The sequence below is a fragment of the Lutibacter oceani genome (assembly GCF_003384935.1).
In the GTDB taxonomy this organism is placed as follows: Bacteria; Bacteroidota; Bacteroidia; order Flavobacteriales; family Flavobacteriaceae; genus Lutibacter; species Lutibacter oceani.
Map to the genome: position 1 here is coordinate 922,744 of NZ_QTTQ01000009.1, position 230,686 is coordinate 1,153,429.

198 protein-coding genes, 1 tRNA gene and 2 pseudogenes (2 of these 201 running past the window's edge) are annotated in these 230,686 nt (G+C 29.2%); 82 read left to right on the top strand and 119 right to left on the bottom strand.

The features are described 5' to 3' along the window. The 14 genes from BX611_RS04095 to BX611_RS04160 form a co-directional block, all read right to left on the bottom strand. Positions 1–136, bottom strand: the start of a protein-coding gene (locus tag BX611_RS04095; RefSeq protein ID WP_115878327.1) for a 6-pyruvoyl trahydropterin synthase family protein. 317 nt of this gene lie to the left of the window's left edge; the window shows 136 of its 453 coding nt (coding positions 1–136); the start codon lies at positions 134–136; its stop codon lies off the left edge, out of view. A 26-nt stretch (positions 137–162) separates the two neighbouring features. After that, positions 163–345: a hypothetical protein gene (locus BX611_RS04100; protein WP_115878329.1), complete on the bottom strand. Its 183-nt coding sequence runs from the start codon at positions 343–345 to the stop codon at positions 163–165. Positions 346–348: 3 nt separating this feature from the next. Beyond that, complete coding sequence (locus BX611_RS04105; RefSeq protein ID WP_115878331.1) at positions 349–1,104, bottom strand: enoyl-CoA hydratase/isomerase family protein; 756 nt, start codon at positions 1,102–1,104, stop codon at positions 349–351. Positions 1,105–1,114: 10 nt separating this feature from the next. Next, positions 1,115–2,449: an MATE family efflux transporter gene (locus tag BX611_RS04110; RefSeq protein ID WP_115878333.1), complete on the bottom strand. Its 1,335-nt coding sequence runs from the start codon at positions 2,447–2,449 to the stop codon at positions 1,115–1,117. Next, a complete protein-coding gene (locus BX611_RS04115) occupies positions 2,442–2,951 on the bottom strand; it encodes a GNAT family N-acetyltransferase (protein ID WP_115878335.1) in 510 nt (169 codons plus the stop codon). Before BX611_RS04115 ends, BX611_RS04110 begins: the two co-directional genes overlap by 8 nt. Then, entirely contained in the window at positions 2,948–3,799 is an 852-nt protein-coding gene (locus BX611_RS04120) for an alpha/beta hydrolase family protein (protein ID WP_181897228.1), read from the bottom strand. The genes BX611_RS04115 and BX611_RS04120 overlap by 4 nt, the downstream gene beginning before the upstream one ends. A gap of 9 nt (positions 3,800–3,808) precedes the next feature. Beyond that, positions 3,809–6,550, bottom strand: coding sequence for a PD-(D/E)XK nuclease family protein (locus BX611_RS04125; RefSeq protein ID WP_115878339.1), 2,742 nt, complete (start codon positions 6,548–6,550; stop codon positions 3,809–3,811). Between the two features lie 134 nt (positions 6,551–6,684). Further along, positions 6,685–8,049 carry an OmpA family protein gene (locus BX611_RS04130; protein ID WP_115878341.1) on the bottom strand — a complete coding sequence of 455 codons (1,365 nt, stop codon included), beginning with the start codon at positions 8,047–8,049 and terminating at the stop codon, positions 6,685–6,687. 127 nt (positions 8,050–8,176) lie between these two features. Beyond that, positions 8,177–9,538 (bottom strand): OmpA family protein, encoded by a 1,362-nt coding sequence (locus BX611_RS04135; protein WP_115878343.1) that lies wholly within the window; start codon positions 9,536–9,538, stop codon positions 8,177–8,179. A gap of 118 nt (positions 9,539–9,656) precedes the next feature. Then, the gene (kbl, locus tag BX611_RS04140) at positions 9,657–10,850 is read right to left on the bottom strand and encodes a glycine C-acetyltransferase (protein ID WP_115878345.1); all 1,194 of its coding nucleotides are present in this window, start codon (positions 10,848–10,850) and stop codon (positions 9,657–9,659) included. A 32-nt stretch (positions 10,851–10,882) separates the two neighbouring features. Next, positions 10,883–14,050: a UvrD-helicase domain-containing protein gene (locus BX611_RS04145; RefSeq protein ID WP_115878347.1), complete on the bottom strand. Its 3,168-nt coding sequence runs from the start codon at positions 14,048–14,050 to the stop codon at positions 10,883–10,885. A gap of 54 nt (positions 14,051–14,104) precedes the next feature. Next, the gene (locus BX611_RS04150) at positions 14,105–14,710 is read right to left on the bottom strand and encodes a hypothetical protein (protein ID WP_147296396.1); all 606 of its coding nucleotides are present in this window, start codon (positions 14,708–14,710) and stop codon (positions 14,105–14,107) included. Between the two features lie 159 nt (positions 14,711–14,869). Then, on the bottom strand, positions 14,870–15,304 hold the full coding sequence (locus BX611_RS04155; protein ID WP_115878351.1) for a tellurite resistance TerB family protein: 435 nt from the start codon (positions 15,302–15,304) through the stop codon (positions 14,870–14,872). Positions 15,305–15,370: 66 nt separating this feature from the next. Beyond that, the gene (locus tag BX611_RS04160; protein WP_147296397.1) at positions 15,371–15,814 is read right to left on the bottom strand and encodes a TerB family tellurite resistance protein; all 444 of its coding nucleotides are present in this window, start codon (positions 15,812–15,814) and stop codon (positions 15,371–15,373) included. 163 nt (positions 15,815–15,977) lie between these two features. Here BX611_RS04160 and mfd point away from each other — a divergent pair, with 163 nt between their 5' ends. The 3 genes from mfd to BX611_RS04175 are packed head-to-tail and all read left to right on the top strand — an operon-like array spanning position 15,978 to position 20,518. After that, entirely contained in the window at positions 15,978–19,286 is a 3,309-nt protein-coding gene (gene mfd, locus BX611_RS04165) for a transcription-repair coupling factor (protein ID WP_394340454.1), read from the top strand. Further along, complete coding sequence (locus tag BX611_RS04170) at positions 19,287–20,144, top strand: DMT family transporter (RefSeq protein ID WP_115878357.1); 858 nt, start codon at positions 19,287–19,289, stop codon at positions 20,142–20,144. It abuts the gene before it with no gap. A 5-nt stretch (positions 20,145–20,149) separates the two neighbouring features. Beyond that, on the top strand, positions 20,150–20,518 hold the full coding sequence (locus tag BX611_RS04175; protein WP_115878359.1) for a hypothetical protein: 369 nt from the start codon (positions 20,150–20,152) through the stop codon (positions 20,516–20,518). Here the strand turns inward: BX611_RS04175 and BX611_RS04180 are convergent. After that, positions 20,515–21,111: an HAD family hydrolase gene (locus BX611_RS04180; protein ID WP_115878361.1), complete on the bottom strand. Its 597-nt coding sequence runs from the start codon at positions 21,109–21,111 to the stop codon at positions 20,515–20,517. The two genes, BX611_RS04175 and BX611_RS04180, sit on opposite strands and share 4 nt — an antisense overlap. Before the next feature lie 58 nt (positions 21,112–21,169). Further along, entirely contained in the window at positions 21,170–22,273 is a 1,104-nt protein-coding gene (dprA, locus tag BX611_RS04185) for a DNA-processing protein DprA (RefSeq protein ID WP_115878363.1), read from the bottom strand. Between the two features lie 96 nt (positions 22,274–22,369). On the opposite strand from dprA, the gene BX611_RS04190 reads away from it, so the two are divergent. Both BX611_RS04190 and BX611_RS04195 read left to right on the top strand, forming a co-directional pair. Further along, a complete protein-coding gene (locus BX611_RS04190; protein WP_115878365.1) occupies positions 22,370–23,302 on the top strand; it encodes an HU domain-containing protein in 933 nt (310 codons plus the stop codon). A gap of 68 nt (positions 23,303–23,370) precedes the next feature. Beyond that, the gene (locus BX611_RS04195) at positions 23,371–23,880 is read left to right on the top strand and encodes an acyl-CoA thioesterase (RefSeq protein WP_115878367.1); all 510 of its coding nucleotides are present in this window, start codon (positions 23,371–23,373) and stop codon (positions 23,878–23,880) included. 2 nt (positions 23,881–23,882) lie between these two features. Here BX611_RS04195 and BX611_RS04200 read toward each other — a convergent pair whose 3' ends face one another. The 4 genes from BX611_RS04200 to BX611_RS15280 form a co-directional block, all read right to left on the bottom strand. After that, the gene (locus tag BX611_RS04200; RefSeq protein WP_115878369.1) at positions 23,883–25,109 is read right to left on the bottom strand and encodes a murein hydrolase activator EnvC family protein; all 1,227 of its coding nucleotides are present in this window, start codon (positions 25,107–25,109) and stop codon (positions 23,883–23,885) included. Beyond that, positions 25,109–25,885, bottom strand: coding sequence for a DUF4292 domain-containing protein (locus tag BX611_RS04205; RefSeq protein ID WP_115878371.1), 777 nt, complete (start codon positions 25,883–25,885; stop codon positions 25,109–25,111). Before BX611_RS04205 ends, BX611_RS04200 begins: the two co-directional genes overlap by 1 nt. Next, complete coding sequence (locus tag BX611_RS04210; RefSeq protein WP_115878373.1) at positions 25,886–26,851, bottom strand: tetratricopeptide repeat protein; 966 nt, start codon at positions 26,849–26,851, stop codon at positions 25,886–25,888. It lies immediately after the preceding gene. 97 nt (positions 26,852–26,948) lie between these two features. Beyond that, on the bottom strand, positions 26,949–28,628 hold the full coding sequence (locus tag BX611_RS15280) for an ABC transporter ATP-binding protein (RefSeq protein ID WP_115878375.1): 1,680 nt from the start codon (positions 28,626–28,628) through the stop codon (positions 26,949–26,951). Between the two features lie 354 nt (positions 28,629–28,982). Here BX611_RS15280 and BX611_RS15310 point away from each other — a divergent pair. The 3 genes and pseudogenes from BX611_RS15310 to BX611_RS15320 all read left to right on the top strand — a co-directional run. Further along, positions 28,983–29,813, top strand: a pseudogene (locus BX611_RS15310) (ABC-F family ATP-binding cassette domain-containing protein); the annotation flags it as partial. A 183-nt stretch (positions 29,814–29,996) separates the two neighbouring features. Further along, positions 29,997–30,311 (top strand): annotated as a pseudogene (locus BX611_RS15315) (ATP-binding cassette domain-containing protein); the annotation flags it as partial. Positions 30,312–30,461: 150 nt separating this feature from the next. Beyond that, complete coding sequence (locus BX611_RS15320; RefSeq protein WP_449405342.1) at positions 30,462–30,845, top strand: hypothetical protein; 384 nt, start codon at positions 30,462–30,464, stop codon at positions 30,843–30,845. Between the two features lie 82 nt (positions 30,846–30,927). Here BX611_RS15320 and BX611_RS04225 read toward each other — a convergent pair whose 3' ends face one another. The 4 genes from BX611_RS04225 to BX611_RS04240 form a co-directional block, all read right to left on the bottom strand. Beyond that, a complete protein-coding gene (locus BX611_RS04225; RefSeq protein WP_115878379.1) occupies positions 30,928–31,644 on the bottom strand; it encodes a 3'-5' exonuclease in 717 nt (238 codons plus the stop codon). Positions 31,645–31,721: 77 nt separating this feature from the next. After that, a complete protein-coding gene (locus tag BX611_RS04230; RefSeq protein WP_115878381.1) occupies positions 31,722–32,483 on the bottom strand; it encodes a T9SS type A sorting domain-containing protein in 762 nt (253 codons plus the stop codon). Between the two features lie 172 nt (positions 32,484–32,655). Then, positions 32,656–33,417, bottom strand: coding sequence for a T9SS type A sorting domain-containing protein (locus tag BX611_RS04235; RefSeq protein ID WP_147296398.1), 762 nt, complete (start codon positions 33,415–33,417; stop codon positions 32,656–32,658). Positions 33,418–33,706: 289 nt separating this feature from the next. Further along, entirely contained in the window at positions 33,707–35,338 is a 1,632-nt protein-coding gene (locus BX611_RS04240; protein ID WP_115878386.1) for a lamin tail domain-containing protein, read from the bottom strand. Positions 35,339–35,559: 221 nt separating this feature from the next. On the opposite strand from BX611_RS04240, the gene BX611_RS04245 reads away from it, so the two are divergent. Next, on the top strand, positions 35,560–36,258 hold the full coding sequence (locus BX611_RS04245) for a response regulator transcription factor (protein WP_115878388.1): 699 nt from the start codon (positions 35,560–35,562) through the stop codon (positions 36,256–36,258). Beyond that, on the top strand, positions 36,248–37,294 hold the full coding sequence (locus BX611_RS04250) for a sensor histidine kinase (RefSeq protein ID WP_115878390.1): 1,047 nt from the start codon (positions 36,248–36,250) through the stop codon (positions 37,292–37,294). The genes BX611_RS04245 and BX611_RS04250 overlap by 11 nt, the downstream gene beginning before the upstream one ends. Here BX611_RS04250 and BX611_RS04255 read toward each other — a convergent pair. The 5 genes from BX611_RS04255 to rnpA form a co-directional block, all read right to left on the bottom strand. Continuing rightward, positions 37,262–38,182, bottom strand: coding sequence for a glycosyltransferase (locus BX611_RS04255; protein WP_317047873.1), 921 nt, complete (start codon positions 38,180–38,182; stop codon positions 37,262–37,264). The two genes, BX611_RS04250 and BX611_RS04255, sit on opposite strands and share 33 nt — an antisense overlap. Positions 38,183–38,308: 126 nt before the next feature. Continuing rightward, a complete protein-coding gene (purD, locus tag BX611_RS04260; RefSeq protein WP_115878394.1) occupies positions 38,309–39,580 on the bottom strand; it encodes a phosphoribosylamine--glycine ligase in 1,272 nt (423 codons plus the stop codon). Between the two features lie 36 nt (positions 39,581–39,616). Beyond that, positions 39,617–41,305, bottom strand: coding sequence for a DUF6909 family protein (locus tag BX611_RS04265; RefSeq protein ID WP_115878396.1), 1,689 nt, complete (start codon positions 41,303–41,305; stop codon positions 39,617–39,619). A 69-nt stretch (positions 41,306–41,374) separates the two neighbouring features. Beyond that, positions 41,375–43,009: a S41 family peptidase gene (locus BX611_RS04270; protein WP_115878398.1), complete on the bottom strand. Its 1,635-nt coding sequence runs from the start codon at positions 43,007–43,009 to the stop codon at positions 41,375–41,377. Further along, on the bottom strand, positions 42,999–43,382 hold the full coding sequence (gene rnpA, locus BX611_RS04275) for a ribonuclease P protein component (protein WP_115878400.1): 384 nt from the start codon (positions 43,380–43,382) through the stop codon (positions 42,999–43,001). Before rnpA ends, BX611_RS04270 begins: the two co-directional genes overlap by 11 nt. A gap of 69 nt (positions 43,383–43,451) precedes the next feature. Between rnpA and BX611_RS04280 the strand changes: the two genes are divergently transcribed. Further along, a complete protein-coding gene (locus BX611_RS04280; RefSeq protein ID WP_115878402.1) occupies positions 43,452–44,630 on the top strand; it encodes an acyl-CoA dehydrogenase family protein in 1,179 nt (392 codons plus the stop codon). A 69-nt stretch (positions 44,631–44,699) separates the two neighbouring features. Here the strand turns inward: BX611_RS04280 and BX611_RS04285 are convergent, their stop codons facing one another. From BX611_RS04285 to BX611_RS04340, 12 genes are all read right to left on the bottom strand, one after another. Next, a complete protein-coding gene (locus BX611_RS04285; protein WP_115878404.1) occupies positions 44,700–45,314 on the bottom strand; it encodes a hypothetical protein in 615 nt (204 codons plus the stop codon). A 152-nt stretch (positions 45,315–45,466) separates the two neighbouring features. Continuing rightward, positions 45,467–48,079, bottom strand: a complete 2,613-nt coding sequence (locus BX611_RS04290) for a M14 family zinc carboxypeptidase (RefSeq protein WP_162880032.1) — start codon at positions 48,077–48,079, stop codon at positions 45,467–45,469. Between the two features lie 26 nt (positions 48,080–48,105). After that, on the bottom strand, positions 48,106–53,085 hold the full coding sequence (locus BX611_RS04295) for a LamG-like jellyroll fold domain-containing protein (protein ID WP_115878408.1): 4,980 nt from the start codon (positions 53,083–53,085) through the stop codon (positions 48,106–48,108). A gap of 100 nt (positions 53,086–53,185) precedes the next feature. Beyond that, positions 53,186–55,642: a TonB-dependent receptor plug domain-containing protein gene (locus BX611_RS04300; protein WP_115878410.1), complete on the bottom strand. Its 2,457-nt coding sequence runs from the start codon at positions 55,640–55,642 to the stop codon at positions 53,186–53,188. Between the two features lie 2 nt (positions 55,643–55,644). Then, complete coding sequence (gene recO / locus BX611_RS04305; RefSeq protein WP_181897230.1) at positions 55,645–56,361, bottom strand: DNA repair protein RecO; 717 nt, start codon at positions 56,359–56,361, stop codon at positions 55,645–55,647. A 2-nt stretch (positions 56,362–56,363) separates the two neighbouring features. After that, positions 56,364–58,640, bottom strand: coding sequence for a type IX secretion system anionic LPS delivery protein PorZ (gene porZ / locus BX611_RS04310; protein ID WP_115878414.1), 2,277 nt, complete (start codon positions 58,638–58,640; stop codon positions 56,364–56,366). Between the two features lie 410 nt (positions 58,641–59,050). After that, the gene (locus BX611_RS04315; protein ID WP_115878416.1) at positions 59,051–60,376 is read right to left on the bottom strand and encodes a sensor histidine kinase; all 1,326 of its coding nucleotides are present in this window, start codon (positions 60,374–60,376) and stop codon (positions 59,051–59,053) included. A gap of 3 nt (positions 60,377–60,379) precedes the next feature. Continuing rightward, positions 60,380–61,117 carry a LytR/AlgR family response regulator transcription factor gene (locus tag BX611_RS04320; protein WP_115878418.1) on the bottom strand — a complete coding sequence of 246 codons (738 nt, stop codon included), beginning with the start codon at positions 61,115–61,117 and terminating at the stop codon, positions 60,380–60,382. Positions 61,118–61,182: 65 nt separating this feature from the next. Beyond that, entirely contained in the window at positions 61,183–63,537 is a 2,355-nt protein-coding gene (pbpC, locus tag BX611_RS04325) for a penicillin-binding protein 1C (protein ID WP_115878420.1), read from the bottom strand. A 91-nt stretch (positions 63,538–63,628) separates the two neighbouring features. Beyond that, the gene (locus tag BX611_RS04330) at positions 63,629–69,199 is read right to left on the bottom strand and encodes an alpha-2-macroglobulin family protein (protein WP_115878422.1); all 5,571 of its coding nucleotides are present in this window, start codon (positions 69,197–69,199) and stop codon (positions 63,629–63,631) included. An 89-nt stretch (positions 69,200–69,288) separates the two neighbouring features. Next, a complete protein-coding gene (trhA, locus tag BX611_RS04335) occupies positions 69,289–69,945 on the bottom strand; it encodes a PAQR family membrane homeostasis protein TrhA (protein WP_115878424.1) in 657 nt (218 codons plus the stop codon). A 40-nt stretch (positions 69,946–69,985) separates the two neighbouring features. Next, a complete protein-coding gene (locus BX611_RS04340) occupies positions 69,986–70,729 on the bottom strand; it encodes a lysophospholipid acyltransferase family protein (RefSeq protein WP_115878426.1) in 744 nt (247 codons plus the stop codon). A 113-nt stretch (positions 70,730–70,842) separates the two neighbouring features. On the opposite strand from BX611_RS04340, the gene BX611_RS04345 reads away from it, so the two are divergent. From BX611_RS04345 to trpS, 3 genes are all read left to right on the top strand, one after another. Further along, entirely contained in the window at positions 70,843–71,085 is a 243-nt protein-coding gene (locus tag BX611_RS04345) for a GlsB/YeaQ/YmgE family stress response membrane protein (RefSeq protein ID WP_317047874.1), read from the top strand. A gap of 78 nt (positions 71,086–71,163) precedes the next feature. Beyond that, a complete protein-coding gene (locus tag BX611_RS04350) occupies positions 71,164–72,852 on the top strand; it encodes an LIC_10190 family membrane protein (RefSeq protein ID WP_115878430.1) in 1,689 nt (562 codons plus the stop codon). Positions 72,853–72,927: 75 nt separating this feature from the next. Beyond that, positions 72,928–73,896, top strand: coding sequence for a tryptophan--tRNA ligase (gene trpS, locus BX611_RS04355; RefSeq protein ID WP_115878432.1), 969 nt, complete (start codon positions 72,928–72,930; stop codon positions 73,894–73,896). A gap of 140 nt (positions 73,897–74,036) precedes the next feature. Here the strand turns inward: trpS and BX611_RS04360 are convergent, their stop codons facing one another. Next, positions 74,037–74,345: a winged helix-turn-helix transcriptional regulator gene (locus BX611_RS04360; RefSeq protein ID WP_115878434.1), complete on the bottom strand. Its 309-nt coding sequence runs from the start codon at positions 74,343–74,345 to the stop codon at positions 74,037–74,039. A 126-nt stretch (positions 74,346–74,471) separates the two neighbouring features. On the opposite strand from BX611_RS04360, the gene BX611_RS04365 reads away from it, so the two are divergent. Further along, positions 74,472–74,984 carry a lactoylglutathione lyase family protein gene (locus tag BX611_RS04365; protein WP_115878436.1) on the top strand — a complete coding sequence of 171 codons (513 nt, stop codon included), beginning with the start codon at positions 74,472–74,474 and terminating at the stop codon, positions 74,982–74,984. A 233-nt stretch (positions 74,985–75,217) separates the two neighbouring features. On the opposite strand, the gene ccsA is transcribed toward BX611_RS04365, so the two are convergent. The 8 genes from ccsA to BX611_RS04405 form a co-directional block, all read right to left on the bottom strand. Beyond that, positions 75,218–76,021: a cytochrome c biogenesis protein CcsA gene (gene ccsA, locus BX611_RS04370; protein WP_115878438.1), complete on the bottom strand. Its 804-nt coding sequence runs from the start codon at positions 76,019–76,021 to the stop codon at positions 75,218–75,220. Between the two features lie 3 nt (positions 76,022–76,024). Continuing rightward, positions 76,025–77,272: a cytochrome c biogenesis protein ResB gene (locus BX611_RS04375; RefSeq protein ID WP_115878440.1), complete on the bottom strand. Its 1,248-nt coding sequence runs from the start codon at positions 77,270–77,272 to the stop codon at positions 76,025–76,027. A gap of 104 nt (positions 77,273–77,376) precedes the next feature. Continuing rightward, the gene (gene nrfA, locus BX611_RS04380) at positions 77,377–78,867 is read right to left on the bottom strand and encodes an ammonia-forming cytochrome c nitrite reductase (RefSeq protein WP_115878442.1); all 1,491 of its coding nucleotides are present in this window, start codon (positions 78,865–78,867) and stop codon (positions 77,377–77,379) included. Next, positions 78,860–79,474, bottom strand: a complete 615-nt coding sequence (gene nrfH, locus BX611_RS04385; protein ID WP_115878445.1) for a cytochrome c nitrite reductase small subunit — start codon at positions 79,472–79,474, stop codon at positions 78,860–78,862. The genes nrfA and nrfH overlap by 8 nt, the downstream gene beginning before the upstream one ends. A 19-nt stretch (positions 79,475–79,493) precedes the next feature. Further along, positions 79,494–80,732: an alginate export family protein gene (locus BX611_RS04390; RefSeq protein WP_115878447.1), complete on the bottom strand. Its 1,239-nt coding sequence runs from the start codon at positions 80,730–80,732 to the stop codon at positions 79,494–79,496. Positions 80,733–80,875: 143 nt separating this feature from the next. Then, positions 80,876–81,913 carry an NADP(H)-dependent aldo-keto reductase gene (locus tag BX611_RS04395; protein ID WP_115878450.1) on the bottom strand — a complete coding sequence of 346 codons (1,038 nt, stop codon included), beginning with the start codon at positions 81,911–81,913 and terminating at the stop codon, positions 80,876–80,878. A 61-nt stretch (positions 81,914–81,974) separates the two neighbouring features. Next, positions 81,975–83,291, bottom strand: a complete 1,317-nt coding sequence (locus BX611_RS04400) for a gluconate:H+ symporter (protein WP_115878452.1) — start codon at positions 83,289–83,291, stop codon at positions 81,975–81,977. A 166-nt stretch (positions 83,292–83,457) separates the two neighbouring features. After that, positions 83,458–84,645: a phosphoglycerate kinase gene (locus tag BX611_RS04405; RefSeq protein WP_115878455.1), complete on the bottom strand. Its 1,188-nt coding sequence runs from the start codon at positions 84,643–84,645 to the stop codon at positions 83,458–83,460. Positions 84,646–84,790: 145 nt separating this feature from the next. Here BX611_RS04405 and BX611_RS04410 point away from each other — a divergent pair, with 145 nt between their 5' ends. From BX611_RS04410 to BX611_RS04420, 3 genes are read left to right on the top strand one after another with little or no spacing between them, the layout of a single operon-like run. Beyond that, on the top strand, positions 84,791–85,933 hold the full coding sequence (locus BX611_RS04410) for a DNA polymerase III subunit (RefSeq protein ID WP_115878457.1): 1,143 nt from the start codon (positions 84,791–84,793) through the stop codon (positions 85,931–85,933). 1 nt (position 85,934) lies between these two features. Further along, positions 85,935–86,330, top strand: coding sequence for a DoxX family protein (locus BX611_RS04415; RefSeq protein WP_115878459.1), 396 nt, complete (start codon positions 85,935–85,937; stop codon positions 86,328–86,330). 25 nt (positions 86,331–86,355) lie between these two features. Next, positions 86,356–86,865 carry a hypothetical protein gene (locus tag BX611_RS04420; protein ID WP_115878461.1) on the top strand — a complete coding sequence of 170 codons (510 nt, stop codon included), beginning with the start codon at positions 86,356–86,358 and terminating at the stop codon, positions 86,863–86,865. A gap of 75 nt (positions 86,866–86,940) precedes the next feature. Here BX611_RS04420 and BX611_RS04425 read toward each other — a convergent pair whose 3' ends face one another. From BX611_RS04425 to BX611_RS04470, 10 genes are all read right to left on the bottom strand, one after another. Then, positions 86,941–87,450: an OmpH family outer membrane protein gene (locus tag BX611_RS04425; protein ID WP_115878464.1), complete on the bottom strand. Its 510-nt coding sequence runs from the start codon at positions 87,448–87,450 to the stop codon at positions 86,941–86,943. Between the two features lie 230 nt (positions 87,451–87,680). Continuing rightward, a complete protein-coding gene (locus tag BX611_RS04430; protein ID WP_115878467.1) occupies positions 87,681–88,541 on the bottom strand; it encodes a class I SAM-dependent methyltransferase in 861 nt (286 codons plus the stop codon). A 64-nt stretch (positions 88,542–88,605) separates the two neighbouring features. Next, positions 88,606–90,477, bottom strand: a complete 1,872-nt coding sequence (mnmG, locus tag BX611_RS04435) for a tRNA uridine-5-carboxymethylaminomethyl(34) synthesis enzyme MnmG (RefSeq protein ID WP_115878469.1) — start codon at positions 90,475–90,477, stop codon at positions 88,606–88,608. A 28-nt stretch (positions 90,478–90,505) separates the two neighbouring features. After that, positions 90,506–90,922, bottom strand: coding sequence for an rRNA maturation RNase YbeY (gene ybeY, locus BX611_RS04440; RefSeq protein WP_115878472.1), 417 nt, complete (start codon positions 90,920–90,922; stop codon positions 90,506–90,508). Then, a complete protein-coding gene (locus BX611_RS04445) occupies positions 90,909–94,244 on the bottom strand; it encodes a DUF4175 family protein (RefSeq protein WP_115878474.1) in 3,336 nt (1,111 codons plus the stop codon). The genes ybeY and BX611_RS04445 overlap by 14 nt, the downstream gene beginning before the upstream one ends. A gap of 48 nt (positions 94,245–94,292) precedes the next feature. Then, positions 94,293–94,934 carry a response regulator transcription factor gene (locus BX611_RS04450; protein ID WP_115878477.1) on the bottom strand — a complete coding sequence of 214 codons (642 nt, stop codon included), beginning with the start codon at positions 94,932–94,934 and terminating at the stop codon, positions 94,293–94,295. A 9-nt stretch (positions 94,935–94,943) separates the two neighbouring features. Further along, positions 94,944–95,720 carry a sensor histidine kinase gene (locus BX611_RS04455; RefSeq protein ID WP_115878479.1) on the bottom strand — a complete coding sequence of 259 codons (777 nt, stop codon included), beginning with the start codon at positions 95,718–95,720 and terminating at the stop codon, positions 94,944–94,946. A 3-nt stretch (positions 95,721–95,723) separates the two neighbouring features. Then, complete coding sequence (locus BX611_RS14960) at positions 95,724–95,918, bottom strand: hypothetical protein (protein ID WP_147296399.1); 195 nt, start codon at positions 95,916–95,918, stop codon at positions 95,724–95,726. Between the two features lie 467 nt (positions 95,919–96,385). Further along, positions 96,386–96,883 (bottom strand): hypothetical protein, encoded by a 498-nt coding sequence (locus tag BX611_RS04465; RefSeq protein WP_147296400.1) that lies wholly within the window; start codon positions 96,881–96,883, stop codon positions 96,386–96,388. 137 nt (positions 96,884–97,020) lie between these two features. Then, entirely contained in the window at positions 97,021–97,452 is a 432-nt protein-coding gene (locus BX611_RS04470; protein WP_115878485.1) for a hypothetical protein, read from the bottom strand. 449 nt (positions 97,453–97,901) lie between these two features. Here BX611_RS04470 and gltX point away from each other — a divergent pair, with 449 nt between their 5' ends. Next, entirely contained in the window at positions 97,902–99,428 is a 1,527-nt protein-coding gene (gene gltX / locus BX611_RS04475) for a glutamate--tRNA ligase (RefSeq protein WP_115878487.1), read from the top strand. A 161-nt stretch (positions 99,429–99,589) separates the two neighbouring features. On the opposite strand, the gene BX611_RS04480 is transcribed toward gltX, so the two are convergent. The 4 genes from BX611_RS04480 to BX611_RS04495 are packed head-to-tail and all read right to left on the bottom strand — an operon-like array spanning position 99,590 to position 103,202. Further along, on the bottom strand, positions 99,590–100,135 hold the full coding sequence (locus BX611_RS04480) for an acyl-CoA thioesterase (protein WP_115878489.1): 546 nt from the start codon (positions 100,133–100,135) through the stop codon (positions 99,590–99,592). A 5-nt stretch (positions 100,136–100,140) separates the two neighbouring features. Then, on the bottom strand, positions 100,141–100,488 hold the full coding sequence (locus BX611_RS04485; RefSeq protein ID WP_115878492.1) for a 6-phosphogluconate dehydrogenase: 348 nt from the start codon (positions 100,486–100,488) through the stop codon (positions 100,141–100,143). A gap of 57 nt (positions 100,489–100,545) precedes the next feature. Beyond that, a complete protein-coding gene (locus BX611_RS04490; RefSeq protein ID WP_115878494.1) occupies positions 100,546–102,723 on the bottom strand; it encodes a xanthine dehydrogenase family protein molybdopterin-binding subunit in 2,178 nt (725 codons plus the stop codon). Then, a complete protein-coding gene (locus BX611_RS04495) occupies positions 102,720–103,202 on the bottom strand; it encodes a (2Fe-2S)-binding protein (protein WP_115878496.1) in 483 nt (160 codons plus the stop codon). Before BX611_RS04495 ends, BX611_RS04490 begins: the two co-directional genes overlap by 4 nt. Before the next feature lie 213 nt (positions 103,203–103,415). Here BX611_RS04495 and BX611_RS04500 point away from each other — a divergent pair, with 213 nt between their 5' ends. After that, on the top strand, positions 103,416–104,330 hold the full coding sequence (locus BX611_RS04500; protein WP_181897231.1) for an SPFH domain-containing protein: 915 nt from the start codon (positions 103,416–103,418) through the stop codon (positions 104,328–104,330). Between the two features lie 77 nt (positions 104,331–104,407). Here BX611_RS04500 and tatA read toward each other — a convergent pair whose 3' ends face one another. The 4 genes from tatA to rnr all read right to left on the bottom strand — a co-directional run bounded on the left by tatA (position 104,408) and on the right by rnr (position 108,050). Beyond that, positions 104,408–104,602, bottom strand: a complete 195-nt coding sequence (gene tatA / locus BX611_RS04505; RefSeq protein WP_115878498.1) for a twin-arginine translocase TatA/TatE family subunit — start codon at positions 104,600–104,602, stop codon at positions 104,408–104,410. Positions 104,603–104,668: 66 nt separating this feature from the next. Beyond that, positions 104,669–105,343 (bottom strand): head GIN domain-containing protein, encoded by a 675-nt coding sequence (locus BX611_RS04510; protein ID WP_115878501.1) that lies wholly within the window; start codon positions 105,341–105,343, stop codon positions 104,669–104,671. 34 nt (positions 105,344–105,377) lie between these two features. Further along, a complete protein-coding gene (locus BX611_RS04515; RefSeq protein WP_115878503.1) occupies positions 105,378–105,770 on the bottom strand; it encodes a DUF302 domain-containing protein in 393 nt (130 codons plus the stop codon). Positions 105,771–105,830: 60 nt separating this feature from the next. After that, positions 105,831–108,050, bottom strand: a complete 2,220-nt coding sequence (gene rnr, locus BX611_RS04520) for a ribonuclease R (RefSeq protein ID WP_115878506.1) — start codon at positions 108,048–108,050, stop codon at positions 105,831–105,833. Positions 108,051–108,159: 109 nt separating this feature from the next. On the opposite strand from rnr, the gene BX611_RS04525 reads away from it, so the two are divergent. From BX611_RS04525 to BX611_RS04550, 6 genes are all read left to right on the top strand, one after another. Next, positions 108,160–109,083, top strand: coding sequence for a diacylglycerol/lipid kinase family protein (locus BX611_RS04525; protein ID WP_115878509.1), 924 nt, complete (start codon positions 108,160–108,162; stop codon positions 109,081–109,083). An 856-nt stretch (positions 109,084–109,939) separates the two neighbouring features. After that, the gene (locus BX611_RS04530; protein ID WP_115878512.1) at positions 109,940–110,377 is read left to right on the top strand and encodes an RpiB/LacA/LacB family sugar-phosphate isomerase; all 438 of its coding nucleotides are present in this window, start codon (positions 109,940–109,942) and stop codon (positions 110,375–110,377) included. Positions 110,378–110,405: 28 nt separating this feature from the next. Then, on the top strand, positions 110,406–111,314 hold the full coding sequence (locus tag BX611_RS04535) for a cation diffusion facilitator family transporter (protein ID WP_115878514.1): 909 nt from the start codon (positions 110,406–110,408) through the stop codon (positions 111,312–111,314). A 2-nt stretch (positions 111,315–111,316) separates the two neighbouring features. Then, positions 111,317–111,760 (top strand): GNAT family N-acetyltransferase, encoded by a 444-nt coding sequence (locus BX611_RS04540; protein ID WP_115878516.1) that lies wholly within the window; start codon positions 111,317–111,319, stop codon positions 111,758–111,760. A 3-nt stretch (positions 111,761–111,763) separates the two neighbouring features. Next, complete coding sequence (locus BX611_RS04545; RefSeq protein ID WP_115878519.1) at positions 111,764–112,288, top strand: hypothetical protein; 525 nt, start codon at positions 111,764–111,766, stop codon at positions 112,286–112,288. A gap of 14 nt (positions 112,289–112,302) precedes the next feature. Further along, a complete protein-coding gene (locus BX611_RS04550) occupies positions 112,303–112,881 on the top strand; it encodes an NUDIX domain-containing protein (RefSeq protein WP_115878522.1) in 579 nt (192 codons plus the stop codon). 10 nt (positions 112,882–112,891) lie between these two features. Here BX611_RS04550 and BX611_RS04555 read toward each other — a convergent pair whose 3' ends face one another. Together BX611_RS04555 and BX611_RS04560 are read right to left on the bottom strand one after the other, a co-directional pair. Then, entirely contained in the window at positions 112,892–113,131 is a 240-nt protein-coding gene (locus tag BX611_RS04555; protein WP_115878524.1) for a CBU_0592 family membrane protein, read from the bottom strand. A gap of 53 nt (positions 113,132–113,184) precedes the next feature. Continuing rightward, positions 113,185–113,526 carry a cupin domain-containing protein gene (locus BX611_RS04560; protein ID WP_115878526.1) on the bottom strand — a complete coding sequence of 114 codons (342 nt, stop codon included), beginning with the start codon at positions 113,524–113,526 and terminating at the stop codon, positions 113,185–113,187. Between the two features lie 96 nt (positions 113,527–113,622). On the opposite strand from BX611_RS04560, the gene recA reads away from it, so the two are divergent. The 5 genes from recA (at position 113,623) to BX611_RS04585 (ending at position 118,195) form a co-directional block, all read left to right on the top strand. Beyond that, entirely contained in the window at positions 113,623–114,636 is a 1,014-nt protein-coding gene (gene recA, locus BX611_RS04565; RefSeq protein ID WP_115878528.1) for a recombinase RecA, read from the top strand. 315 nt (positions 114,637–114,951) lie between these two features. Then, a complete protein-coding gene (locus BX611_RS04570) occupies positions 114,952–115,398 on the top strand; it encodes an ATP-dependent zinc protease family protein (protein WP_205417120.1) in 447 nt (148 codons plus the stop codon). A 1-nt stretch (position 115,399) separates the two neighbouring features. Then, positions 115,400–116,275 carry a 30S ribosomal protein S6--L-glutamate ligase gene (rimK, locus tag BX611_RS04575; protein ID WP_115878530.1) on the top strand — a complete coding sequence of 292 codons (876 nt, stop codon included), beginning with the start codon at positions 115,400–115,402 and terminating at the stop codon, positions 116,273–116,275. After that, entirely contained in the window at positions 116,265–117,224 is a 960-nt protein-coding gene (locus BX611_RS04580; RefSeq protein WP_115878532.1) for a succinylglutamate desuccinylase/aspartoacylase family protein, read from the top strand. Before rimK ends, BX611_RS04580 begins: the two co-directional genes overlap by 11 nt. A 5-nt stretch (positions 117,225–117,229) precedes the next feature. Further along, on the top strand, positions 117,230–118,195 hold the full coding sequence (locus BX611_RS04585) for an ABC transporter ATP-binding protein (RefSeq protein WP_115878534.1): 966 nt from the start codon (positions 117,230–117,232) through the stop codon (positions 118,193–118,195). Between the two features lie 58 nt (positions 118,196–118,253). On the opposite strand, the gene dut is transcribed toward BX611_RS04585, so the two are convergent. Genes dut through BX611_RS04605 form a run of 4 tightly spaced genes read right to left on the bottom strand, consistent with a single transcriptional unit; the run spans position 118,254 to position 121,382 of the window. Then, complete coding sequence (gene dut / locus BX611_RS04590; protein ID WP_115878536.1) at positions 118,254–118,685, bottom strand: dUTP diphosphatase; 432 nt, start codon at positions 118,683–118,685, stop codon at positions 118,254–118,256. 1 nt (position 118,686) lies between these two features. Then, the gene (locus tag BX611_RS04595) at positions 118,687–119,526 is read right to left on the bottom strand and encodes an alpha/beta hydrolase (protein ID WP_115878978.1); all 840 of its coding nucleotides are present in this window, start codon (positions 119,524–119,526) and stop codon (positions 118,687–118,689) included. Positions 119,527–119,534: 8 nt separating this feature from the next. Beyond that, positions 119,535–119,906, bottom strand: coding sequence for a hypothetical protein (locus BX611_RS04600; protein WP_115878538.1), 372 nt, complete (start codon positions 119,904–119,906; stop codon positions 119,535–119,537). A gap of 18 nt (positions 119,907–119,924) precedes the next feature. After that, positions 119,925–121,382 carry an oligosaccharide flippase family protein gene (locus BX611_RS04605; protein ID WP_115878540.1) on the bottom strand — a complete coding sequence of 486 codons (1,458 nt, stop codon included), beginning with the start codon at positions 121,380–121,382 and terminating at the stop codon, positions 119,925–119,927. Positions 121,383–121,468: 86 nt separating this feature from the next. Between BX611_RS04605 and BX611_RS04610 the strand changes: the two genes are divergently transcribed. The 5 genes from BX611_RS04610 to BX611_RS04630 all read left to right on the top strand — a co-directional run bounded on the left by BX611_RS04610 (position 121,469) and on the right by BX611_RS04630 (position 125,254). Beyond that, complete coding sequence (locus BX611_RS04610) at positions 121,469–122,338, top strand: fructosamine kinase family protein (RefSeq protein WP_115878542.1); 870 nt, start codon at positions 121,469–121,471, stop codon at positions 122,336–122,338. A gap of 51 nt (positions 122,339–122,389) precedes the next feature. Beyond that, positions 122,390–123,385, top strand: coding sequence for an NAD(P)H-dependent glycerol-3-phosphate dehydrogenase (locus BX611_RS04615; RefSeq protein ID WP_115878544.1), 996 nt, complete (start codon positions 122,390–122,392; stop codon positions 123,383–123,385). A 96-nt stretch (positions 123,386–123,481) separates the two neighbouring features. After that, positions 123,482–123,673 carry a cold-shock protein gene (locus BX611_RS04620; RefSeq protein ID WP_115878546.1) on the top strand — a complete coding sequence of 64 codons (192 nt, stop codon included), beginning with the start codon at positions 123,482–123,484 and terminating at the stop codon, positions 123,671–123,673. A gap of 125 nt (positions 123,674–123,798) precedes the next feature. After that, a complete protein-coding gene (gene hemG, locus BX611_RS04625; protein WP_115878548.1) occupies positions 123,799–124,326 on the top strand; it encodes a menaquinone-dependent protoporphyrinogen IX dehydrogenase in 528 nt (175 codons plus the stop codon). 37 nt (positions 124,327–124,363) lie between these two features. Beyond that, complete coding sequence (locus BX611_RS04630; protein WP_115878550.1) at positions 124,364–125,254, top strand: hypothetical protein; 891 nt, start codon at positions 124,364–124,366, stop codon at positions 125,252–125,254. Here BX611_RS04630 and BX611_RS04635 read toward each other — a convergent pair. From BX611_RS04635 to BX611_RS04655, 5 genes are all read right to left on the bottom strand, one after another. Then, positions 125,243–126,298, bottom strand: coding sequence for a lactonase family protein (locus BX611_RS04635; RefSeq protein WP_115878552.1), 1,056 nt, complete (start codon positions 126,296–126,298; stop codon positions 125,243–125,245). The genes BX611_RS04630 and BX611_RS04635 overlap by 12 nt on opposite strands. 21 nt (positions 126,299–126,319) lie before the next feature. Then, positions 126,320–126,721, bottom strand: coding sequence for a hypothetical protein (locus BX611_RS04640; protein WP_115878554.1), 402 nt, complete (start codon positions 126,719–126,721; stop codon positions 126,320–126,322). A gap of 34 nt (positions 126,722–126,755) precedes the next feature. Next, on the bottom strand, positions 126,756–128,000 hold the full coding sequence (locus BX611_RS04645) for a peptidase U32 family protein (protein WP_115878556.1): 1,245 nt from the start codon (positions 127,998–128,000) through the stop codon (positions 126,756–126,758). A 2-nt stretch (positions 128,001–128,002) separates the two neighbouring features. Beyond that, the gene (trhO, locus tag BX611_RS04650) at positions 128,003–129,034 is read right to left on the bottom strand and encodes an oxygen-dependent tRNA uridine(34) hydroxylase TrhO (protein ID WP_115878558.1); all 1,032 of its coding nucleotides are present in this window, start codon (positions 129,032–129,034) and stop codon (positions 128,003–128,005) included. A 151-nt stretch (positions 129,035–129,185) separates the two neighbouring features. After that, positions 129,186–130,541 carry a Kelch repeat-containing protein gene (locus tag BX611_RS04655; protein WP_115878560.1) on the bottom strand — a complete coding sequence of 452 codons (1,356 nt, stop codon included), beginning with the start codon at positions 130,539–130,541 and terminating at the stop codon, positions 129,186–129,188. A 181-nt stretch (positions 130,542–130,722) separates the two neighbouring features. Between BX611_RS04655 and BX611_RS04660 the strand changes: the two genes are divergently transcribed. Then, entirely contained in the window at positions 130,723–131,712 is a 990-nt protein-coding gene (locus tag BX611_RS04660; protein WP_115878562.1) for an aspartate-semialdehyde dehydrogenase, read from the top strand. A gap of 67 nt (positions 131,713–131,779) precedes the next feature. On the opposite strand, the gene trxA is transcribed toward BX611_RS04660, so the two are convergent. From trxA to pheS, 11 genes are all read right to left on the bottom strand, one after another. Continuing rightward, positions 131,780–132,133 (bottom strand): thioredoxin, encoded by a 354-nt coding sequence (gene trxA, locus BX611_RS04665; RefSeq protein ID WP_115878564.1) that lies wholly within the window; start codon positions 132,131–132,133, stop codon positions 131,780–131,782. A gap of 122 nt (positions 132,134–132,255) precedes the next feature. Then, positions 132,256–133,230, bottom strand: a complete 975-nt coding sequence (locus BX611_RS04670; protein WP_115878566.1) for a DUF4837 family protein — start codon at positions 133,228–133,230, stop codon at positions 132,256–132,258. Between the two features lie 93 nt (positions 133,231–133,323). Further along, positions 133,324–134,865 carry a lytic transglycosylase domain-containing protein gene (locus BX611_RS04675; RefSeq protein WP_115878568.1) on the bottom strand — a complete coding sequence of 514 codons (1,542 nt, stop codon included), beginning with the start codon at positions 134,863–134,865 and terminating at the stop codon, positions 133,324–133,326. A 6-nt stretch (positions 134,866–134,871) separates the two neighbouring features. Beyond that, complete coding sequence (locus BX611_RS04680; RefSeq protein WP_115878570.1) at positions 134,872–135,822, bottom strand: OmpA family protein; 951 nt, start codon at positions 135,820–135,822, stop codon at positions 134,872–134,874. Between the two features lie 21 nt (positions 135,823–135,843). Then, positions 135,844–136,602 carry an exodeoxyribonuclease III gene (locus BX611_RS04685; protein WP_115878572.1) on the bottom strand — a complete coding sequence of 253 codons (759 nt, stop codon included), beginning with the start codon at positions 136,600–136,602 and terminating at the stop codon, positions 135,844–135,846. A 7-nt stretch (positions 136,603–136,609) separates the two neighbouring features. After that, positions 136,610–138,430: an AMP-binding protein gene (locus tag BX611_RS04690; protein ID WP_115878574.1), complete on the bottom strand. Its 1,821-nt coding sequence runs from the start codon at positions 138,428–138,430 to the stop codon at positions 136,610–136,612. An 8-nt stretch (positions 138,431–138,438) separates the two neighbouring features. After that, positions 138,439–140,727: a penicillin-binding protein 1A gene (locus tag BX611_RS04695; protein WP_115878576.1), complete on the bottom strand. Its 2,289-nt coding sequence runs from the start codon at positions 140,725–140,727 to the stop codon at positions 138,439–138,441. After that, entirely contained in the window at positions 140,727–141,167 is a 441-nt protein-coding gene (locus tag BX611_RS04700; RefSeq protein WP_240324978.1) for a gliding motility lipoprotein GldH, read from the bottom strand. Before BX611_RS04700 ends, BX611_RS04695 begins: the two co-directional genes overlap by 1 nt. Positions 141,168–141,201: 34 nt before the next feature. Continuing rightward, on the bottom strand, positions 141,202–142,545 hold the full coding sequence (locus tag BX611_RS04705; RefSeq protein ID WP_115878580.1) for a PSP1 domain-containing protein: 1,344 nt from the start codon (positions 142,543–142,545) through the stop codon (positions 141,202–141,204). A 111-nt stretch (positions 142,546–142,656) separates the two neighbouring features. Further along, on the bottom strand, positions 142,657–142,887 hold the full coding sequence (locus tag BX611_RS04710; protein WP_115878582.1) for a ferredoxin: 231 nt from the start codon (positions 142,885–142,887) through the stop codon (positions 142,657–142,659). A 97-nt stretch (positions 142,888–142,984) separates the two neighbouring features. Beyond that, positions 142,985–144,004: a phenylalanine--tRNA ligase subunit alpha gene (gene pheS / locus BX611_RS04715; protein WP_115878584.1), complete on the bottom strand. Its 1,020-nt coding sequence runs from the start codon at positions 144,002–144,004 to the stop codon at positions 142,985–142,987. A gap of 263 nt (positions 144,005–144,267) precedes the next feature. Here pheS and gdhA (BX611_RS04720) point away from each other — a divergent pair, with 263 nt between their 5' ends. The 4 genes from gdhA (BX611_RS04720) (at position 144,268) to dinB (ending at position 151,457) form a co-directional block, all read left to right on the top strand. Further along, the gene (gene gdhA, locus BX611_RS04720) at positions 144,268–145,611 is read left to right on the top strand and encodes an NADP-specific glutamate dehydrogenase (protein WP_115878586.1); all 1,344 of its coding nucleotides are present in this window, start codon (positions 144,268–144,270) and stop codon (positions 145,609–145,611) included. Positions 145,612–145,734: 123 nt separating this feature from the next. Next, positions 145,735–148,764: a PEP/pyruvate-binding domain-containing protein gene (locus BX611_RS04725; RefSeq protein ID WP_115878588.1), complete on the top strand. Its 3,030-nt coding sequence runs from the start codon at positions 145,735–145,737 to the stop codon at positions 148,762–148,764. 188 nt (positions 148,765–148,952) lie between these two features. Then, a complete protein-coding gene (gene gdhA, locus BX611_RS04730) occupies positions 148,953–150,290 on the top strand; it encodes an NADP-specific glutamate dehydrogenase (RefSeq protein WP_115878590.1) in 1,338 nt (445 codons plus the stop codon). A gap of 75 nt (positions 150,291–150,365) precedes the next feature. Further along, positions 150,366–151,457, top strand: a complete 1,092-nt coding sequence (dinB, locus tag BX611_RS04735; RefSeq protein WP_115878980.1) for a DNA polymerase IV — start codon at positions 150,366–150,368, stop codon at positions 151,455–151,457. Positions 151,458–151,539: 82 nt separating this feature from the next. Here dinB and BX611_RS04740 read toward each other — a convergent pair whose 3' ends face one another. The 4 genes from BX611_RS04740 to BX611_RS04755 form a co-directional block, all read right to left on the bottom strand. Further along, a complete protein-coding gene (locus tag BX611_RS04740; protein ID WP_115878592.1) occupies positions 151,540–151,746 on the bottom strand; it encodes a hypothetical protein in 207 nt (68 codons plus the stop codon). An 11-nt stretch (positions 151,747–151,757) separates the two neighbouring features. Continuing rightward, positions 151,758–152,891 (bottom strand): MBL fold metallo-hydrolase, encoded by a 1,134-nt coding sequence (locus tag BX611_RS04745; RefSeq protein ID WP_240324977.1) that lies wholly within the window; start codon positions 152,889–152,891, stop codon positions 151,758–151,760. A gap of 46 nt (positions 152,892–152,937) precedes the next feature. After that, complete coding sequence (locus BX611_RS04750) at positions 152,938–153,501, bottom strand: TetR/AcrR family transcriptional regulator (protein ID WP_115878596.1); 564 nt, start codon at positions 153,499–153,501, stop codon at positions 152,938–152,940. Positions 153,502–153,588: 87 nt separating this feature from the next. After that, on the bottom strand, positions 153,589–154,722 hold the full coding sequence (locus BX611_RS04755) for a saccharopine dehydrogenase family protein (protein ID WP_115878598.1): 1,134 nt from the start codon (positions 154,720–154,722) through the stop codon (positions 153,589–153,591). Positions 154,723–155,036: 314 nt separating this feature from the next. Between BX611_RS04755 and BX611_RS04760 the strand changes: the two genes are divergently transcribed. After that, positions 155,037–155,792 (top strand): membrane metalloprotease, encoded by a 756-nt coding sequence (locus BX611_RS04760; protein ID WP_115878600.1) that lies wholly within the window; start codon positions 155,037–155,039, stop codon positions 155,790–155,792. Between the two features lie 9 nt (positions 155,793–155,801). Here BX611_RS04760 and BX611_RS04765 read toward each other — a convergent pair whose 3' ends face one another. After that, positions 155,802–156,737 carry a TIGR01212 family radical SAM protein gene (locus BX611_RS04765; protein ID WP_205417119.1) on the bottom strand — a complete coding sequence of 312 codons (936 nt, stop codon included), beginning with the start codon at positions 156,735–156,737 and terminating at the stop codon, positions 155,802–155,804. 105 nt (positions 156,738–156,842) lie between these two features. Here BX611_RS04765 and BX611_RS04770 point away from each other — a divergent pair, with 105 nt between their 5' ends. From BX611_RS04770 to BX611_RS04780, 3 genes are all read left to right on the top strand, one after another. After that, on the top strand, positions 156,843–158,177 hold the full coding sequence (locus BX611_RS04770; protein WP_115878602.1) for a YfcC family protein: 1,335 nt from the start codon (positions 156,843–156,845) through the stop codon (positions 158,175–158,177). 40 nt (positions 158,178–158,217) lie between these two features. Beyond that, complete coding sequence (locus BX611_RS04775) at positions 158,218–158,676, top strand: GreA/GreB family elongation factor (protein ID WP_115878604.1); 459 nt, start codon at positions 158,218–158,220, stop codon at positions 158,674–158,676. A gap of 74 nt (positions 158,677–158,750) precedes the next feature. Then, positions 158,751–160,205 carry an ATP-binding protein gene (locus BX611_RS04780; RefSeq protein ID WP_115878606.1) on the top strand — a complete coding sequence of 485 codons (1,455 nt, stop codon included), beginning with the start codon at positions 158,751–158,753 and terminating at the stop codon, positions 160,203–160,205. Between the two features lie 96 nt (positions 160,206–160,301). On the opposite strand, the gene BX611_RS04785 is transcribed toward BX611_RS04780, so the two are convergent. Further along, complete coding sequence (locus tag BX611_RS04785) at positions 160,302–162,443, bottom strand: prolyl oligopeptidase family serine peptidase (protein WP_115878608.1); 2,142 nt, start codon at positions 162,441–162,443, stop codon at positions 160,302–160,304. A gap of 85 nt (positions 162,444–162,528) precedes the next feature. Continuing rightward, positions 162,529–164,214, bottom strand: a complete 1,686-nt coding sequence (locus BX611_RS04790) for a glutamine--tRNA ligase/YqeY domain fusion protein (RefSeq protein ID WP_115878610.1) — start codon at positions 164,212–164,214, stop codon at positions 162,529–162,531. 99 nt (positions 164,215–164,313) lie between these two features. Between BX611_RS04790 and BX611_RS04795 the strand changes: the two genes are divergently transcribed. The 6 genes from BX611_RS04795 to BX611_RS04820 all read left to right on the top strand — a co-directional run bounded on the left by BX611_RS04795 (position 164,314) and on the right by BX611_RS04820 (position 169,729). Beyond that, positions 164,314–164,529 (top strand): zinc ribbon domain-containing protein, encoded by a 216-nt coding sequence (locus tag BX611_RS04795; protein ID WP_115878612.1) that lies wholly within the window; start codon positions 164,314–164,316, stop codon positions 164,527–164,529. Between the two features lies 1 nt (position 164,530). Continuing rightward, positions 164,531–164,893, top strand: coding sequence for a dihydroneopterin aldolase (gene folB, locus BX611_RS04800; RefSeq protein WP_115878614.1), 363 nt, complete (start codon positions 164,531–164,533; stop codon positions 164,891–164,893). Positions 164,894–165,048: 155 nt separating this feature from the next. Beyond that, positions 165,049–165,119, top strand: a tRNA-Cys gene (locus BX611_RS04805). Between the two features lie 159 nt (positions 165,120–165,278). Next, positions 165,279–166,139 carry an MBL fold metallo-hydrolase gene (locus tag BX611_RS04810; RefSeq protein WP_115878616.1) on the top strand — a complete coding sequence of 287 codons (861 nt, stop codon included), beginning with the start codon at positions 165,279–165,281 and terminating at the stop codon, positions 166,137–166,139. 14 nt (positions 166,140–166,153) lie between these two features. Beyond that, entirely contained in the window at positions 166,154–167,794 is a 1,641-nt protein-coding gene (locus BX611_RS04815) for a S8 family peptidase (RefSeq protein ID WP_115878618.1), read from the top strand. 99 nt (positions 167,795–167,893) lie between these two features. Continuing rightward, positions 167,894–169,729 (top strand): M1 family metallopeptidase, encoded by a 1,836-nt coding sequence (locus tag BX611_RS04820; protein ID WP_115878620.1) that lies wholly within the window; start codon positions 167,894–167,896, stop codon positions 169,727–169,729. A gap of 153 nt (positions 169,730–169,882) precedes the next feature. Here the strand turns inward: BX611_RS04820 and BX611_RS04825 are convergent, their stop codons facing one another. From BX611_RS04825 to BX611_RS04840, 4 genes are read right to left on the bottom strand one after another with little or no spacing between them, the layout of a single operon-like run. Next, a complete protein-coding gene (locus tag BX611_RS04825) occupies positions 169,883–170,089 on the bottom strand; it encodes a YwbE family protein (protein WP_115878622.1) in 207 nt (68 codons plus the stop codon). Positions 170,090–170,136: 47 nt separating this feature from the next. Further along, positions 170,137–170,709: a PepSY-associated TM helix domain-containing protein gene (locus BX611_RS04830; RefSeq protein WP_240324976.1), complete on the bottom strand. Its 573-nt coding sequence runs from the start codon at positions 170,707–170,709 to the stop codon at positions 170,137–170,139. 26 nt (positions 170,710–170,735) lie between these two features. After that, complete coding sequence (locus BX611_RS04835) at positions 170,736–171,419, bottom strand: LysE family translocator (protein WP_115878624.1); 684 nt, start codon at positions 171,417–171,419, stop codon at positions 170,736–170,738. A gap of 38 nt (positions 171,420–171,457) precedes the next feature. Continuing rightward, positions 171,458–172,513, bottom strand: a complete 1,056-nt coding sequence (locus tag BX611_RS04840) for a 2Fe-2S iron-sulfur cluster-binding protein (RefSeq protein WP_115878626.1) — start codon at positions 172,511–172,513, stop codon at positions 171,458–171,460. Positions 172,514–172,642: 129 nt separating this feature from the next. Here BX611_RS04840 and BX611_RS04845 point away from each other — a divergent pair, with 129 nt between their 5' ends. From BX611_RS04845 to BX611_RS04920, 16 genes are all read left to right on the top strand, one after another. Beyond that, positions 172,643–174,121, top strand: a complete 1,479-nt coding sequence (locus BX611_RS04845; protein ID WP_115878628.1) for a DUF5687 family protein — start codon at positions 172,643–172,645, stop codon at positions 174,119–174,121. Positions 174,122–174,157: 36 nt separating this feature from the next. Continuing rightward, on the top strand, positions 174,158–174,853 hold the full coding sequence (locus BX611_RS04850; RefSeq protein WP_115878630.1) for an ABC transporter ATP-binding protein: 696 nt from the start codon (positions 174,158–174,160) through the stop codon (positions 174,851–174,853). Positions 174,854–174,945: 92 nt separating this feature from the next. Beyond that, positions 174,946–177,201 (top strand): type IX secretion system periplasmic lipoprotein PorW/SprE, encoded by a 2,256-nt coding sequence (gene porW / locus BX611_RS04855; protein WP_115878632.1) that lies wholly within the window; start codon positions 174,946–174,948, stop codon positions 177,199–177,201. Positions 177,202–177,225: 24 nt separating this feature from the next. After that, positions 177,226–177,627, top strand: coding sequence for a bactofilin family protein (locus tag BX611_RS04860; RefSeq protein WP_115878634.1), 402 nt, complete (start codon positions 177,226–177,228; stop codon positions 177,625–177,627). Further along, positions 177,596–177,817, top strand: coding sequence for an AtpZ/AtpI family protein (locus BX611_RS04865; protein ID WP_115878644.1), 222 nt, complete (start codon positions 177,596–177,598; stop codon positions 177,815–177,817). Before BX611_RS04860 ends, BX611_RS04865 begins: the two co-directional genes overlap by 32 nt. An 8-nt stretch (positions 177,818–177,825) precedes the next feature. Beyond that, entirely contained in the window at positions 177,826–178,206 is a 381-nt protein-coding gene (locus BX611_RS04870) for a hypothetical protein (RefSeq protein ID WP_115878646.1), read from the top strand. 111 nt (positions 178,207–178,317) lie between these two features. After that, a complete protein-coding gene (gene atpB, locus BX611_RS04875; protein ID WP_115878648.1) occupies positions 178,318–179,451 on the top strand; it encodes a F0F1 ATP synthase subunit A in 1,134 nt (377 codons plus the stop codon). A gap of 38 nt (positions 179,452–179,489) precedes the next feature. After that, the gene (gene atpE / locus BX611_RS04880; RefSeq protein WP_091865249.1) at positions 179,490–179,681 is read left to right on the top strand and encodes an ATP synthase F0 subunit C; all 192 of its coding nucleotides are present in this window, start codon (positions 179,490–179,492) and stop codon (positions 179,679–179,681) included. Positions 179,682–179,765: 84 nt separating this feature from the next. Then, positions 179,766–180,266, top strand: a complete 501-nt coding sequence (locus BX611_RS04885) for a F0F1 ATP synthase subunit B (RefSeq protein WP_115878650.1) — start codon at positions 179,766–179,768, stop codon at positions 180,264–180,266. Positions 180,267–180,273: 7 nt separating this feature from the next. Further along, positions 180,274–180,816, top strand: coding sequence for an ATP synthase F1 subunit delta (gene atpH, locus BX611_RS04890; RefSeq protein ID WP_115878652.1), 543 nt, complete (start codon positions 180,274–180,276; stop codon positions 180,814–180,816). A gap of 47 nt (positions 180,817–180,863) precedes the next feature. Then, entirely contained in the window at positions 180,864–182,441 is a 1,578-nt protein-coding gene (gene atpA, locus BX611_RS04895; protein ID WP_115878654.1) for a F0F1 ATP synthase subunit alpha, read from the top strand. A 65-nt stretch (positions 182,442–182,506) separates the two neighbouring features. Beyond that, positions 182,507–183,367: an ATP synthase F1 subunit gamma gene (gene atpG, locus BX611_RS04900; RefSeq protein ID WP_115878656.1), complete on the top strand. Its 861-nt coding sequence runs from the start codon at positions 182,507–182,509 to the stop codon at positions 183,365–183,367. A gap of 161 nt (positions 183,368–183,528) precedes the next feature. Next, the gene (locus tag BX611_RS04905) at positions 183,529–184,020 is read left to right on the top strand and encodes a hypothetical protein (RefSeq protein WP_115878658.1); all 492 of its coding nucleotides are present in this window, start codon (positions 183,529–183,531) and stop codon (positions 184,018–184,020) included. Between the two features lie 116 nt (positions 184,021–184,136). Continuing rightward, positions 184,137–185,069: a hypothetical protein gene (locus BX611_RS04910; protein WP_115878986.1), complete on the top strand. Its 933-nt coding sequence runs from the start codon at positions 184,137–184,139 to the stop codon at positions 185,067–185,069. Between the two features lie 111 nt (positions 185,070–185,180). Beyond that, positions 185,181–185,936 carry an SDR family NAD(P)-dependent oxidoreductase gene (locus tag BX611_RS04915; protein WP_115878660.1) on the top strand — a complete coding sequence of 252 codons (756 nt, stop codon included), beginning with the start codon at positions 185,181–185,183 and terminating at the stop codon, positions 185,934–185,936. Positions 185,937–185,945: 9 nt separating this feature from the next. After that, positions 185,946–187,091 (top strand): ATP-binding protein, encoded by a 1,146-nt coding sequence (locus BX611_RS04920; RefSeq protein WP_115878662.1) that lies wholly within the window; start codon positions 185,946–185,948, stop codon positions 187,089–187,091. A gap of 1 nt (position 187,092) precedes the next feature. Here the strand turns inward: BX611_RS04920 and BX611_RS04925 are convergent, their stop codons facing one another. Together BX611_RS04925 and BX611_RS04930 are read right to left on the bottom strand one after the other, a co-directional pair. Further along, positions 187,093–191,325 carry a proprotein convertase P-domain-containing protein gene (locus tag BX611_RS04925; protein WP_115878664.1) on the bottom strand — a complete coding sequence of 1,411 codons (4,233 nt, stop codon included), beginning with the start codon at positions 191,323–191,325 and terminating at the stop codon, positions 187,093–187,095. Positions 191,326–191,373: 48 nt separating this feature from the next. Beyond that, on the bottom strand, positions 191,374–192,705 hold the full coding sequence (locus BX611_RS04930; protein ID WP_115878988.1) for a deoxyguanosinetriphosphate triphosphohydrolase: 1,332 nt from the start codon (positions 192,703–192,705) through the stop codon (positions 191,374–191,376). A 160-nt stretch (positions 192,706–192,865) separates the two neighbouring features. On the opposite strand from BX611_RS04930, the gene BX611_RS04935 reads away from it, so the two are divergent. The 3 genes from BX611_RS04935 (at position 192,866) to BX611_RS04945 (ending at position 198,260) form a co-directional block, all read left to right on the top strand. Continuing rightward, complete coding sequence (locus BX611_RS04935) at positions 192,866–193,261, top strand: carboxypeptidase-like regulatory domain-containing protein (protein ID WP_162880030.1); 396 nt, start codon at positions 192,866–192,868, stop codon at positions 193,259–193,261. Positions 193,262–193,361: 100 nt separating this feature from the next. Then, the gene (locus BX611_RS04940; protein WP_115878668.1) at positions 193,362–196,097 is read left to right on the top strand and encodes an outer membrane beta-barrel protein; all 2,736 of its coding nucleotides are present in this window, start codon (positions 193,362–193,364) and stop codon (positions 196,095–196,097) included. A gap of 207 nt (positions 196,098–196,304) precedes the next feature. Beyond that, the gene (locus tag BX611_RS04945; protein WP_115878990.1) at positions 196,305–198,260 is read left to right on the top strand and encodes a hypothetical protein; all 1,956 of its coding nucleotides are present in this window, start codon (positions 196,305–196,307) and stop codon (positions 198,258–198,260) included. Between the two features lie 75 nt (positions 198,261–198,335). Here BX611_RS04945 and BX611_RS04950 read toward each other — a convergent pair whose 3' ends face one another. From BX611_RS04950 to BX611_RS04965, 4 genes are all read right to left on the bottom strand, one after another. After that, on the bottom strand, positions 198,336–198,683 hold the full coding sequence (locus tag BX611_RS04950) for a toxin-antitoxin system YwqK family antitoxin (RefSeq protein ID WP_115878670.1): 348 nt from the start codon (positions 198,681–198,683) through the stop codon (positions 198,336–198,338). 438 nt (positions 198,684–199,121) lie between these two features. Beyond that, the gene (locus BX611_RS04955; RefSeq protein ID WP_181897232.1) at positions 199,122–200,984 is read right to left on the bottom strand and encodes a SulP family inorganic anion transporter; all 1,863 of its coding nucleotides are present in this window, start codon (positions 200,982–200,984) and stop codon (positions 199,122–199,124) included. Positions 200,985–201,035: 51 nt separating this feature from the next. Beyond that, a complete protein-coding gene (locus tag BX611_RS04960; RefSeq protein ID WP_115878674.1) occupies positions 201,036–201,665 on the bottom strand; it encodes a carbonic anhydrase family protein in 630 nt (209 codons plus the stop codon). Between the two features lie 225 nt (positions 201,666–201,890). Next, entirely contained in the window at positions 201,891–202,202 is a 312-nt protein-coding gene (locus tag BX611_RS04965) for a hypothetical protein (RefSeq protein WP_240324975.1), read from the bottom strand. Between the two features lie 242 nt (positions 202,203–202,444). On the opposite strand from BX611_RS04965, the gene BX611_RS04970 reads away from it, so the two are divergent. The 6 genes from BX611_RS04970 (at position 202,445) to phoU (ending at position 208,055) form a co-directional block, all read left to right on the top strand. After that, positions 202,445–203,635, top strand: coding sequence for a porin (locus BX611_RS04970; RefSeq protein WP_115878678.1), 1,191 nt, complete (start codon positions 202,445–202,447; stop codon positions 203,633–203,635). A 172-nt stretch (positions 203,636–203,807) separates the two neighbouring features. Next, on the top strand, positions 203,808–204,758 hold the full coding sequence (locus tag BX611_RS04975; RefSeq protein ID WP_115878680.1) for a PstS family phosphate ABC transporter substrate-binding protein: 951 nt from the start codon (positions 203,808–203,810) through the stop codon (positions 204,756–204,758). Positions 204,759–204,831: 73 nt separating this feature from the next. Continuing rightward, the gene (pstC, locus tag BX611_RS04980) at positions 204,832–205,710 is read left to right on the top strand and encodes a phosphate ABC transporter permease subunit PstC (protein WP_115878683.1); all 879 of its coding nucleotides are present in this window, start codon (positions 204,832–204,834) and stop codon (positions 205,708–205,710) included. Then, on the top strand, positions 205,703–206,557 hold the full coding sequence (gene pstA / locus BX611_RS04985; protein WP_115878685.1) for a phosphate ABC transporter permease PstA: 855 nt from the start codon (positions 205,703–205,705) through the stop codon (positions 206,555–206,557). Before pstC ends, pstA begins: the two co-directional genes overlap by 8 nt. Next, positions 206,536–207,378: a phosphate ABC transporter ATP-binding protein PstB gene (pstB, locus tag BX611_RS04990; RefSeq protein ID WP_262510532.1), complete on the top strand. Its 843-nt coding sequence runs from the start codon at positions 206,536–206,538 to the stop codon at positions 207,376–207,378. The genes pstA and pstB overlap by 22 nt, the downstream gene beginning before the upstream one ends. An 11-nt stretch (positions 207,379–207,389) precedes the next feature. Beyond that, positions 207,390–208,055, top strand: a complete 666-nt coding sequence (phoU, locus tag BX611_RS04995; protein WP_115878687.1) for a phosphate signaling complex protein PhoU — start codon at positions 207,390–207,392, stop codon at positions 208,053–208,055. 20 nt (positions 208,056–208,075) lie between these two features. On the opposite strand, the gene BX611_RS05000 is transcribed toward phoU, so the two are convergent. The 9 genes from BX611_RS05000 to BX611_RS05040 all read right to left on the bottom strand — a co-directional run bounded on the left by BX611_RS05000 (position 208,076) and on the right by BX611_RS05040 (position 222,573). Then, complete coding sequence (locus BX611_RS05000; RefSeq protein WP_115878689.1) at positions 208,076–209,860, bottom strand: Na/Pi cotransporter family protein; 1,785 nt, start codon at positions 209,858–209,860, stop codon at positions 208,076–208,078. Between the two features lie 127 nt (positions 209,861–209,987). Beyond that, complete coding sequence (locus tag BX611_RS05005; protein ID WP_115878691.1) at positions 209,988–212,243, bottom strand: inorganic phosphate transporter; 2,256 nt, start codon at positions 212,241–212,243, stop codon at positions 209,988–209,990. A 293-nt stretch (positions 212,244–212,536) separates the two neighbouring features. Beyond that, positions 212,537–214,918 carry a ribonucleoside-diphosphate reductase subunit alpha gene (locus BX611_RS05010; RefSeq protein WP_115878693.1) on the bottom strand — a complete coding sequence of 794 codons (2,382 nt, stop codon included), beginning with the start codon at positions 214,916–214,918 and terminating at the stop codon, positions 212,537–212,539. A 121-nt stretch (positions 214,919–215,039) separates the two neighbouring features. Next, positions 215,040–216,011, bottom strand: coding sequence for a ribonucleotide-diphosphate reductase subunit beta (locus tag BX611_RS05015; RefSeq protein ID WP_115878695.1), 972 nt, complete (start codon positions 216,009–216,011; stop codon positions 215,040–215,042). A 315-nt stretch (positions 216,012–216,326) separates the two neighbouring features. Beyond that, on the bottom strand, positions 216,327–217,229 hold the full coding sequence (locus tag BX611_RS05020) for a hypothetical protein (RefSeq protein ID WP_115878697.1): 903 nt from the start codon (positions 217,227–217,229) through the stop codon (positions 216,327–216,329). A gap of 11 nt (positions 217,230–217,240) precedes the next feature. Next, positions 217,241–218,443 (bottom strand): hypothetical protein, encoded by a 1,203-nt coding sequence (locus BX611_RS05025; protein ID WP_115878699.1) that lies wholly within the window; start codon positions 218,441–218,443, stop codon positions 217,241–217,243. An 8-nt stretch (positions 218,444–218,451) separates the two neighbouring features. Then, complete coding sequence (locus tag BX611_RS05030; RefSeq protein ID WP_115878701.1) at positions 218,452–220,188, bottom strand: OmpA family protein; 1,737 nt, start codon at positions 220,186–220,188, stop codon at positions 218,452–218,454. 129 nt (positions 220,189–220,317) lie between these two features. After that, positions 220,318–221,922 (bottom strand): LuxR C-terminal-related transcriptional regulator, encoded by a 1,605-nt coding sequence (locus BX611_RS15185; RefSeq protein ID WP_115878703.1) that lies wholly within the window; start codon positions 221,920–221,922, stop codon positions 220,318–220,320. 84 nt (positions 221,923–222,006) lie between these two features. Continuing rightward, positions 222,007–222,573: a DUF3109 family protein gene (locus tag BX611_RS05040; protein ID WP_115878705.1), complete on the bottom strand. Its 567-nt coding sequence runs from the start codon at positions 222,571–222,573 to the stop codon at positions 222,007–222,009. Between the two features lie 88 nt (positions 222,574–222,661). Between BX611_RS05040 and BX611_RS05045 the strand changes: the two genes are divergently transcribed. After that, complete coding sequence (locus BX611_RS05045; protein WP_115878707.1) at positions 222,662–223,243, top strand: MarC family protein; 582 nt, start codon at positions 222,662–222,664, stop codon at positions 223,241–223,243. Positions 223,244–223,254: 11 nt separating this feature from the next. Beyond that, the gene (locus BX611_RS05050; protein ID WP_115878709.1) at positions 223,255–223,866 is read left to right on the top strand and encodes an FAD-dependent oxidoreductase; all 612 of its coding nucleotides are present in this window, start codon (positions 223,255–223,257) and stop codon (positions 223,864–223,866) included. Between the two features lie 38 nt (positions 223,867–223,904). Here BX611_RS05050 and glmS read toward each other — a convergent pair whose 3' ends face one another. From glmS to BX611_RS05065, 3 genes are read right to left on the bottom strand one after another with little or no spacing between them, the layout of a single operon-like run. Next, on the bottom strand, positions 223,905–225,758 hold the full coding sequence (gene glmS / locus BX611_RS05055; protein ID WP_115878711.1) for a glutamine--fructose-6-phosphate transaminase (isomerizing): 1,854 nt from the start codon (positions 225,756–225,758) through the stop codon (positions 223,905–223,907). Between the two features lie 13 nt (positions 225,759–225,771). Further along, positions 225,772–227,307, bottom strand: a complete 1,536-nt coding sequence (locus BX611_RS05060) for a DUF4270 domain-containing protein (protein ID WP_115878713.1) — start codon at positions 227,305–227,307, stop codon at positions 225,772–225,774. A gap of 29 nt (positions 227,308–227,336) precedes the next feature. After that, entirely contained in the window at positions 227,337–228,143 is an 807-nt protein-coding gene (locus BX611_RS05065) for a glycogen/starch synthase (protein WP_115878715.1), read from the bottom strand. A gap of 107 nt (positions 228,144–228,250) precedes the next feature. Between BX611_RS05065 and panC the strand changes: the two genes are divergently transcribed. The 4 genes in view from panC to radA are tightly spaced (at most 39 nt apart) and all read left to right on the top strand, a layout consistent with a single transcriptional unit that may run on beyond the window. Next, entirely contained in the window at positions 228,251–229,090 is an 840-nt protein-coding gene (panC, locus tag BX611_RS05070) for a pantoate--beta-alanine ligase (RefSeq protein WP_115878717.1), read from the top strand. Between the two features lie 38 nt (positions 229,091–229,128). Further along, positions 229,129–229,479, top strand: a complete 351-nt coding sequence (panD, locus tag BX611_RS05075; protein WP_115878719.1) for an aspartate 1-decarboxylase — start codon at positions 229,129–229,131, stop codon at positions 229,477–229,479. A gap of 2 nt (positions 229,480–229,481) precedes the next feature. After that, positions 229,482–230,459: a lysylphosphatidylglycerol synthase transmembrane domain-containing protein gene (locus tag BX611_RS05080; protein ID WP_115878721.1), complete on the top strand. Its 978-nt coding sequence runs from the start codon at positions 229,482–229,484 to the stop codon at positions 230,457–230,459. A gap of 39 nt (positions 230,460–230,498) precedes the next feature. Continuing rightward, positions 230,499–230,686 carry the beginning of a DNA repair protein RadA gene (radA, locus tag BX611_RS05085; RefSeq protein WP_115878723.1) on the top strand. The gene runs 1,171 nt beyond the window's last position, so only the first 188 of its 1,359 coding nucleotides appear in the window; its start codon is at positions 230,499–230,501; its stop codon lies off the right edge, out of view.

Consider the following 230,686-nt stretch of genomic DNA (forward strand, 5'->3'; position numbering starts at 1 on the left):
CATTAATTGGAGTTCCAATAACCGTAACTGAAAGTTTGTAACTATGCCCATGAACATTTTTACATTTTCCATCGTAGCCATATAATGCATGACCTGTTTCAAAATCGAATTGTTTGGTAATTCTAATATTACTCATTCTTCATTTAGCTTTAAAATTCATAATTAATCATCTAAATCCTTTCTGTTTTTGGCTTTATAGTATACAAAATATGCCAATAAAACCAATACAACAAAAGGCAAATAAGTACCAATAACAACCCCTATTTCGTACCCTTTATCAGGAGCATTTTTTATTTTTTCTTGCACATCAACTTGTTGCAATAACATTATGAAATTTGCTAACATATACTACTTTTTAAATTTTTGAAGCGCATTTTTAGTGAAATCTGACAAAACTAATTTACCGCTAATTTCAGCTCTTTTTTCTAATAATTCATCCCAGTTTTCAGTTCCTTCCCAAAACACTTTTTTTAGTTCTTTTAATGCTGCCAAATTGTACTTTGAAAGTTTATCCGCAAAAATATCCACTTCAAAATCCAGTTCTTTTATTGTTTCAAAAACCTTAGCATATAAGCCTTTTTCTTTTGCCCAATAAGCATTTTGCCAACTAGTTGCATCAAGTGCTAATTCACTAAATGCTGCCAAACCCATTTTACGAGTAACTACTGGAGCAATTACAAACGGGCCAATACCAATTGAAAGTTCAGATAATTTAATAGCAGCCTGAACAGTTGCAAAACAATAATCGCAAGCCGCAGCCAAACCAACACCTCCACCTACTGCCTTTCCTTGAATACGCCCAATTATTATTTTTGAACAGTTACGCATTGCATTTATAACATTTGCAAAGCCCAAAAAGAATTGTTTGCCTTCTTCTAAATTATCAATTTTAATTAGTTCATTAAATGAAGCTCCAGCACAAAAAACGCCTTCTTTTTCACTTTTTAAAACTATGACGTGTACTTCTTTATTGGTACTTAACTCGTTAAAAGTAGTTGCCAATCTTTCCAATAATTCAGATGGAAAAGAATTACTAGCCTGATGATAAAATTCAACAGTAGCGATATTATTTTGAATATGTGTGTATAAACTTCCGTTACTCATAATGCCAAAGTTACGTGTTTTTATGTAAATAGTTATTTCTAAATTTAACTACCAAAATACCTGATCTTAATAACATCCAAACTGTAAAAGCTATCCAAATTGCATACAGTTTTAAATTAAAATAATCTCCAATTAACAATGTTGGGATAAACCCAAAAAAAGTGGCGATTAACAATAGGTTTCTTAAAGTAACAGCTTCCGCCAAACCTTTAAAAATACCATCAAATACAAAAGCTACAGCATTAATTGGCTGCATTAAAAGCACTATCCAAAAAATACTGTAAAACGTTTGTAATACGTTTTTATCTTGTGAAAAAAGCTTCCCTATTTCAACATAAAATACACCACAAATTATTGCTAATAATATGGCTATTATTATAGAGTATCTACTTAATTTTATACTTAATTTCCATAATTTCTGATAATTTTTTTCTCCTAACAGTTTTCCAGAAACAATATTCCCAACACTAGAATAACCATCAATAAAAAAGGCAAAAAATAACCAAATTTGAAACGCTATAGTTTGTGCTGCAATGTAGTTATCTCCATATTTTGTAGCATAAGAATTTGCCAAATACAATGCTACATTTAAAGCAATAGCTCTTATAATTAAATTAAAACTTATTGAAAGTAAATTCTTAATTTCTTTATTAAATGGAAATTTTAATTGATAACTAAAAGGTGTTTTTTTCAACAATAAAATTAATGCTAAAATTGCCATAACAGCCTGTGCAATTACACTTGCCCAAGCAGCACCTTTTACATGCATTGGCGTAATTAACCCTTCAATTCCATATACTAAAATAAAATCTAATCCAACATTTAAAATAGCCCCAACAATACTTATAACCATTGGCCAATAGGTATTTTGCAAACCTCTAAAAACTCCAAAAGCAGAGAATACAAAAAGTGTTAACGGAAATCCAATAGCACGTATTTTATAATAATCTACAGCGTAATTTAAAATTAACCCATCGGCATTGTATAATTGAAAAATCTCATTCACAAAAAATAATGTTACTAAATAAATAACAATACTTAATGCTAAATTTATTGCAATAATTTGTGCTGGTAATGTACCAATTTCCTCTAGCTTTTTTGCTCCCAAATACTTGCCTACTGTAGCTGAAATTGCGGAACGTGTTTGTGCCAAAATCCAAACCAATGCTGAAATAAACGAACCTGCAATACCCACAGCTGCTAATGCCTCGGTTGGGTTTATTTGAATATTACCAACAATTGCAGTATCTGTTATTGATAATAAAGGCTCGGCTATTCCAGAAATTATTGCAGGAATGGCGAGTTTATTAATACCTTTAAAAGTAATATTGGATTCTTTATACATGTAACACTTTTTCGTAACAATAAAATGGGTGTTCACTTTGTTTTGGAAAATAAATGGACTCCAGTTTTATATAATTCCGTTTTTCATAAAATTGCTGATTGCGTATATTTTTACTAAAAGTATCTAACCTAATTGAATCATAATTATGTTCTTTCGCATAGTTTTCAGCAAAATTCATTAATTGCTGCGCATATCCTTTACCTTGATAGTCTGGATGAACAGCCAATCTATGAATATATAAATTAGTGTCATTTTCTGTCAACCATTTTACAGATTTATATTCAACATCTTCAATTTCTGTAAGTGCAATTATGCCAATTATTAGGTTGTTTTCAACTAATTTCCAAAGCTGATTTAATTCAATGTCATTTTTTAAAACTTCTTTTGAAGGATAGTACTCATTCCATTGAAATATTTCATTTTCAATTAAATGTTTTGCACAACTTTTTGTAAGCGAAAAAATAGCATCTAAATTTGATATGTGTACTTTTTCAATTTTCATGTATGCCTTAAAACAAATGCAACACTTAAATTTACAACTTCCTCTAAGTGAATTGGCATTTTATCACTTTCCCAAGGTTGTGTACACCCTAACGGATGGTTCATTTCAGGTATTATAATAAGTTCACTTTTTGGATTCCAAGCATGTAAATTTTTTGCTTCATCAGGTAAAACTACTGCATCATCTTCTCCCTGAATAATTAAATGTGGAATTTTTATTGTTGAAGCAGCTCTTTTAATTGTCAAGCGTTCTATATGCTCTTTAAAACTTTTATAAAACTGAAAATAATGAGGCATTTTTTGTTTTGTTCTTGTATTTTCTATAAAGGAAACACCAGCTTTTTCCCAAAATTCCAATACTTCTCCTTTAGGAAAACGAGCTTCAAAATCAGAAACTCCAGACCAGGAAATAACTTTAGAAATATGCTTGTTTTCTGAAGCTTTTAAAGTTACAATTCCTCCTCCACGAGAATGTCCAATTAAGGTAATATTATTTATGTCAATTTCATTTTTATAATCGGCATTGGTAATTAACCATTCAATTATATTTTCTAAATCATTTAATTCTATAATAAAATTATTTTGCCCAAAAGCTTCTAAATCGGGAAAATCGATAGGGTTTTCAACGGTTCCTCCGTTGTGTGAAAAATTGAATTTCACAAAAAACAAGTTGTTCTTCACAAATTCATTGGCGGCTAAATTCCAAGCGCCCCAATCTTTATAGCCTTTATAGCCGTGACAAAAAATTACAACTGGTTTTTTAATATTGTTTTTAGTGTAAAAAACATCTGTTAAAATTGGCTTATTATGATAGCTACTTTTTACAATTATATTAGGTGTTTTAATCATTCTTATTTTTTAAAATGGTAAATTTTCGTTTTGAATAAATGGAATTTTAGGATTTAAAATTTCTTGAATTAAACTTTTAATTTCATGCATAAAATTGTCAATTCTTTCTTCAGAAACCTGACTGTCCATTCCTCTAAATTTTTCGGAAAAATTCATTTTTAAAAACCCTGCGTTTAAGTTTTTAAATGAAATAATACCGCTCTCTAGTTGGCTTAAATTAATAGTTGAACTTGAGGCGTACATATAAGAATACAACATAACTTGCATTGCTTTTGTGTACTTATAATCTTCTTTAATAACACTAAAATCATTCATTTTTAACTGATTAGCATCTACTTTTCCTGTTTTATAATCAATAATTCTGGTAACACCATCCAATTCATCAATTCGATCAACTATTCCTCTTAAATTTATAGGAAAATCAATTTCTTCAACAATAATTTCTGTATTTAGTTTTGCCTCTAATGCAATAATTTTTAAGGTTTTATTTTGCTTTAACAATTTTAATTCTTGCTTTAAAAAGCGATTAATATGATTTTTACAAACTTCAAAAATTAATTTATTTTTCCCTATTTCTATATTTCCTTTTAAGTAATGTTTTTCAAAATACTTAACAAGTAATTTTTCAGTGTTTTTCTGCATTTCATCAATATTTTCTACTGATAAAAACTTATTGATAAAAGGTTTATACAAATGCTCTAACACATCGTGTATAACTGAACCCATTGTATTGGCTGCAATGGTTTCTTCAACTTCATCATCATCTCTAATTTTCAATATTTTTTGTTCATAAAAACTAACTGGATTATAAATATAGGTTGCTAATGCTGAAGGTGAAATTCCTTGGGTAAAAACTTCTTTTAAACTTTTAATAATGTCTGAATTTTTTTCAATTTCGATTAAAACATCTTCTTCAAGTTGTACTTTAGGACTTATAATTGTTTTTTTAATTGTTGGATTTTTAATTTCAAGTTGAGTTAAAAATCGACTTTTTTCTCCAGCGCCATAACCATCTGTTTCTGTATTATATATTAAATACACCTTTCTTGCTCGTTGTAATAATCGCTGAAAATGATAGGAAAAAATAGCATCTTTTTCTTTGTAAGTTGGCAATCCAAAGTGTTTTTTTACATCAAAAGGTATAAAGGAATTTTCATTTTTATTTCCTGGTAAAACTCCTTCATTAACTGAAGTAATTATAACCGTTTCAAAATCTAACACTCTGGTTTCCAGCATTCCCATTAACTGTAAACCTTGCAGTGGCTCTCCTTGAAAAGATAATTTTTCACTTTTTAATAATGAATTATAAAAAATAGTAAGTGTTTTTAAATCGGAAATATGATTGTATTGGCTGTTTAAGGTTTCTAACTGTTGAAACAACATATAAAAACGATATAAATATTCCTTATCAACACCATCAACTAAATTCTTTAATTCATTAATTAAACTGCTACATTGTTTTATTACATCGTTAACATTATCTGAAAATTTAAACAATGAAAAAATAATAGACAATTGTTCTAAGTCAACATCATCAATATAATTTTTTAATGTTTTTAGTGATAAAAATATATTATTTTCAGTTTTTACTTTTGAAATTATTTTTTGAAGCAATTCACCTTCCAACTTATTTAAAAAAGGGTCATTTAAAAGGTTTAGAATGTCTTTATAGTAAAATTGCTCCTGACTTACCTTATTAAATTTTTGTTGATTTAAATGGAGTTTAAAAAGCTTGTCGAACAAATTTGAAACAGGAATATCTTTTAAAGGATACCCCATTGTAATATTTATATTTTTAACAGTATTTGGGAGTGAATTAAGGGTTAATGATAATAAATTTTCGTCAGCCAAAACCAAGGCTGTTTTATTAAAATTATCAAATTTTGACATTAATTCTCCAACAAATTTTATTTGAGTTATATTTTTTGGAGCTCCAATAAACTCTATATTTTTATCTATTAATTCACTATCATCAATCCATAAAAAGGGATGATTTTTGTAATACGTCCAATTTCTTTTATACTTTCTTAAAAATACACCAGCCTCATTATCCTTATTTAAAAAAGCCTCACTTGTATCCCAATATACGGTAGCTATATTATTATTTAATAACTCCTGAAATATAGTTTCTTCTGCCTTATTTAAAGCATTAAAACCAACAAAAACAACTTGTTTATCAGGATCATTATTTATATAATATTCTAAATTTTCAGTAGCCTCTCTATAAATTAATCCTTGATATCCGAATTTATTGACTTTAAGTGTTTCATACAATGCATTATATAATAGGTTTAAATACTCAAAAAATTGCAGGTAGTTTAAAGCAAGTTTACTAGGGGTTTTATCTTGAAACCAATGATCTAATTTTTTTAAGTCTCTTAAATTTGCAAAGAAATCTTCAGAATTTACTAAATAACTATCAATTTCGTTAAAATCATGTAGTGCTATTGTGGCCCATTGGGAAAATGTTTCAAAAGGTTCTACTATATCTTGCGATAATTCTTTTTTATAAATGCTATAAAACTCGAAAAGCAATTGAGTATTATCTATTAAATTAATGTCAGCCAATTCCTGAATATAATTTTCTATGCTTACTATTTTAGGAAGAAATAAACTTGAAGATGCTCTATTTATAATTTCTTTTTTTAAAAACAAACAAGCACGCTGGCTTGGCAGAACAAAAACTAATTTATTTAAATTGCTGTTTTTAGAAGAAATATCCTCTACAACTTTTGAGATGAATGATTTCATATTTTATATAAAGTATAAAAATATAAAACCCATTTTAATTGAAATAGCTTAAATAGGTATTTATTAAATATATTTTGAGAAAATAAAAAAGCCATTCTAATAGAATGGCTTTTTTAAACTTATAAGTTATGTAATTAATTTACTAATTTAACTTCAACTCTTCTGTTTTCGGCTCTACCAGCTCTTGTATTATTACTTGCAACCGGCATATCTTCTCCATAACCTTTTGCTGTTAAATTATTTGAAGAAACTCCCTTAGTCACTAAATAATTTTTTACAGCATTCGCTCTTTCTTCAGACAATTTCATATTGCTTTTACTATTCCCAACACTATCTGTATGTCCAGATATTGCAAATTTAGCAGTTGGATATTTTTTCATAATTGAAGCAGCTTCATCTAATTTAGAGATAGTTTCAGGTTTAAAAGTATTTTTAGCCGTATCAAAATATACAGTTTTAAATAAATCTTCTAATTTTGCAACTACATCTGCAGTAATCTCTGGGCAACCTTTATTTGCGGCTGTACCAGCAACATTTACACAATTATCATCTTTATCAAAAACGCCATCACCGTCAGTATCAGGCCAAGGACAACCTTTATTTGCTTCAGGACCCGCTACTGCTGGACAAACATCATCTTTATCTACAACACCATCACCATCTGTATCAGGACAACCTTTGTTTACTTTAGTACCTTTATCATTTGGACAAGCATCATCTTTGTCTGTAATTCCATCACCATCTGTATCAGGACAACCATTTAAAGATGCTAAGCCTGCAACATTAGGGCAATCATCTTTTGAATCTATAACTCCATCATTATCACTGTCTGGGCAACCATTATATTCAACTAAACCATAAACTTCAGGACAAGCATCCTCATTATCATATACTCCATCTTTGTCTGTGTCGATTCCTCCAAATTTAATAATTAAACCTGCTGAATGTTGAAAATGTTGTACTATATTGCTTTCAAAAGCATGTTTATATTTAGATTCTAAGTTGAATCCTACATTGTCATTAAACCAAAAGTTTATACCTAAACCTCCGTTAAATGTTCCTGTTCCAAAATTACCCATCCAAACATACCCACCACCAACTGATGCATAAGGATCAAACCATGAGGTTTCTCCAATCATATTGTTTAAATCATATTTTACAGCTCCATCTAATGAAAAATAAGAATCATTACTTACACTGTTATCTCCAATATTTGAAATTGTATTAATCGATCCTGCTGCTTCAATACTAAAACCATCTGCAATATACTTACCTACAGTAACTCTTGAAATAGCTGGAACAATATTATAATGATCCCCTACATTTACAAACTCGTTAAACCAAGACCCATGCCCCATTAACCCAGGATTTGTTGGGTAAAAATCGACTGCATTTAATCCAAACCCAACAGCCCAAGGATTATTATTGTCTTGTGCTTTTAATGAACTAAATCCAATAATTAACACTAAGGTAAATAATGTTACTTTTAAATTTTTCATAATTATATTCTTTTATTAATATTCATTTTATAATTGTAAAGTTAATTTATTTTTTACTAAAAAATAAATTAACACTAAAAAAGCCACTTTTTTAAAAGTGGCTTTTTTAATATTTATTTAAATGAAACTATTTTACTTCATTTATTTCTACCCTTCTGTTGTTAAATCTACCTTCCTTAGTTGCATTAGAATCTATAGGCGATGTTTGACCAAAGCCTTTAGTTGTTAATCTATTTGCACTAACTCCTTTATTAACTAAATAAGTTTTTACTGCATTAGCTCTAGCATTAGATAAATCCATATTTCTAGCAGCAGAACCTGTACTATCTGTATGACCCTCTATTGAGAATCTAAATTGTAAATTTTGATTTTGTTTTAAAATGTCTGCAACATTATCTAAAATAGTTGCAACTTCTGGTCTAATTGCAGATTTACCTGTATCAAAATTAATCCCTTTTGCTGCTTCATTTACAGTTTCTTGATCTACAAATATTTCTGGGCATCCTTCATTAGAAGCAGGACCAGGAACTTCAACACATCTATCAATTATATCAATAACTCCATCTTCATCAGTATCTTTATAAGGACATCCTGAATTTCCTTTTGGACCAGGAACGTCAATACAAGCGTCATCTCCATCAGCAACACCATCTCCGTCTGTATCAGGACAACCGTGTAAAGTTTTTAAACCTGCAACTTCTGGACATTTATCTTTAGAATCTTGAACACCATCTCCATCTGTATCAGGACAACCTTTAAATTCAGCTAAACCTGCAACTTCTGGACATTTATCACAACAATCCATAACACCATCGTTATCGATATCTGTATCAGGACAACCCCCAAATTCAGCTAAACCAGCAACTTCTGGACATTTATCATCTTTATTGTTTACACCATCACCATCATTATCCTTGTTTCCAAATTTCCAAGTTAAACCTAAAGAGTGTTGAAACATTTTAAAGTCTACTGGAGTATTTACTTTTTTGTAACCTGATGTAAAGTTAATCCCTACATTATCACTAATCCAAGCATTAAAACCAGCTCCAAGATTTAAGCCTAAACCATTTTCAGCACCAACCCAGTTTTCACCAAGACCAGCATAAAGAAATGGATCAAACCAACCTGTTTGTCCAAATGCATTATTTAAATCATATTTAACATTTAAATCTAAACCAAAAAATGTTACATCTGATCCAGCTCCCCAAGGCCTATCAACTTTATTCATAGCTCCGGCTAATTCTAAACCAAAACCTTTTCCTATATATCTTGCTACAGACACTCTACTCAACCAAGGAATAACGTTCACGTTATTTCCATCAAATTTGTACGATCCAAAATATCCGGAAGTTGCATCAGAAGCAGTACTAATATCAATAGCATTGGTTCCAAAAGTTAACATCCATGGGTTTTCTTTGTCCTGAGCATTAGCGTTGCTATAGGATGCAATTAATAACAAAGCCAAAACGGCAATTTTTAAATGTTTCATTTTCAATAAATTAAATTAAATGTTCTTTTTATTTTTAAAGTAAAATAAGCTACCTTTACATAACTAATGTAGCAAATTTACAAAATATTCTTAAATAGAGGACAATATTATAATAAATCTAAATAATTTTCAACTTTTCACCAACATTTATGAAGGCTGATAAGGCTTTATCTAAGTGTTTTTTGTTATGTGCAGCTGATAATTGAACTCTTATTCTTGCTTTTCCTTTTGGCACAACAGGGAAAAAGAACCCTATTACATAAATTCCTTCTTCTAAAAGCATATTAGCCATTTCTTGTGAAAGTTTAGCATCGTATAACATAACTGGTACAATTGCTGAATCTCCATTTACAATATCAAACCCTGCTTTTAGCATTCCTTTTTTAAAGTAATTAGTATTCCATTCTAACTTATCTCTTAATGAAGTATCTTCAGCTATCAGTTCAAACACTTTTAAGGAAGCACCTACAATTGCGGGAGCCAAAGAATTAGAAAACAAATAAGGTCTAGAACGCTGGCGCAGCAATGCTATTATTTCTTTTTTACCCGTGGTGTAACCTCCCATTGCACCTCCTAAAGCTTTTCCCAAAGTTCCAGTAACAATATCAACTCTTCCCATTACATTTTTTAATTCGAGAGTTCCTCTACCAGTTTTTCCAATAAAACCAGCAGCATGACATTCATCAACCATTACCATTGCATTGTATTTATCTGCCAAATCACAAATTTTATCTAAACTTGCAACAATTCCATCCATTGAAAAAACACCATCGGTAACAATAATTTTAAAACGGTGTTCTTGTTTATTTGCTTCAATTAATTGAGCTTCCAAGGAAGTCATATCATTATTTTCATATCTGTAACGAGCTGCCTTACATAAACGAACGCCGTCAATAATTGAAGCATGATTTAATGAATCTGAAATTATTGCATCCTCTTGTGAAAATAATGGTTCGAAAACACCTCCGTTAGCATCAAAAGCTGCAGCATATAAAATAGTATCTTCAGTTTGATAAAATTCAGCAATTTTTTGTTCCAACCTTTTGTGTATGTCTTGGGTTCCACAAATAAATCGTACTGATGACATTCCAAATCCATGAGTATCCATGGTGTCTTTTGCTGCCTGGATAACTTCTGGATTATTAGATAATCCTAAATAGTTATTTGCGCAAAAATTAATTACCTCTTCACCTGTATTAATTTTTATAACAGCATCTTGTGATGAAGTTATAATTCGTTCAGATTTATACAAGCCTGCATTTTTTATTTCTTGCAGTTCTTTTTGTAAATATTGCTTTATATTTCCGTACATAATTAGTTAATTTTTAACAAAGTTAGAGTAAATTAAACTTCTTGTAAAGTAATTTCCTCATTAATATAAACTAACATCTTTTTTTCAACCTTATAGTTCAATTCTTCTAAAACACTTGCGTAATTATTAAGCTGATGATGATGTTCTTTATTTGGATTTCCTGTTTTGTAATCAATTATTGAAACACTATTTTCTCTAAAAACAAGCCTGTCTGGAATTATAATTCTTTTATCCATTGTTATAATTTCTTGTTCAGTATAAATTATATTATTTTGATTAAAATACTCAGCTAATGAAGGGTGATTAACTATTTTATTAAGCACTAAAATCAGGGCTGTTTCTTCTTTTTTAGTAATTACGCCTTTATATAAATATTCATTTACAATTGGTTTAATATCGCTATTAGTTTTTATAAAAGATAGTATTTCATGAATTAAATTTCCATAACCAATTGCTTTTCCTTGTTCAGTTCCCCAAAGCAATGATGAATTTATAACAATGGAAATATTATGGTTTTTCCAAGAGTTTGAAATAAAACTTTTTTGAATTTTAGTAATGCTTTTTTCTTTAGTGGTTTTATTTATACGTTTAGGGTTTCCAAAATAATAATCTTGTTTTTCTGAATTCCAGAAACCTTTTTCTTTTAAAAAATTGATAAATAACTCTGAAACAAATTTTACATCTCCTTCATTTTTACCTGAAACTTTCTTTTCTGAAACTATGTATAATTGCTCTACAGCTCTTGTTAAAGCAACATATAAAATATTAAAATTATCTAATTCTAACTCCTCTCTTCGCTCATTAAATAACCGAACTCCTTCATTCCCAACATAATTTAATTTATTACTATAGTTAACTAAAAATGAGTTTATTATGTTTTTTTCATTTTGATTAAACCATACTTTTGGCTTAATCTGATTGTAAATATCAATATCGTAAGGGAAAATAACTACTGGGAATTCCAATCCTTTTGCTTTATGAATTGTCATTATTCTTACGGCATTTTCAGCTTCTGGAGCAACAATACTTAATTTGTCTTTTTTTAGCTCCCAAATTTCTAAAAAATCAGTTATGGAATGCTGTCTTTTTTGCTGACATTCAAAGGCAAAATCTAAAAAGAATTGAATATCTGAATCAGATTCTAGAGCTAAATTAAAACAACGAATACTATATTCTAAACTTTCATAAAATGGACTTTGAATAAATTCATCTAAATTAAAATGAATGTTGTAATGTTTAAGTTCAGTAAAAAAAGTACTGTTTGCTAAGTGAATAAATCTATTTAAAAATTGATGTTTTCCTTCATTTAAACTTAAATGTTCATATAAAAAATACAATAGTTTAATTTTGAATTCCTTATTTAATGGATTATTTATAACATTTAGCAGATTAATTATAAAGTTTACTTTTTTATTATTTTTTAATAGTAATGTTTCAGAAGAAATAATTTCAATTTCATTTTTCGACAAGTAACTTGCAACTTCAATACCTTGCTTTTTTGTTCTCACCAATACACAGATTTCATTTTTTTGAAAAGAAGTATCTAAATTTTGAATAATGTGAAGTGTTTTTTTTGCATAAACTAAATCTTTTTCTTCATCATCTTTATTTTTTTCAATAAATGACAACTGAACAAAACCACCAATATTTTCATTTAATTTTTGTGAATTCCCTTCAGTATATAAATTACTATAATTTTTGTTTGATAAAAATTTTGAAATATGATTAAAAAACCCATTATTAAACTCAATAATTTCAGAGTAACTTCTATAATTTGTTGCTAAATTGGCAGCTTCTTTAGGCACATAAAACGGATTACTTTTTTTAGTTTCTTCATTTGAAGAAAGTGCAATAAATTGTTCTGGGTTTCCTCCGCGCCACCTATAAATTGATTGTTTTGCATCACCAACTAAAAGTAATTGCCCTTTTTCTCCTAATTCATTTTCTGAAGTAATTGCATTTTCAATTAAAGGAATTAAGTTTTTCCATTGTAATTGTGAAGTATCCTGCATTTCATCAAGAAAATAATAACGGAATTTCTCACCTAATCTTTCATAAATAAAAGGAGCTGGTTCGTCTTTAATTGTTTCGCTTATAAGTTGATTAAATTCAGCATTTAACAAAATGTTATTTTCGCTTTTTATTTCCTGAAGTGCTGTATTAATGTAATTTAAAACTGCTAACGGTATAATACTTTCTACAATAATTGTGTTTAAAATGTACTTTCCGTAAGTTTCTTCAAATAGTTTTTTTGAGCTGTAATAAAGTGCTGTTAATTGATCCGTTATAGTTTCTATAATTTGTTTAGTATTACTATTACATTTTGCAGTATATAAATTTTTTTTTGCTTCAATTGAAGTGTTTAGCCTTCCTTCAAATTTTAATTCGTGAGGTTTTAGTTTTTTTAAATTGGTTAATTTTATAAAATGATTTGGTAAATCAGCATATGAGAATTCGTTGTTTTCTAATCCATTTTCCTTAATAATTTTTAATCCCTCTTCACCTAAATTTTTAAATGCTTCTAAAAATTGCACATTTTCATTTAACAATCTTTTTTTCAATGATTTAAATTCATTAATAGAAACTGCACTTAAAGATTTTAAATGCGATACGTGATTTTCATTTAATATTATTTTTGAAAACTCTTTTAATTCATTAGAAATATCCCAGGATTTATCGTCATCTAATTTTTGAATAGCGTAATTGATTAATAAATTAGTAAGTTGCTTATCCTCTCCTATTTTTGAAATTACAATATCAACAGCCTCATTTAATAAACTTTCAGCATCCATTTCAACTTCAAAATTCATTGGAAGTTTTAAATCGTACGCAAAAGTTCTTATAATTTTGTGAGTAAAACTATCTATGGTGGTTATATTAAATGCGGAATAGTTTTGTAAAATCGCATTTAAAATAGTTTTTGAATTTTTAAATATTTCTTCTTTTGTTAGTCTTGTTTCTTCACAAATAATTGAGAGCATGTTATTTTCTCTAAATTCTGAAAATGTTTTCAAATTCTCAATTACACGTTCCTTCATTTCACCAGCGGCTTTGTTGGTAAAAGTTACTGCTAAAATTTCTTGAAATTTAAAAGGATATAAGTTTGTTAAAAGAATTTTTAAATATTCTTTTACCAGTGTAAAAGTTTTACCACTCCCGGCAGAAGCGCTATATATTTGAAAAGTTTTAGGATGTTGCATTTATCACAATTATAAATGCAAGTTAACAATAATTAAGAAGGCTAGAAAGTAAAACTATCTTCCATTTCTCCAATTAAATCTTTTTCTACTATTCCACATAAATCTTCTTTGAGCATTTAATTTCATAATTACACTAAATGAATAAAACATGTGGGGATATAATTGAAAATCTGGGGAATTATATTTGTATCCACCTTGTGCGCTTATCCCAAAAGATTCATTAAACCAAAAATTTACTCCTATACCTGCATTTACAGTTCCTCCACTCCTTTCGGCAAACGTATAACCACCACCCGCATAGATAAAAGGTGCAAAATAATTTTCAGGTTTAACAAGACAATATTGTATATTACCATCTAAAGCAAAATAAGATATTGGATCAATTTCAATATCACCATACTTAGTTATTTTATTTACAGAAAGAGAAACATCTAACGAAATACGATTTTTCCAATATCGAGTAACATTAACTCTTGGCGCATAAACATTCCAGTGATCTTGAGCATTTGTAATTTCATTAAAAAACCCATCTTGATTTCCTGTTGAAGGATCCAAACCTGGAAAATGTGTAGGGTTTAGTATTGGAAAGTAATCAACAGCATTTATCCCAATACCAACTACCCATTTATTAAATTCGTCTTGAGCATGTATTTTGTTCAAAAACAAAGTACAAATAAATAAAAGTAGAAATGTTTTTTTAAACAATTCAAATTTCATAGTCAAATGGGGTTTGTTAATTACTAATTATTTATAACGCAAAAAATATTAATAAATTATATTTATTTTGGGGTAATTTAATACGTTATTTAAAATTAGGGTTTAAAATTTATTAACTTGTTTAATTGCTTTGGTAAAATCTTCCAAATCGTTATCATTTAATATTAAATGAATCGCTTCATCAGCAACTTTCTCAACATTATCTATTGGAAATCCCAAACCTACACAAATTCTTCTTAAAATACCTACTTCTTTAACAGAAACCTCATCATCGGCATAAATCATCTTAGATAAATCAAATAAATGTGCTATTCTTTCATCATATTCATGCAATCCTGTAATTGGATAATTATTTTGATTTTCTAAAACTTCCTTATATTTCTCATCTAAAATGTGAAATCTATTTGCAACTCTTTTTAATAGTTTTTCTTCACCCTCACTTAACACATCATCTGCTAAAGCCAATTTTACAATACTTGCAAATAGTGCAATATTCTTTTTATGTTCACCTTTTAAATTAAAATCAGATACTCCCATATTTTATTTTTATAAACGCAAATATAATTAAACCCTTAAAACATTTACAATTAATAAAAAATAAAATTAATGTTTAATTGGGTTTACCTTTTTTATTGCCTCTTTAAAATCTTCAATATCAGGCTCTTTAAGGAAAAACTTAATAGCTTCTTTAACAACAAATCTAACATTTTCAATTGGAAAACCAAGTCCAACAGCAATTCTATCCATCATTGATGTTTTATCAATAGTAGGATTTTTATCTAAAAAAAGCATTTTTGTTAAATCATATAAATGTTCTAAGCGCTCATTATAACTAACAGGAGTTTCAATTGGGTAACTTTCTGGTTTTTTTAAAATTTCTTCAAACTCACTTTTAGTTATATCTAATCTACTTGCTAATCTTTTTAATAATATATGTTCATCTGTATCAATTTTATTATCAAGTAAAGCAAGTCTAACAATTGAAGCAAAGTGTTTTATGTTTTGCTCGTGTAATCCAGTTGGATATAAATCGGAAATAGACATCATAACTTGTATTTTTATTCATTCTTATAAATTTAAGGATTTATTACTTAATTTTTTCGTTTTTTTTATAAAATGCTACCTTTGGCAAAATTTGCAACAATTGAGTAAGCAAACTATTATAAAAAAATACGAACAAGTTGTAGAAAATAAACAATTAGTTCAACATATTCTTAAGGAAAAACAACAGATTCAAATCTCGAATTTGGTTGGATCTTCATTGTCTTTTGTTATTTCTGAAAGCTTTAAAAAAGCCGATAAACAGTTTTTATTAATTTTTAATGATAAGGAAGAAGCCGCTTATTATTTAAACGATTTAGAACAATTGTTAAATGATAAAGATGTGCTTTTTTATCCGGGTTCTTACCGAAGACCTTATCAGATTGAAGAAGTTGACAATGCCAATGTTTTATTAAGATCGGAGGTTTTAAATAGATTAAATTCTCGAAAAAAACCGGCTTTAATTGTTACATATCCGGATGCGTTGTTTGAACAAGTTGTTACCAAAGCTGAATTAAACAGGAACACGCTTAAGATTGGTGTAAATGATAATTTAAGCTTAGATTTTATTAACGAAGTTTTGTTTGAATACCATTTTAACCGCGTTGATTTTGTAACTGAACCTGGAGAATTTTCAGTACGTGGTGGTATTATTGATGTATTTTCGTTTTCAAATGATGAGCCTTATAGAATTGAATTTTTTGGTGATGAAGTAGATAGCATTAGAACTTTTGATGTTGAAACACAACTTTCAACCGAAAAGCTAACAAAAGTTAGCATAATGCCCAATATTGAAAACAAAACCTTGGATGAAAAACGCGAGAGTTTTTTAAAATATATTTCATCAAAAACAGTTGTGTTTACAAAAAATCTAGATCTTTTTTCAAATAGATTAGATAAGCTTTTTATTAAAGCTGAGGATGAATTTAAAAAATTATCAACCGCAATAAATCACGCCGAACCAAAAGAATTATTTTGTGACAGTAAACTAATTAAAAAACAATTACAAGATTTTACAACTGTTGAAATTGTAAATGTGCAGCATTCTAAACTTGATTCTGAAACTCACAAAAAAATTCTAAAACAGTCAGAAAAACAATTAATCACCTTCAATACAAAACCTCAGCCTGCATTTAACAAACAATTTGATTTGTTAATTGAAAATTTTCATCAAAATTCAGAAAAAGGCTATACCAATTATTTGTTTTGTGATTCTCAAAAACAAGCAGATCGTTTTCACGATATTTTTAATGATGTAGACAAAGAAATTGAATACAAAACCATCGTTTTTCCATTATACCAAGGTTTTATTGATGTTGATAATAGATTAGTTTGCTATACCGATCATCAGATTTTTGAACGTTATCATAAATTCCGTTTAAAAAATGGCTACGCTAAAAAACAATCTATTAGCCTAAAAGAATTAACCAACCTTGAAATTGGAGATTTTGTTACGCATATTGATCACGGAATTGGAAAGTTTGGCGGATTACAGAAAATAGATGTTGAAGGTAAAAAACAAGAAGCTATTAAACTAATTTATGGAGAACGTGATATTTTATACATCAGTATTCACTCACTTCATAAAATTTCAAAATACAATGGTAAAGATGGCAAAGCGCCAAAATTACATAAATTAGGATCTAAAGCTTGGAAAACCCTTAAACAAAAAACCAAATCTCGTATTCGTCATATTGCGTATAATTTAATTGAATTGTATGCAAAACGAAAATTTCAAAAAGGTTTTCAATACCATCCTGATAGTTATTTACAACACGAGCTTGAGGCAAGTTTTTTATACGAAGATACACCAGATCAATCTTCTGCAACACAAGATGTAAAAACTGATATGGAAAGTGAACAACCAATGGACCGATTGGTTTGTGGTGATGTTGGTTTTGGTAAAACCGAAGTTGCGGTAAGGGCTGCTTTTAAAGCTGTTGACAACGGCAAACAAGTAGCTATATTAGTACCCACTACCATTTTAGCTTTTCAACATTTTAAAACGTTTAGTGAACGTTTAAAAGATTTTCCAGTTACCGTTGATTATTTAAACCGTTTTAGATCTGCAAAACAACGCAAAGGTGTGTTAGAAGGTTTGGAAAATGGCACTATTGATATTGTTATTGGCACGCATCAATTAACCAATGCAAACATAAAATACAAAAATTTAGGCTTGTTAATTGTTGATGAAGAACAAAAATTTGGTGTTGCTGTAAAAGATAAATTAAAAACCATTAAAGAAAATATTGATACCTTAACACTTACCGCAACTCCAATTCCAAGAACATTGCAGTTTAGTTTAATGGCAGCGCGAGATTTATCGGTAATAAGCACACCACCACCAAACCGGGTTCCTATTGAAAGTAATGTTATTCGTTTTAATGAAGAAATTATTCGTGATGCTATTCGGTATGAAATTCAACGAGGTGGACAAGTATTTTTTATTCATAACAGAATTGAAAACATTAAAGAAGTTGCTGGTTTGTTACAACGCTTGGTACCTGATGCTAAAATTGGTATTGGTCACGGACAAATGGATGGTAAAAAATTAGAAACTTTAATGCTTTCTTTTATTAATAATGAATTTGATGTATTGGTTTCAACAACTATTATTGAAAGTGGTTTAGATGTACCCAATGCCAATACCATTTTTATAAACAATGCCAATAATTTTGGATTATCAGATTTACACCAAATGCGAGGTAGAGTTGGCCGTTCAAACAAAAAAGCATTTTGTTATTTTATTACGCCACCCTATCATATGATGACCGATGATGCACGAAAAAGAATTGAAGCCATTTCGCTATTTACCGATTTAGGCAGTGGAATTAATATTGCCATGAAAGATTTGGAAATACGTGGCGCCGGAGATTTATTAGGTGGTGAGCAAAGTGGTTTTATTAATGATATAGGTTTTGATACCTATCAGAAAATATTGACTGAAACTATTGAAGAATTAAAAGAAAACGAGTTTAAAGATTTATATAAAGATAGTTCTGATAAGCCAAAAGAATATGTAAAAGAAATTCAAATTGACACTGATTTTGAAATATTATTTCCTGATGATTATATAAATGTAATTTCAGAACGATTGAGTTTATACAATCAGCTAGGTGAACTAAAAACTGAAGAAGAACTACAAAATTTTGAAGTTCAATTAATTGATAGGTTTGGAGAATTGCCAACTCAGGTAGTTGATTTGTTAAATAGCGTACGCATAAAATGGATTGCAAAAAAATTAGGAATAGAACGCTTAATTTTAAAGAAAAACAGAATGCTTTGTTATTTTGTTTCAGATCAGCAAAGTTCTTATTACCAAACACCCATTTTTACTAAAGTACTGCAGTTTGTACAAAATAATCCTACAACCTGCGTTATGAAAGAAAAAGAGACTAAAAGTGGTTTGCGATTATTATTAACATTTATTCATATAACATCCGTTGAAAAGGCGTTATTTGAGCTTCAAAAAATATAAGTGAAAAATCAACATTTAAAAAATATACTTGAACTAAATATTGCAATAGTTTTTATAAGTACATCTGGTGTTTTAGGAAGATCTATTTTATTTCCTCCAGAAATAACTATTTGGTGGCGATGTGTTTTTGCAGCCTTTTTTATTGGATTATTTTGCTGGTATAAAAAATACGATTTAAAAATAAAAAGCAAAAAAGATGCTTTTTCATTACTGCTAAGCGGTTTTTTATTAGGTGCACACTGGGTTACCTATTTTTACGCTTTGCATTTATCAAGTGTTGCCATTGGAATGCTATCTTTATTTACTTACCCAGTAATTACAGCACTTTTGGAACCTCTTTTTTTCAAAATAAAACTGAGTAAAAATCAATTGATTTTAAGTGGAATGGTAGTAGTTGGAATTTATTTTTTAACTCCTGAAATGAATTTTGAAAATAGCGACACTAAAGGGGTTTTAATGGGAATTATTTCGGCGCTGTTTTATGCTTTAAGAAATATACTTACCAAGCGAAATGTTTCGCATTACAATGCTTCAAAAGTTATGTTTTACCAATTAATTGTTGTTATTTTACTTTTATGGCCTGTAACTATTAACTACGAATATAATGATGCTACTAACTGGGTTAAAATTGTTTCATTAGCTTTACTTACAACAACAATTGGACATACACTTTTTGTTAATAGTTTTAAAAATTTTAATATAAGCGCAGTAAGCATAATGAGTAGTATGAGCCCTATTTATGGAATTATTTTTGGTATGTTATTTTTAAATGAAATACCTTCAACAAGTACATTTTTTGGAGGCGCACTTATTTTAACTACGGTTATTATTGAAAGTTTTCAATCACACAAAAAATAATTAATATGGAGTTTTTTAGAATAATAGATAAAAAAGTGTCTGAAGAAATTATTCAAGATAAAATTACACCTTCTACATTAGAGAACTTTACCGAAAGTATGTTTTATATAAATAACAATGGAGCTAATTTTTATGGCGCAACACTTTGGGGGGAATTTACAATTAGTTACGATAAAATTAATGGCGGAGTTCGATTTACCTTATTAGATTGTCCAAATGCGTTATCTTGGACAATAACCACAGGTTTTCCTCCTGAAAGAGAAAAAATAGTTGTGCATTGTACCATAAACAGAACACAAAAACAATTTGAATTTATTGAAGAAATTGAAGTTTTTTTAGATGAATGGGAAACTGGATTAATTGAAAATTACTAAACCGTAAATTCCATTTTAAAATAATCGTTTACATCAACAACTAACATACCTGCTTCTTTTGCCGCTTGCATACCTAAAATACCATCTTCAAAAACAATACATTCTTTAGGGTTAATACCCATTAAATCTGCACATTTTAAAAAAGTTTCTGGATGTGGTTTTGGGTTTTGAATATCATTTGCAGTAATTACAATATCAAAAAAGTGATTCATTCCTATAACTTCCAAAGTTGTTTTTGCACCATTTTTAGTACTTCCGGTTCCAATAGACATTGGTAAAACAGTATGGTATTTACGTACAACATCCGCTACAACAGAAATTTCTTTTGTTTGGTTTACCATTTTTTTAAAAGTTTCCCCTTTTACTTTACCTACAGCAATTGGATCCATGTTAGTTCCAAACATTTCATTTAATCTTATAATTGTTGCTTCTCTTGGTTTTCCTGTTAAAGATTTAAACAATTCAGCATTAAAATCTATTCCGTGCGGTAAAATAGCTTCTCTCCAAGACAAAAAGTGATTTTGCATGGTGTTTGCTATTGTTCCATCTAAATCAAAAATTAAACCTTTTACTTGTTTTGGAATTTCAATCATAATTATTTTTTAAGAAGCGAAAATACAAATAATCGAATTATTAAATGTAACCTAAACTTTAAATAGCTTCAAACAGTTTTCCTGGCAATGGTTTTACAACGCCTTTCATTTCCAAATTAAACAATATTGTAGTTGTTTTATAAATAGGCAACTCACAATTTAAAGAAATAATGTCTAATAATTCCTTTCCTTCATCAACTAAAAAATCGTAAACCAACTGTTCTGTTTCATCTAATTCAACAAATAATTGTTTTTGAATAATATGCTCTTTTTTAGTTTCAATATCCCAGTTCAACATTTCAATTAAATCGTTGGCAGAAGTTAAAATAGCAGCTTTATTTCTTTTAATTAAATCGTTACAACCTTTACTTAAATTATCGCTACTTCTTCCTGGCACGGCAAAAACATCGCGACTGTATGAGTTTGCAATATCAGCAGTAACCAACGAACCTCCTTTCTCGGCAGATTCAATAATAATAGTAGCTTCTGAAATACCGGCAACAATTCTATTTCGTTTTAAAAAATTTTCACGAATTAAGGAATCATTATGCCAAAAATCAGTAAAAAAACCACCATTCTTATTAATTTCAGAAACATACTTTTTATGAGATTTTGGGTACATTTCTTCAAATCCATGTGCTAATACACCAATTGTGGTAAGTTTATTTTTTAATGCTGCTTTGTGAGCACAAATATCAACTCCATAGGCAAAACCACTTACAATTATAGGGTTGTACTGTTTTATATCAGAAATTAATTTTTCGCAAAAATAACGTCCATAGCTTGTAATTTTTCGTGTTCCAACAATACTAATTATTGGTCTGTTTGATAAATCAAAATTACCTTCCTTAAAAATTAATATTGGAGCGTCAATGCAATGTTTTAATTTTTCGGGGTAATTTTCAGCTTCAAAATAAAAAGTTGTAATGTTATTTTTTTGAATGTATTCTAATTCTTTTTCCGCTTCAATTAAATTATTAGAATCAAATAAATGTTTAATGGTAAAAGCACCAATTCCATTTATTTTTTCGAGCGTTTGACGTTTTTCTTTTAACACATTTTTTGCGCTTCCACAATGTGAAATTAACTTTTTTGCATTAATATCACCTATTCCTTTTACACGCTGTAACGCCAAAACGTACAACAAATCTTCTTCTAGCATTTTTTAACAATTTGAGTGTCAATATATAAAATTATTGTTAATAAAAAATGTAGTAACTTTATATTTTTAGGCCAGTTTTCTCTTATATTTGTTTTAATGACATTAGCAAAATACATAAGCAACTTATTATATAGATATGAATGTGTAATTGTACCAAACTTTGGAGGTTTTGTTACAAACGAGATTTCTGCTAAGGTGAATCATTTTACACATACATTTTATGCGCCTTCAAAACAATTAACTTTCAATTCACATTTGCAAAATAATGATGGATTATTAGCAAATTATGTAGCTACGTCTGAAAATATTTCATATTCTAAAGCTGTTCAATACATTCATAAAGAAGTAGATTCCTGGAAATCAATATTAAACAGCGATGAACTTGATATTGAAAATATTGGAACTTTTCATTTAAATAATGATGGTAATTATATTTTTGAACCTTTAAATACAATAAATTATTTAACCTCATCTTTTGGGTTAAATTCTTATGTTTCTCCTGCTGTTAAACGAATTGTTTACAAAGAAAAAGTAAAACAGTTAGAAACCATTGCTCCAATACTTCCAACTAAAGAAAATAAGAAAAGAACTCCTGCTTTTATTAAATATGCAGCATCTGCAGCAATTATATTTGCTTTAGGCGCTTTTGGATGGAAAGAATATCAAAAGGTTGAATACAATAATTTAGTTGTTGAAGCTGAACAACAACAGAAAAAAGTAGAAAAATCTATTCAAGAAGCAACTTTTGTAATTAGCAATCCATTACCAGCAATTACTTTAAATGTTACTAAACAAACTTTTAACTACCATATTATTGCTGGGGCTTTTAGAGCACCTGAAAATGCTGAAAAAAAACTGCTACAGCTACAAAGCAAAGGCTATAACGCTAAAATTTTAGGTGTTAACAAATGGAATTTAACCCAGGTAGCTTACGAGAGTTTTAACTCACGAAATGAAGCTATAAACAAGTTAAATACAATTAAAAAAACCGACTCTAAAGACGCTTGGTTACTAGTAAAAGAGTACTAAACTTCAAAATTAATATTCACACTCTTTTTTGATAAAATAGCTTTACCTTTGCCAAAAATTAAAAAGGCATGATAAAAGCACCTAAAGAATCTTTAACTATTTTAACTGATATTGTATTACCTGGAGAAACTAATCCTTTAGGTAACCTGTTTGGAGGAGAATTATTGGCAAGAATGGACAGAGCTTGTAGTATTGCTGCACGTCGCCATTCACGCAGAATTGTTGTAACAGCATCTGTAAATCATGTTGCTTTTAACAAAGCTGTTCCTGTTGGAAGCGTTGTTACTATTGAAGCCAAAGTTTCGCGTGCATTTAAATCATCCATGGAAATTTATGTTGATGTTTGGATTGAAGATCGAGAATCACAAGAACGCACTAAAGTAAATGAAGGAATATACACATTTGTGGCCGTTGATACAACCGGAACACCAGTTGCAGTTCCTCAAATAAAACCAGAAACTAAACTTGAAATTGAACGATTTGAAGGAGCCTTACGTCGTAAACAGCTAAGTTTAATACTTTCTGGAAAAATGAAACCTTCTGATGCTACTGAATTAAAAGCCTTGTTTTCAAATTAAAATTACATCCTATAAATCCAACTTGCTGGATTTAAAGTTTTAGCATTGTTTGTTAATACAAAACTTAAAATTGTTTTTCCTGTAATTTTATCTGTAAAAATAGTTCCTATTTCTTGCTTAGTTGTTACTTTATCTCCAGTAGTTACAAATACATTTTCTAAATTTTTATACACCGTAATATAATTTCCGTGTTGTATTAAAACTGCCTTTTTATTTCCAGACATTACTTGAACAGCTAAAACAGTTCCATTAAAAACAGCCCTTGCTTTGCTTCCATCGTTTGTAGTAATTCTAACGCCATTACTTTGTATTGTGGTTGATTTTACAATTGGATGCGGTTGTTTACCGTAAAAAGTAGATACATAACCCTTTTCTACTGGCCAATCCAATTTACCTTTGTTTAGTTCAAATTTTGAAGCCAATTCCTTTGCTTCCGGGGTTAAAGCAAAAGTTGTAGAAGCTGTTTTAGAAGTATTTCCCGATTTTTTATTGGAAGCTGTAATTGCATCTCTAATAAGTTTATCAATTTGGGCATTTATTCTGTTTTCCTCTTTTTGAAATTGTCTAATCTGTTTCTTGTATTTATTTTCTTTTTGTTTAACCTGAGTCAATAAATTTTCCTTAGATTTTTTTTCTTTTTCAATAACAGATTGCTCTTTCTTCTTTATTTCTAAAAGTGTTTTCTTTTGATTTTTTTTAACTTGTAAGGAATCGGTTAAAACTTGTAATTCTGTAGTTTTTTGTTGAATTTCGTCCCCCTGTTTTTTTCTAAATGCAGTATATTGTTTCATATACTGAAAACGTTTATAACCTTGAAAAAAATTTTCTGAAGACAATAAAAACATAATTCTACTATTTTGAGATTTGCTTTTGTATGATTTATAAATCATATCAGCATAATCCTTTTTAAGCGCCACTAAATCTCTTTTATTTTGATTTATTTCAAGTTGATTCAAGTAAATTTCGTTTCCTAATTCATTTGATTCACTTTCAATTGCGGCAATTAAATCTTCTCTAGTATTTATTTTATCATCAATATCTTTTAGCTCATTTAACACATTGGTTTCTTTTCTTTTTGTGTTGGACAACAATGCATTAATGTAAATCTGATCTTTTTGAAGTTGAATACGTCTTGCTTCTAAAACTTGGCGCTTTGATTTTTGAGCAACAATGTTTGAACTAATTAATAGTGCTAAAAATAGAAAAAGGTAATTTAATTTAAACTGCATTATTTTAAACTAATTTCTTTGTAACCACTTGGAATTGAAAACGGAAATGTTAAATCCTCATTAAATTCAACGGTACGATATTCTATATTAATGGTTGTTAATTTTTTATGATCAATTGCTCTAATATTTATATTTTCTGGAAATTGCTCTCCTTTAATATTTTTATAATTAGGATAAGAAACTGTAAGTAATTGTTGCTTGTCTTGATTACGAATTTCTTGCTTATTAAGTTTAAAATTTTCTGGATTCATAAAAAACAAAATCCCAAATAAATCATTGTCTTTTTTAGGTTTTATTTCGTACAAATTATTATCAATTTTAGAATCGTATTTTCCTTTTCTTAAATTTAATACCGCCTGACCTAACAATATATTTTGAACTTTTTCATAATCTAGTTCGGTTCCTAACCATTTGCTTAACAAAGAAAAATCACCGTCAAAATAAGTGCGTTGCAATTTTTCGTAATAGATTACTCTACTTGGTGTAATTTTAACTTTAGCAACTGGAAACCCTAATTTTGTTGCACTCATCCATATAGTTTTGTCCTTTTCTAAACGTAATTTTATGCTAAAAGTTACCGACGTTCTATTGTCTTTATATTTTGCATTTAGTTTAGCATTAATGGTTTTTTTATTAAAATTAGAATTGTAATGGTTGCTTATAATTTTTTTGGTTGTAATTGCATTCACATTCGTATTATCTACAGTTTTTTTATTGGATTTACAAGCTGTAAAAACCAATAAAACTACAAGTAATATTTTAGAAAATAATTTCATTTAATTTGTTTGTTTTAACTGTTCCACCTTTTGTTGGAATTTTAAGGCTTCTTTTTTATTATTTAAACCTTCATAACTAATAATAAGTTGATTGTAAAAATCTACTTCCATTTCAATGTTATCTATAACAAAATCAATGCCAATTGTTAAAACGTCAATTGCTTCATTATATTTTTTAAGCTTATTTAAAGCAAAACCTTGTAACTTATATAATAATGGTTGTGCCGGATACAATTCCAACGCATTTTTACAATCTGTATTTAACATTTCGAAAAGGCTATTTTCAATTTCATATTTTAAAATTTCTAATAATACTTTATAGCTTTTATTTTCTTGATACTCTTTTCTTAAAGATTCAATTCCTAGGTTTTCTATTGGATTTTGGGTGGTTGTATTATTAGCTTTCTTTTTAGTTAATTTTTTTCTATTTATTAAATACGTTTTAAATCTTTTAATTCTTAATGTTGCCAACGCATTATCCTCAATTTCTGTTATCAAATTTTCAGCGCTTTCAAATTCTTTATTTTGAATGTACAATAAAACTAATTCATCTGAATAACTCGGCTTAATTTTAACAAGCTGTTTTTGAATTTCTATAGCATCTTTATAATTTCTTTGGGCTTTTAGTAATGCAACTTTATGCTTTAATAAATAGCGGTTTTTAGGTTCTTTTTCCAGTGCTTTATCAATAAATATTTCAGCTTCAAAATACTTTTCAAGTGATAAATAGTTTTTTGAAAGCTCAAATTCAACTGCTAAATTTACCGAATCAATTTGATAACAATTTTCAAGACTTTCAATGGCTTTTGCATAATTATTAGTTGCAGTTTGCTTTAAAGATTCAAAAAAATGTTCTTGAAATTTAAGAGCTAATACTTCTTGATTATCAATATTTTGAGCATAAGAAAAATTAGAGAAAAAACCAATCCCCAATAAAATTATAATATGTTTTTTTTTAATTTTCATTAATAGCGCAATATACAATTTATTAAGATGAAAAATAGTTCCTTCTTTTCAACTTTATCCAATCTTTTAGCAAAAAAATAATAACAATTTTTAAATATTAATCATCAATTCCTTTTGGAATTGCATCAATTAATTTTTTAGTGTAGGTGGTTTTTGGAGTCTTATAAATGGTATCTGCATCTCCAATTTCTTCAATTTTTCCTTTATTCATAACCACTAACTGATCAGACATATATTTAACTACTGCCAAATCATGCGAAATAAAAATATACGTAAACCCAAATTCTTCCTTTAAGGTATTTAACAAATTTAATACTTGTGCCTGCACGGAAACATCTAGTGCGGAAACAGATTCGTCACAAATTATTAATTTAGGTTTTAAGGCAATTGTACGAGCAATACCAATTCGTTGCCGTTGTCCACCAGAAAATTCATGAGGGTATCTATAAAAATGAGCCTCTTCTAAACCAACTTTATTTAAAATATCTAACACGTGCTTTTTTCGCTCTTCGTAAGAAGAAAAAATAGTATGCACTTTCATTGGTTCCATAATTGCTTTTCCAACAGGAATTCTAGGATTTAATGAAGAAAAAGGATCTTGAAAAATAATTTGTACTTCTTTTCTAAATACTTTCAATTCATTTTTTGAAAGATTTGTAATGTCTTTTTGCTTGTAAAAAATTGTTCCTTTTATTGCTTTTTCTAAATGTAAAATAGTGCGGCCTAAAGTAGTTTTTCCGCACCCAGATTCACCTACCAAGCCTAAAGTTTCCCCTTCAAATAATTGAAAAGAAACATTGTCTACTGCTTTTACAACATTCTTTTTACCAAAAAAGAAACTATTATTAGATATAAAATAAGTAGCTAAATTTTTCACCTCTAACAATGGTTTTTTACTATATATATTTTTATGAAATTGAGTGCGTTCAAGGTCTGAATAAATTTCTTTTTGAAATGTTCCATTCATAAAATCTTGAACTGTTGGCAATTTTTTAATTCGTTCTTTTAAATTGGGTTTTGAATTAATTAATGCTTTGGTATAATTATGTTTAGGAGCTCTAAAAACCTGTTTAACTTCACCTTGTTCCACAATATTACCTTGATACATAACCAGCACATTATCAGCAATTTCAGAAACTAATGATAGGTCATGAGAAATAAAAATAATACTCATTTCTGTTTCTCTTTGAAGCTCTTTTAAAAGCTGAATTATTTCCTTTTGAACCGTAACGTCCAAAGCTGTTGTTGGTTCATCAGCGATTAAAATTTGTGGTTTACATGCAATTGCCATAGCAATCATTACACGTTGCTTTTGCCCACCTGAAAGTTGATGTGGATATTGATTGAAAATAACGGCTGCTCGGGGCAGTTTTACTTTATTAAAAAGCTCAATTACTTGTTCCTTTGCAACTTTATTTGCTAATTTTTTATGCTGTAATAAAATCTCCATAACTTGATAACCACAAGTTAAACTTGAATTTAAAGAACTCATAGGTTCTTGAAAAATCATAGAAATTTTATTGCCTCTTATTTGCTGAAATTCCTTTTCTGAAAGTGATTTTAAATTAATATCATTAAAAATAATGTCCCCTTTTATTTTAGCATTTTTTGAAAGTAAGCCTAAAATAGCTAATGATGTTACCGATTTTCCACTTCCAGATTCACCAACAATTCCTAAAATTTGTTGTTGTTTCAATTCAAAGGAAATATCATGAACAACAGTATTTTGTAGTTTGTTTGATTTGAATGAAATTGATAGGTTTTTAACTGAAAGCATCTAATTATTTTATGTGCTAAAAATACAGCTATTCTTTTAAGTTTTGAGGTTTTATGGCAGAAAAGTCTAAAGTTAACTGTTATTCCGAATTTAGTATAAAGCAATAAAGAATCTCCAACTATAACCCTGAGATTCTTCACTATCGTTCAGAATGACAAATAAACATTATGGTTTGTTTTTCAATTGGAAACTGCGTTAGGGATGGAATGGTATGTTTGAGCTCTTTTATTGTATTTTTTTTCAACCAAAAAAAAGCGAGTAATAACAGCCCGACCTGCAAAGGAACGCCCAAATAAGTTTAATTGTATTATTGGCATTTATTTTATGTAATTTTGCGACTAAAATTTGGAGTGCATGAATTACCTATCGGTTGAAAACATATCAAAATCTTTTGGAGAATTAACACTTTTTAGTGATATTTCCTTTGGAATAAATAAAGATCAAAAAATTGCATTTATTGCAAAAAATGGAACAGGTAAAACTTCCATGCTTAATATTATTGCAGGTTTGGACAGTTCTGATACCGGACAGGTAATTTCAAGAAAAGGATTAAACATTGAATACTTATCACAAGAAGATAATTTAAACGATAATTTAACTGTTGAACAAACCATATTTGATTCGGGCAATGAAACCTTAAAAGTGATTGAGGAATATGAGCATGCACTGAAAAATCCTGAAGACGAAAACGAGTATCAAAGAGCATTTGAGAAAATGGAACGACTAAACGCATGGGATTTTGAAACACAATTTAAGCAAATTCTATCCAAACTAAAATTAGACGATTTAACCAAAAAAGTATGTGAACTTTCCGGTGGACAACGTAAACGTTTGTCGTTAGCATTAATTTTAATCCACAAACCAGATTTATTAATATTGGATGAACCAACAAATCATTTAGATTTAGAAATGATTGAATGGTTAGAAAGCTACTTTGAAAAAGAAAAAATTACACTATTTATGGTAACGCATGACCGCTTTTTTTTAGAGCGTGTTTGTAATGAAATTGTTGAATTAGATAATGGCGGTTTTTATACTTATAAAGGGAATTATTCTAATTATTTAGAAAAAAAAGAAGCTAGGATTGAACAGGAACAAGCAAGTGTTGACAAAGCTAAAAACCTGTTTAAAAAAGAATTGGATTGGATGCGTAGACAGCCAAAAGCCCGAACTACAAAAAGTAAAAGTAGAATTGATGATTTTTATGTAATTAAAGAAGCTGCATCCAAGAGAAGAAACGACCATGAAGTTCAGTTGGAAATTGATATGGAGCGTATGGGAACTAAAATTTTAGAACTTCATAAAATTTCAAAATCGTTTGATGATTTAAAAATTTTAGACAACTTTGATTATAATTTTTTGCGTGGAGAACGCATTGGTATTATTGGGAAAAATGGAACTGGTAAATCTAGTTTTTTAAATATTATTACTGGAGAAATTCCTGTTGACAGTGGTAAAGTTGTTGTTGGAGAAACCATAAAATTCGGTTATTACACGCAAGATGGAATTGTTATAAAACCAGGTCAAAAAGTAATTGAGGTTATTAAAGAGTTTGGTGAATATATTCCGTTAACAAAAGGGAGAAAAATTTCTGCTGGTCAATTATTAGAGCGTTTTTTGTTTAGCAGAAAACGTCAGTATGATTTTGTTGAAAAACTAAGTGGCGGTGAGCGTAAACGATTATTTTTATGTACTGTTTTAATTCAAAATCCAAACTTTTTAATTCTAGATGAGCCAACAAACGATTTAGATATTATTACTTTAAATGTGTTGGAAAATTTCTTGTTAGATTTTCCAGGGTGTTTATTAGTAGTATCACATGACCGTTACTTTATGGATAAAATTGTGGATCATTTATTTGTATTTAGAGGAGCTGGTGAAATAGAAGATTTTCCGGGAAACTATTCCGATTTTAGAGCATATGAGGATTCTAAACCTAAAGAAGATACTATTGAAATAAAAAAACCTGAATCTAAAACAAAACTACCTGTAACAAAAGCAAAGTTATCCTATAAAGAAAAAAAAGAATTTGATGGTATTGAAGGTGAAATTGAAAAATTAAATTCCGAAAAAAGTAATATTGAAGCAGCCTTTTTAGATAGTTCTCTTTCTGGCGAAGAAATAAATAAATTATCTATTCGTCTTCAAGAAATTTCTAATTTAATTGATTCTAAAGAAGAACGTTGGTTTGAACTTTCTTCTAAGTTAGAAGAATAGTTTTTTGTTTTCACTTAAAAACTTGCTAAGGATACCAACACATCCATGTATGATACTGAAAACATATATAAACTTTTTAACTTTATACATGAATAATATCTAATGCTTCAATTAAAGGTTCATTATTAAAACGCAATAATAATTGCGCTATCGCAATGGTGTCTTTTTCACAATAAGTAACAATTCTTTGTATATTTTTTTCTTTATAATAAACAGTACCAACCTCACTACCAGTAATATCATCTTTTGGTGACGGAATTCCTAAAATTGAAGTTAGTAATTTTAATGATGTGAAATGCTTATAATCACCAAATTTCCATAACTCCATGGTATCTAAATGAGCTATCTCCCAAGGTTTTTTACCAAATAAATTCAGTTTTTCAGGTAAAGCTATTTGCTTAATTATCATTCTTCTAGCCATAAACGGAAAGTCAAATTCCTTACCATTATGAGCACAAAGTAAATGTTGGGATTTATTAAAATGTTTATCTAACAGATTCTTAAAATCTTTTAAAATTTTAACCTCATCTCCAAAAAAAGAAGTGACTCTAAATTTTCTTTCTTTCGATTTAAAATTAATAAAATAACCAACAGAAATACATACAATTTTACCGAACTCAGCCCAGATACCTGCCCTGTCATAAAATTCTTCAGGAGTAAAATCTTCTTTGCGTTGGTATTGAGTTTTTAAAGCAAAAAGCTCTTGCTTTTCTTCGGTTAACTCATTATAAAACTCTGTTTCAGGTACTGTTTCAATGTCTAAAAACAATATGTTTTCAAAATTAATTTTAGTGTTCATAGCTTTTTTTATATAAATATAATAAAAAAAGCATCTTTATTAATAAAGATGCTTTTTAAAAGTTAGATTTCTAAAAATTAATTAATCAATATTTTTTTTACAGAAATTTTTTTATCTTCTTCAACCTGAATAAAATATAAACCAGTATTTAAATTTTTAACATTAATAATTTCATTTGATTGCACAGTTTTTTCATAAACCACACTTCCTAAAATTGAATAAATAACAACATATTTTTCCAATGAGTTTTTAGTAGAAATTGAAATATTACCATTATTCACCGGATTTGGATATACATTAAAACCATCAATTTGATTTTTTACAACTCCTAAAGATTTATTTGAATTTGGAAACCCTGGAGTAGCTGGTTGTTTAATCCATCTAATAGGATTCACCAGTTTTTGTAAAGATTCTTCAGGAGTTTTAATTACATTATTTCCAGCTATATCTTCAGACGGACTTGTATAATTAGCTTCCGCAACTGGACCATTTTTAGCAACAAAAGATCCATTATAACTTAAAAATTCTACTACGGTGCCATTATTATCAATTAAGGCCACAGCAGCACCTTTTGGAAATCCGTCAGAAATGCCTGGAACATCAATCCAAATAATATTATTATTTAATGTTTGAGCTAAAGGAATTGTTAAATAAACCTTTTCGTTAGTTCCTTGATAAAAAACTAGGCTCCATCCATATAGATCTGTAACACCTTCTCCCATCAATTCCACGCCAGGTGACGCATCAGAGTTGTAGTTAATTTCTGAAATACTCACACTCTGTCCAAAACTTAGAGTTGTTAAAAATACTGTAATTATTAAAAAGTAAAAATTTTTCATTTGTGGGGAAATTCAAAATTCTTCGCGAAATTGAATAAAAAGCTAATAACAAACAACTTATAGCCAAAAAAGTATGCCAACGGTTTGTTTTTATTAATAATTGGTAATTTTTCAACTTAAAAAAGTAAGGTTTTCCCTTACTTTTTTATAAATTGTAATATCTATATCACTTTTAATTTACAATTAATTTTCGCGTAGCTATTTTACCCTCCTCTTCTATTCTTACCAAATAAATTCCTTTATTTAAGTTATAAATATCTAAAACCTCTTTATATTTTACTAACTTACTAAAAACCTTTTGACCACTTATTGAGTAAATTTCTACGTGTTTATCGGCCCAACTGTTTGAAGATATATTAAGTTTTGCATTTGAAACAGGATTTGGATACATTGCAAAGTTTTCGATTTCATTTTTAACTACAGAAAGTGTTAGTCCTGCTGTTGGTCCTGTACCAGGTGTTGCAGAAATTCCAGCTATCCATCCACTATCAGTTAATTGTATTGAAGTACCGTTAGATGTACTATTATTTTCAGAAACAGTTAACTGTGTATAAGAAATTGTTGATGGAGCTGGTGTAGAAGTGCCATACCAAAGGGTATCAACAACAGTTGAACCATTTAGCAGTACAACTCCACCAGAAACATTTTTTATAGCATAATCCGGATTAGATCCACCCATATAAGATACCCACAAATATTCTCCTGTATTTATTATAGTGCTATTTGGAAAATTAAAAGTGTAATATAATGTTCCGACACTATCATACAAATTTATACTCCAACCCGTTAAATCTGTTGTAACTGAGGTTGTAATCTCAATTCCTTCTCCTGAATCAGCTCCACTATCATCATAATGAATTTCAGAAATTTGTACTTGCCCAAAACTTGGGGTAGTTATTAATAATAAAATAAATAGAACGTAAAAAAATTTCATTGGGGATTTATTTTTTAAAAAATCTCCCAAAAATCCTTATTTATTATATAAATAGCTATGCTATTAAGTAAAACTTAACAAATAGGTCTAAAAAAACTATAAATGGATTGTTTTTACAAATAAAATGAGTAAGGAAAAACCTTACTTTAGTATGTTTTTCCCTTACTTTAAGTATTTATTTTATAAATAATTTAAAAATATCTTCTTAAAATGAAAATTTCTATAGTTATTTATTCAGGTACAATAGTAAAACTTATTTCGCATAAATTACAATCACCAACTTCAATTTTTAATTTACAATTAATTTACGTGTTGCAATTTTACCACCTTCTTCAACTCTTACAAAATAAATACCTCTATTTAAATCAGAAATATTTATAATTTTCTTTAATTCCAATTTTGTATTATAAACTTGTTGTCCAGTTAAATTATAAATTTCAACTTGTTTATTTAAATTGTTATTTGATGAAATATATAACACCCCGTTTGAAACAGGATTTGGATACATTGAAAAGTTTTCGATTTCATTTTTAACTACTGCTAAGCCAAAATCGTTGTTAGCTCCTGGTGTCCCTAAATCTCCAAGACCATAAGCAGTAGTTGCCGTTCCCCAGTTAGAACCAGTATCATTAGAAACGCTATTATATTTATATAAGTGCAACTCCATACTTTCCCCAGAATAATTTGGAAAATCTATATCATTATAATACACTTGATCAATAATAACACTCCCCATTTCTACAGGAGTTGTTAAAATTATTTCGTCGATAGATGATAACGTAAAACTAACAAAATCATAATCAGCATTAAAATTTCCATTTTCTACAAAAATTGAATTTCTTGCTAAAACAGCAAATCCTCCAGAAGGTACTATTACTGATGAATTTATTGGATGAGATTCCGATTCATTATCGGAAATCACCCAACCATTCAAATCAATATCTATTGCGGTGGTATTGTATACTTCAAAATATTCTCCATTTGCATCAGTTACCATAGTTGGGTTATGCATAATCTCGGTAATTATTATTGAACCAACATTAGGCGATACATTTCCACTTAAAACAACTGTTTTACTTATAGCTCCCAAACTGTTAATTACAAGATTATCAGTATAATATCCAATATTTAAATTAGCTTTTAACCTCACATAAATAGTGGTAATTGGTACGGTACCATCAATTGGGGACAGATTAATTGATGATACCCATCCTGAACCCGAAGTTTCAGAAATTTCAAAATTAGTTGGAGCAATTAAAACAATATTATTAGTTGTTAGATTTGTTCCAGATACATTAAATGTACCTTCTGCAGATGGGCCAAAATTAAACTCATAATTCATTCCAGAAACAGAATTACTCGCCAAAATAGAGGGTGCTAAAATAAATGTTTGACCGTTATTAACAAGACCATTTGTTGCAATAGCTGAAAGTGCCCAGCTAAAATCTTCATAATTTGTTCCAGAACCTGTCAATTGCAACGATTCGCCTGCTGGATCAGTACCATCTTCAAAAACACCAATATCAACGGATGTCATCCCAGTTGCTAATCCACTAGTTGCTGTAAAAGCACCTTTATAACTTAAAAATTGTACAATAAAATTATTTGGATCTAGTAAAGCAATTCCTTCAATATCATTTTGAATATTCGCATTTAAAAACCAAACCGTACCTCTATTATTTTGTAGGTTTGGTATTAAACCAGATAATGCTTTTGTGTCATAAATAGTCCCGTCTACTCCGTTATAAAACAACAAACTCCATCCCGATAAATCAGTTCCGCTTGGTCCTGCAATTTCAATACCTTCATCAATATCTGCTCCACTGTTATCATAATGAATTTCGTTAATAAAAACATCGGTTTGCCCAAATGATAGCGTAACCACAAAAGTGGTTACAACCAATAAATAAATCTTTTTCATAGCATTTTTTATAGTTGTTCTTAAATATAAAAAAATATTTTCATAAAACGAATTAATAGGCTAATTATTAAATAATTAGTCGCTTTTTTATGGCTAAAATTAATTTTAAGTAATTTTAATGTTAGCTTAATGTTATTCTTTTCATTACTTTAGTTATGCTATTTTGTATTAGTAATTAATGATTACTTTTGAATGTTTTTACCATTAAACTTGTAAAAATTATGAAAAAAGCAGATATTAAAATACTTTTAGTTGACGATGAACCAGATATTTTAGAAATTGTTGGATACAATTTAAAAAATGAAGGTTATAAAATTTATACCGCAAAAAATGGTATTGAAGCAATTGCTTCTGCTAAAAAGAATAACCCACATTTAATTATTTTAGACATTATGATGCCTGAAATGGATGGTATAGAAGCTTGTGAAAAAATAAGAGCTACTAAAGGTTTAGAAAATGTACTTATTACATTTTTTACTGCTCGTGGTGAAGATTATTCACAAATGGCAGGCTTTGATGTTGGTGCAGATGATTATATTACAAAACCTATAAAACCGAAAGTACTTATTAGTAAAATAAAAGCTTTATTAAGAAGAGTTAATGAATTTCAAAACACTTCATCATCTGACAAATTAAAAGTAGGTGAAATAATAATTGATAGGGAAGAATATGTAATTATTAAAGATGGTGAAAAACTTTCATTACCAAGAAAAGAATTTGAACTATTTGCCTTACTTGCTTCAAAACCAGATAAAGTTTTTAAAAGAGATGATATTTTAGATAAAGTTTGGGGAAATGAAGTAGTTGTGGGTGGAAGAACCATAGATGTGCATATTAGAAAATTACGTGAAAAAATTGGTGATAATTTTTTTAAAACCGTAAAAGGTGTTGGGTATAAATTTGTAATTAATGAAGATTAAAAAAACATATTCATTTGCTTTTTGGACTTCAATATTTATTACCCTATTTATAACGGTTTCATTATATTTTTCTGCTTATTTTTATTTAAATATCACACTTAAAACCACCTTTTTTCTTCTTTTTACAGGTGTAATTTTTGTTTTTACTTTTTTTATTACCCAGTATCGTTTAGAAAAATTTATCTATAAACGTATCAAAAAAATATATGATAGCGTTTCAGTTTTAGACCCTTCCGATTTTCATAAAACCGCAATTACATCTGATATTGATGCGCTCTCTAGAGAAGTACAAAAATTTGCAGAAATAAAACAAAAGCAAATTACCAATTTAAATATGAGAGAAAGCTATAGAAGAGAGTTTTTAGGAAATGTTTCTCATGAATTAAAAACACCATTATTTACTGTCCAAGGTTACTTATTAACTTTAGCAGATGGTGCAATGAATGATAAACGAATTGGTAAAAAATACTTAAAACGTGCCAATAAAGGTGTTGAAAGGCTCATTGCTATTGTTAAAGATTTAGATTTAATTTCTAAATTAGAATCGGCTGATTTAACTTTATATAAACAACCTTTTAATATTTTAGAATTGGTTCAGGGTGTTTTTGATTTACTTGAAATGAAAGCCAAAAAAAGAGGTATTTCATTACATTTTAATAAGCATTATATATATCCAATAATGGTTATTGGTGATGTTGAAAAAATTGAACAAGTAGTTACCAACTTAATAGTAAACTCCATTAAATACGGAAAAAAAGATGGTACCACAATGGTGAGTTTTGACAAAACTGATACAAAAGTTTTAGTAAAAGTTATTGATAATGGTGAAGGAATTAAAAAAGAATATCAAGCCAGGCTTTTTGAACGATTTTATAGAGTGGATCAAAGTAGATCCAGAGACCAAGGTGGTTCCGGTTTAGGACTTTCTATTGTAAAACACATTATTGAAGCACATAACGAGCAAATTTTTGTGAAAAGCGAATTTGGTAAAGGTTCTGAATTTTCATTTACCCTCGAAAAGCTTAAAGAGATCTAAATCTATATTAGAAACATTTTTTATAAACCCTTGGTAATTATCAATTTCCTTTAATTTTTCAAACGTAAACTCATGTTGTTTTATAGATGGGGCAATTAATTTATCATTCAATTTTTTAGCTAAATATTCCTGTTCAAATTGACCTGGTGTTGGAATAAAAAATGCCTTTTTACCGCAAATAGCTAAATCCATAATTGTTGAATACCCAGAACGAGCAATTACAATTTCACTTTGATTAATTGCTTTTTCAAGATTTTTTGAAAGTAAGTAATTTACAATTTTAAAGTTATTTGAAACCCTTAAATTAGAGCTATTATCTAAAACTCCTCTAACAAAAAGGACTTTTCCTTTGTAATTTTTAAGTTCAATTAATAATTTTTCCTCTAATAAAGTTCTTTGAGGTTCTGGACCAGAAAGTAACACCAAAAGATTATTTAAAATTTCTCTTTTTTCATATTTAAACCTGCTTAAAACACCAATATATTTTAGATTAAAATCATGTGTTTCTAAATGACCTAGATTACCTGAAAAACTAGGTTCATCTTTAAAATCAGGCACCCAACATTCATTAAAATTTTTTATTATTTTTTGATGTGTTTTAGAAGTAATTCCAGTAGTTTTTCCAGATAAAACATTTAACTGATGTGTAATATAAACAGATGGAATTTTAGAACTATAAACTCCAAACCTATTATCTGAAATTATTCCAGCTATATTTTCTTTATTAATAAGTTGAGCAACTAATTTATGTTCTTTTTTTACCGCTGAAATTACTGAAGGAATACTTAAAAGTAGCTTAAATTTTAAGTTTTTACCACTTTTTGAGTATTTAATATTATACGTGGGAAATTTATAACTCCTTAGTAAAGGAAACTCCTTTTGAAGCAATAATAAGGCGTGACCATCACTTGCTAAAATTGGTTCATAATTGGCCTTTATTAAGGCATTAATTATTGGGATACAACGCGTTGCGTGTCCTAATCCCCAGTTTAATGGCGCAACAAGAATTTTTTTTTACAAGTCAAAACCAATGTCTGTTCTAAAATTCATTTTATCGAAACTAATTTTTTCAATGTTTTTGTATGATTGTTTTAACGCTTCATTAAAGTTATTTCCGTAAGATGTAATTGCAATAACTCTGCCTCCATTTGTTACAACTTTTCCGTCTTTTGTTGTTGTACCTGCGTGAAAAGGTATAGAATTTTCAACTTTATCTAAACCAAAAATCTCTTTACCTTTTTCATAAGCTTCGGGATATCCTCCAGAAACAAGCATTACAGTACAAGCGCTTTCTTTTTTAAGTTCAATAGATTTAGTATGTAATTCTTTATTACCAGCTGCAATTAACAACTCTAAAAAATCGCTTTCAATTCTTGGCATAACCACCTCGGTTTCAGGATCTCCCATTCGGCAATTGTATTCAATTACTTTAATTTCTCCCTTGTCTAAAATCAATCCAATAAATACGAAGCCAACATAAGGAATATTATCTTTTTGAAACCCGTCAATTGTTGGTTTAATAACCTGAGTTTCTATTTTTTCTATTAATTCTTCATTTAAAAATGGTACTGGCGAAACAGCACCCATTCCTCCTGTATTTAAACCCTTATCTCCTTCACCAATTCTTTTGTAATCTTTTGCACTTGGTAAAACAACATAACTCTTTCCGTCGGTTAAAACAAAACAGCTAAGTTCTATTCCTGTTAAAAACTCTTCAATAACAACTTTACTACTTGCGGCACCAAACTTTTTATTGGCTAACATTTCGGTAAGTTCATCTTTTGCTTCTTGTAAATCATTTAAAATTAAAACGCCTTTACCTGCAGCTAAACCATCTGCTTTTAAAACATAAGGTGGAGTTAATGTTTCTAAAAATTTGTATCCATCTTCTAAGTTTTCTGTTGTAAAACTTTTGTAAGCAGCAGTTGGTATATTGTGTCGGTACATAAATTCTTTTGCAAATTCTTTACTTCCTTCAAGTTGTGCAGCATATTTTTGTGGACCGATAACTGGAATATTTTTTAACTCATTATCGTTTAAAAAGAAATCATGAACGCCTTTAACCAAAGGATTTTCTGGGCCAACAATTACCAATTTAATATTGTTTTTTAAAACTGCACTTTTTACAGCTTCAAAATCTACTTGATTAATCTCTAAATTAGTTCCAACTTCTTTTGTGCCAGCATTTCCTGGTGCTATAAATAACTTAGTTAATAATTTACTTTGCGCTATTTTCCAAGCCATTGCGTGTTCTCTTCCTCCTGATCCAAGTATTAATACATTCATTGTATAAATTTATTTTAAGCTATTTATAGTTTTAATTTAAAAAATTTGTTCTAATATTTTTTGAGTAATTACATATGTTGGCAATACTCCTGTTGTTCCTAAACCACCTGAAGCCAAAGTGCTTCCGGTTTCTAATGGATTATCTGAAGCATAATATGCATACCTAACTTGTACTTTTCTTGAAATATTTCCTCTAATTTTTGATGCTGCCTGAATTGCTTTTTGATAATGAGCTCCTTCCATTTCAAGCCCAATAACTTTCCAAGTGGAATCATGAAAGAATTTTAAAATATCTTTATTTTGAAGTGATGTTCCAAGCACAGTTACCATTGAACCTGTATAAACTCCAACTCCGCAACCTTCAAACATTTTCTTTTTTAATTGATTTTTAAATGGATAATTATCAGCAGTACCTTCAAAAATATGTGAAGAAGGAATCATAATATCTCCTTTTCCTCCTTCTAATATTCCTGCTTTTCCCATTATTGAAACAGAATCAACATTTAAGTGATGCTTTTTTCCGTCTTTATCAATATAAGGTTTTAAAAGTTCATCCATAGTTTCGTAAGCCTGTTCACCAAAAGCATAATCCATTACAATAAGAACGGGCTTTTCACCATCATTCAAACTATTTTCTAGGGTGTATATAGTTTTAGATATATCAATTTTTTCGGTATCAATTATTTGAACATTTATATTGGTTCCAGAAGTGTCTTTAATATAAATTAAACCATTATTTGAAGCATATTCTTTTACTTGTTTACGCAAATCTTCATTATCATCAATACTTAATAATTTAAACAATGAAATAGTGTCATTATCTTTAATTTGCTGTGGTAATACAACTGGCGCATAAATTGAGTTCATAACACTGTGCATATTTGCACTTATTATATGAATTGGTTTATTTAATAAGTTGTTTTCGTTTAATACATTTTTAATATTATCTGCCCACATTTCGCCATAAATATGGTGCCCAATTCGTTCACGTAAAACTGGACTAAAATTTATAGCTCTTCTTAAATTATTTACTTTTTCGTTTATGGCTAAATTTCCTAACCAATAAATAATTTGAAAAAAACGATCTGGATTATTTTTGTCGCTTAAAAGTGTGAAAACATTATAAGTTTCTTCAAAAGTACGCCCTAATATACTGGCTAAATGCGCTAACATTATGTCGCGTTCATCTCCGGTTAATTTTTTATTATGAAGTACAACATCTTCAAGTTTTTTCCATTCTCTTATAGTTTCAGTTCCGTCACTAATTAAAACTTTATTTGCAATTTTATGAGACTCTATAAACAAAAAGGTTAAATGAGTTAAAATGTCGTAGATTTCAGAACGGCCTCTTGTAACTTCAATGTTCATTTGATCTTTATCAATTCTAAAGCAATTCCTTCTTCTTTTGGGAGGAACAATTGGTTTAAAATGAGATTTTGAATAACCTTCTTCTGAAGTTAAATTAACAAATCTACATTCTTCAATTCCCTTTGGAAGGCGTTCTATAACATAAATAAGTCCGTTTAATTCCACTTTCTCTTCAGCAATTGAGCCATATATTTCTGGTCTTAACAGTAATAACGATTCTCTTAAAGCGTCACCTGAAATTCCCATTGGTTTGTAAAAACCTCTGCTAAATAAATGACGCATAGAAATGTACAAACGCTCTATTGCATTTGATGATTCTTGCGCTCTAGTTCTTTCGTGATTATTTGAGTGTACCATAAATTATTATTGGTTTACAAAGATACAATATCTCTGTTGAATTGTTTAATTGTTCAATTGTTGGGTTAATTAATTTTTTAATAGGTTATTATAGGTTATTTGGTTGTTTAAAATGGAAGCAGCTTTTAAAATGGTAGTGTCAAATGCTGCTTTTTGTTGATAAACACCTTCAACATAGTAATAGCGTTTTACTATTTCTTCTGTTAATTTTTCTAAAATCTCAGTTTTGTTCTTCTCTAACTCAGAGATTTTTTCCAATTGAATAACTTTTAATAATTCTACATATTTTTTTTCAAGATTTTTATCTAAATTTTCGGAAGTTGCTTTTTCAAGGGCTTTTTTAAAGTTAACTTCTGTTTCGGTTTCAAAATCAGCGTGATTTTTATCTAAAAATTTCAATAATGCATTAAAATCCTCTTCCTTTAAATTAAATTTTGAAGGTTCAGCAATAGCAGGATTATTATAAAAATAGGTTGTAGCATAATTAAAAAAAGCATCTGAATTTAATAAAGTTTCAGTAGTTTTAGTAGTTGTAGATTTTTCAATATCAATATCTGGTAAAATTCCACCACCACCATAAACGGTTCTTCCAATTGCAGTTTTGTAAGTTTCTCTACCTGCATCAGAAAATTTAGGAATATTTCCCTCATCGTCTCTATTTGCGTAATCTAACTCCTGAATACATCTTCCGCTTGGCGTGTAATATTTTGAAATTGTTAATTTCATTTGTGTTCCATAAGAAAGCGGCTTATATCTTTGAACCAACCCTTTACCAAATGAACGTTCACCAATAATTACAGCTCTATCATAATCCTGTAAAGAACCTGCTAAAATTTCTGAAGCTGATGCAGACCGGTTATTTATTAAAATTGTAATTGGAATCTCTAAATTTATAGGTTCGCTTCTTGTTTTATAAGTAGCACTTTCTTTTTTTGTTTTAGCTTTAGTTGTAACTACTACTTTGTCTTTTGGAATAAAAAAATTAGTTATTTCAACAGCCTCATTTAATAAACCTCCAGGATTACTTCTAACATCAATTATTAGCTTTTTCATCCCTTCATCTTTAAGTTCTAAATAGGCATTTTTAACTTCTTCTGATGCTTTTTCATTAAATTTAACAAAAGAAATATACCCAACTTCCTCATCTATCATAGTGTAAAAAGGAACCGCACTAACATCAATTTTCTTGCGTGTAACTTCAATATCAAGTGTTTTATTTTGACGTTCAATTTTCAACTTCACATTTGTACCCGGTAAGCCATTTAATAAACTTGAAACTCCACTTTCTTCAAAATCTTTAACTTCAATTTCTCCAATTTTTAATATTTTATCGCCAGGTTTTATTCCTGCGTTTTCAGCTGGAGAATTTTTTAATATTTCTCTAATTGTAAATGTTTTGTTGTTGTATTTAGAAATAGCTCCAATGCCACCATACTCTCCAGTTGATCTTATTCTTGCATCTTCAACTCCTTGTTCATCATAAAACCGCGTATAAGGATCCAAATTACCAAGCATATAATTTATGGATTTGCTTGTAAGTTTTCCTGGATTTACTTCATCTATATAATACATGTTCAACTCTTTAAACATGGTAGTATAGATATCAATTTGTTTGGCTATTTCAAAAAAATCAGATTGAAACCCTGCAGAAATTGCAATAAACCCAGCTACAAATATTCCAAATATCCATTTTTTAATTTTCATCTTCCTTTATTTTAGTTTTCAGTTTGGTGTTTAACTTTTTTAAACATAACTCTAAATCGCTGTATTTTATTTCTTCTTTTGCCATATAAATAAACATAAAAACATATTTATTTTCAATGTGTTCTATAAATAAATGTTTGTTTTTTCGGTAAACCTCACGCATCAACCTTTTAATTCTATTCCTGTTAACCGCTAATTTTACATTACGTTTTGGAACAGAAAACCCCACTTTTATTGGAAATGTACCCTTATGATTTAATGGTAAATATATTAATCTTAAAGGGAAAGATTTTACATGTTTACCCTCAGCAAATAATTGCTCAATTAATTTTTTGCTTTTTAATTTTTCTTCTTTTCCTAAGGTATAACTCATTATCACAAATGTAATGAATAAATGATTTTAATTAGTAAATTTGTGTACAAACCAAATTATAAAAAACGAATGTCACAAGATTTATTTCAAGCTCCAGATTATTATCAATTGGATGATTTGCTAACTGAAGAGCATCTTTTAGTGCGTGATGCAGCGCGGGAATGGGTAAAACGTGAAGTCTCTCCAATTATTGAAGAAGCAGCTCAACAAGCAAAATTCCCATCTTCAATTATTTCAGGCCTGGCAGAAATTGGTGCTTTTGGTCCATATATTCCTGAAGAATATGGAGGAGCAGGATTAGACCAAATGTCTTATGGATTAATAATGCAGGAAATTGAACGTGGTGATTCAGGTGTACGTTCAACTGCATCAGTTCAATCTTCGTTAGTAATGTATCCTATTTGGAAATATGGAAATGAGGAGCAGCGTAAAAAATACTTACCAAAATTAGCTACTGGTGAATTGATGGGTTGCTTTGGTTTAACTGAACCTAATCACGGTTCAAATCCAGGTGGTATGGAAACCAAAATAAAAGATATGGGAAACCATTATTTGTTAAATGGTGCAAAAATGTGGATTTCAAATGCACCCTTTGCCGATATAGCAGTTGTTTGGGCTAAAAATGAAGAGGGAAGGATTAAAGGATTAATTGTTGAACGTGGTATGGAAGGTTTTACAACTCCTGAAACACATAATAAATGGTCTTTACGTGCTTCTTCAACAGGAGAATTAATTTTTGATAATGTTAAAATTCCCAAAGAAAATATATTACCCAATAAAGATGGATTAGGTGCGCCACTTGGTTGTTTAGATTCTGCTCGCTATGGAATTGCCTGGGGAGCAATTGGTGCAGCAATGGATTGTTATGATACCGCTTTGCGTTACGCTAAAGAGCGCATACAGTTTGGCAAACCAATTGCAGCAACACAATTACAGCAAAAAAAATTAGCTGAAATGATAACAGAAATCACCAAAGCGCAGTTACTAACTTGGCGCTTAGGAACACTTAAAAATGAAAATAAAGCTACATCCGCTCAAATATCTATGGCAAAGCGTAACAATGTTGATATGGCTTTAAAAATAGCTAGAGAAGCACGTCAAGTATTAGGTGCAATGGGAATTACTGGGGAATATTCTATTATGCGTCATATGATGAACTTAGAAAGTGTTATAACCTACGAAGGAACACATGATATTCACTTGCTAATAACTGGTATGGATATTACTGGTATTTCTGCATTTAAGTAAATTCAGCAATAGAATAATTAAAACTAAAAAGCCCTGTATTACAGGGCTTTTTAGTTTTAAAAGTTTATGTTATTTTGTGGCATCATCATTATATCCAGGACAATCTGTTTTACAAAAATCAAACAACATAGCCCAGCTATCACCTTCAAATTGATCTCCTTGACCCCAACCTGTTTCACGTTGAATTTCATTTCCTTTATCATCAATTTTAGCTAATTCGGCATGAGCTGCTATTGCAAAACATGTTTCAAAAGCACTTGCAGGAATTTTATATTCAACTTCAAAATCTGAAATTACATTGGCCTCATAATCCATGCGTTTTTCAAAAACTCCTGGTTTTGGGTTTCCTTTTTTAGTTTCTGGAATTCCATCTCTATCACCAGCATATAAATGTGTTAATTTAATAATCCATTCATTATTGGTAATATAAGTAATGTACACATAATCTGTACCTGACTCGTTTACAATTTCAACATCAATTCTTCCAGCATCATAATTTTGCCCAGCTATTAAAGGAGTTGAATAACAAGCAGTAGTAGAATTTCTAGAAGATAATCCTGTTAAATCTTTCGTTAAAACAGTGAAATCGAAATTGTTTTGTTGTAATTGGTCAAACTCATTATCGGTTTGACAGCTAAATGACATAAATGCCAATATAGCTAAAAAAGTAATTTTTTTTAACATATTAATTGTCTTTGAGGGGTTAATAGTCAATAAAATTACTAAAAAAAAATTAATTTAAACCATTAAATGTCAATAATTCAAATTTTAACCCTTTTTACATATAGAAAGAAGGTTTCTGAGTTAAAAATTATATCTTAAATCTTTAAAAACAGTTACTGTATAATCAATTTTTTTGTTGCTCTTCCTAAATTTGTAGTAATTGCTATAATATAAACTCCTGATTTAAAATCACTTGTATCAATTGAATGAATTTCATTACTTTGATTCATCTTTTTAGTGAAAAATACTTTTTGTCCTAATAAATTAGAAATTTCAATATTAAATTCTTGAATTTCATTAGGTACTGTTAATTTTATTTCACCAATATTTGATGGGTTTGGATATAGATTGAATGTGCTTAATAATTCATCCTCTACCCCTAAAGAACTATCAATAATATTAATTGTATAGTCTTCTACTTCACCTACTATTGCACTAAAATTTTCACAACTTGTGGGATAAACATCTTTTTTTGAAGAAATTCTCATACGAACAGCACCAATAATTGAGTTTGAAGGAATATTAATTGTCACTGGAGATAAACTAGTAATTGCTGTTGATTGTTTGGGAATAGTTCCTAAATTTATAATTTCACCAGAGTCGTCAAAATCACCATCTCCATTAAAATCTATAAAGGCATTAGTAAATAATGGATCATTTCCTGTTGCACCTGAAGTTGCTGTAACTGATAATGAATAAGTAGGGCTAATTTTACTCTTATCAATATCTGATGAGAGCGTAGAACTAAAATCTTCATACCCACTTGTATTGTCAGTATCTGAATTATTAATTGTTGTTTCACCTATAAAAGTAACATTCGTAATACCTCTAGTTGAGGTATCTCCTGTAGAGTTACAATAGCTTACCATCGATGTTGTAAATAATTTTGAGTTACTATAACTTGAGATAGCTCCGCCACAAATACTTCTAACTTGATATTCATAAGTTGTATTTGCTGTTAGACTAGAGATAGCCAAAGAATTAGTTGATGATGATGAAAGAATCCAACCACCTATTCCATTTACTCTATATTGTATATCATAAGATGTAACATTTAAATCTTCCCAATTTAATGTTGCGGAAACAGCTGTAATATTTGTTTCGGTTAAACTAGTAGGAGCGCTAACAGCCATAGGGATTAATGAAATTGTACCTAAGTCGTTAACAACTCCATTTGTAATTACCTTACTTAATAATGTAACTGGTTGATAACAATCAGCTTCAATTAAAACATCATAGGTGCCAGCTTCAATTAACCTGTAAAAATCTCCATGTGGCAATTCAGTTTCTACCCATGAATTTCTGCTTAGTGGTTGATCATCTCTTCCTACAACAGTTATCTTAGCTTTAATTGGATTACTTGTAGAATTATCAGTAACTATGCCTTTAAATCCATAAGTTCCTTGTAATAAATAATCGATATATGCGTTTTTATTATAATCCCACATATCTAAAATATCATAATTTATAGCACTTGCAGGGGAAGGAGATGTTTTAGTTTGAGATAATTCAATAGTTACTTCTCTGCATTGTTGCTCAAAATTCATATAATCTTGTCTTCCACCATCTATCTGATACCAGTCTGCACCATGGGTGACTCCTAAAATAGGATTTGATTCATATATTGTTGATTTTAAAAAATCAAAGTATTCTCCTGAGTCATAAAGGCCAGGATCATTTGGGTCAGAATAACCTAAGGGGCTATCATTTTGAGCATTTAATGCATATTCTTGACCAACATACCTCCACCAATCGTTATCAACAGGTCTATCATAAGTAAAATCCCAAGGGTAGTTAAATACTTCTTCTCCTCCATGAAAATTTGCTGCTAACACGAAATGATAGGTATCTGCCAAAGTCATAAATTGAGTAGTTTCATATTGGTAAGGCTGACCATCAGGATGTAAAGTACCATCAGGTGCTGGGTAATTTCTATTCATATCAATTCCATTCGCATTTCCTCTAATTGATGAATTTACATCTGCATTTGTGGTTCTAAAAGTTCCATCTGGATTGGCTAAAGGGTTAATCCATATTTCAGAACCATTTATTAAACTTTGAGCTTTTGCATAATCTGAGTTTCCAGAATCATTATATGCAGTTATTAAATGATCAATTAAATTCAACATTGAAGGATATCCTGCTAATTCATCACCATGTATGGAAGATGTATACATTAATCTAGGTTCAGCTTCATTTGTAGCAACATTATCGGATAAAACAAGAAACAAAAGATCATGGGTTCCTGCAGCAGATCCAGGAGTTGTTCCAATATTTACCAATCTGGCAATATTAGGATGGTCAGCAACAAATTCGTTCATTTGAGCAACATATTGAGCATACGTTGGATAAGCCGTAAGTGGAAATGATAAAGTATAATTGCTTTTCCCAGAAACTCCTTTTTTATGAATTTTAGGATCAAACATGACCACATTCTTAGGTTCGTTTGCCTCAATGTTTACTTCAAATGGTAAATTAAATGCTAAAAACTTTTCAAAATTCTTCTTATTGGCAATGGCTTTTATTTTTAATGGGTTATTTCTGTTTTGACCGTGATCAAATGAAATAATTCTTGATAATTGTTTTATTTCTTGAAAATTATTTGCAGTAAAAGTAAAAACTAATTCTCCTCTTTTGGTTAAATATTTATTAGCTAATTCTTTATTGTTTTGTGCATTTGAAAATACACCAACTAGTAAAAGTACTATTAGGAGTTTAAATTTCATTATTTTATTGGACATCAATTTCTATGTTATTCTATAATTATTTTTTTATTTATAATTCCATTTAAAGTATTTATTTGCACAAAATAAACTCCTGTTGAATTATTAATCGGCAAAGTTATAAATCTTTCTTCTAAATTGGTTTGCCAAGTATTAATAACTTGACCTAAATAATTAAATAATTGAATACTTATAATTTCTCTTTCAGAAATATTATTAATAATTAATTCGGAAATATTATTATTCATGTAAACAAGAACCCCTTCAAATAATTTGTTTTCTTTATACTTTTTTAAATTTGGTTGAAAAACCAAAGAAAATCGATCTAAATATTCTCCCGATTCTAAATAAATTTCAAAATTCTTTTTATTTATTTTATGAGTTTTCCCTGTAAATTTATCTTCTATATATAAGTTAGTATTTGAATTTATATTCTCAAGCTCATTTATTTTAACTGTAATTAATCCTGATTCATTTACAATAATACCAATAGGGAATACTTGATCTTTGTTTATGTTATTTACTCCTTGAATTACAAATTTACTTTCATTTATTAACCAAAACATATCCTCTACATTCACATCAGCCATTAGAGCGTCATAACCAATATCAAAATTATTTGTAGTATTTTCATCTACTCCTAACAACAACTGTCTATAATAACCTTGGGGTGAATGAAACTCTAATCTTATTTTTTTTCGAGTATCAGAATTATTATTCATTGTTTTTGTTGTTTTACTAGAACTTCCTTTAAAAAACAAAGAACCATTATTACTTCCTGTAAACCGTTCTAGTTCAAATACACGTTGACTGTTTTTAAATTGAATATTACCTCCAGAAACTGTGGCTGTGGACCCATTTAATAGAGGGTCTAAAAACGCATTAACAAAAAACCCTTGATTTACAGGAATATATCTTTCAGGAACTCTATTACCAGAAGCTCCATTTGCATTTACACGGATGTCATTCGAAATTGCTTGAGTACCTCCAATTAAAGTATAAGCTGCATAACCACCAACATACTGTCCTAAAATATGGGTAGCTCCTGAAAAATGATGCCAAAAATACAATGCTCCATTAAACACATTAACACTATTTCTTCCAGCTCCATCGCTTATATTATCTAATATAAATTCATTAGCATCCATTGCAGAAGGGTATGGGTTTCCAATTAACCTATCCCAACCATTTGTTAATGGTAATGTAAAATCTCCATTATATGGTTTACCAATAAACACATAGTTTTGATTATCTGTTATTGCAGAAGTACCCGAAACACCTTTCATTGTAAAAGCTTCACCAGGAAGCATTGAAGTAGTTTCATCTATAGATACCCAAGAATCATAGTCATCATCTGTACCATGAAATTTCCATAACCAATACCTACTTAAAGTAATTGGACTTGTTACTATTCCATCTGCTGCTGCATAAGGGTTTTGAAATATTATTTCTTGTGGCAGCCCTGTTGTACCATCATATAAAACTCCTGTATTACTTGAATAGTTTCCAATAGTAAAACTTGGGTTTGTACTACCCACAGTTTTTGAACCAACAGATGATGTCCAATAATTGTAATTGTAACTACTTGCAGTACCTTGTTGGTCACGCTCTAATTCTCCTGTTGCTGTTGTAACTAAATCACTATCTGTGGTTTGTATTAATTGAGAGCCTCCTTCTAAATCAATTTTTCCATCCAGCCCTAAATAATGTGTAACTGTTAGTCCATTTCCAGTATCGGTTCCATCTGCCATATTTGTAGTCCCTTCGGCTGTTAATTCAAAAGTGTCATCTACAATTAAACCTAACAAATTTCTATTTCCATTATTAGCTCCTGGTAAAGCAGCATTGTTCATTGTTACGTTTGAACTTATTTGAACAATATTCCAATCTACTGTAAAACGATCATCTTCATCCACATCACTATCACCATCACGATCAACTGTTGGAGCAATTATAGACTTTGAGCCTGGTATTGTTTGCATAGTACCATTGACCCAAGTGGATTTTGTGTCCCAATCCGTATTTGCTGATGAAACATAAGGTAATGGTGCAGTTTGTCTGTCAACTGTTCTTAAATTTCTTAAAGCGCCTTGATGTCCGTTTCCAGATTCATCTTTGGTATTTGTATAAGTGTATGTTGACATTGGGTAATACCCTTTTAAATTTGACCAATCTAAAATTCCTGCACTAATATCATTCTTTGTTGGAGAAATACTCTTTAATGTAAAAAAAGAACCAGCAACATCTGTATTGTCTTCAATTTCCTGATTCATGATAAAATGCAATTCGTCTTCAGTTAAAGCTTTATCCCAAACTCGTACTTCATCAATATTTCCTTTAAAAAAACTACCTAACGTACCTTTTCCTGCTGCTGCAACATTAAATGATTGTGTTGTAGATACTGGAGAACTTAACGATGAAACTGTTATATCCAAAACTCCATCAATATACAAACTTGCTGTTCCACTATTATAGATTATTGCGAGTTGATGCCATTCATCTTCTGGAATTATAGTGTTTGAGGTAATTGTTTGTAAACTTCCATTCATCCAGGAAACTTCAAATTTTCCTAAGTTATTAATTTTAAAGTCATAACCTTCTGTATATGCTAAATCTCTTTTAGATAAAACTGATTTATCAGCAGAGCCAGATTCTCTCATTACCCAGGCTGATATTGTAAATTCTGAGGTATTCAAATTTAAAGCATCTTCCATATCAATATAATCAGAAGTACCATTAAAATAAATTGATCGTTCATAAACACGTTCAGGAGCCCAACCAAAAGTTATATACTTTGTATTATCAAAATCGTAGTTAGTTTTCACAATAGCTTCACCAAGCTCGTTGGTACTTTCCGTCATAACTCTATAATCTGCTGTAGGGTCAAAAACAGGTGTATCAGAAATAAACATAAGATAACGTCCATCAGGTGGTACAGCAGTTCGAACAGCGCTTTTCAAAATGGCTACTTCTACAGTTGGTATGTCTCCTCCAGTCTCTTTTACTTTCCAAGTTCTAGCAATTCCGTGGAATTCTACTGGTGTTCCGCTTGGTAATATGGCGGGTGTAATATTAATACTCATATCCACATCAACATCTACAGAAGGATTATCTAAATCAACACCATCATTTCCCCACATTAAAAACTCCTTATCATTTAAGGTATTCGGATTTAAATTATTTGTATCGTATATGTTTGTTAAACCCATTGTTAACACACCTTGACCACGAGTTGCACCATCCAATGCGTTATTTACACTTCTAGATTGTTTTTGATTTAATTCAGAGGCATCATCTCTACCAATTCCTGCAATATCATAATTATATCCACTATTTACTGATTGATCCCAAATTACAGTTCCATCAGAATCTACATAATCTTGACTTGTTCCATTTACACCAAGTGTAATACCATATTTAACTGCTAAATAAGATTGAACTTTATTGCGTTCATCAGTAGGACTGGTGTCATCTTTTTTAGCTGAATAAGTAATAACTTCAACTATTCTCCCTTCAAAACTCCCCTTAAATGCCTCACTTCTACCCAACCAAAAGCGAGAATTAATTACATTATCAAATTGTGGTAGACCAACTTCTGAATTTCCTATTTCATTTGAATTAAAAGATAATAGGTTTGCAGTAGGAATGGCTGCATCATTATTTCTAGAATTAACAATACCAACTGTATTATAACTTTCTATTGTACTTGAGTGAGCAATTCCATACCCTCTATCAGCAATTGGAGTTGAAGGATCTGTATTAGTTGTACCCACGGCATAGGTTAATAATTCATCTTCAACCCGAATTGAGTATTTACCAAAACCAATTCCAGAACCATCTCTTTGATCTGTACCAGGCACATAATCCCCACAAAAAATATCCATACTAGAAAGTGTAGAATTTACATTAACGTCTGGAATTACAACAACATAAAAATCTTGTGTATAAAATCCTTCTGAACCAATTAGAGTTTGCCTATTTGTATCTGAATAAGAATAATCTTCACCCGCTGTGTCATAATCATTATCAAAATCTATTACAGGGTTAAAATTAATATTATAATTAGGATCATCTCTAAACGTTGGCTCTAAGCCTGAAGGAGCTGTAGCATTGGAACCTCTTGCTTGAGTTGCCCAATTTGTTACACCATTAGCTCCATTTATAGTAATACCTTCATTTGCTTTTAGCCATATTTTTAAATCTGATACAACACCTCCGGGCCCTTCAGTAAGTGGCGCTATTGAGGTACCGTTAATAATAAATGTATAAGGATTTTCATCTGAATCTGTATTTGGTATTGTAACAGTTGTAAATGGCGCTCCACCAACGGTTGGATTAAACGTTACGGTAAAAGTTGTTGAACTACCTGAAGAAATTGTTGGAGACGTAGAACTAAAGTCTATTGAATAATCTGCTGAATTACTTAAGGCTGTTGAATCTAGAACCCCTGTTAAATCTAAATCACAATTTCCATTATTTTCAATTGTATATGTAACTGGCGTTGAGGATGAGCCTACATCTATATTTAAAAACTCAGTTGGGTTATCTGTTCCTCCAACAGCAATTCCAGTTGCTCCGTTTAAAATATCTATTTCAGGTAAAGTTGAGGCTGTAACTGTAAATGTCCACAATCCATCAGGATCATTGGTACCATCATGCGCAATGGTAACTGTTTCATTAAAATTTCCACAAGAAAATGTATTTAATGATATTGTGAATAATTTACTTCCGCCTTTCGCTAAAGAAGCACTCGTTGAACTGATATTAAAATCAGATCCTGAAAATGTTATATCCGCTATAGTTAAAGTAGATGGGCTCCCTCCTTTTATATTCAAAATATAAAAATCTACTGAATTATTTGAACCAAAATCTATATTAGAATCTTGAGTTAAATTAGTACCAAAAGGGTATTCAACACCTATTTCTTGCGAATAAGAAATAAAAGGAAATGTTATTAATAGTAAAGTTACTAAAATAAGGGGGGTTAATTTAGGTAGTTTTATTGCCATAATATATAGGGGTTTTATGGTGTTATGGGACAAATATAATATAAAACTGCTAACTTAGCAAAGAATGTTCTGTGATAAAAAATACTTAATCTGTTGTTAATTAGACTTTTAATAATAAAGTTAAAGATACATTGCGCCCAGGGGCACTAATTGAAGATGCAAATTCTTTATAATGGGTATCAAAAATATTATCAAGATTTAAAAATATGGTGAAACTATTATTTAATTTGTAGTTTGAATTTATTCCAAAAGCATTCCATTTTGGATTTCCATAATAACTATCAGCAATTGAATTATAAGGTGTTTGCTCTACATTATCTATGCCTTCAATTAAATTATAATCTTGTAGTCTTTTTTTAGCATTAAATTTCCAATTTAAATTTGCCTGAAAACGTTCTTTTTCAAAACCAATTTCTAAATTTCCAAATAAAGGAGGAATGGAAGATAAAGGCAATTTGGTATCGTAAGTTTTGCCTTTTGTATATGTTAACGAGCCTTTACTGTGCCATATATTATTAATATTCCCTCTAAAACTAAAGGTGGTTCCTACAATATATGCGTTGTTTTTATTAACATTTGCAACTACTGTACCTTCCTCACCATCGTACATTATTGTTGGAGAATTATTAACTTCAAAATAATCACGTGTAATGTAATTATTTAAAAGTGTATAATAAATATTTAAACCTGTATGAAATTTTCTATTGTTAAAATACTTTAAAACGCTTGTTTCAAAATTATAAGCATATTCAGGTTTTAAATTAATATTTGGTACTGTTACATTTCCTGATTTTTCTCTTATTTTTCCAACATCATCAATATTTGGCGATCTAAATCCTGATGAAATTACACTATTTAACTGCCAATTTTCTGAGGGCTTATATGCAAAACCTAAAGTTGCAGTTACCGCTGCATTATTTAGAGAAATATCAAAATCCGGCAAAGTAATAAAAGTATCATCTAACCAGGTTGCCTTTAAAATGGTATTAATAACTCTTAAACCTGTATTTAATGTTGTTTTTTTATTAATATCCTGACGATAATTTATGTAAGATGCCAAACTTGTGTAGCTGCTTCCACCATCCGGATAACGGGATTGTACAATAAAATCATCCTCCGTAAAACCAACAATTGTATTGTTGTACACATCTAATGTTTTTCCATAAGAATTAGAATTTACTTTATTGTAAGTAGTTTCAAACCCGTATGATAAAATTCTATTATTCCCTTTGGTTAAAGGCACAAAAAAATCACCATTTAAACTAAACACGTCAACATTTTCGTTTCTATATGAGCGCTCTAAACTTGTAAATTTTCGTTGTATTCTAGATTCTTTAATATTTTGAAATGCAGCAGTAATAGTTCCATTTTCCAACCATTTTTTATTTGGATTAATTTTTAATTGTGAAGAAACTAATAAACGCTTTTGAGGCCCATAATACCATTCAGCAAATTTTAACGCTCCATCTGAATATTCTGTTAGCCTATCAAATCTATTAATATTTGATGATTCAGAATATTGAAAATTAAACATTAAATCGCTTTTTTCTGAAAGAGGAATGGCTAATTTTTGTAAAATATCTAACTGATTATAACCTGTGTTTTTTTCAATTTCATTATTTGAATTAACAACAGGGTTTTCGCTATAATAGGTATTGGAATTATTGGAATACTCAAAAACTTTTCCCCAATCATCAAATCCGTGATTTCTGTTTTTCCCCATTTTTAAATCCCCAAAACTACTGTGTGAAACACTTGTAAATGATGCCCATTTTTTATTTCTAAGCTCTATATTCCCCTCTGTAGTAAATTCACTGTTAACCGAGCTAAATCTTGAAAATAACGAGGTATTAACTTCTTTTTTGTTACTAATTTTCGGAGTTTTTGTATAATAATGAACCACACCACCCAACGCATCTGAACCATAAACTACTGAAGATGGTCCAAAAATAACTTCGGTTCTTTCAATTATATTTGGAGACACTGTAATAACATTTTGCAAATGTCCCATTCTGTAAATAGCATTATTCATTCTAACGCCATCAACAACTAATAATACCCTATTTGCTTCCATTCCTCTAAGCACAGGACTTCCACCACCAAATTGAGATTTTTGAACTCTAACTCCTGGTAAATTTGCCAATAAATCTGCTGAAGTTTGAGGCGCCAATCTTTTAATTTCTTCTTTTGAAGTTATTGCCACTTGTTCTGCTATTCTACTTCTTTTTTCTTCTCCTTTTGAAGCTGATAATACAATTTCATCTAACATTTCAGCATTTCTGGTTAAATAAACTACAAATTCAATTACCCCAAGTTCACGTTTTAAAATTTCATATTCAATATAAGATAAGTGATTAAAAGAAAGAATATCTGAATTTTTAAAAACCGATAAATCTGCAATACCATCATTATTAGTATATACATAACTATCATTACTATCGTTATATATAGTTACATTTTCAATTGGTAAATTTGATTCTCTCTCAAGAACCTTTACTTGTTGTGCATTTATATTTATAGATAATAAAACAAATAAAATAATAGTTATAAATCTCATAATTAACTAAATACAGATTTTAATACGTTTAATGATTTTGGCTTTTTAAAACCACTTACATGTAATTCTAAATATTGAATTAATATTGTTAGTACTTCCTGCCTGTTTGAAGCACTAAAATTAACCTCATGTAACACATCAAAATTTATGCCTAAAAGCTTTTTAAAATAGGTTAGTTTTTCTCCATTAACAGTACTAAATTTACTTTTGTTTGTAAATTTTCCTTCTAACAAATCAAAATACTCCATATCCATAGCATTTACTTCAGGGTAAAAGCCTAAATATTTGGTTAAATTTAAAAGGAAAAGTAAATGAAAATTTGAAACAATATTATGCGTGTCTAACCATAATAAGGAAGTTTCTAAATATTTAAAAAGTGATGCGTTTTCCTCTTCTTCTTTAATTGCATAATGTAAAATTTCTGATAAAAATAAGGCTATAGATTGTTTTTTAATATCTGAATAAATTGAGTGATAAAAATTTACTACTTCAATTTCTCTAATAGAATTTAAAGATCCTTTATTATTATGATTAGCAGTTAAATTAAGCTGCATTAGTGGTTGAAAATAAGCTGATTTTATTTTAGCTTTTTTGGCTTTTAATATGCCTTTTAACAGGTACGTTTTTAATCCGCATTTTTCAGTATAACAGGTAGCTATTAAACTTGTATCTCCATATTTAATGGCGTTAATAACTATTGCTTTAGTAGTTTCAATCATTATTAATTGATAATCGCAATTTTTGTTATAGAAGTTCGTTGCTTTTCATTGTCTATTAACAACACTATATATATCCCAGAAGCCACTTTTCTACCAGCTAAATTAGTTTTATTCCAAACCACTTTACCCCCAGATGATTCTTGACCTTCTCTTATATTAGTTTCGTACACTAAATTACCTGCAGTATCTAAAATTTTTATATTTGTTCCCTTCGGTAAGTGTTCTCCATGACGACCATCAATTGTTATAAATTCATTATTTTTAGTAGATGGATTTGGATACGCATAAACTTCCGTTAGAGTATCTCCATAAACTGCAACATCGCTATTAAAAGCAACAATGCCTTTCGCAGTAGCAAAATAAGCTTTACCTGAATTTTTATCTACTGCAATTTTTAATATTGTATTTGAAGGTAAAGGAGAATTATTTACATTAAAATTATGTAATGTTTCGTTGCCATCTGAATTTGTTTTTAAAACACCTCCATTACTTGTTCCAAACCATTTGTTATTTGCACCATCAACTACAATAGAATTTATTGCCTGATCTCCTAATAATTTTTTTGGAATACCACTATCATCTAAAATAATTATTGGTTCAGCATCAACTATTGCTTCGCTAAAAACTGTTGCGGCATTGTATAATACAACCAAACCTTTTAAAGTTCCTATCCATATTCTATTATTGTCATCTGCAGCAATAGCTCTAACATTAGGATCGGGTAAAGAACCTTTTGTAGATTCTGTAGTAAGTGCTCTTTTTTTATTTCCGTTTTCATTAAAAATCAACGCTCCATTTCTTCTGGAAGCTACCCATATATTTGAAGTTTTATCAACAACAAGTTCGCCTAAACCCAATGCAGGATTTGTCATTACGGAACTCATATCAAACTCGTCCCAGCTACCATCAAAACCGTATTTTTTAATTCTTTTATCAACCCAAGAATTGGCTATCCATAAATTGCCATTTACATCAAAAGCAGATCCATTAATTCTGGTTCTCCATTCCAGGCCACTATTTAAATGAGTCCAATGTTCTACAACTTCATTATTTTCAACCACCAACATTCCGTTACCATAAGAGCTTATATAAACTTTATCAATATTGTTAGGGTCAAAAGTAACATTTACAAGATTTGTAACGTTAAAATTCTTGTACGGTGTATTAACCCAAGTTTCTCCATTAAAATGATCAAAACTGTAAGCTGTATTTCTAGGTGCATAAGCTCCATCATATCCTCCATAAACAACCCATAAATTATTCTCTTTTACTGAAATTGAAAAAGGTAAATTAGATACTGGACCATCTGGATGAATTTCATCAAAATTTGGAATATTATCAGAAGTGCATTTTAACAGTCCAAATTCTTTGGTTCCTAAATACAACAAATTATCCTCAAAAAAGGCAGTATTTAAATTATAATAAAATTGCTCATTTGTATTGGTAACATAATTAGTTATTTCAGAATCATTTGAATTTAAAACATATACTCCTCTTTGTGTAGCAATAGACAAAAATTCATTTGATGCCTTTATGGAAAGTATTGTTTGAGGATAATTTTTTTGCAATACCAAATTATTATCTACAACTTTATATAATTTGCGATTGTTAGATGCATATATTTGATTATTAAACACCTCAACATTAGCAAAATTTCCAGAAAAATATTGTGTCCAATTATTAAAATCTATCAAATTTGGATTGGTTATATCTGCCATATAAATACCATTTTCAGTAGCTGCAAAAATAGTATTATTAAGTATTTTAACCTCATTTACTTTAATTTCAGATGATTGATTACCAATAAAATAAGTGTCCCCAAACTGTAACTTATCAATATCGTAAACTATTATTGCAAAAGATGTTGAGATATAAAGTTTGTTATTATAACCAATAATATTATTGATGCTTTTATCTCCTGAAAAATTAAAATTAACAATATCTTTTAAAATGGTAATATTATTATTGCTATCAATAATCTCAATTAATCCTGTTTCATAACCAATTATTAATTTCTCATAAGTTGTACTATAAAATACACTTGAAGTTAATTCTCCTGAAAGACCATTAACTGACGAAGTTTTAGTTATCTCACCATTTAATTCGTTGTATGTAAAAATGGCATTATCTACAATAGCATGAATTTCATTTTCAGTTTTAATGAAGTCCTTTACGTTATTATATGAGTAGAAATCTTCCCAATTTTTAGAATAATCCGTTTGCGCCCAAAGTGTAGTGCTTACATAGAGGAAGGTTAATATTTGGCTAATTTTTTTCATAAATTAATTCAAATATATCTATTAAAAATTTAATTGAAAAGGTATTATTTGGATTAAATTTTTATTCAAAAAAAACCTTGAACATTGTAATACGTTCTTACAATGTTCAAGGAATAAATAAATCAACCCCAAAGACTTATTTAATGTTTTAAATGTATAGAGTCAAAACCCCTCTTGACAATAATACAAACCAAAGATACGCAGATATTATCTAGATTTTTTTTAAATAAACAAAAACTAGCAGAAAGTTAATAAATGGTTAACTTTTTACAATAAATGGTAATTATTATTTTTGTAAAAAATGCGAAATATCAGTAAAACAATAAACTAACTCTCTAAATTTCAAGTAATTTTAAAAATAATATTAGATAAACTAATTGTTTTTAGTTACATAAAATAATACTTTAAATTTAAAGCAATGGAAATTTAATTGAAACCTGGGTTCCTGTTGTAGTATTGGATGAAATATCTTTAGTTACAATATGTACATCTTTATTTTGATAAAGCATTCTAATTCTATTTTCTGTAGCCTCTGCTCCAAAAAATTTACGTTTTTGACTCATGTGCGATAGTTCTTTTGCTTTATTAATCCCAATTCCATTATCTAAAACAATACACAAAACATTTCCATTATCTTCCTTGATAGTTAAGTTAATCATTTTTTCACCTTCTTTTTTCATAATCCCATGCCAAATTGAATTTTCAATAAAAGGTTGTAAAAACATGGGTGGAACTTTTATTTTATCTAAATTTAAATTTTCATCAACTTTCACAGTATACTTAAAGCCACCTGTAACTCTCATTTTTTCTAATTTAATATACAATGCCAATATCCCTAACTCATCTGAAAGTGTTGAGGTTGGACTTGATGAACTATTTAAAATTACACGAATCAATTTTGAAAACTTAGTTATATAATCTGAAGCTTTTTCAACTTCATTTTTTAATACAAAATTGTTTATAGAATTAAGTGAGTTAAACAAAAAATGAGGATTCATTTGACTTTGTAAAGCAGTCATTTTTAATTCTTCCATTTCTTTTAACTTTATAGCCAATCTTACTTCTGCATTTTTACTTTTTTGCTCAATTCTTTTAATTGTAAAACCAATAATTATTGAGAAAATAATACACTGTAACATTGCACCTAAATACACAAAAAACATAGGTTGTAAACCAAAATCGGTAAAGAACTCTAAACCAACAAAAAGTTCTAAAAAACTAATGTTTGCCAATAACAAATAAATAAGAGAACCTGCAACAAAGTAACTTGAAAAATTATCTTTTATCCTTGTGTAAATAATATAATAAGAAATAAGAGTGAATATTGTTAAAATGGGTGCTACCAGAGTAAAAGCTTTAATTTGAAATTCATATCCCAATAAAACTTGAATTAAAATAAATGTTGGAAATAAAATTAAAAGCACCTTAGTTTCAATTACAAAATACCTATCCCATTTTATTAAATAAGTCCTTGTATCTAATAGTTCTCGGGCAAATAAAACATATGCCGCGTATGCTAAAAATTGAATTGAAAAATTAATGTAGTTATAAAATTCACTTACTTTACCCGTAGCAATATGGCTTAATAAATAAATTGTTAGGGCTAGTAAATATAAACTGTAATATAAGTATAGTTTACTTCGATTTTGAAAAAATATTAATAAATGGTATACAAAAAGAACGAATAAACCTCCTCTAATCCACGAATATATTTCAGAATGAAAATCTAATAACATTCTTTAGTCCAAATAAAGTTTTTTAAATAATTCTGCTTTTCTGTTCCTACTAATACTTGCTGTTAATCCATTGGTCATAATTAACTCTCCGCCCAATCCTTTTAAATATTCTTTTACATGATTTAAGTTAATAAGATATGAATTATGAACCCTGAAAAATTGAGAAAATAAAAATTTCTTTTCAACTTCTTTCAACGTTTTTGAAACCAATATTTGTTGTTCGGATTTTAAATATATTGTGGTATAACTTTTATCCGATTTCAACATAACTACATCATCTTTATCTAATAAATACACCTTCCCATCGGCTGAAATATTTATTTTATCATTACTATCGTTTAGGTTATTTAATAATACTTGCAGTTTATTTTCAAGTAAATCCCCTTTTTTTGATTTTTGAATTTTACTTAAAGAAGCAACCAATTCGTCTTTATCAACTGGTTTTAGTAAATAATCAATTGCCGATACTTTGATTGCTTTAAGAGCAAACTCATCATGTGCTGTTGTGAAAATAAGATTAAAATCTCTATTCTCAAGTTTTTCAATCATTGTAAAACCATCCATCTCTGGCATCTGAATGTCTAAAAAAACAACATCTGGTTTATCATTATTGATAATGTCAATTGCTTTTATTGGAGAGTTACAAGTTGTAACCTCAATATTATCAATATAGTTATTGAGCTTCCATTCTAGTGCTTCTAAAGCATCTATTTCGTCATCAACTAATAAAATTTGCAACATAATTAAAGGGTTGACTTGAATTAATTAATTTGCAATATACAACATTTGCATATATGTTCAAACTGTTAATCTTTTATTTCAAATTTTTGTTTAATCTCATAACCAAATTCATCTACAACGGTAATGGTATATTTTCCCTTTCTGGGTGAAATTTCTATTTCATGAATACTCTTTGTCTCTCCTATAAAATGGCTATTTAAATACCAATAAACACTTGCATTTACATTAGAGTGTATTAACTTAAATACCAACCCATTAACCTTGTTGTTAAAATCTTTTGTAATGTAAAATTTAGCATTTTCTTCAGGTAAAATAAAAGCCATTTTTGCTGAATTATCAACCAAACAATCGGTTCTAAAGTTTGGTAATTTTTTATAATATGGATGTTTTTTTTGAAAATAAAATTCTTGTAAGGATGGTAATACAAACCAACTTTTATGAACCATGTTTTTTAACGATTCACAAGAGGAGTTAATTTGAAATTGCTCGTTTTTATCTAGATGTACCCAAATATGATAAGGACAAGGTGCCGTTTTTAGACCCGCTTGTTGTACAAAAACAGTTTCTTTTGTTTCACATAATTCACTTGCTCTATAACCACTTTTAGTACAAATTGGTATTGCTATTAATTCATCAAAAGGTTTTTCAAACCAGGTACTATTTGGTAATTGGTTAAAAACATTAAACAATATAGGAGCTGCAGCTGAAACTCCAACCAAACCTGGTCTGCCTTCTCCGTCAGCATTTCCTACCCAAACACCTACAACATAATTTTTAGTTACACCTATAGCCCAAGCATCTCTAAATCCAAAACTTGTTCCTGTTTTCCAGGCAATTTTATTAGAAGCATCAAAAAACTCCCAATTTTCTTCACCTTCCGGTCTATTTACCTTACTCAATGCTTCAAAAGTTAAATATGTAGAGCCTGCATCAAAAATGGTTTTTTCAGTTGAAATTTTTCCAAAATTTGGCTTAAAATCACTTAAATAGGAAGGCTCTAAAAATTCATTGGCGTAGTATTTACCTTGTGTATCATCATAATTATTTACCGTTGAAGACATACCAGCATAACTTTTGCATAAATCCCATAAATTACTTTCTGCGCCTCCTAAAATTAAAGACAAACCATAATGATTGGCATTGTATTTAACATCCTTTAAATTAAGTTGTTTTAAATAGTGATAAAACCTGTCCAATCCAAAGTTTTGTAGCATTCTAACCGAAGGGACATTGAGAGATCTGTATAACGCTTCACTTGCAGCAACAGCACCGTCAAATTCTTTATTAAAATTTTCTGGTTTGTAACTTCCAATTTGTGTAGGGATATCAGTAACTAAAGTATTGGGCAAAATATCTCCGGCATCTAACATTGCAGCATACAAAAAAGGTTTTAAAATACTGCCTGTACTTCTTGGCTTGTTAATAATATCAACATCCTTGTGGTGTTGTTTAGTAGTTGGTGAATTACCTACATAAGCTAAAACTTTTCTGGTTTTTACATCTAAAACAAGCACTGCAATATTGTTAATTTGATTTTGGCTTAACTCGTTATAATGCCTTTTTACTATTGAATTTACCTTATTTTGTAAACTATATTTTATGGAAGTTTTAATTCGTTTTCCCTGATGGTTTTCTACAACTCGTTGTAATAAATGAGGTGCAATTTGCGGAATTTTATATGGTTTTTGAGGTAACTCCTCTTGAATTGCTAAATTGTAGGTTAGTTTATCAATTATTTTTTCATCTACTAATTTTTTTAACAATCGGTTTCTTTTTACTAATAGCTTTTGTTGATTTTTTCCTGGATAAATTAAACTTGGTGCATTTGGTAAAACTGCTAATGTTGCACTTTCTGCCCAAGAAAGTTGATTGGGTAAACGCCCAAAATAACGCCAAGAAGCAACATCTAATCCAACTACATTTCCTCCAAAAGGTGCATTTGAAGCATATAACGCAAGTATTTTTTCTTTTGAATATCTTAATTCTAATCTAGTTGCAAAAACAATTTCATTTAGCTTTTCAAAATAGGTTCTTTTTTGATTTTTTCGAGACAATCTAATTACTTGTTGTGTTAAAGTACTTCCGCCTCTTTTTATTGAATTCGATTTTAAATTTTGAATAGCAGCTTTTACAATTGATATTGGATTAAATCCCGGATGCTTATAAAAATAAGCATCTTCAAACTGAATAATACATTGTTTAAACTTAAAAGGAACACTATCATTTTGAGGAAACCGCCATTGACCATCATCTGCAATTTTAGCTCCTAATAACTCTCCTTCAGAGCTTTCAATTACAGTTGATGTTGGATTTTCAAATAAGGTTTTAGGCAATGAAAAATAATAAGCCGTTAGTAAAATAACGGCTATTAGAAGTTTTATTTTATGTTTTTTAATTGAATTCAATACTATTTTCTTCAATCTTGTTTTCCTTCTAAAATTAGTTCATTACAAAATTGTTTCGGAATCTCATAATGAGAACCTGAAACAAGTTCAGGTTGACGATTAAAACTTATTTTACTACTTCAATCCATTGTCCTTTTGTTCGTGTAAAATACTCATTATCATACATTGCTTCTACTTGTAAACCATATAAATAATAATTTCCTAAATAGGAAGCATTTAATAATACTTTAAATGTTTTAGACTGACTCTTATTTAAATCGAAATAAAAATTAACGCGGTCATCTCTAATATCCGTAAAATTAGTAGTTCCAGTTGCATTAGTTCCAAAATCAGTAAAACGTGTATTTACAATTTCCCAACCTGAAGGGAAAATTTGTGTAACTGCAACATCCTTAACATCTTCTTGTTTTAAATTAGAAACTGTAACGTGTGCTTCAAACTCGGTTCCTTGTGATAGTTTTGAAACATCAACCTTATTTCCTTGAGAATCTTTATAAACTATACTAATACCTAAACCTCTTTTTTCTGTAATCTCTTGTCCTATTGGTAAAATTCCACCAGTTAAAAGGTTTACAAATACCAAATTTGCTTGGTTATTAGTAATTGAAACCGAATTTTTTCCCATAACAATTCCTAAATTTCGTTGTGCAATGGCAAATTTAGAGTCAATATTTTCTATTTTTCCATTGTTTAAAGCATAACTTAATTTAATAGATTTTCCTCCATTTATTTCCACCATTTTAGCCATTGACAATAGACTATAAGCAGTGGTTTGCGTGCTCATCCAACTATTAGAAGACAAACGTTTTGCAATGTATTTTGCCAATTCTTTAGCTTCATTATTTCCTGTTAACAACATTGTTTCCATTGCCATTGCGCGGTTTCTATCCACAGATCCATATGTATAATAATCGTAATTACTACTTTCAAAATTAATATTTGCTGTATTTGAAATTTTAGTGGCGGCTTCTTTTTGACCAACCAATGCATATGCAGCAGCTAATCGCCATTTTGCATTGTTAGAAAGCTCTCTAAACTCTCGCAATCTATTCATAGAAGATAAATCTGGATGTCCAGCTAAAGCCAATGTATATAGCCTATACGCTTGTGCTAAATCTGAATTATAGCTGTTATAACTTGGTCGCCAATTACGTGCTGCTTGTTTTTGATAATTTAACCAATTTGTTAAAAAAGTTAATGGTAAAACATAACCTTTTTTCTCAGCTTCAATCATAAAATGTCCTGCGTAACTTGTTCCCCAATCGTTGGCAGTATTTTGTCCCATCCAATAACTTAATCCTCCGTTTGGTGTTTGAAAATCTCCTAATTTTTCAATTCCTTTTTTAATATTCTCGGTTATCTTTTGTTTTTGTTGCAACGGAATATCAAAAATTTCACTTAAAAATAACTGCGGAAAAACACCTGAAGTAACTTGCTCTACACAACCATGCGGATATTGAATTAAATACTGTAACCTTCCTGTAAAATCCATTGAAGGTAAGGTTGAGAATTCAATCTCTGCAAAATTACTTCCAACAATTCCAAAGGTTTCAAAATCAATTGTTTTTGTTTCATTCGCAGCCAATTCAAAATTATTACTATTTATTGAAATTGGATTTGGATTTACCACATCAATTTCAACTTCGTAAGAAGATTTTTCTCCATTTCCATTGGCTATAACTTCAATTTTTCCAACTCCTTTTGCTTCGGAAACATATAATTGAAAATACGCCATTTTTTCATCTGGACTTTCAAAAGATATATTTTGAGAAGTTGCTCCAACCACTTTAATACCTTCGGATAATTTTAGTTTTACATCCACGTTCTTCACCTTATTTTCCATTGCAAAAACGGTTACTGGGAGTGTTACTTTTTCGCCTGGACTTAATTTACGCGGTAACGAAGCCAATACCATTAAGGGTTTGCGAACTGGTGTAGTTTCATCAGCTTTTCCGTAAGCGCCAATTTCATTATCCGCAGCAATTACCATAGTACGCACCGATCCAACATACTTTGGTAACTGAATTGTGTGTGAAGCAGTTTTTCCGTTTGTTAACGTAAAAGGCCCTAAAAACCGAACAACTGGTTTAAACCTATTTGCTTTTTTAGCGTTTCCAGCAGCCAATTCGGAATCACCACCAATTGCAAAAACTTGCTCAATTCTTCCACCAAAAGCACCAATAACATCGTCAAAAATATCCCAAGTTTTTACACCTAAAGCTTCTTTTGTATAAAATGAATCCCAAATTTGAGGTGTTTTAAAACGTGTTAAATCTAATAAACCTTCTTCAACAACGGCAATGGTATAAGACATCCGTTTACCACTTTTTTCGCTTACTTTTAGAGTAAACTTTTCTTCAGGTTTTAACACTTTTGGCATTGAAATTTCAGGTTTTAAACGTGTAGTAGGATCTTCAACCAATAATGGAATAATACCGTATAATCGCAATGGTAAATCATTTGCAGTACTTGCGTGTGGTTGCAATAAAGAAATGTTTACAAATACATTTGGTGCCATTTCCTTTGTTATTGGAATTTCAAAAGTTGTTTCTCCTTTTTGTGTTTTTAGCCAATTATTTAATAAAACTTCAGTACCATTTTCAATGCTTATTAATGCCCTGCCCTCGGATCCAGATGGGAAAGTAATTTTTGCAGTTTCGCCAACGTTATAATTGTCTTTATCTGATGAAAACACCAACATTTTTGATGCTTCTGGGTCATTTGTTGGACGTTTCCACCAATTCTTATAAAAATAAGTTGTGATTCCTGTTGCGTGACCGCTTTCAGAATCAATAACACGAATTAAATATCGACCACCATTTTCATCTGCAATATTTAAATTGAAGGTTCCTTTACCGCTTGTGTTGGTATTAATTTTAAATTTTTTAAATGGTTTATGATAACTACTTCCGTTGTATGAAGATAAATCTTCATAAGACGAACTCCACCACCAACGCCACTCTACTTTATAAATTTCAACAGTAATATTATTTTGCTGAATTGGCTTTCCTTCGGAAGAAATTGAAACAACATCAAAAGTTATGTTTTCATCAGTATCATACGAACTGTAGGCTTTTGTTTTTGGTAATTTTAAACCTACAAATGAAGTATAAGGTGCATAATTTTTTGAAATTACATCCATAGAAAAATCTCCTCCATTTTCAAAAGCTTTGGTTAAAAAAGCTACTTTTAACATTCCGGGTGCAGTACTTTCTAAATTTACTTTTTTATCAATAATTGCGTTTCCATATGCATCGAGTTTTCCATCAAATACTTTTAATTCTTCAGAATAAAAATTTCTTGTAGGGTCGTTAAAAATATAGTTTGGAAAATGTTTACTGAAAGCAGATGAATTTGAAGTGAATTTTGCTGTTACTTCCGCTTTTATGTTTTTTGCAGGTGCACCGTGCAACCAATTTACCTTTAAATTTCCTTTAATGGGTTTGGCATTTGTTAATACCTTATCTTCAAAATCAATTTTAATTTTTAAGCGATTTGGTTTTACTGTTTCAACTTTTAATTGCTTGTGAAATTTTGCTCCTCCAACTGAGATTGTACTGTTCCAATTTCCTGTTGGATCAGTGTTTGAAGTAGGTATTGTAAATTTGTAAAATCCATTTATATTTTCTGAAGAAATTTGTTTAAATGCTAATTTTCCTCGTGCATCTGTAACTTCTATTTTTATTGGATGTTTTTTTGGTAACGGATTTGTATTGTCGTTCAATACAAACGTTAAATGAATTGAATCTCCCGGTCTCCAAACACCGCGTTCACCATAAATAAAACCTTTTAACCCTTTTTGTAATTTTTTCCCTGAAACGTTGAATTTACTTAAAGACAATGAATTTCCATCATCTAATTTAATATAGGTTTTTTGCTTGTTTTTTGTAACTACTGCAAAGTATGCGTTGGTATCCAAATTTAACCTAGTTATTCCTTCATTATCTGTAATTTTTTGGGCTATTTCTTGTTGCTGATAGTTATATACTATAACTTTTGCTTCAGCAATTGGGTTGGTTGTTAAAATATCAGTTACTGCAAAAAAGTAACTGTTGTTTTCTCCTTTTTTAGTAATTACACCAATATTTGATGCTAAAATATTTGTTGCAACTGTTCTATCTTCATTTAAAAAATATGCTTTTTTACACGGATTTTCACGATCGTTCCAATTGTAATAAGTGTTATTATAACTATAAATTAAATTATCCCAATATTGCTCTTCTCGTTCATCTAAATCTTCGGCTTGTTCGGTTGTGTATTCACCTTCTTCGTAGTAATAATCTTCTTCATAATATTCATTTTTATTAGGAGTATCCATTTCAACACCTTTGCATTTATATAAAGAATATTCAGGTTTTATATCCAATTCTATACGATAAATTGCACCTGGATTAGCTTTAATCATTTCAGATAAATCTATTGCATAGGCTTTCCATTTTCCATTATTTTCAACCTCATCGGTAATTAAAGGAATTGTTTTTTTTGCCACTCGCCTTCCAACTCTTCTAATTTGATAACTATTAGTACTTCCTAAACTGCTTTCTTGTAAAAATTGCAATACATTGTTTTCGAATATTTTAATAATTCTAACATCAACAGCTTTTAAATTAACAGCTTCAAAATTCAATTTTAAATTAGCAGAGTTTGGTAAAATAACACCGTTTGATAGTAATCTAACTTCAGGATTTAGTTGTTCAAAAGCAATTGTTTCAGAAAATGGTTTCCTTAATTTATAGCCATCAACACTTATAATTCCTTGAAAAACATCAACTAAAACATTACCTACAATGCGTGCATCGGCATATACTTTTAATATGTTTCCGTCAACTATATACTTTAAGTTTTTTGTGTTTTTAATAGCAACTAAACCATTAAAATTCTGTTGTTTTTTTAATGGATCTGAAAAATTAATATTTAAATGTTGTTCTGGAGATTGTACAACATCAACATTTAAAATTGAAAAGTTATTTTTCCCAGGAATTCTAAAGGTGAATTCACCATTATTTTCAACATCAATATTTTCTCCACTCCAAGAAATTAGCACTTCCGAATCGTCTTCAAAACGTTGCACGCTATCTATTATAAACTGAAACTGTTTACTAACCGAATCTAAACCCTGCCATTTAATTGATAAATGGTTATTTTTTTGTTTAGCAGAAACTAATGTTTTTACATTTTCTAAAGTTAAAATATCAGCAGTTTTTACAATACCTTTAATATACTGCCATTGCTTATTGTATGATTGAATACTTGTTGTATTTACACTAAAATTTTGCGCTATGGTTTTAAATTTGAACGTGTAGGTTTTAAATTCTGAAGGTATATTGTTATAAATTTTTCCTAGATATACTGTTACCTTATATTCTTTATTTGGTTGTAAATCCTTTGAAGGCTTAAACAACAAACTACGCGAATTAATAACTGTTAATTCACCATTAATATCTGGTGAAATAGTTAAAAAATTTTCCGAAACTTCTTTCCCAGAAATCCAACCTTGCACTTCTTTTGCCAGCTCAATTTTTATGGGTTCAGCAACAGAAACCAATCCTGAAGTTGTGTAATTTATATAATTTTTAAATTTAAAAATATTGTTGGTGTCATTTTGTGGATTTTCGTTTTTACAAGCTATTAAAGCAATACAAAATAGGATTGAAAAAAGTAACTTTTGAGGTTTCATTTTAAATAGATTTATCTGATTAGCAAATTTTGAATGAAGTTACTAAAAAAACAAACGGGGGTAAATGAAATTTTAATGTTTTTATAGTATTACTTTTTTATAGGAAGTACATAAAAAAATATTGCCATAAAATGACAAAAACTACCTAACAATACAAAAATATGAAAAATTGCATGGTTGTATTTAATCCTTTTAATACTATATAAAATTGCACCAACTGTATAAAAAATTCCACCACCTAAAAGCCATAATAAACCTTCAATAGGTAAATTTTGCACTAATGGTTTAATGGCAAAAACAATAACCCAACCCATTAAAACATAAGCAATTGTAGAAATTTTATCAAATCTACCTGTAAAAAATAATTTTAAAATAACTCCTGTAATTGCCAATCCCCAAGAAATTCCAAAAATAGTCCAGCCTACCCAACCTTTTAAAACTACCAATGTAAAAGGGGTATAAGTTCCTGCTATTAAAATGTAAATTGCTGCGTGGTCAAAAACGTTTAATCGATGCCTTAATTTAGGTATTTTTGAATAATGATAAAATGTAGATGCCGAATATAATACAATTAAACTCGCGCCATAAATACTAAAACTAACTATGTGCCAAGCTGTACCTTCTAAACTTGCAAAGACAACCAATAAAACTAAGGCAACAACACTTAAAACCAATCCAAAAGCGTGAGATAATACGTTCAGTTTTTCTTCTTTTGGATTGTAATATGTAATTTTTTTTTCTTTCATTTCAATTGAACGAGAAAACCGCTATTTAAGTATGTATTTGTTAAAGTTTTAAATCCATAGTTAATTCATTATAAATAACATTAAATGTTTGTTTTTTTAAAGAGTCATTGTCTTTTAAAGTAAGCCCTTTAGTATTGATGAGTTTGTGTATTTTTACGCGTAATTTTCCAGGACTACCACTAAAAAAAGTATATGAAAATCGCTTTTTGCAATCGTAAAATGTCAATGGTACAATTGGTATTTGGTGTTCAATTGCCAATCTAAAAGCTCCGTTTTTAAATTCGCTTAACACCACACTTTCATCATCTGGAACTAAACCTTCAGGAAAAATACAAATATCAAGTCCATCACTCATTCTTCTCCTGGCTTCATCAAAAACTGCTTTTCTACTTTTTGCATTACCTCTATCAACCAAAATACAAGTTCTTTTATAAAAAAATCCAAAAATCGGGATTTTAGTGAGTTCTTTTTTACCTACAAAAACAAACGGATTTTTAGTTACTGAAAGCATCACCATAATATCTATCATTGATGTATGATTTGGGCAAAACATAAAACTTTTTTCTTTTTTTAAAACCTGACTTTCTTCTAAAATAATTTTAAAACCCATTACAAAAAGGATTGTATTTGCCCAAAATCTGGCAATTTTGAAAAATACCGGGTATAGTTTTTCTGAAGAAGTAACAACAATTAATACTGGAAAAATAGCAATAATACTCAACAATATCCAGCCATAAAACCAGCAACGCCAAAAAATGTAAAAAGGATATTTAATATATTTCATACATTTCAAATGTAATTATTTTGAATGACAATTTGATAATTCAAAATAACAGAAACACCTATTTATTTAATTTCTTACATTTATAAAATATTAACTATGTAACTTTAATTAGTATGTTGTATTCAATTATTATTGGTGGAATTGCAGGTTGGCTTGCTGGAAAATTAATGAAAGGTGGTGGTTTTGGACTTGTTAAAAACATTATTTTAGGGATTATTGGAGGTTTTGTAGGAGGTTGGCTATTTAATATTTTAGGTATTTATACATTTCATGGGGAACTTGGCGATTTACTAGAAGGTGTTATTGGCGCAGTTGCTATATTGTTTGTTGCCGACTTAATAAAGAAAAATAAATAAGACCTAAAAAATCCATTTTTATATTTAACAAATCAAACTCAAAAAAGAAATACTTGCAGTTTGAATAATTTTTTTTAAATGCTCCTTATATTTTTAAGTTGGATCTATATTTTTATAACTACACTCAATTTTGGAATTCTATTTAAAAAAATAGTTAAATTAGAAAATTGCCATGTTATTATTCATCATATTTTAGGTTTATTTCTTTATACAATTCTTACAAGTATAACTGCTTTTTTTATAAGAATAAATATTGAATTTTACATTTTTGTATTTCTAATAAACCATATTGTTTTTATAATAAATAGACAGCTTTTTATTAATGAAATCAAGAAATTTATAACTACTATTAAAAACCTTGGTGTTTTATTAAAAGTAATCTTTTTTGCTGTTTTTATAATTACACTTGCTCAAAGTTCAACTGCGCCTTACCTGTTAGATAATGAGTCTTATTACATACAAACTATAAAATGGATTAATGAATTTGGATATGTAAAAGGGTTGGCAAATTTACACCTGTTTTTTGCACAAAATTCAGCTTGGCATACTTTACAAGCGGGATTTAATTTCCCTTTTTTATCTGACTTTTTTAACGATTTAAATGGGTTTTTATTTGTTTTAATTAGCATACTTGCACTTGAAAAAATAAACAATTATAAATCCAATTTTGACTCTCAAGGGTTAAGTTTTGGATTGATTTTGTTGTTTACTATTTTCTTTATGCAATTTGTAAATGCACCATCTCCAGATCTTTTTGTTTTTACACTAACACCCTACGTTTTTTACCTATTCATTACAAATTATAAAACTATTGATAAAACTACTTTCAAAGCAATTTTAAGCCTGATTCTTTTTTTGTGTTTTGTAAAAGTAACATCCGCAATTTTGGTTGTTTTAATTCTAATTTTATTTTTTAAAAACTTTCAAACATTAAAAAATGATCTGTTTAATTATACTTTATTATGCGTTGTTGTTTTAAGTCTTTTTCTATCCAAAAACATTATAATTTCAGGTTATTTACTTTTTCCAATTGATGCTATAGATTTTTTTAATTTTGATTGGAAACAGCCAAAATCTTTAGTAGAATTCTATAATTATGGAACTTATTTATCAGGTTTTGATAATCAAGATGTTTCACAATTAACTCTTGTGGAACGTTTTTGGTTTTGGTTAACTATTTCAAAATTGCATGGGATTTTTAATAAATTATTTGTAGTACTGTTAATTATTTACCCTTGGTTTATCTATAAAAGCAAAAACAAATTTGCTCTAAGCGTTCTATATACTTTGGCAGTTTTACAATTAATTATCCTTTGGAATAGTTCACCGCAGTATCGGTATTTCTTTGTATTTATTATTTTCTTATCACTTCAAATAATTGTTTCTTTATTAAAAAATAAAAGTATTTTAAACTACTTCATAACCTTATTTATACTTTTAAGTGCAATCCCTGTTTTTTTTGAAATCAATTTAAATGCATTAACAAAAAATCCTTTTGCTATGAAACTAAGCACTTTTAATTCAAAAAATATATTTATTCCCGAGGGAAAATCAAAAATAAATACTCAATTCACTAAGACAAATATTAATAATTTTGAATTTTATTCACCAAGCGATCATGTCTATTTTTGGGCAACCGGAAATGGAAATCTACCTTGTGTAAACAAACAGCAAATTAACTTTATAAAAAATTCCTACAACTTTGTTCCGCAATTAAGAACAGGGAATCTTAAAGATGGATTTAAATCTATAAAAATTGAAGAATAAATAATATATATACTCTTATTCTAAAATTTAGATAGTTAATCCTAAATATGTATTTTTGCCTCAAATTTAAAATAAATGTCAAGAATTTTAACGGGTGTACAAAGTACAGGAACACCACATTTAGGAAACTTATTAGGAGCGATTATTCCTGCTATTGAAATGGCAAATAATCCTAAAAATGAATCATTTTTATTTATTGCTGATTTGCATTCATTAACGCAAATAAAAAACGGAAAAGAATTACGCGAAAACACTTACAGCACTGCTGCAACTTGGCTTGCTTTTGGTTTAGATGTTAACAAAACTGTTTTTTACAGACAAAGTGATATTCCTGAAGTAACTGAACTTTCTTGGTATTTAAGTTGCTTTTTTCCTTACCAACGATTAACCTTAGCACACAGTTTTAAAGATAAAGCCGATAGATTGGAAGATGTAAATGCTGGTTTATTTGCATATCCAATGTTAATGGCGGCAGATATTTTATTGTATGATGCAGAAATTGTTCCTGTTGGAAAAGATCAATTGCAACATTTAGAAATATCTAGAGACGTAGCAAATAGATTTAACCACCAAATGGGAGATACGTTGGTTCCACCCGAAGCAAAAATCCAAGATGGAACTATGTGGGTTCCCGGAACTGATGGTGGAAAAATGAGTAAATCTAGCGGAAATATTATCAATTTATTTTTGCCAGACAAACAACTACGTAAACAAATAATGAAAATTAAAACGGATTCTACGCCGTTAGAAGAACCAAAAAATCCTGATACCTGTAATTTATTTGCTCTTTATAAATTATTAGCTTCTGAAGAACAAATTGATGAAATGAGAGCTAATTATGAAGGTGGGAATTACGGTTATGGCCATGCAAAACAAGCATTTTTTGAATTATTAGTTGATAAATTTTCTGAAGAAAGAGCACGTTACAATTACTTTATGGAAAACTTAGATGAAATAGATAAAGCATTGGCAATTGGAGCTGTAAAAGCAAAAATAGTTGCTACTAGTGTCTTAAAACGTGTTAGAGAAAAATTGGGATATTAGTTAGAGTTGTTAGATTTTAATTCAAAAAAGAAACCCTCAAAACTAAATTTATTTCAGTTTTGAGGGTTTCTTTTTTGAATATTTAAATATCACTCTTTTTTCTTGCTAAGGACAAAGTTGAAAGCCTAGATTTATAAATTTTAAGACATTAAGTTTTTACCCCAATTATCTAATTCTTTTAAAATAGCTTCTAAAGATTTGCCCGTTTCAGTTAATTGATACTCCACTTTTGGCGGTACAACTGGGTATACTTTTCTACTTACAAGATTATCGCGTTCTAATTCTCTTACAGTTTGTGTAAACATTTTATTCGAAATTCCAGGAATTGTTTTTTGTAAAACTCCAGATCTTAGCGGACCGTTAAGCAAGTGAAATAAAACCAAGGGTTTCCATTTATTACCAATTAAATCCATTGTGAAATGTAAGGAGCAATAATATTTTTTCTTCATTTATTACATTTTAAAACACTGTTATTCATTATTTTACTCTTTTTATATACTATATTACTTTTTGGTAAGTTATTGCCAAATAGGCAAATATAAATTAAATTTGCAACTTAATTTTAAGAATGTAATATGAAATCAAATAAAAAATACCCAAAATCTTTTTCTCATATAGGAATTACAGTACCAGATATTGAAAAAGCTGTGAAATTTTATTCAGAAATAATGGGCTGGTATATAATTATGGAACCTTCGGTGGTTATTGAAGAAAAAGAAACTGCTATTGGTAAAATGTGTATTGATGTATTTGGCGAAGGATGGGGAGAATTTAAAATTGCACATTTATCAACTTCTGATGGTGTTGGTATTGAGTTGTTTTCGTTTCCAAAAGGAGTAAAAAAAGCACCTGAATTTAGCCCATTTAATACTGGACTGTTCCATTTTTGTGTACAAGATCCAGCTATTGAAAATTTAGTAGCTGAAATTGTTGCTGCTGGAGGAAAACAGCGAATGCCTATTAGAGAATATTATCCGAATGAAAAACCTTTTAAAATGTGTTATGTTGAAGACCCTTTTGGAATTGTATTTGAAATTTACACTCACAGTTATGAATTAACTTATTCTTCAGGAGCATATTCCAACTAAAAAGAGTCTTTTTTGTTAGGGTGTAAAAATTTTTGAACCGTTAGACCTATAAGAAATATGGTTTAACGGTTATTCTATTAAATAGGTTTCCGTTTTTAGACTCATAAAAAAGCTTTGCGTTAAGGATGGAGTGGCTTGTTTGAGCTCTTTTTTGTTGTTTTTCGCAACTAAAAAAGCGAGTAACGACAGCCTGACCCAAAGGGGAACGCCCAAATTATTTATTTTTTTAAAATCTAATACTGTGTATACGTATGCACGCTTGTAGTTGCTACTGGTAAATAATTTACACCAAACCAACAAACCAATAAAACTACAAAAGCCAACGCTAAAATAGTAAGTGCTTGTTTGCTGTTATGCATATGAAAATGACGGTAATGAATGTAAATTAAATAACCCATCCAGGTTAAAAATGCCCAAACTTCTTTTGGATCCCAGGTCCAATAATGTCCCCAAGCTTCTTTTGCCCAAAGCGCACCAAATAAAAGCCCTAACGTTAAAAATGCAAAACCTATATATACTAAATTGTCTGCTAATTTTAAGGTTTCTATTTTGAAGTTTCCTTGATAACTATCGTACCAACCTTTTATGGCAACTATACTTGAAGCTGCCAATACTGCATATGAAAATAAATACACCAACACGTGTGGAATAAACCACGGACTTTGTAGCGCTGGCATTAAAGTTTTTGAATACGTTTCTGGATTTAAGTAATTAATTACCAAAAACATACTTGCCATTGCAATGCTGTAGGCTAAAAACCATTTATATTTCCATCTGATATAAGTTACAAAACCAATTAATGGTAAAAAGGTTGCGTACCAAAGTCTGGTTTCGCCTAATGTTCGCATTGGTGGTCGATCTAATTCTAACCATAATTTTACAACAAAAAGAATCATTACTACCCAACCTGCAACAAATAATACATTGGCGATTTTGAAAATTGAATGCTTTTTGTAGGAAATAGCTAAAAACACCAAACCAATAAACCAAAGGATTATAATAATTGAACTATATAATGGAAAATCTATCCAAGTCATTTTTTATTGATTTTTAGTTATTTTATTACCCATCCAAAACATATAAACAGCGCCTGCAATCATCATAAAAATTCCTATATATATTAGTGGTAGCCATGGGTCTTTCACAAGCTCTAAAACGCTTAAATTACTCCATTTCCCCATTTTATCATCATAGCTTAACTGATAAATTTTCCAGCCTTTGTATTTGAATGGTTTATTAACTTCTAAAACAGTGCTAATTCTTTCACCTTCTTTTGTTAAAATATCAATATCTGAGCTAAATTTCTTCACTTCAGGAATAGTCATTACAACTGAATAATCTTCGCTTATTTTTAATGATTCATAAGGATAACGAAAACTTCCGCTACTTATCCAAGCTGTTTGAATAGCATCGTTTTCAATATTTTTAACTGAAATTTTTGCAGCTGGTGGCGAACCTATTTCGTTAACCGCTTCATATCGCATTCCAAAACGAATAGCATTTGGAAGAAAATCATCAATTTTTACTTCAAAATTATTGAAATAATAGGTTTCCCCTTTTTCAACTAAGTATAAATTTTTACCATCGTTATGTGCAATACTTCCCGTTTTATTATCAACTAACGCTAGTTTTGGATTGTATTCATCTATTAAAAAATCTTTTAAATAAAAGGCAAAAGGCAATTCTACCTTTTGATTATTCATATCTGTAGCTATCCAACTTGGTTTTCCTTCATAAACATCTAAAGACAAGCGTTGTAAATCTCCTGTTCCTAAAATACCCGCAATTAAAGCTAAAAATAAACCCGTATGATTTAAAATAAATCCAAAATTAGACCATTTAAATTGTAAAATTCTTTTGATAGAAATTAAACCTAAACAGGTTAAAAATTGAAACAAGATTAATAAAAAGGCCCAATTACTTGTAATGTGGTTTAAGCCTAGATTATTTATTATCTTATTCTCTGATGAAACTTGAGGAATAATTCCCATTATCATTACCAAAACTGTTACCAAAACAATACTTGAAATTGATGCGGGTACTTTAGTTAACCATCTAATTAATTGTGTTGTTGAAAACCATTTATACAACACAAATAAGACTAAAACATAGCCAATTAAAAAGATTAAATTAAATGGATATGAAAGTGTAAATGCGCTACCAGAAGTGCTAAAAACTTCTAAAAAAAGTCCGGTTATTATTAAACCTGTTCCTATAAAAAAAGATTCAACATAACCCCAGGGATTTTCCCAAAGATTACGTTGAATCTTTATATTATTTTCATTCATATAAAGTCAAATATAATATTTTTTTAGGTATTAGTATTTAGATGTAAATTTTTATAAATTTTAATTAAAACTCACATCTAAATACTAATTACGCTATACTTTTTTTAATATGTAGCTTCTCTCTTTTTAGCTGCTTCTTGCCATTGAGGGCGCAATTCTTTTAGAAATTTTTCTTTTTCTGCTTTTAATTTATCCATTGGCAATCCAATAAATTTTTGAGCAGCTTCTTTAGTTTCAATAGCCGGATAAGGAACTTCTCCTTTAAATCCTAATTCCATTAACAACTTAGCTAATTTAATTCTAGTCTCTTGAGTAATATCAATTCCTTTTCCAATAACTCTACCCAATTCAACAGGTGCATGAAAAGAACCTCCATGAGATGCTGCAGCATAATCCCAACGCCATTGTCCTAAACGAATTCCGTGTAAAATATCTTTCATTTGTTCTTCTGAAGCTCCCAATTCCCAAGCTTTACCTGCTTCAACATGAGCACGAACTAATAAACGTTCTAATTGATCTCTATTTTCAATGATTCGATCTTGATTATCAAAAACATTTTTAATTAATTCATCTTTTTCTTCTCTGTGACAAACCTGACAAGAATTGGCAACATTATTTAAAGGAGATTGAATATGGTGATCTGTAAATTTTTGTCCACCCTCAGTTTTGTATGGCATATGGCAATCTGCACAAGAAACTCCTCTTTTTCCGTGAATTCCCATTTTATAAACTTCGTAACCTGGATGTTGTGCTTTTAACATTGGAGCTTTACTAATTTTATGAGTCCAATCTACATGACCAACTTTATCATAGTAAGATTCCATATCTTCAACTGTTTGTCCTTCATCCCAAGGAAATACTAAATAAGGAATTCCTTTCTTTTCAGGTAAGTTTTTGTTGAAGTAATACTCCACGTGGCATTGTGCACAAACTAAAGAACGCATTTCATTATGAGAAGATTTTGTAATATCTTTTCCCTGACGTTCAAAAGCTTCAATTAATGCAGGTTGTGTAATGGTTAATTTCATTGATTTTTCATCGTGACAGTTAGCACAACCAATCGGATTTACAATTTGTTCACCTTTGCTTGCCCATTTTCCTTTATAATAATCATCTACACCAATTTCATTTATTAAACGTGGAACATCTGGAGATTTACAAGTCCAGCAAGTTGATGGCATTGGTCCATCATCTGGCCCCGTTGGTCCACCTGTACGTAATGTATTTGAAACATCTTCAATTGCATAAACGTGTCCTTTTCCTTGATTGTAATCTTTTGCAAAACCATAACCTGCCCAAAGTACAACTAATCTTGGATCAACTTCTAACATATCAATATTAGCATTTCCGTTGTATTTAGATCTAAACGTTGTGTCAGCTGTTTTATAATATGATTGAAACTCACGAGGGAAATTTTCACCCCAAACTTCATTTCTAGGTTCTAATTTTTTAATTTCTGTCATTGGAGTATAAGCAAATTTAGCCTCCATTTTACGTTCTGTTATTGAAGAAACTAAAAGTCCTAACAGAAACACTACTACTAATGATGCTAAAAACAGCACCCAGTTTTTCCAAGGTTTTCTTGTGTTACTCATTTTTTGTATTTTTTTGATTATCTGATTCTTTTAAATATTTACTTAACCATTGTGGTACAGTTTCTTGATGCTCTTCGTCTATTTTTCCATAGTATTTTACAGAAGATAAACTATGTATACTCCCGTGCGGAACTTCCTGATGACAAGTCCAACATTTTCTTTCTGTTCTATTTTCAAAATGATTTTCAACAGAAGCGCTTAATCTTGCATCCGTAACCTGATCCTGATGACAGCGTATACAGTTACTTTGCACTACTTCAACTCCAGCTTCCTTCATTCTAATTACTTCAGGCTCTCCACGACTTAGAAAAACTGAAGCGTGGTACAAACCATCTTTTGCTTTAAATGCATATTTTTTTATCACATTATCTTGCGGAACATGGCAATCGTTACAACTAGCCCATTCTCTATGAGAACTGTTTTGCCAAGTACTGTATTGAGGTGTCATTACATGGCAATTTGCACACGTTTTTGGATCATCTGATAAATATGAAACTGCCTTAGATTCAACAAGTGCATACAAAGTAAGGCCAGTTATAGCTCCCATTAAAATTAGTACAGGTAATCGCCATTCTGGTGGCGGTAGTAATTTTCTAAATATGCTCATAATCTTAAATTAAGAATTATTATTTTGACTGAAACATTGTTGGCTTTATTGTTACCATTAACCAAGCCCAGTTATTTCCATTTCCGTCTGTATTGTTTTTAATTACTTCTAATCCTTCTGAAGCAAACATTTGAGAATAACCAGCTCCAATAGTAATGTCTTTATTAAATTTATATGAATACACTAAATCAAGTTCAGTTCCTAACCCTTTATCAACATTTGCAGCAATTTCAGCTTGTGAAGAGAAACTATGTAAAAAGGCTGTTAAGCTAGATTTTTCACCTAATTTAGTGCTTAATTTTGCATAAATATCAACCAAACCAACACTGTTTACATGATTTCCAACATAGAAATAATCCATAAATCCGTTGAATTTGTGGTTTGTTCCGTAGAAAGGTGTAAAAGCTTTGTTTTCAGAAGCATCACCATCATAATCATTACCTGATTGCATTTCAAAACCTACTCCTAAGTTTACTTTTGAAGAAGCTTTATATCCTAAATCTAACCCTACTAAATAAGCGCTTAAATCACTATCTGCAACATCTTTTCCTGTTTGTAAATAAGCGTTTGCATTAATACTTAACGCACTAGATGCTTTAAAATTAAAATGAGTTCCTAATGTTTGACTGTATTTAATTTCCTCATCAGTAATATTTTGTAAACCGTTATTTAAAAGTAAAAAACTTGCATTTACTTTACTCCAGTTTTTATGAAACCAAGCATATTGCATTGCTTTGTAATTTCCACCTATGGTATAAATATTTCCAAATAATGCTTCAGTATCTTGGTTGTATGCAATCCCTAAATCTAATTTGTAGTTCTCATTTCCAAATTTGAAGATTGCTGCATCATGACTTCTACCTTGTTGAGCCCAACCAACATTACCAAACAGGCGGCTATCATCATAAATAATTTCTTGACGGCCTAATTTTACAGAGAAATTTGGACTAAATTTTACTTGTCCCCAAGCTTCATGTAAAGCTAAACTATTCCCATTATCAGCTAATTGTTTTACATCTCCCCAAACTCTTATATCTTGCAAGCTTATAAAAAATGTATAATCTTCAGAAATAAACTGGGTGTTTAAACGCGTACGTTGTGACACAAATAAGGCTGCATCGGAACCATCAGCAGTTAAGGTTTTATATCCATTTCTATACTCTGTTCTTGGCCTTAATTCACCACTAATGGTTAATTGAGCATAACTATTTACTGCCGATAAAATAAATAAGGCAACTATTAAATTTTTGAATTTCATTTTTGAATTTGAATTAATTGTTTTAAATCAAGGACAAAAAAAGATAAAAATCTAAACATAAATTATGATTAATATCAGTTATTAAGATATTTTTATCTTTTATTAAGATCATGTTAATAAAGGATAATCATTATTTGATTTATTTAAGGTGCAGTATTTGGCTGTAGTTCTTGAATTTTATCTATTTTTTCAAGTGTTTCTTGAGAAAGTTCCACATGAATACTTTCAATATTTTCTTTTAATTGCTCCATTGTTGTAGCTCCAATAATATTAGAGGTAACAAATGGCTGCTGATTTACAAAAGCCAATGATAAATGTGCTAAACTAAGGTTTAGTTCTTTTGCCAAATCTGCATACATTTTTGTAGCAAGTATAGATTGTTCGCTATTGTACCTTGAAAACTGAGGAAATAATTTAATACGTGAACCTTCAGGCATTTTACCATTTAAAAATTTACCCGATAACCTACCAAACGCCATTGGCGAATAAGCTAATAAACCAACATTCTCACGCATTGAAACTTCAGCTAAATTTACTTCAAACAACCTGTTTAGTAAAGAATATGGATTTTGAATGGTTTTGCAACGTGTTAAATTATGTTTTGAACTTTCTGATAAATGACGCATTACACCCCAAGAAGTTTCATTTGAAACTCCATAATGACGAATTTTTCCTTCTTGTACTAAACTATCTAATTTTTCTATAACTTGTTGAAAATTATCTTCCCATTGTTCATTTGGATTGTGTACATAATTTCTTTTTCCAAAGAAATTTGCATTTCTATCTGGCCAATGCAATTGGTATATATCTAAATAATCAGTTTGTAAGCGTTTTAAACTTTTTCCTATAGCATCATCAATTGCCTCATTAGAAAAACCCATATTATCTCTAATATAGCTTAATCCAGGGCTTGGACCCGCAATTTTTGTTGCTACAACTAAATCTTCACGCTTTTTATTTTTTAACCAAGTTCCTATAAAACGTTCCGTACTTCCCTGAGTTTCCTCTCTTCCTGGAACTGAATACATTTCAGCAGTATCTATAAAATTTATTCCTTGTTCAACAGCGTAATTTAATTGTTCATGAGCATCATTTTCAGTATTTTGCTCACCAAAAGTCATAGTTCCTAAACAAATTTTACTAACTTTTATATCGGTATTTGGTATTTTTGAATATTTCATAATATATATTGAAACTTATATTTATTTTACAAGCGAATTTAAAAAATTAAAAAGGAAAAAATTATACAAAATAGCTTAAAATTAAAACTCCAATAATTCCTGTAACAGAAACTATAGTTTCCATTATAGACCACGTTTTAAGGGTGTCTTTTACTGATAAATTAAAGTATTCTTTAAACATCCAAAAGCCAGAATCATTTAAATGAGAAAACATTAAACTCCCTGATCCAGTTGCTAACACCATTAAACTTGGATCTGCGCCTGTTTGTGCAATTAAAGGAAATACAATTCCAGCACTTGTTAAACCTGCAACTGTGGCTGAACCAACACAAACTCTAATTACCGCGGATATTCCCCAAGCTAAAATTAAAGGAGATGCATCTAACGTAATTAAATTATCAGCAATTATTTGACTTACGCCACTTTCAATTAAAATTTGTTTTAATGCTCCTGCTCCACCTATAATTAACATAATCATTGCAATTCCTTTTACTCCTTCTAAAAGAGATTCTGAAACCTCATTCATTGTTTTATTTCTTCGTATTCCCAAAATATAAATTGCAACTACCACCGAAATTAACATTGCTATAAAGGGATCGCCTAAAAAACCTAAAACTTTTCCAATAACTGAATTATTATCAACAAAAAAATTGAATCCAGCTGTTAATGCTAATAAAATAACGGGTAATAATGCTGAAAATACACTAGCTACTAGACTTGGCATTTCATCTTCTTTTAAAGCTTTTGGATTAAAAAAAGCTTCTAATGGTTTTGGGTTGTATTTTTTCAAGGTTCTTGAAAATACTGGACCTCCTAAAATAATTGCAGGAATTGCAACAATAATTCCATACAATAATGTGGTTCCTAAATCTGCTCCAAAAGTTTCAGCTAAAGCTGATGGAGCTGGATGTGGAGGTAAATAACCATGAGTTACGGAAAGGGAAGCCAATATTGGCAAACCCACATATAACAGCGGCAATTTTGTTCTTGCTGCAACAGAAAAAACCAATGGAACCAAAATTACAAACCCAACAGAATAAAACATTGGAATACCAACAATAAATCCAGTTAAAACTAATGCCCATTGAATGTATTTTTCTCCAAATGCATCAATTAAACTTGTTGTTATTCTTTGTGCAGCACCACTATCTGCAACAATTTTTCCTAACATTGCACCAAAACCAAGAATAATAACAAGAAAACCTAACGTATTTCCAATTCCAGTTTTTACTGCATTTGTTACTGTAGAAATATCCATTCCCAATGCTAAACCAATGGTAACAGAAACAATAATAAAAGTTATAAATGTATTGAGTTTAAAATATCCTATTAAAAAAATGAGCAATAGAATTCCAAGGAGAACAATAACTAATGACATAATTTTTATTTGGTTTGTTGGTTAAGATTGCTAAAAATAGCATTTATATTTTAGAACAACTAAACAGCTTAGTTTCTAAATTAAAAAACCATTATCTAAATTAATAGAAAATGGTTTTTAATATAATTGAAGAAACCCTGCGACAGGCTCAGGGTGACGTTTTATTTTATTTCAAAATAGCTTCAATACCTGGTAATGTTTTACCTTCTAAGCTTTCTAACATTGCTCCTCCACCAGTAGAAACGTAACTTACTTTATCAGCAAATCCAAATTGTTTTACAGCTGCAACGGAATCACCACCACCAACTAATGAAAATGTTCCGTTTTTTGTTGCGTTTGCTATTGAATTTCCAAGAGCAATAGTTCCTTTTGCAAAAGCTTCCATTTCAAAAACACCTAAAGGACCATTCCAAAGAATTGTTTTAGATTCATTTACTATTTTATCAAATATTTCTCTTGATTTTGGTCCGGCATCAACACCTTCCCAACCATCAGGAATATTATATATATCACAAACCTGAGTATTTGCATCGTTACTAAAATCATCAGCAGCAATTACATCAACAGGAATATGAACTTGCACCCCTTTTGCTTTTGCTTGTTTTAAAATATCTAAGGCTAATTCTTGCTTATCATCTTCACAAATAGAGTTTCCTATTTTTCCTCCTTGAGCTTTAATGAATGTAAAACTCATTCCTCCTCCAATAATTAAATGATCTACTTTGTCTAAAATATTTTCAATAACTGTAATTTTTGAAGACACTTTTGCACCTCCTAAAATAGCTAAAACTGGTTTTTCACCTTCTTCTAATATTTTTTTAAGACTTACAATTTCTTGAGCTAATAGTGCTCCAAAACACTTATTTCCCGGGAAAAATTGAGCAACAATTGTTGTTGAAGCATGTGCTCTATGCGCAGTACCAAAAGCATCGTTTACATAAACATCTCCTAACTTAGAAAGTTGTTTTGCAAAATCAACATCACCTGATTTTTCTTCATCATGAAAACGCAAATTTTCAAGTAATAAAACTTCACCCATTTTTAATTCAGATACTGCCTTTTCAGCAATTTCACCTACACAATTTGAAGCAAATTTCACTTCCACTCCAATAATTTCAGAAACTTTATTAATAATATGTTTTAATGAATATTTATCTTCAGCACCTTTTGGACGTCCTAAATGAGACATTAAAACAACTGCTCCTCCGTCTTCTAAAATTTTAATAATGGTTGGTTTTGCAGCTTCAATTCTTGTTGCATCCGTTACATTAAAATTTTCATCTAATGGTACATTAAAATCCACACGTATTAATGCCTTTTTCCCTTCAAAATTGATGTCTTGTATTGTTTTCATTTTCAATAATATTTTGTTCAACAAATATAACTTAATTTACACTATTACTTATAGTTTTTTACGAAACCGATTTCACTATTAGCCATTTAAAGTTTCAATATTTAATTATTATACTAATTGCCGAAAATGTTTTACTTTCGCTTTAATGAATTTTTCGGATATTTTAGGACAAGAGCATTTAAAAAGTCATTTGGTAAAATCTACCGATAATGGCAGGGTTTCTCACGCCCAATTATTTGTTGGAAAAGAAGGTTCTGGCGTTTTATCAATGGCAATTGCCTATGCACAATATATTTTATGCAGCACCAGTAATGATAAAGAAGCTTGTGCTTTAAAATGTTCAAAATTAATGCATCCCGATTTGCATTTTGCATTTCCGGTTGCCTCAAATGACACTATAAAAAGCAAACCGGTAAGTAATTTATTTTTAGAAGATTGGCGAAAATTTATTGAATTAAATCCTTATGGAAATTTATTTGAATGGTTACAATCTATTGGAATTGAAAATAAACAAGGTCAAATTGGAGTTGATGAAGCCGAAGAAATAGTAAAAGCACTTCGACTAAAAAGTTATGAAGGTGGGTACAAAGTAATGATTATTTGGATGGCTGAAAAAATGAATACTTCAGCAGCAAATAAATTATTGAAATTATTAGAAGAACCTCCAAAAAAAACTGTTTTTATATTAGTTGCTGAAAATGAAGAGCAAATTATAACAACCATAAAATCTAGGTGTCAAGTATTACATTTTCCATTATTATCTGATGCAGATATTACAAAAGGCTTAATGGAAAAAGAAGGAACAGATAAACCTATTGCCGAGCAAATTGCACATCAAGCCAATGGAAACTACAATAAGGCCTTGCATTTGTTACATAACGATAATGCCGATGAACAATTTGAACAGTGGTTTATAACTTGGGTTAGAGCTGCATTTAAAGCAAAAGGTAATGCAAGTGTAATTCAAAATTTAATTACTTGGAGTGAAACTATTGCAAAAACAGGTAGAGAAACTCAAAAACGGTTTTTAAAATATTGTTTACAATTTTTTAGACAAGCAATGTTATTAAATTATAGAGCAGACTCTTTGGTTTTTTTAACTCCAAAAACTCCAGGATTTAATTTAGATAATTTTGCTCCATTTATACATAGTGGTAATATTTTGGAAATATCAGAAGAAATAAACGATGCCATTTACCACATTGAAAGAAATGGAAATGCTAAAATTATTTTATTGGATTTATCTATTAAATTAACCAGACTTTTACATATTAAAGAAGCTTCCTAAAATGTCAATTTTTAAAAATAATTCAGCTGAAATTGTAGTATTATTGTTTTTTATAATCACCTATTTTTTATCTGTTTTTGAAAAATTAGCATCTTGGAAAGAAACCATATCTTATTATTCAAACCATTTTAAAAACACCATACTTTTTAAAATGATTCCCCTATTATTAATTAACATTTTAATTTTTGAAATAGCAGCTTTAGTTTTATTAACTTTTGGTCTTTATTTTTTAGTAACAGAAAGTGATTTTAGTATCGCAAAAGTTGGATTAGAAATATCTGCAATTACCTTATTACAATTTTTAGTAGGTCAACGATTGGCAAAAGATTATCCTGGAGCAATGAATATAACAATTTACTTTATTTTAAATATTATTGGTATTTATTTATTAACATAAAACTTTGATTATGTAATTATTAGGAATAGGTTCACGCATTAAACACGGTGAATATGGTTTAGGAGTAGTTACCAATGTAACATCCAAACATTATTGGGTAACTTTTATAGAAAACGGCTTGGAAACTATTGATTTAGATTCTGAATTTGAGGTAATTGAAAGTGTTGAAGATGAAGTTGATACAATTAGTTTTTATGAAGTAGAAACTACATTAAAAAATATGCTTAAACAATGGTCTGATATTTCTGAAATTATACCTATTGGAGATCGTTGGAAAGGTGGAAAACTAATTTTAGAACCAAAAGATACGAACTTAGCAAGTAAGGAAATTCCGATTGATACTTTCTTTCATAAAATTGTAATGGTAAGAGATCGAATTCGTGTTATGGAACAAAAAATAAATTCCAGCAATTTAGATGATCAGGATAAGGTTGATTTACAACAATACATTACACGTATTTATGGAAGTTTAACAACCTTTAATATTTTATTTAAAATAAAAGAACATCAATTTTCCGGAGCAAAAATTAAGTAAAATTATTTTAATAAATAAAAAGCCTTTAACAGTGTTAAAGGCTTTTTATTTATCTATATATTAGATAATTAAATACTATTCTTTAGAGAAATCTTTATTTAAAAGTTCTAATATAGCACTGGTAACATTTAAATTATCATCACCGTACATAACCGTACCATTACCCGAAGTTCCCAAAACTAAATTAATTCCGTTTGATTTAGAATATACTGAAACAAAACTATCTACTTTTTTAGTAATTGCCTCGCTTAAAACTTGATTTTCTTGTTGTAAAGCCTGACTCGCTTGTTGTTGCATTCCTTGCAGAGCTTGATTTTCTTGTTGCAAAGCTTGCTCAGTTTCAGCACGTTTTTGAGCAGACATTTTCTGAGCAGTCTTATAATACTCTTGCACTTTTAACTGAAAAGGTGCAGAAATACTATCTAACTCTTTAGCCATTTCTTCTTGCTTTGCTTTTAATGTTTCCTCCAATGCTTTTGTTCCTTCATAATCTTTCATCAAGTCTTCAACATTTATGTATGCAATTTTTGTATGATTACAAGATGCTAAAACAATTACAAATGCTAATAATAGTAATTTTTTCATTTTTTTAAAATTTGATTGGTTTTTTTAAATTGCTGCGAATATATGAACAAAATACATAGCTTAGTTAAATTTTTTAAAATATTAGATTTCTTTATAGAAAGTAAATTAACTATAATTAAATCTTATTGAAAATAACGTTAATAACTTAATTTTTAGACAGCTTTACAAAAAGTTAAGCATAATCACTACTTTATAATTAAAAACCTTTTTAAAAGGGCTTAAATTTGATTTTAACTGTTTTTTATGATGTAAATTAAAGAAGAATACTCATTTGAACTCATGGCTTTCATATTTGAAGTTAAGCCAACATAAAAAGCTTTCAAAAAATTAGATTTTGAATTTTTATATTTCTCGCTTAATAAGGAAACATAAAATGAATCGAATTTCATTGGAAGAATTTTTTCCACATTCATTTCCTCCCTTGAAAATAGTTTCTGAATGGAATTTTTTGAAAAATGCCATAAATGTCTTGGAACATCAAAAGCTGCCCAATATTGTTTGTAGTAACTTGCATCGTAACTTTTAAAATTTGGAACAGCAATAACTAAAACTCCATTTGGTTTTAATAACAATTTTAATTTTGAAATATAAACTTCTAAGTCTGGAACATGTTCCAACACATGCCACAATGTAATTACATCAAACTGTTTTGAATTTAACACGTCTAAATCAGAAAAAATATGTGTAGATGTATTTCCAAATAATTTTGTTTCAGTTAAATTTCTAGCATTTTTATTTGGCTCAACTCCTACTACATTCCAACCATTATTTTTACAAGTCAATAAAAAATCACCTGTACCGCAGCCAACATCTAATAAATTTTTCTCCTCAGTTTTAAATGAATTAATTAGTTTTAATTTATTTTTTAAAGCAACCTTTTTTACAATTTGATATACTTTATCAACTAAAGATTTTTTAGAATCTGTATGTGAAATATAATCTTCACTTTCATAATAAGAAGCTAATTCATTTCCTTTTGGTGCAGGATGAGTTTCCAACATTTCAAACTCAGAATTATACAATAAATCAAATTTCTTATTTGAAACTGTATAATCTTTACACGTTAAAAAAAGCTCTTTTTTTGAATTCATTTTAAATAATTTCTCTCCATTTAAATTGAAATAATTGTAAACGTTCCACGTGGAACGTTTACAATTATCTTCCCATATAAACTAATAAAACAGAAATATCACTTGGAGAAACTCCGCTAATTCTACTCGCCTGGGAAATGGTTATTGGTTTGATTTTAGTTAATTTTTGACGCGCTTCAATAGATAATGATTTAACCTTTGTATAATCAAAATTAGAAGGAATTGAAACATTTTCCAGTCTATTTAATTTATCAGCCTGGTTCTTTTCCTTTTCAATATAACCAGCATATTTTACATGAACTTCAGTTTGTTCAATAATCTCATTATCTATATTATTTTCTAAAATAAAATTAGCAACAGAAGGTATTTTTTGAATATCATGAAAATCTAATTGTGGCCGGGCAGCAATCTTAAACATTTTCATAGATTGCGAAATTTTAGCAGTATTATTCTCTTCCAAAATTGGATTTATAACTTTAGGAGTTACACTAGTTTCAATTAAATATTTTACGAATAAATCTGTTTTTTCTTGCTTTTCAATAACACGATCCATTCGCTCTTTTGAAGCTAACCCGATTTCAAAAGCCATTGGGGTTAAACGTAAATCTGCATTATCTTGACGTAACAATGTTCTATATTCAGCTCTAGACGTAAACATTCTGTAAGGCTCTTCTGTGCCTTTAGTAATTAAATCATCAATCAAAACACCAATATAAGCTTCATTCCTTTTTAATATAAATGGTGCTCTATTTTGCACATTTAAAGCAGCATTAATACCTGCCATTAATCCTTGAGCTGCTGCTTCCTCATACCCAGTAGTTCCATTAATTTGACCTGCAAAATATAAATTTTTAATTAACTTAGTTTCTAACGTATGAGTCAATTGTGTTGGTGGAAAAAAATCGTACTCTATAGCATATCCATACCTAAAGAATTTTACATTTTCAAAACCTGCAACTTTTCGTAAAGCTTTATCTTGAACATCTTCTGGCAAAGAAGTTGAAAATCCATTTACATAAACCTCAACAGTATTCCATCCTTCAGGTTCAACAAATATTTGATGACGTTCTTTGGTCGCAAAACGATCGATCTTATCTTCAATAGAAGGACAATACCTTGGACCAATACTTTGTATTCTTCCATTAAACATGGGTGAACGATCAAAACCCGTTCTTAATAAATCATGTACTTCCAACGAAGTATAACTCATATAACAAGAGCGTTGTTTTTCCAAAGGTTTTGTTAAAGACAAATAAGAGAATTTTTCAGGATTTTCATCACCTGGTTGCTCAATCATTTTAGAATAATCCAAAGATCTTCCATCAACTCTTGGAGGAGTTCCAGTTTTCATTCTTCCAGATTCAAAACCAACTTTTACTAAATCTTCCGTAATCCCAATTGAAGCACTTTCACCCGCTCTACCTCCACCAAATGTTTTGTTACCAATATGGATTAAACCATTTAAAAAAGTACCGGCAGTTAAAATTACAGTTTTGGATTTTATTTCAATTCCCAGCGAAGTTTTAACACCTACTATTTTATCACCCTCAAACAATAAACCCTTCACCATGTCTTGAAAGAAGTCTACATTTTTGGTTTGTTCCAACATATTTCTCCAAGTCTCAGCAAAACGCATACGGTCACTTTGAGCACGCGGACTCCACATTGCAGGTCCTTTAGATTTATTCAACATTTTAAATTGAATAGCTGTTTCATCTGTAACAATGCCACTATATCCACCCAAAGCATCAATTTCGCGAACAATTTGCCCCTTAGCAATACCACCCATAGCGGGGTTACAACTCATTTGAGCAATATTTTGCAAACTCATTGTAATTAATAATGTATGCGCTCCCATATTTGCAGCAGCAGCAGCAGCTTCTCCACCTGCGTGACCACCACCTACAACTATAACATCATATTCTGTACTAAACATAATTTTTAATTTTGTTCCACGTGGAACGTTATTTATGCGGTAATAATTTTAAACAATTATCTTCTTCAAACCTCATTTTCATTTTCTCTTCATCAGATTTATCTTTAAAACCCATATAATGTAAAATGCCGTGAATTATCACTCTATTTATCTCATTTTCAAGTGTTTGGTTGAATTCTTGAGCATTTTCTTTTACTCTTTCAATAGAAATAAAAATATCACCACTTATAAGCTTACCTAAAGTATAATCAAAACTAATAATATCAGTTAAAGTGTCATGCTCTAAAAATTCAACATTCAATTTTAACAAGTAATCATCGTCACAAAAAATATAATTAACTTCACCTTCAGTAAAGCCATAATTAGCAATACAACTTGAAATCCATTGCTGAATTCTTTGTTCATTCTCTAACTTGAAATCTGTTTCGTAATTAAATTGAATCATTCTTTTGAACAGTTTTAAAATACTCTTGTACTTTTATTTTATAAATTGAGCGCAAAGGTAATGATTGTCTGTTTAATATTTCGTTATAATTAAAATACTGATTTTTGAATTTTAATTTATCAATACTACGTTTTTCAAAAGATTGAATATTCGTGTTAGATTTACGTTTTTTATCTTGTCCTTGTTCCTTAGTTGCTTTCTCTAATTTTAATAATTCATAACTTAGTTGTTGCATTTTTTCAACAACATCTTTACTGAAACCTTTCTCCAACATTTCCTTTTCTAATGCTTCCATTTTTTTTATAGCATCACCAGAACCATTTGATGGATTCACTCCATCCTCTCCTAACATCTCTTCCAACATTTCTCTCAATTTTGCTTGCTCTTTATAAATTTCAAAAAGTTCTTCATTAGTTTGCTCACTTTTTTCTTCACCATTTTCACCCTGACCTTTTTTAGAATTTTCACCCTCTTTTTCATCTCCAGACAACACTCCCTTTTTCATTCCTGCTTTCATTTTTTCCGACAATTCTCCTTGCTTTTGAATAATATCAGGTAAACTAAATTCTTGAGAACCTCCCTTTCCTTTTCCCATACTTGCAGAAGCATTCATTAAACTTTCCAATAAATTACTTAACTGATTTGCTAAATTATTAACGGAAGTTATAACAAAATGTTGGTTGGAAACACCTTGATTAGATCTGTTTTCAGCAAAATTTAATAACGATTCATCAATATTGTATTGAGCATCATTTACCTCTTTTTGAATGCTATTGCTCATTTTTACCAAACGTAAAGACAACATATAAATACTATCATCAATATGCTCAAAATACTCTTTTAAAACATGTTGCTGCTTTAAATTTTTAGGGTACTCTGGATGTGAATTATCTGAATCAGAAAATTTATTTAATAAATCTTCTTGTTGAAAAGAAAATTCAATCAAATTTTCAACAATTTTTCGTAAATCTTCAATGTTTTCATCTATAGATTCACCTTCCATCTCTAGCATAGATTGCTCCATAGATTTTCCTAATTGCTTCATTTTTTTTGAAGCAGATTTTTGATTTTTTTTCGCTTTGGATTTACTATTATTATCAGAATTCTCTAACTCTTCACTTTTATTTAATTCATCTAAAGCTTCATTTAAATCTTTATCAATTTCTTTCTTTTCATCGGAATTCTCAGGTAACTTCATTGGACGCATTAAATCATTATTTTGTTTTTTAAGCGCATCCATTTCTTTTTTTATAGCATCAAATTCTTTATTTATTTCTTCCTGCTTATTTGAAGTATTTTCATTAGTATCTTTTTTAGATAATTCATTTTCTTTATCGGCTAACTTATTCAATTTTTCAGCAATTTGATTTGCTTTTTGCTCCACATAAAATCTTTTTGTAAGCTCTAAAATGCGTTCCAAACTCTGTTCGTTTTGTTTGTTCTTTTTTGTTATTTCGTTTAATTTATCAACCAAGTCTTCTTTCTCAATTTTTTTAGATAGCTCATTTAATTCTTTTAACATTTTTTCTTGTTCAGCCAATTTTTTAGTTTCTTCAATGCGTTTTTTAAGATCATCCTTCTTTTCATTTAAATTTTTATTGTCTGGCTGATCGTTTAAATTTTGTTCTAATTGATTGGTTTGTTTTTGAAACATTTCCTGGTACTGAGATTGACGCTTAATAAATTGCTCTAATTTTTTAGTGTCGTTCCAATTAATTTCAGCTTTCTTTTGAATTTCATCTTTAAATTTATCAACTTCTGCATTCAATTTTTTTGATTTTTCTAATGTTTTAGAAATTGTATTAATGTTCTCCTCTTGCTCTTTTAATAAATCTTCATTTAATTCTTTTTCGGTTTTATTGTAATATCTAAAAACAGTACTTTTTGTTTTTTTACTACCATTAATTTTATCATTGTCAAATACTTCAAAAAATAGTTCATAATTAATACCTTCATCAATTAAAACTTCATTTGGAAAAACATAGTAAAAATCAGTAAATGAAGATTTTGTGATATTAATTACGTGTGTTTTAAGCTCTTTGGGCTTTTCGGTATCATAATATACCAACTGTAATTTATTTACGGCATAATCGTCGCTTATTTGCCCTATAAACTGAACTGGACCTCTACTAATAGAGTCTATATCTGACTTCACAATTATTTTAGGAAACTCATCAGAAATAACATTAATTTGAAAATTTAATGCTTCGTAATTTTTTAACTGTTGATTTGAAGTTGCAATTGTATAATTTACTGCTTCAGTTAACTTTTTAGAATAACTAAAAAAATTGCTTGTATTTTGTTTGAAATTAGAAATTAAATCATTTTCTAAAATAAAAGAAACTGAATCTGTTTGATGTGTTTCAATTTGCCAAGTTACCTCGGTTCCCTGTGGAACAATAGCATTACCGGTATTTTGAATTACTTCATTACGTTTACCTGTATAGCTCGGATATTTTAACACCATTTTTAAATTAGTAATAACAGGAGTTGAAATTATATTAAGCGTATAATCTTTAGAAACTATTCCGTTTGCTTCAATAAAAAAATGAATCGGTTTTTTAACATTTGTAAAATTAAATTGAAACTTACCTAATCCAATATTTTCTAAGTAATAATTTTCATTTGAAAAATGAATTGTTGCATCTTCAGGAATGGTATTACCAACGGTTTCTACTTGTAAAGAAAAAGGCGCACCTTCAACAACATTAAAAGATTCATTTAAAACACGAAATGAAAAAGGTGCTGGGGCTTCATAAGCAGTATTATAATGCACAACCCGGTTTAAACTATCATTAAAAATGGTAATATTACCTGTTATATAAACCAACAACCAGATTGCTATTGGTATTAAAGCATATTTAATATATTTTTTATTACCGGAAAAATCTACTGCGTTTTTAAAAGGAATAGGTTTAAGCTCGTTAGATTTTTGCGCTATACTTGCATTTATAAGATCCGAATTTTGCTGCATATTTTTTAATTGCAACATATTTAACAACTTATCTTTTACTTCAGGAAAATGTTTACCAATAATTATGGAAGCATCTACCTCTGAAATGCCTTTTTTAATTCCGTAAATTTTAAATATTGGTATAAGTATGTAAAATAGAATTAATAAAATTTCAACCAATACAAATAGCCAAAATAACAAGGTTCTTGCAACTGGTTTTAGCCACAAAAAATATTCAATAAGCAGGGTAAAAATTAAGTATAAAAGTCCTGTAGAAAAAAACAATAACAACCCTTTAATAAGTTCATTTGTATAGTACCTTTTAATAAACTTCTGAAGTTTTGCTTGTATGTTTTTAAAATTGCTCAAATCCTTATTTTATAACCTTTATAACGGCTAAAAATAACGAAAAATACATTAAAGTATTACAATTTTTTCTTTAATAGCGTATAATACGAGTCCTATCCGTGTTTTTACTTCCAGCTTTTCAAACAATGCTTCTCTATAATTTTCTATTGTTTTCGGACTTAAACACATTACTTCAGCAATTTCTTTATAGGTTCTTTCAGAAACCGTTAATTTTAAAAATTCTAATTCTCGATCTTTTAAACTAACATTATTAGGCGCTGCATTTTGAATTGAATTTAATAAGGTATTTGTAACATTTTCAGTATAATAAAATCCGTTAGAATACACTTCTTTTAGTGCGTGTCGCAGTATATTTGGATGAATATCTTTTAATAAATATCCTTTGGCACCGGCACGTAACATTTTTAAAATTGTTACTTCATCACATTCCATAGATAATGCCAATACTTTAATATCTGGAGCATTATTTTTTAACCAATTGGTGGCTTCAATTCCATTTACAATTGGCATTTGAATATCCATTAAAATTATTTCAGGTTGTTGGTTATTGTTTGAAATATAGTCTATTACTTCTTTACCATTATTTAAAACCTTTAAAACATTAAATTCATCAAAATTTGAAACTAATCCGTTAAGTGCTTGTGAAAATAGTAAATGATCATCTACAATAATTATATTTATTGGATTCATAGGCTTTTTTTATTTAGGACAACTAATATATAACTTAGTTCCTATATTTTCTTCAGATTTTAAATCTATTTCCGCACCAATTAATTTTCCCCTGCTTTTTATATTTAATAAACCAATTCCGTTTTGTTTAGATGTATCATTTACATTAAAACCAATTCCGTTATCTTGAGCAGTAATTTCTAGGTGATTGTTGGCAAAATTTAATTGAATATTTAATTTTTCAGCTTTAGAATATTTTAAGGTATTATTACAAAACTCCTGTAAAATTCTAAACAAAATAATTTCTTTTTCATTACTTAAATCAAACGGTTCGTTAGTAATATTTAAAGATGCTTCTAATACATTTAAACGATTAAACCGATTAACCTCTAACTGTAAAGAATCAATTAAACCTTTGTTTTTAATAGTTTCAGGATTTAATGATTTTGCTAAACCGCGAAGTTCCTCTAAACTTTTACCAACAATTTGTCCGGTTTCCTGAATTTTAATTTGTTGCTCATTAGGTAAACTCATTTGCACAATGTTCAATTGCATTTTTGCAACAGAAAGTAATTGCCCAATATTGTCATGAATTTCCCAACTTATATTTTTTAATGCCTGCTCCTGAATTTCAATTCTAGATTTATTTATTTCCTCCTCAAATTTCTTTTGAATCTCCTTTTGTTTTAAAATGTAAGCAACTTTTTTCTTCTGAAAATACAATAAGAAAACTACTAAAGTAGCTGCTAATACAATTACAATAATTGTAACCGCTAAAACTAAAATTTGAATTTCCTTTTGATCCATAATTTATTTATTATACTCTTTTTTACTTATTATAAATCCGATAGTAAAGAAACCGTACATAATTATATTTAAACCTAGTATAATATAATCAAATAAACCTCTATAATTAAAAAATTTTGCCATAATTTGAATTGGTATAATTCCTATATAAAATAACAATGTACCTGTGCAAATCCAAAATAATAATAGTTTATTCATTTTTAAAATTAAATCACTTTTTAAAAGTTCAAAGAGTAACATAATAATTCCAAGACTGTTAAATAGAAATGCAAACAGAAAAGAATATGTTTGAATCCTATTTATTGAATCTTGTATAACAAAAAAGTCATATAAAAAAAACAGTAAGAAAAGTGTAAAAAATACTTTTATATAAATAATGTTCTTTTTTATATAAAATTTAAATAAAAAAAAATAAAAAAAAACATTTACTAAAGCATAAAAATTATAAATAAAGCTGGTTGATTGTTTTGGTATAGTACCTATATAAAAAGCAGCTGATTCTGTAAAGCAGGTATACCATAAAAAAAATAAAAAATACTTTAGAAAGGTATGTTTATATTTTTTAAAAGTAACTGTACCAACAAATGCAGGTATAAATGTTAAAATTATAAATATATAAGATGATAGCATAAAATTAATATTTTGATTTACTTTTGATTCATAATTTATTTATTAAACTCTTTTTTACTTGCTATAAAACCAGTAATAAAAAAGCTTGCCATTATTAAATTTAAACTTAGTATAATAACATCCCATACGCCACGATATTCAATAATTCTTGCAATTACAAAAATTGGAATCATTCCAATATTAAAAAAAAGAACTCCTAAACTTATCCAAAAATAGATGGAAGTATTTAAACCTAGTACTGCTTCACTTTTTAATAATTCGGTAAAATAAAGCATAACAACTATTACAATAAAAGTACTCCCAATTATAACATTGGCATTTAAACCTATTTCAATAAAATTATTATAAAACGTAATATCTATAATTGATATAATGCTATAAATAACTATTATGGTTTTTATAATATTTCTTTTAAAGGTGTTTTTAATTAAACTTAAAAAGAAAAAGAAATAAAAATAACTATTTAAAAAATTCCATAAATTATAAATAAAAGAAGTATTTTTTCGATAAACTACACCAATAAAATAACCCATTATTTCAGTAACTAAAGAATAAACCAAAAAGGTTAAAAATAGTTTTAAATAAAAATTATTTTTAACCTTTTTAAAATTTAAAATACCAAAAAGAATGATAATTATATAAATTAATGGGTATATAAATTCAATATATTTCAAATCTCCTGTGGATATTCAGAAGAAGGGGGATCACTTTGTTGACCAAAATTCAACCCATCAACATCACTAATATCCGTATTTACTCCAACCGCAACATCATCGTTTTGGTATGAACCAGGTACTAATCTTGTTGGAACAAAAAACACGGTACTAGTATTACTTTTTTCAGTTTCAACAGGTTTTTTACCATAAGCCCCAAAATAAACTCTTATACCATTTGCATCCGGTGCCTTACTTTCTAAATAAGCTAGGTAATTCTTAATTTCTTCTAAAGAAAACCAGCTAGATAAAGCATCCTTTTTTTTAGGATTACCTGATTCTTCCTTTACTATTTTATTTAAATCTTTAGAACGAGTTTTAATAAATTCTTGATTCAACTTTTTTGCTTCTTCAGGTGTAATAAGTCCATTTGGTAATTTTAAACCCATATTTTAATAATTTTATTTTAAAGTTTTAAAGTTAAGCAATTATTTTAATTGAACTAAAAAATAAGGGGGTATTTCCCCTTTTAAAAACAAACATCAAACACTACTTTTACATTAGTATTTAATCATCAATATGTTTAACAAAAAAACATTACCAAAACGATATTCAAAGTTAATTAAAGTAGTAATTTTTATTCTGTTTTTAATATTAAATTTTTATTTTTTGAATAAAATAACAAGTAGCAGTAAAGCAGAACATAGTATTGAAGAAAATATAAGAAATTAAAATATATGTATAGTCCCCAAATTAACGCATTCTTTGATTTAATCAAAGGGTTCTTAAAATCATTTATTGGGCTGATTTTAAAGGTTGCTTTTTAGCAACCTTTTTTTTGTAATATAAATGGGTGTATTTATATTGTTAAATTATCTTTGCACTTTAAAACTGATTAATAATGAACAATGTTAGAGTACGATTTGCCCCAAGCCCAACGGGACCATTACATATTGGTGGAGTAAGAACTGCCCTTTTTAACTATTTATTTGCTAAAAAAAACAACGGTACTTTTATTTTACGAATTGAAGATACGGATCAAACCCGTTATGTTGCAAATGCTGAACAATATATAATTGATGCTTTAAACTGGTGTAATATTCCTTATGATGAAGGACCCAATAAAAATGAAAAATTTGGACCATATCGTCAATCTGAACGTAAAGAATTGTATAAAAAATATGCAGAAGAATTAATTTCAAAAGGAAAAGCTTATTACGCTTTTGATACCGCTGAACAATTAGATTTTCATAGAAAAGATCACGAAGAAAAAGGAAAAACTTTTATTTACAACTGGCATAATAGAGCAAAACTTACAAATTCTATTTCACTTACAAAAGAAGAAGTTGATAAACGTATTGCAAACGGTGATAAATATGTAGTTAGGTTTAAAATGTACGATCCTAATGAAGAAACTGAAACCATAGAATCTAACGATATAATTAGAGGTCATGTTTCTTTTAAAAAGGAAATTTTAGACGATAAAATTCTTTTTAAAAGCGACGGAATGCCAACCTATCATTTAGCTAATATAGTTGATGATCACTTAATGGAAATAAGCCATGTAATTCGTGGTGAAGAATGGTTACCTTCTCTTCCACTTCACATAGCATTATACCAAGCATTTGGTTGGCAAGCTCCAGAATTTGCTCATTTACCATTAATACTTAAACCTGTTGGAAAAGGAAAATTAAGTAAGCGTGATGGTGATAAATTAGGGTTTCCTGTTTTTCCTTTGGAATATAAAAATTCCGTAACTAACGAAATTTCTAGCGGATACAAAGAAGAAGGGTATTTCCCGGAAACAGTAGTTAATTTTTTAGCACTATTAGGCTGGAATCCAGGAACTGAACAAGAATTATTTACATTAGAAGAATTAGTACAATCGTTCGATTTAAGTCGTGTAAATAAATCTGGAGCTCGTTTTGATCCAGACAAAACAAAGTGGTTTAATCAACAGTATATGATGAAAAAATCAGATGCTGAATTGGCTGAATTATATACTCCTATTTTAACTAAAAAAGGAATATTAAAAGAAAGTTCTTTTATTGTAAAAGTAGTTTCTTTAATAAAAGAAAGAGCCACTTTTGTTTCAGATTTTTGGGATTTAAGCAACTTCTTTTTTGAAGCTCCAATTGAGTATGATTCAAAAGCATCAAAGAAAAACTGGAAAGAAGATACTGCAGGTTTAATGAAAGAATTAATTTTAGTATTAGAAAAAATTGAAGATTTTAATTCTCAAAACATTGAAAATAATGTAAAAGAATGGATTACTTCAAAAGAAATTGGTTTTGGAAAAATAATGCAGCCTTTTAGATTAAGTTTAGTGGGCGCAATGAAAGGTCCTCACCTATTTGATATTGCTGAAATGATTGGAAAAGAGGAAACTATAATTAGAATTACTAAAGCAATAGAAACTTTATAAATTACATTAATAGTAGAATAAATATAAAAAAGGCTGTTTTAAAGTAAAATTTTCATCAACCTGAATTTATTTTAGGTTCTGATAGTGATTGATTATCGGTAGAATGAGATTCTGAAATAAATTCAGAATGACGGGTTTCAAAATTTTTATAACAGCCTTTTTTATATTTCAATTTTTACATTGTAGTCTTTTAAAACATCTTTATATTTTTCAGCTTCAAAATTCTCTGCACTAAATTCAATTTTACGTTTATTTCGCATTTTAATATGTTTTATTGAACGTAAAAACCTTCGAATTCCATTTTTATCTGAAATTATTAAACCCGGTACCTTTACTCCTTTTCCATTTTCATCTTTTGCAACCATTGAAAAATAGGATGAATTACAATGCTTAACTTCACCTGTTCTAATATTTTGAGATTCAACTCTTATACCAACAACCATTGATGAGTTACCAACATAATTAACCTGCGCTCGCAACGTTAACAACTCTCCTACTTCAATAGAATTTAAAAAATCAACTCTATTTACAGATGCTGTTACACAATATTCACCTGAAAATTTAGAAGCTGAAGCAAAAGCCGCTTTATCCATTAAAGATAAAATAAAACCTCCATGAATTTTTCCACTAAAGTTAGAATGTGACGGGAGCATTAATTCTGTTAAAATAATTTCCGAATCTTCTGGTTTTTTAAAAATTTGATCCATAAATACTATTCTGTTTTTTCAACCTTAGTTATAAAATATTTGGTATCTCCCAACCAAGGAAAAGTTCCAAATCGTTCCTTATATGTTAACTTTACATTTTTTCCTTGAAAATCCTGAAGTAATTTTATCACTTCTTTTTCTTTATTTTCAACTGAAAATGTAAAAATTTGAGCTTCAGAAACACCTTGGCTTATTTCACCTTCCCAAGTTTTAAATAGCACCCCTTTGTGGCTAAATTTAACCAACTCTCCTGCCCTATAACCTTCACTATAAGTTATAAAGTATATGGCAGAAAAATAAAGTACTAAACCTAAAGCTACAATTCCAATGAAACTGAATAGAATTTTTTTCATATTTTTTGAATATTCCGTAAATATACTAAATATGAAATTTTAGATTTAATAAAAAATTTAGGTTTTGTTAAGTTCATTTAAAATTCTCTCTGGAGTAATTGGCATACGATTTACCCTGGCTCCACAAGCATCAAAAACAGCATTTGCTATCGCACCACCAACACAAATAATTGCTGGTTCACCACCACCTTCAGGTTTTGAATCCATTTTATCTCTAAAAATACAAGTTATTTCAGGAGTTTTTGAAAATTTAGTAATTTCATAATTCTTAAAATTTCTTGTTTTTAGATTTCCACCATTAAATTCTACCTCTTCAAACAAAGCATATCCCAAGCCCATAGTAATACCACCTTCTGTTTGAACAGTTGCTCCAAGTGGATTTACAACCTGACCCATATCCTGAGCGCAAACAACTCTAATTGGTTGAACTTCACCTGTATTTTTATTTACAAAAACTTCAGCAATTATTGCCACACAGGTTCCTGCATCTTCACCAAGAGCAATGCCATAACCATGACCTTCTTTTTTTGGTTTCTTCCATCCAAAATTTTCGGCAGCTAGTTTTAGTGTAGCTGTCATGTTTTTGTGGTTTAAATTATTTAATCTAAATTCTAGCGGATCAATTCCTATTTTATGAGCGGTAACATCAATATGAGATTCACGAGCAAACGTTGTTGAATTATTTCCAGGTGCTCTCCAGGCACCCGTTCCAAATGGATGCACACTAACATTATTTAAACTATTTGTATGGCTATCTCCACGAACATTTTTTTCATTAAACATTCTGGTTCTATTATTTTCAATACCATAAAACAATGAAGTTCCCCTTGTTCCTGCACAATAAATATCAAAATCCCATAAGGTTAATTTTCCTTTATTATCAACACCTGAAGTTACATTCATAACAGCAGCAGGTCTAAATCTATCATACATAAACTCTTCCTTTCTACTCCAAACAAGTTGTACAGGTTTACCACATGATTTTGAAATTAACGCTGCTTCAATAGCTTGTTTGTTATATATTTTTCCACCAAAACCACCTCCGGTAAAAATTTGTTTTACTTGAACTTTTTCTGTTGAAGTATGCAAAGCATTTACTAATTGATCACGCAAACCAAAAGGGGTTTGTGTTGATGCCCAAATAATTAATTTATCACCTTCAAAATAACAAGTTGCCGAATGGGTTTCCATGGGCGCATGCGCTTTATAACCATCATAATATTTACCATCAATAATCCTTATTGAAATTTGTTTTCCAATTAATAAATCACCTGCTTCTTTAAAAACACTACTTTCAGTTATCTGATCTTCCAAATATTGAAATATAGAATCTGTATTAGAGGTTGCTTTTGGAGCATCCCAAATAACTTTTACTTTTTTAGCTGCTTTGTTTGCTGTTTCTAAACTAGTATGAACTACCGCAACTAAGTCGCCATCTTCAATTAATGCTACTCCTTCAAAATCTGATAATGCTGAAGCATCAACTTTTAGTTTTTTAGCCCCATAAACTGTTGGGCGTACAACTGTAGCATACACCATTCCGGGTAATTTAATATCTCCGGAATATTGTGCTTTTCCAGTAACTTTTGCCAAAGCATCAGTACTAATTATTGGTGTTCCAATAATTTTAAAGTCTTTCGCTTTTTTAATTTCTGGCTTTTTAGTTAAAGTTTTAACTATTTTTTTTCCTTTTGTAATTTCAGCATATGTTATTTTTTTTGAAGGATTGTTTATATCAAAAATAACACCTTCCTTAATTGTAAGTTGGTCTTCATTTATGTGCAACTTTTCGGCAGCCAAGTTTAATAAAGTTTCACGCGCTTCTGCGGCGGCGGCCCTAATTACAGGGTCTGCAAAACGAGTAGTTAAAGAACCCCAGGTTCCAGCATCATAAGGACATAAATCTGTATCACCCATAATCATATCAACTGATGAAATAGGAACTTCCAGTTCTTCAGCTAAAACTTGTGCCAAGGATGTAATAATTCCTTGTCCCATTTCAATTTTACCAGTATAACAATTTACACGACCGTTTTCTTTAACTCTTAAATAAGCATTAAAATTTAATTCATCAACAGCCTCATTTTTTCCCCAGCCATCTAAAAGAGAAAGTTTTCCTATACAAAAAACAACAATAATTCCTCCTCCTAATTTTTTTAAAAATTCACGTCTGTCAAATTTAATCGGTTCATTTACATCACTAAAATATAATTGATCTATTTTATCTGGTTTCATATTTTAACTTTTTTATTCATCTCTTTTGCTGCCATTTCAATTGCCTCAACAATTCTATTATAAGAACCGCATCTGCATAAGTTATCCTCCATTCCGTTTATAATTTCATTTCGAGTTGGAGTAGGGTTTTTAATTAATAAACCCAGTGCATTCATAATCATACCAGGTGTACAAAAACCACATTGCAAAGCGTCTAAAGTTATAAATGCCTTTTGAATTGGATGTAAAATTTCACCTGTAGCTAAACCTTCAATAGTAATTATCTCTTTATTAGCAACATCTTCTATCAAGATCATGCAAGATCTTGCAGCTTCGTTATCTATTAAAACAGTACAAGCTCCACAATCACCCAAACCACATCCAAATTTTGTTCCCGTTTTATCTAAATATGTACGAATAATGGTTAAAAGTGATTCATCTCCATTTACTTCAACAGAGACATTTTGATTGTTTAATTTAAAACTAACAGATTGTTTCATATGCGCTCTCTTTTAATTTTATATATAATTTAATACTAATTACTCTTATTTTTACTATTATCAAATTTAAGGATTAATTTTTAGTTTGTAATTTTTAAATATTAACTGTAACATTTTCTAATTTTCAATTACTTATTAAAAGAGCAATGGTTTGATTTTAAAACTAAAACATTGTATCTTTAAGTCTTACATTAATCTTTAAAAAAAATTAAAATGATTGGAACGTATGTTATAATTTTTATCCTTGTTGTTATTGTAGTTTCCGGACTATTTGTAGTAAAACAACAAACAAGTGCTGTAATTGAACGATTTGGGAAATACCAAAGTATTAGAGGTGCTGGTTTACAACTTAAAATACCAATAATTGACAAAGTTTCCGGGCGTGTTAGTTTACGTGTACAACAATTAGATGTAATTGTTGAAACTAAAACTAAAGATGATGTTTTTGTACATTTAAAAATTTCAGTTCAATTTTTAATTAGACCTGACCATGTGTACGATGCCTTTTACAAACTTCAAAATCCGCATGAGCAAATTACAGCCTTTATTTTTGACGTTGTAAGAGCTGAAGTTCCTAAAATGATATTAGATGATGTTTTTGAAAAGAAAGAAGAAATTGCCCTTGCAATTCAACGTGATTTAAAAGAAGCAATGCTTGATTATGGTTACGATATTATAAAAGCATTGGTAACTGATATTGATCCTGATGAAAAAGTAAAAATTGCAATGAATAGAATTAATGCAGCTGATCGTGAAAAAATTGCTGCTCAACACGAAGGTGATGCACAACGTATTTTAATTGTTGAAAGGGCAAAAGCTGAAGCAGAAAGTAAACGTTTACAAGGTAAAGGTATTGCAGACCAACGTAGAGAAATTGCACGTGGTTTAGAAGAAAGTGTTGATGTTTTAAACAGAGCAGGTATTAACAGCCAAGAAGCATCTGCACTAATTGTAATTACCCAACATTATGATACATTACAAAGTATTGGATCTGATACTAAATCAAATTTAATATTATTACCAAACAATCCTAATGCAGCTAGTTCTATGTTAAATGATATGGTAACTAGTTTAGTTGCAGCAAATAAAGTACAAGAATCTTCTCATGAAAATAATAAAAAAGAATAAAAATTATTAAAGTTTCTTTAATAAAAAAACCAGCTAAATTAGCTGGTTTTTATCTTTTATAAGAGTAAATTTTGAACTTACTTTTTTTCTTCAACTTTTTTATCTTCATCATCTTCATCTTTTGTAGCTTTCTTAAATTCTTTAATTCCACCACCAAGACCTTTCATTAACTCTGGTAATTTTTTTCCACCAAACAATAATAAAATTGCTAAACCAATAATTATCCATTGCCAAGGTCCAACCATTCCTAAAAAAATATGTAATGCATTCATGATTTTAAATTTTTGAGTTACAAAGATAGTAATTAATTCAAAACCAAACTTTATTATAGTTTAGTTTTAGTTTCTATGTTTAATTACACCACCAATAATTTTTTTAGTTTTTAAAACTTCAGGATTTCCTTTGTAATGTATTGTGCCTCCAAAACGTACTTTAGCATCTAAAATTTCAGTAGTTTTAACTTCCACTCTTGCGCCTGAAGCAGCAGTTACAATAGATTGTTTACTTTGTAAGTTATATCCTTCATAAATACCTCCAGTTGTTGCTTCTACATTTTGATTTTGAGTTACACCAGATAATTCTATAATTCCTCCAGATACTGCTTTTATAGTTAAATGTTTTGTATCAACAGGAATATTAATTTTAGCACCTTCTTGTACTTTTACTTCTAAATGTTGTTGTTTAATAGTTGCTTCTGATAAAATAGTTGCGCCTTCATTAGCATCTAAAATATCAATATTTTCACTATAAAATAATACTATTCTTACATCTTCTGCAGTAAAACTTTCTGGAAATTTTAAACGAATTTTTAATATTCCATTAGCATTTTTAATGGAAACATCTTCCGATTGAGATCCTGAAATTTCAATTTTTGATTCATTAGATTTTTCTAATTCAACCGTTAAACCGTTAAACACTTTTAGCTCATTAAAATCTCCTAATTTGGTAGTAATTTTTTGTTGTGCAAAAGTAAATGTACTTATTAACACAAGTAATAAAGTTAATTTTTTCATGATATTTATATTGTTTTTATAACTATGCTAACTATTAATTTAGGTTATTTATTACTTTTTTAAGTTTTTGCTGAATTTCAAAAGCAATACTTCCTAACGATTCGTTTTTTACAGCAATCATAGATGCTATTGGATCCACGGCTGAAACTTCAATACTGTTATTTTCATGTTCTTCAACAATAATATTACACGGTAAAAATAATCCTATTTTATCTTCACTTTTTAGAGCTTCGTATGCATAATGAGGGCTACAAGCCCCTAAAATTTTATATTTTTTAAAATCAACATTAATTTTATTTTTTAATGTTTCTTTAATATTAATTTCGGTAAGAACTCCAAAACCTTCCTTTTTTAATGCTGCTGATACTTGATCAACTGCTTCATCAAAATTTTTAGTTTTTAAAACTTTATTAAAGTAATAACTCATAATTTATTTTTTAAGTTGTAATATATTATTAACAACCTAAATAAACAATAATTGTGCCTTTTAAGTTAAATCTTTCTCAATTTTTTCTATTAAGGTAAAATCTAAATGTTTTCGTTCTAAATCTGTATGCTTTACTTTAATTAAAACGTGGTCTCCTAATTGATATAAATTTTTAGTTGATTGACCTACAAGCGCATATTGCTTCTCATCATATAAATAATAATCGTCTTTTATTTCGCGAATACGCACCATTCCTTCACATTTATTTTCAATAATTTCAACATAAATTCCCCATTCAGTAACACCAGAAATAACACCCTCAAATTGTTGATCTTTATGATCTTCCATATATTTAACCTGCATATATTTAATTGAATCACGTTCTGCTTTTGAAGCTAAATATTCTTGTTCAGATGCATGTTTACATTTTTCTTCATAACCTTCGGCTTTTGGAGATTTTCCACCTTCTAAATAATGTTGTAACAATCTGTGAGTCATAACATCAGGATATCTTCTAATTGGAGAAGTAAAATGGCTGTAATAATCAAAAGCTAAACCGTAATGCCCAATATTATCGGTAGTATAAACAGCTTTACTCATAGATCGTACAGCTAAGGTTTCAATCAAATTTGCTTCACCAGAGCCGTGGACATCTTTCAGTAATTGGTTTAATGATGTTGATGTTGATTTTTTATCTTTTGTATCTATTTTATTTTTATATCCAAATTTACTTACAATAGTTTGAAGCGATTCTAATTTATCTAAATCTGGTTCATCATGAACACGATACACAAAGGTTTTTTTACTTGGTACACCTTTTTTACTTCCCACAAATTCAGCCACTTTTCGGTTGGCTAACAGCATAAATTCTTCAATTAGTTTATTAGCATCTTTAGATTCTTTAAAAAATACACCTATTGGCTCTGCTTTTTCATTTAAATTAAATTTAACCTCTACCCTATCAAAAGTAATTGCGCCTTGTTGTAATCTCTTTTTACGAAGCTTTTTAGCTAATTCATTTAATTTTAATATTGCTGCCACAATTTCCGGTTGCACTTTATAAGCTTCACCTGTTATTGATATTTCTTCTGAAACTAAATCGCCTTTTGTTTCAATAATTTCCTGAGCTTCTTCATAAGCAAATCTTTTATCAGAATAGGTTACTGTTCTACCAAACCATTCATTTAAAACATGTCCTTTTTCATTCATTTCAAAAACGGCAGAAAATGTTAATTTTTCTTCGTTTGGACGCAAAGAACACACTCCGTTTGATAAAACTTCAGGTAACATTGGTACTACCCTATCAACTAAGTAAACCGATGTTGCCCTATGATATGCTTCGGATTCTAAAATAGTATTTTCCTGAACATAATACGAAACATCAGCAATATGAATTCCAATTTCATAATTACCATTTTCTAATACTTTAAAAGATAAAGCATCATCAAAATCTTTAGCATCTTTTGGATCGATCGTAAACGTTAAATCCTTGCGCATATCTCTACGTTTAGCAATTTCTTCTTCTGTAATTTCAAAAGAAAGTTTACTTGCTTCATCTTCAACATTTTCAGGAAATTTATAAGGTAAACCGTATTCTAAAAGTATAGAATGTATTTCGGTTTCGTGGTCACCAGGCATACCTAAAACTTCAAGAACTTCACCAAATGGATTTTTAGAATTTGATGGCCAATCGGTCATTTTTACCAATGCTTTTACACCATCTTCAGCACCTTTTAATTTATTTTTAGCAATAAATATATCAGTGTACATTTTAGGATCATCAGCTACTAAAAAACCAAAGTTTTTATTAAGTTGTAAAACACCTACAAATTCTGTTTTTGCACGTTTAATAATTTCAACAACATCACCTTCTTCCTTTTTGCTATTTCTTCTATTATAAAGATAAATTTTAACGGTATCCTTATCTAATGCTCTATTTAAATTTCGGGCTGGTATGTATATATCATGTTCTAATTCATCACAAATAAAATATGCATTTCCATTTGTGGTGGCATCTAAAATACCAATGTAGTATTTATCTTTTGGAACAATTTTAAATTTACCTCTTTCAACTTCTTCAACTTTTTGTTGTCCTTTTAAATCTTCTAATTTTTGAATAATTTGATTTCTACCATTTGCATCAGTAATATCTAATTTTGCAGCTATTTGTTTGTAATTAAAACTATTGCTTGAGTTTTGATTTAGTAGATTTAATATTTTACGGGTTAAATCTTTAATAATGTTTCCTTTCTTTTTGTAATTTGTTTTTCTCTTCGACATTTTATTCTTTTTTATTTCACTCAAAAGTACAAATATTTAATCTTGAATATGTTAATAAAAGCTTATATAAATTACTATTTGTATTTTGCTGAAAATTTAATACTAGTTTATGAAAAATAAATGGTTTGTTATTGTAAATCCAACTTCAGGAAATGGAACTTCAAAAAAGAAATGGCCACTTATTTTTAAAGAATTAACAAAACAAAAATTTGATTTTGAATATGTTTTTACAGCGTATGAAAAACATTCAATAAAATTAGTTCAAAATGCTATTAAACAAGGTTTTATAAAATTTATTTGTGTTGGTGGTGATGGAACTTTACATAATATTGTAAATGCAGTTTTAATATTAAATCCTATAAATATTTCAGAAATAAAAGTTGGAATAATTCCTATTGGTACTGGAAATGATTGGGTTAAAACTTATAAAATTTCAAAAGATTATAAAAAAGCAATTCAAATAATAAAAGCTGAACATACAATAAAACAAGATATTGGAAAAATAACTTTATTAAAATCTAAAACAGTATTTTTCTTCAATAATTTAGCAGGTATTGGTTTTGATGGTTATGTTGTAAATAAAGTTCATAAATATAAAAATTTAGGTTTTTTAGCATATTTAACTGGAGCGTTAGTTAGTTTAACCAGTTATAAAAAAGCTATGTTAGAAATAAGTTTTAATAATGAAGTAATTAAAGATAAAACTTTAATGTTATTAATTGGACTTTGTGAATTTTCAGGAGGAGGAATGAAATTAACAAAAAACGTACATCCAACTGATGGATTATTTGATATTTCTTACATTAAAAAAATTACATTATTTACTATTTTAGGTAATATTCCAGGGTTATTTAATGGAAACATTACAAGTCATAAATTGGTTAAAAATTATAAAACTTCTGAATTAAATATTAAGGTTTTAGATACTGAAAAAACTTATATTCAAGCAGATGGAGAGCTTATTGGTTCAGGAAATTTTAATGTTTCGTTGCTGCCAAAAGCCATTCAATTTATTATTCCTAAAAATAGTTAATTAAATTAAGTATTTTGTTAGTAAACCTAGTTGAAGTAGTAATTTTTATAAGTTTTAACTCTTCACAACAACCAATTTTTATTAGCTAAATATAAAAAAGTTAAAATTTTCTTAAAAAAATTGTAACAAATGTTAAATTATTTCGTCTTTATTAAGATAGAACAGTTTACTAATGAAACGATTATATAAAATTATTATCTTATTTCTTATTATATTTTTTGTAGGAATTCTCTTCACTATAAAAAGTATTAATAATTCATTTTCTTCTGAAGATAATATAGAAACGGTTTCTTTACCTTCAAATGTTTTAAAACTTTCAATTAAAATTTAATTTTTTAAGGTTATTAACAATAATATATATTATAAAAAAAGTTTTAAAAATTTAAAAAATATTTTTTTGTTATTATAGTGTGTTAATATGTATAATAAATAATTGAAATATAATTTTGATTATTCACTTATTAAAAATAACTAACAAGTTGTAAAAAATTAATAGCTTAAAAATCAGTAAAATTAGTTAGGTTATAAACAATCTGTTAATAGTGTTAATTAACTAATTTATTGAATAACATTTTAGTTATTTAATGTTTATAACAGTTAAAATTATGTTCACAACTTATTTTAAAAAATCAATAAATAAATTTGCATAATAAGAGTACGTTTTTGCATTAGGTTTTTCTTTTAATATATCAAAAAAAACTTTTCTATTTTAAACTTAAACTTATCCACAATTTTAAATTAACGTAAAGTAATTGTTAATCAATTATTTAAAAATTACTATTAACAATTACTTTTTTTACTGTTAATAAACGTGAATTTGTACTTTTGTATTCTAACTTATTAACAAAAATAAAAAATGGTAATTGCAATTGGTAATGATCACGCTGGTACAGCGTATAAATTTGAAATTATTAAATTATTAGAAAGTAAAGGTATTGAAGTTTTAAACTTTGGAACTGATACAAATAATAGTATGGATTATGCTGATGCAATTCATCCGGTAGCTGATGCTGTAGAAAGTGGAAAAGCTACATATGGTATTATAATTTGTGGTAGTGGTAACGGAGCTCAAATGACAGCTAATAAACACCAAGGTATTAGAGCTGGTTTGGTGTGGAATAATGAAATAGTAGAATTAATTAGATTACATAATGATGCAAATGTATTAGCAATACCTGCACGTTTTGTTTCATTACAACAAGCTTTAGGTTTTGTAGAAATATTTTTAAATACTCCTTTTGAAGGAGGTAGACATCAAAACAGAATAGATAAAATACCAACAGGCTGTTGTTAAATTAATTTCAACTTTTTTAAACCATATAATGAGTCACAATCATTCTCATAATCACAACAGTTTATCAGGTAAAAATTTACTTTTATCTATAATACTAAATGTTGTAATTACATTAGCACAATTGGTAGGCGGATTTATTTCCGGAAGTTTAGCTTTAATTTCTGATGCAGTTCATAATTTTTCAGATGTTATTTCATTAATAATAAGTTATACAGCTAATTTACTATCAAATAAAAAGAAACAAACTAAACAATATACATTTGGTTATAAAAGAGCCGAAATTATTGCCGCATTTATTAATGCAATTTCTTTAATTGTAATTGCAGTATTTTTAGGTATAGAAGCTATTAAACGGTTTTCTTCAATACATGAAATTCATGCAAATTTAGTAATCTGGTTAGCTATTTTAGGAATTGCAGTAAATGGATTTAGTGTACTTTTATTAAAAAAAGATGCCAATCATAATTTAAATATGAAAACTGCGTATCTACATTTATTAACAGATATGTTAACTAGTGTAGCTGTTTTAATAGGTGGTTTATTAATGAAATATTATCAAATTTATTGGATTGATGCTTTATTAACACTCATAATTTCGTTGTATTTAATTTATATGAGTTGGGATATTTTAATAACCTCAACTAAAATATTAATGTTGTTTGCGCCTAAACATGTTAATATTGACGAAGTTGAACAGGAAGTAATAAAAGTAAAAGGAATAAAAAATATACACCATGTACATATTTGGCAATTAAATGAGTACGATTGCCATATAGAAGCACATATAGAGTTTAATAAAGATATTAAATTATCTGAATTTGATATAATTTGTGAAAAAATTGAACAACTATTGTTAGAAAAATTTCAAATTAATCACTGTAATTTCCAGCCAGAATTTAAAAGAGATGATTTAAAAGAATTGATAAAAAAAGATTAATAATGATTGAAATTAACACTAAAAAATTTTCAGAACTAACTTTAAATGAATTGTATGAAATATTACAATTACGGAGTGAAGTTTTTGTTGTTGAACAAAATTGTGTGTATCAAGATATTGATTTTAAAGATCAAAAAGCATTGCATGTTATTGGGCAAAAAAATGATAAAATTATTGCTTATACACGTATTTTTAAACCAGGTGATTATTTTAAAGAAGCAAGTATTGGTAGAGTAGTTGTCGCTAAAAATGAACGTAAATTTGGATACGGACATATAATTATGGATTATTCTATTAAAGCTATTAATAGTTTTTTTAATGAAAATATAATTAAAATTTCTGCCCAAAAATATTTAAAAGAATTTTACGAATCTCACAATTTTATTCAAGTAGGAAAAGAGTATTTAGAAGATGATATTCCACATATTGCAATGGTTAAATTTTAAATTATGAAAAAAATAATACTTTTAATTTTAATTAGTACTTGTACTTTTCAGTTAAATGCTCAAAAAAATGCCTTAGAAAAAATAGATTTTATTATTGGAAATTGGGAAGGAACTGGAACTGGTTTTAGCAATTCAACTTCTATAATTTCAGCATCTTATAATTATATAATGGATGCTAAATATATTGAAGTTAAACACGAATCCCATTTTAAACCAACAGAGAATAATAGGGAAGGAGAACATCATATAGATAAAGGATTTATAAGTTTTGATACTTCAAGAAATAGTATAATTTATCGACAATTTAATAACGAAGGCTACATAAATCAATACGTATTAAACGATAGATTATCAAATACTAAAACCTTAATTTTTGAAACTGAAAAAATAGAAAATTTTGTACCAGGAGGTAAAGCTCGTTTAACAATAAATAAAATAAATGACAATGAAATAGAAACAATATTTGATGTTTCATTTCCAAATAAAGTATACAGTTGTTTTGGAACTAATAAATTAACAAAACAATAATAAGTATAATATTAATGAGCAATCCTAAAGTAAAAATAAAAAGCATTAAAAACTTATCTAACAATCATTATAAATTAGATAAGGTAGATTTTGATTATCAAACAAAAAATGGTACTTGGCAAAATCAAATACGTGAAAGTTACGATAGAGGAGATGGTGCTTGTATTTTACTTTATAATTCAGCTAAAAAAACAGTTATTTTAACCAAACAATTTAGAATGCCAAGTTATTTAAATGAAAATGAAGATGGCATGATGATTGAAGTTTGTGCAGGTTTGTTAGATAAAGATGATCCGCTAACTTGTATAAAAAAAGAAGCTGAAGAAGAAACAGGTTATAAAATAAATAGTCCTAAAAAAGTATTTGAACTGTATTCTACACCGGGAGCAGTTACCGAAAAAATACACTATTTTATTGCTGAATATGCTGATGAAATGAAAATTAGTGAAGGAGGTGGATTAGAAGAAGAAACGGAAGAAATTGAAGTTTTAGAGGTAGCTTTTAATAAAGCATTAAAAATGATTTTAACAGGTGAAATTTGTGATGCAAAAACAATTATTTTATTACAATATGCTCAATTAAACTTATTTTAATAATTATTTTTTAGGCTATTTTTTTATATTTAATTAATGAAATAAGCGATACTAAAACCCAAACAGCTTCTAATATAATAAAAGGAATATATTTCATTAATATAGATGCTAAGCAAGCTAAACTTGCTCCAATTACATTTAATAAAATAAAAAATAAATCTTCCTTTTTTAGTTTTCCAATTACATTTAAAATATATGCTAATAGTATTTGAAAAACACCAATAAAACCTATCCAATCTATAACAGTCATTTTTTTATTTTCATTTTAAGTACAACTAAAGAATCTCAAGATTTTATAAGATATTAACTTTCAGAAACTTTTATAACCCGTTCAACAGTATCTAATTTAGATAATGTTAACCTAACAATACTATTTTGTTTAGCAAGTAAATCGTGCGGTACACTAGCATCTAATGAAACTAAATCGCCTTTTACTAAATTAAAAATTGTACCGTTTACACCAAAATCTATAGCGCCTTCAAAAATTTCAACAGTTATAGGAAAAGCAGTTTTATGCGCTTTCATAAATTGATTTTCTTTAAAAACAATACGTATTTCTTTGGTGGTATCTGTTTCAAATAATACAGAAATTGAAGGTTTAGTTTCGTTATAATTTATATTTTGTGATAGTGATGATTTTTTCATAAAATTGGTTGATAGAATTATAAACAAACCATAAATATACTCAATACTTTTTTATATTTTAGCAACAAACTATTTTAACTCATTTTAATAAAGATTATGGCAGAAGACAAAGAAAAAGCAGCAAAATTAAAAGCATTACAATTAACTTTAGATAAATTGGATAAGGCGTACGGTAAAGGAACTGTAATGAAAATGGGAGATGTTGCTATTGATGATATAGAAGCAATTTCAACAGGATCATTAGGATTAGATTTAGCTTTAGGTGTTGGAGGTTATCCAAGAGGTAGAGTTATTGAAATTTACGGACCAGAATCTTCAGGTAAAACAACTTTAACATTACATGCAATTGCAGAAGCGCAAAAAGCCGGTGGTATTGCAGCCTTTATTGATGCAGAACACGCTTTTGATCGTTTTTATGCTCAAAATTTAGGAATTGACATTGATAGTTTAATTATTTCTCAACCAGATCACGGTGAGCAAGCATTAGAAATAGCTGATAATTTAATTAGTTCAGGTGCAATTGATATTGTTGTAATTGATTCAGTTGCAGCACTTACTCCAAAAAGTGAAATTGAAGGTGAAATGGGTGATTCTAAAATGGGATTACATGCACGTTTAATGTCACAAGCACTTAGAAAATTAACAGGAACAATTCATAAAACAAATTGTACAGTTATTTTTATTAACCAATTACGTGAAAAAATTGGGGTAATGTTTGGAAATCCTGAAACAACAACTGGAGGAAATGCACTTAAATTTTATGCTTCAGTTCGTTTAGATATTAGAAGAAGAACACAAATTAAAGATGGTGATAGAGTTATTGGAAACAGTACAAAGGTAAAAGTTGTAAAAAATAAAGTTGCACCACCTTTTCAAGTTGCTGAATTTGACATTATGTACGGAAAAGGAATTTCTAAAACAGGTGAAATTTTAGATTTAGGTGTTGAGTTTGGAATTGTAAAGAAAAGTGGATCTTGGTTTAGTTATGGAGATACAAAATTAGGGCAAGGTCGTGATGCTGTTAAAGCACTAATTCAAGACAATCCTGAATTAGCTGAAGAATTAGAAACAAAAATTAAAGATTTTATTAATAATCAGGAAGAAGCCTAATAAACAAATTAAATAATAATTTTTATAAAATAGGTTGTTTTAAAAGTGTTTTTTTAATGTTATTATGAAAAATTTTAAATTTTAAGTACTCTGTTTATCAGTAACTTAAAAATTTAAAATTGCTTCATTTTACACCTAAAGACTACTTTTAAAACAACCTATTTTATTTATAACTACCTAGTTTTAAGCTTTTTTAGAATAAATTTTAAACAAAATAATTCAAAATCTTATCTGAATAAAATAATAGTCTATTTTTGACAAATAATTATTGAATTAAATTATTATATGTTATATTCAATAATTAGCTATTAAATTATGAATACAAACCAAATAAAAACACTTATTGGTAGAACTGATATTGTTGATTTTCCAAAATTAGAGTTGTTTGGTATAGCTATTAAAGTTGATTCTGGAGCTTATACTTCTAGTTTTCATTGCCATCATATTGAAGTTGAGAATGAGGTATTGAAATGTCAATTTTTAGATCCTAAACATGAAAAATACCACGAAAAATATTTTTACTTTAAAGATTTTATTCAAAAAAATGTAAAAAGTTCAAACGGAATTATTGAAAATCGATATATTATAGAAACACAAATTCTTATTTTTAATGAAATTCATAACATAGAGTTGTCGTTAACAGAAAGAGGTTCAATGATGTATCCAGTACTTTTAGGAAGAAAATTTTTATCTAAAAAATTTATAATTGATACTGCTAAAAAAAATCTATCATTTAAAAAATTAAATAAAAAAAACGGTTAAAATGAAAATTGTTGTTTTATCAAGAAATCCAAATTTATATTCTACAAAAAGACTTATAGAGGCTGGTAAAAATAGAAACCATGAAATGTTAATTGTAGATCATACTAAATGTGATATTATAATTGAAAGAAAAAAACCAGCAATACGTTATAAACACGAATTAATAACTAATGTAGATGCAGTTATACCAAGAATAGGTGCTTCTGTAACTTTTTTTGGAACTGCTGTTGTTCGTCAGTTTGAAATGATGAAAGTTTTTACAGCTGTTGAATCTCAAGCATTAATGCGTTCAAGAGATAAATTAAGAAGTTTACAAGTACTGTCTAGAGCTGGATTGGGTTTGCCTAAAACGGTGTTTACCAATTACTCAAAAAACGTAGAAGATGTAATTCAAGATGTTGGAGGTACGCCTTTAGTTATAAAATTATTAGAAGGTACACAGGGTTTAGGTGTTGTTTTAGCTGAAACTGACACTGCAGCAACTTCAGTATTAGAAGCTTTTAATGGTTTAAAGGCAAGAGTAATTGCTCAAGAATTTGTAAAAGAAGCAAAAGGTGCAGATATTAGAGTATTTGTAGTGGATGGAGTAGTAGTTGGAGCTATGAAACGTCAAGGTAAAGAAGGTGAATTTCGTTCAAACTTGCATCGTGGTGGTTCTGCGGAAATCATTAAATTATCAATAGATGAAGAAAATGCAGCATTAAAAGCAGCTAGGGTTATGGGATTAGGAGTTGCAGGAGTAGATTTATTACAATCAGCTAGAGGTCCTCTTATTTTAGAAGTAAATTCTTCACCGGGGCTAGAAGGAATTGAAGCAGCAACAGGAATTGATATTGCTGGTAAAATAATTCATTATATTGAGCGTCATGCCGAGTGATTTTAAAATCTTAAATCATAAAATTGGTTTTGGTGAATCGGTAACAATTAATATGGATATTGCCAGGTTAACTACGCGTTCAAAAATTGATATTCCTATAATTGTTTCCAGAGGTAAGGTTGATGGACCTTGTTTATTGTTAATTGGTGGTATTCATGGAGATGAAACAAATGGAATAGAGATCGTGCGCCAAATAGTGGCTTCCGGTCTTCATAAACCGGAAAAAGGAACTATTATTTGTATTCCTTTATTAAATGTTTTTGGTTTTTTAAACCAAACAAGAGAATTTCCTGATGGTAGAGATTTAAACAGAATGTTTCCGGGCTCTAATACAGGTTCATCAGCTAGTAAATTTGCCTATTATTTAATGACTAAAGTAATTCCAAAAGTAGATTATTGTATTGATTATCACACTGGGGGAGCACAACGTTTTAATTATTCTCAATTACGTATAAATGGCACAGATGAAGAAACTCTAGAACTAGCAAAAGTATTTGGAGCGCCCTTTATTGTATTTAGTAAAAGTCAGGAAAAAACTTTTAGAAATTCTATGGTTAAATTAGGTAAAAAAGTGTTGCTTTTTGAAGGTGGGAAATCTTTAAATCTTGATAAAAATGTTACAAAAGTTGGAATTCAGGGTGCTATTAATTTAATGCATCATTTAGGGTTGAATGATTTTTCTTCAAAAATTTCAAAAGCAACCAAAGAAAATCCGCCAGTTGTAATTACAAGTTCAAAATGGATACGGGCTAAACATTCAGGTATGTATAGATCTAATATTAGTGCTGGTCAAAAAGTTGAAAAAGGGGTAAAATTAGGCAGTATTTCCGATCCTTATGGAAATTATGAAAATACTTTTAAAAACCCTCAGGAAGGGTATATATTAAACTCAAATCATTCTCCTGTTGTTATTCAGGGAGATGCTTTAATACATATAGGATTCGAATAATATAAATGTTAAAAGTAGCTAACATATCATTTGGTTATACAACCAAAGAAGTTTTAAAAAATCTCAGTTTTACGGCAAATAAGGGCGATTATATTGCGGTAGTTGGTGAAAGTGGTTGTGGAAAAAGTACATTATTAGAAATTATTTACGGTTTACTTCATATTGAAAAAGGTGCTGTTTATTGGAATAATGAAAAACTATTAGGACCCAATTTTTACCTAATTCCAGGCGAAGATTTTATGAAATATTTACCTCAGGATTTCGATTTAATGCCTTATATAACTGTTGAAGAAAATATTGGTAAAAATATTTCAAGTCAAGATCCAAAAAAACAACAACGAATAAAGGAATTATTAGAAGTTGTTGATATGTCTCAGTTTTTAAAAACGAAAGTTAAAAACTTAAGTGGAGGTCAAAAACAACGTGTTGCCATTGCAAAAGTATTAGCAAAAGAACCGGAAGTTTTATTACTGGACGAACCTTTTAGCCACATCGATAATTTTAGAAAAAACCATTTAAGAAGAAGTCTTTTTAAATACTTAAAATCTAAGAATATTTTGTGTATTGTAGCAACACATGATACTACGGATGCACTTTCTTTTGCAGATGAAATAATTGTTTTAAAAGATGCTAAAATAGAAGTAATAGGTACACCTGAAGACATTTATAATAATCCTAAATCTGCTTATATAGCATCATTTTTTAACGAGATAAACGAATTACAGTTAAATTTTATTGATTCAAAAAGCTCTTCAAAAGAAACTATTTTGTTGTATCCAAATCAACTGAAGGTTGTATTAAAATCTGATTTAAATGCTAAAATTATTTCATCTTTTTTTAAAGGAAGTTATTATTTAATTGAAGCAGATTTAAAAGGTAAAACTATATTTTTTGAACATACAACATCGTTAAATATTGGTGAAGAAGTATGTATTGAAATAGCACGTCACCCTGAAATAAATTCAGCATAACGGTTATTTGCAAACCATATTATTTTTGCAAAAAAGCTTAAAGAGTTCAATAAATAAATTACACACCAGTAGAACCAAATCCACCAGCACCACGTTTAGTTTCACTTAAAATTTCAACTTGCTCCCAATTAGCACGTTCATGTTTTGCAATTACCAATTGTGCTATTCGCTCACCATCATTTATCACAAAATCTTCGTTAGATAAATTTACTAAAATCACTCCAATTTCACCACGATAATCCGCATCAACAGTTCCAGGAGCATTTAAAACAGTAATTCCTTTTTTAGCGGCTAAACCACTACGTGGGCGCACTTGTGCTTCTGCACCAACAGGTAATGCAATAAACAAGCCTGTTTTAACAATGGTACGTTCTAAAGGTTTTAAAGTAATAGCTTCGTCAATATTTGCGCGTAAATCCATTCCGGCAGAAGCAATGGTTTCATAACTTGGTAATTCGTGTTTAGATTTGTTGATGATTTGTATGTTCATTTTAATTTAATTTTATATTATAAAGCCAGGTAATTACCCCTAAAAATTCAGTACTCCAAAAAGCTTCATTATGTTTTCCTTCAGGATTAATATCAGCTATTATATTTTTCGATTTAAAGCCAGTTTCAAGCAATAATTTTTTCATTTTTTGAGTGTCTTCCGCCATATCTTCACCTTCTTTTTCACCAACTAAAAGATATAATTTTGAAGTTTTATTATTCCCATTTTTAATTGTGAAATCTGCTACTTGATTAGAAAACCAAAACGAGGTTGATAAAGAACCAATTTTCCCAAATGTTTTAGGATATTTTAATCCACCATAATACGAAATTAAACCACCTAAAGAACTTCCAATTATAGCTGTGTGTTTAGCTTGTTTTTTTGTTCTGTAGTTTAAATCTATATAGGGTTTTAAAGTATTTTTTAAAAAATCTATATAAATTGCTCCTTTTCCTCCACCATATTTTTCGTGTTTCCAAGGTGTATATTCATTAATTCGTTCTTCGCCACCATTTTCAACAGCAACTACAATAAATCCTTTTTTAGTTTTTTTGTACAATTTATTTAAAGTTTCATCTACATGCCATTCACCAATAAAAGATGTTTTATCATCAAATAAATTTTGCGCATCGTGCATATAAATTACAGGATATTTTTTTGATGAATTATGATAATTAGGAGGTAAATACACCCAAATTTTATGACTGATAGCATTCAAATCTGAAATTAAAAACTCCTTTTTTAATATTGAAACATTAGTAGTTGCAGTTGTTTCTTTTTCTTGTGAAAAAAGAGCTGAAATAAAACTTACATAAATTAATATGGATACAATAGTTTTCATATAATATTTTAATTTAATTGCAACCAATCTAAAGCAGCCTCTTTGGTAGCAAAGACTTTAAATTTATATTTCTTTGTTTCTGCTAATTTAGCATATAACATTGTGAGTACCGTGTTTTTAGGATTATCAACAATAATTGCATCAATAATACAAGAGTAGTTTTTTAAAGATTTTAAATTTTCCTCCATAATTATATTTAAATCTTCTATTGAAAAATTAAAAATGGCATCACTTGAATCTGTAAATATTTTTAGGGTTCTAGGATATTTTTTATTTTCCTTTGTTCTAATAATATAATTTACTACTTCTAATAAGGTAACTTCTCCATTAAATAGTGTTTCAAGTATTCCTGTTTGATCGTTAAATTTTTCAAGTACCATTTTTAAATAATTTTTCTGCTATTTTCGTTTTAAAATTGTTAATAATTCTTTTCTTTCATTCCAGTAAATAAGTAATCCAAATAAAATTACCAATGCTATGGAAACTAAATAATTTTCTCTAAAATAATTAAAAGAAATATAAGCTATTACAATTGAAACTATTAAATAACTTCCAGATTTTTTTAAATTATATGGAACAGGGTAGTATTTTTTTCCTATAAAATAGGAGAGGAGCATCATAGTTCCATATGCCAGTAAAGTAGCCCAGGCTGAAGCTATAAATCCAACTTTTGGAATCATTACAATATTTACAACTATGGTTATTATGGCTCCAATAATAGAGAATAGCATTGCAAATCGCGTTTTATCAGTTAGCTTATACCAAATAGCTAAATTGTGATACACACCTAAAAAAAGATTTGCTAAAAGTACAATGGGCACAATAATAATAGCATCCCAATATGCTTCATTAATAAATGGTCGTTTTAAAATATCAATAAAAACTACAATCCCAACAAAAACTAAAGCACCAACAATAATAAAATAGTTTAGGATTTTAGCATAGGTTTCTTTAGCATCTTTTTTATCAGAATGGTTAAAAAAGAAGGGTTCAGCACCTAAGCGAAAGGCCATAATATATAAATTCATAAAAATTGCCAATTTATAACAAGCAGAGTAAATACCCATCGCGTTTTTATCAATCATTTTACCAATTAATATTTTGTCTAAATTTTCATTAATTACATAAGCTACACCTGCAACTGCAATTGGCCAACTATAAGAAACCATTTTTTTAAATAATACTTTATTAAAACTCCATTTGAATTTTAATAAATACGGAAGCACTAAAATAAATGAACAAGCACTTCCAATAATATTTGCAATAAAAATAAAATTAACTTTTGCAGTACTAGTTGATAATTCAGTTAAAAATTTAGGAATACTACTTCCTTTGGCTTGTAATTCAGGAATAAATTTTAAAAATAAGAGGTTAATTGCCACTATAATTGCAACATTAATTAATTTTATTGCTGTATATTTTAAAGGTCTGTTAGAAGCTCTTAAATAAGCAAATGGAATTACCATAAGCGTGTCTATTGCAATAATCCCAATTAGTAATTTTAATTGTAAAGGATTGTTTTTAAAATCGAATATGGATGTAAAAAAATCTGAAAACAAAAATGCAATAACCACAAATATAATTGCTGTACTAAAAACGCTAATAAATGCTGTAGAAATTAAAGCATCCTTTTTTTCTTCCGTTTTGTAAAACCTAAAAAAAGCAGTTTCCATTCCAAAAGTTAAAAGAACAGCCAATAAGGCAATCCAAATATAAAAATTGGTATTTTCTGCGTAATTATTAGTTGGTAAAGCATCGGTATGAACACGCACTAATAAAAAGTTAATTATACGTGGTAAAACAGCAGCAATTCCGTAAATTATGGTGTCTTTAAAAAATCGTTTAAGTGCGCTCAAATTGGGTTTTTAATGTAAAAATATAAAAGTACAAAAGTATCACTTCATTTCAATAAAATAATTTTTAAGTTTGGTTATATAAGCAAATGAATTTAGAATTAGCAAAACATATAGAAAACGAAATTAATAATAAGTTGCACCGAAAATTAGTGTTTAAATGGCAAACTATTGGTGGTGGTTCTATAAATAGTACGTATAAAATTTCTGCAGAAAGTTTTAACTATTTTGTAAAAATAAATAATATATCTGTTTTTGAAAATGGTTTCAAAGAAGAGGCTTTAGGCTTAAAATTTTTAAAAACTCATGGCGCAATTACTCCAAAAATAATTTCTGAAGGAATATTTAAAGGTAATATATATCTTGTTTTAAGTTGGATTGACAGTATTTTTGAAACCAACAAATTCTGGCAAAATTTCGCCATTCAATTGGCTAATTTACACCAAAATAAAAGTGAAAAATTTGGATTAAATTACTCAAACTTCATGGGACAACTTGTTCAAAAAAATACATTTTTTAATGATTTTCCAGCTTTTTTTATTGAAAACAGGTTAAAACCACAAGTTAAATTGGCTTTTAGTAAAGACTTGCTTCAAATCAAAGAATTAAAACAATTTGAAAGTTTATATACCCAGTTGGATTCTTTTATTCCAAAGGAAAAACCCTGCGCTGTACATGGTGATTTATGGAGTGGAAATTTTATTGCCGCTCCAAATAATAAAGCAGTTTTTATTGATCCGGCGGTATACTATGGACATAGAGAAATTGATTTGGCTATGAGTTTACTTTTTGGAGGTTTTTCAGAAGAATTTTATAAAATATATAAAGAAATATATCCGCTGGAAAAAGACTTTAATTTTAGAAAAGATATTTACAATTTATACCCACTGTTAATACATTTAAACTTATTTGGAAAATCATATTTAAGAAGTGTAAAAACCATTGTTTCGCAGTTTTAAGAGCGCAATTCATTTAGTTTTTTTACTTTTGGTGTAACTAAATCTTAATAAATGAATAAAAACCCTAAAATTGCCGTTTTTGGCGGCGGAAGTTGGGCAACAGCCATTGTAAAAATGCTTTGTGAAAATTTAGAGCAAGTAGGCTGGTATATGCGGAATCAGAGCGCAATAGATTATATAAAAGAAAACGAACACAATCCAAATTATATTAGTTCTGCAGAGTTTAATGTAAATCAATTAAACCTTTCTAGTGATATAAATAAAATGGTGAAATATGCAGATATTTTAATTTTTGCAATTCCATCAGCTTTTGTAAAAGCAGAACTTGATAAAATAAAAGTTGATTTATCATCAAAAATTGTGTTTTCTGCAATTAAAGGAATTATTCCAGAAAGTGGACTAATTGTTGGGGAGCATTTTAATAAAAAATTAAATATTCCAATTGAAAATATTGGGGTTATTACAGGACCTTGCCATGCAGAAGAAGTTGCTATGGAACGCTTATCTTATTTAACAATTGCTTGTCAGGATGAAGCAAAAGCTAAAATTTTAGGTGATTGTATTTCAAGTAATTACATAAAAACTAAAATTTCAGATGATATAATTGGAACCGAATATGCGGCAATGCTTAAAAATATTTATGCTATAGCTGCTGGTATTGCACATGGTTTGGGTTATGGAGATAATTTTCAGTCGGTTTTAATGTCTAACTCTATTAGAGAAATGAAGCGTTTTATAAAAAAAATTCATAAAATGAAACGCAATATTAATAACTCGGCTTATTTAGGTGATTTATTGGTAACAGGATATTCAATTTTTAGTAGAAACAGAATGTTTGGCAATATGATTGGAAAAGGGTACACTGTTAAAAGCGCTATGATGGAAATGAGTATGATAGCTGAAGGTTATTATGCAGCAAAAAGTGCTTATTTATTAAATGAAAAAAACAATGTGAATACCCCAATTATTAATGCTGTTTATCAAATTTTATACGAAAACAAAAATCCGAAAACAGTGTTTAAAAATTTAACAGAACTTATAGATTAGTAAGGGTTTACAATAAAATAATTGCAATATTATTTAAAATAATTGTTAGATGCTACGAAATAATATTAACTTAGCACTTTAATTTATTTTTTAACAATGAAAAAAGGTACAGTAAAATTTTTTAACGAGTCTAAAGGTTTTGGATTTGTAACAGAAGAAGGTTCTAACACAGATTATTTTGTACACGTTTCTGGACTGATTGATGAAATCAGAGAAGGAGATGTTGTTGAGTTTGAACTTAAAGAAGGTAAAAAAGGTTTAAATGCAGTTAACGTAAAAGTTATCTAAGAAGCGTTTAAATTCTTTTAAAAAAATTAAAGCCCATTCATTTGAATGGGCTTTTTTGTTGACATATATCATACTAAAAAAGTTGTTTTTTAAGTAATTTAGACATTTAAATAAATGCATTTAATATGAGTGTTAGAATTGGAATTTTATACGCAACAGTTGATGGGCAAACGTTAAAAATTTGTAACCAACTTGTAAACGAACTTCAAAAAAATAATATCAATGTTGAACTTTTTTCAATAGATAATTTTAACGAAGATGTTGCCAGTTTTAATAAACTTATTATTGGTTCAAGTATTAGGTATGGTGTACATAATGAAAAAATAATTGAATTTATTAATAAAAATAAATTGAAATTAGATGCTATTAAAACTGCATTTTTCTCAGTTAATCTTGTAGCTCGTAAACCTGAAAAAAATAAACCAGACACCAACCCATATGTAATTAAATTTTTTAAAAATATTGATTGGAAACCTACAGTTGTTGAAGTTTTTGCCGGGATGTTAGATTATAAAAAGTATAAGACTTTTGATAGAATAATGATACAGTTTATTATGTGGATGACCAAAGGACCAACTGATAAAAACACCAAAATTGAATATACAGACTGGGATAAAGTAACCGAATTTGGTAAAGTTTTAAGTACCTTTTAATTGATTAACTTTGGAAAGTTAATTAAATGGGTCTCTTATGAAAATTAGAATTGCTATATTTTTATTTTGTATTATTTTTAAAATAAATGCACAGGAAAAAATTCTAATTACTGAAAATGATAAACTTAGCTTATACGAAACATACTTATCATTAAATTCTGAAGGAAACATTTTTCCAACAATTTTTGGTGAAGGTCTAATTTATGCTTCAAACCATAAAAGCAGTTATTATAAACTGTATTACTCCGATTTAAAATCGAAATCAACAAAATTTAAAATAGGTTCAAAATATAACTTAGGTGCAGTAGCAATTTTTAAAAATGAAATTTACTTTACGGGAACTTCAAAAAAAGCGGATTCAATTGGAAATTATAATTATACAATTTACAAAGGAATTTTAAACAATTTTAAGGTTGAAGATATAACACCCTTACCAATTTGTAGGTTAGATTTTTCATATACCTATCCAACAATTTCAAAAGATGGCAATAGAATGGTTGTGGTTTCAAATGAAAAAAGAAGATTGCACCTATTGGAATTCAAAAGAAATGAAAATAATGAATGGGAAAAAGGAGAAGTTATCTTTATTTCGCAGCCCGAATTCGAAATTCTAAATCCTACAATTTACAATGAAAATACACTATATTTTGTGTCAAATATTTATGAAGGAAAAATAACGGGAGCTTCTTATATAACGGATGAAAAAGGTAAAGTAAAAATAACAGAAATTTATAGAGAACAAGGCGATTTTAATATTTTCAAAATTGTTAAAAAAAACGGTTATTGGGGATTGCCAGAAAAAATGGAACTATTTAACTCAGAATTTGATGAATTAGGTGTGGTTTTTATTAATGAAAACAGCGGTTACCTAACTACATACAGATATAGCGATTCAGACAATATTTATTACTTTGAATTAAAACAATAAACAAACAGGTGTTGGAGCTTCAATACTGTGTAAAAAAGTAAGTTTACCAGAACTTTTATTAACTTTATAAACGCTTATATTTTTACTTTTTTGATTCGCCACCAATAAAAATTTTCCATCTGGAGCTATTGTAAAATTACGAGGCCAATTTCCGTGAACAGGTATATTTTGAATTTTTTGAAGTGTACCATTTTTTTTATCTCTTTTAAAAACTACAATGGAATTTTCACCTCTGTTAGAGCCATATAAAAAACGCTCATTTTTAGATAAATGAATATCTGCACAAAAACTTTCATTATTAAAATCATCACTTAATGTGCTTATATTTTGAATATTGGTATAACTTTCTTTATCTTTTTTAAGAACCGAAACAGTAGAGTTTAACTCGTTAATAACATAAATAAACTTTCCTTTTTTTGAAATTTCAAAATGTCGTGGTCCTGCACCTTCTTTCATTTTAAAATTTTCTTTTAAAGAATATTTGCTATCATTTTTATCATATTGTGCTAAAAAATCACGACCAAGATCAGCAATAAATAAATTGTTTTTAAAAAACTTTGCCGAATGCGCATGAGATTTTTTGGTTTCAGTATTGTGGTCTAAAACTTGAAAAGCCTCATTAACACTTCCATTTTTTTCAATATTGTAAATTGAAATTGTTCCTCCCGTATAATTTGAAATAACAGCCTTAGTATTGTTTTTGTTAAGTTGTACATGGCACGGATTTGCACCGTTACTTGAAGCTTGATTTATAAAGTTCAGCATTCCATTTTTGCCAACTGAAAAAGCATTTATATTGCTATTTTCACCGTTTTCACTTACTGAATATAAGTGCTTTTTATCTGATGAAAAAGTTATAAATGAAGGGTTTTCAGCTTTTGCAACTAATTTTTTGTTACTTAATTCTCCAGTTTTTGTATTAAAATCGTACTTATAAATTCCCTCGCTGTCTGCACCGGTATAGGTTCCAACATATAAGGATATGTTTTGGGAATAAGTGACAAAACTGATGCTTAATAATAAAGTAAAAAAAGTGATTTTCATGAATATAATATTATATGTTTATTATTTTACTAATATACCTCGTTTATTTAACAAAGGAATGTTGCGTAAAGCACTTTCTTTAATCGTGCCTTTTTCAAACAAATATTTTTTATCGAACATAGTGTTTCCTTCAAAAAATGTAACATTAAAAAAGTTAGAAAGCTTTAAAATAACCTCCTGCATTAATTCAACCTTGGCAAATGATTTTGCAGGAAGTTTTTCAATTTTATGTCGCATTAATGAAGTTTCTGTTAACGTATCTTCGTCATATCCTTTTGAAACTATTAAAACCATTTCAATAGCAACTTGTTTATTGTTAATTATATAAGCATTCCAATCTTCACATTGAAAATTACTGTTATATTCTTTAACAACAGCCATAAACACATCACTTACTTCAGGTATTTTTATGTCCTTTTTCACAATACTGGGTTCCAGATTTTTTAACCTTAAACTTTTAAGCCTCTACTTTATTTTCAACAATTTTATACAATTTATCTGAAGGGCGAATTCTAAATTCTAAAGGAATAGTACAAGAGTCTCCTTTGGTAGCTTTGTTGCCTTTTACGTCATTTACAAACATTTCTTTTACTTCCATTTCTTTTGCTCCAGTAGTTGGTCCAGTAATTAAAATAGTATCTCCAATAGTAATATCATAGGCTTCAATTTTAAACTCCCCTATGTTTGCTTTCGGAAAATAATGCATTCCTTTACCTAAATACACTTTCTTTTGAGTTGCATGGCTTCCTGAACCTTTGCTCCATTCACCTAATTGCTGTCCTAAATAATAACCACTCCAAAATCCTCTGTTATAAACTTTTTCAAGCTCTTGCATCCAGGTAATTACTTTTTCTTTACTGTAAGTTCCTGCATCAATACTGTCAATAGCATCTCGGTAACATTTAATTACTTTAGCAACATATTCTGGTGCTCTTCCTCTTCCTTCAATTTTTAAAACCTTTACACCAGCATCAACAATTTCATTTAAAAAATCGATAGTACATAAATCTTTTGGAGACATAATGTACTCGTTATCCAATTCCATTTCTATACCAGTTTCCTGATCTATAACCGTATACTTTTTTCTGCAATTTTGTTTACAAGCACCCCTATTTGCTGAAGAATTATGCGTATGTAAACTCATATAACACTTCCCAGAAACTGCCATACACAAGGCGCCGTGACCAAATATTTCAATTTCCACCAACCTACCTGCTGGACCACAAATATTTTCCTTTTCAATTTGATCAGTAATTTTTTTAACCTGACGCAAACTCAACTCTCTACTTAACACCATAGTATCGGCAAACATGGCATAAAATTTAACAGTTTCTATATTGGTAATATTTATTTGTGTAGAAATATGAATTTCCATACCAATTGCTCTTGCAGTAGCAATAACTGCCTGATCCATTGCAATTACCGCTGTAATATCTGCTTCTTTTGCCTTTTGAATCAAGGTTTTAACAATGGTTAAATCGTGATCGTATATTATCGTATTTAGCGTAAGGTAGGTTCTAACATTTTTAGCTTTACACCTATCAGAAATTTCTTGTAAATCATCTAATGTAAAGTTAATTGAAGCTCTCGCACGCATATTTAATTGCTCAACACCAAAATAAATTGAATCTGCTCCGTTATCTAATGCGGCTTGTAACGATTCAAAATTTCCGGCAGGTGCCATTAATTCTATTTTCTGCATTTTTATTTTTTATAAGTTAAAACTTCTGAACGTCCTTTTTTAAAGATTTTATTGCTGTTAGGGATTCCTTTTCGCAATTCTTTTTGGACTTCAATAGGTAATTTAATAATATCTTGACAGGCTGTTGAACAACAGGCATCCATTTTTTCAGCACATTTTTCACATTGAATAAACAATAAATGACAAGCTTCATTAGCACAATTTACATGCGTATCGCAAGGTTCACCACATTGGTGGCAATTAGCAACAATATCATCAGAAATTCGCTCGGACATTCTGTGATCGAAAACAAAGTTTTTACCAATAAATTTATTTTCTAAACCTTTGTTTTTAACTTGTCGGGTATATTCTATAATTCCACCTTCTAATTGAAAAACATTTTTAAATCCTTTATGCTTGTAGTAAGCGCTGGCTTTTTCGCAACGAATACCGCCGGTACAATACATCAATAAATTTTTATCTTCTTTATGCTCTTTTAATTGCGCTTCAATAATATCTAACGAATCTCTAAACGTGTCAACATCTGGTGTAATTGCATTTTCAAAATAACCAATTTCACTTTCATAATGATTGCGCATATCTACACAAATAGTGTTTGGATCTGCTAATAATTTATTGAAATTTTCGGCATCTAAATGAACACCTTTGTTGGTAACATCAAAAGTTTCATCATTTAAACCATCTGCAACAATTTTGTCTCTAACTTTTACTGTTAGTTTTAAAAAAGATTTATTATCCTGTTCAATGGCAATATTTAAACGGCATTCTTTTAAAAAAGATACACTGTCTAATTGATTTTTTAATGCTTCCAAATTTTCTGAAGGAACAGAAATTTGTGCATTAATGCCTTCATTAGAAATATACGTTCTTCCTAATACGTTTAATTTGTTCCATTCAATAAATAAATGGTCTCTTAGTATATGTGGATTTTCTATCTTATAATATTGATAGAATGAAATGGTTAAACGGTCTTTTCCCGCCTTATCTATTAAATGAGCACGTTCTTGAGCGCTTAACTTATTGTACAGTTGCATGCTATACTTTTTTAGTTAAACAATTTATTAGATATTAAAATCTAATATCTTTTTAATTTTTGCAAAAATACATAAATTCTAATAACTATTTAGAGTTTCAAATAAACAATAGGAACTTTAAAAACTCTAAGGCTTTCAAGGTTGTAAACGTTTAAAGTGTTTTTGAATTATGAACTTTTGTATTGTTAAATTCATTAATATCAATGCTGAAAAGTTCAGATGAAGGATACATAGAATAATTTGTTCTTTTAAGACCGCCAATTATATATAATGTATTATTGTTATAATACATTTCTGATGCTTCTAAAAATAGCTCAATTAAATATTCGTTTAATTCTTTTGTTAAAACGTTGTATGTACTTATTTTTCCATCATTAAAAAAGTAAATAATATTGTCTTTATGGGTTATTGCCGGTTTGCCAATTCCATATAAGAGGTTTCCTTCTTTTTCCCATTTTTGAGTTGTTAAATCAAAAGTTTCTATAGATGATAGCGGCTTATTATTAAAACCGCCTACTAAATAAATTTTATCTTCAATTAATATACCTTTTGTCTCTTTTGCTATTGGCATATTCCCTAATTGATACCAATATCCAGTCTTAAAATTATACAAATGAACTTTATTAGAATACTCTTTAAAGCCATTATTGTTCCATTTAAGAGACCCTCCCATTAAAATCATAGTATCATCATAAGTGAAAGATGCAAAATCTACTGATTGATGAGGATTGGTGTTATCAATAAATAGCGTGTCTTTGTCTATATCGAAAATTTCTATTTTATCATCTAAGTATTGAAATTTTCCATTTGCTGAACTATTTTTACCTCCTAAAACATATACTTTATTATTGTAATAATTTAAATTATGATAAGCCCTTTTTTTAAATTTTGATTTTGACTTTGTCCAAGCATTATTTTTTATATCATACACTTGTAAATCACCATTATATCTGATTTTTGAAAAAGAGAAATAACGATTTGCTTTGGCTAAAAACTCACCAAAATCATCTATATCAGGGTAATACTCCAAAGTTTTCATGAACATATCTTCTCCACCTGAAACATCTCCGCCAATTACATAAATTTTTCCATCTTTCAATAAAGAGCCAAAAGAATGCACAGCACTTTTCATTGAAGAAAGTTTTTTATATGAAATAGCCTTTTTTAGATTTCTACTAGAAGATAGATTAACTTCTTCTAACTTTTTTAAATCAATTAGTAAGCTTACTGAGTAATTTTTTTTCTTTTGAATATATGGAATTTCTAATTTACCATATGCAATGTGCGAAAAACTAATAATGTCATTTTTTACAATTTCATAAGGAAATTTTAAATAATAGTTCCCTTTTTCATTTGTAATGGCTCCTCTATTAATTCCTTTCATAAATACGTTAACACCTTCAATAGGTTTATTTGTAGTTGCATCTAATACTTTTCCCTCAATATATTGTGAAAAAGATAAAAAAGGTAAGATTAATAAAAGCAGGGTAATTTGTAATTTTTTCATAAAAACTTTTTAAAATTGCATCAAAAACTATTCCATATAAGTAAAAATAATAGTTATTTAATTATTAGAACCGCAGCTATTTAACAAAAAAATATTTATTTGTTAATATTTATTTTTTAGCATTGGTTTGTCGGCTTTTTTTACAAAATTTGCATCCATAATAAAATTAAAAATTAAAAAGATGAAAGTAGCAGTTGTAGGTGCAACAGGAATGGTTGGTAACGTAATGTTACAAGTTTTAGCGGAAAGAAATTTTCCAATTACTGAATTATTATTAGTTGCCTCAGAACGTTCTGTTGGTAAACAATTAGCATATAAGGGAAAAGACTATACAATTATTGGATTACAAGATGCTGTTAATGCAAAACCTGATATTGCTTTATTTTCAGCAGGTGGAGCCACTTCTGAATTATGGGCACCAAAATTTGCTGAAGTTGGCTGTACGGTTGTTGATAATTCCTCAGCATGGAGGATGGATGCTACTAAAAAGTTAGTAGTACCTGAAATAAATGGAAATGTGCTAACTAAAGAGGATAAAATTATTGCAAATCCAAACTGTTCTACTATTCAATTAGTTATGGCTTTGGCTCCTTTGCATAAAAAATATACTATGAAACGTGTGGTAATTTCAACCTACCAATCCGTTTCTGGAACTGGTGTAAAAGCTGTTCAACAACTTGAAAACGAAATTCAAGGCATAAAAGGAGAAATGGCGTATCATTATCCAATTAGCAGAAATGCAATTCCACAATGTGATGTGTTTTTAGAAAATGGATATACCAAAGAAGAAATGAAATTGGTAAAAGAGCCTAAGAAAATTTTAGGGGATGATTCTTTTTCTGTAACTGCAACTGCGGTTCGTATTCCAACTGCTGGTGGCCACTCTGAAGCTGTAAACGTTCAGTTTGAAAATGATTTTGATTTGGCTGATGTTCGTAAATTATTAAGTGAAACTCCTGGGGTAATTGTACAGGATAATTTAGATACAAACACGTATCCAATGCCAATTTATGCACATAATAAAGATGAGGTTTTTGTTGGTAGAATAAGAAGAGATGAATCTCAACCAAATACTTTAAATATGTGGATTGTTGCAGATAACTTACGTAAAGGCGCAGCAACAAATACCATTCAAATAGGTGAATATTTAATTGAAAATGGGTTGGTTTAAAACATAAATTTATAAATAAAAAAAGCCGCAATATATTGCGGCTTTTTTTATGAGCTTAAGGTTTTATTTAAGCTTTTAAAACGTCTTTTATTATTTGCTCTAATTGGTGTTTAGGAAGAGCACCTTGAGCCATTTGTGGTTCAGTATCTTTAGGCACAAATAATATAGAAGGAATACTTCTAATTCCAAATGCTGCGGCTAATTCTTGTTCTGCTTCAGTATCAACTTTATAGATATTCACTTTTCCTTTATATTCGTTGCTTAATTCTTCTAAAATAGGTGCTACCATTTTACATGGCCCACACCAATCAGCATAAAAATCTATAATACAAGGTAAATCACCCTCAAATTTCCACTCTTTATTCTTTTCGAAATTAAAAACTTTTTCTAAAAAAGTTTCTTTTGATAATAATTCTGTCATTTTTTAAAATTTAATATTATACGTATAGCAATTCTATACTATTCTATTTGACGACAAAGTGACGTAAAAACTTACAACATTACAGTAACTTAAGTTACATCTGCAATTATTAAGTAACTTTGTTAATCTATTTTAATAGTTTTTAAAATAGCCTCTAGTTCAAACATATAATCTCTTTTATTAATTGAAGGAGCAAAGGTTAAACCCTCAACAACAACCAACCTGTTGTTTGGTTTATCTACAATCGTATAACTTAAAAATGGTCCCGCCATATACACATTTTTAACCTCCCATTTTCCACGAGTTTCAAAAGCTTTTTTCCCATCTATTTCAACTTCAAAAACGTGAGGTGAATACGCTTCTTCAGTCATCATATAAGAATCTTCAATTTGACCTGGAATGTTTTTTTTGCCAAAGGCATCTCTTATTGCAACTATGTTATTTCCATTTTCATCATCTTCAGAAGTAATTGGAACTGTATAGGAAATTAATTCCATACTGTTGTCTCCGTTTAAATGATAGCGATACCAAACAAATTCGCCATTATCTTCAACTTTACTATAATTTCTTGGAATTTTAAGTGAGTACCCTTGTTTTGTAAATGTTTCAATTTTAGTAGGATCCCAATACTTACTTAAGGTTTTTTCTTGCACTGTTTTTAAATCTGCATCTTTAAAAATAGCTACTATTTTTTTACTGTTTTTTTGAATTTCAGCAATTAAATCCTCCTTATTTTTTCCAACAATAGTAACAATTTTTTGAGGTGCTGCATATACATTTGTTGCAACATTAAAAGAATTCTCAGCACCTATTCCAATATTTAATACACTTCTGCTTGCTCTAAACATAGTTCCAAAATTGTTTGGTGGTACCTGGGTAATTTCAAATTGGGCTTCTGGTTGAGGTAATCCCAATACAGGTTCAGCAACAATTTCACGAAGAACATCTCCTAAATCTCCTTGCCATTCACTGTTTTTCATTACAATAAGCAAATGATTTATTCTTCCATTTGCCTCTTTATACACTTTTTTATCAGCTCCAGAATCACACGAAATAAATAAAATTGTAAGAACTAAAATTAGGCTAATTTTTTTCATTTTTTTTCATTTTTTTATTTGTAAGATGGAATTAGCATACTAAGTTTTTCCTTAAATATTTAAGATTTTTAGTGCTGCCTTTTTCATTTTTTGTTAAAGTTTATATATTTTTAATTTGGTTCCGGGCTTTAAACTTTTTATACTCCAAATATTGTTCCAATCTTTAATATTTTGTACAGAAACATTTGCATATTTTTGAGCAATTAACCATAATGAATCACCTGATTTAACAACATAGGTATCATGCGGTCCTGTAGGAGTCACTTTTTTAACGGTATTGTTCTTGGGTTTTGAGCTTGTAACTGCATTAAATTTTCTAGGATAAATAGTTAAACGTTGTCCAATTTTTAATCGGGTGCTTCTCATGTTATTCCAACGTTTAATATTACTTACTGAAACTCCAAATTTATTTGCAATTCTGCCAAGATAATCACCACTTTTAACTTTATAAACAGTTCTTGCATTTTCTTCAATATATTCAGGTAATGGTTTTTCGCGTTTAGCTTCTTCAATATCAGCAAATGCATAAATTTCTTTTTCATTACTTAAAAATTTTCCAATGTCTTTTACAGGTAAAGTTAGGGTGTAATTTCTACCTTTTATATAAGGAACAATGTCTAATTTATATTGTGGATTTAAAAATTGAAGTACTTCAATATCTACATTTAAAGTTTCATAAATTTGTTCAAAAGTTAATTGTCTTTTTACCTGAACCGTATCAGTTTCAAAATAAGCAAGCGTATTTTCTTTTGCCTTAATATTGTGCTCAGTTGCATATTCAAAAATATATAAAGTGGCGTAAAAAGCAGGTACATAACCAGCAGTTTCTCTAGGTAAATTATGCTTGATATTCCAATAATTTGTACTACCTCCAGAGCGTCTGATTGCTTTACTAACATTTCCAGGACCCGAATTATAAGCCGCCAATGCTAAATCCCAATCGCCAAATATTTTATATAAACTAGCTAAATATTTACAAGCTGCTTCTGTGGCCTTATATGGATCCGATCTTTCATCAACATACGAACTTACATTTAAATCGAATTGCTTTCCTGTTTGGTACATAAACTGCCATAAACCAGTTGCTCCAACACGTGAACGGGCTCTTGGTTTTAATGCAGACTCTACAATTGCCAAATATTTAATCTCTAAAGGCACGTCATATTTATCTAATTGTTCTTCAAACAAAGGAAAATAAAAACGTGCTTTTTCCAATAAATTAGAAAAAGCAGATTTTCTGCGTTTTAAATAGGTTTTTATTATTTGCTCTAATTGCGGATTATAATCTATATGAAAAGGCGTTTTACTGTTTAAAACCTGTAATCTTTCTTTTAATAATTCCGTTGGTAATTCTTCCAATTCAGTTACTAAAATTTCATCATCTCTTAATACGTATTGAATCGTATCATACAATGGAGATTTTATCAATTCATGTAACCATAAACTATCAATTAAAGTGGCTTCTTTGTGTTCTTTAAAGTTTAATGAATCAGATTTTTGAAAAAATAAGGTATCGCTATTTGAAAACAATTCTTTAGTGTCTTCAATAGTTTTAAGTTTAATTGTATCCGATTCGGTTTGTGAAAAGCTAATACTAAAAAACAGTAAAAATGTTATTCCAAATAATATTTTCATTAATTATTATTCTTTTAAAAGTTTAGAGATTTCGTCTAGATTTGGAGCTAAAATAATTTCTATTCTTCTGTTTTTTGCTTTTCCTTCAGCTGTAGTGTTTGTATCTACAGGCACAAATTCACTTCTGCCGGCTGCAGTAATTTGTGTTGGACTAACACCTTTGTCTTTTAATATTCTAACAATGGCGGTGGCTCTTTTTACCGATAAATCCCAGTTATCAATTAATGTTGAGCCTTTATATGGAACGTTATCAGTATGCCCTTCAATTAATACATTAATATCTTTATTTTCTGATAAAACACTTGCTAGTTGTTCAACGGCTTTTTTTCCTTCAGTTCCAACAGCCCAACTTCCCGAATCAAATAACAATTTATTTTCCATAGAAACATAAATTTTCCCATTTTTATGAACTACTGTTAATCCATTACCTTCAAAATTATGCAAAGCATTAGAAATGGCATTTTTTAATTGCTGCATTTGAGCTTCTTTTGCACTAATTAAACTTTGTAATTCATCAACTTCTTCGGCGCGTAAATTTAATTCGGTTTGCAGTTTTTCTAAACGTAAACTTTCTTCTTGCAATTTCTTTTCTTTTGCTTCAAGTTGAGCTAATAATTCCTGATTTTTTTGAGCTTGTTCAGCTAATTCTTTTGAACTTTGAGTTGCAAGTACTCCATACGATTCTTCTAAATTTTTAAATTTATTTTTAAGAGAAGCGTACTCATTATCTAAAATAGCTTTTTGAGTTTTAAGTTCACTTAACTCAGTATTTAACCCTTCTAAATCTGACTCTAAGCCTTTTTTTAAGGCTAATAAATCATCCTTTTCCTTTATTAATTCTGAATTAGAAGTGCGTAATTTATTAAATTTTGTTTCTAATTCTTGATATACTTTTTTTGAAACACAAGCATTTAATGTGAATGCAATAACGAATAAAATTGCTATTTTTTTTAACATAATCTTATTTTTTAAATTTTATTATTCAATTTCTACAACTATTGGGCAATGATCTGAATGTTTTGCTTTTGGCAAAATATAAGCTCTTTTAATCCTGTCTTTCATTGGCTCGCTTACCATATGGTAATCTATACGCCAACCTTTATTATTATTTCTGGCATTTGCTCTATAACTCCACCAACTATAATTATGTGGCTCTTTGTTTAAATATCTAAACGAGTCTATAAAACCGCTATCAATAAAATTTCCAATCCATTCTCTTTCTTCAGGAAGAAATCCTGAAACACCTTTCATTTTAGGATTGTGAATATCAATTTCTTCATGACAAATATTATAATCTCCACAAATAATAATATTCGGAATTTCTTTCTTTAAATTATTTACATATTCCTGAAATTCAGCCATATAGTTTAATTTAAATTCTAAACGAGCATCATTTGTGCCAGAAGGTAAATACAAGCTCATAACCGAAAAATCATTAAAATCTATTCTTAAATTTCTTCCTTCAAAATCCATAGATTCAATTCCGGTACCATATTCAACATGATTCGGTTCGTGTTTTGATAAAATGGCAACACTACTATATCCTTTCTTCTCGGCAGAAAACCAATAATGATGTTTATAACCAGCTTGTTCAAATAGTTCTAAATCTAATTGTTCTTTATGTGCTTTTGTTTCCTGAATACAAACTACATCAGGATTAGCTGCTTCTAACCAATCAATAAATCCTTTTTTTAAGGCGGCTCTTATTCCGTTTACATTGTATGATATTATTTTCATTGTTTATTTACTTACTTTCGTATAATTCTCTTAATTTTCTTCGCATTACTTTATTAGATGCTGTTCTTGGCAAGATATCAATTTTTACCAAATCGGTTAATTTAAATAACGGGTTTAACTGATTTTTAATATTTTCTTTAGCTTGTTTAAATCGTTGTTCAATATTAAATTTAGAAGGATTTTCAACATAATATACAATCAATTCACTTGGCCCTCCACTTTTTGGTGAAACTGCAACTGCTGCAGATTCTTTTACAAAATCTAATGAATTTACAACAGCTTCAATTTGTACAGAACTCACTTTTATTCCGCCTAAATTCATGGCATCATCAACCCTGCCTTGCATTTTAAAATATCCGTTTTCCAATTGCTCTAATTGGTCGCCATGCCTTCGTAATATATTCCCTTTATATTTTGGTGTTCCTTTATAATATACATCAAAATGATTTCTATTAAGTAGCGAATTTGACAATCCCATTATTGGAGGAATTATAAATAGTTCACCTTTTTTTGATTCTTTATGCTCCTCGTTTAGCAAAACAAATTCACCTCCTAATGCTTGTGTTGAAAAAGTGCTTGCAATATTTGGCTGAACAACGGTACTTGTAACATAACCTCCACCAATTTCAGTACCTCCACAATATTCAATTACGGGTTTTTTATTAGCTAATTTCATTAAATATTCCATTTCAATAGGGTTGGAAACTTCACCAGTTGAACTAAAGCATTTTATAGAATTCCAGTTAAATTGTTCCATACACTTTGAATTTTTCCAGTATTTCACAAAACTTGGAATTACTCCCAACATTGTAACTTTAGCATCTTGAACAAATTTACCAAAACCTTCATTTGTTGGAGTTTCATAATACAAAGCAATTGTGGCTTTATTAATTAATGAAGCAAAAACCAACCAAGGTCCCATCATCCAGCCTAAATTTGTTGGCCAGCATACCACATCATTTTTATGAATATCCTGATGGTAATAGCCGTCACTCGCTCCTTTAATTGGAGTTGTATGTGTCCAAGGAATTGCTTTTGGTTCTCCCGTTGTACCCGATGAAAATAAAATTGTAATTATAGCTGATGGATCTTGAATAATAGTTTTAAATTCAGTTTTAGCACTTAAAAAAGCATTCCAATAAACATCTCCATTTCTTAAATCAGAAGTTGCTTCAGATTTTTTTATAACAATAGCTTTTGGTGCATTTGCCTCTTTAATTTTTTTAAATAAAGGAAGTTCTTTTTCACCCCTTTTTATAAAATCTTGCGTAAAAATTAATTTAGGTTTTGTTATTTTTAAACGTACTTCAATTTCATTTGGTGTAAAACTATCAGCAATAGTTACTACTGGCATTCCGGCTTTAATTCCTGCTAAATAAATGGCAACAGCTTCCAAGGTCATTGGCATGTCAATTGCAATTTTATCACCACATTTTAAGCCTGTTTCAATCAAACCATTGGCAATTTTATTTACCAGGTTTAGCAGTTCTTTTTGTGTAATTTTTTCAATTGATTTATCCTCTTTTTGATAAATTAAAGCAGTGGCTTCTTCTTCATTTTGAAAACAAGAATCAACAATATTCAATTTGGCATTTTTTAACCATTGCGCATTTTCAACACCTTTTGAGGTATCTAAAATTGAAGTATATTTTTCAGCTAATTGTATGTTTAAATTTTGAATAGTTTTTTCCCAAAAATCTTCTTTATTAGTAACTGACCACTTCCAGAAATCTTCATAATTTTCAAAATTAGTAGCTTGCATCATTTTATAAATGTTGCTACTTTCTATTATTTTTTTTGAAGGTTTCCAAATAGGTTTTGTACTCATAAATACTATTAAAATTCAGGGTCTTCATCAATAGAATTCTCTTTATTTAAATCCTTTTCATCTAACTTAGAGCAATCAATTTCAATACTTAATTCTTCTGGTTTTTCAAATTCTTCCATACTCACATTTAATTTAGGATCTGCATATAATTTTTTATAGTACAATGCCCAAATTGGCAATGCCATTGTAGCTCCTTGTCCTTGTACAATACTTTTAAAATGAGTTGCTCTATCTTCACCACCAACCCAAACTCCAGTAGCTAAATTTGGTACAATTCCCATAAACCAACCATCAGATTGATTTTGTGTAGTTCCTGTTTTACCAGCAATTGGATTTGTAAATTTATACGGGTAACCCGTTGCTACGTTATCTGGATAATAACCTCCAGAACTTCTAAGCCTAATACCAGAACCAGATTGTGTAACACCTTCTAACAAATTAATAATTACATACGCCGATTCTTCACTTAAAACCTCTTTAGAATTAGGTGTAAATTGTTCTAATAGAGTGCCATTTTTATCTTCAATTTTTAAAATCATCATCGGTTCTACGCGTAATCCTTTGTTTGCAAATGTTGCATAAGCACCCACCATTTCATAAAGTGATAAATCAACTGAGCCTAAGGCTATAGACGGTACCGCTGGAATATCACTTGTAATTCCTGCACTTTGAGCCAATCTAACAACATTTTGAGGATTTACCATATCAATTAATTTAGCAGTAATTACATTTACTGAACCAGCCAATGCTTCTTTTAATGTAAGTTCTCCTCCATAATCATCACTTGAATTTTTTGGTGTCCAATCCTCAGGCATTCCATATTTTTCTTTTGGTATTGTATACAATGTATTTGGATATTTTATACAAGGAGAAAGGTTTAATTGATTAATTGCAGTTGCATATACAAAAGGCTTAAAGGTTGAACCTACCTGACGTTTTTGTTGTTTTACCGCATCGTATTGAAAGTGTTTATAATTAATGCCTCCAACCCAAGCTTTTACATGTCCAGATTCAGGCTCAACAGACAACAATCCGGATCTTAAAATATGTTTGTAATATCTAATGGAATCCATTGGAGACATAATAGTATCTATATCTCCTTTCCAAGAAAAAACTTGCATTTCGGTTTTTTCATTAAATGAAGTTCTTATTTCTTTTTCAGAAACCCCCTGACTTTTCATACGAATCCATCTATTAGATCGTTTCATGGCTTGCTCCATTGTATTATCAATTTGTTTTTTTTCCAAATCGTAAAAAGGAGCAGTTTTGTTATGTTTTTGTTCTTTGAAAAACACACGCTGTAAATTAGCCATATGCTCAGCCATAGCTTCTTCGGCATATTTTTGCATACGAGAGTCAATAGTTACATAAATTTTTAAACCATCTCTATGTAAATTGTAATCTGTGCCATCAGGTTTTGGATTATTTTTAATCCAGGTTTTCATAAAATCGCGTAAATATTCTCTAAAATAGGTAGCATACCCATCACTGTGTCCTTCTCTATTTACATTTAATTCCAGCCCTTTTTGTTGTAAGGAATCTTTTAGTTTTTCTGAAATAAAATTATTTCGTTGCATTTGAGCCAAAACTACGTTTCTGCGATCTCTTACCAATTCTTCTCTTCTTAATGGATTGTAATAGGAAGCATTTTTAAGCATTCCAACCAACATTGCAGATTCTGATACAGTTAAATCTATTGGTTCTTTTCCAAAATAAATGCGCGAAGCAGAACGTATACCAACTGCTAAATTTAAGAAGTCGTACTTATTTAAGTACATTGTTAAAATTTCTTGCTTAGTATATTGACGCTCTAAACGAACTGCAATAACATATTCTTTAAATTTTTGAAGTACCCTTTCAACTATATTTTTTGAGCCTTCACCATGAAACAATAATTTGGCTAACTGTTGTGTAATTGTACTACCACCACCACCTTTTCCAAGTTTAACAATTGCACGTGCGGTTGATTTAAAATCGATACCAGAATGTTCATAAAAACGTTCATCTTCTGTTGCTACCAATGCTTTTACTAAGTTTTTTGGTAAATCCTTGTATTTAACGGGAGTACGGTTTTCTTTAAAAAATTTACCCAATGTACTTCCATCATAAGAAATAATTTCGGTAGCTAAATTATTTTCTGGATTTTCTAACTCTTCAAAAGTTGGTAAAGCACCAAAAAATCCCCAAGAAGCAAATAAAAATAGCATTATTACACCTAAAGTACCGCTTAATATAGTAACCCAAAACCATTTAACATATTTGGAAAATTGATTGTTTGCAGTTTGTTTTTTTGTCATTATTTTACTTTTTCTATACTTAAACCTACATCTGTAATTCCATTTAATGGATTTTCTCCTTTAATATCATGAATGCTTCTAGTAGCTTGTTTGATATTAAATTTATAGTCTCCTTTTTCTGAAAACAATACGTTTTCTTTATAAAAAAGTTTGTTCTCTTTTAATTCAGTAAAACCAGTTCCTAACCAATTACCAGCAGCATCTGTCATTTCATATTCTAAGGTGTCTACAACTTGTAATCCACTTGGAAATTCAATATTTGCTATTAAAAACAAAGAACTAAATTCATAGTTTTTATTGTTTCTAATATTTATAAACACATTTTTTTTTGAAATCGTATCAAGATTGTTAACAATAAATTCAATTTTATTTTCTGAAAACCACTGATGATTTTCAATAGGTGTATATTTATCGTAAACTATATTGGTTGTACACGACATTAATAGAAGTGCACAAAACAGTATAATAAAGTTATTATTCTTTGTTAGTATTGTTTGCACTTTTTCTGGGTGGTCTTCTTTTTTTGTTTCTATTAGGCCTGTTTCCTTGCGGTTTTGCATTAGCTGTTTTGTTATTACCAGTAGTATTGGCAGCTTTTTTTTGTTGATTTGGATTCGGTTTTTGTTTTTGAGAACCTGCAACTTTAGGTTTTTGATTTTGATTTGGTTTGTTTTGATTACCTCTTTGTTGATTTTTCCTTTTATTTCTGCTTTTTTTAGTTCGTTTAGGAACATCAAAACGCGTTAAACTATCTTGTCCAACAACGTTTTCAAAATCTACTTTAGTTTCTTCAATTAATTCCGATTCGTATTCTTCTAATGAAGCTACTTGTTCTCTTTTCTTATTTGCCGCAATAATTTCTTGTACTTGTTCTAAGGTTAATTTGTACCATTTGGATCTATTTTCTTTATATGTATACCAAAGTAGTCCTTTAAAAATGTCCATTTTTACAAATACAGCATCTCCCTTTTCTGTTTTTAAAATTATATCTTGTTTTGGAAAGCCATTTAATGCATCTAAATAAGTATCTAATTCGTAGTTTAAACAACATTTTAACTTTCCACATTGTCCAGCTAATTTTTGTGGATTTAAAGATAGTTGTTGGTAACGTGCTGCGGTTGTGTTTACTTTACGTAAATCTGTTAACCAAGTTGAGCAACACAATTCTCTACCACATGAGCCAACCCCTCCTAAACGTGCAGCTTCTTGGCGTAAACCAACCTGTTTCATTTCAATACGAATACTAAAAGCACTTGCTAAATCTCTAATTAACTGTCTGAAATCTACACGGTCATCTGCTGTATAATAAAAGGTAGCTTTATTTCCATCTCCTTGGTATTCAACATCTGAAAGTTTCATTTTTAAACCAAGTCTTCCTAATATTTCACGTCCTCGAAACTGAGTTTCATATTCTTTTGCACGTGCAGCTTGCCATATATCTATGTCTTTTTGGGAAGCTTTTCTGTATATTTTTTTAATTTCTTCGCTCTCTTTTTCAATTCCTTTTTTCTTCATTTGAACTTTTACAAGTTCACCAACTAAAGAAACCGTACCAATATCATGGCCAGGGTTTCCTTCAACAGCAATAATATCTCCTATTGAAATTTGTAAATTATCTTGGTTTTTATAAAAGTGTTTTCTCCCATTTTTAAATCGTACTTCTACAATATTTAATGGTTTTTGCCCTGTGGGAAGCGACATGTTTGAAAGCCAATCGAAAACTGAAAGCTTTTCACAGTCTCCAGTACCACAACTTCCATTACTTTTACAACCTTTAGGTATACTATTTATATCTGAAGAGCAACTATTACAGCTCATATATTCTAAATTATTTTAAGTTAAGTAAAATTGAAAATACAATTTTACAATCTTCACTAATTTGTAAAGATAAATTAAAAATGCTAACTGTAAAACGTTAAAAAATGGTTTTTAAGTTTGTTTTACATCAATAATTTTTACGGGACACGCTTCTTTTGCCTTTATAGAATTATCAAAAATGGTTTCATCGGGTGATTTTATGGTAAAAAATCCCTTTTTTTCTTTTGAATGCAATAACACAGATTTTCCGTCTTTTTTAGACATTTGAAATTGAGCAGGTGCTAATTCAACACAGTAATTACAACCAATACATTTGGCTCTTTGTAATGTAATAATAACCATTTTTGATTTTTTTGTATAACTTCAAGTGTTTAGTAATTATGTATTTAACTAAACAATTAGTTTTAATATAACTAACTTTTATAAAGTTTCTTGAAACTTATATAACCGATTTAAATTGTTCTAAAAAGCGGACATCATTTTCGTAAAACATTCTAATATCCGGAATTTGATACAATAACATGGCAATACGTTCTATACCCATTCCAAAAGCATAACCAGAGTAAATTTCAGGATCTATATTTGCATTTTTAAGTACATTAGGATCAACCATTCCGCAACCCATAATTTCTAACCAACCCGTACCTTTTGTAATTTTATAATCGGTTTCGGTTTCCAATCCCCAATAAATATCTACTTCAGCACTCGGCTCTGTAAAAGGGAAATAAGAAGGGCGTAAACGAATTTTAGATTTACCAAACATTTCTTTGGTGAAATATAACAAGGTTTGTTTTAAATCAGCAAAAGAAACATCCGTATCAATATACAATCCTTCAACTTGGTGAAAAATACAGTGTGCACGTGCTGAAATATCCTCGTTTCTAAATACACGACCAGGAGAAATAGTCCTAATTGGTGGCTTATGATTTTCCATATAACGTACCTGAACCGAAGAAGTATGTGTCCTTAATAAAATATCTGGATTTGTTTCAATAAAAAAGGTATCCTGCATATCACGTGCCGGATGGTATTCTGGTAAATTTAAAGCGGTAAAATTATGCCAGTCATCTTCAATTTCTGGACCTTCGGAAACTGTAAAGCCAATACGCGAAAAAACATCAATAATTTTGTTTCTAACTATTGAAATTGGATGCCGAGAACCTAACTCAATAGGTTCCTCAGGGCGTGTTAAATCACCATAAATACCTTTTTGCTCACTTGCATTTTCTAAAGCATCTTTTAATTGATTTACTTTATCCTGAGCAGCATTTTTTAATGTATTCAGTACTTGTCCAAATTCTTTTCGTTCAGCAGGTGCAACATTTTTAAATTCAGCAAATAAATCATTAAGTATTCCTTTTTTACTTAAAAATTTAATTCTAAATGCTTCAATTTCATCTTTAGTGGTTGCATTAAATGCAGATACATCACCTATCAATTCTTTTACTTTATCTAACATTTTTATATAAAATTAAGGTGCAAATTTACACATTTTTATTTTGTTTAAATTAAATCCTAGCAGAATCATATTTACCTTAATATTTATAAAAATTCAACATTTATAATTGGAGGTTAAAAACAACGAAATATCTATTTTACGAAAACGTTTTAGTTTCTTTTAAATTTGGTTTAAAAAAATAATGCTTTTTTAAAAGATATGTTAAAAAATAAGTATATTTGTGTAGTAAATTACGTAAAACATAAAATAACACTTAATAAATTATGGAATCAAAAATAAAAGAGTTCATGAAATTAGTGAAGGTTCGTAACCAACATGAGCCTGAATTTTTACAAGCTGTACAAGAAGTAGCTGAAACCGTTATCCCTTATATTGCTAGTCAAGAGATATATAACGGTAAAAACATTTTATTAAGAATGGTTGAGCCGGAAAGAGTTTTAATGTTCCGTGTACCATGGATTGATGACTCTGGAGAAATTATTGTAAATAGAGGTTATAGAATTCAAATGAACTCTGCTATTGGCCCATACAAAGGTGGTTTACGTTTTCATCCAACAGTAAATTTAAGTATTCTTAAATTTTTAGCATTTGAACAAGTTTTTAAAAATGCTTTAACAACTTTACCAATGGGTGGAGGTAAAGGAGGTTCAGATTTTGATCCTAAAGGAAAATCAGATGGAGAAATTATGCGTTTTTGTCATAGTTTTATGGCTGAATTATGTCGTCATATTGGAGCTAATACTGATGTTCCTGCAGGTGATATTGGAGTTGGGGCTAGAGAAATTGGTTTCTTATTTGGTATGTACAAAAAAATGCGTAACGAATTTACAGGTGTTTTAACTGGTAAAGGAATGTCTTGGGGTGGTTCACTAATTCGCCCAGAAGCTACAGGTTATGGTACAGTATATTTTGCACAAAGTATGCTTGAAACAAGAGGTGATACTTTAAAAGGTAAAACTGTAACAGTATCAGGTTCTGGTAATGTTGCTCAATACGCTTGTGAAAAAGCAACACAATTAGGAGCAAAAGTTGTTACACTTTCAGATTCTTCTGGTTTTATTTATGATGAAGATGGTATTGATGAACAAAAATTAGCTTTTGTTATGGAGTTAAAAAATGTAAAACGTGGAAGAATTAATGAATATGTTGAAAAATATCCAAAAGCAAAATTCTTTAAAGGAAAAACACCTTGGGGGATAAAATGTGAAGTAGCAATGCCATGTGCAACTCAAAATGAGGTAAATGGAGAAGATGCTAAAACATTATTAAATAATGGTTGTTATGTTGTTAGTGAAGGAGCAAATATGCCTTCTAGACCAGAAGCTATTGAAGCTTTTCAAGGTGCAAAAATATTATATGCTCCAGGAAAAGCATCAAATGCAGGTGGTGTAGCAACATCTGGTTTAGAAATGAGCCAAAACTCTTTACGTATTAATTGGACACGTGATGAGGTTGATGAAAGACTTAAAAAAATTATGAAAGATATTCACGATTCTTGTATCAAATTTGGTAAAAAAGATGACGGATATATAGATTATGTAACTGGTGCAAACATCGCTGGTTTTGTTAAGGTTGCTGATGCAATGTTAGCACAGGGTGTTGTTTAAACGTATTCTTTTTATTTTTTTACACTTAAAAGGGTTGCTCTAGAGTAACCCTTTTTTATAGGTTTACAATTCAAAATAAAAACCTAAATTTATATCTTGCATAGTAATAACAATGTAGTTAAAATGAAAAAAAAACTATTACCAAACCTAAAATCTTACATATTTGAAGAAGTTGCTTTTGATAAATTAATGCAAAACCGAATTAATAAGGTATTAATAGTTTGTTCTAATTACGATTATTATATGCTTGAAGAAGATGGAAGAATTGATGAACGTATTTTTAATGAATACACTTCATTAAATTTAAGATATCCCCCAAGTTTTATACATGCAAATTCTGCTAAAAGAGCTATTGTAATGTTAGCTTCTGATAAAATAGATATGGTTATTACCTGGTTAGATATTGGTAATTATAAAGCCTTTGAAACCTCTAAAAAAATTAAAGAAGCTTTTCCTAAAGTACCAATTGCAGCATTAAGCCATTATTCTTCCGAATTAAGAAGTAAGCTAGAAAAGGGAAATACCGGAATTATTGATTTTGTTTTTCACTGGAATGGAAATGTAGATATATTTTTAGCTATAATTAAATTAACAGAAGACAGAATGAATGCCGAAAGAGATATTAATGATATTGGCGTTAAAGCTATATTATTGGTTGAAGATTCTTTAAAATTTTATTCCAGGTATATACCACTTATTTATAAAGTTATCCTAAAACAAACCCAGGCATTTATGTCTGAAGGATTAAACGAGCATAGAAAAATGTTGTTAATGCGTGGCAGACCTAAAATTTTGTTGGCTACAGTTTTTGAAGAAGGTATTAGTTTGTTTGATAAATATAGAGATAATTTATTGGGAGTAATATCAGATGTAAATTATTTAAAAGATGGAGCTCGAAATTCAGAAGCGGGATTCCTATTTTTAAACTATGTAAGAAATTATAATCGCTATTTTCCAATTCTAATTCAATCTTCAGATGCAAATAATGAAAAAAGAACCCTAGAACTTAAGGGAAAGTTTTTATATAAATATTCTGAAACTTTAGGTGTAGATATTAAAAATTATATTACAAAATACTTTTCGTTTGGAAATTTTGAATTTTGGGATCCAATCCAAATGAAAGTGTTAGCCATTGCTAAGGATTTAAGTGAATTTCAAATAGCCTTAAATATGGTAACTGAAGATTGTTTGGTGTATCATGCTAAAAGAAGTGAATTTTCTAAATGGTTAAAATCAAGGGCTCTTTTTCCGTTAGCGGATTTATTTAGTAATATTGAATACGACGATTTTGAAGATGAGCATCACATTAGAGAGTTTCTAATTAACTCCATTAAGGCTTATCGCGTTTATCGTTCAAGAGGTGTAATTGTAAAATTTGATAGGCGAAAATACGATGAATTTGTTGGGTTTTCAAGAATTGGAGAAGGAGCTTTAGGAGGAAAAGGAAGAGGCCTAGCGTTTATAGATTCATTTTTAAAACGTAATAAATTATTCAACAAATATGAAAATGTAAATATTTCCATACCAAGAACTGTTGTAATAAGTACCGAAGTTTTTGATCAGTTTATTGAAAACCATAAACTTATAAAATTTGCTGCCGAAAGTTCTAATGATGAAGAAATATTAAAAGAATTTATTTCAAAAGAGCTTCCACAATGGGCACTTCAAGACATTAAAGCATTTTTAAAAACCACCAAGTCTCCCATAGCAATTCGTTCGTCAAGTATGTTGGAAGATTCTAATTACCAACCGTTTGCAGGAGTTTTTGCAACATATATGGTGCCAAATACTGAAATTAAGAAAATGGTTGAAATGGTATCAAATGCAGTAAAATCAGTTATTGCATCAGCATTTTTTGAAAGCAGTAAACTGTATTTAAAAGCCACTTCGCATACAATTGAAGAAGATAAAATGGCTGTAATTTTACAAGAGGTTATAGGAAAACAATACCAGGATGTTTATTATCCAAATATTTCAGGAGTAGCTCGTTCAATTAATTTTTATCCAATTGGCGATGAAAAACCAAATGAAGGAATTGCAAATATTGCTTTAGGTTTAGGAGAAATAATTGTTGGTGGTGGACAAACGTTACGTTTTTCACCATTTCATCCAAAAAAAGTATTACAATTATCTTCTCCAGCTTCAACACAAAGAGATACGCAACAATATTTTTATGGGTTAGATATAAATCCTGATAGTTATAAAGTTTCAACAAGTGAGTCCATCAATAAAAAGAAAATAACAATAAGAAAAGCTGAAAATCACGGTTCTTTAAAATTTGTAGCTTCAACCTACGATTTGCAAAATAATACCATTAGACCAGGTGTAATGCACGATGGTATTCGGGTAATTTCGTTTGATAATATTTTAAAATACAACACTTTTCCATTACCAGAAATTTTGCAAGATTTACTTAGAATTGGACAACGAGAAATGAGAAATCCAATTGAAATGGAATTTGCTGTTAATCTTGATGTGCCGCAAGGAAAACCAAAAGAATTTAGTTTTTTGCAAATAAGACCCATTATTGAAAGTATAGAAACAAGTAGTAATTTACCTGAAAATTTTGATATTTCTGATACAATTATTTATTCTGAATCTGCTTTAGGAAACGGAAAATATGAAAACATTTATGATGTTATTTATGTAAAGCCAGAAACTTTTAATGCGGCAAATACTAGGCAAATAGCTGCTGCGGTTGATCAAATAAATAAAAAGTTTGCAGCAATGGACAGGCATTATATTTTAGTTGGCCCAGGAAGGTGGGGATCTAGCGATCCTTGGTTGGGAATTCCGGTAATTTGGCCTCAAATTTCAGCAGCAAAAATAATTGTTGAATCGGGTTTAAATAATTTTAGAATTGATCCTAGTCAAGGAACTCATTTTTTTCAAAATTTAACATCATTTAAAGTCGGATATTTAACTATTAATCCATTTATAAATGATGGCTTTTTTGATGTAGATTATTTAAACCAGCAACCAGCTCTTTTTGAAGATGAGTATTTAAGACATATTTGTTTTAAAAAGCCACTTTCAGTTATAATTGAAGGTAAAAATAATAAAGCTGCAATTTTTAAAGAAGGTTTTTCTATTGAGGAGGTTGTAACAACTGAAGATTCAATTGAAGAATTACCACCAGATGGATTTATGTAAGCAGAATTTAATTAACATATTAACAATGAAATAGTATTAAAAACCAACAAATATTCGATATTAATAATATTTCGCAAAATAAATGTTACATAACAAAAAAAATCACCTTTTTTTTAATGAAAATTGAATTTAATATCAGTATTTTTGTACTCGATTTTATTTTTTAATCATCTATAAACTATACAATTATGAATGTTAAAGAGATATTAACAAATTTAGAAACCAAACATCCTGGAGAAAAAGAATATTTACAGGCTGTTCATGAGGTTTTAGAGTCTATTGAGACTATATATAATGAAAATCCACAATATGAAGCTGCTAAAATTATTGAACGTTTAGTTGAGCCAGATCGAATTTTAACCTTTAGAATTTCGTGGATGGATGATGCTGGAAATGTTCAAGTTAATTTAGGACACAGAGTACAATTTAATAATGCAATTGGCCCGTATAAAGGAGGAATTCGTTTACACCCAAGTGTAAATTTAAGTATTCTTAAGTTTTTAGGGTTCGAACAAATTTTTAAAAATGCGTTAACAACTTTACCAATGGGTGGAGGAAAAGGAGGATCAGATTTTAACCCAAAAGGAAAATCGGATGCTGAAATTATGCGTTTTTGCCAAGGTTTTATGTTAGAACTTTGGAGAGTTATTGGTCCAAGTACCGATGTTCCTGCGGGAGATATTGGAACTGGAGGTAGAGAAATTGGATTTATGTACGGTATGTATAAAAAACTGCAACACGAAAATTCTGGAGTTTTTACCGGTAAAGGCTTAAATTGGGGTGGAAGCTTAATTAGACCTGAAGCAACGGGTTTTGGAGGAGTTTATTTTACAAAAGAAATGTTAGATACCAAAAATGACAATTTTGAAGGTAAAACAATAGCGCTTTCAGGATTTGGAAATGTTACTTGGGGTGTTGCTCTAAAAATAACTGAATTAGGTGGAAAAGTTGTTACAATATCCGGTCCTGATGGTTATATTTATGATGAAAATGGGTTAGATGCCGATAAAATTGATTATTTATTAATGTTAAGAGCTTCAAATAATGATGTTGTTGCTCCTTATGCTGAAGAATATCCTGAAGCTACCTTTTATCCGGGAGAAAAACCTTGGGGTGTAAAATGTGATATTGCTATGCCTTGCGCTACTCAAAATGAACTTGATGCTGAAGATGCTGAAAAATTAGTAGCTAATGGTGTTCAATATGTGGCTGAAGTTTCAAATATGGGATGTACTCCAGAGGCAATAGATGTATTTCATAATGCAAAAATATTATATGCTCCTGGAAAAGCAGTGAATGCTGGTGGTGTTGCCGTTTCTGGATTAGAAATGTCTCAAAACGCAATGAAATTAAATTGGACAAAAGATGAAGTTGATGCTAAATTACATCAAATTATGCATTCTATTCATACAGCTTGTTTAAAATATGGTACTCAGGAAGATGGTTATATTAACTATGTAAAAGGTGCAAATATTGCTGGTTTTATTAAAGTTGCAGATTCTATGTTAGACTTAGGAATAGTGTAAATTAGTTTTCACGTTAAATTTAAAAGGGTTGCTAATTAGCAACCCTTTTTGTTTTATATATTTGTTTTGTTGAACATAAACGAAATTACATACCGCAAAATTATTCACATTGATATGGATGCTTTTTATGCATCTGTAGAGCAATTGGATAATCCTGATTTAAGGGGAAAACCAGTTGCTGTTGGCGGTGCAAGTGAGCGTGGTGTAGTTTCCGCTGCCAGTTATGAAGCGCGTAAATTTGGTGTACGTTCAGCCATGAGTGGTGTTTTGGCAAGAAAAAATTGTCCGCATATTATTTTTGTTCCACCAAGATTTGAACGCTATAAAGAAATTTCACAAAAAATTAGAAAAATCTTTTACGAATACACCAATTTGGTTGAACCTCTTTCGTTAGATGAAGCTTATTTAGATGTAACCGAAAATAAAAAAGGGAATCCATCTGCCAGTTTAATAGCAAAAGAAATTAGACAACGTATTTTTAATGAATTGCATTTAAATGCTTCTGCAGGCATTTCGAGTAGTAAATTTATAGCCAAAATTGCTTCGGATATTAATAAGCCTAACGGACAAAAAACAATTCCGCCAGAGGAAGTAATTCAATTTTTGGAGGATTTACCTATTGAAAAATTCTTTGGAATAGGTAAAGTTACTGCTGCAAAAATGTACAATTTAGGTATTTTTAATGGGAAAGATTTAAAAGAAAAAGATGAAGCATTTTTAACAACACATTTTAAAAAATCAGGTAGTCATTATTATAATTTGGTACGTGGAAATTTTTATAGTAAAGTAAAACCAAATAGAGAACGAAAATCTGTTGCTGCAGAGCATACTTTTATAAAAAATTTGACTTCTGAAATTTTTATGTTAGAGAAATTAGAAAAAATTTCAAAAGAGTTGGAACAGCGATTGGAAAAATCGAAAGTTTCAGGAAAAACAATTACTTTAAAAATAAAATACAGTGATTTTAAAACACAAACACGCAGTAAAACTTTGCCTTATTTTGTAAAAGAAAAGGCTGTTTTATTTGAAACTGTTAAAGAATTACTGTTTCAAGAAAAAGTACTGAATTCTGTGCGTTTATTAGGAATTTCAGTCACTAATTTAAATATTCATTCTAAAAAGAAACCTGAAAAATCAATTAATGTACAATTAAAATTTGAGTTTTAATTACAAACCTCAACCTGAATTTAGTTTAGGTTTTCATAAAAATCATTGAATCCATCATATTTCTTAAGTAACCTCATTTTAATTATTCCAATTCTTTACAATAAAAACCTTTTGAATTTAACAACAATTCTATTTCAGATGATAAATCTTCTGTTGCTTCAACTCTTAAAATTTTATCACAATCTTCAAAATCAAAATCAATAGTTGAGATATTTTTTAATGAATATAATAGTGCCTTTACATGAAATTCTAATTGTTTAAAAATATTTGTTTTAAATACTAAAATCATAACCTTCTATTTTAATTATTTACCCACCATTTTGAAACTGGATAATTTCCATTTTTTAATACTATTGATTCTCCAATTATTGGTGTACTTATTTTTACATTTAATTCTTGTGCTTTTTTTGTAGCTCTTAAAATTGGATCGTCCCAACTATGCAATGCTAGTTTAAATGCTCCCCAATGTATTGGCATCATAAGCTTACCTTGTACATCTATAGTTGCTTGTATGGTCTCTTCTGGTGTCATATGTATTTGTGCCCATTGCTCATTATATTGTCCACATTCCATCATTGCAAAATCAAACGGACCAAACTTTTCTCCTATTTCTTTAAAATGAGTTCCATATCCACTATCACCACTAAAAAATATGCTTGAAGTTTCAGATTTTAGCACCCAAGAACACCAAAGTGTACTGTTTCTATTAGTAATTCCTCTTCCAGAAAAATGACGTGCTGGTGTTGATGTAAATTCAACTCCTTTAAAATTGATGCTTTCCCACCAATCAAATTCTGTTATTTTTTGCGCTTCAATTCCCCAAGTAACTAAATGCGCTTTAATTCCTAAAGGAACATAAAATCGCTCTACATTGTTTTTCATTTTAACAATAGACCCATAGTCTAAATGATCGTAATGATCGTGAGAAATTAAAACCACATCAATTTTCGGTAAGGAATCTATTGAAATAGGCAGCTCTTTACTAAACCTTTTTGAACCTAACATAGGATGTGGAGCAGGAGTTTCACCCAACATTGGATCAATAAAAATATTTAAGTTCTCCATTTCAACAAATAAAGCTGAATGTCCAAACCAGGTAATTCTTGGTTGTTGAGGTTTATTATTAAAAAAGGATTTCGTTATTTTTTCTAAAGGTAATTTTGTTGCTGGAACTTTGTTATTTCCATCAGTAAAAAATTGTGGAATGGTTTTCCATTTAAATCCAGTACTTTGTTGTGTAGGTTGAAGATTTTTAAAAGTGCCATTTAAAAAATTTGGTGAATTTTTAATTTTGTCAATACTTTTTCCTGATGCACTAGCACCAAATTGTGGACTTACATTTATAAATACAGCACCAACAAAAACTGTTAGTATGCTAATTGAGAAGATTCCAATCATTATTTTTTTAAATATTTTTAGTAAAATTATAATCATTTTTGGTTTTTATTGAGTGTTTACTCAGTTTAATCAATAAATTTTTTTATGGTTTTAAGCAATTATAAAACATTTCCCAAGCTTGTTCTATAAATACTTGATCGTGACACAGTTCAGGAAATAGTGTTAAATAATTTACCATTGAAGTAATTAAACTAAACATAGAGGTCATTAAAAAATAAGTGTCAATGTTTTTAACAAGTTCTTTATCAACATATTCCTGAATGAAATTATTGAACTTTTCAACTTTCGTAATAATTTCTGGATGACTTTTTACTCTTTCGGAACAGTTAGTGTTGTCTACTTGTAATAAAAACTTGAATTTCAAATCATTATCTATTGCCCAATTCCAAGAGTTTGACCAAATTAATCGTAATTTTCCAAGATCCGATTTAATTCTATCAATATCAATTAATATAGAAGAAGTATACTCTTTTTTAATAGATACATATAACTCATCAATTAAATCGTCTTTGGTTTTAAAGTAGTGAAACAAAATACCTGCACTAACTCCTGCTTGTTTTGAAATTGCAGAAGTTGGCGTAGCGTGTAAACCTCTTTCAACAAAAAGTTTGGTTGCTGCCTCTAATAACAATTCTCTTTTATCCATCTTTAATTGACTAATCAGTCAACAAAAGTAATACAATATTTTAATTTACCAAATAAATACGGAAATTAGTTAATTTGAAACTTTAATTTATAACTCATCTAATTTGTAAATTACGTTTCGTTCTTTTAAATAATTTAAAATATAATTGAAGCAATTTTCATGTTTACCAACTAATTCGGGTGGAAATACACCCTTTTCAAAAAATAAACCATCTAAAAACATATTTGCAGCTGCAGTTGCAGTATATCCAGTAGTTCTTGCCATTGATGAGGTATTAGTTTTAGAGCAATATGCATCGTGCAAATTGTAAACTATGGTTTTATCAGTTCCTTTTTTATCGGTTCCTTTTAATGTAATTCGCATTACGGTAATTTCTTCTTCGGTGTCGCCTAATTTCCATTCGTTAAATAATATTTTGGAAGTAAAATCTAAAGGAGAAATTTCGGAACCGTTAATTGTAATTTTTTCTTCATTAAAAAAACCACTTTCTTTTAACACTTTAACATATTCTACATGGCCGGGATACCGTAAGGTTTTTTCCTTCATGTTTTTAATATGTGGCATTGTAAAAATAATAGAACGTAATCCATCGGAATTAAAAGATTCCAAAGTTCCAATACCTTTAAAATCAACATATTCACAATCGGATAAGGCTTCTTTTGTTACCATTATACCGTTTTCAACATAACGAGCGGGTCTTGTATATTCTTCAATTACATCAATAGGAGAAAAAGGTGCCTTGTAGCAAAATGGCCATTTTTTTACTTTTGGTAAGCCTCCAACCAAACATTCAAAATCGGTTAATTTTAGTTGTTCATTGTAATAGCCTAAAATTATATTTCCCATTCCTGGAGCAACGCCGCAATCAACAATTGCAGTTACTTTTTTTTCTTTTGCCAATTTATTTAAATCGAAGCAATTTTCTGGAAAAAATGAAATATCAACCACATTTTTACCCGCCTCAATAATAGATTTTAAAGTTTCAAAACCTAAAAAACCTGGAACTGCACAAATAACTAAATCAAATGGTTTTATAACGTCTTTTAATGCTTCTTTTTTTGTTACATCTAAAATAACTGGTAAAAGCTTGTCGCATTTTTTTATTGCTTTTTCTAAAGCTTTTTCACTAAAATCGGTAATTGTAACTGCATGTTTTTTTGCTAAATCTATAGCCATGGTGCTGCCTACCATTCCAGCACCTAATACAATAATATTGCTCATTTTTATAATTTGTTTGAATTAAAACTGTAAAGTTATCTGCTAAGTAATGAGGTGTAGAATTACAAGCCCGGTATAAGAACCCAAGGCATTTTAGACAGCTTTTTTATTTGGTATTTTAACATTTAATAAACTTACAACTTATTTTATTAATAATAATTTTAATGTTAGAATTTCAATTTATATAAATTAATAACATAATTAATTTATATAAATTGAAATTCTATTTAAACAATAATCTTCGGCTATTTTTGTTAAATTTATTAGTCCTAAACAAAAATTAATTACAATGTTTTATTTAGCGTAAAATTTTGCCGATGAAAAAGTGTATTAAGTATTTTTTATTAATTAGTTTACTTATAGTAAGTTGCCAAGCTGATGATGATGTTAAACAACTGGAGCAATATTCTCATTTAAGGGAAGTTGGCTTTTCTGCAAACGATATTTTATCAAATAATTTTTTTGAAACTATTTTTCTTGAAGTTTTATATGTTGAAGGTTCTAAACCAAATGATGAAAGTTTAAATAATTTAAAAAGTTTTATTTTAGAGCGAACATTTAAAAGTAACATTACAATTCAAACAAGATTAATTGATATTCAAACAGCATCATCTTATACTACAGATAATATTAGAAGTATAGAAGATGACTATAGAACTAAATTTTCTTCTGAAAAAGAAATTGCAATTTTTATATTATTTATAAACGGTACTTCTTCAAAATCAGCTGAAGATTCTGTTGTTTTAGGTACTTCATACCGAAATACTTCATTTGTTATTTTTGAAGAAACCCTAAGTTCATTTTCTGATAATTTTGAACCTAATAGAATTTTAATGGAATCTACAGTGTTACGTCATGAGTTTTCACACTTGTTAGGGCTTGTAAATTTAGGTACCCCTATGGTGGAAGACCATCAGGATATTGAAAATGGAGCACATTGTATTGTTGAAGATTGTTTAATGTTTAATCAAATTGAAAAAAGCAATGGAAGGTGGAATTTTTTTAATCAGGATAAAATTCCTCAGTTAGATGCTTTTTGCATTGAAGATTTAAAAGCAAACGGGGGAAGATAATTTAGAGGTTTAATTTGATGAAAATTTTTTTCCTTGCCAAAGATTCTTAGCCGCTAAATTTTTATCAATTTTGGCAACAATTTCAAAGTTTTTTAAATTTCCCCATTTAGGTGCAATAAGTAAATCTTTTGGAGCTTCACTTATAAAACGTTCAATTATAATATCAGGACGTAAGTGTGTAATAAATTCGCTAATAAAAGCTATGTACTTTTCAGAAGTAAAGAGCTTAAAACTTTCAGGATTTCGGCTATATTGAACAGCCATTACCGAGTTTTTTACAATTTGTAAATGATGCAGTTTTAAGGTGTCAATTGGGAGTTTAGAAATTTCTAAAGCATGGTTTAATAAATCTTTTTTATTTTCTCCAGGTAAGCCAATAATTAAATGTGCACCTATATGAAAGCCTTTGTTTTTACACTTCTCTAAAGTTGCTTTTGTTTCTTCAAAAGTATGACATCGATTTACAGTAAGTAGTGTTTTTTCGTTGGTACTTTCTACACCAAATTCCAAGGAAATAAAATAGGTTTTAGAAAGTTCATCTAAATAATTAATAATTTTTTCTGAAATACAATCTGGCCGAGTTCCAATTACTAAACCAACAATTCCTTTTACATTTAGTGCTTCTTCGTACATTTTTTTAAGCGACTCAAAATCGGAATATGTATTTGTATATGCTTGAAAATAAGCCAAAAATTTAGTGTATTTCTTTTTTTTTGAAAAGAATAAAATACCTTCTTCTAATTGTTTTTGAATACTTTTTTGTGGTTTACAATAATCGGGATTAAACGTGTTATTATTGCAATAAGTGCAACCTCCATACCCTTTTGATCCATCTCTGTTTGGGCAAGAAAAACCAATATCTAATGCTATTTTTTGAACCCGTTCACCAAAATGCAATTTGATGAAAGAGCCATAATCGTTGTATCTTTTTCCTGTAAAAATCACGTATTTTAATTAAGTGTTCAAATTTAATAGTAACTCCTTTAATTACCTAAAATAGCGATGTTTATATTTTTTAATTATCTTTCAAATGCTAAACTGACTTAAAAAATGAAAAAATTTCCAAATGCCTTGGTTATTATGATTGGGTTTATCATTCTTTCAACCATTTTAACATATATAATTCCTCAAGGTCAATACGAAAGAGTTACCAACCCAGATACAAATCAAATTTCTGTTGTTGAAGGTTCATATAAACCTGTTGACGCAGAACCCGTTTCCATTTTAAAAATGTTTTTATCTATTCCTGAAGGAGTTGTTAGTAGAGCTAGTTTAATAACACTAATTCTTTTAATAGGTGGTTGTTTTTATGTAATTGAAAAAACAGGAGCTTTAAAAGAAGGAATTACTTTTTTAACAATAAAACTTCAAGGAAAAGAAGAAATAATATTGATTATTGTTGCAACTATTTTTTTGGTTGGAGGAGCTATTATGGGGTTACAAGAGGAAATAATTGCCATGATTCCTGTGTTGTTATATTTAACCTCTCGTTTAGGATACAATGCCTTTGTTGCAATTGCCATAAGTTTTGGTTCAGCTATTTTGGGTGCGGCGTTTAGCCCAATGAATCCATTTGCGGTTGTTATTGCTCAAAAAGAAACAGGTTTAGAATTTTTATCGGGAAGCGGATTCAGGTTAATAGTTTTGGCTATTGCTTTTATTGTTTGGATGTTTATGGTTATAAAATATGCCAATAAAAATAAAATTGAAAAAGTAGTTGAAACCGATGAAATTGTTGAAAAAATTAGCATTAGAAGTGCAATAATTTTGTCACTGGTTGGTATGGCCTTTGTTATTTTGGTTATTGGAATGCTGAATTATAATTGGGATTTTAATGAAATGTCTGCAGAATTTTTTGCGCTAGGAATAATTGTTGGGTTAATTGGAAATTTAGGAGTAAACGGAACTATAGAAACCTATATTGAAGGATTTAAAGAATTGGTTTTTGCGGCTATGATTGTCGGATTTGCGAGTAGTATTTCAATAATTTTAAAAGAAGGAATGGTTATAGATTCTATAATTTATGGTTTATTTACTCCAATGCAATATTTGCCAAAAAGTATGGCGGCTATTTCAATGATGATTTCTCAAGCGGCATTACATTTCCCTGTTACAAGCTATTCAGGTCAAGCTATTTTAACAATGCCAATTTTAGCTCCATTATCCGATTTAATTGGAATTTCTCGCCAGGTTTGTGTTTTAGCGTATCAATATGGCGCAGTTATGACAGATTTAATTTATCCAACACAAGGTGCACTAATGGCAATTATTGCTATAGCAGGAATCTCATTTGATAAATGGTTTAAATTTATTTTAAAATTTGTTTTAACAATATTATTAGTTGGTGCAATTGCTATAGTTGTGGCAGTTTATATTGGCTTTTAAATTTTTGATTGAAACTTTATTGCGCTATTTTTACTGCAAAATGATACATACTTTTTTTGAAATAAAACAACAACTATTAACTGCCTGTTTTCATTTTGTTGAAAACAAACATAAAACCATTTCCAATAGCATTTCTTCTAACAAAAATGATTTATTTTCTGAAACCAAAAGTTCAGCAGGTGATAAACATGAAACAGGTAGAGCAATGATTCAATTAGAAATGGAAAAAGCAGGTCAGCAATTGGCTGAAGTTAACTTAATGCAAGAAGTTTTAAACAAAATTATTGTGGGCAAAACTTCGGAAATTGTGTGCTTAGGAAGCTTGGTAAAAACCAACAAAGCAACTTATTTTTTAGCAATAAGCGTTGGTAAAGTAGTGGTTAAGCAACAAGATTATTATGTAGTTTCAGCACAATCTCCCATAGGAAAACAGTTATTAGGAAAAACTGTTGGTGATTTAATACCTTTTAATCAAGCTATTATAGTAGAAATTTTATAATTATTCAAATAAGATCAATTAATTAATCTTATTTGTTTATATTTGTAAATAGAATTAATAAAGTAACCTTATTTATGGGTAGTTTAAAATATTTTTCAAAAGAACAGGTAATTAATAAAATTAAATTTGAAAATCCTTGGTGGAAAACATCTAAAATAGATGAATATTATTCTTCAATGAAGAAACGACTTTATTTTGACCTTTTTTCGCCTTTAGTTTATGAAAAGAAGGTGAAAAGAGCTGTTGTATTAATGGGACCTAGGAGAGTTGGTAAAACTGTTATGCTTTTTCATTTGGTTCAAGATTTAATAAATAATAAAGTTCCTCCAAAAAATATAGTTTATTTATCTATTGAGAATCCAATATATACTGGACTTTCATTGGAAGAAATGTTAATTCATTTTTTAGAGATTAATAATAAAGATGCTTCCGAAGATTATTATATAATTTTTGATGAGATTCAATATCTAAAAAATTGGGAAATACATTTAAAAACTTTAGTTGATAGTTATCATAAAATAAAATTTATAGTATCTGGTTCAGCAGCAGCAGCTTTAAAATTAAAAAGTAATGAATCTGGTGCGGGAAGATTTACAGATTTTATGTTACCCCCATTAACTTTTCATGAATATATAGATTTAAAAAATTTATCTCATTTAATAAAATTAACAAGTAAAGAATGGAAAGGTGTAAAGGGAAATTATTTTCAAACAGATGATATTGAAGAGTTTAATCAACATTTTTTAAATTACATTAATTTTGGTGGATATCCAGAACTTTCTTTATCAAAAGAAATGCAATCGGATCCAGGAAGGTATATTAGAAGTGATATTATTGATAAAGTTCTTTTAAGAGATTTACCGAGTCTTTATGGTATTCAAGATGTGCAAGAGCTAAATGCTTTATTTACAACTATTGCTTATAATTCGGGAAATGAATTTACTTATGAACAACTTTCCATAAATTCTGGTGTAGCAAAAAATACAATTAAAAAATATATAGAATATTTAGAAGCCGCTTTTTTGATTCGTGTTATTAATAAAATTGATCAAAATGCAAAAAAATTTAAAAGAGCCACTTCTTTTAAAATTTATTTGACAAATCCATCTTTGAGAGGTGCTTTATTTGCACCTATTGAAAAAGATGATGAATTTATAGGTAATATGGTTGAAACAGCTATTTTTTCTCAATGGGGTCATAATACCGAATTTACACCTTACTATGCAAGATGGAAAAACGGAGAAGTAGATATTGTTAGGCTTTCAAACGAAAAGCAAAAACCAATTTGGGCTGTAGAAATTAAATGGAGTAATCGCTATGTTAAAAGTTTGAATAAGTTATCAAATCTTAAATCATTTTGCAAAAAGAATAATTTGGATAGAACTTTAGTAACCACACTTAACATTGAAGAAATTAAGGAAGATGATGGTTTAATGTATGATTTTACTCCAAGTAGTCTTTATTGTTATACTGTTGGAAGAAATGCAGTGGAGAGAAAATTTAATATATCCATGGCTATTACTCATTAAAAAAAGCTGTCTAAAAAGTGAATTTTTCATCAACCTGAAACAAGTTCAGAATGACGGATTCAATACTTTATAAACAGCCTTTATAAATTTAAGAAACTACCCTTTTACGTTTGTTTTACTAGGTAATTCTTTAAAACCCATATTATACAAAGTAAAACCAAAAATATCGGCATATTGTTCAATGGTTTTTGAAACAGGTGTTCCTGCTCCATGACCTGCATTAGTTTCAATGCGTATTAAAGTTGGGTTTGTTCCTGCTTGTTTAGCTTGTAATTCAGCAGCAAATTTAAATGAATGTGCCGGTACAACTCTATCATCGTGGTCACCTGTGGTAACCAAAGTAGCTGGATATTCAACACCTTCTTTTATATTGTGTACAGGTGAATAAGCTTTTAAATAATCAAACATTTCTTTAGAATCTTCAGAAGTTCCGTAGTCGTATGCCCAACCTGCGCCAGCAGTAAATGTATGGTAGCGTAGCATATCCATAACACCAACTGCAGGTAAAGCAACTTTCATTAAATCTGGTCTTTGCGTCATAGTTGCGCCTACCAATAAACCACCATTTGAGCCACCTCTAATGGCTAAATAATCAGTTGCAGTATAATTATTTTCAATTAAATATTCAGCAGCAGCAATAAAGTCATCAAAAACATTTTGCTTTTGCAATTTAGTTCCAGCTTTGTGCCATTCTTTACCATATTCACCACCTCCACGTAAATTTGGAACAGCGTAAATTCCGCCTTGTTCCATCCAAACAGCATTTGTTATACTAAAACTTGGAGTTAGGCTAATATTAAATCCACCGTAACCATATAAAATAGTTGGATTTTTACCGTTTAATTCCGTTCCTTTTTTATAAGATATTATCATTGGAATTTTAGTACCATCTTTTGAAGTATAAAACACTTGGTGTGATTCGTAATTATCTGAATTAAAATCTATTGCAGGTTTTTTATACAATTCAGAAACTCCTGTTTTAGGAACAAATGAATAAATTGAACCTGGAGTTATGTAATTAGAAAATGAATAATAAATAGTTTCAGCATCCATTTTACCACCAAATCCACTAGCTGTTCCAACGCCTGGTAATTCAATTTCACGTACTAAATTTCCATTATAATCGTACTGTTTTACTTGTGAAACGGCATCAACCATATATTTTGTAAAAATAAATCCACTAGCTTTTGAGGCTGTTAAAACATTTTTTGTTTCAGGAATTAAATCTACCCAATTTTCAGAAGAAGGGCTGTTTACATTTACTTTAACTATGCGTTTATTTGGAGCGTTTAAATTGGTAACTAATAAAAAGTTTCCATCTTTATGATCTAAAACTGAAGTATCGTACTCAAAACCTAAAATAATAGGTTTTATTGGGTTATTTAGATTTGATAAATCTTTAAAATACAATTCATTTCCTGATGTGGATTCGGAAGCGCTAATAATTAAATAGTTTCCATCTTCGGTAACTGAACCTCCAATGTAGCGTCTTTTATCATTTTCACCAAAAATAATATTGTCCTCTTTTTGTGCTGTTCCTAATTTATGATAAAACAACCGGTGTTGATCCGTTTTAGCTGAAAGCTCACTTCCTTCAGGTTTTTCGTAACTTGAATAAAAGATGCCATCATTGTTTTTCCAAGACATTCCGCTAAACTTAACATCAATAATAGTGTCTCCCTTAATTTCTTTAGAAACGGCATCCATTATTATAATTTTACGCCAGTCACTTCCTCCTTCAGAAATGGCATAAGAAACCATACTTCCGTCTTTGGAGAAAGATAAGCCGCCTAAAGATGTGGTTCCATCTTCAGAAAAGGTATTTGGATCTAAAAACACTTCTGGTTCTTCTTCGCCTTTAAAGCGGTATAGTACATATTGGTTTTGTAAGCCATTATTTTTATAGAAATAAGTATAATCTCCTTCTTTAAAAGGGGAACCTATTTTTTCATAATTCCATAATTTTTCTAAACGTTGTTTTAGTTCTTCCCTGTATGGAATTTTAGATAAATAATCGAAAGTAATTTCGTTTTCAGCACGCACCCAAGCTTCAGTTTCTGAAGACATGTCGTCTTCTAACCAACGGTAAGGGTCTTGTAAGTTTGTTCCAAAATAATTGGTAACGGTATCAACTTTTTTTGTTGTAGGATATTTCAATGCAACATTGTTTTGAGTTTCAGTTTTTTTACATGAAATTATAAAAAGACCGATAAGTGTTATTAATAAAATTTTTTTCATTGTTGTAGGATTTAGTAAATAACAAATTTAACTAAAAAAGACTTATTTGTATGAATAAGTCTTTTTTAGTTTGTGTGTACTTTTTTTATTTTTCCATTTTAGCCCAGCTATCTCTTAAAGATACTGTTCTATTGAAAACTAATTTTTCAGAAGTTGAATCCTTATCAACACAAAAATATCCTAGGCGTTGAAACTGAAATCTATCTAAAATTTTAGCATTTTTTAAACTAGGTTCTAAAAATGCCTCAATGGTATTTAAAGATTCTGGATTAATAAATTCTTTAAAATCTTTGTCTTTCTGTGCGTCAGGAGCTTCATTTGTAAATAAACGATCATAAACTCTAACTTCCGCTTTTTCTGCATGCGGAACGGAAACCCAGTGTAAGGTTCCTTTTACTTTACGTTTACTTGCTTCTGAACCGCTTCCACTTAAAGAATCTTCATCATAGATACAATGTATTTCAGTTACCTCTCCATTTTCATTTTTTACACAACTTTCAGCTTTAATAATGTAGGCATTTTTTAAACGAACTTCTTTCCCTAATTTTAATCGGAAAAACTTTTTATTTGCTTCCTCTCTAAAGTCTTCTTTTTCGATGTATATTTCTCTACTAAAAGGTACATTTCTACTACCAAACCCCTCTTCGTAATCATTATAACTGGCATCTAAAAACTCCTCTTTTCCTTCTGGATAATTTGTAATAACAACTTTTACAGGATCTAAAACAGCCATTACTCTTGGTGCAGTTTTGTTTAAATGATCTTTTATACAGAATTCTAATAAAGCAACATCAGTAACATTATCTCTTTTTGCAATTCCAGCAACATCACTAAAATTTCTAATGGATTCTGGAGAATATCCCCTTCTTCTTAAGCCAGAAATTGTTGGCATACGCGGGTCATCCCAACCATTAACAACTCCTTCTTCAACCAATTGTAGTAATTTACGTTTACTCATTACGGTATAACTTAAATTTCTACGAGCAAATTCTCGTTGTTTTGGACGTAATTCTAATAGAGATGCATCGTATACTTGATCAACATACCAATCGTACAGATCTCTATGAGATTTAAATTCTAAGGTGCAAATTGAGTGTGATATTTGTTCAATATAATCCGATTCTCCATGCGTCCAGTCGTACATCGGGTAAATACACCAATCATTTCCAGTTCTATGGTGATGTTTCTTTAAAATACGGTACATAATTGGATCACGCATATGCATATTGGTATGTTTCATATCAATTTTTGCACGTAATACATGAGAACCTTCTTCAAAATCTCCATTTTTCATTTTCATGAATAATTCCAGATTTTCTTCAATACTTCTATCTCTGTTCGGGCTATTAGTTCCAGGTTCAGTAGGTGTTCCTTTTTGAATTGCCATTTGTTCAGAGGACTGATTGTCAACATATGCTTTTCCTTCTTTAATTAGCATAATTGTCCAATCAAATAATTGTTGAAAATAGTCTGAAGAATACAATTCTTTATCCCATTTAAACCCTAACCATTCAACATCATGCTTTATAGAATCAACGTATTCTTGTTCTTCTTTAGCAGGATTTGTATCATCAAAACGTAAATTAACGGGTGCATTGTATTTAAGGCCCAATCCAAAATTTAAACAAATTGAAGCAGCATGGCCAATATGTAAATATCCATTTGGTTCTGGCGGAAATCTAAATCGCAATTTCTCTTTCGGCAATCCATTTGCCAAATCCTCTTCAATTATTTGTTCAATAAAATTCAGTGATTTTTTTTCTTCATTCATAATAACAGAAACTATTAAGCTGCAAAAATATCGATTTTTTTTGGCAATTCAACTACAAAACAAACAGACGAATTACTATATTTGATAAAAATAGAATTTATGAGTAATAAACCTTTAAATTATAAGTGCCCTAAGTGCGATAATAAAACCTATGAAGTTGGACAAATGAGAGCTACAGGAGGTACTTTATCTAAAATATTTGACATTCAGACTGAAAAATTTTCTTCAGTTACTTGTGAAAGATGCAAATATACCGAGTTTTATAAGGCACCAACAAGTTCTTTAAGCAACATATTCGATTTTTTTACTAGTTAAAATGGGAGTTATAAAAGTTAAAAATATACGAGTTTATGCCTATCATGGTTGTTTAGTTGAAGAAGGAAAAATAGGCTCCGATTATAGGGTAGATGTTGCGGTAAAAGCAGATTTATCAAAATCGGCTATTTCTGATAATCTTGCTGATACGGTTGATTATGTGCATTTAAATAAGATTGTAAAAGAAGAAATGGCAATACGTTCTAAATTATTAGAGGAAGTTGCAAAACGCATTTTAGATAGAATTTTAGCAGAAATATTAATAGTAAAAAAGGCTGAAGTTGCAGTTTCAAAATTAAATCCGCCAATTGGAGGAAATGTTGCGATGGTTACTATTGAAATGAGTAAAAGTAGAGATAAGTAGTTTTTTGCTTTTGGACTTTCTATTTTCTACTTTGAAGTTTTACAATTTTCTCACTAAAAAAAGCAATTAAACAAATTAACAATTAAGCAGTTGCACAATAATTACAAAAAATCTTGCCAACTTATTAAAAATAGTTAAATTTGCAGTCCAATTAAGGCGTCGTGGCCGAGTGGCTAGGCTGGGCTCTGCAAAAGCTCCTACAGCGGTTCGAATCCGCTCGACGCCTCTGCTAAAACCTAAGCAATTTGCTTAGGTTTTTTTGATTTATTTAACATATTGTTAAGTATAAATAATTGTATCTTTGTAAAACCCATATAATGTAACTGAAAACGATGTAGTACTTATGTTTTAGTTACTATTATAGTATTGAAAATTTTATAAAAGAATGACAATTTACCCTATTGAAACAGGAAATTTCAAATTAGATGGAGGTGCCATGTTTGGAGTAGTTCCTAAAACTATTTGGCAGCGTACAAATCCAGCAGATACAAATAATTTAATTGATATGAGTATGCGATGCATGCTTATTGAAGATGGTAACCGACTTATATTAGTTGATAACGGTACTGGAAACAAACAATCGGATAAGTTTTTCGGGTACTATTACTTTTTTGGAGACTTTTCATTAGATACTTCACTTGCAAAATATGGTTTCCATAGAGATGATATTACCGATGTTTTTTTAACTCATCTTCACTTTGATCATTGTGGTGGAAGTATTCAATGGAATAAAGACAAAACTGGTTATGAACCCGCTTTTAAAAATGCTAAATTTTGGAGTAATAAAAATCATTGGCAATGGGCTGTTGAACCAAATGTTCGTGAAAAAGCATCGTTTTTAAAAGAGAATATTAATCCAATTGAAGCTAGTGGGCAATTAAATTTTGTGGATTTACCAACAAATGATTTTGCAACAAATACCAAGCTTGGATTTGATATTTTATTTGCAGATGGACATACGGAAAAACAAATGATTCCTCATATAAAATACAAAGAAAAAACACTTGTTTTTATGGCAGATTTATTACCAACCGTTGGACACATTCCTTTGCCTTACGTAATGGGATATGATACACGTCCGTTATTAACTATGGACGAAAAAGCCAAATTCTTAAATATGGCAGCAGATAATAATTATTTCTTGTTTTTAGAACACGATGCAACTAATGAATTATGTACTGTAAAACATACCGAAAAAGGAGTACGATTAAACCAAACATATAAATTTAACGAAGTATTTAATTAAACAATAAATAGAAAATGAGAATTTTAAAATCAATCTTAGTAGTAGCGTTAGTAGTTGCTACATTAACAAGTTGTAGTTCTGTAAAAAACATGGCAGTACCAACTATGGATACAGCAGTGTCAATGGCTGCAAAAAAAGGAACTGTAAGTGATGAACAATTTAACCATTGGGCACATGCAGATTTAGCAACAGACACTATACCTGGTATGAGTGTAGATAAAGCGTATAAATTTTTAGAAGGTAAAAAAGGAGAAACAGTAATTGTAGCTGTTATTGATTCAGGAATTGATATTGAGCACGAAGACTTAAAAGATGTTCTTTGGACAAACCCTAAAGAAATTGCTGATAATAATATTGATGATGACAAAAATGGTTATGTTGATGATATTTATGGTTGGAATTTTTTAGGTGGAAACGGTGATGCTGCTCCAGAACAATTAGAAATTACGCGTATTGTTGCAGATTTAAACAGTCGTTTTGAAGGAAAAACAGCTGCAGATATTAGCGCAGAAGAAAAAGCAGATTTTGATAAATACCAAGAATATTTAGAAGCCTATAAAAAATCTTCAAGCAGACATTTTCAACAAATGGATCGTTTAGAGCAAATAGGAACAAATTTTTCAGCAGTTAAAACATTCCTTGGAAAAGAAGCCGTTTCTATTGAAGATTTACAAGCAGTAAAAACTGAAGATGAAGAATTACAAGCTCAAATAGGTGATATTTTAGGTTTAATGGGTAGAGGTTTAGATGAAAAAGCATACTTGGAATATTATGATACTCAAAAGAAAAATAAAAACTACGATTTCGATTTTGATGGTAGAGCAATTGTAGGAGATAACCCTGAAGATATAACAGATGTTAAATATGGTAACCCTTTTGTAATAGGTTCAAAAGATGATGAATCGCATGGTACGCACGTTTCAGGAATTATTTTAGCCAAACGTAATAATGGAATAGGTTTAAACGGAGTTGCAAATAATGCAAAATTAATGTCAGTAAGAGCTGTTCCTGATGGAGATGAGCGTGATAAAGATGTGGCTTTGGCTATTAGATATGCCGCTGATAACGGAGCAAAAGTTATAAACATGAGTTTTGGAAAGAGCTATTCTCCAAATCGTGAATGGGTAATTGATGCAATTAAATATGCTGAATCAAAAGATGTTTTATTAGTTCATGCTGCCGGTAACTCAAGTGAGAATATTGATGTAAGTGATAACTGGCCAAATGATTCTTTTGATAAAATTAATGAAGTTTCGGATAATGTTTTAACTGTTGGTGCAATGAGTGTAAATTACAATGAAAATTTACCGGCAACGTTTACAAATTATGGTCAAAAAAACGTTGATGTATTTGCTCCAGGTGTTCAAATTTACTCTACAGTTCCAAAAAATGAATATGCAAAATATAGCGGAACATCAATGGCTTCTCCTGAAGTAGCAGGTGTTGCGGCATTAGTAAGATCTTATTATCCACAATTATCTGCAAGTCAGGTAAAACATATTATTATGAATTCAGGAACTGAATTAGATATGGAAGTTTTAGTGCCAGGTAAAAAAGATGAAAAAATCAAATTTTCTAAATTATCTATTACAGGTAAAGTTGCAAATGCATACAATGCATTAGTTTTAGCTGATAAAATGGTAAATAAAAGATAAGAAATTATAATATTCTGTTAAAAAACACACTCAATACGAGTGTGTTTTTTTGTTTTATGTACTTATGATTATATTGCCAATTAGAAATTAAATTTACAAATGAAAAGAATTTTAACCCTACTTTTTTTAATAACAACAACGTTACTTTTTTCACAGAACAATACTAATTATTGGCAACAACATGTAGATTATACTATGGATGTTGATATTGATGTTGAAAATTTTCAATATAAAGGAACTCAAAAATTAGTCTATACAAACAATTCACCTGATATTTTAAATCAAGTTTTTTATCATTTGTATTACAATGCATTTCAACCGGGAAGTGAAATGGATGCTAGGTTACAAGCTATTGTTGACCCGGATGGCAGAATGGTAACTAATATTGGAACTAGAGAAAACCCAATTTATGAAAGTAGAATTGCAAAATTACAACCAAATGAAATAGGATATTTAAAAGTAACCTCATTAAAACAAAATGGAAAAAAAGTAAATTATTCTATTGAAGGTACAGTTTTAGAAGTTTCTTTAAATACACCAATTCAACCAGGAGAAAAAGTAACATTTGATATGACTTTTAATGGGCAATTACCTGTTCATATTAGAAGGGCAGGTAGAAATAACGAAGATGGTGTTGCCTTATCTATGGCGCAATGGTATCCTAAAATGGCCGAATACGATTTTGAAGGTTGGCAAGCACATCCATATATTGCTCGTGAGTTTCAAGGAGTTTGGGGAAATTTTGATGTAACGCTTCATATTGATAAAAATTATACTGTTGGCGGTACAGGATATCTTCAGAATCCACAAGAAATAGGTCATGGATATGAGGATAAATCTAAACCATTAAATATTTCAAAAAGTGGAAAATTGGCTTGGCATTTTGTAGCACCAAATGTACATGATTTTACCTGGGCTGCTGATCCAAATTTTGCCCATGATATTCGTATTGCTGAAAATGGAACCGCACTTCATTTTTTTTATAAAAATACAAATGAATACAAAAAAGCCTGGAAAAATGTACAACCATTTACAGAAAAAGCATTAATCTATTTTAATGAAAATATAGGGGAATATCCATACAAACAATATTCAGTAATACAAGGAGGTGATGGAGGAATGGAATACGCTATGTGTACATTAATTACAGGTGGTAAAAGTTTAAATGAAATAGTTGGCACTGTATTTCACGAATTTGCACATTCTTGGTTTCAGCATATATTGGCAACAAATGAAAGTAAACATTCCTGGATGGATGAAGGTTTTACTTCATATATTTCAGCTTTGGCTTCGAATAAAATTTTAAGAAACGGAGACGGTAAACCGTCATCAAGAGGTTACAGAGGCTATTTTTACTTAGTAAATAATGGTTTAGATGAACCGTTAACTACGCACGCCGATAGATTTAATACTAACAAGGCATTTGGCACAGGAAGCTATACAAAAGGAAGTATGTTTCTTACGCAGTTAAATTATATTATGGGCGAGGAAAATGTAAAAAAAACTATAAAAAAGTATTTTGAAGATTTCAAATTTAAACATCCCACCCCAAATGATATAAAGCGAACTGCAGAGAAAGTCTCTGGAATTCAGTTAGATTGGTATTTAAATGAATGGATTGAAACGACACATACCATAGATTATGCTATAGCCAAAGTTGAACAGAAAAGTATTACGTTAGCACGTGTTGGACAAATGCCAATGCCAATTGATTTAACGGTAACTTATAGTGATGGTACAACAGAAGATTTTAATATCCCTTTACGAATGATGCGTGGTGAAAAACCAACTACAGCAACTATATTAAAGGATTGGACGTGGGCACATCCAACTTATACATTCTCAGTTAATAAAGAGATTAAATCTGTACAAATTGATCCATCGGGTTTAATGGCTGATATTGATAAAGAAAATAATAATTTTTCTATAAAATAAATTATTAATTTAAAAGACATGTATAGCCTTTTGAATTTATTTTTAAGAGGCTTTTTTAGTGAAATCTATTAGTAATTACGACAAAAGAGATATTAAATAGGTCGAATTTCAGTTTAATTTAGGTGAACTTATAAAAATATAATTCGATATAAGTCATGTAATTACATTTTTAACGCGACCAACCTCACCGGTTTCAAGCATCACTTTTATTCCATGTGGATGGTTTAGGGAATTAGTAAGAATTCTTTTAACAAACCCTTCCGTTAATTCACCACTGCGTTGGTGGTTTTTTTGAACAATTTCAACTTCAGAACCTATTTGGATGTTTTTTCTAAAGTTTCCGCTTATTTTGTTTTCCATATTGAAATTTTTACCAAAAAAGACAAATAATTAATAACCAAAGATAACTAAGTGTTTCTCTTTCTCTGTTTTTTAAGTCTTTTTGGCCCGTACCAAAGCCAAAAACCTGTTATTGTAAACAGTAATAAAGCTATCCCCATTATTGAAGTATAAATTAACTTAAATGGTTTTGTTGAGGTATTAAACCAAGTATCTAATATTGTTCCATCGTGTAAATCTTCTATAAAATCTGAATATCTTTTTCCTAAGTTTAATAAATCACCGGTTGCTCCATCAAGTTGAACTTCCCAATTGTGTTTTTCAAACACAAACTTTACAATTCCTTTATTTTTGCGAATATCAATTCTATCAAGTTCAAGAGAAATATTTGGAGCAATAGAATCTTGTAAAATTTTACAGGCATTTTTATGCAAGCTATCAATAGGTAACCACTCACTTAATTCTACTGATGTACCTTGTTGATTTTTAGGTATAATAAGTTCGTTACTATTATTTTTCCAGCCTAATAAAATTCCTGTTACTGCTATAAAAAAGAAAAATATAAAAAGCATAGCACCAGTTGTTCTGTGTATTTTTCTAAAAATTCTTAAAATTTTTGCTTGTGTTTGTCTAGAGTTCAATTTTTCAAAAAATATAGTAGGTTATTTTAATTAGTTGTTTCAACTTTATCAATTACGTTATCAATATTAAGTCGTTCTTTAGGAAGAAATCCTTTTAGAATTAGTACAACACCAAACACTATTAATAAAATTCCCATTGCACGTTTTATTTTATATGTTACAGAAGGAGTTAAGTATTTTTTAAGCTGTTTTGCGAGGGTTATTTTTCCAATATCAGTAATAAAATAACTTAATAAAATAACTGAAAAGTAATTAAATATTTTCCCAGCATTCATTTGTAAGTTAGAACCAATAACTACAATCATACCTAACCAAAATGCTAAAACACCAATATTGATAAAATTTAATAAAAAGCCCTTAATAAAAAGTTTAGGGTAATTTGTTTTTTCAGGAAGTACTAAGGTTTCATCTTGAACCACTCTTTTTTGACTTTTATCTAAAAAGGTAATTATACCGTAAACCAATAAAATTAAACCACCAATATAAAAAAGCCGCGGATCATCTTTTATGCGTTCCAATAAACTTTTACTCCCATAATAGGCTATTAAAATAAAGGTTATATCACCTAAAATTACGCCTAAATCAAAAGCTATTGCAGCACGTGCACCTTTTATAATACTGGTTTGAATGAGCATAAAAAATACAGGACCAATCATAAAGGCTAGAAAAAACCCAATGAGTACTGCTTCTTTAATTTCATCAAATGCCATATATTATTTTTTTATAAAAAGTGAAATTACTTTAAATTTTAAACATCATCGTAATCTATAGTAATTTTTTCTGTAGTTGGGTGCGCCTGACAGGTTAAAATTAAACCCTCATTAACTTCTTCGTTAGATAAAATAGCGTTTTTATCCATTACTGCTTTACCTTCAATAACTTTCCCCAAACAACTACTGCAAATACCACCTTGACAAGAATATGGAGCATCTAATCCTTCTTTTAATGCGGCAGTTAAAATGGTTGTTTTTGAATCCATTTCAAAAGTAGTTTCTTCATCATCTACAATTACTGTAATTTTACAAGTTCCTTCAAAAGTTTCCGTAGTTTTAGTTTCATCAGTAACAGGAACAGAAAATAATTCGAAATGAATGTTTTTTTCAGTTAAACCATAGCTAATTAAAGTTTCTTTTGCGGTTTTAATCATAGCTTCAGGTCCGCATAAAAAAGCATTATCAAAAGTTATATTTTTAAATTTATTTTTTATTACAAAGTTTATATTTCCACTATCAATCCTTCCAAAAAGTGCATTTTCTTGTTCTTCTCGGCTATATACATATTGTATATTTAATTTATTAGGATAGTTGTTTTGTAAACTTTCTATTTCGTTTTTAAAAATAGTTTCAGCAACTGTTTTATTTCCATAAATAAGTGTAAAAGTACTGTTAGGTTCTTCCGTTAAAGTGGCTTTAACCATTGCCATAATTGGTGTAATTCCACTTCCTGCTGCAATTCCAATATAATTTTTAGCATTAGTTGCTGCAGTTTCTAATACAAATTTTCCTTCGGGTTTTGAAACTTCTAATATATCACCCTCTTTTAAAATTGTAGTTGCAAAAACAGAGAATGTACCATTATCAACTGCTTTAACGGCAATACGAAGTTCGCCACTATTTGGTGCTGAACAAATAGAATATGCTCTTCGTAATTCCTCTCCTGCAATTGATTTTTTAATATTTAAATAGTGACCGGCTTTAAATTTAAATTCGTGTTTAAGTTCAGTTGGAATATCAAATAAAATTGAAACAGTATTTTGGGTTTCTTTTTTTATTTCTTTTATGGTAAGCTTGTGAAATTTCGACATAATCAATTATTTAATGAGTACAAAAGTAGTTAAACTTTGTCTAATTAATTTTTAATTAGCTTACTTTTACCTGTAACAAATCAGTCTAAAAACATACTTATTAACCACAAAGTCATAAAATCAAACCAAATGATTAAATATTTTATAAATTTTCAGTGGAAACAATTTTTTCGTTCATCATATTGGCAAAAAAGTATTGCTTTAAATATTTTAATGGCTTTTTTAGCAATTTATTTTATGCTAACATTCCTTGTTTTAGGAATTAGTATATACCCTTTATTAAAAAAACAATTTCCAGAATCGGATCCATTAATTTTAGTAAATGGTTTTTTGTTTTATTGGTTTTTAGGCGATTTATTAATGCGATTTTTTCTTCAAAAATTACCAGTAATAAATATAAAACCATTCTTGGTTTTACCCATTAAACGAAGTAAAATATTAAATTATGTATTGGGAAAATCGGCTGTTTCATTTTTTAATTTTTTACCACTTTTTGCAATAATTCCTTTTGGAATTATTTTAATTTTTGAAGATTATAGCACAACAACTGCTATAGTTTGGATGGTATTAATGTACGTTTGTACTTTAATTATAAACTTTTTAAATTTTATTATAGAAGCAAAATCAGCAGAAACAGAATTATCTTTTTTACCAATAATTGCAATTGCTTCTGGGTTATTTGCCTTAAACTATTTTGAAATTATTTCGTTTTCAACATTATTAGCAAATGGTATAAATGCCGTAACTGCCAATCCAATTTTAGTACTTGTCCCTGTATTAATATTAGTTGGATTGTACTTTATAAATTACACCGCATTAAAAGAAAAATTATATGTAGATGGTTCATTAAAAGCAAAAACAGAAACAGCAACAACTACAGATTTGGCTTGGACTCGAAGGTTTGGAGATATTGCACCATTTTTACAATTAGATTTAAAATTACTTTGGAGAAATAAACGTCCGCGTTCTTCCATTTTTATTGTTGTAATTGGGTTACTTTATGGGTTGTTTTTTTACCCAAATCCAATTTATAAAGAAATGGTTCCAATGTTTGTTTTTGTTGGAATATTTGTAACAGGTATTTTTATGATCAACTTTGGGCAATTTATTCCGGCTTGGGATAGTGGTTATTACAAGTTATTAATGAGTCAGAACATTAAGTACAAAGAGTATCTAAATTCAAAATTTTCATTAATGATAATTAGTGCCATTGTAATGTTTATATTAAGTATTCCGTATGTTTATTTTGGGTGGAAAATTTTAGCAATTCATTTTGCTGCAATGGTTTATAACATTGGAATAAATTCGCATATTCTATTATTTGGAGGCTCTTTTAACAGAAAAAAAATAGATTTAACACAACGCGCCGCATTTAACTATCAAGGTACAGGAGCTGTACAATGGCTTATTGGATTTCCGTTATTGTTAATTCCAATTCTACTATTTTACGTGCCTTATTATTTTATCAATTTTGAAGCAGGTATTGCCACCTTAATTATTTTAGGAGGAATCGGGATAATATTTCATCAAAAGTTAATGAGTTTTATAACAAAACAGTATTTAAATTCAAAACACAAAATGATTAGTGCTTTTGACCAAAATAATTAAACGACTAAATATTTCAATAAATTAAAGATTATAATAATGATAAAATCTACAGAACTTTCAAAAAAATACGGAGAAAATATAGTTTTAAATATAACATCTTTAGAAATACCAAAAGGGCAGGCATTTGGTTTAGTTGGAAATAATGGTGCTGGAAAAACCACTTATTTTAATTTATTGTTAGACCTTATAAAACCAACAACCGGAAGCGTAACTAATAATAATATTCAAGTTAATAAAAGTGAAGATTGGAAACCATTTACGGCTGCTTTTATTGATGAAAGCTTTTTAATTGGCTATTTAACTCCTGAAGAATATTTTTATTTTATTGGTGAATTACGAGGAATGAATAAAGCAGATATCGATACTTTTTTAGGGCAATTCACAGAAATTTTTAATGATGAAATATTAGGCGGGAAAAAATATTTAAGAGATTTGTCTAAAGGAAATCAGAAAAAGGCAGGAATTGTTGCGGCATTAATTGGAAACCCAGAAGTTATAATTTTAGATGAGCCATTCGCAAATTTAGATCCAACAACACAAATTAGACTTAAAAAACTACTAAGAGATTTAACTAAAAATAGCAATGCTACCATTTTAATTTCAAGCCATGATTTAGGCCATATAACCGAAGTTTGCGAACGAATTGTTGTGCTGGATAAAGGAAGCATTGTAAAAGATATTAAAACTTCTGAAGAAACTTTAAAAGAGTTAGAGGCGTATTTTTCTGTGTAAGTTATTTAAATACACATTATTTTGTATTTTTACAAACCTTTAACAATAATTACACTAAGTATAAGTTAAGAGGTTAGTAAAAATAAACTCTATTGAATAATATCTTTAAAATATTTGTTAGCTTTTTAATTGCACTAATTATTGTTGGTTGCTCTACAAAAAAAGATGCTTTTTTAAATAGAAATTTTCATTCGGTTAATACAAAGTACAATATACTTTTTAACGGACATGAAGCTTTAAGAGTTGGTTTAGAGCAATTAAACGCTAATTACGAAGATAATTTTTGGGAACGTTTACCAGTGGAACCTCTTAAAGTAGAGGTTTTAGCTTTACCGGGTGTAACTGCAAATGCAGATAATTCCCCTAAAGAATTTGAAAGAGCTGAAGAAAAAGCCGTAAAAGCAATTCAAAAACATTCTATGCTTATTGCGCGGCAGGAAAGAAATAAACAAATTGATGATGCCTACTTATTATTAGGAAAATCTCGGTATTATTCAAAAAGATTTGTTCCTGCATTAGAAGCTTTTAACTATGTTATCAGCAATTATCCAAGAGCCAACTTAATAAATGAAACTAAGGTTTGGCAAGCCAAAACGCTAGTTCGTTTAAGAAATGAAGAGCAAGCAATTCAAAACTTACAAGTACTCTTAAAAAATGAATCCATAAAACAGACAATTTTTGAAGATTCGCATACGGTTTTGGCAATGGCGTATATTAGTTTAGATAGTATAGATAAAGCATTGTACCATTTAAATAAAGGAGTGCTAATAACCAATAAAAATAAAGTTATTGCAAATGCAATGATTACTAAAAAGAAAACAAATGTAATTAAGCCTGAACTATCTACTAAAAATGCAGAACAAACAGCGCGTAATTTGTTTATTATTGGTCAAATTTATAAGGAAAAAGGCAACATAGATTCTTCAAATATTGCATTTAATAACATTATAAAATTTAATAAAGCACCTCGTAAATATAGTGTAAGAGCTCAAATTGAAAAGGCCAAAAATTTTATTTCAAAAGAAGATGCAATGTCTGCAATTGATGCACTTCAAAAAATGGCAAAAAATAGAGATAATAAAGCGTATTTAGATGAAATTTATTATCAATTAGGTTTTATTGAAAATACTAATAATTCTGAAACAGCAATAGATTATTTTAAAAAATCTTTATTGGCAAGTGATATAAATAATTTTCAAAAAGAGCTTTCTTTTGAAGCTGCCGGAAATTACTATTTTGATAAAGCGCAATTTGCCACTGCAGGTGCTTATTACGATAGTATTTTAGGAATTACTAAAAGCGAAAATTCTAAACGAGTTAGAAGGTTGGCAAGAAAACGCTCAAACTTAAACGATGTTATTTTATATGAAAGCATTGCAAAAAACAACGATAGTATTTTAAAAATTGTTGCAATGAGTAAAGAAGAGCAAACAGCTTTCTTTAACTCATATATTGAAAATTTAAAAGCAACAGATGAAAAGCAACAACAAATAGCCTCATCTGGTAATGGATTCTTTAAAAGCTTAGGGCTAAATAATAAAAATACTAAAGAAACAGGGAAATGGTATTTTTACAATACACAAACTTTGGGTTTTGGAGAACAGGAATTTAAGCGAATTTGGGGAAATCGTCCACTTGAAGAAAATTGGAGACTCAGCAACAAAACACAACTTAATTTTCAGGGAAATAATTTAGATGCATTGCAAGTAGTAAAAAAGATTGATGAATCTAAAAAATATGATCTTGATTATTATTTAGAAAATATTCCTTCAGATTTGTCTAAAATTGATAGTTTAAAACACGATAGAAATAATGCCTATTACAAATTAGGTGTTATTTATAAAGAACAATTTAATGAGTATGATTTAGCAATAGCTAAATTTGAAGACTTACTTTTATTAAATCCTGATGAAAAGCTTGAAGTTCCAACAAAATATCATTTATATAAAATTTACGAAACTCAAAATAACAGTAAAGCTGCAATATTAAAGGATGATATTACTACAAATTTTGCAACATCATTGTATGCTAAAATACTTTTAAATCCTAATTCGGTATTAACCGAAGAAGTTGAAAGTGCTCCTGAAAGTGAATATGCATTAGTTTTTTATGATTATAAAGACAATAATTTTGATGCTGTTATAGAAAAAGCAAATTTGGCAATAACTAAATATGAAGGTCATGCAATTGTACCAAAATTCGAATTATTAAAAGCATACACAATTGGTAAAAAAGAAGGACTAGAAGCTTTTCAGATTGCCTTGGATTTTGTTGCAACAAATTACCCAAACACCGAAGAAGGAAAAAAGGCATTAGAAGTAATTGAAACCATAAAATCAAAAATATAATAATCCCATTAATAATTAAGAACCATGTTTTCAGAAAAAAAGGAAAAACAACCACAAACTTTAGAGCGTAATATTATTGGAAAAAACACTTCAATTGTAGGAGATATAATTTCAGAAGGAGATTTTAGAATTGATGGAAAAGTTGAAGGAACTATAAAAACAAACGGAAGAGTTATAATTGGAGGTTCTGGCTTTGTAAGCGGAAAAGTTGAATGTAATTATGCAGATATTGAAGGTAAATTTTCTGGTGAATTGTCAGTTAATAATATTTTGTCATTAAAAGCTACTGCAAAAATTTCTGGAAATGTAATTATTGGAAAATTATCGGTTGAGCCAGGAGCAGAATTTAATGCAACCTGCGCAATGAAAAATGCTACAGTTAAGGAATTAAAAAATGAACAAAATACCAAAGAAAGGACAGCTTAACAAATACCTCCAATTAACTGGTATTGCATTTCAAATGGGTGCTACAATTTATTTAGCAGCTTACTTTGGTAAAAAACTAGATAGTTATTATCAAAACGAAAAAAAAATTTTCACGTTACTTCTTGTATTATTAGGTTTGGCAGTTTCAATATGGAATGTGTTGCGACAGTTGAAGAAAATTAATCAATAACCTTTTTTATGTACCTAATTTTTAAACGTTTTCTAATAGAACTATTATTGGGGATATTATTGGCTTTTAGCATACACTTAACAATTTTAAATTTAAACAGTTTGCCACTATTTGATAATAGTATTATTACATCTTATATTGTAAATATGTTATTGGCTTTTATAATATTTACGGCACTTTATTTAGTGAGAGATAAATTTAAAAATGAAATTGGTTTTTTATTTATGGGTGGAAGTTTTCTTAAATTCTTTATTTTCTTTCTTGTTTTTTTACCTGTTTTTAAAGAAGATGGCTCAATAAATAAACTAGAATTTGCTTCTTTTTTTGTACCCTATACAGTGTGTTTAGTAATAGAAACATTGGGAGTTATTAGACTACTTAAAAACTAGAGTATTACTTAATTTAGATTCAATAAAAACAAAGAATAATTTATTTTTGATTTTTAATTTAAAAACATACCTTTGCAGCTAATTTTAAGCAACGACTATTATTTAGGTAATATGCAAAGAAAAAATCTAGTTAAAGCGCTCACTTTATTGTTATTGGTATTTGCTTTTTCGGCAAAGGCTCAGCACGAAACAACTGTTGAAGAACATGGTGACAAAGATATTAAAACAACTATTAAAGAATACATTCAGCACCATCTTCAAGATTCTTACGACTTTAGTTTAACTTCTTATACAAATGATAATGGAGAGCATGTGTATATTGGAGCTCCACTTCCTGTTGTTTTAATAGATGGTGGATTACAGGTGTTTTCTTCATCCAAATTTCATCATGGAGAAACTGTTGCTGAAGTAGGTGAAAATTATTATAAAGTTTATCACGGAAAAATTTACAAAACAGATGCTGCTGGTACTATTAATTTAGATGATCATCACCATCCTACTAATGCAAAGCCTTTAGACTTTTCTATTACAAAAAATGTAGCTGTAATCTTTTTAGTTGGATTGTTAATGTTCTTCTTATTTAGAGGTTTAGCTAATTCTTATGCGAAAAATAATGGTATCGCAACTGGATCAGGTCGTTTCTTTGAGCCTATCATACTTTATATTAGAGATGATATTGCAATTCCAAACATTGGAGAAGAAAAGTATAAAAAGTATATGCCTTATTTATTAACGGTATTCTTTTTTATATGGATAATAAATATGTTAGGGTTAACACCAATAGGTGTAAATGTTACAAATAGTATTTCTGTAACTGTAGCTTTAGCGTTAATTACGTTTTTAATCACAAACTTTACTGGTACTAAAGACTATTGGTTGCATATTTTTGATCCATTAGGAAGTTCTATGCCTTGGATAGCAAAAATCCCATTGTATATCATACTTATACCAATTGAAGTTTTAGGTATTTTTATTAAGCCATTCTCATTATTAATTCGTTTATATGCAAATATAAAAGCAGGTCATATTGTATTAATGAGTTTAATTGGTTTAATGTTTATTTTTAAAAGTTGGTTAGGTAGTCCTTTATCATTTGGATTAGCTTTCGCAATTTCTTTAATTGAATTATTAGTAGCACTATTACAAGCATATATTTTTACAATGTTATCAGCATTGTATTTTGGATTCGCTAGTGAAACACATGAGCATGCAGAGGAACACAAAGGCGAAATAGAACACTTGTAAGAAATAAATTGAATGTTTAATTTTTAATTATATATATTATGGAAATCCCAGTAATGGTAGGAGCAGGTTTAGTGGTTATCGGTGTAGGTATCGGTATTGGTAAAATTGGTGGTTCAGCAATGGACGCAATCGCCCGTCAACCTGAGGCTTATGGAAAAATCCAAACAGCAATGTTGATTGCAGCAGCGCTTATTGAAGGTATTGGATTTGCTGCATTATTTGCAGTTTAATTCTAAATTACAAAGCAAAGTTGTAACGGTTGGTTGCAACTTTGCTTATTAAAAATTAAAACAATATAATACTAACTATATATTATGGAGAAGTTATTAGGAGAATTTTCAATTGGATTGTTTTTTTGGCAAACAGTATTATTTCTAGCATTACTGTTCTTATTAAGAAAGTTTGCTTGGAAACCGATTTTAAATGCGGTTAATGAAAGAGAAGAAGGAATAAAAAATGCATTAGATGAGGCTGAAAATGCACGTAAAGAAATGCAAAATCTGAATGCAGACAATGAGCGAATTTTAAAAGAAGCACGTGCACAACGTGACGAACTTTTAAAAGAAGCACGTGAAATGAAAGAAAACATTATTTCTGAAGCAAAAGGAGAAGCTCAAATACAAGCTAATAAAGTTGTCGAGCAAGCACAAGCAACTATCCAGGCTGAAAAACAAGCAGCAATTACAGATTTAAAAAATCAAGTTGCTGAATTATCAGTAGGAATTGCAGAAAAAGTTGTTAGAGGAGAGTTATCAGACAAAAACAAGCAGATAAAACTTGTTGAAGAAATGTTAAAAGAAGTAACAATTAGCTAATTAACAAATGAGCGGATCTAGAGCAGCAGTAAGATATGCAAAGGCAGTATTAAATTTTGCACTTGAACAAAATAAAGAAGTTGAAGTGAATAATGACATGTTGTTGGTAGCTAACACAATTGAAGAAAGTAAAGATTTACAATTATTGTTGAATAGTCCAATTTTAAAATCGGATCTTAAAAAATCAACGTTAAAAGAAGTTTTTTCTGGAAAAATTTCAAGTTTATCAATTGGTCTAATTGATCTTTTAGTAGATAATAAAAGGTTAGCAATATTAGTTGATGTTGCAAAAAAATACACAGAAATTTTTGACAAATTAAAGGGAATTGAAGTAGCTAAAGTAACTTCTGCAATTCCTTTAACCGAAGATTTAAATAAACAAGTTTTAGCGAAAGTTAAAGAAATTACAGGGAAACAAGCAACAATTGAAAATATTATAAATCCAGATATTATTGGGGGATTTATATTACGTATAGGAGATGTTCAGTACGATGCAAGTATTTTCAATAAATTACAAGCATTAAAAAGACAATTTGAAAGCGAGATTTAAATCTCAAATTAAAAAATAAAAGATTTTAGTTTTAAAAAATAAATAAAATGGCATCAATAAAACCAGCTGAAGTATCAGCGATTTTAAAACAACAATTAGCAGGGTTTGAAGCATCAGCTTCATTAGACGAAGTTGGAACAGTATTGCAAGTGGGTGATGGTATTGCTCGTGTATACGGTTTGGCAAATGCTCAATACGGTGAACTTGTTGAATTTGAAGATGGATTAGAAGGGATTGTATTGAACTTAGAAGAAGACAATGTAGGTGTTGTTTTATTAGGACATTCTAAAAATATTAAAGAAGGTTCTACTGTAAAACGTACTGAAAGAATTGCTTCATTACAAGTAGGTGAAGGAATTGTTGGACGTGTAGTTAATACATTAGGATTTCCAATTGATGGTAAAGGACCAATACAAGGTGAAACTTTTGAAATGCCCCTAGAACGTAAAGCTCCTGGTGTAATTTATCGTGAGCCAGTAACAGAACCATTACAAACAGGTTTAAAAGCAGTTGATGCTATGATTCCAGTTGGTAGAGGTCAACGTGAGCTTATTATTGGTGACCGTCAAACAGGTAAATCTACAGTTGCTATTGATACTATTATCAATCAAAAAGAATTTTATGATGCAGGTGTTCCAGTATATTGTATATATGTTGCAATTGGACAAAAAGCATCAACAGTTGCAGGTATTGCAAATTTGTTTGAAGAAAAAGGAGCAATGGCTTATACAACAATAATTGCTGCAAATGCTTCAGATCCTGCTGCAATGCAAGTTTATGCTCCAATGGGAGGTGCAGCAATTGGAGAATATTTTAGAGATACAGGTCGTCCAGCTTTAATTGTTTATGATGATTTATCTAAACAAGCTGTAGCATACCGTGAGATTTCGTTATTATTACGTCGTCCACCAGGACGTGAGGCATATCCAGGTGACGTTTTTTACTTACACTCTCGTTTATTAGAACGTGCTGCAAAAGTAATTAATGATGATACTATTGCTGCCCAAATGAATGATGTTCCTGATTCTTTACAAGGTAAAATAAAAGGAGGAGGTTCATTAACAGCATTACCTATTATTGAAACACAAGCAGGTGACGTTTCGGCATATATTCCAACAAACGTAATTTCAATTACAGATGGACAAATTTTCTTAGATGGAGATTTGTTTAACTCAGGTGTACGTCCAGCTATTAACGTAGGTATTTCTGTATCTCGAGTAGGTGGTAATGCACAAATTAAATCAATGAAAAAAGTTGCAGGAACTTTAAAATTAGACCAGGCGCAATATCGTGAGTTAGAAGCGTTTGCTAAGTTTGGTTCAGATTTAGATGCTGCAACCTTAAACGTAATTGAAAAAGGAAAACGTAATGTTGAAATTTTAAAACAAGCACAATCGGATCCATTTAAAGTTGAAGATCAAATTGCAATAATTTATGCAGGTTCTAAAAACTTATTAAGAGCAGTTCCTGTTGAAAAAGTTAAAGAATTTGAATCTGATTTCATTCAATATTTAAATGCAAAACACAGAGGTACTTTAGATACTTTAAAAGCTGGTAAGTTAACTGATGAAGTAATAGATACTTTAACAAGCGCAGCTAAAGAAGTTTCAGCTAAATACATTTAATAAAGACTTTAGTATTAAGTATTGAGGAAATATACCTCAATACTTAATACTCAATACCAATATAAATGGCAAACTTAAAAGAAATACGTAATAGAATTACTTCCATTGGTTCAACAATGCAAATAACCAGTGCCATGAAAATGGTATCTGCCGCTAAGTTGAAAAAAGCCCAGGATGCAATTACTCAAATGCGCCCATATGCTAATAAATTAACGGAATTGCTACAAAGTTTAAGCGCAACGTTAGATGGTGATATAGGTGGTGTTTATTCTAAACAAAGAGAAGTGTCAAATGTTTTGTTGGTTGTAATAACTTCAAACAGAGGTTTATGTGGAGGTTTTAATTCATCGGTAATTAAAGCTACTGTAAAACATGCAAAAGATAATTATAAAGGAAAAAAAGTTGATTTGCTTACAATAGGTAAAAAAGGAAATGACTTATTATCTAAGACCTTTAATATTGTTGAAAATCATACTGAAATTTATGATGATTTAACATTTAATAATGTAGCTGTTATTGCTGAAAAAATAATGAGTTTGTTTGCTGAAGGAAACTATGATAAAGTTGAATTGATTTACAATCGATTTAAAAATGCTGCAACTCAAATTGAAACAATTGAACAATTTTTGCCAATTGCTCCAATTGAAGGAACTACAAATGTAAATATTGATTATATTTTTGAACCATCTAAAGCAGAAATTGTGTTAGAATTGATTCCAAAATCGTTAAAGACACAATTATATAAAGCTATTAGAGATTCATTTGCATCTGAGCACGGAGCTCGTATGACAGCAATGCATAAAGCAACAGATAATGCAACTGACTTACGAAACGATTTGTTGTTAACTTATAACAAAGCTCGTCAAGCTGCAATTACTAATGAAATTTTAGAAATTGTTGGAGGTGCAGAAGCATTGAACAATTAACGCGAATAAGAGTAGCCAAATTTTTGAAAAGGTGCTGAGGTGCTAATAATTAGAGATTTTAAAAATTTTTATAGACATATTTAAAAGAGCTTATCAATATTGATAAGCTCTTTTTTATTAATTTGGTATATATTTTGTTTATAGATAACTAAAAAAGTGAAATGAATAAATTAGTATATACCATAGTTTTCGGTTTATTATTTTTGGCATTTTCTTGTTGTAGCTCCTCAAAAATTAAGGCAGATAATAAATTTCAAAACAATCCACCATTTAAAATTGTTAAAGCAGTTTATAAAAATTGGGTTGGCGGTCAGCCGGGTGTAAAAGGGTATTTAGTTCAATTTGAAATTGATAATCCCGAGATAGTATTAGATACTGTATATTTCAGAAATATGAAAACAAAGCTAAAAAAAGATTTTACTTCTGAAAATAATACATATGTAGGAACATTTATTTTACCTCATATAATAAAAGATTATATTTTACATAAAGACCCAAAAAAAGAGTTTGGAAATGAGCCACCTATAGTATCTGAAAATATCCCTTTTGTTTTAAATGATAATGAAGCAGTAATATCATATATTTTTAATAATAAAACAGCATATTATAAGGTTTCTAATATAATTGAAATTAAAAATACTTCAAAATATTAAATTATTAGAAAGTATAACTCACATAAAATCAAGTATATAAAAAGTTAAAATTCATAATAATATTTTTTGGCATAGATTTTGAAAATCCTATACTATAACCCAAAAACTAAATGATTATGAAAACTTTAAAATTACTTATCGCAACCCTAATTATAGGAATATCATTTTCTTCTTGTAGTGTTATAATTGACGATACCGACCCTATTTATTATGAAACATTAGAGGATGTAGTAACAAATTACGATTTATGGTATGTGGACTATAATAAAACAACTGGAAATGGAGATGTACCTTTTTTATCTAAAGCTTTCACAATTTCATTTATAAATGGGAAATTATTTGCAAATAATAATTTAGTTGGAATTGGTTCAACAGGAAACGGATATGGAATTCAAATAGGTTATTATGATACGTTTAAAGGATTTTTAGAAGTTGACCACAATTTAGATGGGTATTTTGATTTTGATGTAATTCAAATTTCAAGTGATAAAATTAAATTAAAGGATAATTATAATAATGTTACCTATTATTTAGAAGGTTACCAAAAGTATAGTTTTGATTACGATCAAATATTTTATGATAACATTGAATATTTTTTGCAAGAATACAATGCCTGGGAAAAAACATTTACAAGTAATGAAGGAGAAATAAATGAGTTTGATTATGAGAATTTTTTAGCATTTACACCCGAAAATTTAACAACATTTTATTCTTCTAAAGATGAAGTTGGCACAGATATTGCAAATATCTATTGGGATTATGTAGGAGGGTATGAAGTGTTTAATGTTCAGGGATATGATAACCTTAAAATTTTAACTTTAAATTATGATTCTTGGGGCAATGAAGAGTTTGAGTTGAGCGTTATAAATGATGGAAAGATTAGTTTGTACCACTTAGATTCTGGAACAACCTATGAGTTTGAAGGAAGAGGTTACATACAATATTTAAAAAACAGTTCGGCAAAAAATGCAAAAGAAAGTGTAAGTAATGAAGGTAGAAAACGAACTAAAATAATAAGAGAAACGAAAATTAGAAGAAATTTAAAATAAAGTTTGGTTAGTTGATTTTTGGTTGGTTATTTTTTAATAACCAATTGATGAAGCCGCTCCTCCCTTGGAGCGGTTTTTTTGTATCTTTATATTTCTAAAAATTATTTTAAAATGAAATCAAAAACTGCATTTATAACTGGCGCAACTTCTGGAATTGGAAAAGCAACTGCAGAAATTTTCGCCAAAAATAGTATTAACTTAGTTCTTTGTGGTAGAAGAAAAGAAAGGTTATTAAAATTAAAAACGGAATTAAGTAAATTAACCAATGTAACAACCTTACAATTTGATGTTAGTAATAAACTTGAAGTATTTAATGCCATAAAGTCACTTCCTAAAGCATTTCAAAAAATTGATATTTTAATAAACAATGCAGGAAATGCCCACGGTTTAAGCACCATTCAAGAAGGTAGTATAGAAGATTGGGATGCTATGATTGATATAAACGTAAAAGGATTGTTATATGTTTCAAAAGCCATACTTCCACAAATGGTTGAAAGAAATGATGGATTTGTAGTAAATATAGGTTCAATTGCAGGAAAAGAGGTGTACCCAAACGGAAACGTATATTGCGCATCTAAATACGCTGTAAATGCTTTAAATAAAGCTATGCGAATAGATTTAAACAAACATAATATTCGTGTTTCTGCAATTCATCCAGGAGCAGTAGAAACAGAATTTTCTGAAGTTCGATTTAAAGGAAATTCTGAAAAAGCTAAAAATGTTTATAAAGGCTTTAAAGCTTTACAAGCTGAAGATATTGCAGATATTATTAATTTTGTGGTAACAAGACCACCTCATGTAAATATTGAAGATTTAATTGTATATCCAACTGCACAGGCTAGTGCAACCATTTTAAATAGAGAATAGCGTTTTAAAATGATTAACAAGCGTCTATTAATAAAAAATTTACTAGCTCATAATGATGAAAATAGCTTTTATGATAAAAAGCAAAAAATATCGTTAGATACCAAAGAAGGTAAAGCTAAGTTTTTAAAACATGTTTGTGCGTTATCAAATTCAAACCCTGAAAATAATTCATATATAGTAATTGGAGTTGAAGATCAACTTAATAAAATTGAAGGTGTCGATTTTTTTGATGATAGTAAAATTCAAAATTTAATAAATTCATATTTTAAAAATCCGCCAAAAATCCAATACGAAAATATTCCTTTTCCAAGTTTACCAAGATATAAAGTTGTTGGTTTAGTTACAATTAGCCCTATTAATAAAGTAACTTCTTTAAAAAAAGGAATTTGGAAATATGTAAGAGGGAGAATTTTTTATAGAAGAGGAAGCAACTCAATGTCCACCTTAGGTAAATTTGAATTAAAAAGTACTAATAAAGATATTGTTGAAGCCATAGAAAAAAACGCAAGTAACAGCATTCAGTTAACTTTAGATGGCGTTTTTGATTTTTTTAATAGACATAAAGAAGCATACAATCCAACCTACAAAGTATTTAATGAACAATTTGTGTTGTGTTGGGCAGGAGAAAAAAAGACTGTTGGTGATAAAGTTTTTTATTCTAGAGTTGATATTGAACTGATAAATGAACAAGTGCGTTTATTTTACTCGGCATTAGACGAGGTTAAAATTGAATATAATAAACAATCATTTATTATTACAGAATATGTGTTTTTAAGAATTAAAGATGAATTTGATTTTTATCCACTAGAAAAAACTGTTATTCATTTTAAAGAAAATGGAAAACATGATATTGTAACAGAGCTATTATTTAAACCACCTTGTTTTAACAAAAAAGAACTGCACCATATATTTAATAATTGCAATACCATTTTAAGTAAATTAAAAAAGAAAGTCCCTTTAAATGAAATTGAACGTGTTGATTTACAAGAATTACCAACAAATTATATGATTTGTGTTTTAAATGAAATTCCAAATGCTTTTTCCAAGTTAAAAGAATCTAAAAATGTCTTAAAAAATTTAGAGGATAAAACAAGTTATATAAAATATAAAGAAGCTGTTCGAGTTTTAAGAAAAGTAAATTATCAAGGCAACTAAATTATTTTATAATTATTTTTTTACTTCCTTGCGCAGATTCAGCACTTAGTTTTAAAATATACATACCTGAAGCTAATCCATTTACTGAGATCTTTTCAACAGCACTATTAGTAATATTTAATTCATCATAAAAAACTTTTTGTCCATTTATGTTATAAATTTCTATAACAGTTTTTCCCAGTAAAGTTTTTGAAACAATTGAAAATTCACCAGATGAAACTGTTGGAAATACGGAGGTTCCTGTTTTTTCAAAAAACTGATCGTCAATACTTAAAGCAACAGCATCAATATTTATATTAATTATTTGGTTGGGTAAAAACCCATTTGTTGCATTGGTAATATCAACTTTAAACACATCTGAGGTACTAATTCCACTGCTATTTACATAAGTAAGTTTACTTGTATTAATATCATTTTGAGAAAATGTTTCGCCAAGATTTAATACAGTATTGTTTAATTTTAAATCACCAACAACTGGCAGTTCAGTAAGCATATAAATTTGTTCAGTATCAGTTGAACCACTACTTGAGGCTTCCATATCGGCAGTTAAAAAAGTATAGGTTGAATTGGCATTAACTGTTACAGGTGTTGCTTTAGTTAAAATTGAATTGGTAATAGGTTGATTTTCACAAATTTCTAAAGACCAATTGTTAATTGTTCCTGTATCTGTATTCCAGTAATCAAATACTCTTAATGTCCAATCACCAAATACATTTTCTGAATTGAATCCAGATAAAAGATTGGATGGTATAGCTGTACCAGAAACAGGGCTTGCACAAGTTATTATTGCTGAGGCATCATCATTATAAGTAACAGCTATATTATCTTCACCATTACATTCTCTGTTGAATAAAACAATTTCAGTATTATTTGGCGATATAAGAGATATTACTAGATCTTGTATGTAAGTATGCGAAATATTTATAGATACATTTACATCAGCTATTGTGAAACTAGAAGGAAAATTGATAATGGATTCTGCAGCATTACCTGGTTGATTTGCACCAATACCATCAGGAATACTTAAATTAGGAGCTACACTTTCACTAACACATTGAGATGTATTAGTTTGAAATTTTTGAGTTTCAGAATAATTGGCTGTTATACATTCATTTTTAGAACGTACTCTCCAATAATAAACTGTACTTAAATCTAAAATTGTTGAAATTGTATATGATGTATTTGTAGTATTTGTTGTTTCAATAATTGTGTTAAAACCAGCATCGGTAGAAATATCAAAATCATAAGAAGATGCTTCAATATCTGAACTCCATGTAAAATTTGTTCCAAAATAAGCTATATCAGTAGCTTCATTTATTGGTGAAGTAGGATTCACAATATTAATAGTAGTATCATCAACTCTTAAAATAATATCTATTGAATTTGTTTGATTTCCTGTTCCGATAACTGTAATAGGGTAATCTCCAACAGCTAAGGAACTTACATTACTAACAGTCATCGTAAATGTACCTTGCGTACTTAATGATGACGGACTAAAGTTTATACTTACACTACCAGGTTCTCCGGAAGTTGAAAATGTTGTTACTGTATTGTAAGAGGGACTAGTATTAAAGTCAAAATTGAAAACAGCAGTATTATTACAAGTAGTAACCGTAGTATTTGAAGTAGTAATAGTAAAATCTGTTGCTGAAAATTTACCAGTAAATACACCTCTTCCAAAAGTTGTAGCTAGAATGTTATTGTCACTTATACGTAAATCTAAATCTACAACTTTTACATCACGCATTCCATTATATGAAGAAGTCCAAGTTGGAGAAGTATCGTTAAAATTAGAACTTGCCCAAACACCTAGTTCAGTACCTACAATAACCTCATTAGATAATAGAGGGTTTTGCAAAATACATTTTACAGGCATATCGGGTAAATTTCCTTCTTTATTTTGCCAATTTGTTCCACCGTCTGGAGAATACCAAATACTCTGCACCCCATAATTATGAAACGTCACAAAAATATCGTCTTCAGTTTCTCCAAATTCAATATCGGAAATACTACCAATAAATGAACCTCCACTTATATCTTCCCAACCAATGCTATTTGTATTTACAAGTTGAGCATTAGTTAATTTCAACAATTTCCCATCTGCAGTTCCTACCATTAATAAAGTACTTGCAGTTGTATATGGAGAAACTTTAAATGCTGTTGGCGCACTAGTTAATAAAACATCTGTAAATTGACTTTTTGTAGCACTTGAAGCTCCTAAATGATACCTGTTTATTTGATAACTTCCATTAGTGCCATTTGAAAAAAGTATATCTAAATTATGATCTAAACCTGCTTGGTTTATAAAATCTCCTTCTGTATTTCCACTTTCTATTGAATAATCTGTACCTAAACCAGTTAAATCATAATAATAATGGTAATTGTAAACATAGGACACAATCATATAATCGCCACTGTTATCAATCTCGCTAAAAGCACCATCACCACCAAAAACATCAACACTAGAATTTATTCCAGCACTTGCATTATTTATAAATTGTGAACCATTGTCTTGTGCTCCAGCTAAAATTAATTCAGTATTAGAGTTTGGACCATAAGCTCCATAGTAAAACTGAGTTACATTATAGTTTGTATTTCTTACGGAAAAAGTACTGTTTGTTTTTGCTATAGATAAATCATTGGAATAATATACACCACCATCACAACCAATTACAGCTTCATTATTATTTCCTGGTCTAAAAGTAAAAGCATGTTGATCTGCGTGTACAATAGAACAGGAAAGACCTGCTAAATTATTATTATTAGACCATTTAGAAATTTGTTCCCATTCGGTTACCAAATCAGTATTTTCTCCTTGTGTAGTTCTAAATAAATCAATACCTCCAACATAAATAATATCATCATTTGTGGGATCAACTTCAATCATTAAATCATAAAAATCTTGTCCTCTTGTAAAATCATTTTCCGGAATTCCTGTATCTGCATCATTGGGTTTTGCTAATTCATATGTTTCGGGTAATGGATCATTTAAAGGTTTTGTAAATGCGTCAGTAGTTGCATAAATATGTGGGCCAGTACTTGTTGTGCCTTCTGTTAGTGCATACATCTTAGATGTAGTTGTACTTGAAACAGCTAGTTCTACCCTGTTGGAATTTGGTAATGGAGAAGCCCCAGCCTCAGTCCAAGTCAAACCATTTGTTGAACTAAATATTCTACCTCCACCAGCACCACCAATTCCGGGGGTTGTAATAGTACCAAACCATATTGTTGTATTTCCAGTTGAAATGTCAGTAGAAATTTCAAAATCGTTCGGTATAAAATAAAAATTAAAACCACTCCATTGAAATTCCATATTTACAGATTCTATTCTATTCCAAATAGCACCATTATCTGTAGTTTTATATAAACCAGCAGATTGTAGGCCTAACCAGTTATTTGGATTTGCGGCATCTCCATATAAATGACCACCAACGCCAATAAATACTTCGGTTGAAGTTCCATTATCCCAAGCGATAATATCGTTTATATAATATATTCCAGTTAGAAACAAAGATGTTGAACTTGATAAATCTCCAACACCTGCTAATTGTACTGGAATATTTGTCCAATTAGAACCACCATCTATTGTTTTATAAACTCCATTTCCAACAGCTGCACCAAATGTATATTGTTCACCAGTTCCAATATACCAAATTAAAGAGTTATTTGGGTCAACTGTAATACAAGAAACATTCATATTACTTGGAACACCAGAAACTGAAGTCCAAGAAGAACTAGGATCTGTTATATCCTCATTTTTCCATAAACCACCACTTACGCCACCAGCAAACACACGTTTATTTGTTGCATCATTTGGATCAAATAAAACAACTCTTGTTCTTCCACCAACATTATTTGGCCCCCTTTCCTCCCAACTATTACTAACCGCATCTCCTGGGTTTCTATTAGATAAAGTTTTGTCTTTTTTATTTCTATTTTGTTGAAGTTCTAAAACTTTATATGGTTCTGGCTTCCCAGTTGCAGGATTCATTGTTAACTCCCACATACGTTCGTAATATTTATTGGGAGGTAAGCCCTTAGCTTTTCGCTCTTCTTTTGAAAGTTTTAAAGTTTTTTTAAAAGGACTATTATTTAAATAGGAAGTGTGTTTTTCTCTTAAAGTTGAAACACTATTATCAATTTTCACATATTTTTTATCAGTTGAATTAATTAAATAACTAATAAGCAATAGTGATGAAAAAAACAAAAATATAAGGGTTCGTTGTTTTTTCATTTTAGGGGTTAAAATAAATAAAAAAAATTAATTTTTTTCTAAACAAAGTTAGCCATTTATTTTTTTATACAACTGTAATGCAAAACCATCAGTTAAACTTGCAACAAAACCACAGATAGTTAAAACCCTCATATACAGAGTTTCCTTTGGTTTTTGTAAACTTTCAGGTAATAAATTAATAATTAATTTATCGTAATTTGAAAGGGTGTTTTCAAATTTATTATTAGTAGCTGTTAAAAAAACGTCCAACAATTTTGAAATTATAGAATATCCTACCAACTCCTTTTCTATAACTTCACGGCTTTTATAAATTTTTTCAACACTTAACTTAATAATGTCGTTTATTTGAGCTTCGTATTTGCATTTTTCTAAAAGAGAATAGCGATAATCTCCGTTTAAAATAGCTTCTTCATTTTCTAAAAACACTTTGGTAGCTTCATTAATAAGTGTTCCAATTGCTAAAGCACGTAAATAACTTAATCGGTCTTTTTTATGTTTTAACTGATAATATTTTTCGGAATTGATAGTGTCCTTAACTAACTTTATTAAATATTCTAAAGCAAATTCTTCTTCAATTAAGCCTAAATTAATTCCATCTTCAAAATCTATAATAGTATAGCAAATATCGTCAGCTGCTTCAACTAAATAAGCTAAAGGATGCCTTTTAAAAGCTACATCTTCATTTTTTCCTGTTGAAATTAAACCTAATTCCTGGGCTAATTCATTAAAAAAATGTAGTTCAGACTGAAATATTCCATATTTTTTATCAGCAATATGAGTAGTTGGTTTTTTGGGTAATGATTCTTTTGGGTATTTTAAAAAAGCGCCTAAAGTTGCATACGATAAACGTAAACCACCTTCTATACCTTCTTTATTTTCAGTTAAAATTCTAAATCCGTTGGCATTACCTTCAAAATCAATTAAATCTTGCCATTGTTTTTTGGTGAGTTTTTCTTTATAATTTTTTCCATTTCCATTTATAAAATATTCCCCAATTGCTTTTTCTCCACTATGTCCAAAAGGTGGATTTCCAATATCATGAGCCAAAGCGGCTGTGGCAACAATGGCACCAAAATCGTTCATTTTGTATCCTAAATCTGTTAATTCAGGATGTTTTTCTAGCACTTTTTCACCAACAATTCTACCTAATGAACGCGCAACAACACTAACTTCTAAACTATGTGTTAAGCGCGTATGTACAAAATCCGTTTTTGATAATGGAACAACCTGAGTTTTATCTTGTAAGCTTCTAAATGAATCAGAAAAAATAATTCGGTCATAATCTACTTCAAAACCTAGGCGAGTCTCATCTTGTAGATTTCTAAATCTTTTTTGTGTATCGCCATATCTCTTTAAAGATAACAGTTGATTCCAATCCATTTTCATTTTTTATAGTTTGGTGCAATATAGCTAATAATTTATATTTTTTTCTATTCAAATAATATTGAAAATTAACAATTAGCTTATAAAACCATAATACAGGCTTAACTATTATTTAACAATGAGATGGTTTATTTGTATATAAATAATTATGTGCGTTATGAGGTTTTTTATTATTACATTTTTCTTTTTTATAAGTCTTCAAAATTTTGGTCAATCATTTAAAATGAGTTCCTTAATTGACGATTATAATAGAAACGGTGAAATAGAAGGGGTTGTGTTTGATGGTGAAAATGAAAGTGAGCCTTTAATTTTTGCAGAAGTATTTGTAAAAGAAACAAATATGGCAGTAGTAACTGAAATTGATGGTTCTTTTAAACTTAGTTTAAAACCTGGAAAATATTCGTTATTATTTAGTTTTATTGGTTATAAATCTATTGAAATTAAAAATATAGAGGTTTCCTCTAGTAGTACAATAAAACTAAACCAAGTATTAAATGCTTTAAAAATAGAAACCTCTATTTCTGAAATTAATACTATTTTAAAAGCAAAGTAACTTACATTAAATTAACATATTTATTACTATTAAATAACACCTCGTTAACTTTTCATTTACTTAGTAACTCTTCCTTTGCGTCAAGAAATATTAGACAAAAATGAAGAAAATTTTTACAGTAATTATAGTACTTATTAGTACAGTTATTTTTAGTCAAACTAAAGGAACAATTTCAGGAATTGTTTTAGACAAAGAGGTTGATAATTCGCCATTGCCTTTTGCAAATGTTTTTATTAAAGGAACAACAATAGGAACAACAACAGAATTTGAAGGAACCTATACTTTTCAGGTTAGTCCTGGAACATACACAGTTGTATTCAGTTTTATTGGATATCAAACAATTGAAATTCCAAATGTAGTTGTTTATGAAGGTGAAACAACAAAATTAGATCAGATATTAAGCGCAAGCCAAGGGGTTTCTTTAAATGAAATTCAAATTACAGGTTCAACCAAAAAAGAATCTGAAAGTGCACTTTTAACTGAGCAAAAAAAGGCTACTGTTATTAAAGAAAGTATTGGAGCAGAAAGACTGGCAAAAACAGGTGTTTCTAATGCGGCAGTTGCAACTTCTAAAATTTCAGGAGTAACAAAAAATGAAGGATCAGGTGATATTTATATTCGTGGTTTAGGAGATCGCTATTTAACTTCAACAATGAATGGTTTGCCAATTCCATCTGATGATGTTGAAAAGAAAAACATAGATTTAAATTTATTCTCTACTGATATTATTCAAAATGTTGGAATAAGTAAAACGTACGCCACAGAAAGTTATGCAGATCAAGCTTCTGGAAATGTTGATATTACAACAAAAGAATATAGCGGCGGTAAATTTTCAGTTGATATTAGTGGTGGTACAAATACCAATGTAATTAAAGAAGGTGTTTTTGATAATTTTAAGGCTACACAAAATGTTAATGATGTTAGTTTTGGTATTTATACAAAACCATACGCCCTGGTGAATGCCATAACTTTACAAAGTTGGAATACTGAAACAAGAAGTACTCCTTTAGATTTTGGAATTTCATTTTCTGGTGGTAAAAAGTTTGAAATTTTTGGGAAAGATTTATCAATTTTTGCAACAGCTTCTCATGATAATTCATTTAGTCATGAAAAAGGGATATTTAAAAAGTACAGGTCTAATGTATTAGATAATTCTTTTACGGATGCTGAAACTTATGGTTCTAATGTTAACACAACAGGGCTATTTAATTTAGCATATAAATTAAATGGAAATCATAAAATAAGTTACAACAGTTTATTTGTAAATAAAACTATTGATTATTTATATGAACAAGGTAGAAATGGGGAAGGTTATGTTTTTGACCAAGATCCTTCTGAATATGGTGCTTTTGTAAGAGATCAAAACTTGAAGCAAACTCGTATGTTTGTGAATCAAGTTTTAGGTACTCATAATATAACTGAAAACAATAAACTAAATTGGGCTGTTGGTTACAATTATGTAATAGCAAAAGAACCTAACCGTATTAGAAATGAGGTTAATATACTAGATGAAAATACAGTTCAATTTGCTCATGTTGGAGATTTTCAACAAAGAAAATCAAGTCAAAAAATTAAAGATACGGAGCTAAATGGTTATGTAAAAGATCAGCTTATTTTTAATGCGGATAATGACCATCCTATTAAATTAAATTTTGGAGCAAATTTTCGTCAAAAAGAAAGAAGTTTTAGTTCATTGTTTATTGGTGTAAGAGCAAAGGGATTTCAGGTAGCCTCAATTGATAATTTATCAGAAGCTTTTCAAAAAATGTATTTTGATAATGGTACGCTTATTTTAAGAGAAAGAACGCCAGATATTTATGAGGCTAATCTTGATGCATATGCGGGTTTTGCAAATGTGGATTTTGGATTTAAAAAATTTACAGGAAATATTGGAGTAAGATATGAAACGGATGAATTAGGAATAATTTGGGATGTCGGAAATTATGTTGGTAGAGTTGGAAGTTTATCAAACAATTATAACAATATTTTACCAAGCTTAAATTTAAAGTTTGAAATAGATGAAAAAAACTTTGTACGACTTGCAGGTAGTAAAACAATAACACTTCCTGAATTTAAAGAATTGGCTCCTTTTGAATATGTTTCGCCATTAGGAAGGGTTACTAAAGGAAATCCTGATTTAAAAGAATCAACAAATTACAATATTGATATTAAGTGGGAACTGTTCCCTTCACCAAAAGAATTGGTTTCTTTTACCAGTTTTTACAAAAGAATTCAAGATCCAATAAACTTATCTCAAACAAGAGGTTCTTCAGGGAATTTCTCATATGATAATACTGGTGAAAAAGCGGATGTAATTGGAATTGAGTTTGAGACAAGATTAGAGCTTATTGATTCAGAAAAAAGTAATTTAAATCTTAATTTTAACGCTACAAGAATGTGGTTTAAACAAGATTTATTAGAGGAATTTCAGTACAACCAAAAAACAGTATCTAATTTACAAGGCGCTTCAGAGTTTATAATTAATACTGCAGTAAGTTTTTCTAATAACCAAGAAAATGAATTTGTTGCAACATTAGCAGGAAACTATTCGTCTGATAAAATTTATGCACTTGGTGCACCTGAAGATTTTGCAAATAGTGCCGTTTTGTATAACGATGAAATTATTGAAAAAGGTTTTGTAACATTAGATTTAGTTTTAAGCAAAAAGTTAAGTGAGAATCTTTCATTGAAAATTTCTGGCAAAAACATTTTAAATCCAAATATTGAACAATCTCAAAAAGTTAAAAGCTTATCCACTCAGGTTGAAACCAATGAGATAATTAGTTCGTATAAAAAAGGAATGAATTTAAATTTAGGAATAAAATATACTTTTTAAAAATATTTTAATTCTATAAAAAAGGCTGTTAATTATTAATAATTAACAGCCTTTTTTATTTAAAAATCGGCATAACATTTTTTTAACATTTCCAATAAATTCGTTTTAATTCATAATATATATTTAATGTTTACTTAAGAACTAGGTATTACTAAAAAAGGTTATTTGCACATAATTAATATAAATAATAAATCAAACAAAAAACAAATGAAAAAATCGAGCTTTAAATTTATTGGAATAACAGCTTTAGTTGCGTTATTGACTTTATTTAGTTGTGATGATAATGACCCAAGTCCAATTATAACTCCAGAAAATCCTGTGATTGAAAACTTAAAAGTTGGTGTTATGAATGGAACTTTAGAAGAAAACTTTACTTTAAATGCATCTACTAATTATCAATTAACAGGTTCATTTATTGTAACTGATGGTGTAACGCTTACAATTCCTTCAGGAACTCAAATTGAAGCAGATAATGGAGGTACTGATGTTTATATTGCTGTATTAAAAGGAGGTAAAATTAACATCAATGGAACTTCAAGTAATCCAGTTGTAATGTCTTCTGCAAATGGTAATCCAGGTGATTGGGGAGGTTTAACACTTTGTGGTAAAGCAACAACAACTGCAGGTATTGATGCTGAGGCTGAAGTAGGTGGTTTTATTTATGGTGGAGCTGATGATACAGATAGTTCAGGTTCAATTAAAAATTTAGTAATTATTGGAACTGGTGCTCAAATAAATTCAGAATCTCAATACAACGGAGTTTCTTTTTATGCTGTCGGATCAAACACAATAGTTGAGAATGTAGCGGTTATTAATGGTTCTGATGATGGTGTAGAATTTTTTGGAGGTACAGTTTCTGTTACAAATATTTATTTAGAAAATAATGAAGATGATGCTATTGATTGGACCGAAGGATGGAGTGGAACAATTGACAACGCTTATGTTGCTCATACAATTGCAGGTTTTTCTACGGTTGTAGAAGGAGATAAAGACAATAATAATCCTAAAATTAATAATTTAACTGCAATTTCTACCGTTGGAGGTACAGCATTACAATTCAAAAAGGAATCTGGTGCTACTATTACAAACTTATATTTAAGTGGGTACGATACCAATATTGATATGAAAGATGGTGGAGCATTATCAAATGTAGTAATTGATGGTTCTAATGCTGCTGTTGATGTAGCTTATAATACAGGTACTCAAGTTGATATTTCTAACTGGAGTTTTATTAATGGTCAGTTTGTAGCTCTTGAAGTTTTAAATGGTAGTTTAACTTCAAATAAAACTTTAAATGCTAATACAAATTATACATTAACTGGATCTTACATAGTTCAAGATGGTGTTACATTAACAATTGAAGCTGGTACAAAAATTTCTGCTGATAAAGGTGGTGTTGATGTTTATATTGCTGTTCTTAAAGGGGGTAAAATTGATATTCAGGGAACTGCTGAAAATCCAGTTGTTATGACTTCAGTAAATCCTGCTCCAGCAGATTGGGGAGGTTTAACTATTTGTGGAAAGGCAACAACTACTGCAGGTGTTGATGCAGAAGCTGAAGTTGGTGGATTTATTTATGGAGGTACAGACGATTCCGATAGTTCAGGTTCAATTAAATACTTAGTAATTAAAGGAACTGGTGCGCAAATTAATTCAGAATCTCAATACAATGGAGTTTCATTATATGCAGTTGGTTCAGGAACCATATTAGAAAATATTGCCGTAATTGATGGTGCAGATGATGGAGTTGAATTTTTTGGAGGTACAGTTTCTGTTACAAATATTTACTTAGAAAATAATGAAGATGATGCTGTTGACTGGACTGAAGGTTGGAACGGGACTGTAACAAATACGTATATTTCTCACACTATTTCAGGTTTTTCAACTGCTTTTGAGGGTGATAAAGTAAATAACAATCCAACATTTATTAATGTTACAGCAATTTCAACTGTAGGTGGTACTGCATTACAATTTAAAAAAGAATCTGGAGCAACTATCACTAACCTATATTTAGAAGGGTATGATAAAAATATTGATATGAAAGATGATGGAGCACTTTCAAATGTTCAAATTGATGGTGCAGATGCTAATACAACAGCAGCTTATGATGGTGGAACACAAGTTGATATTTCTTCTTGGTCTTGGATTGGGGCTGAGTTATAAACAGAATTTTTAATAAATAAAAAAAGGGAGCTAATAATTTAGCTCCCTTTTTTTGTTAAGAACATTAATTCGAGGTTAATTAATCACTAAAGCTTTTTCTTCAACTTTAATAATTTTATTTTGGTTATAAGTAACCAAATTTATTTTATCTTCTTTAAAATAAGTCCAAACACCATCTTTTTTCCCATTTAAATAATTTGCAACTGAAGTTTTATTTCCTGCAATATCATAACTAATCCACGTACCGTGTAACTTTCCATTAGCATCAAAAAAACCTTCACGTTCAATAGCATTAGTATTATCTGCAAAATAGTAAGTTGCTTTAACTAAGTCATTGTTTATTTTTTTATAATCTACTTTTTGTTCTTGTGCAAACGCTGTTACACAAAATAATAGAACAACTACTTTTATAATGGTTTTCATAATTATATGTTTAAGTTAAAATCAGTTTTAAATTCTAACTCAAATTTAGGTTATTAGCATTAAATTTACCATTTGTTAACGTTAAGTTTACATTAAGTTTTTCAAAAATTAATCTAAATAACTGGAATAAAGCTATTTATGTATTTTTGTTTTTGACTGGTATAATTTGGAAATTAAAATAAAAAGTTTAATGATTGCTGTTTTATTAAAATAGACCAAATTGATTATTTAATAATTACATAATATTTTAGTTACATAAATCTTAAATAGAAATTAGATATTCGCATCGTGTATTGGTAATTATATTTAATACACCATTTCATATAAATTATTAGTTTTTGTCAACAATATTTTGAAATGAAAAGACCACCAAATTTTGGTGGTCTTTATTTTAAGTGAATTAGAAGAATTATTTAAAAAAATTAATAATTAAATAATTTAGTTGCTGTTTTCTAATTTATTTTTTACCCACGACATGCAATCATTAAAGTTATTGAAAATTCGATCTTCAGAAATAAAATCTGGAATGATATCAATTCGTTCCATCATATATCTCGGTTGGTCTAATAATTTAACAAAAACAACCTCAATATTTTTATTTTTCAAATCTAATAGCATGTCTTCCATTACATATAAACCAGATTGATCCATATATTGCATACGTCCTAATCGGATAATAACCATTGATGCTGTGCTTGGAATTTGCGCTGCTAAAGTCTGAAAATCGCTGGTTGAACCAAAAAATAAAGGTCCTTTAAGGTGTTTTATAAATACTTCTTCTTTTAAGTGCTTAGGGAAATCTATTTCATCTTTCCAGGCTTCTTCTTTTAAGGGTTTAACATCTGATCTTTGTGCTGTTAGATCTCCAATTTTTTTCATGAACATTAAAGATGCTATTACCAAACCAATACCCACAGCATATACCAAATTCCAGAAAGTAGATAATCCCATAACAATAAGCATTATTAATACTTCAGAGCTTAGTTTTATGGACCCTAATTTAATATCTCTTGGTAAACTTGGAATCGCTTTAAGACCTTTATAATCCATAACCCCAATACCTACTGTAATTAAAATCCCTGCTAATACAGCCGCCGGAATTTTTGATGCTATTGGACCTAAACCTAACATTATTATTAAAAGCATAACTCCAGCTATCATTCCGGATAGTTTTGTTTTTCCTCCTGAATTAATATTTACTACAGTACGAATAGTTGCACCTGCTCCTGGAATACCCCCAAATATTGCTGCAATACTATTTCCTATTCCTTGCCCAACCAATTCTTTATTTGGTTTGTGCTTTGTCTTGGTCATATTATCCGCAACTACACTTGTTAGTAATGAATCTATAGCACCCAATAAAGCTAATGTAAGTGCTGTAAAAATATAAGGCATTACACTTCCAAGTTTAAAACTTGTAAATATTTCCAGATTTGGAATTGGCAACCCACTTGGTATTTCTTCAATTGATCTGTAATTTAAACCAAAACTAACTGCAATACCAGACATAACTATTAATGCTACTAACGTACTTGGAACTGCAGTAGTTATACGTTTAAAACCATAGATGATAATAATTGTTCCTAATGCTAATAATAATTCCAACCAATTTATGTTTTGTAATGCTCTTGGAATTACTTTTATTGCACCTAGGGCTCCTGAGGCTTCTTTTGCAGCTAAAGTTTGAGACTCTTTTAAAATATCCTTATCTGAAATTGTTCCTGCTCTATTAATAGTTTCCTTGAAATTTTCAAGAACAAGAATTCCTTCACCAGCTTCTTCCTTTAAAATGTTTTCAAGAATAAGTTCTTCAGCCTGTGGTTTAAATTGCTGAACAAATTCTGCATCTTCTTTTGGGTAATATCCCAATGATGGTAAAATTTGAGTAAGTAAAATAATGACACCAATAGCTGTCATAAAACCGGACACAACAGGATATGGAATGTATCTAATATATTTTCCTAAACCTACAATACCTAAGCCAATCTGCATTAATCCTGCTAATAGAAAAACTGTTAAAATTACTGGTAATGCTTTTGAAAGATCTCCATCATTTGTAGCAATAATTCCAGCAATAACAACCATACTTACGGCTGTCATTGGTGCAGTAGGGCCAGATATTTGAGTGTTTGTTCCACCAAAAAGTGAAGCAAAAAAACTAATAAATATAGCTCCATATAATCCAGCAGTAGGCCCTAATCCTGAAGAGACACCAAACGCTAATGCTAATGGTAATGCAACAATTCCTGCAGTAATACCTCCAAAAGCATCACCTTTAATATTTGAGAATAATTTTTTCATGTGATTTTTTTTATAGATAATTTATATTTTTTTTTGTTCACAATTTAAATCTTATTCAAAAAAATCAACGGCTCCTGTATTAATATCATACATGGCTCCAATAATTTTTATTTCACCCTTGTTTTGCATTTCTGTAAGAACAGGACTTTCTTGTAAGATTCTGTCAATTGTAAGCTGTACATTTTTAGTTGCAACATTATCAACAAATTCACTGTTTTTAGAGTTGCGAAATTTAATATCTTCGGGTTCTTTAATCGCCTCAACTGCCGGTTTTATTTTTGCCAGCATATTCGTTAAATTACCTAATTTGGCATCATCACATGCCCCTTTAACGGCTCCACAACTTGTATGCCCTAAAACAACTATTAATTCGGTTCCTGCAAGCTTACAAGCAAACTCCATACTTCCTAAAATATCTTCATTTACAAAATTTCCTGCAATACGAATACTAAAAATATCTCCTAAACCTTGGTCAAAAACCAATTCAGCAGAAACCCTTGAATCTATACAACTTAAAATTGTAGCAAAAGGGAATTGACCTTCACTGGTATCATTAACTTGCTCTAATAGGTTTCTATTTGCTTTTAAATTATTTTGAAATCTAATATTTCCTTCTTTTAAATATTGTAATGACTTCTCTGGTGTCATTGTTGCTTGAGTTTCTTTAGTATGTGCTTTCATTATGTTTTATTTTTAATACCATGTAAATGGTAATTTATCTAATTCTTTCTAAATGGTTTGTTAAAATTAATCTTAAAAATAGTTCCTTTGTTAAAACAAATATCTAAACATAAGACAACCCAATAAAAAATTATGACCATTCTATTGGTATTTCATTTTTTAAGATTTAAAAAATGAGTTGCAATATTTAGTTAGTGAACTAAAGGTATTAATAGAATAAATATATTATCCTATGTTGAATTCGGGAGGAGGTGATATTAAATTTACGTGGGGTTTAGGGTATTTTTTGAATTGAAATCCCAACTTTTGGTTTTTGAAAGTAACTGGATAAGAGTCTACGACTTCATCTATTTCAGACATCACTAGCTTTAAGTTATTGGTTTCCTCTTCTTCAGATATATTATACAAAGCAGAAATATCTATAGAGTCATCTATTGAAATAATAATTGAAGGCGCTGAAATAATGCCCAAAAATAATACTGTAAAGAAAATAGAAACTGTTTTTTTAAACATCTGTTTTGGTGTACTGAAGTGCAAATATAAAATTAAAACAATATGAAAATGTTAAATATTTTTTAAAAATCATTAAACGGTTTAATATCAGTTTAAAAAAATCTTAATTTATTTAGGTTATAATTGGCTTAAAACCTTAAATTTATATAAGTATTAATGAATCATCAAAATCAATAGCTATTTTTGACTATAAATTAATCATAAGGAAACATTAAGTTAACATAGGTGTTGGTTATTTGCAATGACAAAAAACTAATAATAATTTTATGAAACTTAAATTATCTCTTACGGTATTATTAATATCTTTTTCATTATTTACGGTTGCTCAAGAAACTAATGCACCAAAATTTGGAAAAGGTCTCTTAAATTTAGTTGGACAAGATAGTACTTGGACAATGAATGTTGCAGCTCGAATGCAATTTTTAACCACTGCAAATTTTCAAGAAGGCGAAAGTGGCGAATCAAACTTTTTGGTAAGACGTGCTCGTTTAAAATTTGGTGGTTATGCCTTTTCACCTAAACTTAAATATAAGTTGGAATTGGGACTCTCAAATAGAGATATTTCCGGAGCTTCTCAATTTACAAGCAATGCCCCTCGATATATTTTAGATGCGGTTATTAAATATAATTTTGCAAAAAATTTAGAATTATGGTTTGGGCAAACAAAATTACCAGGTAACAGAGAACGTGTAATCTCTTCTGGAAATATGCAACAAGTGGATCGTTCTTTATTAAACAGTCGTTTTAATATTGATCGTGATTTGGGGATACAATTAAGACATCATTTTAACTTAACGGATAATTTTGTTGTAAAAGAAATTTTTTCAATTGCTCAAGGTGAAGGAAGAAATATTACAAGTGGAAATATTGGAGGGCATCAATATACGGGTCGTATAGAGTTCTTGCCAATGGGAAATTTCACAAGTGGTGGCGATTATTCAGGGAGTGATTTAAAAAGAGAACAAACACCAAAACTTGCTTTGGGTGTATCTTACGATCATAACAATAACGCAGTTAAAAACAGAAGTAACCAAGGTTCGTATATGACCAATGATGTTGGATTTTACCAAACTAATATTAACACTCTGTTTATTGATGCCATGTTTAAATATAATGGATTCTCATTTATGGCTGAATATGCAGACAGAGATGCCGATGATCCGTATGCAAAAAATTCAGATGGGTCTCTTACAGGAGCCGAGGTACAAGTTGGTCGAGGATTAAATCTACAAACTGGTTATTTATTAAATAATGATTGGGAGGTTTCTGGCCGATATACAAATATTGAATTAGACAAGATCGTTACTGGTAAAGATGCAGAAAATCAATACACTTTAGGTGTTTCTAAATATATAGTTGGGCATAAATTAAAAATTCAATCAGATATTAGTGTTTTAGATGTTGCAAATAGCAACAACCAAATTATGTATAGATTACAATTTGATATTCACTTTTAAAAATTTAATACTTTATTTTACCAAATAAGAGAGCTTTAATCTTTCTTCTTTGTTTGTAACTTCTTACAATAAATATCTTAAAGTTCTAAAAACATTAAACAATTAATTTTAGGTTAACCAAAACTTAACAATTGAATCATTTCTTTGTAACATTAAATAAAAAGATAAAAAAATGAAAAAAATAGTATTTATAATCTCTCTTGCAATTGTAGCAATTTCTTGTGGAGAAAAAAAAGAAAAAAAAGCAACTACTGAAACAGCTGTTTTAGAAGGAACTATTAAAGTAGATGGATCAAGTACAGTATTTCCAATTACTGAAGCTGTAGCTGAAGAATTTAGAACAGCTCAACCTAATGTAAAAGTAACAATTGGTGTATCTGGAACTGGTGGAGGTTTCAAAAAATTCTCAAGAGGAGAAACAAACCTTTCAAATGCATCTCGTCCAATAAAAGATAAAGAAAAAGCAGCTTGTGCTGAAAATAATATCAATTACTTAGAATTAGAAGTAGCTTATGATGGTTTAGCAGTTTTAATAAACCCTGAAAATGATTGGGTTGATAACTTTACAGTTGAAGAGTTAAAGAAAATTTGGGAGCCTGCAGCACAAGGAGTAATCATGAAATGGAATCAAATTAGACCAGAATGGCCAAATGAAGAAATACACTTATTTGGCCCTGGAGTTGCTTCAGGAACTTATGATTATTTTACAGAAGCAATTGTTGGTAAAAGTGGATCAAGTAGAGGTGATTTTACAGCAAGTGAGGATGATCATGTTTTAGTACAAGGAATTGCTGGAGATAAATACTCTTTAGGTTTCTTTGGTTTAGCTTACTACGCTGAAAACAAAGATAAATTAACTTTAATAGGTGTTAATAATGGTGAAGAAGTTGTAAAACCAACTTTAGAAACTGTTAGTAATGGAACATACAGACCACTATCTAGACCGTTGTTTATTTATGTAAACAGCACTTCTGTTAAATCTGCTGAAGTTGTTGAATTTGTAAATTTCTATATAGACAATGCAGCTGAATTAGCTGAGGATGTTGGGTATATTCCACTACCTTCAGAATTGTACACGAAGCAAAAAGAAAACTTCAAAGCTTTTGTTGAAAGTAACAAATAATGAAAAAGAAAAAAGTAGAAAATCAGATATCTTAACCTAAGGTATCTGATACTGCTTATTTAAAATATAATTGATGCGCAAAATAAAAGAACTTGTAATTGAAAAATCGCTCTTATCAAGCGCCTTAGTTACAATTGCAGTAACTTTTGGAATTATTTCCGTTTTAGCAATTGAAGCTTTTCGATTTTTTAGTGAAGTTTCAATTTTCGATTTTTTCACAGATACACAATGGACACCTTTATTTACAGATAAGCATTATGGTATTTTACCATTGTTGTCCGGTACACTATTAACATCTTTTATTGCAATTTCAGTTGCACTTCCTGTTGGACTTACCATTAGTATTTATTTAAGTGAATATGCTCCAAGAAGTTTCAGAAAAACAATAAAGCCATTATTGGAGTTATTAGCAGCTGTACCAACTGTTGTTTATGGTTTTTTTGCCTTAATTGTAGTTACTCCATTTTTACAACAGTTTATACCAGGTTTATCAGGATTTAATTCACTTTCAGCGGGTATTGTAATGGGTATTATGATTATTCCATTTGTTTCATCTATTAGTGAAGATGCATTACATGCAGTTCCAAAAGATTTAAAAGAGGCTTCCTATGGAATGGGGGCAACAAAATTACAAACTGCTTTTAAAGTGGTTGTTCCTGCAGCTTCTTCCGGTATTATTGTATCCATAATTTTGGCAATTTCAAGAGCAATTGGTGAAACTATGATTGTAGCCATAGCTGCTGGTCAACAACCACGGTTAACCCTAGATCCAACGGTTCCTGTAGAAACTATTACGGCATTTATTGTTCAGGTAAGTTTAGGAGATGTTCAACATGGTTCAATTGAGTATAGAACTATTTTTGCAGCTGGAATTACATTATTTGTATTTACATTTTTACTGAATACTTTAAGTTATAGAATCAGAAAAAAATACCAAGAAAAATATGAATAGCATTCAAAAAAACAGACTAAAAGATCAGCTCTTCAAAATTTGGGGAATAGCTTGTACACTATTTGGGTTAGTTTTGCTAACTGTATTTATTGGTGATATTTTAATTGATGGAATTAGAAGAATAGATTGGGCTTTTATTACCGATTTACCATCTAGAAAAGCTGAAAAATCCGGAATTTATACAGCTCTAATGGGTAGTATCTGGATTTTAATTCTAACAACAATAATTTCGTTTCCAATTGGAGTGGCAGCTGGTGTATATTTAGAAGAATACAGTAAAAAAAATAGATTATCTGCATTATTAGAAATTAATATTTCAAATTTGGCAGGTGTGCCTTCCATTATATATGGATTATTAGGTTTAGAGGTTTTTGTAAGAATTATGAGTTTAGGAGCTAGTGTTTTAGCAGGTGCATTAACCTTATCTTTATTAATACTTCCAATTATAATTGTAGCTACACGAGAAGCAATAAAAGCAGTTCCTAAATCTATTAGAGATGCTTCGTATGCTTTAGGGGCTTCAAAATGGCAAACAATATGGAATCAGGTTTTGCCTGCTTCAGGAGGAGGTATTTTAACAGGTGTTATTTTAGCACTTTCCAGAGCCGTTGGTGAAACAGCTCCATTAATTGTTGTTGGTGCTTTGGCCTATGTACCATTTGCTCCATCAAACCCAATGGACGAATTTTCCGTTTTACCAATTCAAATTTTTAACTGGATTTCAAGACCACAGCACGGATTTATTGAAAATGCTGCTGCTGCAATTATTATTTTATTATTAATTACCTTCGTAATGAATGGGATAGCGGTTTATTTTAGAAATAAATGGCAAAAGAAATGGAAATAACAATGACAAAAGTAAAAGATAAAAAGAGTATCGATTTAGATAAAGTTGAACAACAATCTTCAACTGATGGTGCTAAAATAGCAATAAAGGATGTAAAAGTTTGGTACGGTGATTTTATGGCAATTAAAGGAATTGACATGAATATTAAGCCAAACACTGTTACTGCGTTTATTGGCCCGTCCGGCTGTGGTAAATCTACATTTCTTCGTTTATTTAATAGAATGAATGATTATGTAGATGGCTTTAAAATGGAAGGGAAAATTAAACTTAACGGAACTAATATTTATAAAAAAAAGGTAAATGTTGAAGAATTGAGAAAAGAAGTTGGTATGGTTTTTCAAAAACCAAATCCTTTTCCAAAATCAATTTTTGAAAACGTTGCATACGGATTAAAAATACAGGGTATAAAAGATAAGAAATTTATTAATGAACGTGTTGAAAAAGCATTGAAGCAGGCTGATCTTTGGGATGAAGTAAAGGACAACTTAAAAAAATCTGCATTGGCTTTATCTGGAGGTCAACAACAACGTTTGTGTATTGCGCGTACATTAGCTGTAGAGCCATCAATTATTTTAATGGATGAACCAACATCGGCATTAGACCCTATTTCAACTGCAAAAATTGAAGATTTAATATTTGAACTCAAAGAAAAATATACAATAGTTATTGTAACTCATAATATGCAACAAGCCAGTAGAATTAGTGATTATACCGCTTTTTTCTATTTAGGTGAACTTATTGAATTTGATAAAACAAAAACTATTTTTACAAACCCGGAAAAACAACAAACCGAAAACTACATTACTGGTAGATTTGGATAAAATATATTATTATGGTAATAAATGCAGAACAGCAACGAGCTTCTTTAAATGAAGCAGGTTTTGAAATGTTAACTTTATGTATTTCGCAATTAGAAAAAGCAACTGAAGCATTTTTGACACATGATAGCGATTTAGCTGAAGAGGTTATAAATACCGAAACACGTGTAAATGCGTTGGACTTAAAAATTGAGAATGATTGTGAAAAATTTTTAGCGCTTTACAATCCTGTTGCAATTGATTTACGTTTTATAATGGCAATTTTAAAAATTAATTTTGACTTAGAACGTATTGCAGATCACGCTTATGGAATTTCAAAATATATAGTTGATCAAGATATAAAAATAGCACCTCATTTATTAAAATCGTTAGAGTTTGAAAAAATGTATAGTACTATTATGATGATGTTTGAAAACATAACGGTAGCTTATGAAGAAAAGGATGTTAAATCGGCTAGAAAAGTATTTAAAAAAGATAAAATTTTAGACAAAATAAATGCAAACTCATTTGCCATTATTGAAAAGGAAATTAAAAAAGATCCTTCAATAATAGATCAAACGTTATTAATTTTTGGGGTTATTAAAAAGTTTGAACGTGTTGGAGATTTAATAAAAAACATTGCTGAAGAAATTATTTTTTATATTGATGCTGAAGTATTAAAGCATAAAAGAAAAAAGTAGAATAAAACAAAAAAGAGTGCTTAAGCACTCTTTTTTGTTTTATTTATATCTCCGTTTTCAAAAAGAGAGTCTTTATTACCATAAAGTAATTCAGCTACTTCAATTAGTTTTTTAATCATGTCATTTACATTGGTATTATCATTAAATAATGAAGATGCCATTTCCGCAGAGATTAAATTTTTTCTAATTAATTTATCTATAGATTTATTGCTTTGCCTTATATTTTCTTTTGCTTTAATTTTTAATTCTTCTAATTTTTCAGCATATTTTTCAGGTTTTTCTTCGGTTCTAAATAGGTAAATAACGCGTAAAACCTGTGTTACTTTTTTTCTAAACCCATTATATTCTGCCAACAAATTTTTATTGTCTAGTGTTAAAGACATGGTTAAGTTTTTATTCAACTCTTTAACATCTTTTATTATTTCAACCATTTTTCGGTTGGCAATTTTAATATCAGTAATCGAATTATTTTGATTTTTGGTTAGTTTAAGGCTGTTTTGAGCCGTTGCAGCGTACCTTAATATTTCTCCATAAATTTTTTTGAATTTTTTATAGTACAAATCTTCAACATTAATATGCATGTCTTTGTTAGATTTTTTAATAACTTTTTTAATTTTCAGGTCGGAGATAATATCTTCTCTATGAATATTTAAACCATGCGCAACAATTTCAAAAACTGCATTTTTATATAAATATTTTGTTTCTTTTATAAGAGCTGATATGGTTGATCCAGGAAATTTTAATACTGCTTCATTCAAATATTTTGGTTCATCAATATCTTTATCTAATTTTTCTTTGAAGAATTTAATTAAAAAAGATTCTAATTTTTTAATAAAAGGAATCATAATTAACACACCAAGAATATTAAATATAGTATGGAACAATGCTAATTTTAAAGTATAATCAGTAGAAGCAATTCTCATTAAAGTAGCCAAATAGTTTACAAAACTTGCCAGGGGAAATATAAATATTAACGCAACTAAACCTGTAACTATGTTAAAAATTAAATGTGCCCCCGCCAATCTTCTTCCCGCAATATTAGATTTTAAAGAACCCAATATGGCAGTTATAGTAGTACCAATATTTGCACCAATTGCCAATGCTAAAGCATTTTCATATTCTATCTGCCCTGCAGCTAAAGCGGTCAAAATTAACGCAAGTGTTGCGCTGCTTGACTGAAGAATAGTAGTTATTACTACTCCTAATCCAGTGTAAATAATTACACCTAAAAATCCGGATATTGCAAATTGAGTTAAATCTATATGTTCTTTAAAAACATCAAATCCTTCTTTCATGTAATGTATTCCTAAAAAGAAAAATCCTAATCCAGCTAATACATTTCCAATACCTTTTAATTCATTTTTAGTTTGAAAAGAGAATACAAGTCCAAAAATTAACATAGGCATTGCCAAAGCCGAGATATTTATTTTTAATCCAAAACCAGCAACCAACCATGCTGTAGCTGTTGTTCCAATATTTGCACCAAATATTAATCCCAACCCGCCAGATAAACTAATTAAACCTGCACTAATAAATGATATGGTAATAACTGAAACAAGTGAACTGGATTGTATAAGAGCTGTTACAAACGCTCCTGCAGTAATACTTTTGTATAATTTATTAGTTGTTTTTTTTAAAATATTTTGAAGTGGACCCCTGGTAAATACTTTAAAACCCTCTTCAAGCATTATCATTCCGAAAAGTAAAATAGCAACTCCTGAGGCAATTGTTTTAAAGTTTGGATTTAAAAATAAAACCGAAGCCAATAGTATTAAAAATACACCAAAAAAAATACGTCTAATCATAAACGAATAATTATTAACAAAGTAAACAAGTAAATTTAATGTTGATTAATTGTAAACTTACTGCAAATAATTAATAAAAAAAAGCCTTCAAAATTTGAAGGCTTTAAAGTATTTAACAAATTAATGATTATTTATTCGCTTTTTCCTGAATATGAAAATCATGAAATAGTTGTAACAAACTCATTAACGCTGAAATTAAATCTTTGGTTTCTAATAAAATTCCAAAATATAAGGAAGAGTTTTTTGGACTACTTTCTTCAGTTCTAATTCTGGCAATTTGCTTATCAATTGATTCAGAAACATAATCGAATATTTCCTGTTTTGCATCAATAATATTTGATAAATCATCAAAATCCTTTTCAGTAAAATCCTTTTCAATTTTATTAAATAGTACTTTTAATTTTTCATTAATTGCACTTAAATCTTTTATTGATGAAGGCTTTAATTGCTTGTGATTGTTATTTACATGCTTATAACTTGTAGTAGAAATATACTCGATAGACTGTGTTATATCTTGTAAATACCCTAAAATTAAAATATAAAATCTACTCGCTTTTACTGAAGAATCGTCTAAAGATTTAATAAAGTAGAACACTTCCTCTCTTAATTCGTTAACTTCTTTATTTAATTTTCTTACGTGCTTTTCAGTTTTAGAAAGCTTGTTTAAATCATGTGAAGATAAATCAATTACAACATTTGAAAATAATTTATTTACACGTTTAACAACTTCCGAAATATGATCAGAACTTTCATTTACAACTTCATTAATTGTAATTAATTCAGCACGTTCCATATATCTTTTTTCCTTTTTTTCTTTTGCTTTTTTGGTATGCCTAATTGAACTTCTTCCAATTAAAAACAACACAACAATAAGTAAAACAGCAACCGAAACAATTTCTCCTAAATAAATAATATATAAAAATATTGCCGAAACCATAAAGGCAGAAAATGCAGTTAAAAACCATCCGCCTATTACATTAAAAACACCAGCAACTCTATAAACAGCACTTTCTCTTCCCCAAGCTCTATCGGCTAATGAAGTACCCATTGCAACCATAAAAGTAACATAAGTTGTTGATAAAGGTAGTTTTAAAGAGGTTCCTATTGAAATTAAAATACCTGCTACAAATAAATTTACAGATGCTCTTACCATATCAAATGCTGGTAATTCGTAAGATTTATCTTTAGGTAATTCAATTATTGGTTTTTGGAATTTAGAATCTATCCATTTTAACGTTGGGGCAGGTACAACTTTAGCTAACCCTGAACTAAATAAAATTGCACCTCGTACCACAGTTCTTGAAACTGCATTTGGCTGAAATTTTTCATGTCCTTCACCTTGTCTTGATAAATTAATTCCTGTTTCAATAACAGATTTCGCTTTTTTAGAGAACCAAAGTGTAATAACCATAATCATACCTGCTATAAATAGCAATGTTGGATTAGAAGGTACTTTTTTAGCTAAAACACCCATTGAAAATTCATTTGCAGCAATACCAGACGCATCCCATTCTTGGTATGAATTCCAGGCAGCAATAGGTACACCAATAAAATTCACCAAATCATTACCGGCAAAAGCCATTGCTAATGAGAATGTACCAATTATTACAATAAATTTTAAAATATTTACTTTAAATATTGAAATTAGTAACTGTGATAAAATAGTCCATATTACAAATCCATAAATAATTATTTCAAAGGTTCTACCTTCAATCAAATGTTTTACGTCATCATAAAATGGAGTTCCTTTCATACCTTTTACAAAAATAAAATAGGTAATTGCTGTAATAGCAAAACCACCAAATAAGGCATTTATAAAACTTTTTCTTTTTTCAAATTGAAAAGAATACAATAATCGTGATAAAAATTGTACTAAGGCTCCTACAGAAAATGCTATAAATACTGAAAGTAAAATTCCAGAAATAATAAGCAATGCTTTTTCTGAATTTATATATTTACCAACATTTGCTAAGGTTTCAGTATCATTATTAGAAATTTTGATAAGAGCCATTGCAACTGCCGCTCCTAATAATTCAAAAACAATGGAAACTGTGGTTGAAGTTGGCATTCCTAATGAATTAAAGACATCTAACAGTAAAATATCAGTAATCATAACAGCCATAAAAATGAACATTATTTCATTAAAATAGAATTCACCAGGGTTAAATATACCTTTACGGGCGACTTCCATCATTCCGCTTGATGTTATTGCACCAAGCGCAACCCCTACACTGGCAATTATTAAAATAGATTTAATTGGAATTGCTTTTGAGCCAATTGCCGAATTTAAAAAGTTTACAGCATCATTACTAACACCAACAACCAAATCAATAATTGCCAATACAGTTAGTGCTACAAGCATTAAAATGTAAATATCTCCCATTTTTATTGTTATTAATTTAATATTATAACTACATATAAATAGTAGCTAAAACAGGTAGTAAAAGTACAAATAAATAATAAACCTAAATATAAAAAAAGCCTTAATAAAATATTTTATTAAGGCTTTCAAGTATTGGGTTGACTATTTATTCAGTTTAATAACACATTTAAATAGTTCTTTAAGAAACAGAATATTAATTGAGTCAAATATCACTAAAAAACTAAACGTTTATCTTTTTAAGAAAATTTCTTATTCACAAGATATTAACATTTCAATATTTTTTAATAAAATTTTTAAGAACCACACATTTCACAATCGTCAGGATTGTTTTGTGAAGCAATTAACATGGCCTTTAATTCTTCTGGTGTTAAAGGTGTTTCTTCTTGTTTCTTTTTATTTGAAAGTGTAAACTGAATTGCATTTACAGCACTTTTTGTACGTAAGTAATACATTCCTGTTTTTAAACCACTTTTCCAGGCATAAAAATGCATAGATGTTAATTTAGAATAATTTGCATCTTGCATAAAAAGGTTTAATGATTGTGATTGATCTATAAAATAGCCTCTTTGGCGAGACATGTCTATAATATCTTTCATACTCATTTCCCAAACTGTTTTATACAAATCTTTCAAATTTTGAGGAATAACATCAATATGTTGAATAGATCCGTTTGCACGCATAATATCCTCTTTCATTTCATTATTCCACAAACCAAGTTCAACCAAATCTTCCAATAAGTGTTTGTTAACAACAATATATTCGCCACTTAATACACGACGCGTATAAATATTTGAAGTATACGGTTCAAAAGCCTCATTGTTTCCTAATATTTGAGAAGTTGAAGCTGTAGGCATTGGTGCTACTAAAAGCGAATTTCTAACACCGTTTTCTAACACCTCTTTTCTTAAAGATTTCCAATCCCAACGACCACTTAAATCATCTTCTGAAACTCCCCACATATTAAATTGAAATTCACCTTGTGACATTGGCGAACCTTCATATGTTGAATAAGGTTCTTTCACTTTTGCTATTTCCATTGAAGAAGTGACTGCAGCAAAATAGATAGTTTCAAAAATTTCTTCATTTAATTTTTTAGCTTCATCACTTGTAAAAGGCATACGCAACATAATAAAAGCATCTGCTAATCCTTGAATTCCTAAACCAATTGGTCTGTGGCGAAAGTTAGAATTTTCAGCTTCTTTAACGGGGTAGTAGTTACGATCTATAACTGTATCTAAATTACGTGTAATCTTTTTAGTAACATTAAACAGTCTTTGGTGGTTGAAAAATTTATTTCCTTTTTCATCTTGTTCTATAAACATTGGAATTGCAATTGAAGCTAAGTTACAAACAGCAACTTCATCTTTTGCGGTATATTCCATTATTTCTGTACATAAGTTAGATGAACGGATTGTACCCAAGTTTTTTTGATTTGATTTTCGGTTAGCAGCATCTTTGTATAACATATATGGGTTGCCCGTTTCAATTTGAGCTTCCAATATTTTTTCCCAAAGACTTCGAGCTTTTATAGTTTTACGTCCTTTACCTACTTTTTCATAACCAGTATATAATTTTTCAAATTCATCACCATAAGTATCAAATAAATGAGGACATTCATTAGGGCACATTAAGGTCCATTCGCCATTTTCTTCAACACGCTTCATAAATAAATCTGGAATCCACATAGCGTAAAATAAATCGCGCGCACGCATTTCTTCAGCTCCTGTGTTTTTACGTAAATCTAAAAAGTCAAAAACATCAGCGTGCCAAGGTTCCATATAAATTGCAAAAGAACCTTTACGTTTTCCTCCACCCTGATCTACATAACGAGCGGTATCATTATAAACTTTTAACATTGGCACAATTCCATTTGAAGTTCCATTTGTACCTCTAATATAAGATCCAGTTGCACGAACATTGTGAATAGATAATCCTATTCCACCAGCAGATTGTGAAATTTTAGCAGTTTGTTTTAAAGTGTCGTAAATACCATCAATACTATCATCTTGAATCTGTAATAAAAAGCATGATGACATTTGTGGTTTTGGTGTTCCAGAGTTAAATAATGTTGGTGTAGCATGTGTAAATATTTTTTTAGACATTAACTCATACGTTTCAATGGCTTCATCAATATCATTTTGATGAATTCCTATGGCAACACGCATTAACATGTGCTGTGGGCGTTCTGCAATTTCACCGTTTAATTTTAATAAATAAGAACGTTCTAATGTTTTAAAACCAAAATAATCGTATCCAAAATCTCTATTATAAATAATAGTTGAGTCTAATTTTGCGGCATTATCTTTTATTACTTTATAAGTTTCATCAGATAAAAGAGGTGCTTTTTTACCAGTACGTGGATTTACATAGTTGTATAAATCCGTCATTACTTCAGAAAAAGTTTTTTTAGTATTTTTATGTAAGTTTGAAACGGCTATACGAGCAGCTAAACGTGCATAATCCGGGTGTTGTACAGTCATAGTAGCAGCAGTTTCAGCAGCTAAATTATCAAGTTCGGAAGTAGTTACACCATCATATAAGCCTTCAATAACTCTCATAGCGACCTTTACAGGATCAACAAGTTTATTTAAGCCATAACACATTTTTCTTACTCTTGCTGTAATTTTATCAAACATTACAGGCTCTTTTCTTCCGTCTCTTTTTAGTACAAACATTGGTTATAAATTGGTTTTATTAGTTAATATTTATTGAATACAGCTATGCTATTGATTTTTGAAAAAAATCAAATTTCAATTGGGGTTTATTGTAATTTGAAAAAAGGTTTATTGTAATTACCTAAAAATCAGCATCAAAACTTATATCTCCAGTTCCTCCAGATTTTACTCCAGCTTTTTGATATTCTGAAACGCGTTTTTCAAAGAAATTGGTTTTTCCTTCTAACGAGATCATTTCCATAAAATCAAACGGATTTGAAACGTTATAAACTTCATCACAACCAAACTCTGAAAGTAATCTATCAGTTACATATTCAAGATACTGAGTCATTAATTTTGCATTCATTCCAATTAAACTAACCGGTAATGATTCTGTTATAAATTTGCGCTCAATATTTAATGCATCAACAATTATTTCTGTAATTCTTTCTTTTGGCACCTTATTTACAATGTGGTTATTGTGCAAGTGCACAGCAAAATCACAATGTAAGCCTTCATCACGAGAAATTAATTCATTTGAAAAAGTTAATCCAGGTAATAAACCTCTTTTTTTCAGCCAGAAAATGGAGCAAAAACTACCTGAAAAGAAAATGCCTTCAACAGCAGCAAAAGCGATTAAACGTTCTGCAAAACTTGGACTGTCAATCCATTTTAATGCCCAATCTGCTTTTAATTTTATAGCAGGAAAAACCTCAATTGCTCTAAATAACTCATCTTTTTCAACTTCTTTTTTAACATATGTATCAATTAATAATGAATACACTTCAGAATGAATATTTTCCATCATTATTTGAAACCCATAAAAGAATTTTGCTTCAGAATATTGTACTTCACTAACAAAATTTTCTGCTAAATTTTCGTTTACAATACCATCTGAAGCGGCAAAAAATGCTAAAATATGTTTTATAAAGTAGCGTTCGTCATCATTTAATTTTGTTTCCCAATCTATTACATCTTGATGTAAATCGATTTCTTCAGCAGTCCAAATACTTGCCTCTTGTTTTTTGTACCATTCCCAAATATCATGATGTTGAATAGGGAATATTACAAATCGATCTTTATTTTCTTGTAAAATTGGTTCAATAAATGACATTTATAGTACTTTTTTTGTATTGTTAAATTAAGGTTAATTTTCGTTGAAACGAGAGAAACAAATATTGAAAAAAAACCAACATAAAAAAAGTGCACTTATCCACATTTATTAATAAGTTTTTAACATTTTATTAAAATGCACTATTTTAACCTATTATATAAATATCTGAATATCAATTGCATAAATTATTAAAAAAGTGCTGAGTAGTTGGTTTTGCTGACATTTTTTAATTATCTTAAAAGTAAAAAAGAGCACTTTTTTTGTGCTCTTTTTTATAAAAAAAGTGGTGATATTACTATTAATTATATATATAAATTAATTTCCTTTTCTCATTTTTGCCATTTTTTGAATCATATTATAGGTTTGGCGCAATTCATCTTCACTCATATGTTGCATTTCCTCATCATCTTTATCTGAAAGGGCCATTTTTTTCCATTCTTCAAAAGAAAGTTTACTTAGCTTATCCATGTTAGCATCCATATCTTCCATATTGTCCATGTCAAAATTCATTTCTTCATTACTAAAAAAGCTTTCTTCCTTTTTTATTGGAAAATCCGGAAGTTTAAAATACTTATCAGGTACAGCTATATTAAATTCAATATTTGTTGCTTTTTTTGAAGTTGTAATACCCATAACAGTAGTTTCAATTTTAAGTGTAATATGTTTGTGAACCCATTGTTTTACACCCATAGCTTCCCAAATTTCACAAGGATAGCCCATATAATTTTCTTCACCAATTTTTTTACCTCCAAGGCTTTTCACCATTTCTTTTCCGGTATCTCCTGCATCAGAATCTGGGTGAAATGCGGTTATCATATCAATTGGTATAGATCTTTTTGCAGTAATTTCTTTTCTTTCAAAATTAACTGTATACCATTCACCATTATCTAATTTATTAACAGTATGTTTAGTGGTTGTTTCTTCTTTAGTTTTTCCAAAGAATTTAATATGGGTTGTTTCAGATGATTTTTCATCTTTTAATTCTATAGCACCCCAATCTTTAAAGTAAATTGTTTCAGTACCAGTTCCAGTCATGGTACTTCCTAATATTTTACCTGAAATAGTAGAGGTAAAATGAATGATTCCAGATTCAACTTGATAGCGTTTTAGCTTATTTTGTTCAATTTTTACTGCCAAGCTATCTGCTGGTTTGTTTTCGTTTCCTTTACAACTTATAGTAATTATAAACAATGCGAGTATGATATTTATTTTTTTCATTTTTAATAATTTTATTTAATTTCTTGTAATTCGTATTTGAAATAATGACCAAAATTTCCTGTTTTCTCTTTTATAATTTTGGCTAATATTCCAGGCTTGTTGGTAATCATCCAAATTTTAATTTTTTCATCAAAACTTCCAAGAGCTTCAATAATTGTGCAGTTAAAAGTGCCTGCAGGAGTTGTAATTTCTTCTTCGCCAACAACTCTAAATGTATCACCTTCTAAAGGATATAATTTGTTGTACTCGTCATAGTTATTAGGTGGAAGTGCGGTGTCTTCTGGGAGATTATAGCTATCGTATCCATTAAATATATTATCAATACTTAAAGTTTGTTCATCTTCTTTTACAACTACATTTGCTGTAAGTGTTTTATTTTTAAATATTTCAGTATCTTCAATTAATACGGAATAGTTATACACTAATTGATTTACAACACTTAAATTTTCCATCATTTTATAAAAATCTTTCCAAGGTAATTTTTCCTCATCATCATAATAGTTGTAATCTCCATTTTCATTATAAAAATCTTCTTCAGAAAAAGATAAGTGTTCAATTTTAGAAGCTTGATTTATTTCTTTTTTAAAAGAATAGCTAGTGTTATTATTTTTTAAAGAAATTTCATCACCTGAACTATTAATTACCTTATTTAAGCCTTTTAAATGCTCTAAAGAAAATCCAATAAGGATTACTGTTTTTCCATTTTTATTAAAAATCCAAGTTCCTTTGCTAGTTGATTGAGTATATTCATCTTTTTCTATTAAAACAAATTCATCTGGAGAATTGAACGATAGTATTTGAACAATATCAGAATCTTTATTGACTAGTTTCCAAGTTCCGAGTAAGCCAGAAGTTGCATTTGCTTCAGTAATTTGATTTTTATTAATTTTTTGGTAAAATGCTTTTTCATCATCTTTTATACTAACTAATTCTTTTTCAGATAGGTTTAAAATTTTTGCTTCTCCATTAAAATCTTTGTCAAATTCAGATTTAGTTATAATTGAATGTTTTTTTTTACTGTACTCCCAAGTTCCAACCTCTATTCCCATTACAATAAATTTTCCGTTCTCATTATAATCAAAAATTTGATAAGGATTTTGAATTTTAGTTCCAACCTCTACTTTTGTGAGTAGCCAGTTGCCGACTAATTTTTCTTTTTGTGAATAGCAAAATGACGTAAATACTAATATAAATAATAGTATAAAATTTTTCATAGGAATTGTTATTTTAAAATTTTTAAAATAGCAGTTTCTCCATTATATAAAGTTGCAGTTTTGCTATCTTGAATACCCAAATGGAAATCTTTTTCAGAATAAATTACGTCTTCAGTTTTACCTTTATCTAAGTCACATGTGTAAGTTCCTTGGATTTCTAAATTATTAGATTTACTAAGTACAGAGCCGTTATAATTGTAAGTTACATACTTAACAGTAAGCTTGTGGTTGTCATTTTCATCAACATCTAAAATTTCCATTTTACCTAAATTTCCATCGGAAGTAGCATATAAAATTATAGTTCCTTTGCCGTTAATACTGCCTGAATTATTTGAAATAGGAATATTTATACTTTCTGGTAATGATTCAAGTTTAATTGCAATTGTTTTTTTATCAAGTTGATTAAAAGCTGAATTATTGTTATTTGTAGTAGTACTATTTGTTGAAGTTGTTCCTGAAAATTTTACAAATTCTACACGTCTGTTATTGGCTTTTCCTTCTGGAGTTGTGTTATTATCAATTGGTTTGCTTTCACCAAAACCTGTATATTTAAGTCTACTTTCTGAAATTCCCATTTCAGTTAATTTATCCATTACAGATTTCCCTCGTGCTTCTGATAGTGTTTGGTTGTTTGCATCATCTCCATCGCTATCAGTATGACCTTCAACACTAAAATTAATTGTAGGATTATCAACCATTAATTGATAGATTTCATTAATTGGCCCCATACTTTCTGGTTTTAAGGTTGCTTTGTTTGTATCGAATTTTATACCATTTACAATAATTTTTCCTTCGGAAAGTACACGATCATAATATTTTACACCACCTTTTGCAATACGAAAATTTTTCATGTATTGAATATCTTCAGGTTTATCGGCAGCATAACCATCCATTTCAAAAGTGATGCCCTTTGGATTTCCATTAGCGTGAGGAATATTTATTAAACGAGTTTCATCAATATAAACTTTTAATTTTCCTTTTGTATATGCAATAGAAAAATGACGCCAACCACCATTTTTACTCCAATTTCCTTTTTGATCAGGAATTGTTCCAGACGAGTCTCCTATAGTAACTGAATTATTGTAAAAATGGATTGTTTTGTTTTCGTTATTTCTTTGATTTTTTTTATCAAAAAAATCTAAAAATATTCTTCGGGCATATTCAGGTCTAAAATAAGCATCAAATTCAATGGTAAAAATTTCTGGTAAATAATCGTCTTTAGCATTTTTTAAATAAGGTACAACTGATCCTCCTTGTGGAAAACTAATTACATTTGTACCATCAACATTTATTATTTCAGCATTTCCTTCATTTAAATCCCATCTGCTGGGAAATTCCCCATTTTCTTCATCGGTACTTGGTTCATCTTCATAAATAACTTCATCTCCAGGAATAAAATCAAATCTACTCCAAACAACGTTTGGTTTATTTGATTTTTCGACTACATCATTTACGTTTGTATTATTTGAGTTATTTGCATCTTTTAAATTTTTATTGCTATTTCCCTCATTTTCTGTAGTTTTTTCTTTGCTTTTTCCATCTAAAATACCTTCTGCCTTGTCAAACTCTTTATCAATTTTTTTGTTTACACGGCGTTCTGCACGTTTTTCTGCTTCACGTTCAATTTTCTTTTCAGCTTTTTCCTTTAATTTTTTTAGAAATTGAGCTTCAGATTGGTTAGGGATTAAAAAGAATAATCCAAAAAGAAGTAAAATTTTAGGAAGTAAAAGTTGTTTGTTTTTCATTTTAAGTAATTTTTAATTTATAACATAAAATTACTTTAATGAGCTAATTAGGCATTCATTTGTTTAAGTGATAAACCTCACCTTTTAGGGTGATTTTATAATTGGAAGTCCAATAAAACTAGGTTTAATTTAAATGCCAATCTTTTTTAAAGCTTGAATTCTGTTTTTAACATCAAGTTTTAAATAGATATTTTTTATGTGTGTTTTTATGGTGTTTTGCGAAACAAATAATTGTTCTGCAATTTCAATATTTGAATACCCTTTTGAAATAAGTGTTAATACTTCAATTTCTCGTTTTGATAAATCAAACTCGCTGTACTTTTCAATAAAATATTGTTTTGAAAGCGAAGATTTATTTTCTACTTTATCTTTTAATTGATTAATTTGATTTAAATACATCTGTAATTCAGAATTTTTTTGTTCTATTTCCAAATCAGAATTTTTTCTGTAAAGATTTAACAAGTATAAAAGCCCAATAATTCCAATTAAACTAATTGATGAAATAATAATTAATTTATTAAATGTTGTTTTTGCTTTGTTTTTACTTTGTTCGTTTTCTAAAGCCAATTGCTGTATTTGTTTGTCTTTTTTAGCACTTTCGTATTCAATTTGAGTACTTATTATACTTTTTTGTGATGATTCATTTAATATGCTATCCTTAAAAGTTGTTGCAATTTTTTGTGACTCTAAAGCTTTTTTAAAATTTTTAGTTAATGTATAATAGTCAACTAAACTTTTATAACCTAAAGTAATATTTTCTTTCGATTTTATATTTTTTGCATTATTTAAACCAAGAGTTATATTGTCTATTGCTTCTTTAAAATTAGCTAAGTTTAATTGATTTTTTCCAATATTTATTAAGGTATTGCTTAAGTAACGAATATTGTTTGAATTAGTAAAAGTGGGTATTGCTTTTTTGTAATATTCTGTTGAGGCCATATAATCACCTTTTTTTTGAAATAACAAACCCAATAAATTATACCTAATGGCTTCACTTGCTTTATGTTTATATTTTTTAGTTAAATCTAAAGCGTTATTTATATAATAATAAGCAGAATCATAAGATTTTTTGTATAAAAAACACTCTCCAATGTTTGATAAACTGTATTCTTGACCTTTTATGCTGTTATTTTTTAAATCTAACGCATAAACTCTTTTAAAATAGTGGAGCGCTTTATCGTACTCTTCAATATCAATAAATACATTTCCAATACCATTTAGGGCAATAGTTATACTTCTTTCATGTTTAAATTTTTCTGAAAAATCCAATGCCTGAAAATAGTATTGAAAAGCTTCTTTTTCAAGATTTACTTTTCGGTAAGTAACACCTAAATTATTTAAGCATTTAATTATCAGTAAAGTATCTGATGTTTTATTTAGGTAGTTTAAGGCTCTTTTATGGTATGAAATTGCGTTGTTAAAATCGTTATTTTTTCTAGCGTTAAGACCTTTTCTGTCATAACTTTCACCTAAACCTTTTAAATAGAATATTTTTTCTGAAACAATAATTGCCTCATCAATTATTGCTTCATTTGCTTGGTTGTTTTTTATAGCTAGTTTGTAAAGAGTTATTAAGCTCTCCACTTTAGAAATTGTATTTGGTTTTACTTTAAGTTCTAGAAAAAGACTATCGGTAGAAGAAGTTTTCAGGTTATTTTTTTGGCTAAAAATTGAACCAGAAATTAAAAAGGCTAGTATTAATATGGGATAACTGAAATAGTAAATTTTACTCATAGCTAAAAAAATCCTATTGCTGTAAATTTACAAAATAGTTGAATTTTATATGCTATTAAAGTATCATTTAATTATAAAAAAATGTTAAGTGTTAAATGAATCAGCAACTTTTTCAAGTTCTGCATACCAGTTTTTTCCAAATTTTCTAATAAGTGCCTCTTTTACAAATTTATATACAGGAACTTGAAGTTCTTTTCCTAAAACACAAGCGTCATCACAAATTGGCCATTTATGGTAATTTACAGCAGTAAACTCGCTATATTCCATGAGTCGGACAGGATATAAATGACAAGATATTGGCTTTTTCCATTTAATTACTCCTTGATTGTAGGCTTCTTCAATTCCACATTTTGCGGTATTATTTTTATCGAAAATAACATAAGCACAATCTTTATCATTAATTAAAGGAGTTTCATATTCTCCTTCATTAGTAATAAAAAGCCCTTGATTTTCAATAGCTTCTATGCCTTCTTTTCTTAAAAATGGCTTTATTCTTGGGTATATATCCAATAAAATTTGCAGTTCGTTTTCTTCTAATGGTGCTCCAGCCTCACCATCAATACAACATTTACCTTTACAGGCATTTAAATTACAGACAAAATCTTTTTCGATAATATCTTCAGAAACGATTGTTTTTCCTAGTTGAAACATTTGGCAAAAATAAACTTTTTACACTAATTTTGGTATTTATAAATAAGGTTTATCTACTTTTGCCGACCTTAAATTAAAATAGAAGTATATGTTAGTTGATATTAAAGAAATAATTACTGGAACAATGGTGTTATTCGCTGTAATAGATGTTATTGGAAATATTCCAATAATTATTGATTTACGCGATAAATTTGGTCATATTCATTCTGAAAAAGCCTCTATTATTGCTGGAATAATAATGATTGCATTTTTGTTTTTAGGAAAAAGTATTTTAAATTTAATAGGTATTGATGTAAATTCTTTTGCAGTTGCAGGGGCTTTTATTTTATTTTTTATTGCTTTAGAAATGATTCTAGGAATATCGCTTTATAAAGAGGAAGAAACTAATGCTAGAACCATTTCTATTTTTCCATTGGCTTTTCCATTAATTGCTGGCCCAGGTAGTTTAACAACCTTACTTTCCTTAAGGGCGGAGTTTGAAACCATTAACATTGTTATTGCAATAATTATAAATATGATTTTTATGTATATAGTGCTTAAAACATCTAATAAATTAGGTAAATTTATAGGTGAAAATGGTATTTTAATTATTAGAAAAATATTTGGGGTAATTCTTTTAGCTATAGCAGTTAAATTATTTGCATCTAATATTCAAGGATTAATCTCTTAAAAAAACAAATTATGAATTCTTTTGATGTTTTAATTATTGGAGGAAGTGCAGCAGGGTTATCTTGTGCATTAATTTTAGGATCTGCAAAGGGGAAACCATTTGCTGAAGGTAAAAGAATAGGAATTATTACCCATCAAAAAAGTTCTGCATTAAATACTGCCGAATTAAACAATGTATTGGGTTTTAAAAAAGGAACAAAAGGTGCTGATGTTCTTAAAGAAGGGTTGAATCAATTAACAGATTTATATCCTGATGTAGTTCAAATTGATAAGGAAAAAGTTTTATCAGTTACTGGAGAATCTCCAAATATTATTGTAACAACAAATAAAAATGAATATGTTGCCACTACAGTTGTAGTTGCTGTTGGTCCATCTAATATGTTTGCAATTGAAGGGTTAATGCAATATGTTGTTCCTCATAAAAGTATTCCTGCTCAAAAAGAAAAAATTATGCTTAAAAACAGTAATCATTTAGTTACAGAAGGTATTTTTGTTGCTGGAGTTTTAGCAGGTTGGAGAAGTCAGTATGCTATTGCAGCAGGAAGTGGAGCGCAAGTAGCTACCGATATTTTAACAAGTTGGAATCAAGGAAATCATACAATGATACACGATGTTATAGCATAAAAAAATCCAGTTTAAACTGGATTTTTATGTTGTAACTATTATTCCACTGTAACGGATTTCGCTAAATTTCTTGGCTGATCTACATTACAACCTCTCATTACGGCTATATAATAGGATAATAATTGTAGCGGAATTGTACTTAATAAAGGTGAAAAAGCTTCTTCAGTTTCTGGAATTTCAATTACGTGATCTGCAATTTCTTTCACCAAAACATCTCCTTCAGTAACAATGGCTATAATTTTACCCTTTCTAGATTTTATTTCTTGAATATTGCTAACAACTTTTTCATAATGTCCTTTTTTTGTTGCAATTACTATAACTGGCATAGATTCATCAATTAAAGCAATTGGACCGTGCTTCATTTCTGCTGCTGGATAGCCTTCAGCGTGTATATATGAAATTTCTTTTAATTTTAAAGCACCTTCTAAGGCAACTGGAAAATTATAACCTCTTCCTAAGTATAAACAGTTTGGAGCATCTTTATAAATAGCGGCTATTTTTTCAATTTCAGTATTAATTTTTAACAATTCCTCTACTTTTGAAGGGATTAACTTTAATTCTTGCAGGTAATTATGAAACTTAGAATTTGAGAGTTCTCCTTTTAAGTGTCCAAGTTTTAAAGCAATTAATGAAAGTACTGTTATTTGTGTTGTAAATGCTTTTGTTGATGCCACACCAATTTCAGGACCCGCATGTGTATAAGCGCCAGAATCTGTTTCTCTTGCAATTGATGAACCAACAACATTACAAATACCAAATACAAAAGCACCTTTAGATTTTGCAAGTTTAATTGCAGCTAGTGTATCAGCAGTTTCCCCAGATTGAGAAATGGCTATTACAATATCATTTTTGTTGATAATTGGATTTCTATATCTAAATTCTGATGCGTATTCTACTTCAACAGGAATTCGGGCAATATCTTCAAAAAGGTATTCACCAACTAAACCAGCATGCCATGAGGTTCCACAAGCAACTATTATTATACGTTTAGCATTTAAAAATTTGGTAATGTTATTATCTACACTTCCCATTTTTATAATGCCTTTATCTGCTAAAAGTCTACCCCTGTATGTATCTGAAATTGCATGAGGTTGTTCATGTATTTCTTTTAGCATAAAGTGATCGTAACCACTTTTTTCTATTTGTTCTAAATTAAGTTTTAACTCTTGAATATTGGGTTCAACAAAAGAATCGTCATTTATTTTTCTAATTCTAATGCTTTTTCCAAGTTTTATAATTGCTAATTCTTCATCATCAAGGTAAATAGCATCCTTAGTATACTCAATAAATGGTGATGCATCTGAAGCTACAAAAAACTCCTTATTATCATCGCCAATACCAATTGCTAAAGGACTTCCTAAACGTGCAACTATTATTTCATTTGGGTTGTTAACATCATAAACTGCAATTGCATATGCTCCAACAACATTTGTAAGTGCTAATTGAACAGCTTTACCTAATTTACAATTATTTTTTAGCTGAACTTCTTCAATTAAATTAATTAAAACTTCGGTATCAGTATCACTACTAAAAGTGTATCCCCTTTTAATAAGTTCTTTTTTAATGGTATCATAGTTTTCAATAATCCCATTATGAACAATAACTAAATTTCCTGTATTTGATATGTGTGGATGTGAGTTTACATTATTTGGAACACCGTGAGTTGCCCAACGTGTATGGCCTAAAGCTAAATGACCATTGGTATTGTTTTTTTTTGCAATTTTTTTTAAATCGGATACTTTACCTTTAGTTTTAAATAGTTTTAATTTATTTTCAGATGAAGTTAAAACTATTCCGGCACTATCATAGCCTCTATATTCTAATCGCTGTAAACCATTAATAACTATTGGATATGCTTCTCTAAATCCTAAATACCCAGTAATTCCACACATAAAAAGCTAAATTTTAATTGTTTAAATCTGTATAAGAAATTTCAAGTTTAATTCTGTTATCTCCAGCGTTTACATTATTGTTAAATAAAACAACACCTTTAGGATTCCAACTATAATTTTTTATTAAAAGATCTGTAATACTTGTTGGATCATCTGAAGAATTATATACTTTTATACCAAGTTTAACTAAATCAACAGGATCATCAGATTTTAATAATTCAGAAATATAATCGGTAATCTTAAATTCATATTTATAAGGATTTCCGTCTTCGTCTCTTTCTAAATCGCCACCAACCATTGCAATTCCTTCTGAAATCATATCCAAAAGTTGTGTGTGGTCATCATAATTATAGATAAAAAGCTGTTCTGGAATTTCGTTGGTTGATGCATTTTGATCTACATAAACAGTTAAACTCGCATCTGTTATTAACCAATTATTGTTTCTAAGTTCTGAAATATCTTCATTTGAAAATAATTCTACCGTAGCAATTGATCCTGCAGCACCTTGAAGGTATAATCTTTCATCTCCAGAGAGTTTAGAATTTGTGTAATCTCTGTTAAATACATTTGATTTTATACTTCCAAATGGAAAATTGTATTGATGTTTGGTTCTAACACCTTGTTCTCCTGTTGTACCATTTCCATTTAAATCTTCATCTGTATCTTCATCTTGATCTTTAGAAAAATAAATGGTCATTTTAGCTGAAGACATATTTAACGAAATTAAGTGAGATTGTTCATTAGCCAATTCACTTGCTTCAATATAAAATCCTCTGAAAAAATGGGCAAAATTTTCGCTATTCACAAACTCAGTATTTCCTGGGTTATCTACAAAAAGTTGCTTTACTAATTCTTCATTTAAAGGAATGTTAATTGAAGGGCTTAAGTCGTCTTGTTGAATGGTATCGGTATCATACATTGTTAATCCATCGTTTAAATATCTTTTAATATATGTAACAGTATCGTTAGCATTTATTTTAAAGTTATTTGAATAAAATGGTGTATCACCTTTTTGAAATTCTTTATCAGAATAATAAACAGCATTTTTTGAAGGGTCTTCTGGGTCTAGTGTGTTTAAAAAGGTTTTTAGTTCAAAAACACTTAATTTAAATTCAACATCGGCATCTCCAAAAACTGAATCTATTGAAAACTTTGGTTTTCCATCAGAATAATCTTCAGTTTCTCTAGTTGATTGATATGGAATATTTATAATTACAGAATCAATTAAAGCATTATTTCCATAGCCTAGCACATAAGTTTCACCAAATGTTGGCAGTGTAAGTTGGGTAACAATTGAAGCTTTTAATTTTCCAAATTCTTCATCAGCATAAACTCCAAGCAAATATTGTGGTAATATATTTGCAGGTACTTTATCAATGTTTTCATTTGAAGTTATAACTTCAGATATTAAGCTATTAGTATTAAATTTATTATTATCTACTAGATTTACTCCAATATTTTCAATTTCTTTTTCACAAGAAATGATTGTAAAAAATACTAAAGAAAATATCCCTAAGTATTTAAATGTACTTACAACTTTTGTTGTCATATTATAAATTAATAATTGTTAAGATTAAACTATAAAACACTATTTAAATAAAATTCTGTATATGCATTATCAAATTCTTCAATAGGAAAATAATCTAATACAGGTTTATCACTTGTTTTTAAATATTCTAATAAATCATCAGGAAGGTTTTCACTTGCTTTAATTACTGCGTCAGAATTTTCAACAGCATTTATTAAAATATTTGTATAGTTTGGATTGGAGATAGTTTCAATTTTTGATGCGTCAATGTTATCAAACATTATTTTTTTACTAAAATCCTTACTTAAGGAACCTTCAAACCCATTATTATAAAGCGATGTTACAATTTTACTGTCAGTAAATAATGGATCGTTTTTATAAAATTCCTTAATATATAAAGGTAAAAGTGAAGCCATCCAGCCATGTACGTGGATAATATCTGGAGACCAGTTTAATTTTTTTACGGTTTCTACAACACCTTTAGCAAAAAATATTGCTCTTTCATCATTATCACTAAATAGTTTGTTATCTTCATCCGAAAACAATGCTTTACGCTTAAAGTATTCATCATTATCAATAAAATAAACCTGCATTCTTTCTTTTGGAATAGATGCAACTTTAATAATTAAAGGCATATCCATATCATTAATAACCAGATTCATACCAGATAAGCGAATAACTTCGTGTAGTTGATGCCTTCTTTCATTAATTAAACCGTAACGTGGCATAAAAATACGTGTTTGCCCACCTTTACCATGAATCATTTTTGCAGCTTCAAACGAAGTTGTTGATAATTCATTTTCAGGTAAGTAAGGAACAACTTCTGATGAAACAACTAAAACTCTCTTATCTTTCATAATCCAATCCTTTATTTTAAAGATTATGCAAAATTACGAAAATTTATGTAGATTTTGGCTTGAAAAATGTAAGTTTGCACGCTTTTAACGTTTATTAACAAATACACATGTTAGTTTTTGCTAAAATAAAATCTGTTCAACAAAAAATAGAATCTTTAAAAAAAGGAACTTCTGTTGGTTTTGTGCCAACTATGGGAGCGCTTCATCAAGGACATTTATCATTAATACATCAAGCAAAAAAGGAAAATGACATTGTTGTTGTTAGTATTTTTGTAAACCCAACTCAATTTGATAAGCAAGAAGATTTAATCAATTATCCAAAAACTATTGATAAGGATTTATCGCTGCTAAAATCAGTTTATTGCGATATTGTTTTTGCACCAGCAGCAAATGAAATTTATGCAAATGATATAAAATCTCAAGCGTTTGATTTTGATGGATTGGAATTTCAAATGGAAGGGAAATTTAGAGATGGACATTTTAATGGAGTAGGAACAATTGTAAAGCGTTTGTTTGAAATTGTGAAACCTACAAAAGCTTATTTTGGTGAAAAAGACTTTCAGCAGTTGCAAATTATTAGAAATATGGTGAAAAAGCACCAAATTCCTGTTAAAATTGTTGGTTGTGATATTTATAGAGAAGAAGATGGTTTGGCAATGAGCTCTAGAAATGCCAGGCTGACAAATGAGCATAGAAAGGTTGCACCATTTATATTTAAAACTCTTAAAGAAGCAAAAATTAAGTTTGGCACAAAAAATGCATCAGAAGTTGTAAGTTGGGTTGAAAGTGAGTTTAAAAAACAGCCTTTATTAGAATTAGAATATTTTGAAATTGCTGAAGAAAACACACTTTTAACAATTAAAAACAAAGATCCTAAGCAAAAATACAGAGCGTTTATAGCTGTTTTTGCTGGAAAAATTAGACTTATTGATAATATAAGTTTATAAACATGAATACATTAACACAAAATTATTAATTTTGCACCATGCAAATAGAAGTAGTAAAATCAAAAATTCACAGAGTTAAGGTTACCGGAGCCGATTTACAATATATTGGTAGTGTAACAATAGATGAAGACTTAATGGATGCTGCCAATATTATTCAGGGAGAGAAAGTACAAATTGTTAATATTAACAATGGTGAACGCCTTGAAACTTATGCTATTCCTGGTCCTAGAAAAAGTGGAGAAATTACATTAAATGGTCCTGCAGCTCGTAAAGTGGCAAAAGGAGATATAGTAATTATAATTTCTTATGGTATTATGAATTTTGAAACAGCAAAATCATTTAAGCCAACACTAATTTTTCCAAATGAAAACGATAATTCGTTAACATAAGTTTGAATAAAAAAATTAAAAAAACAGTTTTTTTAATACTCCCAATAGCCTTGGGAGTATTTTTAATTTGGTACTCTTTGTCAAAACTATCACCTTCTGATGTTGAGTCTATAAAAACCTCCTTTAAAACGGCTAATTATTGGTGGGTTTTAGTTTCTTTAATTTTCGGAATATTAAGTCATTTGTCCAGAGCATATCGTTGGCAATTTTTATTGGAACCTTTAGGTTATAAACCCAGATTTGCTAATAGTATTATGGCAGTTTTAATTGCCTATTTACTAAATTTATTTATACCAAGATCTGGTGAGTTTGCAAGAGCTGCAAGTGTAAAAAAGTATGAAAATATTCCTTTTGAAAAGGCCTTTGGAACTATTGTAGCTGAAAGAGTTGCCGATGTAATTATTTTGCTTTTAATTATTGGTGTTGCTTTCTTTTTTCAAACAGAATTAATAAGTAGTTATATTTTTAAAGAAGACCAATCTAGTAGTATTTATTATAAAATAGTTGTTTTTGTTGTATTGCCTTTAGTTGGGTTTTTTATATATCGATTTTTAAAAAAATCTAAAAATCCATTTATAATAAAGGTAATTTCTTTTGTAAACGGGTTAATTGATGGAGCTAAGAGTATTTTTACCATGAAAAAGAAGTGGGAATTTATATTTCACACTATTTTTATTTGGGTAATGTATGTACTTATGTTTTATGCAGTAACTTTTGCTTTACCGGAAACTACCAACTTACCTTTTGCAGCAATAATAGTTGGCTTTGTTGTAGGAGGTTTAAGTATGGCATTAACAAATGGAGGTTTAGGAACTTATCCATTACTTGTTGCTGGTGCACTGGTTTTGTATAAAGTAGAGCACAATCCTGCATTAGCTTTTGGATGGATTATGTGGACAGCTCAAACCATAATGGTAATCTTATTTGGAAGTCTTTCATTAATATTAATTCCAATTTATAATAAATACCTCGAGAAATAGGTATTTCTTTATATATTTACTTTTTCAATTTTTATAAAAATGGCTAAAACAAAAACTTCTTTTTTTTGTCAAAATTGTGGTGCGCAATATGCAAAATGGTTAGGACAATGCACTTCTTGTAAAGAGTGGAATACTATTGTTGAAGAAGTTATTCAGAAAGAAGAAAAAAGAAACTGGAAACAAACCGCTTCAGTAAAAAAAACAAATAAAGCTTTAAAAATAAATGA

Coding starts and splice junctions, on each gene's coding strand:
- BX611_RS04100 (WP_115878329.1), bottom strand. CDS start 345: ATGTTAGCAAATTTCATAATGTTATTGCAACAAGTTGATGTGCAAGAA.
- BX611_RS04105 (WP_115878331.1), bottom strand. CDS start 1,104: ATGAGTAACGGAAGTTTATACACACATATTCAAAATAATATCGCTACT.
- BX611_RS04110 (WP_115878333.1), bottom strand. CDS start 2,449: ATGTATAAAGAATCCAATATTACTTTTAAAGGTATTAATAAACTCGCC.
- BX611_RS04115 (WP_115878335.1), bottom strand. CDS start 2,951: ATGAAAATTGAAAAAGTACACATATCAAATTTAGATGCTATTTTTTCG.
- BX611_RS04120 (WP_181897228.1), bottom strand. CDS start 3,799: ATGATTAAAACACCTAATATAATTGTAAAAAGTAGCTATCATAATAAG.
- BX611_RS04125 (WP_115878339.1), bottom strand. CDS start 6,550: ATGAAATCATTCATCTCAAAAGTTGTAGAGGATATTTCTTCTAAAAAC.
- BX611_RS04130 (WP_115878341.1), bottom strand. CDS start 8,049: ATGAAAAATTTAAAAGTAACATTATTTACCTTAGTGTTAATTATTGGA.
- BX611_RS04135 (WP_115878343.1), bottom strand. CDS start 9,538: ATGAAACATTTAAAAATTGCCGTTTTGGCTTTGTTATTAATTGCATCC.
- kbl (WP_115878345.1), bottom strand. CDS start 10,850: ATGTACGGAAATATAAAGCAATATTTACAAAAAGAACTGCAAGAAATA.
- BX611_RS04145 (WP_115878347.1), bottom strand. CDS start 14,050: ATGCAACATCCTAAAACTTTTCAAATATATAGCGCTTCTGCCGGGAGT.
- BX611_RS04155 (WP_115878351.1), bottom strand. CDS start 15,304: ATGGGAGTATCTGATTTTAATTTAAAAGGTGAACATAAAAAGAATATT.
- BX611_RS04160 (WP_147296397.1), bottom strand. CDS start 15,814: ATGATGTCTATTTCCGATTTATATCCAACTGGATTACACGAGCAAAAC.
- BX611_RS04175 (WP_115878359.1), top strand. CDS start 20,150: ATGGAGTTTTTTAGAATAATAGATAAAAAAGTGTCTGAAGAAATTATT.
- BX611_RS04180 (WP_115878361.1), bottom strand. CDS start 21,111: ATGATTGAAATTCCAAAACAAGTAAAAGGTTTAATTTTTGATTTAGAT.
- dprA (WP_115878363.1), bottom strand. CDS start 22,273: ATGCTAGAAGAAGATTTGTTGTACGTTTTGGCGTTACAGCGTGTAAAA.
- BX611_RS04190 (WP_115878365.1), top strand. CDS start 22,370: ATGACATTAGCAAAATACATAAGCAACTTATTATATAGATATGAATGT.
- BX611_RS04195 (WP_115878367.1), top strand. CDS start 23,371: ATGATAAAAGCACCTAAAGAATCTTTAACTATTTTAACTGATATTGTA.
- BX611_RS04200 (WP_115878369.1), bottom strand. CDS start 25,109: ATGCAGTTTAAATTAAATTACCTTTTTCTATTTTTAGCACTATTAATT.
- BX611_RS04205 (WP_115878371.1), bottom strand. CDS start 25,885: ATGAAATTATTTTCTAAAATATTACTTGTAGTTTTATTGGTTTTTACA.
- BX611_RS04210 (WP_115878373.1), bottom strand. CDS start 26,851: ATGAAAATTAAAAAAAAACATATTATAATTTTATTGGGGATTGGTTTT.
- BX611_RS15280 (WP_115878375.1), bottom strand. CDS start 28,628: ATGCTTTCAGTTAAAAACCTATCAATTTCATTCAAATCAAACAAACTA.
- BX611_RS15320 (WP_449405342.1), top strand. CDS start 30,462: ATGGATAAAATTGTGGATCATTTATTTGTATTTAGAGGAGCTGGTGAA.
- BX611_RS04225 (WP_115878379.1), bottom strand. CDS start 31,644: ATGAACACTAAAATTAATTTTGAAAACATATTGTTTTTAGACATTGAA.
- BX611_RS04230 (WP_115878381.1), bottom strand. CDS start 32,483: ATGAAAAATTTTTACTTTTTAATAATTACAGTATTTTTAACAACTCTA.
- BX611_RS04235 (WP_147296398.1), bottom strand. CDS start 33,417: ATGAAATTTTTTTACGTTCTATTTATTTTATTATTAATAACTACCCCA.
- BX611_RS04240 (WP_115878386.1), bottom strand. CDS start 35,338: ATGAAAAAGATTTATTTATTGGTTGTAACCACTTTTGTGGTTACGCTA.
- BX611_RS04245 (WP_115878388.1), top strand. CDS start 35,560: ATGAAAAAAGCAGATATTAAAATACTTTTAGTTGACGATGAACCAGAT.
- BX611_RS04250 (WP_115878390.1), top strand. CDS start 36,248: ATGAAGATTAAAAAAACATATTCATTTGCTTTTTGGACTTCAATATTT.
- purD (WP_115878394.1), bottom strand. CDS start 39,580: ATGAATGTATTAATACTTGGATCAGGAGGAAGAGAACACGCAATGGCT.
- BX611_RS04265 (WP_115878396.1), bottom strand. CDS start 41,305: ATGGTACACTCAAATAATCACGAAAGAACTAGAGCGCAAGAATCATCA.
- BX611_RS04270 (WP_115878398.1), bottom strand. CDS start 43,009: ATGAAAATTAAAAAATGGATATTTGGAATATTTGTAGCTGGGTTTATT.
- rnpA (WP_115878400.1), bottom strand. CDS start 43,382: ATGAGTTATACCTTAGGAAAAGAAGAAAAATTAAAAAGCAAAAAATTA.
- BX611_RS04280 (WP_115878402.1), top strand. CDS start 43,452: ATGTCACAAGATTTATTTCAAGCTCCAGATTATTATCAATTGGATGAT.
- BX611_RS04285 (WP_115878404.1), bottom strand. CDS start 45,314: ATGTTAAAAAAAATTACTTTTTTAGCTATATTGGCATTTATGTCATTT.
- BX611_RS04290 (WP_162880032.1), bottom strand. CDS start 48,079: ATGAAATTTAAACTCCTAATAGTACTTTTACTAGTTGGTGTATTTTCA.
- BX611_RS04295 (WP_115878408.1), bottom strand. CDS start 53,085: ATGGCAATAAAACTACCTAAATTAACCCCCCTTATTTTAGTAACTTTA.
- BX611_RS04300 (WP_115878410.1), bottom strand. CDS start 55,642: ATGAGATTTATAACTATTATTTTATTTGTTTTATTATCTATAAATATA.
- recO (WP_181897230.1), bottom strand. CDS start 56,361: ATGATTGAAACTACTAAAGCAATAGTTATTAACGCCATTAAATATGGA.
- porZ (WP_115878414.1), bottom strand. CDS start 58,640: ATGAAAAAAATTAGCCAAATATTAACCTTCCTCTATGTAAGCACTACA.
- BX611_RS04315 (WP_115878416.1), bottom strand. CDS start 60,376: ATGTTATTAGATTTTCATTCTGAAATATATTCGTGGATTAGAGGAGGT.
- BX611_RS04320 (WP_115878418.1), bottom strand. CDS start 61,117: ATGTTGCAAATTTTATTAGTTGATGACGAAATAGATGCTTTAGAAGCA.
- BX611_RS04330 (WP_115878422.1), bottom strand. CDS start 69,199: ATGAAACCTCAAAAGTTACTTTTTTCAATCCTATTTTGTATTGCTTTA.
- trhA (WP_115878424.1), bottom strand. CDS start 69,945: ATGAAAGAAAAAAAAATTACATATTACAATCCAAAAGAAGAAAAACTG.
- BX611_RS04340 (WP_115878426.1), bottom strand. CDS start 70,729: ATGAAATATATTAAATATCCTTTTTACATTTTTTGGCGTTGCTGGTTT.
- BX611_RS04345 (WP_317047874.1), top strand. CDS start 70,843: ATGTTGTATTCAATTATTATTGGTGGAATTGCAGGTTGGCTTGCTGGA.
- BX611_RS04350 (WP_115878430.1), top strand. CDS start 71,164: ATGCTCCTTATATTTTTAAGTTGGATCTATATTTTTATAACTACACTC.
- trpS (WP_115878432.1), top strand. CDS start 72,928: ATGTCAAGAATTTTAACGGGTGTACAAAGTACAGGAACACCACATTTA.
- BX611_RS04360 (WP_115878434.1), bottom strand. CDS start 74,345: ATGAAGAAAAAATATTATTGCTCCTTACATTTCACAATGGATTTAATT.
- BX611_RS04365 (WP_115878436.1), top strand. CDS start 74,472: ATGAAATCAAATAAAAAATACCCAAAATCTTTTTCTCATATAGGAATT.
- ccsA (WP_115878438.1), bottom strand. CDS start 76,021: ATGACTTGGATAGATTTTCCATTATATAGTTCAATTATTATAATCCTT.
- BX611_RS04375 (WP_115878440.1), bottom strand. CDS start 77,272: ATGAATGAAAATAATATAAAGATTCAACGTAATCTTTGGGAAAATCCC.
- nrfA (WP_115878442.1), bottom strand. CDS start 78,867: ATGAGTAACACAAGAAAACCTTGGAAAAACTGGGTGCTGTTTTTAGCA.
- nrfH (WP_115878445.1), bottom strand. CDS start 79,474: ATGAGCATATTTAGAAAATTACTACCGCCACCAGAATGGCGATTACCT.
- BX611_RS04390 (WP_115878447.1), bottom strand. CDS start 80,732: ATGAAATTCAAAAATTTAATAGTTGCCTTATTTATTTTATCGGCAGTA.
- BX611_RS04395 (WP_115878450.1), bottom strand. CDS start 81,913: ATGAAATATTCAAAAATACCAAATACCGATATAAAAGTTAGTAAAATT.
- BX611_RS04400 (WP_115878452.1), bottom strand. CDS start 83,291: ATGTCATTAGTTATTGTTCTCCTTGGAATTCTATTGCTCATTTTTTTA.
- BX611_RS04405 (WP_115878455.1), bottom strand. CDS start 84,645: ATGAAAACAATACAAGACATCAATTTTGAAGGGAAAAAGGCATTAATA.
- BX611_RS04410 (WP_115878457.1), top strand. CDS start 84,791: ATGAATTTTTCGGATATTTTAGGACAAGAGCATTTAAAAAGTCATTTG.
- BX611_RS04415 (WP_115878459.1), top strand. CDS start 85,935: ATGTCAATTTTTAAAAATAATTCAGCTGAAATTGTAGTATTATTGTTT.
- BX611_RS04425 (WP_115878464.1), bottom strand. CDS start 87,450: ATGAAAAAATTACTATTATTAGCATTTGTAATTGTTTTAGCATCTTGT.
- BX611_RS04430 (WP_115878467.1), bottom strand. CDS start 88,541: ATGAATTCAAAAAAAGAGCTTTTTTTAACGTGTAAAGATTATACAGTT.
- mnmG (WP_115878469.1), bottom strand. CDS start 90,477: ATGTTTAGTACAGAATATGATGTTATAGTTGTAGGTGGTGGTCACGCA.
- ybeY (WP_115878472.1), bottom strand. CDS start 90,922: ATGATTCAATTTAATTACGAAACAGATTTCAAGTTAGAGAATGAACAA.
- BX611_RS04450 (WP_115878477.1), bottom strand. CDS start 94,934: ATGAATCCAATAAATATAATTATTGTAGATGATCATTTACTATTTTCA.
- BX611_RS04455 (WP_115878479.1), bottom strand. CDS start 95,720: ATGGATCAAAAGGAAATTCAAATTTTAGTTTTAGCGGTTACAATTATT.
- BX611_RS14960 (WP_147296399.1), bottom strand. CDS start 95,918: ATGAATAAACTATTATTATTTTGGATTTGCACAGGTACATTGTTATTT.
- BX611_RS04465 (WP_147296400.1), bottom strand. CDS start 96,883: ATGGGTTATTTTATTGGTGTAGTTTATCGAAAAAATACTTCTTTTATT.
- BX611_RS04470 (WP_115878485.1), bottom strand. CDS start 97,452: ATGGGTTTAAAATTACCAAATGGACTTATTACACCTGAAGAAGCAAAA.
- BX611_RS04480 (WP_115878489.1), bottom strand. CDS start 100,135: ATGGATCAAATTTTTAAAAAACCAGAAGATTCGGAAATTATTTTAACA.
- BX611_RS04485 (WP_115878492.1), bottom strand. CDS start 100,488: ATGAAAAAAATTCTATTCAGTTTCATTGGAATTGTAGCTTTAGGTTTA.
- BX611_RS04490 (WP_115878494.1), bottom strand. CDS start 102,723: ATGAAACCAGATAAAATAGATCAATTATATTTTAGTGATGTAAATGAA.
- BX611_RS04495 (WP_115878496.1), bottom strand. CDS start 103,202: ATGAAACAATCTGTTAGTTTTAAATTAAACAATCAAAATGTCTCTGTT.
- BX611_RS04500 (WP_181897231.1), top strand. CDS start 103,416: ATGATTGGAACGTATGTTATAATTTTTATCCTTGTTGTTATTGTAGTT.
- tatA (WP_115878498.1), bottom strand. CDS start 104,602: ATGAATGCATTACATATTTTTTTAGGAATGGTTGGACCTTGGCAATGG.
- BX611_RS04510 (WP_115878501.1), bottom strand. CDS start 105,343: ATGAAAAAATTAACTTTATTACTTGTGTTAATAAGTACATTTACTTTT.
- BX611_RS04515 (WP_115878503.1), bottom strand. CDS start 105,770: ATGAGTTATTACTTTAATAAAGTTTTAAAAACTAAAAATTTTGATGAA.
- rnr (WP_115878506.1), bottom strand. CDS start 108,050: ATGTCGAAGAGAAAAACAAATTACAAAAAGAAAGGAAACATTATTAAA.
- BX611_RS04525 (WP_115878509.1), top strand. CDS start 108,160: ATGAAAAATAAATGGTTTGTTATTGTAAATCCAACTTCAGGAAATGGA.
- BX611_RS04530 (WP_115878512.1), top strand. CDS start 109,940: ATGGTAATTGCAATTGGTAATGATCACGCTGGTACAGCGTATAAATTT.
- BX611_RS04535 (WP_115878514.1), top strand. CDS start 110,406: ATGAGTCACAATCATTCTCATAATCACAACAGTTTATCAGGTAAAAAT.
- BX611_RS04540 (WP_115878516.1), top strand. CDS start 111,317: ATGATTGAAATTAACACTAAAAAATTTTCAGAACTAACTTTAAATGAA.
- BX611_RS04545 (WP_115878519.1), top strand. CDS start 111,764: ATGAAAAAAATAATACTTTTAATTTTAATTAGTACTTGTACTTTTCAG.
- BX611_RS04550 (WP_115878522.1), top strand. CDS start 112,303: ATGAGCAATCCTAAAGTAAAAATAAAAAGCATTAAAAACTTATCTAAC.
- BX611_RS04555 (WP_115878524.1), bottom strand. CDS start 113,131: ATGACTGTTATAGATTGGATAGGTTTTATTGGTGTTTTTCAAATACTA.
- BX611_RS04560 (WP_115878526.1), bottom strand. CDS start 113,526: ATGAAAAAATCATCACTATCACAAAATATAAATTATAACGAAACTAAA.
- recA (WP_115878528.1), top strand. CDS start 113,623: ATGGCAGAAGACAAAGAAAAAGCAGCAAAATTAAAAGCATTACAATTA.
- BX611_RS04570 (WP_205417120.1), top strand. CDS start 114,952: ATGAATACAAACCAAATAAAAACACTTATTGGTAGAACTGATATTGTT.
- rimK (WP_115878530.1), top strand. CDS start 115,400: ATGAAAATTGTTGTTTTATCAAGAAATCCAAATTTATATTCTACAAAA.
- BX611_RS04580 (WP_115878532.1), top strand. CDS start 116,265: ATGCCGAGTGATTTTAAAATCTTAAATCATAAAATTGGTTTTGGTGAA.
- BX611_RS04585 (WP_115878534.1), top strand. CDS start 117,230: ATGTTAAAAGTAGCTAACATATCATTTGGTTATACAACCAAAGAAGTT.
- dut (WP_115878536.1), bottom strand. CDS start 118,685: ATGAACATACAAATCATCAACAAATCTAAACACGAATTACCAAGTTAT.
- BX611_RS04595 (WP_115878978.1), bottom strand. CDS start 119,526: ATGAAAACTATTGTATCCATATTAATTTATGTAAGTTTTATTTCAGCT.
- BX611_RS04600 (WP_115878538.1), bottom strand. CDS start 119,906: ATGGTACTTGAAAAATTTAACGATCAAACAGGAATACTTGAAACACTA.
- BX611_RS04610 (WP_115878542.1), top strand. CDS start 121,469: ATGAATTTAGAATTAGCAAAACATATAGAAAACGAAATTAATAATAAG.
- BX611_RS04615 (WP_115878544.1), top strand. CDS start 122,390: ATGAATAAAAACCCTAAAATTGCCGTTTTTGGCGGCGGAAGTTGGGCA.
- BX611_RS04620 (WP_115878546.1), top strand. CDS start 123,482: ATGAAAAAAGGTACAGTAAAATTTTTTAACGAGTCTAAAGGTTTTGGA.
- hemG (WP_115878548.1), top strand. CDS start 123,799: ATGAGTGTTAGAATTGGAATTTTATACGCAACAGTTGATGGGCAAACG.
- BX611_RS04630 (WP_115878550.1), top strand. CDS start 124,364: ATGAAAATTAGAATTGCTATATTTTTATTTTGTATTATTTTTAAAATA.
- BX611_RS04635 (WP_115878552.1), bottom strand. CDS start 126,298: ATGAAAATCACTTTTTTTACTTTATTATTAAGCATCAGTTTTGTCACT.
- BX611_RS04645 (WP_115878556.1), bottom strand. CDS start 128,000: ATGCAGAAAATAGAATTAATGGCACCTGCCGGAAATTTTGAATCGTTA.
- trhO (WP_115878558.1), bottom strand. CDS start 129,034: ATGCAACTGTACAATAAGTTAAGCGCTCAAGAACGTGCTCATTTAATA.
- BX611_RS04655 (WP_115878560.1), bottom strand. CDS start 130,541: ATGAAAAAATTACAAATTACCCTGCTTTTATTAATCTTACCTTTTTTA.
- BX611_RS04660 (WP_115878562.1), top strand. CDS start 130,723: ATGAAAGTAGCAGTTGTAGGTGCAACAGGAATGGTTGGTAACGTAATG.
- trxA (WP_115878564.1), bottom strand. CDS start 132,133: ATGACAGAATTATTATCAAAAGAAACTTTTTTAGAAAAAGTTTTTAAT.
- BX611_RS04670 (WP_115878566.1), bottom strand. CDS start 133,230: ATGAAAAAAATTAGCCTAATTTTAGTTCTTACAATTTTATTTATTTCG.
- BX611_RS04675 (WP_115878568.1), bottom strand. CDS start 134,865: ATGAAAATATTATTTGGAATAACATTTTTACTGTTTTTTAGTATTAGC.
- BX611_RS04680 (WP_115878570.1), bottom strand. CDS start 135,822: ATGTTAAAAAAAATAGCAATTTTATTCGTTATTGCATTCACATTAAAT.
- BX611_RS04685 (WP_115878572.1), bottom strand. CDS start 136,602: ATGAAAATAATATCATACAATGTAAACGGAATAAGAGCCGCCTTAAAA.
- BX611_RS04690 (WP_115878574.1), bottom strand. CDS start 138,430: ATGAGTACAAAACCTATTTGGAAACCTTCAAAAAAAATAATAGAAAGT.
- BX611_RS04695 (WP_115878576.1), bottom strand. CDS start 140,727: ATGACAAAAAAACAAACTGCAAACAATCAATTTTCCAAATATGTTAAA.
- BX611_RS04700 (WP_240324978.1), bottom strand. CDS start 141,167: ATGTCGTGTACAACCAATATAGTTTACGATAAATATACACCTATTGAA.
- BX611_RS04705 (WP_115878580.1), bottom strand. CDS start 142,545: ATGAGCTGTAATAGTTGCTCTTCAGATATAAATAGTATACCTAAAGGT.
- BX611_RS04710 (WP_115878582.1), bottom strand. CDS start 142,887: ATGGTTATTATTACATTACAAAGAGCCAAATGTATTGGTTGTAATTAC.
- pheS (WP_115878584.1), bottom strand. CDS start 144,004: ATGTTAGATAAAGTAAAAGAATTGATAGGTGATGTATCTGCATTTAAT.
- gdhA (WP_115878586.1), top strand. CDS start 144,268: ATGGAATCAAAAATAAAAGAGTTCATGAAATTAGTGAAGGTTCGTAAC.
- BX611_RS04725 (WP_115878588.1), top strand. CDS start 145,735: ATGAAAAAAAAACTATTACCAAACCTAAAATCTTACATATTTGAAGAA.
- gdhA (WP_115878590.1), top strand. CDS start 148,953: ATGAATGTTAAAGAGATATTAACAAATTTAGAAACCAAACATCCTGGA.
- BX611_RS04740 (WP_115878592.1), bottom strand. CDS start 151,746: ATGATTTTAGTATTTAAAACAAATATTTTTAAACAATTAGAATTTCAT.
- BX611_RS04745 (WP_240324977.1), bottom strand. CDS start 152,891: ATGATTATAATTTTACTAAAAATATTTAAAAAAATAATGATTGGAATC.
- BX611_RS04750 (WP_115878596.1), bottom strand. CDS start 153,501: ATGGATAAAAGAGAATTGTTATTAGAGGCAGCAACCAAACTTTTTGTT.
- BX611_RS04755 (WP_115878598.1), bottom strand. CDS start 154,722: ATGAGCAATATTATTGTATTAGGTGCTGGAATGGTAGGCAGCACCATG.
- BX611_RS04760 (WP_115878600.1), top strand. CDS start 155,037: ATGAAAAAGTGTATTAAGTATTTTTTATTAATTAGTTTACTTATAGTA.
- BX611_RS04770 (WP_115878602.1), top strand. CDS start 156,843: ATGAAAAAATTTCCAAATGCCTTGGTTATTATGATTGGGTTTATCATT.
- BX611_RS04775 (WP_115878604.1), top strand. CDS start 158,218: ATGATACATACTTTTTTTGAAATAAAACAACAACTATTAACTGCCTGT.
- BX611_RS04780 (WP_115878606.1), top strand. CDS start 158,751: ATGGGTAGTTTAAAATATTTTTCAAAAGAACAGGTAATTAATAAAATT.
- BX611_RS04785 (WP_115878608.1), bottom strand. CDS start 162,443: ATGAAAAAAATTTTATTAATAACACTTATCGGTCTTTTTATAATTTCA.
- BX611_RS04790 (WP_115878610.1), bottom strand. CDS start 164,214: ATGAATGAAGAAAAAAAATCACTGAATTTTATTGAACAAATAATTGAA.
- BX611_RS04795 (WP_115878612.1), top strand. CDS start 164,314: ATGAGTAATAAACCTTTAAATTATAAGTGCCCTAAGTGCGATAATAAA.
- folB (WP_115878614.1), top strand. CDS start 164,531: ATGGGAGTTATAAAAGTTAAAAATATACGAGTTTATGCCTATCATGGT.
- BX611_RS04810 (WP_115878616.1), top strand. CDS start 165,279: ATGACAATTTACCCTATTGAAACAGGAAATTTCAAATTAGATGGAGGT.
- BX611_RS04815 (WP_115878618.1), top strand. CDS start 166,154: ATGAGAATTTTAAAATCAATCTTAGTAGTAGCGTTAGTAGTTGCTACA.
- BX611_RS04820 (WP_115878620.1), top strand. CDS start 167,894: ATGAAAAGAATTTTAACCCTACTTTTTTTAATAACAACAACGTTACTT.
- BX611_RS04825 (WP_115878622.1), bottom strand. CDS start 170,089: ATGGAAAACAAAATAAGCGGAAACTTTAGAAAAAACATCCAAATAGGT.
- BX611_RS04835 (WP_115878624.1), bottom strand. CDS start 171,419: ATGGCATTTGATGAAATTAAAGAAGCAGTACTCATTGGGTTTTTTCTA.
- BX611_RS04840 (WP_115878626.1), bottom strand. CDS start 172,513: ATGTCGAAATTTCACAAGCTTACCATAAAAGAAATAAAAAAAGAAACC.
- BX611_RS04845 (WP_115878628.1), top strand. CDS start 172,643: ATGATTAAATATTTTATAAATTTTCAGTGGAAACAATTTTTTCGTTCA.
- BX611_RS04850 (WP_115878630.1), top strand. CDS start 174,158: ATGATAAAATCTACAGAACTTTCAAAAAAATACGGAGAAAATATAGTT.
- BX611_RS04860 (WP_115878634.1), top strand. CDS start 177,226: ATGTTTTCAGAAAAAAAGGAAAAACAACCACAAACTTTAGAGCGTAAT.
- BX611_RS04865 (WP_115878644.1), top strand. CDS start 177,596: ATGAACAAAATACCAAAGAAAGGACAGCTTAACAAATACCTCCAATTA.
- BX611_RS04870 (WP_115878646.1), top strand. CDS start 177,826: ATGTACCTAATTTTTAAACGTTTTCTAATAGAACTATTATTGGGGATA.
- atpB (WP_115878648.1), top strand. CDS start 178,318: ATGCAAAGAAAAAATCTAGTTAAAGCGCTCACTTTATTGTTATTGGTA.
- atpE (WP_091865249.1), top strand. CDS start 179,490: ATGGAAATCCCAGTAATGGTAGGAGCAGGTTTAGTGGTTATCGGTGTA.
- BX611_RS04885 (WP_115878650.1), top strand. CDS start 179,766: ATGGAGAAGTTATTAGGAGAATTTTCAATTGGATTGTTTTTTTGGCAA.
- atpH (WP_115878652.1), top strand. CDS start 180,274: ATGAGCGGATCTAGAGCAGCAGTAAGATATGCAAAGGCAGTATTAAAT.
- atpA (WP_115878654.1), top strand. CDS start 180,864: ATGGCATCAATAAAACCAGCTGAAGTATCAGCGATTTTAAAACAACAA.
- atpG (WP_115878656.1), top strand. CDS start 182,507: ATGGCAAACTTAAAAGAAATACGTAATAGAATTACTTCCATTGGTTCA.
- BX611_RS04905 (WP_115878658.1), top strand. CDS start 183,529: ATGAATAAATTAGTATATACCATAGTTTTCGGTTTATTATTTTTGGCA.
- BX611_RS04910 (WP_115878986.1), top strand. CDS start 184,137: ATGAAAACTTTAAAATTACTTATCGCAACCCTAATTATAGGAATATCA.
- BX611_RS04915 (WP_115878660.1), top strand. CDS start 185,181: ATGAAATCAAAAACTGCATTTATAACTGGCGCAACTTCTGGAATTGGA.
- BX611_RS04920 (WP_115878662.1), top strand. CDS start 185,946: ATGATTAACAAGCGTCTATTAATAAAAAATTTACTAGCTCATAATGAT.
- BX611_RS04925 (WP_115878664.1), bottom strand. CDS start 191,325: ATGAAAAAACAACGAACCCTTATATTTTTGTTTTTTTCATCACTATTG.
- BX611_RS04930 (WP_115878988.1), bottom strand. CDS start 192,705: ATGGATTGGAATCAACTGTTATCTTTAAAGAGATATGGCGATACACAA.
- BX611_RS04935 (WP_162880030.1), top strand. CDS start 192,866: ATGAGGTTTTTTATTATTACATTTTTCTTTTTTATAAGTCTTCAAAAT.
- BX611_RS04940 (WP_115878668.1), top strand. CDS start 193,362: ATGAAGAAAATTTTTACAGTAATTATAGTACTTATTAGTACAGTTATT.
- BX611_RS04945 (WP_115878990.1), top strand. CDS start 196,305: ATGAAAAAATCGAGCTTTAAATTTATTGGAATAACAGCTTTAGTTGCG.
- BX611_RS04950 (WP_115878670.1), bottom strand. CDS start 198,683: ATGAAAACCATTATAAAAGTAGTTGTTCTATTATTTTGTGTAACAGCG.
- BX611_RS04955 (WP_181897232.1), bottom strand. CDS start 200,984: ATGAAAAAATTATTCTCAAATATTAAAGGTGATGCTTTTGGAGGTATT.
- BX611_RS04960 (WP_115878674.1), bottom strand. CDS start 201,665: ATGAAAGCACATACTAAAGAAACTCAAGCAACAATGACACCAGAGAAG.
- BX611_RS04970 (WP_115878678.1), top strand. CDS start 202,445: ATGAAACTTAAATTATCTCTTACGGTATTATTAATATCTTTTTCATTA.
- BX611_RS04975 (WP_115878680.1), top strand. CDS start 203,808: ATGAAAAAAATAGTATTTATAATCTCTCTTGCAATTGTAGCAATTTCT.
- pstC (WP_115878683.1), top strand. CDS start 204,832: ATGCGCAAAATAAAAGAACTTGTAATTGAAAAATCGCTCTTATCAAGC.
- pstA (WP_115878685.1), top strand. CDS start 205,703: ATGAATAGCATTCAAAAAAACAGACTAAAAGATCAGCTCTTCAAAATT.
- pstB (WP_262510532.1), top strand. CDS start 206,536: ATGGCAAAAGAAATGGAAATAACAATGACAAAAGTAAAAGATAAAAAG.
- phoU (WP_115878687.1), top strand. CDS start 207,390: ATGGTAATAAATGCAGAACAGCAACGAGCTTCTTTAAATGAAGCAGGT.
- BX611_RS05000 (WP_115878689.1), bottom strand. CDS start 209,860: ATGATTAGACGTATTTTTTTTGGTGTATTTTTAATACTATTGGCTTCG.
- BX611_RS05005 (WP_115878691.1), bottom strand. CDS start 212,243: ATGGGAGATATTTACATTTTAATGCTTGTAGCACTAACTGTATTGGCA.
- BX611_RS05010 (WP_115878693.1), bottom strand. CDS start 214,918: ATGTTTGTACTAAAAAGAGACGGAAGAAAAGAGCCTGTAATGTTTGAT.
- BX611_RS05015 (WP_115878695.1), bottom strand. CDS start 216,011: ATGTCATTTATTGAACCAATTTTACAAGAAAATAAAGATCGATTTGTA.
- BX611_RS05020 (WP_115878697.1), bottom strand. CDS start 217,229: ATGAAAAAAATAAATATCATACTCGCATTGTTTATAATTACTATAAGT.
- BX611_RS05025 (WP_115878699.1), bottom strand. CDS start 218,443: ATGAAAAATTTTATACTATTATTTATATTAGTATTTACGTCATTTTGC.
- BX611_RS05030 (WP_115878701.1), bottom strand. CDS start 220,188: ATGAAAAACAAACAACTTTTACTTCCTAAAATTTTACTTCTTTTTGGA.
- BX611_RS15185 (WP_115878703.1), bottom strand. CDS start 221,922: ATGAGTAAAATTTACTATTTCAGTTATCCCATATTAATACTAGCCTTT.
- BX611_RS05040 (WP_115878705.1), bottom strand. CDS start 222,573: ATGTTTCAACTAGGAAAAACAATCGTTTCTGAAGATATTATCGAAAAA.
- BX611_RS05045 (WP_115878707.1), top strand. CDS start 222,662: ATGTTAGTTGATATTAAAGAAATAATTACTGGAACAATGGTGTTATTC.
- BX611_RS05050 (WP_115878709.1), top strand. CDS start 223,255: ATGAATTCTTTTGATGTTTTAATTATTGGAGGAAGTGCAGCAGGGTTA.
- glmS (WP_115878711.1), bottom strand. CDS start 225,758: ATGTGTGGAATTACTGGGTATTTAGGATTTAGAGAAGCATATCCAATA.
- BX611_RS05060 (WP_115878713.1), bottom strand. CDS start 227,307: ATGACAACAAAAGTTGTAAGTACATTTAAATACTTAGGGATATTTTCT.
- BX611_RS05065 (WP_115878715.1), bottom strand. CDS start 228,143: ATGAAAGATAAGAGAGTTTTAGTTGTTTCATCAGAAGTTGTTCCTTAC.
- panC (WP_115878717.1), top strand. CDS start 228,251: ATGTTAGTTTTTGCTAAAATAAAATCTGTTCAACAAAAAATAGAATCT.
- panD (WP_115878719.1), top strand. CDS start 229,129: ATGCAAATAGAAGTAGTAAAATCAAAAATTCACAGAGTTAAGGTTACC.